We start from the raw sequence: 230,686 nt of genomic DNA on the forward strand, positions 1-230,686 counted from the left end.
ACCCGTAGCCGAGAAGCTCAGGCTGTCGCCGTCGGCATCCGTGAAGTTACTGCTGATATCCAGACTGATAACATCAGAGTCGTAATCTTCCTGGTTGCCAATTGAGCCTTCTGGATCGTCGTTAATACCATTCAGATCAATAACTACGTCTGCGTAGGTACCAGGATTTGTGCCGTCTGTAACCTGATAAGCATCAGTAAAGGTGATAGAGGTAGTATCTTCATCACCCAACTCAACCAAAGCCGTAATACCAGCTTCATTCAGAACAAACTCATAGCTACCATCAGACTCAATAGTCAATGTACCAAGAGCATGGTTCAGAACGACTGGTGCACCAACCACTGACAGGATGCCATTACCGGGCTCAGCATCACCGTCTTCATCAGTGTCGTTATCCAGGACATTGCCGGCCACAGAGTAACTGGCTTCTTCACTATCAGTGATGCTGTTGGCGTCATCAATGGCAACTGGCGCGGTATCGTCATCGTAGATGGTGACCATTCCGGTGCTGGCATCAGGATTGATAGTAGCGTTATCAGCACTCAGCAGAACAATACTGAGCGTTTCATCAGCCTCTACCAATTTATCCTCAAAGATATCAATTGTAACTGGGATGCTTGTATCACCAGCAAAGATTTTAGCTGTATAAATATGGTCAGGATCAGGACCATTAGACCAGTCTTCACCATAGGTGGCAGTACCGCTTACCAACTGGTATGTAACAGTAACGTCTTCAGTAAAGGGTTCAGACAGCACCAGATTAAAGGTAACTGTTTTAACTTCTGGGGCATCAGAACCTTCCAGAATCAGGATATTGTTGCCACTGACCAGCACTGGATACTCAGTGGTTGGCTCATCAGGCACCTGTGGATCTTCAGGGTCAACAGGACCTTCAACCTCAACCTGCACAGCCACACTGACCGTTGGCAGGCTGATGCCAATTTCTTCTTCCTGAGGTTTTGAAAAATCATAGGCTTCAGGCGTAGTGTCGTAACCCGCATCTGGAGTTACTTCACTGCCGGTACGACTGATAGTGACAGTTGATGTACCGTTATCTTCCTGACCACCTGTAGCAGTCTCACCAGCAGCGGTGGCTTCTGCGACAGCTGTTGGGTCTTCACCCGCCAAGATTGCAGCCTGGATAGAATCAACGTCTGCACCTACATCACCGGTCAGGGCCAGAGCTGGGTCTTCTGCATTTGCTGCGTTATTAGCGCCTTCTGGCAATTCGCCTGCAGCCTGAAGTGCTGTCTGTAAAACCTGAGGATTCTGAATAATGGCATCAGCCGGATCGAAGTTTTCCAGATCAGCGTAAACTTCCGACGTTACCAGCCACTGCTGGCCGCTTTCGAGAGCAACCATGCCGTTTGGCGTCGAAATTTCGATATGACTGTCCGGACCGACTTTTACCAGTTCGTCAGCTTGAATTTCATCACCCAGTGCCAGCACACGTTCTGTACCATCAGGGCTGATGGCAACGGCTTTACCTGTCAGGGCGGTTACGGTTCCTATAACACTCATGGCTGCAATCCTGTCTCTATGGTTTTACTTGTTGTAAATAGTTATAAACACAGTGTTCAAGTACGCCTACTGTACCGAGGTACAATCAGTACAATAAATGTGCATTTCTGTTTGTTTTTCAAACAACTTTTTGATTTTTCGTGACCCGCGCCTGTCACCCTGAAAATTCAGCAAAAAGCCCTTGACGACTTTAGGAATGCTCATTAACATACGCCGCACTTTCGAGGTGTTCCCCGATAGCTCAGTTGGTAGAGCAGTAGACTGTTAATCTATTGGTCGCTGGTTCGAGTCCAGCTCGGGGAGCCAATTCATCTGAAAGTTCGATCTTTCCCGTTTACGGGAACCCGGTGTCGGAGTGTAGCGCAGCTTGGTAGCGCATCTGGTTTGGGACCAGAGGGTCGTAGGTTCGAATCCTATCACTCCGACCACTTTTTCCTCAGATCGACAGTCGGAGTGTAGCGCAGCTTGGTAGCGCATCTGGTTTGGGACCAGAGGGTCGTAGGTTCGAATCCTATCACTCCGACCACTTATATTCCTGCACCGTCATTAACCATCTTAATTTGGTAACACTCAGAACCTTACGGGAATGAACGCACCCGAAAAGGGTTCTAGCCGAGCACAGCGAGACAACATCGTGTCAGCGATGAACAGAAGGACGAGGCAGAGCCGAGTTATCCCTCCACTCCGGCCATTTAATACCCCAGCATTATTACCAAACCTTTTGTATTTATATTGCTCAACTCCTTATTGGCTGGAAACACTCGAAGGAGACATGCTTGGCTGGAAACACCCGAAGGAGACATGCGCCGATCACAGAAAGAAACATTGCCCAAGCGATGACAAGAAGGTGAGGAGAAGTATAGAAGGCGTTAAGCCAGACTCTCCTAATTCGGTTACCTGCCACCCAAAAACGGCCCAATGGTATAAAATGCAGTTGTCCACCCTTTACCGGGTTACTTTTCTGCAACCCGGTTGATAAAATCCGCGCGCGTTCGGAGTGTAGCTCAGCCTGGTAGAGCACTGTCTTCGGGAGGCAGGGGTCGCAGGTTCAAATCCTGTCACTCCGACCAGCCGGTTAAAATAGTTTTTTACACGCCGAACCTGATCTTTAAGAATTTTTCTTACAGACAGTTTTTCAATAAATCCATACTATAGCTATGGATTATGCAGTAGGTTATGTAGTTACCCCATGCTCAAACTTGTCAAAGATTTCGAAGATTACAAAATCATCTATTACTGGATTGATGCTGAGAAGACGTCCGTAAGTCCGTTTTTTCCAACCTTAGCGCATGCCAAGGAGTGGTATACCCATTATCACTTCAATCAGTATCAGGGACCTGACCGGCGTAGGCGTAAAGTCGACAGACGTCGATACGCCTCCAATGACTCTGAACATCTCGGAAGCTCAAAACGCGCTGCCAGCCGTCATGGCCGTCGTTTAACCGACCAACCTATTCAGGTTGATATTGATCTGGCCAAAGAAAAGCTGTCTGCAATGGTACAAAACTCACCTGTACGTCTGGCTAAAACGTCTTAATCAATCCCTCTCAGCACGCTCAATTAACCTTCAGAGCGTGCTGTTTTAACTATCTTGCAATAACTCGCTACACAAATGTTTTAGCTGCGAAATTTCAACTGGCATTGCTAGCCAGTTAGTTACATTCTGCTGAGAAAACAGCAATTCAGTAGACTCATTTGCGTCTTCAACCAAAAAGGCGGTCGGCAGTCCAGCCCAGGAGAGCGAATGACGCAGCTCAGAAAGCTGTTGCAGCCTGTCTGCATCACTCGATAGATAAACAATCTGCGCAAACACATTACTATTCGTACGAAGTAATTTACTCGCAGCTGGAGCATCTGCGACATTCACGACTGGATAAGTTGACGCATCACGAATCTGTTCCAGGAGCGCATCAGGCATTCCGATGACCAGAAGACTGGCAGACGCAGAAGCCGATAAACCAGAACCACAATGTGACAGGGCTTCCGTTACCGCAAGTTCGTTAAATTGCCGCCAGAAGTCGGCCCCTAGCACCTTTGTAATCTCTTCTACCGAAGTCACACCCGAGACAACAGCATCAGCTGCGATCACCGCCATACTTCGCCTCAGCGCCGGAGGCGCATCAAGCAGGAAGCTTTCTGTTCTCAGTTTGTTTCGATCTTCCTGATCAGGCTCATACACTTCGACCAAGGGAAAACGTCCCAAATAACCCGTAAAATTACAGATTTCACAACCCACAGCCCGCTTGGCAGGTTTTTCTTTTGCGGTGTCTGCGAAGAGCTGTTCCAAGTGGGACAGCTCACCGATGGCTTCGGCACAACTACACAATTTTCGAGCCATACGCTGAGCAATGACACCTTTCAAGCCCTCAGCCAACTGACCTTGAGTAACATCAAGGTCCATCAACCGCCGGACAGTGCCGGGGATATCAGACGTATGTAAAGTCGCAAAAACCAGATGCCCAGTCATCACCGCCTGCATCGCGATTTTCAATGTCTCAGCATCACGAATTTCGCCAATCAAGATAATGTCAGGATCTTGCCGCAACATAGACTTCAAAATGGCCTGGAAAGTGCGCCCACGCTTGTCATCAACTTCAATCTGACTGATACCCGCCAATCGATACTCTACAGGGTCTTCAGCAGTCATAATATTTCGATCCGGTGTATTCAGACCACTTAACAAACTATATAAACTTGTTGTTTTACCGGAACCTGTAGGCCCGGTGAACAGAATGAGTCCTCTGCTCTCCATACACAGGCGTTCAAGTTTATGCTGCTCAGCCAGGGGAAATCCGAGGCCCGCCAAGGTAAATTCCCGGCTTTGATCCAAAAACCGAATAACCAGTCGAGTATCTTCATGACTTGGCAGGACAGAGATCCTTAGGTCAAAGATACGCTCACGGATGGTGATGCGAATACGTCCATCCTGGGGCGTTGAGTGATTTGAAGTATCCAGATGTGCTCGTGTCATCAAAAACCGAATGACCTCCGTTTGCACTTTACGCGGCAAACTCGATCCTCGAATAAGCTGACCATCTACCCTGAATCGAACCAGCCCCCCGCCTAAGAAGCTCTGGATATGTAAATCAGACGCTTTTTTTGCAACGGCTTCATCAAGCAACAGCATACAGATGCGCTCAATTGCCGCTTCTGGACCAACAGCTTCGGCCAGAACCTGATCATCAATCCACATGGATCGACTATCAGATTCCTGTAATGAATAAATCAGATTTAACAGATTAGAGAGCGTTTCCGGCGCAGCCAGAAAGAGTTCAACCCGCTGCCCCAGACAAAACGCCAATTCCCTTTTGAGCATTTCATCGAGGGGACGGGTGCAGGCAAGATGCAAAGTATTACCCTGCTGGGCAAACGCCACTACTTTGAAACGGCGAGCAACAGATTCCTTAATCGGAATAAAATTACGACTTTCAGGATTTATATCAGCAACTGGAACTGCGGTTTCTGTTCGCAGGTATTCCAGTAATGCATCATCAGAAAGATCGAGACACTGTGCCAGCACCCCCCACGCCTGAACATCATTTTCCGGCAGGTTAAGTTGAGACAATGGAACTTCAGCATCTGGAAACTGACGCATCAGGAGCGTTTGAAGCCAATCCAGGGCACTCATATTTTATCCTTTACTGAACACCAACTCTCGACCGTGGCCGTCTTCATGGTCACCTAAATAAAACAGCACAACCTTATTTTCTCCGGTCGGCAAAATGCCAACAGATGCATTCAATAGCGGGTCATTAAACGCCTCCAATAACGATTCCCCTCTATGGAAGCGGTCTGTCAACTCGGCTTCAGCCTCATCATACAACTGATCGATATTTGCAAGGTGGTGCTCATCCGGTATCAGTTCATGATGATGTAACAAAAATTTACCCTGACTGAGTACCAACAGGATAAACAAGGGCCAGATAAACAAATTAAGCTTGATGCCCTGTTTCTTTTTGTAGCGCGCCAGGGCTGTCTGCTCATCCCGAGAAACTGCCATGGCAATGTAATTATCTAATTCGCTCATTTAGTCTCGCTCCTCAGATTGGGCAGTTGGGCCGATGAGCATTACGGTGATAATAACCACCATTTGGCTTTAGGCATTCAGCCGGAATATTCACTTGAGGGATGGTATTGGATTGAATTGTCGGCCGCGGTGAAGCCGTTGCAGCTACGTTAGGTGCCGCAGTTGCTGACTGAGGTGGCAATGTTGCTTGAGCCGGTCCTGAAGTCGCACCACCAGCGGCAACGGATGCACTGCCAGTAAGACCCGTGGCGGATGAAGCGGTGGCAGAACCTGGGGCAGGTACCAAAGGGTCAGGTCCAACCGAACTGGAAACAGGACTGCTGGTAACACCACCTGCAGCTGATCTGGTATCAGCCCAATCAATCAAGTGCACTGCCAGCATGGTGCGATTGTAGTATGCATAAACAATCTTTTCAGGTAAGAGATGGCGCAGTTCATTCACTATTGCTCTACCTTGAGCATCAGTCGCCATAAAGGCCACCGCCGCACCACTGTTAATAATAAACACCTGACTGCTGAAGTGCTTCACAGCCAATAGTTCAGGGGAGAGTTGCACACCTTTAGGCCACTCACCCGAGGAGATAGGGCCAGAGTTTTTTGGCCACCGACCTTCACTGTATTCAACTGCAGTTTTTTCCCTTAGCAATTCAATACGGGACAGTAGATCAGCTGATTTTGCAGCATGGATATAATGCTGATAAGCAGGATAAGCAATCGCCGCAAGAATACCTATCACAGCTATCACTAACATCAGCTCAATTAAGGTAAACCCTCTGGACTGATTCACGGTTACTCCTTATATGAAAATCAGAATATTGTTTTTATACACTATTAACCGCAGTTTTTTTCATCTTTCAGATAAGCATTAATCTAAAAGCCAGTTCGTCTATCATTCAAACGCTGACTATTGATTAACTGCAAGGCTGCACCGTTACTCAACAAAGGATCTGCTCCTGTACAGCGCAGTAAATGGCTTTTAAAATAGTATGGTCAAAAAACAGCTATTCATGCCTAACAAATCTCGCCTAGAAACGAATATTCCCCGGAGCCTGCATGCACTACCCCACCAGCAAACTGCCCGATGTTGGGTTAACTATTTTTTCCCACATGTCAGCACTTGCGGCGGAATATCAGGCCATCAATCTCTCTCAGGGATTTCCCGATTTCGATGGCCCAAACGAGCTGCTGAGCAGTGTAGGCAAGCAGATTGCGGCGGGTGCCAACCAGTATGCACCCATGGCGGGGCTTTTGAGCCTGCGTGAAGCCATTGCTGCCAAGATCAACCGTTGTTACGGGCGCATTCTTGATCCTGCCGCCGAAATTACGGTGACCTCAGGTGCCACTGAAGCAATTTATGCCGCAATCAGTGCCGTGGTGCGTAATGGTGATGAAGTCATCGTATTTGACCCGGCCTATGACAGTTATGAACCCGCAATTCGACTGAACGGTGCGACAGCCGTGCATATCCCGCTGCTGCCCCCCAGCTTTGCAGTCAACTGGTCGGAGGTTGCGGCAGCGATCAGCCCCCGCACGCGGATGATCATCATCAATACGCCGCATAACCCAACCGGTACTACTCTGTCGGACGCTGACCTGTCTCAGTTGGAACAGTTATTGGCAAACACCGATATCGTGCTGCTGTCTGATGAGGTGTATGAACACATTGTGTTCGATGGTGAAATTCATCAGAGCATCAACCGCTTCCCTCGGCTGGCAGAGCGCAGTTTTATCGTTTCGTCGTTTGGCAAAACCTACCATATTACTGGTTGGAAAATTGGCTACTGCGTTGCACCGAAGGCGTTGATGCAGGAGATGCAGAAAGTACATCAGTTCCTGACCTTTAGTACCTCGACTCCGCTGCAGGCTGCAATCGCGGAATTTATGGTCGATCATCCGGAGCATGACGAACAGCTACCGGCGTTTTATCAGCAAAAACGTGATTATCTGAATCTGTCCTTGAGTGACAGTCGTTTTCACATCTCGCCCGCTGCAGGCACCTACTTCCAGCTGCTGAAATATTCCGAAATCAGCGACTTACCCGATCTGGAATTTGTTACCTCACTGCTCAAAACGGCCGGTGTTGCGGCAATTCCACTGTCACCTTTTTATCAGCACGGCCAGCAAACCGGTTACATCCGACTCTGTTTTGCCAAAGGTGAAGCCACACTGGCAGCCGCTGCGGAGCGCCTATGCAAAATTTAACCATCACGCTGGTACAAACCCCGCTTGAGTGGCAAAACCCGGCGGCCAACCGTGCTCGCTTCCAAACCGAGCTTACCGCGTTAAAAGGGAAAACAGATCTGATCATCCTGCCGGAGATGTTCACTAGTGGCTTCAGTATGCAGCCTGAATTGGTGGCCGAGCAGATGACCGGAGAAACTCTGGTCTGGCTAAAAACACTGGCCCAAGAACTGAATGCTGCAATCTGCGGCAGCGTGGTGATTCAGCACAACACAGAATATAGAAACCGTTTCCTGTTCGTGACACCGGATGGGGCAGTGTCCCATTACGACAAACACCATCTGTTCAGAATGGGTAACGAACATCAGCACTATGCCGCTGGCACCGAACGCCAACTGATTGAATACAAAGGCTGGCGGATTCTGCCAGAGGTCTGTTATGACCTGCGTTTTCCGGTCTGGAGCCGCAACCGCAACGACTATGATCTGGCCATCTATGTCGCCAACTGGCCAGCCCCCAGACGCAATGCCTGGCGTACCCTGCTGATGGCGCGTGCCATCGAAAATCAGTGTTTTGTCGCTGGGGTCAATCGCACCGGCACCGATGGCAATGAGCTCAACTATGCCGGAGACAGTATGTTGGTGAATCATCTGGGTGAACCTCAGCTGGATTTAGCCGATGCGCAATTCCGGATTGCCAGCACCACCCTGATCGGCGATGATCTGCAACGTTTTCGTGAGTCCTTTCCTGCCTGGCAGGATGCAGATTCCTTTACCCTGAATTAGAGCGCAACTATGCAAGAAAACCCCAGTCAGGCCATCATTGAAGCGGGCCGTTGGATCCAGAGCCGACACTGGTGCCCAGCCACCGGCGGTAATTTTTCTGCCCGCCTGAATGACAACGAAGCCCTGATCACGGAATCCGGCTGCCAGAAAGGTGAACTGAGCACCCGCAACCTGCTGCAGGTTGATCTGCAGGGTAACGTGCTCGGCGGCACCGGCAAACCGTCAGCAGAAACCCTGTTGCACACCCGCTTGTACCAGCTTGATAGCGCTATAGGTGCGGTCCTGCATACGCACTCTGTCGCATCCACCGTGTTATCACGTATTGAAACAGGCGCATGCCTCACCCTTTCCGGTTATGAGATGCAAAAGTCTCTGGCGGGCAATACCACCCATGAGGCACAGATTGAGATTGCGATTCTGGATAACCATCAGGATATGGCCTTTCTATCTGATCAGCTTGCTCAGCTTTGGCAGAAGACACCCCTGCAGTGGGGATTCCTGGTTCGAGGGCACGGGCTTTATAGCTGGGGCCGCGATATGCAGGAAGCTCGCCGTCACCTTGAAGGTATGGAGTTTCTCTTTGCCTGTGAACTGGAGATGCGTCGGTTAGGTACATTATGAAGATCAGCACAGTTCTAACCGATATCGAAGGCACCACCACTGACATCAACTTTGTCCATAAGGTGCTGTTTCCCTATGCACGGGCGCATCTGCCTGCATTTGTCCGTGCCAACGCTGAAACACCTGCCGTTGCAGACTGTCTGCAGCAGGTCAAAGCCTCACTGGAAGAGCCGAACGCCAGACTTGATCGTGTTATTGACCAGTTACTGGCCTGGATCGACAGCGACACCAAAGCAACACCGCTGAAAACCCTGCAGGGCCTGATCTGGGTACAGGGGTATGAACAGGGAGACTTTACCGGCCACCTTTACCCAGATGCTCACGCCGGGCTGCAGCGTTGGTCAGAACAGGGCCTTAAACTCTATGTTTTTTCTTCCGGCTCGGTAAAAGCCCAGCAACTGCTGTTTGGATATTCCGATTTTGGCGATCTGACCCCCTTATTCAGTGGCTATTTTGATACCAATACCGGTCAGAAGCGCGAGGCCGAGGCTTACCACAACATCGCTCAGGCGATCGGCGTACCCGCCGAGGAAATTCTGTTTTTATCCGACATCGTGCCTGAACTGGACGCGGCAAAAGCAGCAGGTATGCAAACCTGCCTGCTGGTCCGTGGTGAACAACCTGATAATGCAGCCGGTCATACTCAGACCGACACGTTTGACTCGATTAACCCCGGGAGCCAACCATGAGTGTATTAACCATCTACGACGAACAGGGTACCCAACTTTCAACCACGGAAAACGGTACTGAAATTGCGGCTACGCTGGCCGGGCTGGGTATCAACTTTGAACGCTGGCAGGCGGCGACGCCGATCACAGCCGAGATGGATAACGATGCCATTATGGCGGCCTACTCAGCCGATATTGAACGGCTTAAAGCGAGTGGCGGTTACCAGACCGTGGATGTGGTTAGCCTGACCGCGGATCATCCGGATAAAGATAAATTCCGTCAGATGTTTCTGAGTGAACACACCCATGCAGAAGACGAAGTACGCTTTTTTGTGGCCGGTCAGGGTATGTTCTATCTGCATATCGAAGACAAGGTCTACGCCCTGCTGTGCATGAAGGACGACCTTCTGTCAGTGCCCGCCGGGACCACACACTGGTTTGATATGGGTCCGCAGCCGACGTTCACCGCTATCCGGTTGTTTAACAATCCGGAAGGCTGGGTGGCTAACTTCACCGGCTCCGAGATTGCCACTCAGATCCCTTATTTTGAGTGACACGCGCCAGTTTAGCAGTAGGGCCTGACCTGGATCAGGCCCTTTTCATTTGTGCGATAAACGCCTCAATTCCGGACGCATCATAGACACCACTGTCCAGAATCCAGCCGGTCACCAGAGCAGCAGGTGTTACATCAAACGCCGGATTAAATGCCTGAGCCTCTGCGGGTGCCCAGCAAACATCACCAAAGCTGCCACTCACACCCTTCACTTCCGCAGCACTGCGCTGTTCAATCGGAATTGCCTGCCCACCCGGACACTCGGAGTCAACCGTAGTCACCGGCGCCACCACATAAAAGGGCACCTGATGGAAATGCGCATTCACCGCCAGATTGTAGGTGCCCACTTTATTGGCAAAATCACCATTTGCCGCAATGCGATCTGCACCGACTAACACCGCATCCACCTGACCATCACGCATCAGCAGCGCAGCCATACTGTCAGTAATAATCTGGTAGGGTACGCCCAGTTGCTGCATCTCCCAGGCCGTTAAGCGACCACCCTGCAATAAGGGCCGGGTCTCATCAACCCACACCTGAGCCACCTTGCCCTGTCGATGTGCTTCTGCGATCACGCCGATCGCCGTACCAACCCCGGCAGTAGCCAATCCCCCGGTGTTACAGTGGGTCAGAATACGGCTGCCAGGTGCGAGCAACGCCGCACCCTGCTCCGCCATGCTCTGACAGAGCGACTGATCCTCCGCAAACAGCGCTTCGGCTCTGGCAACAATGGCCGCAACACCCTGATCGATCACGGCCAACATGGCATCGATATTGTTCATCAGGTTTACGGCGGTAGGACGTGCCTTGCGCAGACGCTGCGCTGTCGCCTTCAGCTCAGTCTGAGTCATACCCTGCTCAGCCAGATAGGCAAGCAGCAACGCAGCACTGATACCAATCAGCGGCGCACCCCGCACCTGCAGTTTCTGAATCATCGCCACCAATGCATCTTCCGTCTGACAGGGTAACCACACTTCCTGATGGGGCAGCAGATGTTGATCAAGGATTTCCAACACCGCACCGGTGTAACGCAGACTGGTGGCAAAAAGGGCTTTCATCAGTTCAGTTCCAAGGTTAATACGTCCACGCAACGGTTAAGAAATGGCTCGCCCGAAGAGTGGTTTTAGGTAGAATAGGCCGGTCAAATTTTACAGGGATCTGGCCGGATGAGTGCACATAAATTTTCCAGCGATGCTGAAATCATCACCTTTGTTCTGGAACACACCCAGTTGCAGGGAGACCCGAACAGTTTTGTGGTCAGTGAAATTGGCGACGGTAACATCAATTTTGTCTACCGTGTCAGCGCAGCCGATGGCAAGAGTATGATTGTGAAACAGGCCCTGCCCTATGTGCGCATTATTGGTGAAGGCTGGCCACTGTCGCTGGACCGTATTCGCATTGAAGCCGAAGCCCTGAGTCTGGAAGGCCAATACGCCCCGGACTATGTCCCTGAGCTGTATCACTTTGACAGTGCCCGTGCAGCGTTGGTGATGCAGGATATCGGCGACCATGAAAACCTGCGCCACGCCCTGATTGCCCGTAAGCCTCTGCCTGAATTGGGACGTCACCTCGGCCTGTTCCTGGCCAATACCCTGTTTTACACCAGCGACCTGGCACTGGATGCCCATGCACGTAAAGCGATGCTGGGTCGTTTTATTAACCCCGATCTGTGCAAGATCACTGAAGATCTGTTCTTTTTAGACCCTTACTGTGACCACGAGCGCAATAACTACAACCCATTGTTGGCCGACGATGTTCAGGCGCTCTGGCAAGATGAACCGCTGAAAGCAGAAGTTGCCGAGTTAAAATACCGTTTCCTGAACCATGCCGAGGCGCTGGTTCATGGTGACCTGCATGCCGGATCGGTTTTTGTACGCAGTGACAGTACTCAGATCATCGATCCGGAATTTGCCTACTTTGGCCCCATCGGCTTTGACGTGGGCAGCATCATCGGCAACCTGCTTCTCAATCACTGTGCTCAGAATGGCCTGACCTCTGATTCCACCATCCGTAACGAATACCAGATGGCACTGCGCACCAACCTGACCGAACTGTGGCAGACCTTTGCTGAAACGTTTTCAGCACTGATGGCAGAAAAAACCGTCGACCAGACCCTGCAATCCTCCCTGTGGCAACAACAGCGCCTGGCACAGATTCTGTCTGACAGTCTGGGATATGCCGGCACTGAACTGATCCGGCGCACGATTGGTCTGGCGGGTGTTGCTGACCTGAATGAGATTGCCGATGAAAACGTTCGCGCTGCTTCCGAACGTCAGGCTCTGAAACTGGGCGTAGAGTTGATTAAATCACGTGAACAACTGCGCTCTTTTGATGATGTTCTGACGCTGCTCACAACCGTTTAACCACAAAAAAGCCTCCATAAGGAGGCTTTTTTGATTGGAATGTCCCACCCTAAATAACGTTGACACTTTTCCATCACTTAATTGGAAAGTGTTATGCAATCAAAATCTAAACGTACACAACGCGATTATTCCCCTAGCCTTTAAAATATCTGTGGTTATCAGATAGAGCACGGCGAACTGACTTATTGACAAGCTCAAGTACGCTATGGCATCCAGGGGATGCTCTACGGAATTGGTTTGGCTTCGCAAGTATGGCCAACTAAATTGGAATCAAGATACACCAACACTGCCAATGGCCTCAGTCATGAGATCAACCCAATCAAAACCTAGTTTTTCCGCCTGGTTTACAGTGTTTCTGTGGTGTAAAAACGACGCAGAATAGCGGTCAGGCTCTGTACGTCCTCCACACCTGCCATCTCCCGGATGGAGTGCATACCAAACTGAGGCACACCCACATCCAGGGTTCTGACACCCAGTTCCGCCGAGGTAATCGGACCAATCGTACTGCCGCATCCCATATCGCTGCGAACAACGAAGGACTGCACCGGCTGATCTTCCTGCTGCGCCAAATGGCGGAACAACGCACTGGTTTCACTGTTGGTCGCATATCGCTGATTGGCGTTGATTTTGATCACTGGCCCGGCATTGAGCAGAGGGCCATGATTCTCATCATGTTTGTCGGCAAAGTTGGGGTGCACACCGTGGGCATTATCAGCTGAGATCAGCATAGAGGTCGCCAGCATGCGCGCGCGCTGCTGCGGATCAGGCAGAATACGTTCAATCACCTGTTTCAGCATTGGCCCCTGAGCGCCAGAGGCACTCAGACTACCCACCTCTTCATGGTCATTGCAGACCAGCAAAGTGCCCAGATCACTGTCTGCCTTTAACAAGGCAGTCAGGCCAACAAAACAACTCAGCAGGTTATCGAGACGGGCCGACGTCAGAAAGGCCTGATCCAGTCCAACCAGTGCCGGTGGCTGAGTGTCATAGAGGACAATTTCGTAATCCAGCACCGAGTCTACATCCTGCAATCCATCGGCCAGCAGCTGATCAATCAGCAGTTGTTTAAAGTCATGCGCTGAATCACTTTGACCCAGTATCACCGGCAGATAGGTCTGCTCATTTATTTCGCGTTTTTTGTTAGCTTCTCGATCCAGATGGATTGCCAGACTCGGAATCACCGCCACCGGGCGTTTGAAGTCGATCAGACTTTGGCAGCGCTGCCCCGCTCCGTTCAGGTAGCTGACCCGACCTGCCATCGACAAATCCCGGTCAAACCACGGATTCAGCAGCACTCCACCGTACACCTCAACACCCAGTTGCTGATATCCCAAACGCCACAGTTCTGGTTTCGGTTTGACTTTAAGGCAGGGAGAATCAGTGTGCGCGCCCACCATACGCAGGCCTGAAGTTTCCAATGCTGCGGTTTTGGGCAGTGTCCAGGCCACAATAGAGGAACCATTGCGGGTGGTGTAATAACGACCACCCGGTTGCATCGACCACTCCGCCGCCTCCGGCAAAAAGGTAAAACCCTCAGCCTCCAGCTTTGCTGCCATATTGGCCGTTGCGTGGTAGGGCGTGGGGGATGCCGCCAGGAAATCTTGTAGTTGTGTCAGAAAATCAGTCATTCAGTCTTACTCGATCAACGGTTTACCGGTTCGAAATCAATCAGTTCCACTTTAAAAATCAAGGTGGAGTTGGCAGGAATGTCGTCTGATGGACTGGTCGCACCATAGGCCAGTTCCGGTGGAATAAACAGCGTCCAGACAGCGCCTTTATTCATCATGCCCACACCCTCGGTCCAGCCACGGATGACCCGGTTCAGCGGAAATACCGACGGTTCACCCCGCTGATAGGAACTGTCAAAAACAAACCCGTCAACGCGCTGTCCCTCGTAATGCACCGTTACCAGATCAGTGATATGCGGGTGCGGCCCCTCGCCCGGAACCTCAATTCGATACTGCAAGCCGCTGGCGGTGGTCTGAATTCCGGCTTGTTTTGCATTGTCTGCCAGAAAGGCTGTGCCTTGCTGACGCGTTTCATCATTCAATGCCTTATCTTTCAACTGTTGCCGAAATGCCTGATCCTCCTGACTTTCTCCACAACCTGCCAGTAACACCAGTACCATCCCAGCCAGGCAACCTAAGCGTTTTACACCGGTTTTTAGCATTGTCTAACAACCTTTTTCTTAACAAGAGGTTGCAGTTTACATCAGTAAACCCCATGTCTACACTCAGAATCAGCGGTGTTGCTGCCTTGTGGCATCGGGAACCTCAGACTGGTTTCCTCTGTCTTAAACACGAATTATTCGGAACTCAGTCGTTTATTATGCCTATGATGTCATCCTTGCTGTCTCGGTCTTTGGTTGTTTCTCTGCTCTGTCTGCTGCCCTTCTCTGCTGCTCAGGCCAGGCTGGAAGCAAAACCCATTCATAGCTCAACACTGGTAGAAATTGCCGACACGCTTAAACTGGGCCACTACAACCGCATCAACCTTGACGACGCGCTGTCCGGTAGAATTTTCGAGCAATACCTGAAGGATGTAGATCCCGCTAAAAGTTATCTCCTGCAGAGCGATATTGACGAGTTTGAGGTCTATCGCACTACCTTTGATGATCAGATCAAAGCGGGCGATCTGAGCGGTGCTTACCTGATCTACAACCGTTTTCAGTCACGCCTGGAAGAGCGCCTGACCGCAATCATCGCCTTGCTGGAATCCGACCAAAGCTTTGATTTTACCGTCGCCGAATCCCTGAATAACGACCGCGAAAAAGCCCCCTGGGCCAAAACCCAGAGCGAACTGGACCAGCTCTGGCACCGCCGGGTGAAAAGCGCATTACTAAATCTTAAGCTGGCGGGCAAGACCGACGAAGAAGCTCGTGAGCTGGTACTCAAACGCTACAAAAATCAGCAGCAACGTGCCGAGCAGATCAAATCTGAAGATGTGTTCCAGACCTTTGCCAACGCATTTACCGAGCAATTTGATCCGCATACTCAATATTTTTCTCCGCGCAGCTCCGAGAATTTCCAGATCAACATGAGCCTTTCTCTGGAAGGTATCGGTGCAGTACTAAAAAGCGAAAATGAGTTTACCCAGATTGTTCGTCTGGTACCGGCTGGTCCGGCCGACAAAACCGGTCAGCTCAAAGCCTCTGACATGATCGTAGGTGTTGGTCAGGGTGATGAAGGCGAATTCGAGGATGTAGTGGGATGGCGTCTGGACGATGTAGTCGACCTGATTCGTGGCCCCAAGGACACCGTGGTTCGTCTGCAGGTCAAATCACCGGAACGTGAAAATGCCCCGGTCCGTGTGGTACGCATCGTACGCAATAAAGTGAAGCTGGAAGAGCAGTCTGCCCAGAAGCGAGTGCTCGAGCTGAATCATTTCGGCCGTGACTTCCGTCTGGGTGTGATCGAAATCCCGGCTTTCTATATTGACTTTGCCGCCCTGCAAAAGGGTGATGCCAACTATAAAAGCACCTCGCGGGACGTTGAAAAACTGATCAACGAACTTAAAACCGAAAACATTGACGGTTTGATCATCGACCTGCGCAACAATGGCGGCGGTTCACTTCGCGAAGCTAACGAAACCGTAGGTCTGTTTATCAACCGTGGCCCTACCGTTCAGGTTAAAGACTCTACCGGACGCATTGAGGTTCTGGGTGACCACGATCCGAAGCTCGCCTACGACGGCCCGATGGCGGTATTGGTCAACCGGCTTTCAGCATCAGCCTCCGAAATTTTTGCCGGTGCCATTCAGGACTACAACCGCGGCATCATTATTGGTGGCCAGACCTTTGGTAAAGGCACGGTTCAGACCCTGCTGCCACTGGATCACGGCCAGCTTAAACTGACCAATGCCAAGTTTTATCGCATCTCAGGTGACAGTACCCAGAACCGGGGTGTACACCCGGATATCAGCTTCCCGACCCTGTACGACCCCGAAATTATTGGCGAAAGTGCGCTGGATCAGGCACTGGACTGGGACACTGTACGTTCTGCCCCGCATGGCAATTATATTGAGATCAGCCCGTTCATCACTGAACTGGAAGCACGCTATGAAGAGCGTACTTCTAAAGATCCTGATTTCCAGTTTATGCGTGAACAGATTGCGCATCTGGACGAACTAAAAGCTGAAGATGCACTGGTTCCTCTGCAGGAATCGGCTCTAAAACAGCAACGAGACGAAATGGAAGGCTGGCAGCTCGAAGCCGAAAACCGTCGTCGCGCGGCTAAACAGTTACCACTGTTTAAGAGCTTGACCGAGTTAACCGAATCTTTAGAAACCGATGCGCAGGGCAAACCCATCAATCCGGAGGCAGAAGCCATGCTGGCTGAAAGCGGACGCATTTTGATCGACCTGATGTATCTGACCTTAAAGTATTCTGCCGCGAGTGCCGATTAACTCTTCAATGTTATTGCCCATTGAAGGTGTCCTGTTTTGAGCAAACGAACAGTCATACTTATCGTTCTGGCTCCATTTGTGCTGATTTTGCTGCTGGTTATTGGCTATTTCGCCTTTAACACGCTTACAAATCAGCACAGTGAAAACACCGAACAGTTTGCCGAATTTGGTTTCAAGGTCTTACCCAGCAGTCGGTTTGAAGAGAGCGTAGGCGTTCTGGGCACTAAACAGCTTCCTCCAACCTTTGGTGAAGAAAAACTCACTCCGGCACAACGTGTTATCCGTGGACTGATCCGCGATAACGAACGGCTGATCGAAGATAAAAAACTCCTCCAATCTGAAATTGATGAACTTAAAGCTCAGGTTGCAGATTTGAGGGAATATCGACGCCTGAATGAACACTTTGCTCCGCTGAGTATCATGCAGCAGCGAGCCGCTGTAGAGCAGCAAATGATCAAACTGCTGCAAAACAGCAAGGATGCCCGCCGTTTCAATACTCTGGAACAACAGGCGATGGCGGCAGCCGCCAGCAAAAAATATCACGACGTGATTCGTAACAACCGGATCATGTTCACCGATGCCGAGCGGGAAAAATTTGTTGAGCAGGAGCTGGCGGTTTATGCCTTTTGTGTTGGTGATGGTATCCAGATCGCCGCCAACTCGGCCGATGAAACCCGACAGATCACCGCCTACATGAGCGATGAATCCGGTGAAACCCGCCTGAGCCCTCAGTTAAAGGAAGACCTCAACACCGTCACTCAACCCTGTCAGCGCCAGTTGGAGCTGAGTTTGGCCGATCTGCGTCAGCCCGGCTAAATCCCTCTAAAATTTCCACTTCATATTGCCCTAACACTGTTTTCTGTGCCGGAATTCTGTATAATGCGCGCTCATTTTATATCCAGTCTGGGGTGACTCCGGCCTTTGGCCCCCAGGCAGGAAAAACAACCAACCCTGCAAGCCGGTCATTGCAGGCAGAAGTGCTGCGATCTTCGTAGCCTTTTTATAGGACTTATTCATGAGCGAAAGCTTTGCAGATCTGTTTGAAGAATCCCTTCAGTCTCTGGACATGACTCCAGGCAAACTGGTTGTGGGCGAAGTCGTTGATATCGACAGCGACTGGGTTACCGTTCACGCCGGCCTGAAATCAGAAGCCATCATTCCACGTTCTCAGTTCCTGAACGACGCGAATGAGCTTGAAATCAAAATCGGTGACGACGTTAAAGTTGCTCTGGAAGCGGTTGAAGATGGTTTCGGTGAAACCCGTCTGTCCCGTGAAAAAGCCAAGCGTGCTGAAGCGTGGGAAGTTCTGCAGTCCAAATTTGATGCTGAAGAAACCGTTAAAGGTTACATCAGCGGTAAAGTTAAAGGCGGTTTCACTGTCAGCATCAACAACATCCAGGGCTTCCTGCCAGGTTCTCTGGTTGACGTGCGTCCAGTACGCGACGTTGATCACCTGGAAGGCAAAGAGCTGGAATTCAAACTGATCAAACTGGATCCTAAGCGCAACAACATCGTTGTATCCCGTCGTGCCGTTCTGCAGGAAGCTAACTCTGCACAGCGTGACGAGCTGCTGGCTGCGCTGGAAGAAGGTCAGGAAGTTAAAGGTTTCGTTAAGAACCTGACTAACTACGGTGCCTTCATCGATCTGGGTGGTGTTGACGGTCTGCTGCACATCACCGACATGGCTTGGAAACGTATCTCTCACCCATCTGAGATGCTGAACCCAGGTGACGAGATCACTGTTAAGATCATCAAGTTCGACAAAGACTCCGGCCGTATCTCCCTGGGTCTGAAACAGCTGCACCAGGATCCTTGGGCGCTGATCAAAGAACGTTACCCAGCAGGTGCCAAGTGCAACGCTCGTGTAACCAACCTGACTGACTACGGCTGCTTCGCATCTATCGAAGACGGCGTTGAAGGTCTGGTACACGTTTCTGAAATGTCCTGGACTAACAAAAACATCCACCCATCTAAAGTTGTTCAGATCGGTGATGAAGTTGAAGTAATGATCCTGGACGTTGATGAAGAGCGTCGTCGTATCTCCCTGGGTATCAAGCAGTGCACTGCTAACCCATGGACTTCTTTCGCTGAATCTTTCGCTGCTGGCGACAAAGTAACTGGCACCATCAAGACCATCACCGATTTCGGTATCTTCGTTGGTCTGCAGGATGATCTCGACGGCCTGGTTCACATGTCCGACATCACCTGGGAAGCCGATGCTGAAGCTGCGCTGCGTCAGTTCAAGAAAGGCGAAGAAGTTGAAGCCGTTATCCTGTCTATCGATGCTGAGAAAGAGCGTATCTCTCTGGGCATCAAACAGCTGGAAAGCGACCCATTTGCTGAGTTTGTAGCCAGCAACGACAAAGGCACCATCGTAAACGGTAAAGTCATTGCCGTTGACGCTAAAGGCGCAACTGTTGAACTGGGTGAAGGTATCGAAGGCTACCTGAAAGTATCTGAGATCTCTGTAGATCGCGTTGAAGATGCTTCTACCGTTCTGAGCATTGGCGACAGCGTTGAAGCGAAGATCACTAACGTTGATCGTCGTAACCGCGGTATCGCTCTGTCTATCCGTGCTAAAGAGCAGGCAGAAGAGCAGGCAGCTATCGCTTCTGTACGTAACACTGAAGTTGAAGTATCTGGCCCGACCACTATCGGTGACCTGATCAAGCAGCAGCTGGACAACCAGAAGTAAGATCTTTTCACGGGCCGCTTTGCAGCCCGCTGAATTAAAAAAACCGCAGTCGGCGACGGCTGCGGTTTTTTATTGTCTGATCAGGAATCAGGTCTGATCTTTGTTTTCAAAGACATACAACGTCAGCGGCCGATAAAAGGCATAAAGCCACAATCCAAGCACGATGACAGATCCAAAAATGGCTGTGAACAACGCAGACATCATCACGCCAATCATGGGCGCAACCAGCAACGCTTTAAAGCCTGTCACCGGTTGGCCATTCCAACTCACGGTTTCCATTCCCAGGACACCCAGCACCCCGAAAAAAAGTGTAACCAGCAACATACCCAACAGTGAGCCAATAAATATCAGCTTATAAACACTGCCAGCACTTAGTTTTTTAATTTCCAGTGATTCCATTCTCGCTTTCCTCAGGGCTTAAATTGTCACATCAGTCTAGACACTTTGGCGCGCCATTTCGACCCGGTCGTCATATCAATCAAACATGAGAACAGCACAGTTTTTTCAGTTAACGTGCTCACAATCCCATTGCCAAAAAAACAGCAAAATTCTATATTTGCGCATCCTTGGCCACCTGAAAGTTGTGTATGAAACTAGTTTCGTTTGACCCGCTTCGAACGTTGCACTTCCCGCCCCATACTGTTTTAAAACCTGAATCCATGCTGCTGCACCAGCAGACCATTGCCACTGCTGACTGGGTACTCTACCCACCTTACTGGCTGATTAATTCACTGGTGTTTGGTCTGAAAGCACGGATTTTCCCTAGCCTGCCCAGTTACCTGCTTGGGCATAATAAAATTGAGATGACCCGTGCCTTTGAGCTGGTCGCACCAACTCACACCCCTTTTACGCTGATCAAGTCCAATACCCCGGAAAACGCTGAGATAGTCTGGGATCAGATGACACTGCCTTTTGTGGCCAAGCTGGTAAAAAGTAGCATGGGCGAAGGTGTTTTCCTGATTGAAGACCGCTCACAGTGGCGGGAGTACTGCGCAAAAGCCGATGTACTCTATGCGCAGGAATACCTGCCTATTGACCGGGATTTGAGGATTGTTGTGCTGGGCGAGGAGATCGTCCGGGGTTACTGGCGCATGCAATCTCCCTATAGTTTCCATAACAATATTGCCCGGGGTGGCGAAGTACTGGAAGGGATCATCCCACCTGCGGCAGAGACACTGGTGAAACATCTGTGCAGTACGCTGGGCATCAACCACGCGGGTTTTGATATCGCCATGGTAGGCGATCACCCATATGTCATCGAATTTAACCGACTGTTTGGGAATCAGGGCCTGTCACGGGGCGGCATCAATACCGCCGACTGGATATTACCTTACCTGCAGAAGGAGCTTGCCAGCCACAATCCATTATCACCGAAACCCCGCAGTCCATCCGGACGTCGAAAAAAGAAGTCAAACGCAGCATAAAATTTAATGCTGGATCAGCTCCAGCTCAAATACTTTTACTTGGACGAGAGACATATGAAATTCTCACCATCCTGCCCTCTTGTAGTTGAAAGGTTCAGCATCAACCTGCATTTCACCCTGTCCTAGAGGAAGACGGGGTTGAAGTATCTGGCCCGGCCACTATCGGTGATCTGATCAAGCTGCAGTTGGACAAGCAGAAGTAATTACTACCTGTCCTGACTAAAAAGGCTTAATTATTGCATGGATTTAATAACCGGCTTAAGCCCATCCGGGCTGGCTTCAAATCTAAGGCAGAAGTAAGAATGCTGGATTACCTGTGGCTTATCATCTCTGCACTGCTGGTTTTCTTAATGCAGGCTGGCTTCCTTTGTCTGGAAAGCGGGCGTATTCGCAGCAAAAACAGTATTAACGTCGCAGCTAAGAACATCTCTGACTTCATTCTATCTATCTGCATATTCTGGCTGGTAGGCTTTGGACTGATGTTCGGAAACAGCATCGGCGGTCTTACCGGAAGCAATAATTTCCTGTTCGGCGACGATGCCAACGCGTTTCAGACCTGCTTCTTTCTATTCCAGATGATGTTCTGCGGCACAGCCGCAACGCTCACTTCTGGTGCAACAGCGGAAAGAATGACCTTTAATGGCTACATTCTGGTGACTGCTATTCTATGTCTTTTTATCTATCCGATCACAGGACACTGGAGCTGGGCCAGCCTTTATAACCCCTCAAACCAGGGTTGGCTTGAAAGCCTGGGATTCGTGGACTTTGCCGGTGCCACTGTCGTCCACTCCGTTGGTAGCTGGATCGCACTGGCTGCAGTACTGGTCATCGGCCCTAGAATAGGGCGCTATCAGAACAATGTCCGCTTTCCCTCCGGTAATAACCTACCGATGGCCACCATGGGCACCCTGCTTATCTGGCTTGGCTGGTTCGGCTTCAACGGTGGCAGCGCGCTTCACCTGACTGAGCAGGTTCCCACCATACTGCTCAACACCTGTCTAGCGGCCGTATGGAGTGGCTTTATTGCCTCAACCCTGCATTATTTTGAACAAAAATTTATTGATGTCAGCTATATACTTAACGGCATTATCGCGGGTCTTGTGAGTATAACTGCAGCTTGTCATGCGGTATCACCTTCGGCAGCTAGCGTGATTGGCATGATTGCCGGAGTAATTCTTTTCTACGGCACCAAATTGATAGAACGATTACGCGTCGATGATGCTCTCTACGTAATACCTGCACATCTACTCTCCGGTATCTGGGGCACCCTTGCATTCGCGTTATTCAGTCATCCGGAATTCTTAAGCTCTGGCCTCAGCCGTTTGGAGCAGTTCGGCGTCCAGTTATTTTCAATAACCATAATCGGCCTTTATAGCTTCGGCCTTAGCTACCTGTTACTGCGCATCGTTAACCGTTTTATACCGCTTCGCGTTACGCCTAACGATGAGATGAAGGGACTGAATGTCACCGAACACCGCGCCTCTACCGAGCTGATTGACCTGTTAAGTGATATGGAACTGCAACAGAACCATGGACAATTTACCACCCCGGTTAAAGTGGAACCCTTTACCGAAGTCGGTCAAATCGCTAAAAAGTACAACGAGGTTATCGAGCGGATCAATCTGGAAATCCATGAACGGGATAACGCAATTGACCAATATCAGTCCAGCGAACGACGCAAGGGAGCAATTCTCGACTCATCTATGGACTGCATCATATCTATTGACTGGGAAGGTCGGGTGATCGAGTTTAACTCCGCCTCAGAGAGGACACTGGGCTGTCTGAAAAAACATATCCAAGGGAAGCACTTTGTAGAGTTTTTTGTAATTGAACAAGATCGACAGCAGTTCAATCACAGTCTGCAGCAGTTTTTCAGTGCAGCCAACGGACCGGTACTTAATCGACGGAACAGGCTCACACTGAGAAGAGTATCAGGGCACCAGTTTCCTGCCGAGGTTACCATCACCAGTACCCGCATGTCTGAGGAATCACGCACTGAGTTCACCCTGCATATACGTGACGTAACCCGGGATCAAAAACTGCAATCTCGCCTCACTTTTTTAGCCTATAAAGATCCCCTCACCCGTCTTTCCAACCGCGCTCACCTCATGAAGAGACTGCAAGAGGAGATTCTGATAGCACAAAATACCCAGCAAGTGATCGCGCTGCTGTTTATGGATCTGGATAAGTTTAAAAAGATTAACGATACCCTGGGTCACAAAGCCGGCGATGAGTTACTCTGCGAGGTTGCTCGCCGCCTCAGCTCCGTCTCTCGTCCGGGCGACATTATTGCCCGCTGGGGCGGTGATGAATTTATCGTTGTCATCTGCGGCAATCTTCATCCTGAACTGATCCGCAACAAAGCGCAGAGCATTCTGGATATTATGCGCGTGCCGGTGGAGCTTGCGGAAAAGCAGTTCAATATACCGACCAGTATCGGAGTCGCTGTATCTGAACACGGTCAAACCGAGGCTGACCAGCTTATTCAGGAAGCGGATATTGCCATGTACACCGCCAAACTCGGTGGGCGGGATAATTATCAGATATTTGAACCCTACATGGCCGAGCGCACCACTAAGTCGGTCGAATACGAAAACATGATTAAACGAGCTTTAGAGGAGCATCAGTTCCACCTGGTTTACCAGCCGAAGGTCAAACTTGACGAGATAGTTGCCTTCGAGGCACTGATCCGTTGGAACCACCCTCAAAAAGGCCCTATCTCACCGGCTGAATTCATCCCTATCGCTGAAGAGAGCAACCTGATCATTCAAATAGGAGAGCTGGTTATCAGTGAATCCCTGAAGCAGCTATCCAACTGGAGAGAGCAACACCTCCCCCTACTCCCAATATCAGTGAATATTTCCGGGCGCCACCTGATATCTGATGCTCTGTTACCATTTATCAAACAGCAACTCAGCCTCTTCTCCATACCCGGAAGGCTGCTGGAGATTGAGATAACCGAAGGCGTACTGATTCAGGATATTGAACGCTGCATTGAGGTCATGGAACAGCTGAAAAAGCTGCATATCAGCATCTCTATCGATGACTTTGGCACCGGTTACTCCTCGCTAAATTATCTGAAGCGGCTACCGCTGGATATTCTGAAGATCGACCAGTCATTTGTTGAGGAATGCGCCAGCAAGGAGGAGGACGGTGAGATCTGCGCCACCATCATAAATCTGGCGCGCAGCCTCAATCTGCAAACCGTAGCGGAAGGGGTGGAAACTAAAGCGCAATTGGAAACACTACTGACACTGGGTTGTGAAATTTTTCAGGGTTATTACTTCTACAAGCCGCTGCTACCGGACCAGATCTCTATTCTTCTCGATCCAGATAGTGAACACAGTGAAACAATAGTGGAAATCGACACCGACTAGATTATTCGATCACGTAGTCGATTAAATCTTCTTTAATGAGCAGATTGTCTCTGATCCATACCGATTGAGTAGGGATACACCAGCAAAATGCATCCACATCTTCAGGGTGAACTTGATGCAATTCAGTACCTACATTCAGGGATCCTCATATCGGGAGTTGCGCAGGCATTCCCCCTTTAACCCAAACCCGCAGTCCATCCGGGCGGAGAAGAAAGTCAAACGCAGCGTAAAACACACAAATAAAAACCGTAGTCAGAAAAACTACGGTTTTTAAATTGGCCAACGTTAGATCCAGGCTGCCCGTCTAATCAACACACAGCCGTTTAACATCTTCCAGCTTGATCGACTTGCCACCCACACCCCAATGACAATCTTTCACCTCATTCACGATTACCCAGGTTACATCACGCAGCTTTTCATGTGTCGCATCCGCAATAACATCCGTAAACCCCTGAATAATCTGGTCTGTTTGATCCTGAGTCAGCTCCAACTCAAATACTTTTAATTGAACAAGAGGCATATGCAGTTCTCCGCTTAATTATCAGACCAGATAACCGGGCCCTCTCCAACAACACCATCAGTGAGGGAATACTGCTCGAGTGAATTTTCTTTAACCTGAATGATCAGGTAGATCAGTGATTCGGAGCCCGTATTTCGCCAGCTCCGCATGCCAGCCGGTGAAATTCTCACCATACTACCCTCTTGTACTTGAAAGGTTTCAGCATCAACCTGCATTTCACCCTGTCCTTTAAGAAAGATGTAGACCTCTTCGTTCTGCTGATGTTTGTGATAAAAAGGCATACCCGCGCCAGGCAACAATGAGTTAATCGAGATCTCACACCCGGTAGCCGCCAAGCTGTCTTTAACAAACTGCTTACCTTCTATAGCACCAAGTCCGGGCACTTCCAGACAATACTCAGCCCATGCCGTGAGCTTGCCAGCCTCATGGAGAGCGTAGCGCTTACTGGATATATCAGAATAACTATTCATATTTACCTTCCTACTAGTTGGTAGTTTGATGATGTAAAAAAAGAGACACCCTGTCTCTCTCTTTTTAAGACCTCGCCTTAATCAGCCAACGGTCTTAAATTTGCAATCAATGCTTCAGCCGTATTGGTGAATATCAACTCATCCTCATGGCTTCTGGCCAGCATTAATGCTCCCTGCAAACCCGCAAGAACCAGATCAGCTTGCATAGTAGGTGGTTGATCAGACCTGATTTCTCCATTGATCTGGCCTTGTTCAAGTACTTCAACCAGCCAGGTTCTGCTTGCCGAGAAAAATGCGATCAGCTCAGGTTTCAGACTTATATCCAGCGTGTGAATATCTGATGCGAGCATACCGCCAAGACAAACCCGGTTCGCCGCGAGTGTTTCAGAATACAGATTGATATACCCGGCGAGCCTGTCCTGCGCACTGCTCCGGTTCTGCATAAAGTCCTGCAAAAGCCACGTTACTTGATCGGTATAGCTTTGCAACAAGGCCTTCGCCAGATCAATTTTATTCGGGAAATGATGGTGAATGCTCGCCTTCCTGATGCCCACTTCAGCGGCAATGTCGGCATAGCTAAACCCATTAAAACCCCGCTGCTGCAGTAGCCTCTGAGCAACATCCAGAATGTCATTTCGTTTATTCATAGCCAGATACTAACCTACCAGTAGGTAGGTATACAATCCTTTTAGTCAAAAATTAATCGCTGAATACTGAACAGCAAGAGCTAACGCATACCTATGCTGGTTATGAAAGCCGAGCCTTAAAGAGAAACCTGTTCGCATTCTCCACTGAATGCGTAACGCAGGTTGAGCGATTTTTTAGCTTCATACATCGCCTGATCTGCCTGTTGGATAACCTCTTCCAGATCAGCCGCTGTGTTTTTGAAGATCTTTATACCAATACTGACCTGGCAGGTGTGAACGTAATCATTGAGTTCATAGGGCATATTGGTCTTGGCAGCGATGCGCTCACAGATCACAACCGCATTCTCCTGCGCCTGCTCCATCGTGTCGCCCAGGTTTTCAAGCAGGATCACAAACTCATCCCCGCCCCAACGCATCACCAGATCGTTTTCACTGACAGAGGAGCGCAGCCTTCTGGCCAGCAGTTTGAGCAGCATATCGCCATAGGCATGCCCCTTCAGGTCATTCAGGGCCTTAAAGTTATCCAGATCAAGAAACAACAATGCATCCAGTTGATCTTGCTTGCCCTGGACACGCAGTTCACTCTGCAGACGATCCTTTAACGCATTTCGATTAGGCAGCTCAGTCAGCCGATCAAAAAATGCGAGTTGTTCAGCCTCCAATAAGCGCAACTTACGTTCAGTAATATCCCGTGAAAGCGCGATAAACCGTAGCTCCTCACCGGGCATAAATTCTTTTTTGGCGATGGAGACTTCAAACCAACGGTCCCCGACCGGCGTGGGAAGGTGGATATGGGTACCCTGTGAATAGCCCTGAATGGCCGCTTCTTCAAGCGCTGCCATAACGGCTTGCGCAGCGTCATGTGGCATGATTTCACGCACCGTACGTCCCATCAGGTCCTCGGATGGAGCAACCAATAACTCGGGCCGCAGCACACGAAAATCCCAATGACGCCCTTCTGCATCAAGTTCAAACATCAGATCCGGTATTGCATTAAGAATGGAGGAGAGCTGCTGATAACTGGAATTTCGACCCGAAGCAGTGCCCGGTAGCATCAATGCCCGCAATAGTCGGTTCCATCGGCGGGCGAACTGTCTGAAAAATCCCTGACACATATTAAATCTGCATAAGCACTGCGGAAAGTAAGTGTCCAATAGTAATTCAAACAGGACACTCAATGCAGCTGTTCATGAATAAGACAATAGTAGATCAGCATATCCCGGGATTTCCGGATAAATGCATCGCTTTGCGGGATAGATAGCGACAGGCAAAAGTCATGTTCAAACAAGAACAAGTCAACAGGCAGACCGGTTCTCAATCGATGACGTAATCAACCAGTTCATCTTCAGTGATCTGGTCATCACGGACTTCATAGACATTGAGTACGGATACTCCCGCCTCAACTGCGCTAAGGGGATCACCACTGACCAGCGGGTGCCATTCTGGCAGGTCCTGACCTTCGTGAACCAGACGGTAAGCACAAGTGGGGGGTAACCAGTGGAATTCATCCACATCTTTAGGGGTGAGTTTGACGCAATCCGGCACCAGCGTGCAGCGATCCTCATAGCGGGTACAGCGGCAGGTATCAAAATCCAGCAGGTGACAAACCACGGTGGTATAAAAGACTTCCTGGGTGTCCTCGTCTTCCACTTTGTGCAAACAGCACAGGGCACAACCGTCACAGAGCGACTCCCACTCCTGGGGAGTCATCTGCTGCAACGTTTTGCTACGCCAGAAGACTTCCTGTGCCATGCTCAGCGAACACCGGTTTCGGGACGATCCTTGTACAGATCCAGCATGTAATCGTCTTTTGGTGGTGGCATCTGCAGGTAGTATCCCTTACTCCCCAGCTCTTCCAGTACCTTGGCAGTATCAACCCGGGCAAGTTTGCGTTTATCTGTCAACGGAATATCCATCACATGTTTTGGATGCCCAAACATCTCCAGCAAGGGTTCCGGAACACGTTTGAGTTGGTCACGCTTATCAACGTACAGGTACATCTCATCCTTGCGGGAGCTGAGATAGACTGAACAGATCGTCAGCATTTATTGGGCCTCTTGAATTCTTTGTTTCTCAATCTCTGCCAGTTCAGCCAGCAGAGGCGCTTCTATCAGCGCTTTACGCCAGGGACTCACACTCTCCGGCAGGCGGTAATCACCCTGCTCCAGACCTGAACGCACTAAAGCCTCAAGTTCTTTACGTTTGAGCAAAAGCTCGGCGGGTACCTGGTGCTGACTACCGACCTGACGCACCACCGATTTAAGTTTTTTCAGCGGCTTATTCCAGAAATAGTGCAGCGGACGGTCAATCGACGCCGGCGGCTCTTCCTGCGCACTGCGAAGGCCGTTTTTCAGCAGGTTGAGTATTATATCGCCATCTTCACGCAACACCCGTTTTTTTATGTCTTCGAGCCGTGACAGCTCCGACAGAGAACGGGGCCAGGTTTCAATAATTCGAATCAGCGCCTGATTACAAAGGACACGGTTGCGTGGCACATCGCGCGAGCGGGCAGTTTGTTCACGCCAGGCGGTCAAATCACGCAGCGCAGCCACTTTGTGTTCAGGATAGTTCCATACCTGACTGAAACGACGGTAGTACTCCAGTCCCTCAGGGTCAGTATCCAGTGCGCCATGCAGCAGCGCCAGACACTCCTGCGCCAGCCAGTCCTGCATCCCTTTTTCATTAAGCGCCTGGGTTTGGATGGTATAGAGCGCAGGCAGATAGGCAACATCCAGTGCCGCATAGTGTTCCTGAGACGCAGTTAATGGGCGTTGCAGCCAGTTGGACGTGGTTTCACCCTTATCAACGGAGACCTGTAACACCTGCTCCAGCATACGTTGCAGCCCCATTGAAGTGCCCCAGTCCAGCATAGATGCGGCCAGTTGCGTGTCATGCAGCGGCGCTGGCAGGCACTGATAACTGTTTACAAACAGTTCCAGATCTTCGGTGGAAGCATGCATCACCTTGGTGACGCTGGTATCTTCAAACAGGACTTTAAGTGGTGTGAAGTCTGTAATACTCAACGGGTCGATCAGATAGCAGGCGCGATCATCGGCCACCTGAATCAGGCCCGGCACCGGATAAAACGTTTCGACCCGCTGAAATTCAGTATCCAGCGCAATCAGCGGCAAGATTCGCCAGCGTTCGCAATGCGCCCGGAGTTGATCTTCTGAGGTAATCCAGATGGGGGATGTTGCTGCGGCTTCCAACTGCTGCCACTGATACGCCGTGGAAGTATTCATTCGCCTCTCAAAGCAAAGAGCGGCGCCCGGCCAGCGCATGCGCCAGCGTACCACCGTCAACAAATTCCAATTCACCACCCACCGGCACGCCGTGGGCAATACGCGATACCTGGATACCCAGATCTTTCACCTGCATGGCAATAAAGTGTGCCGTAGCCTCACCCTCCACCGTCGGGTTGGTGGCGAGTATCAGCTCTTTCACCTCACCCTGCTGCAACATTTCCAGCAACTGATCGATACCCAGATCTTCAGGCCCAATCCCATCAATCGGTGACAGGTGGCCCGACAGCACAAAATAATAACCATTAAAACCACCGGTCTGCTCGATCGCGAGCATATCTACCGGCGATTCCAGCACACAGAGTAACGATCGGTCACGGCTACCGGAGGCGCAGATATCACAGAGGGCCTCTTCCGTCAGCGTGCGACACTGCTGACAATGCCCGATCGCACCGACAGCATTTTCCAGTACCTTTGACAGGTCAAGCGCCCCTTCGCGGTCACGCTCAAGCAGGTGAAACGCCATTCGCTGCGCCGTTTTAGGCCCAACGCCCGGCAAGCAGCGCAGGGCTGAAATCAGTTGTTCAAGTAAGGGGCTGAAGGACATGATCAGAATGGCATGTTAAAACCCGGTGGCAATCCCATGCCGCCGGTGATTTCCGCCATTTTTTCCTGACTGTAGGTCTCTACCTTGCGTACGGCGTCATTAACCGCTGCTGCAATCAGGTCTTCCAGCATCTCTTTGTCTTCTTCCATCAGGCTTTCATCAATGCTGATGGAGCGCACATCATGGCGACCGTTCATTACCACCTTAACCAGACCGGCACCCGATTCGCCAGTCACTTCGGCATTGGCAATCTCCTGTTGCGCTTTCTGCAGGTTTTCCTGCATCTTCTGCGCCTGTTTCATCAGATTGCCCATTCCGCCTTTCATCATTACCTGTTCCTCTTGATTAGGGATCAATCGGTGTTACCGATGCCAGATCAATCTGAGCATCAAACACCTGTTGAATGCGTTGTACCACAGGATCTTCACGCAGGGAGGTTAACGCCTGCAACTGACGGGCCTCACGCAACCGCTGTTGATGTTGCGCCGGGGTTTCCTGTGTCTGTACGGCCTGCAGGAATTCTACCTTAACTGGCTCACCGAAATAATCTTGGATATGCGAAATGATCCGCATCTGCTGGGTTTCATTCAGCATCGCCGACTGATTGGCAGTGTAGTGAAACTGCAGCAGATCCGCCGCCACTGATTCCAGACTCAAATGACTGGCCAGACTTTCCGTCATACCGGACAAGCCGAGCTGCGGATGCAGTACAACCCAGCTGGTCGGCTGCATTTCTGCCAGCATTAGCCGCTCAAGTGACTCAGGCTGAGTGCGTGACGCCGCGGAGACTGCAGTATCTGGTACTGAAGGCGCCAGAATTTGCACCGGTATTGCAATGGGCTCAGGCTTCACCACAGAAGGGGCAGCCTCTGCCGCTACTGTCAGCTCAGTTGGCGGTGAATAGGGCGGTTCTTCAATGACAGCGTCTGCATAATCTTCAGCCGGTTCCATATCCCAGGGTGGAGGATCCTCCCCCAGTGACGGCTCAGTCTGTGGCTTTTTTGCAGGAGGGTACTCCTGTTCAGGCACAGAAGCAGATGCTTCGATCGGTACTGCAGATGGAGCCAGATCCGCAGGAGGCCTTTCAGTTTCAGTCTCTGAACCTGAGCGTGGCGTCGATATTGGCGCAGAATCGGTTTTTAACTGAGTGGGACGAGCCGCCGCATCTGCCGGACGAAATGCCAGCATACGCAGCAACACCATCTCCAGCCCTTCTCTGCCATCCGGCACATAAGGCAGATCACGCCGACCGTTCAGGCCAATCTGGTAGTAAAGCTGTACATCTTCAGGCGTCAGTTGTGCCGCCAGGTTACGGATGCGCTGCTCGTCACCGAGGCTGTTATCGATCCCATCTGGCAGGGTCTGACAGATCGCCAGGCGATGCAGCACACTGAGCAGGTCGCCCAGCAGCGCATTGAAATCTGGCGAGAACTCAGACACATCGGCGACGGCCTGCAACAGGGCACGGGCATCGCCGATCGCCAGCGCTTCAATAATACGATACACCAGCTGCTGGTCGATGGTACCGAGCATGGCGCGGACATCCGCTTCACCAATCTCACCTGCACCAAATGCAATCGCCTGATCAGTCAGGCTCATGGCATCGCGCATGGAGCCGTCGGCTGCACGTGCCAGCATCCACAATGCGGGTTCCTCGTAACGGACCTGCTCAGCATTCAACACATGGGTCAGGTGGCCCACAATGCGTTCAGGTACCAGATTTTTGAGGTTAAATTGCAGACAGCGGGACAGGATCGTCACCGGCAGTTTTTGCGGATCCGTGGTGGCCAGCAGGAATTTCACATGCGGTGGAGGCTCTTCCAGCGTTTTCAACAGCGCATTGAAGGAGTGCGTGGACAGCATGTGCACCTCGTCGATAAGGTACACCTTGTAGCGGCCATGGGTGGGCGCATACTGCACGTTTTCAAGCAGCTCGCGGGTATCTTCAACCTTGGTGCGGGAGGCCGCATCGACTTCGATAAGATCAACAAAACGCCCTTCGGCGATTTCACGACAAGCTGAGCAGGTACCACAGGGAGATGAGGATACGCCTGTTTCGCAGTTCAGCGACTTGGCAAACAGCCGGGCAATGGACGTCTTACCCACTCCGCGTGTACCTGTGAACAGATACGCATGATGCAGACGGTTATCATCAAGAGCATTGACCAGTGCTTTCAGCACATGCTCCTGACCCACCATCTCCTGAAAACGGGAGGGACGCCACTTACGCGCGAGAACCTGATAACTCATTGCTTGGGTTGTGATCCGTACCAGAATTAGATGCAGTTATGCTACCGGTTGCCGCGAAGTGATGCCAGCTAAACCTGCCTTAATTCTGAGCAACATCAAAGCCTTGTCCCAGCAGTAGTTTTTCCATTTCTGGTGCCGCCAGCGCCGGCGCAAACAGGTACCCCTGTGCGATATCACAGCCCAGTCTGGCCAGGCTGGCAAATTGATTTTTGGATTCAACACCTTCCGCCACGACCGTCATACCCAGGGTATGTGCCATGTTGATGATCGCTTGCATAATGGCGATATCGGTATCTTTCTGATCCAGCTCAAAGGTAAAAGATTTATCAACCTTGAGCACATCCACGGGCAGGCGGCGCAGATAGTTCAGTGATGAGTAGCCGCTGCCGAAATCATCCAGCTCAAGCTCAATGCCAATACCCCTGATCTGCTGCAATACAGGCAAAGCCACCGCAAGGTTTTCGATAACCGCAGTTTCAGTGATCTCAATACTCAGCGTATTATCCAGCCCGGTATAGGACTCGAGTGTGTCGCGCAGGCGCACCACCAGATTCGGGTCAACCAACTGTTTGGGTGAGAGGTTGACCGAAACCCGGCGAGACTGCATCAACCCCGCCTCTTTCCAGCGATGCACCTGCTCCGCCACCGTAGAGAATACCCACTCACCTATTGGCAGAATCAGACCGCTGCTCTCAGCCACCGGAATAAATTCAGCCGGTGAAATAAACTGTCCATCCTCACCCCGCCAGCGCAGCAACGCCTCCATCCCGATGATATCACCGGTGGAGATGGCAACTTTAGGCTGGTAATAAATCTCGAGCTGATCCTGCTCCAGCGCCTGACGCAGTTCTCCCTTAAGCTTGATCTGCTCAAGGTTTTTCTCGTTCATGGCTTTATCAAAGAAACAGATCTGGTCACGGCCTTTTTTCTTGGCACTGTACATCGCCGCATCGGCATGCTGAATCAGCGTGGTGGCATCAACGCCATCATGGGGATAGATCGCAATGCCAATACTGGCTCCGATAAAGGTTTCTGTATTTTTGAGGTAGTACGGCAGCTTTAACTGAGCCCGCACCTTATCGGCAATGATCTGTGCCATGTTGATCTCATGGATCCCCGGCAGAATCAGGATGAATTCATCACCGCCCCAGCGAACAACTGTATCGGACTGTCTGACCTGACTTTCGATGCGCCGGGCGGTTTCTGTCAGCAACTGATCGCCGTATTCGTGGCCCAGTGAGTCGTTAATATGTTTGAAGAAATCCAGATCGATAAACACCAGCGCCAATGATTCTGCATGCCGGTCAGCCAGACGCATATCATGCACCAGACGCTCCTGACAGAGGGTGCGGTTCGCCAGCTCAGTCAGAGGATCGTAATACGCAAGACTTTTCAGGGACTCCTGGGTTTTCTTGTGTTCTGAAATATCAGTAAACACACCAAAATAACCGGATATCTGGCCATCACCGCCAACAATACTCTTGATCGTCAGCCATTCCGGGTATGTATCTCCGTTCTTTTTACGGTTCCAGATCTCACCGGCCCAACTGCCCAGCGTATCGATCTGGTGCCACATATCCTCATAAAACGCCGGTTTATGTTTGCCCGAATTGAGGATACTCGGCTTGCTACCCCTGACCTCTTCCAGCGAATAACCGGTTACCCGCTCAAAGGCGGCGTTAACATCGGTAATCACGTGGTTGTTATCCGTGACCATGATCCCTTCGTTGGTGGTATCAAAGATATACCGTGACAGGCGAAGTTCATCTTCTTTGGCCTGACGTTCAGATATGTCGGTATCAATGCTGCAGACGGCATACCGCTGTCCCTGCTCGTTCTCTAACGCAAAACGGCTGCACAGAAACTGGAAGCGCTTACCCTGTTTTTCAACCACAAAATGACCATGCATCGGCTCGCCTGACTCAAGAACTTTCTGGTCCTGCTGCTGCAGGTCCCGTAATTCCTCTCCCTGAAACAGATCCTGCAGACTCAGTTCACGCAGTGCGTCGATGTTTTTAATCCCGTAAAACCGCAGATAAGAAGGATTGGCCCGGATAAAACGCCCCTCCCCATCGCGCAACATGATCATCGAAGGCGAGTTATTGAGCAGTTGCTCCAGCAAAATTGCGTTGGTTTTTAGTTCGGTATGGTACTGCTGAATTTGACCTGCCATCTGGTTAAGACTGCGCCCCAGAATGCCAAGTTCGTCCCAACCCCGCCAGGTTTCGCGGTGCTGAAACTGCCCTTCAGAATAAACTGTAGACTGTCTCACCAAACGCTTGGCACGGCGGGTGACCATCGCGTTCAGCGCCCAGGCAAGGACAACCGCCAGTAAAATAAAAGCGGTTAGCAGGGTATAGAACAGGTATTTGAGTTCATTCCAACTGCTTAGATAGGTACTGCGTTCATCCAGCTCCAGCAGAATCACGCCCAGCGTATCGGGCCTTAGTTCAGTTGCTTCTCGGATATACTGCTGAACCGGAATCGCGGCATACAGACTTTTCTCAACATCATTGGCTTCAAATACATATCCACCGGCGTTACGCGCCCTGACCAGCAGATCCAGACTCAGATGAAGGTAGGGCTGCACTTCAAAAAAACTGGCATTGTCATGTTCCGGATTTGCCGACACCATTACAAAATCGGAATGATCGAACAAAATTAGGTTTTTCACCTTGCTCGAACTGGCACTGAGCAGTATTTCACGTCGAACCCCTTCCAGATCACCCTTTTGAAGGAGATACTCCAGCGTGCCCTGCAAACGATTGACGGTGTGACGTGCCTCAGTGCGAAGTTCCTCAAGGTTATTGTTCTCCAGAATTGGCTTGATCATCACAAGCGCAACCAGAAGAATCGCCATCGCACTGATTAAGATAATGGCTGGAATAGTAAACCGCAGAGAAACCCGCACTGAGTGGCCTTACCTAATAAATTAATATAATCCCTGAAGCAGCAGATCATGCAGATCAATCTGCTCCCCTTTCAGCAATTTTTTTTGCTGCATCCAACGCTGAATTGGCACTGCCCTGTTGACGAGTTCCGCTTCATTGATCAGGTAACTCACCTTGCCACGGGCCGGCAGTTCTATCCCTGTCAGCGCTTCACTGAGTTCAGCGGCTGAAATACCCTGATGTTTAGCTGCCAACACCATAGCAGAAGGATTATTTTCGACCAATAGATCACGGGCTTTAAACCACCCATCTATCAGTGCTTTAAGGTTTTCACGTTGCGTTTCGATGACTGATGTTCGAATCACCAGCACATCCACAATCTCTTCCGGCAACTGACGGCTGTCAAAAATTGGCCTGGCACCGGCCTTAAGCAAGTGGGTACGAACTGGCTCAAAGGTCACTACAGCGTCTACTTTATTAGTCAGGTAGGCCTCTTCATGCTGATCAACATGCAGGTCAACCAGCTCCACATCAGAAGCCTGCAGACCATTGAGCTGAAGAGCCCGGCTCAGCATAAAGGCCCCCAGCGCAGTGGATTCGACTCCGACTCGGTGTCCTTTCAGCTCTTGCACCGAGTTCAGTTCAGGGCGGGCCAGAATCACGTCAGCACCCGCCGAAATATCCGCGACCAAAAAAATTTTCAGATCGACCCCTGAAGAGGCCAGTATCAACGCTTCATCAAGGGTCAAACCTGCAACGTCAATCACCTCATTACGCAGCGCCCGCATCACCTCACTGGCAGAGGGTAACAGGACTACCCGCAGATTTTCAGGATAAAAGCCTTTGCTTTTAGCAAGATAGAGCGGTTCATAACCAGGCCACTGATTGGTACCTACCTGTAACGCAACTGCTTTTTCCGATTCATTCAGTCCACAACCCGTCAGCGTGAAAAACAACAACATCAAAAGGCTTCTGATCAACACCTTTACTTTCTCCGGTTTCCCGCCACAATAGAGGGTCTAGCCATTCAAAAAAACGAAGTTAAGGTTATTTTCAGCATTAACCGCAATAACTTCAAGGATATAAAAGAGTCATGTTTGAACGTCGCCCAAGCAAAGCGGAACTCAGATCCCGGATGAAAGCCGAGGTCGAGGCGTTTTTGAATAAGGGAGGTCAGATCCAACAGGTTAAAATGGGCGAAAGTGGCCTGATCGACGGTCGCTATCCTCTTGGCCGTGCTTATGTAGAGCGCCCTGCCTCTTCCGACCGTACGCCTGTGCCTGAACTGCTGGCCGCGATTGATTCCCGTCGCAAATCGGCAAAACCAACCGGTACGCAACGTGCCAAGGGTCGCCGGTCGCTCAGCCAGAAAACCGTTTATGATGATTTTGGCGAACCACTGCGCAAAATTTGGATTGAAGAATAATCCCGCAAAAAACGCTATACTTCGGCGCTCCAGCCTGACCCAGTCAGGACGACCTTTTTTCAGCGTTCATCGTATAGCTTATGACCACACTTACCCTGACACGACCTGACGACTGGCACATACACCTGCGTGACGGTGCCTCTCTGCAACATACTGTACCTGATGCCAGCCGTTATATGGGCCGGGCCATCGTAATGCCTAATCTGGTGCCACCCGTCACAACAACTGCCATGGCAGAAGCCTACCGCGCGCGCATTCTGCAGCAGCCGCATCGCGAGGGCTTCAAGCCTTTAATGGTGATCTACCTGACGGACAATACCGCTCCGGAAGAAATTCATGCCGCCAAAGCCAGTGGTCTGGTTTATGCGGCTAAATTGTATCCTGCCGGCGCAACCACCAACTCCGATTCCGGTGTAACCTCAGTCAAGAATATCTATCCGGTGTTGGAAGCGATGCAGTCTGTTGGTCTGCCCTTGCTGATTCACGGCGAGGTCACGGATGCAGAGATTGATATCTTTGACCGCGAAAAGATCTTTATCGAACGTACGCTGGCCCCCCTGGTAAAGGACTTCCCGGACCTGAAAGTGGTACTTGAACATATCACGACTCAGGATGCAGCCGAATTTGTGGCAGCAGGCAATGAGAATCTGGCGGCGACCGTCACCGCCCACCACCTGCTTTATAACCGCAACCATATGCTGGCCGGTGGCATTCGCCCCCATTACTACTGTCTGCCGATTCTGAAGCGCAATATTCATCAGCAGGCTCTGCTAAAAGCCGCCACCTCTGGCAGCCGTCGCTTTTTCCTGGGTACCGATTCAGCACCCCATCTGCAACATGCCAAAGAGGCCGCCTGTGGCTGTGCCGGCTCATACACTGCGCACGCCGCCATTGAGCTGTATGCAGAAGCCTTTGAGCAGATGAACGCGCTGGATAAACTGGAAGCCTTTGCAAGCTTCAATGGCCCGGATTTTTATGGCCTGCCACGCAACACTGACCAGATTACGCTGGTCCGGGAATCATGGACGGTGCCAGCCACCTATCCGCTGGGAGAAAGTCAGTTGGTGCCTATTCGTGCCAATGAACAGATTCAATGGCGTGTTGTTCAGGCCTGATACCCCGGTTAGGGACAGTTAGAGGCGCAGTGTGCCACTTAAACCGCAACGCTATACCTCGTTGATTCCAGCCCTGCTGATTGCAGGGCTGGCTCATGCAGCTGTCTTGGGCTGGTTTTTTTCGGCGTACAGTCCGATCCATACGGAGACTGGCGGCGTACAGGTCGAACTCAGGGGAATACAAACTCAGCCCCTGCCTGCAACGTCACAGGACGACTCCCCTGCAAAAAATACCCCCACAGCAATAGCGCACACTGATACTCAAGATCAGGCTGAAACAGAACGTCTGCCGAGCAAACACACTCCAGCCAGTCCTGTTGTCGAAAAAACCGACGCGAAACCCCGGCCCACAAACACCCAGCCAGAACGTTTGCCTGAACAACCAGTAGAAATAACCCCGGCAACCATGGCTCAGCCGGATGCAACACCACCCACGCACCCTGCCACCACGACTCAATCACCCAAGTCTGTTGCACCACAATCGACTGAATCCACACCCCCGGCTGCTCAGACAGTTTCGGGACACACTCCCGATTACCCAGCATTGGCTATCCGCAGACATCAAGAAGGCCAGGTCAGGGCGCACCTCTGGCTGAATCCCGACGGCAGCGTCAGTCACTTTGAGCTGACATTAAGCAGTGGCCATCGATTACTGGATCAGGCTGTGATCGATTTTCTTGAACGGGAACATTTCAAAGTGCCGGAGCAACAGGCAGAGCTGATTGAACAGGTCTTTGAATTTACCTTCAGGCTGGATTAATTGCGGGACAACGAGGCCCGGGGATGGATCAGTAAATCACCGCTGTCCGGGTGAGTGATGAGATCCGCCTGCACCTGAAAATAACGGGCCAGATTCTCTGCTGTCAGCACTGACGCAGGCGTTCCACTCGCCACAATCCTGCCTTGATCCAGCAACACCAGCTGTTGGCAGAAGCGCGCAGCCAGTGTCAGATCATGCAACGCCAACAGTACGCTGCCACCCTGTTGCACAAAAGCTGACAGGAGCTGCATCACATCCAACTGATGATTAAGGTCGAGGCTCGCGGTAGGCTCATCCAACACAATCATTGAAGCCTGTTGCGCCAGCGCCCGGGCGATGAAAGCCCGCTGACGTTCCCCCCCAGAGAGCGACTGCAACGAGCGTTCAGCCAAATGCGTCAGATCCGTCTGGACCAGCGCCTGCTGAATCACCTCAGTATCGGTTGCATTGACGCCAAACCAGCCGGGCTGGTGCACATAACGTCCCATCGCCACAACATCCGTGACACTTAAACCCACATCATCCGGGCTTTGTTGCGGCACATAAGAAAGCATTTTGCCAATCTCCCGACGGGAGCAGTGCTGAATGTTTTTGTCCTGCAAATACACCACACCCTGCTGCGGTTGTTTCAGCCCCATCAACAGCTCAAGCAGGGTGGACTTACCAGCACCGTTTGCGCCAATCAGTCCCACGCACTGCCCTGCCTTGAACTGCAGATCGACAGCTTGCAGGACCGGCTGGTCACGGTAACTGAAACTGAGGTTTTCAGCAGATAATATCGCCATTCCCTACCCCAGCCGCCAACGTCGCTGCACCAGCAGAAACAGGAAAAACGGTGCGCCAAAGGCGGCGGTCACTACCCCGACCGGCACACTGCCATCATTAAACAACTGACGGCTGATCAGATCAGCCAGCAACAGAAAAGCCGCACCGCCCAGTGCTGAAGCAGGCAATAACCAGCGATGCTGAGCACCGATCAATAACCGCATCACATGCGGCACCAGAAGACCGATAAAACCAATAGCACCACTGACCGACACGGCCAGTGCAATCATCACAGCAGTGAGCGCAAGCAATACCAGCCGGGTCCGACCAACATCCAGCCCTACAGACGCGGCATGGGTCTCACCGAGCATCAGCATATCCAGTCGACGCGCCTGAAGAAAAACCAATGGAGAGATCAAAACTGCGGGCAGAATCAGTAACACATGATCCCAGGTACGGGCGTCCAGCCCCCCCATGGTCCAGTAGACAATCATGCGGCCGACCTCCCACTCCTCCAGCGATAACGCCAGAACAAACGCAGAAGCCGCACCGTTCATTGCCCCCACTGCAATGCCCGCCAGCAACAGAGTACTTAACACCGCATGACCCGCCAGCAAGGCAATCCGGTACACCAGAAACAGCGTCAACCCAGCGCCAAGACCTGCCAGCAGAGGAATCGCCCAGACAGAGACTGCCGCCAACCCCAGATACAGTGCCAGCACTGCACCCAGTGACGCACCGGAGGACACCCCCAGCACTGAGGGTGAAGCCAGCGGGTTGCGAAACAGCCCCTGCATCACCGCACCACTGAGGGCAAAGCAGGCACCACTGAACATGGCGACCAGCACTCGCGGCTCACGCACGTACTGCATAATATCCAGCTGCCAGCCTGGGAACTGCTCAGCGGGCAACCAGCCAAGCTGAGCGGCGATCAACTGCAAGCTGGTCAGTGCACTGATCTGCGCCGGCCCCTGCAGCAGATTAGCCAGCAGCAGTCCTAACAGCAGCCCGCACAGAGTGCAGAAAGTCAGCCAGGCACGACCTCTCAAGGTAATGACTCCTGCGCTTTAAGGCAGGCTGAAATTTTGGCCAGCCCCTGCCAGCGAAAGTGAGACGCGGATGAGCGCCAGGCGCCGGTCAGCGCGCAGACACGCCGCTGTTCAACCGCAGGTACATGCTGCCAGGCAGGTTCAGCCAGCAGGCGGTTTACCGCTTCGGTCTGCGTCGCCCAGCCACTCAGCAGGATAATCTCCGGTTGCAGGCTGATCGCCTGTTCGGTATTCAATGGCTGAAATCCTTTTAGACCTGTATCGAGCATCACATTATAACCACCCGCCAGTGAAATCAGCTCATGCGTGAGATCACCCGGACCCACTGAGCTGCCCGACAGATCGTAATAGAGTACCCGGGGCGGGTCTACTTCAGTGCTTTTCGGTATATGCAGGGAATTGGTAATGATGCGCGCTCTGTCCTGGTGACCCGTCAGTTCCGCCAATAGCCACAGGTTTGCCTTCAGGTCTGCCAGTGTCTCAGGTGCTTTCAGGCGCAGCACCGGCAGGCCCGCACCCAGCAATAAACGCACGGTTTCGATGCGGGTGTAACTGGCCACAATAACCAGATCAGGCTGCAGGGCCAGAATGGATTCTATATCGCCCCCGACCCGGGTCACAGCTGCCGGATAACGCCCCGCCACATTAGACAGATCCGGGTTATCCACCAGATGGGTGACTCCAACCACCGCTGGCATAGCCCCCAGATCAGCCAGCATCTCATCGCTGGCCAGGGTGACAGAAACGATGCGTTGCGGTGGCTGCTGAAACAGCACAGTACCGCCCAAAGGGTCAACCAGCTGCTTGGGGAATCCCTCCCCATGCAGCTCACTGGCTTTGAGTAAACCATCTGACAGCAGTCCGGCGCGGGATTCCGCCTGCACCGGACTGATGAAGAGAAGACCCAGTAACAGCCAGACAGGGTGCATGGCGGATTTACAGGTTGCCGGTCCAGATAACGCCCAGCGTGAGCAGACGCCCTTCGCTGGCATATTGGAAGACTTCTTCATACTGTTCATCAAACGCATTATCCAGTCGGGCATAGAGGCTTAACTGAGGCGAATACTGGTGCGACAAGGCCAGTTCCAGCAGCGTATAACTTTTCAGCTTAATTCGCTCTGCCGGCCAGCTGGCAAAATCCAGATCATAACGGCGGCCCTGATAGTTAAGTGTAGTAGTCAGATCCGTACGCCCGTTGGCAAACTGATAGGTACCGCCCAGACTGGCTGCCTGACGCGGACGTCGCAGCAGATCGTCGCCCAAACCATCGTCTGTCGCCGTGTAGGTATAACTGGCATTAATGCGCAGCTGATCCGCTGGCTGCAATTCTGCAGACAACTCAACGCCTTTGAGGGTCGCCTGATCTTCATTATTAAACGACGTGATACCCGCACCTACAATCAGATCATCCACCTGATTGTAGAACAGGGTCATATCCACCCAGCCATCCAACTGCGTAAAGTGGTATTCAAGGCCCAGATCCACGGTGCGGGCACGCTCCGGTTGCAGGTCCGGATTACCCACATACTCGGACGAATAACCGTACAGCTCAGTCATTGAGGGATATTTAATCCCCTTGCCAAGACTGCTGTGCAGACGCACCTGCTCTGCCAGCCAGGAGCCCAGCGCCACACGCCATGTTGTCTCGCCATCAAACAGATTGCTGTCATCCCGGCGCAGATCCAGTGTCAGGAAAAGGTTCTGGTCCAGATTGAGGTTATATTCCAGCGCACCACCCCGGGTGCGATGGGTTTTATCCACTTCATAACCCCAAAATGGGTCAATGTAGGCGTTGATAAACGCTTCGTTTTCCTGCTCCAGCGCCAGCGTCAGATTTTGCGCCGCATCCGCATCCCCCCAGTTGTAACCGGCCTGGTAAGCCAACTTTTTCTTGTTACCGCGGTTTACCGTGCTCTGCACACCGTTGGTGAAGTCATCCCGATCATTATCCGCCAGCGAGAGATCAAGCTTCTGGGTCCATTTCTGGTCTGCGCTGTGCCAGCGACCACCCAGACGTGCAAAAGTCTGCGCCACATCGGCGGTGGCATCCGCATCGAAGGGGTTAAAATCATATTCAACATCGGCCTGGGTATGGCGCAACACAACATCCAGTTCGGTACGCTCAGACAGGTTCAGGCCCGCCTTGAGGTTCAGGGTTTTGTTGCGATAACCGTCACGCTCGGTATTACCCAGAGATTCAGGCGCAGAAGAGATACCACGGGTTTTCTGATGGGTGATCGCGAGCGCGTAATGACCCTGCTCGCTGCCGCCCTGCAGTCGGACAGTTTCCTGATGAGAGTCATAACGACCGGCCTCGGCCTGAATCTGATAAGTCGGCGCGCCCTCACCTTTGCGGGTAATGATGTTGATCACACCACCCAGAGCATCGGGACCCCACAGGGCGGTCTGGGCTCCACGCAATACCTCAATCCGCTCAACGTTGAGCGTCAGGATATGGGCCAGATCAAAATCGGTTCCGGAGGTAGCACTGACCTCAATACCATCGACCAGCACCAGCGTATGGTTGGCCTCAGAACCACGGATACGCACCTGCGTCTGAGCACCTGCACCACCGGCCTGACTAACACTCACACCGGGAACCGTGCGCAGCGCATCCGCCACCGTACGAACCTGACGGGCATCCAGTGTTTCACGGTCCAGCACGGTAACGCTGCTACCGGTTTCAAAACGGGCGGTTTCAACCCGTGATGCAACAATCACGAACGACTGGTCAGCCGTCTCAGCCCAGGAAAATGGCACAGCAGAAACAGCAGCCGCCAACAGGCTGCCCTTGAAGAATCGAGACATTATGTGCTCCTAATAGGATCTATCAAGAGCCGGTGAATCTTGCTAAATAAACTGTGAATTCAGGCAAACTGCACCGGCAACAATACTAAAATATTGTCACCCTTACGCAGTCCGCCCAGCACAGCCCTCCGCTGTCTGGCAGGTGACACACAGCCTCTAGAGGCTGTTGCAATGGCAGGTTTCCTGGCTGTCAGGTCATCGCGACCGCTCACCTTCCCGGCATAAGCCAGTGGTATTTTGAGCGGTAACTCGCTGATTACAGTTGCGGGGGCAGCCACGGCGCTTCACCGTGTTCCCTGTTAGGCCGTCAAGGCACCATTACATGGCTGAAACGACACAGCGTCTCAGCGCGGCAACCTTACCACGCCTGATGATCAGGTCAAATGAGCCGCAGTAATGTAAAGATGAACAAAACTGCAGATGGCACTCAAAAATCAGCGCCGTATAATGGCAGCACTTCAGGACAGGAGAACATTATGCTGTATGTACTGCCAGAAACGACCGGTGACATTATGGTGTTGCAGGCCACCGATCAACTGACGGCGGCAGATTATCAGGACACTTTCCTGCCGTTGTTTGAGCATGTTAAACAGCGCCACCCGGAACCACGCCTGCTGCTGTTTCTTGATCCGCATTTCACAGGCTGGCAGGCCGGTGCCATCTGGGAGGATGCCAAGTTCGGACTGAGCCATGGCCAGGAGCTGTTTCGTTGCGCGGTTGTAGGCGGGCCTGACTGGATTGAGTGGGCCACGTCACTGGCCAATCATGTTACCCGGGGAGAGGTACGTCACTTCAGCGCCAGCCAGCTCCTGCAGGCGATGCACTGGCTCAATGAGGAAGAAGAAGACACCCAATACCCCTTCGGTCAGGCTTAGATTTACACACTAGAGCATCGGCAACCTACTACTTCCGGCGCTGATATTCCGACACCATCAAATAGACCATTGTTTATATTTTAAACAATTGTTTTTTCCGATAGAGTGGCCTTTTCGATGTCTAAAGGCCATTCCATCAGTGCATAACCTGTTCCGCCAGTCTCTGTATATTCTCTCCTCTCTTGCGCTGCTGCTGGGTTTCCAGGCCAGTGTGCATGCCGACACATTGAAACGCCTGATGCCTGCCGATCAGTTGGAAAATCTGGCGCATCACACCAATCAAGAGATCGCACATCGTTTCAGAGAGTGGCACCAGTTACTGGCAAAGCGAGAGCAGATGTCTGACCTGGATAAGTTGCAGGCGATCAATGCATTCTACAATCGCATGACCTGGGAAGATGATCTGGCACTCTGGAAGCAGCGCGATTATTGGGCCACTCCCGCCGAAACCCTGATCAGAAATGCCGGAGATTGCGAGGATTTTTCGATCGCGAAATACTTTTCCCTGCTGGAGATGGGCATTCCGGAACACCAGCTCAAAGTCGCCTATGTCCGCCTCCGTGACGGTACCGGCCATATGGTTCTGGAATACTACCCCCAACCGGATGCAGACCCATTGGTGCTGGATAACATTGAAACTGCGCTGCTACCCCTCTCTCAGAGAAAAGACCTGCTGCCACGCTTTCGGTTTGATCAGCACGCCGTCTGGTGGGCTAACCGCCCAGACCAGCCAGCGAGTACCGCCAGTGCGTTCAACCGCTGGGCTGATCTGATTCAGCGTATGAATCTGGAAGCGTTCTGATCAGGCAGGCGTCAAATCACGGATCAGCCGATCAATACAATCCACCACATGCAGGCTGGCCTGTTCCATTTTATCCAGATGATCCAGAACCCGTGTTTGATCACCCTGATCTGCCGCAGCCAAGGCTGCGCGACCACTGTCGTGTACCTGTTTATGCGGAATTTCAAGATCACGAAAACTACCCAGATGATGGTATTTACGCGCACCATAACCTTCGTAATACCAACCACCCAGCCGGCATTCAGTATGCGCATTCACCCCACTGGAGAAGTCTCCCGCTTCCAGCATGCTGTAGACGCGATTTTTCCAGATGGCATGGTCGAGCTTAACCGTATTCAGGAAGGCGGCATCCGTCGACTGTCGAATCACCGACTGCATGCGCACTGAGCGTTGCAGCACCTGATCCACCACCTGATCAATCTGTTCAGAAGACGCCGATACATCCAGCGCACTGTTTTTGCTGTCGGTGACCATATCCCGGATCTGACCGGTCTGGCTGATCACTTTCTGAATCAGACTTTCAATTTTATCACTGGCCTGATGCGCCTTACTCGCCAGTTGACGGACTTCATCCGCCACCACCGCAAAACCCCGACCAGCATCTCCGGCGCGCGCCGCTTCAATCGCCGCATTCAACGCCAGCAAGTTAGTCTGATCGGAAATCTCCTGAATCGCAGCTACCAGCTGATTGATGGCATTGGCCGTGCTATCCAGCACCTGGGCTACCTGAATACTCTGCTCAGCATGTTCGTTCATCCGCTCAGCCCGGCTCTGTAACCGCGACAGCGCATCGCGAGTCTGACCGAAAATGCCATCCAGTGCTTTCATCGCTTTACGTTCGTCAATCAGTTCCTCAGCGCCACCCGCCATGCCATCGCGGATCACATTCAGCATCTCCCCACCGCTAAGCTGATGTTCCAGAATTTTGCCATTGGCATTCAGCTCAACTTCCAGTGTTTTTCTGAGCTGCTGCTCCTGTGCCAGTTGCTGGCGCAACAACTGGATCTCTTGCTGATGACGTTGTGCCTGTTCATCCAATTGCTGCTGAACATTCGTGATTAATTGCTGGGTTTTGCGATTAAAAAACATTAAGAACACACCCTCGGAACATCTGAAAAAGACAATGCATTAAGCCTGAAACAGATCATACATTGCCCGTGACAAAGCGGGTTTGACCTGAAGCAAGCAAAAAGCACCGCTGGTCAGCTCCGAGGTAACGATTTTTCTCTAAAAACGGTTGCAAGGGGCGAGGGAGACTATTAATATTCCGCCCACTCTAGGACTATAGCTCAGTTGGTTAGAGCGCTACCTTGACATGGTAGAGGTCACCAGTTCGAATCTGGTTAGTCCTACCAATCCTTTCTGCTAGTCATTTCCTTTGCTTCTCTACTCGGTTGCCGCTTTTGGTTTTATCCCAATGGGTTGTTGGGCAGCGTTTCAGCAAAGCTGATTATCAATCATTGACCAAGCAACAGTCTGCGGCCTCAAGGCCTTTGATACGTACAGACTTGATCCGTCACTTGCAGACATAAAAAAAGGCCTCTGTAGAGACCTTTTCTGAGCAGTGTATTGGTGAATCGAATCAGTACCGATATTCCCAGGCGACACCCAGAATATCCTGACTCATTTTCAGGTTGGCTTCGCCACCGCCAAACGGTCCCGGAATTGAATTCTGCCCTTTGACTTCTTCCTCAAGCGCATGCGTGTAGGAGAAGGTCAGTGTTTGCTCCGGTGTTAACTGCCAGCTGGCACCCACGCTAAGGTGGTCTTCAATTACACCAGGGGCCAGAATATTCAGCAGAGTCTGACTGGATGGAATTGGCTGATTGGTATGACTGTAACCTGCACGCAGGGTCAGACGGGCGTCATACTGATAGATGACACCCAGTTTATAGACTTCAATATCTTCCCAGCCAAAACCGGGGCCGTTGTCAGCACCGAGTGGCGCCATCAGGCTGAGTGGATTACCCACAGAGGCGACTTCGCTGTACTCGATGCGCTCCCAGTCACCCGCCAGGGTCCAGCGGGGGGCAAACTGCCAGGCAAAACCCAGGCCGTAACTTTCTGGTACGTCAAAACCACCGTGTTTCGCAAAAAGCCCGCGATAACGGTTGAATTCATCTGTACTTACTTTAGAAGACCAGCTGGCACCCAGCGTCAGCGTATCTGTGACCTTGCCCTGCCAGCCCAGTTTCAGGCCCCAGCCGTTGCTGCTGTCGTGACCGTTATTGCTGACCGCACCGGGATCACTACTGATACCGGCAAAGTTCTGAATGCCTTCAGCCGCAAAGCGCTGATACACATAGGTCACACCCACACCCACACTGTGTTGTTCATTCACCTTATAGGCCAGAGAACCGGTAACAAACAGCTGAGTCAGATCCACACCCGCCGGGCCAGTGGCACCAAAGGACGCAAAGGGGTTTTGTTTATAGGAGGTGTTCATACCACCGTTGGCATACATCGCCAGGCCATAGGCAACGCGGTCATTTAGACGACGGGCAAAACCGGCTTCCGGAATCCAGAAGTGATGATCAGAGTTGGCATCATAGCGACCATTCAGTCCAAACCCGTTGCCCTCGATCTCTGAGCTGCGGTCAGGTGTGAACAGCGTCAGGCCCAGGTCATACTGATTACCCAACGCAATCAGCGAGGCCGGGTTACTGGCCGATTTAATGCTGTCATGGGCCAGCGCAAAACTGACACCTGCCATGCCCTGCGCTTTCACACTGCTGCCATGCATGAAATAACCATTGGTCGCCTGTGCAGTCAGGGGGATCAACGTCAGAACAAGTGTCAAACTGGAACGTGCAGATAAGGTCATGATGCTGTCTTGGAATCGATGAATTGTAAGATGCGGATATTAGATTAAAAAAATATAAAACTTAACTAATATAATGTAATTAAGTTATAACTAATATAATGCTTCACGTTTTTGTAACAGACAGGGATAATAGCGAATCTTCCGAGCTATTTCTGCGTTAAAGGTGTACCGCATATATGACGATTATCAATTTCACACCGGTTCCCGCCCTGATAGGAGGCGCCATGATCGGTCTGGCTGCCGCTTTTTTATTGCTTGCCAAAGGACGTATTGCCGGAATATCTGGCATTGCCGGTGGCGTGATCTATCCGGAACAGAAAGATGACATCAGCTGGCGCGTTGTATTTATAGTCGGCCTGATTCTGGGTGGTCTGATCTATCAATGGACTGGATTCGGCGTGGGTGTGACGCATATCACCGCGCAGGTAAGCACCCCGGTGCTGGTCATTGCCGGATTACTGGTGGGTATTGGCACCCAGATTGGTACCGGCTGTACCAGCGGTCATGGCATCTGTGGTCTGGCACGACGCAGTCCCCGTTCGTTGGTGGCGACGCTCTGTTTTATGGGCAGTGCGGTGGTCACCGTCTTTGTCGTCCGACATCTGCTGGGAGGTGTCTGATGAATAACCTGTATCGCCTGGGCGCTGCGCTGATTGCTGGTACCCTGTTTGGTTTTGGTCTGGCATTTTCTCAGATGATCGACCCGGCCAAAGTACTCAATTTTCTGGATATTACCGGTGCATGGGACCCATCACTGGCGTTTGTTATGGCCGGTGGCCTTGCCGTAAATGCATTGGTAACACCCCTCATACTGAAACGCAGCAAACCGATGTTTGCTGAGTTTTTCCGCCTGCCAACCAAGGTAGAGATTGATGCCCGTATTGTGGTGGGTGGCGTTATCTTTGGCATTGGCTGGGGGCTGGCAGGTTACTGTCCGGGGCCGATGATCACCTCGCTCAGCTTTGCCAACGCAGATATTCTCACCGTGTTTGTGGCATTTGTGGTGGGCACATTTATCAGCCGCTGGGTACTTGCGCACCGGGGCTGACCAGCTCACCCCGATGGCATCTGACTAACTGCTCTTATTCGTTTTGGGCTAGGGTTTAACTATTAAACATATTTATTAAAGTTATATGCAAAGTTAGCGATAGCTAACCATAGGCCTGGATGGCAGCCAGCCATATCAACCATCAACGTTGAAACTAAAATAACAAAAGGATCAGGCAGGTAATGGATACTGATCAACAGTTCAGCATGCCGCACCTTTTGGTGATTGAGGATGATCGTGTCTGCCTGACGGCACTCTCCCATATGCTGCACAACAATGGTTATGAAATGACCCTGGCTACCTCTGGCGAAATTGCGCTGGGGTTACTTGATCATCCCTACGACCTGATTCTGCTTGATCTGGGTTTGCCTGACATGAGTGGTCACGAACTGCTGCAGGCGATCAAAAAACAGCCCACTCTCACCGATGTTCCGGTGATCTGTGTCACCGCCTCAGAACGCTATAAAGATATCCAGCAGATGTTTACCGGGGGCGTACTCGATTATGTCATCAAGCCCTATCATGAGCTGGTGCTGATCTCCAAAATCCGGACCCTGATTGACCTCAGACGCAAAACAGCCCTGCTGAATAAACTGGCGGTGCGTGATGCGTTGACCGGCGTTTACAACCGGCGCGCTCTGGATGAACGACTCGCCAACGAGTGGCGGCGTGCCATGCGATACCGTCACTCTTTCAGTGTTCTAATGGTAGATATGGACAAGTTCAAAGAGGTAAACGACCTTTTAGGGCACAAGTCCGGGGATGAATACCTGATCTACACTGCCAATATTTTGCAGAGCCATGCCCGCCGCCCTTCGGACGTTGTGGTGCGTTATGGGGGTGATGAGTTTGTAGTGTTACTGCCGGATACGGGGCTGGAAGATGCCCGTGTACTGGCTGAACGCATTCGACAGGATATAGAGGGCTTAAACGACACCGCCAACCTGTTCAAACACACAACGCTGCAGCCCAGCGCCACCATTGGTTGTGCTACCACAATCCCGGCATTCGATTCTAATGGCTGGAGCTTGATTGAACTTGCGGATCAGTCGATGATGAGTCACAAACAACAGGGTCAACGTAATACTGTTATCTGTGTTGATGCCAACACGTTAACAAATCAATAAGGATGTTGCTTACCATCTGAGCCGCTCAGACGCATTATTAAAAGGCAGTTAATGAAAAGCATCACCCTTAAACGCTATATCACGCTGTCCGTTCTCCTGCCCTTCATTGTGCTTGTTGTCATGACAGTGCTGATGCTTACAACCCGTCTCTACCAGATGAACGCGCGAGCGGATGCAGAACTCGCCCATCAGGTGATTGAAGTCACAGAAGGTCTCCAGTCTGACCTGCTTGATGCCGAAACCGGGCAGCGCGGTTATCTTCTGACCCGAAAATATACCTACCTCGATCCTTACCTTAAATCGCTTCAGCCCACCGAAGATAAACTTGCAGAACTTGAACAACTGACCCGTCATGATCCTCTGCTCAGCCAGCGGGTGGTCACACTACGTCAGCTTATCGATATAAAACAAACGGAATTGGCTCAGACAATCCGCCTTTCTCAGGAACAAAATCATGCAGCCGCCATGGACATTGTGCTCAGTAATAAAGGCAAAGAGCACATGGATGCCATCCGGCTCGAACTGTCACAAATCAAGACCGCCGTCACCATGGCTGCCGCTGAACAACACCAGCGTATAGATCAACTGGCGACCCAGATTAACTGGATCATTATTATTTTTGCATCCACACTGGCTGCCCTGATCCTGTGGGCCGGTTTTTTAGCCCGCCAGCGTTTGCTGCTGCCCCTGCGTGATCTGATGAGCGCCGGCGATGCGCTGGCGCAAGGCAAACCGCACCAACTGCCCCCCACCAGTGACCGTTCAGAGATCGACCAGCTTTGGAATGGTTTTATCAAGATGCAGAACGCCTTGTTCTACCGTGAAAAAAAACTGACAGCCCTCAAACAGGAAGCTGAAGCGGCCAACCGGGAAAAATCTGCTTTCATCGCCAATATGAGTCATGAAATACGCACCCCGATGAATGGCATTATCGGCATGCTCAAACTGCTGCGTCAGGCGTCCCTACCTTCCATTCAGCAGGAACATGCCAACAAAGCCCATCAGGCGGCCGAGAGACTGTTACTTATTCTGGATGATGTACTCGACCTGTCACGGATTGAAAGCGGCAATCTGCCACTGAGTATGTCTGAGACAACTTTGGACTCACTGCTTGAAAACGCGGTAGACATCTTTGCCATCAATGCAGAAAAAAAACATATCGATCTGGGTATCTATGTAGAGCCCGGCATGCCGTTGAGCATCATCTGTGATCCACTGCGACTGAGTCAGGTGATTGCCAACCTGGTGGGTAATGCCATCAAATTTACACCAGAGTACGGGCATGTCAGCGTGCAGTTCTATTATCGCCCCAACCCTTCAGGTGATCGCCTGCTGGTTGATGTCAGGGATAATGGCGTTGGCATCACCAATGAACAAAAAGCCCGCATCTTCAATGCCTTTAAACAGGCGGATGACAACACAGCCCGTCGCTTTGGCGGATCGGGTCTGGGGCTTTCCATCTGCAAACGCCTGATGGAATTGATGCGGGGTGAAATCAGTGTGGAAAGTGAAATTGGGCACGGCACCTGTTTCCACATCAGCCTGTCGGTCCAGCGCCCGGACACAAGCCAGACCCTTGAAGAACTGGACCTCGCTGAACAGCACATGATAGTGATCGGAGCGGATGAACATCTACATGACATGGTCGAACTGCATGCAAAACACTGGTCGTTACAGGTAACGTTTTTAACTGATATACAAGCGCTGCACAGCCTGTCCGAAGATGCCCTTAAAGCCGTGGGAGTCATTCTGTTTGATGCCACCGCTGAGCAACAACTGGATTGCACCCCAGAGAAAGCACTGGCTCAGTTACAACGCTTGTTACCGCAACAACCCAAAATTATTTTCCACGTTCCGGCGCTGTTGTCTGCCGACTTACGTGGTGCGCTGAATAAACCCAAGGTTGATCTGATCAGCAAACCCATGAGTCCGTCACGACTCTACAATAGCCTGATCAGTACACAACACGGACGTAAGGCGAGTCAGTCGGATCTGGCTGATATCGCCGAAGACCTGTCGCACCTGCGCGTCCTGTCAGTGGATGATGTGGCACTGAACCATGATGTTGTCACCGGCTTGCTTGAGCCCTTTGGTATCACAGTGATCCGTGCCTTCAGCGGGGTTGAGGCCATCAAACATCTGCAGCAGAACAGCTTTGATCTGGTCCTGATGGACATCCATATGGATGATGTGGACGGCCTTGAGGCAACCCGGCATATCCGTGCACTCAACATGATTCAACAACCGGTGATTCTGGGACTCTCTGCCTCAGTTATGCAGGAAGACCGCGATGCAGGTCAGCAGGCTGGCATGAATGGGTATCTGACAAAACCTTTTCATTTGAATGCATTTATTTCCGCTCTGAAAGAACACAAACTGTATGAAAAAACGCTGCATACGCAAGAGCCCAACGATCTGTCACACGCCTTCCCGGCCTGCATCGACTTTGAAGACGCCATGGGCCGGTTTAATCACAATGCCGATCTGCTCTACAGCTGCCTGAACAGTTTTTTGACAACGTTCCAGGCATCAGTAAAGCAGTACCGGATTGCCCTGGCCGAAAACGATTTGCCCGCCATGCAACGTTTTTTGCTTAGCCTAAAAACCAATGCCAGAAACATCTCGGACCTGCAGTTAGAAAAAGAAGCGGAGCGGTTAGAGAACTTAATCAAAAGCGGTGAGAATCCGGACAGCCATCGCCTGCTACTGATACTGGATGAGCATCTGCACCAGTTCAGTAAACTCGTGCGTCCCAACCATCAGGCCGATGCAGAATCACTCTCGGACCCCGATCTGATAGCGCTGATTGAAGACGTCAGATCACGGTTGCAAATGAACCGTTTCATCGCACCCGGCATGCGCAATACACTGACACAAAACCTTACACAACAGGGCTATGGTACACAGGCAGCAGCCCTCTCGGCTGCGCTTGATGCGTTTGATTTCAAACACGCTGAAGTGGTACTCAATGGTATCCTTTTGAACCGAACTACAGCCGCCCCGTTGAACTGAGCCATCCATGTAAAGTGACCGTCCAGGCCAGCCTAGAGCTTGCACACAAGGACAGCACGCACCGAATCAGACTCTGCGGCAACCATTATGCTGCCACAAAAAAAGCGAACCCTTCCGAGGGGGCCATTGGAACGGTTCGCTTGAAAAAAGATGGCCAGCTTCTCAGAAGACCCCAACACAATGGCGCAGTGCGGTTGTTTTCAGAGAAGCCGACCAGGTTAGAACAGAGTGAGCAAACGCAGGTTCAGGCGTGCATCCTCTTTAAAACCGTTATCCACTGACAGGTCGCTGCCGTAGGTTGCGAGCAATTGTGTGGTTGGAGTGAAGAACCAGCCAAATCCCACCTGATACTTGGAAATTTCAGCATCATCTCCGTTGTCCACACCCTCCACTGAGGTTTCCCCAATCCAGGATTTAGACACACCTGCACGCAGATCGAAGGTAGGGGTCACGTTGTAACGCAGATACGCCTGCAGCTGGTAGCTGGCATCCTGTTCCAGCGTCAGGTTGGCCGCCGTGAAATCGTCGTTATCGCCATAAAAGGTGACATCACCGATCAGATCCAGTGTGGTTTTTTCGGTCAAGCCTTTGATATAACCGGCCTGCAGGGTCAATTTGTAGCGGTTTTCCCCCAGATTTAATGCATCGCCCTTGTCATAACTGCCGGTCGGTAAAAACAGGAACGGCGTCACACCAAAATACTCTTTCTCCTGCGGGTTGTTGACCAGCCAGACGGTCGCGGCCACGATCAGGTCACCCACCCCACTTGCCTCACCAAGACCGGACAGATCACCCTCTGCCTCAAGCTTGCCGAACGGCAACAAGAACTGAGGATCGACGATGTAGTCGCCCAATTTTGTGTAGTAAACCCCCCTAAGAATGCCAACCTGAGAGTCAAGTCCGTAATCACCTGCCAGCTTGTCATTATTGATATACAGGCTATCCCGTTCTGCGTATTGGCCGTACAGGGCCAGGAGCCGGGTGCCTTCGGGCAGAGCGGTGTAGTCCCCCGCATCCACATCCAGCGCATGGGCAGGCAAAGCTGTTGAGACAGCGGCAGACAACAACAATCCTTTCAGACCTGACTGGATCGGATTCAGCTTAAACATGGTTTTCTCCTTATCTTTTTTATATAGAGTGCATACTGAATCAGCAAGCCCTATGCCAAACCAGATAAAGAAAATTAAGACATTGATTTTTAATGATTTAATTATAAATACAGCGCAGAAAAGCGCCGCTAAATCTCATCTTGAGATGACGATTATCTCAAGATGAGATTTGTGATTTTTCATCTGAAGTCGCGAATATCCAAGCCATAACGCTGTATCTTGCGATACAGGGTAGCCCGGCCTAAACCTAACTGTTTTGCTGCAATCTCGACCTGCCCCTTACACTGACGCAACACCTCGCAGATCATCTGACACTCCTGATCCAGCAGGCGCCCATGTCTGGGCACAGCCCGTTGCTGACGAATCTCATCCGGCAAAGCGGTCACACCAATTTCGGACACACCTTGATTAAACACCCGCAGCACTTTGAGCACGTTGATCAGCTCGCGGACATTGCCCGGCCAGGCGTAGGCACATAGCTGTGTCAGCGCAGCTTCACTCAATTGAGCTGTGGGCAGATAGGTCTTAGCAAGCGAGAGGATTAACTGCCGCAGATTCGGACGCTGGCGTAGTGGAGGCAGATGCAGGTTTAAACCTTTAATCCGGTAATACAGATCTTCCCTGAACTGGCCCTCATGAACGGCCTGCTGAAGGTTTCGATGACTGGCAGTAATCAATCTGAAATCACAGAAACGGTTACGCTCTCCCCCCAGGCGGGTCACTTCACCGGTCTCAAGTACACGGAGTAAGCGCGCCTGAAGTGCCAGTGGCATATCACCAATCTCATCGAGGAATAGCACTCCCTTATCGGCCTGCTCAATTTTGCCCCGGGCGCCCCCCTTACGGGCACCGGTAAATGCGCCCTCCTCATAACCAAAGAGTTCACTTTCTATCAGGCTTTCAGGAATGGCGGCACAATTCAGCGCAATAAACCGGCCGGGCAAAGCACTTTCCTGATAGAGCTGACGGGCCATCACTTCTTTTCCTGTCCCGGTTTCACCACTCACCATAACCGGCAGGTCCGCCTGCAAAGCGGTCCCCCCCTGCACCAGCAGGCGCATCAATGCGGGATCACCCATTTCAGGCTGGGGCCGGTTACGTGCGCCGATATCACATCCGCTGACGACAACACCACTGCTGCCCGGATAGAGGCGTGCGCTGATATCAAGCCCGGAGTGCAGACGTAACCGGTGCAGATCAGCTTTACGATTCAGCATTAACTGGGCAAAACTTTGCTCAAAAATCGCTTCAAAGCTGACATCTCCTTTTATCCGATGCAGCTCAAGCCAGCTTTGTGCCTGATGGCAGGCTGTGGTTAAAACACCATGCGCATTGAATGCCAGTAACAGGCCATCTGAATGCTGCGTATTCACGCCGACAGGCAGTTGCACCAGATTCAGTTCAAGCGCCATATAGCTGCGTTGTTGAAAAAACAGTCGCCGCTCCACCTGCCGCGCAATCTGCCGTGCAATCTGTTTGGCACCATAGTCGGGGCGCTCGGCACAACGGGACAGATCCACCACGCCCAATACCCTACCCTGACGATCCAGTACCGGTGCCGCAGCGCACTGGAAACCGGTGATCGATTCCACATAATGCTCACCCCCCAGAATGCTGACCTCTCGGCGCGCATTGATGGCACAACCCATGGCGTTGGTACCAATGCATTCTTCGGCAAAGCTGATGCCGGGGCGAAATGTATGTTGTGTTGCCACATCATGCCGCCGCAGATCCCCCTGAATTTGCAGCGCTATGCCACTGGCATTGGTGAGCACCACCAGATAACCCGCCGTTTCAATCTGTTGCTGGAAACCGGGTAATACGTCGGAAAATGCCGCCACCAACGCCTGATCCTGCTCAAGCAGATGGTTGAGCTGTTGTGAGCTGACGGGTAAAAAATCCAGATATTCCAGATGGCCCAAACCCATGGTCTGGCAGCGCTGCCAGGATTCGCGTACCAGTGCATCCAGCATCACATCGGGATTTTGCTCCTCAAAGAATTGTTGACGCGTTGCATTGATCTGCCGGTTGAAGTCGAGCCATACCTTCGCCATACCTGTCTCCCTGTTATTCCCAGCGCACGTCACACATCAACATATACCCGGCACCGTAAACCGTCTTGATCAGCTCCGGTTTGCCATCGGTCCCCGCCAGTTTTTTCCTCAGACGGGACATGCGTACATCAATACTGCGGTCATACGGCACAATGTTGTCTCCCAGCAGCTGGTCCCGGGAGAGAATCTGAAACGGATGCTGCAGCAGGGCCAGTAACATGTCGCCTTCAGCCCGACTGAGGGTTTCCTCAACCCCATCTTCTGGCAGCAGTGACAGGGCACTGGGATAAAAACACCAGCTGGCAAACCGGGCGCAGTGCGTTTTCGGGGTAACTTCTTTTTCAACTGAATGGAGGCGGCGCAGCACACTTTGCACCCGAGCCACCAGCTCGCGGGGTTCAAAGGGTTTAGTGATGTAATCATCTGCGCCCAGCTCCAGCCCCAGCACACGGTCTGTGACACCGTCGCGACCGGACACAATGATGATGCCGATATTTTGGCTCTGCAGTTGTTTAACCAGCTCAATACCATCCATATCCGGCAGGTTAAGATCCACAATACAGAGAGCCGGACGTTGCTGTGCAAGGCTGGGCAACACCGCGCCGCCGGTCTCAAAATGACAGGTATCAAAGTGGAAATTTTGCAGACTGCGACACACCAGATCAGCCAGATCCGTTTCATCCTCGATCACATAGATCAATGCTTTTTTATCCATTCTCTGACCCTGAACCTTCCCCGGCGGTGCGCTGAATGGCTTCATTCAACGACTCGGATGTAAACGGTTTCTGTAATAGCGCAAAGTTGAAACTCAGTGCAGGTGGCGGTTCGCTGTAACCGGTCATCAGCACAATAAAGGCCTTGGCAAACAGCTTATGTACCTGCACTGCCACCTCGTAACCATCATGTTTACCGGGCATCACCACATCCGTCACCAGGCCGCTCAACTCTGGCAGGCCACTGCCAAGCATTGTCAGGGCTTCATCCGCACTGGTGGCTTCAAGCACCTGAAACCCTAATTCCAGCAGTTGACGGCGTACAACCCGGCGCACATCTTCGTTGTCTTCGACCAACAGCACGAGCGCATGGCCATCTCCCCGGATCACTGATGTTTTGGCAATTTCGGATGAGCGTCTGCCGGGCAGTTTAGGTGACGCCGCGGGCAGCAGCAGCTCTATGCTGGCACCGCCTTGCGGGCGGTTGCTGAGCCGGATATAGCCCTGCGACTGTTTCACAAAACCGTACACCATACTCAGGCCCAGTCCGGAGCCTGCACCCGTGGCTTTGGTGGTAAAAAAGGGTTCAAACGCTTTTTGCAGCGCGTCGTCACTGAACCCTTCTCCGGTATCAGTGATCTGCAGATGCATATATAAGCCAAAGGGCACCGGTTCATCATACCCCTCCGGCATCGGCTGCTCCGGTTTAGCTTCAAAACCGGAAACGTGCAGCGCCAGTGTGCCGCCTTTTGGCATCGCATCGACAGAGTTGAGCGCCATGTTCACCAGCGCATCTTCCATCTGCGCAGCATCCAGATACACCCCGGGGGAACCGGCCACAACGCAGGTTTTCAGTTCGACATTCTCGGGCAGAGGTGCTTTGAGCAGGGAGACCAGATCACGAATCAGCACTTCGGGACGGATATAATCGGGCTGCAAAGGCTGGCGTCGTGAGAAAGCCAGCAGTCGGCGCGTCATATCAGCCCCGCGCCGGGTCGCGCGGATGGCAGGAGCCAGATTGTTGCTGAGGGATTTGGGCAGGTCTGGATATTGCTGCAGTTCCAGCAGATTGCCCAGTATGATGGTCAGCAGGTTATTGAAATCATGGGCCAGTCCACCGGACATCTGCCCCACGGCTTTCATCTTGCTGGCTTCTGCCAGACGCCGCTCGGTTTCACGTTCGTTGGTGATATCAATCGAGAGGTTCAGCAGACCCACCACCTCGCCCTGCTCATTGAAAAATGGCAGCACTGTACGGCGGGTGAGGATATCCTGTCCTTTAAACTGAAGCGGGTATTCATAGATCACCCGCTCGCCCTGCAGGGCGCTTTGGATATAGCCTTCAATATCCTGATACATCTTATCGCCGATCACCTGCGCCAGTTTCTGCCCGACAATGCTGCGTTTATCTTCACCGAACATCTCCAGATATTCACGGTTGGCAAAGATAAAACGCTGATCGGCGTCCAGATAAGCCACCTGCGCTGGCAGGGCATTCAGAATCAGGCGCTGGCGTTCCTCTACCGCCTTCAGCTCGCCCTGTGTTTTCTGCAGCGACTGAACGGCCCGAAGCAATTGCGCATTGCTTTCAGACAGGTCACGGGTGCGGTCATTCACCCGGGTATTCAGGGTGGTGATGTTGTCCCTTAAGCGGTCGACCATATAGTCAAACGACTCCGCCAGCGTACCCAGCTCGTCATCGCGACGAATGCCGGTTTTTGCGGTCAGGTTACCGCGACTGATGCGATAGGCCGTCAGGGAAAGTTTACGCAGGGGGGCCGTGATCCACTCGGCAAAGAAGAACGCGGCCATCACCCCGGCCAGCAGACCAAAAAAACCCAGCGCCATGATCCGCTGACTCAACTGTACTGAGCTGGCTTTCAGATCATCCAGATAGACCGACGAGCTGATGTACCAGTCAAATCCGGACAGGTGACGCACCAGCGAGAGCTTTTCATAGACATAGTTGCCCTGATCATCGGGCCGGTCCCATTTGTAATACAGTTCCTGGCCGGTATCCGCGACGGCAATCAGGTCCTGATAGATGGGATGTCCGGTGACGGGGTTGAGCTGAGTAACAAAGTTGCGCCCATGAATATTCGGATTGGGGTGAAACAGCATGTTCCCCTGTGAATCAAACACGTAGAGATAGCCATTATTGGCAATCTTGATATCTTTCAGGGCGTGGCTAATGTCGACTATGGCCTGTGCTTTCTGGTCTCGGATCTCGCGCTCAACATCATCAATATAAACACCCGCCCCGATCACAAACCCCCAGTCAGGAAAGTTTTTCACATAGGAGTACTTATCAATCACCTCGGTATCGTCAAGCCGGTACCATTTATAGTTGTAAAACCCTTCACCATCATCCAGTGCCAGTTTCACCAGCCTTGGGATCACCAGATTGCCGTCCGGATCTTTGAAGTCCAGCATCGATTTATCATGAAACCGGGGCGAGGGATGCGACAAGATATGGCTGTCATACCCAGCCACCCAGATATAGTCATCATGACCAAACTTGAACTGCCTTAAATGCTGGAAAACCTCAGCCCACACTTCAGCCTCCGACCGGCCAGCCGCCTTGCCTTCGGCCAGAGCAGCACGAATATGGTTTTCGGATAATTCGACAATCGAACGCAGCCGTTGCTCATGATAGGCCAGCGTACGCTGGATATAGGTTTCACTGTTGAAGTGAATGCGGTTGGCCAGATCGTACACCACATTCAGCACCTGGCGGTTGGCATGCAGCTCAAGACCAAACACATTGCTCTTGATCATGGGTACGGTAAACCAGTAAATCGCCCCCAGCAGCCCACCCACAAAGATCAGCAGCGACAGGAAAAGACGTAATGTGATCGGCGAATACTTCGACATGGCTTATCTAATTATTGTTATCTGTATCGAATCTAACACAAAGTTCAATACGCGCCTGCCTGTTGTTACATTTCGTTAGAATTGTCGAATAATTGCGCAAACTTTCACCTTTAATCTTCCCTCGCATAACAACAAGAACCGGCGTCGGTCACGGCTGCGCCGCTGTGCGAAGAGAACGATTAACATGTCCGAACCGCAACAGGATTTCATTCTTGAAACCCGCCACCTTACAAAAGCCTTCAAAGGCTTCACCGCTGTAGATGATGTCAATCTGCAGATTACCCGAGGGCATATCCATGCTCTGATCGGACCCAATGGTGCCGGTAAAACCACCGTATTTAACCTGCTGACCAAATTCCTGCAGCCAACCTCCGGCAGCATTGTGTTTAATGGTCGCGACATTACCACCGAGACCCCTGCAGCGATTGCCCGGCTTGGGGTGATCCGCTCGTTTCAGATCTCTGCGGTCTTTCCACACCTGTCGGTGCTGGAGAATGTCCGCATCGCGTTGCAACGCAAAGAGGGCAACAGCTTTCACTTCTGGCGTTCTGACAAAGTACTGAACCGTCTTAACGACCGCGCCATGGAGCTGCTGGCATCCGTCGGTCTGGCTGATTTCGCCCAGAGCAAAACCCTAGACCTGCCCTACGGACGCAAACGGGCGCTGGAGATTGCTACCACCCTGGCACTGGAACCGGAGCTGATGCTGCTGGATGAACCGACTCAGGGCATGGGCCATGAAGATGTGGGCATGGTGACTGACCTGATCAAACAGGTATCAAAAGACCGCACCATCCTGATGGTGGAACACAACCTGCACGTGGTTTCCCGCCTGGCAGATCGCATCACCGTGCTGCAGCGCGGCTCTATTCTCACGGAAGGCGATTACGCCACGGTCTCCGCCGATCCTCAGGTGCGCGAAGCCTATATGGGCACTGAAGCCGATGCTGTACAGGAGGCCTCATGAGTCCGAATCATCGTGAAAAACTGCGCATCAACAACCTGCATGCATACTACGGTGAATCCCATATCCTGCATGGCATTGACCTGACCGTGATGCAGGGTGAGCTGGTCACCTTACTGGGGAGAAACGGCTCAGGTCGTTCCACCACCCTCAAAGCAATCATGAATATGGTGGGTAAACGCAGTGGCCAGATCGTTGTGAATGGCAACGATACTATGAGCCTGCCCGCCCACCGTATCGCCCATCTGGGACTGGGTTTCTGCCCGGAAGAACGCGGCATCTTCTCCAGCCTGAACGTGGAAGAAAACCTGATGCTGCCCCCGGCGGTTCGGTCTGACGGCATGTCGGTGGATGAGATCTACGCCATGTTCCCCAACCTGTATGAACGCCGCACCAGCCAGGGCACTCGCCTGTCCGGTGGTGAACAGCAGATGCTGGCCTTGGCCCGCATCCTGCGCAGCGGCGCCAATATTCTGCTGCTGGATGAGATCACCGAAGGTCTGGCACCGGTGATTGTGCAGAAGCTGGCCGAAGTGCTGGTACAGCTGAAAAATCGCGGCCTGACCATTTTGCTGGTGGAGCAGAATTTCCGCTTTGCGGCCCCCATCGCTGACCGTCACTACGTGATGGAGCATGGCCACATTGTGGAAGAGATTGCTGCACACGAACTGGCAGAGAAAACCGAACTACTCAACACCTATCTGGGTGTGTAACCCACACCTTCTGAGATCAATAACAAAAATACTCGGAGAGACCCAAATGAAAACACTGCAACAACGACTCCTGACCACACTGATCGCAGGCGCACTGGCAACTTCAGCAGTGGCTGCACCGGATGGCAAAGTCAAAATCGGCGTGCTGGCGGATATGGGGGGCACCTATGCTGACCTGTGTGGTCCCGGCTGTGTGACTGCAACCCAGATGGCAATTGAGGATTTTGGGGGTCAGGTACTGGGCAGCCCGATTGAACTGGTGACAGCGGATTCACAGCTGAAACCCGATGTTGCCTCTGCGATTGCCCGCCAGTGGGTTGAAAGCGATAACGTTGATACCATCGGCGGTCTGGTCTCTTCTGCCGTCACCGGTGCTGTCACACAGGTCACCAACACCAGCAAAAACATCACCCTGATTACCGGCTCGGCTTCCAACTCTTTCACCACCAAAGCCTGTTCACCTTACATCGCGCACTGGACCTATAACGTTGTGGCACTGGCCAACGGTACCGTGAAATCACTGGTGAAATCCGGCAAGAAAAAATGGTTCTTTATCACAGCTGATTACGCCTTCGGCCATGCGTTGGAAAACGTTTCTACCGGCGTGATCAAAGAGAATGGCGGTGAAGTGGTTGGCAGTGTACGTGCCCCGCTGGGTACCACTGACTTCTCATCTTACGTACTGCAGGCGCAGTCATCCGGCGCAGATGTAGTTGCCCTGGCTAACGCCGGTAACGACACCGTCAACGCTCTGAATGCTGCCGCTGAATTTGGTCTGACCCAGTCCATGGATGTTGCAGGCCTGTTGGTCTTCACCCCTAACGCACAGGCTATGGACCCTGCCACTGCAGCCGGCATGCGGCTGACCACCGGTTTCTACTGGGACATGGATGAGAAAACCCGTGCCTGGAGCAAACGTTTTGAAGAGCGTCACGGCGCCATCCCATCCATGGCACACGCCGGTGCCTACTCCGCCACTCTGCATTATCTGAACGCGGTTAAAGCGGCGGGTACTGATGAGCCGGATGCCGTGATGAAACAGATGAAAGCGACCAAGCCAGAAGATTTCTTTGCCCGCAATGCTCAACTGCGTGCCGATGGACGCATGGTGCACGACATGCTGCTGGTAGAGATCAAACCGGCAGCTGAGCGCAAAAACAAAAATGACATCTACAAAATCATTGAGGTTATCCCAGCCGACGAGGCTTACAACCCAATGATTGCGGAATGTAATTTCAGCTCATAACCGGCGTGGGGAGGCTCACCCCTCCCCCGATTTACTGAGTAAGGTCTGAGTCCACTATGGCAAGTCTGTTTGATATTAACCTGTTTGCCCTGTTCGGCCAGTTGCTGATCGGGCTGATCAATGGCTCTTTTTACGCCCTGCTGAGCCTGGGTCTGGCGATCATCTTCGGTTTGCTGAAGATCATTAACTTTGCTCAGGGTGCCATGTATATGCTGGGTGCCTTTGCTGCCCTGCTGGGGATGCAATATCTGGGCATCAACTACTGGTTTGCCCTGATTCTGGTCCCGCTGGCAGTGGGTCTGGTCGGCATTCTGATGGAGCGTTTTCTGATCCGTCGCATCGCTAACGAAGATCACCTCTACAGTCTGCTGCTGACCTTTGGTCTGGCCCTGATGCTGCAGGGTATTTTCACTCACCTGTTTGGTTCTTCAGGCCTGTCGTATCCGATTCCTGACGCCCTGAAGGGTGGCACCAAACTGCCCTTTATGTACCTGCCCAATTACCGTGCCTGGATCATTCTGGTTTCTGTGGTGGTTTGTATTGGCACCTGGTGGATGATTGAAAAAACCAAACTGGGTGCGTACCTGCGCGCCGGCACCGAGAACCCGCAACTGCTGCAGGCGTTTGGCATCAATGTGCCGCTGATTGTGACCCTGACCTTCGGTTTTGGCGTTGCGCTGGCAGGTCTGGCAGGCGTTATGGCGGCCCCGGTGTATTCCGTATCACCTGATATGGGTTCCAACATTCTGATCGTCGTGTTTGCCATTGTGGTTATCGGCGGCATGGGGTCGATCGGTGGTGCCATCCTGACCGGTTTAGGCATGGGCGTCATCGAAGGTCTGACCAAATATTTCTATCCGGAAGCCTCCACCACGGTGATCTTCCTGGTCATGGTGATTGTACTGCTGTTTAAACCCGCCGGACTGTTCGGCAAAGAGGCCTGAGGTATCCATCATGAATAAAAAACTGCTACTGATTCTGCTGCCTCTGGCCCTGCTGGCACCGCTGGTGCTCTACCCGGTGTTTCTCGCCAAGGTACTCTGTTTTGCCCTGTTTGCCTGTGCCTTTAACTTGCTGCTGGGTTTTGCCGGACTGCTCTCGTTTGGCCATGCGGCCTTTTTGGGAACCGGTGGTTATGTCACCGGCTGGTTGATGATCAACAGTGGTCTGACCCCTGAACTGGCGATCATTGCCGGCACGATTGCCGGTGGTCTGCTGGGTGCAGTCTACGGCGCCCTGGCGGTCAAACGTGAAGGCATTTACTTCGCCATGGTGACACTGGCACTCGCCCAGCTGACGTTTTTCCTCTACGTGCAGGCACCATTCACCCATGGTGAAGACGGTATGCAGGGGATTCCCCGTGGCGCACTGTTTGGTCTGATCGATCTGTCCGACAACATGGTGATGTATTACTTCGTGCTGGCCATCTTCTGCTTTGGCTTCTGGCTGATCAACCGCACCGTGCACTCACCTTTCGGGCAGGTACTGAAAGCGATTCGCGAAAATGAGAGCCGCGCCATTTCGCTGGGATATGACGTAAACCGCTATAAATGGCTGGCGTTTGTTATCTCGGCAGCACTGGCCAGTCTGGCTGGCGCCACCAAGTCTCTGGTCTTTGAGCTGGCCTCACTGACTGATGTGCACTGGCATATGTCGGGCGAAGTCATTCTGATGACGCTGGTGGGCGGTGTTGGCACCCTGTTCGGTCCTCTGGTGGGTGCCGGATTTGTAGTCACCATGCAGAACTACCTGTCAGGAGGCGAGCTGGGCAACTACATTCATATCATCATGGGTGCTGTGTTTGTCATCTGTGTACTGAGTTTTCGCAGCGGCATTGTTGGCCAGCTGGCTAAATTTAAACGCGATAATTTTTAACAACGGACGGTGTCCGACCAAGACACCGCCCGTCAGGTACTAATTGACCTAAACCTGCTGACGCGGAGCCCGCAGGTTCAAAAGCTCACGAGGGAAAACCATGAATAATAATTCCGCCTTCGAAACCAATCTGGACCAGAATCAGGCTAACTACACTGCACTCTCGCCTCTGACGTATCTGGAGCGTGCCGCCACTGTTTATCCCAGTCGCGTCGCAACCGTGCATGGCGAAATTCGCCGCACCTGGAAAGAGGTCTATCAACGCTGCTGCAGACTGGCCAGTGCCCTGCAAAAACTGGGCGTTAAAAAAGGCGAAGCCGTGTCGATTATGGCCCCCAACCTACCAGAGCATTTTGAGGCGCACTTTGGCGTGCCGATGTGCGGTGCTGTGCTTAACTCCATCAATACCCGTCTCGACTCGGCAGCTGTTGCCTTTATTCTCAAACACGCTGAGAGCAAGGTACTGATTGTGGACCGCGAGTTCAGTGCGGTTGTCAAAGCCGCGCTGACGATGCTGGAGTCCCCCCCGTATGTGGTTGATATTGACGATCCGTACTACACCGAAGGTGAATTGATCGGTGCGACCCAGTATGAAGCTCTGCTGGACAGCGGCGATGCCGATTTTGTCTGGCCTCGGGTTAAGGATGAGTGGAATGCGATCACGCTGAACTACACCTCCGGCACTACCGGCGACCCTAAGGGTGTGGTCTATCATCACCGTGGCGCCTACCTGAACGCGGTCAGTAATGCGATCTCCTGGGGCATGCAGCAGCACCCGGTCTACCTCTGGACCCTGCCGATGTTCCACTGCAATGGCTGGTGTTTCCCCTGGACCATCGCTGCCATGGCAGGTGTCAGTGTCAGCCTGCGCCACGTCCGTGCGGACCATATCTTCAATCTGATCAAATCTGAAAAAGTCGGTTATTTCTGTGGTGCTCCGATTGTCCTGAACATGCTGAACTCCGCGGATGACGCCCTGAAGGCGGGCATTGAGCATCCGGTAAAAGTAATGACCGCTGGCGCTGCGCCACCGGCTGCTGTCATTGCCGGCATGGAAAAACTCGGTTTCTCCGTCACCCACGTATACGGGCTGACCGAAACCTACGGTCCTTCTGTGGTTTGTGTCTGGCATGAAGAGTGGGACGATAAAACACTGGAAGAAAAAGCCCGACTCAAAGCCCGTCAGGGTGTGCGCGCCCCTATGCTGGATGGCCTGATGGTGGCTGACCCAGTCACGCTGCAACCGGTGCCGCAGGATGGTAAAACCATGGGTGAGATCTTCATGCAGGGCAACCTGGTGATGAAAGGCTACCTGAAAAATCCGGAAACCACCGCCAAGGCGTTTGATGGCGGCTGGTTCCACTCCGGCGATCTGGCGGTCTGGCATGCCGATGGATATATCGAAATTAAAGACCGCTCCAAAGACATCATTATTTCCGGCGGTGAGAACATCTCAAGCATTGAGGTGGAGGATGTACTGTACAGCCACCCAATGATTCAGGAAGCCGCTGTAGTCGCCAAGTCTGATGAGAAATGGGGTGAAACGCCCTGCGCTTTTGTCGCCCTGAAAGACTGCGATAAAGAGGTCACTGCAGAAGAGATCATTAAATTCTGCCGGGAGCATATGGCGCACTTTAAAGCGCCTCGTCATGTGGTGTTTGGCCCGCTGCCAAAAACCTCTACCGGTAAGATCCAGAAGTTTCTGCTGCGTGAACAGGCCAATGCAACTGAATCCGAATGAAACCTGCCGCCCGAGTCGCGGCAGGCAACATGAGGTTTCAAACCGGATTTGTACGTAGACTCTGCAAAAACTGAGCTTTGGTTCGGTGCCTTTTTGCCCTCTCCGGAGGGCTTTTTTACGGCCTAATCCAGCAGCCCTTTTTCAATGGCGTAACGCGCCAGGGCAGCGGTCGTCTGCAGATCCAGCTTCTGCTTGATATTAAGCCTGTGGGTCTCCACGGTACGCACAGAAATATCCAGTTGCCGGGCGATTTCTTTGTTACTCAAACCTTCTGCTATCGCCCTGAGCACGGCGGTTTCTCTGGGGGTCAATGGATCCGGCAGCGACGGTTCAGGTTCTGCAGGGATCATTGCTGGCGCACTGAACAGGGTCTGTGAAACACCGGAGCTGAAGTAACTGGCACCGGTCGAGACAGTCTGAATCGCATGAATCAGTTCACGTGAAGAGACATCTTTCAACACATAACCGGACGCCCCGCAGCGTACCAGTTTCATGATGTATTCCCGGTCATCATGCATGCTCAGAATCAGCACCCTGATATCCGGCATCTGTTCACGAAAGCGCTCAGTCGCTTCAAATCCATTCATCACCGGCATGGAGATATCCATCAACACCACATCCGGCTTCAGTTCTGCTGCCAGTGCCAGCGCCTGTTCACCGTTATTGGCAGTGCCGATAACCTCGACTGAAGGCTCCTGCGCCAGTCGCGCCTCAATACCGTCCAGTACCAGCGGATGATCATCCACCAATAAAACACGAATGATCTCTTCACTCATCAGCTTCTATACCTTTATAAAACCCCAAATCCCGCCCGTAACACAGTGCCTAATCCGGGACGGCTATGCAGATGGAAGGTGCCGCTCAGCAACTCGGTTCGTTCACGCATATTCAGCAAACCGATACCGGTGTGCTCTTCATCTCCGGCCTGAAAACCTTTGCCGTTATCTTTGATCTCCAGCCAGACATGACCATGATCCTGCCAGATTTTCAGACTGACTTGCGTCGCCCCGGAGTGCCGCTCGATATTGGTCAGTGCCTCCTGCGCCATGCGATAAAGGGTGATTTCAATATCATCCGGCAACCGCGCGTCCGGCAGGTTCAGGCTGACCTCCATGCTGATATCGGTTCTGAGGACAAAATCATCCAGCAGACTTTGCAGCGCCGATTCCAGCCCCAGGTCATCCAGTAGAATGGGGCGCAGATCGTGTGACAACCGTCTGACTTCCTGAATCGTCTGATCCAGCACCTGATGGGCCTTTTCGAGATCTTCACCAAGGTTACCTTTACCGGCATGCAGTTTATCCAGCGCCAGCTCAATGCGAAATTTCACCGAGACCATCATCTGGTTGATACCGTCATGCAGCTCGCGGGCGAAATTACGTCGCTGGGCCACCTGAAACTGCACATATCTGTGCGCCATATGCCGCAGGCTTTTATCCGCAAACTGAGTCGCATGTACGTTGATCGCTACCCCCACCAACGCGATCACCACCAGGGTCGCTGCCAGAATAGCAACCACCGTAAAAAAGGTATTCCGGATGTTATGAGTGACTTTCAGCCGGATCGCCGCTACCTCTTTGGCGATATCATCGATATACAGCCCGGTACCGATCATCCAGTTGAATTTTGGCACCATCACCACGTAGCTGAGCTTGTCTTCCAGATCACCGCGTGAGGGTTTTTCCCACAGATAACGGAAAAAACCACCGCCCTCCTGGGCCAGTCGCAGCAGATTACGAATGACATAACGGCCCTCGCGGTCCTGCAGGTCATACAGATTCTGTCCCACCAGTTCGGGCTGAATAGGATGTACAAGATTCACCCCTTCAAGGGTGTACATGAAAAAATAACCGTCATCACCATAGGTAAAGTTATTCACGATACGCGTCAGTTCAGCCTCAACCGCCGGATCACCTGGCTCACCCTGCTCTACGATATCCGCAATGGAGTTCATTGCCATATCGACATAGTTCATCAGCTCTATGCGTTTGGAGCGGAGCAGGTTTTCCTCGAAGGTGGCGATCTCCTGCTCAGACAGGTGTCGGGCCTGATTCATACTGATCAGGGTGACAAGCACGGTCACCACCGTCAGCGGCAGAATCGCCAGCAACAGGATTTTCGTTCTTAAAGAGGTGGCAATGTTTAACATCTTCTGCTGTTTTTATTATCAAGCGTTATGTTCGTAGTATACAAAGCCGAAAAAGGAACGGGTGATGCTTTTACCGTTATGGCAACAAGCCGCCGAAGTAAAACAGGCAGCCCTAAACTCCGGCACGCTCCTGAGTCTGCCTACCACCTCGGTTGACCTGCGTGAGGGCGATCTCAACTGGCGGGTTCGGGTACTGGAAGCGCTACGCTTAAAAGCGCAGCCTGCAACTAGCACCGAAGCCTCCATCAATCCGTTTTTACCGCCCGAACCCAGTCTGGTTGTGTGCGAGGCAGGCCCTGAGCACCTCTGGGTTCTGAACAAATACAACGTGTTTGACCTGCATCTGCTGCTGATCACCAAGACCTTTGTGCCTCAGACCCGGATCATCGAGCAAACCGACTTCAGCGCACTGTTCAAAGCGATGCAGGCAGCGCCGGCACTGGCGTTTTATAACAGTGGTGCTGTTGCCGGTGCCAGTCAATCACATAAACATCTGCAATTGATCCCCCTGACACCAGAAACGCACCTACCCTTTACACCACAATTTGAAGCCCTGCATGATCAGGTGCCGCGTCAGCTCGAGACGCTCCCTTTCCAACACGCGGCTCTTGCCCTGCCCAACGACCTGTTTCAACTACCGGAATCGGAAGGCAGCCAATACCTGCAACAATTTTATGACCGGCTACGCATGACACTGGCTATTGAAGTTCAGGATCAACAGATTGAGAAACCCTATAACCTGCTTCTGACTCAGTCATGGATGATGCTGGTACCGCGGGTAGCCGAATCCGCCTGCGGTATTTCATTTAATGCGTTAGCGTTTACCGGTTCCCTGCTGGTCAAAGATCAAATACAGATCAAGCTGCTGCAGGAGACCGGACTTGCCAATATCCTGCAGCAGATTTCAGGCTGATCAGACCAGTCCGTAGAAACCCGGGAAGATCAGAATCGACAGCACCACCGCAATCTGCATCAGAATGAACGGCACCACCCCACGATAGATATCAATGGTGCGAACCTGCGGCGGCGCCACACCCTTGAGGTAGAACAGACTGAAACCAAACGGCGGTGTCAGGAAGCTGGTCTGCAGGTTCATTGCAATCAGAATCGCAAACCACACAGGCGCAATACCCAGAGCATCGGCCACCGGTGCCAGAATCGGCACAATAATGAAGCTGATCTCAACAAAGTCGATAAAGAAACCCAGCACCAGAATCGCCAGCATGGACAACAACAGGAAACCTGTGGCACCGCCGGGCAGATCGGTCAGAATTTCTTCGACAATGTAATCACCGCCGGTGTAGGTAAAGGCCATGGAGAAGGCGGTCGCACCCAGCAGAATCGCAAACACCATGGCGGTTACTTTCACCGTCTCGGTAGCTGAGTCCATAACCATCTTCCAACTGAACTGACGGTACATCACCGCCAGAATCAGCGCACCCACACCCCCGAGAGCAGAAGATTCCGTGGGTGTTGCGATACCGGCAAAGATCGAACCCAGTACCACCAGAATCAGCGCCAGAGGCGGCACAATCGCAATCAGTGCTTTACGATATTGCTGACGCTTATTCTCTACATCATCATCCAGCGGCAGGGCGGGTGCAGACTCTGGTTTCAGCCAAGTATAGATCAGAATATAGATTACATAGATACCGATTAGCACAAGGCCCGGCGCAACTGCGGCTTTGAACAGATCCCCCACTGGAATGCCCAGCACATCACCCAGGATAATCAGAATGATTGAAGGCGGAATAATCTGCCCTAGGGTACCGGAGGCACAGATGGTGCCGCAGGCCAGAGACTTGTCGTACTTGTACTTCAGCATCACCGGCAGCGAGATCAGACCCATCGCTACCACAGATGCGCCCACCACACCGGTGGAGGCCGCCAGCAAAGCGCCAACCAGTACCGTTGAAATCGCCAGACCACCACGCACACCGCCAAAGAGTTTCCCCATCGACTCCAGCAGCTGTTCCGCGAGCTTGGTTTTCTGTAACACAAGGCCCATGAATATAAACAGCGGTACTGCCATCAATACCGTGTTTTCCATGATGCTTTGAATTCGGAACGGCATAAATGCAAAGATATCAGGACCTTCTGCAAACACACCAAAAATCAGGGCAATACCACCAAAGGTAAAGGCCACCGGGAAGCCAACTAACAGCATCACCAGGGCCACAAAAAACATCACAATACCGATCATGTGTGTGACTCCTTACTGCTGTGGCGCTTCGTAATGGTCTTGCGGACGCAGACCCAATAACACGTTCACGGATTTAACCAGCAGACCAAAACCACTGATCACCATAGCGACAAAAGAAAACGGGATGACCGCCTTAATTACCCAGCGGTACGGCAGTCCACCCGGGTCACCGGACGTTTCGCCAAGGTTGTATGACTCCATTGCAAAACCATAGCCATACCAGGCCACCAGTGCACAGAACGGCAAAAGTAAAAACAGAGTGCCAAAAATATCGACCCAGGCCTGTGATTTATCGGAGAGACGCTCATAGATCAGGTCAACCCTTACATGCCCACCGGCACGCAGCGTATAGGGTACACCTAACAGAAATACTGCTGCATACAGGTGCCATTCCAGCTCCTGCATGCCAATCGACACATCATTCAACGCATAACGCATCACTACGTCGATAAACACATTGAATAACATCAGAACAAAAAGCACTGCGGAGATTTTCCCCAGCAGATCGGAAAATCGGTTTATGATCGCTTCCAATCGCAACATCGACATCACCCTTTCTTACGCGTTCAAGAAAAACGAACGGGAGGCTCTTGTGGAGCCTCCCGGATGTCTGTTTTTATCAGTCAGACAGACTGTTGAGGTAGGCGCGGTCAGAGATATCTGTCCAGGCGCGAGCTTTCTTCATGTACTCAGCCTGAGAGTCCAGAATCTTTTTAGCCATTGGATCTTCAGCTGCTTTCTCGGCCAACAGTTCATCGTTGGCTTTACGCATGGCGGCGATTACATCTTTCGGGAAGGTTTTCACCTGAATGTTCGGGAACTCCTGCTTCATGGTGACCCAGTTTTCTGCAGAAGCATGGTAAGACTGGGTATACATGTCATACGCAGCAGTACGCATAGAGACGCGCAGAATTTCCTGCAGGTCTGCTGGCAGCTTATCCCACACTTTTTTATTCACCATGAACTGCAGCTCAGTCGCAGGTTCATGCCAGCCGGTGTAATAGAATGGGGAAATTTTGTGGAAGCCCATGCGCAGGTCAAGTGAAGGACCTACCCACTCCAGCGCGTCAATCGTGCCACGCTCCAGCGCAGTATAAAGTTCGCCCGGTGCTATATTGGTCGGTTTTGCACCCAGTTTTGCCAGCACTTCACCTGCAAAACCCGGAATACGCATTTTCAGACCCTGTAGGTCATCCAGTGACTTGATCTCTTTCTGGAACCAACCGCCCATCTGGTTACCGGTGTTACCGCCCGGAAATGACAGCAAACCAAACTCGCTATACACCTCACTCATAAGCTCCATACCGCCACCGAAATAGAACCAGCCGTACTGCTCAGGCGCAGTCATCCCAAACGGCATGGTGGTGAAGTACAGGGTGTTAGGTACTTTGCCTTTCCAGTAATAGGACGCAGAGTGGCCCATGTCATACTGGCCAGAGCGCACCATATCAAACACACCAAAGGCAGATTTGTGTTTGTTAGCAGAGTCGATGGTGATCTGCAGACGGCCGTTAGACATTTTCTCTGCCATCGCCGCCATGTTTTTCGGTGCATCACCAAAAACCGGGAAGTTAGTTGGCCAGGTTTCAGCCAGTTTCAGACGATAGACTTTTTCAGCCATCGCCAGCGGGCTTGCCAGTACTGCAGCACAGGCGGCTACAGCAGCAAGTTTTTGTGCCATCTTCAGTTTCAACATTTTTATTGTTTTCCTCTTCTCTCACTCTGGATTGATCACAACTGAAGGATCTCCATGCTCACAGCAGCTGTCATCGCTTCATTAAAACTTATTAGAATAAGTGTGGCACAGTCTTAGCGCATTCACATGCGCACTAACCCGTTAAATGCCCTGCGAGGAAACCCTTAAAACTAAAGTTTAAGCCTACGTAGTAATACGGATATTTGAGCGCGCTGCTGAGCTAAGCGTGTATGAGGATTATTCTTTGCCCAAGAAAATTTGGATCATGATAGAGAGAAAACTGTGATAACCGCACAGGGTTGTGACCGGGCGAATAAATCGAATAGCGGAGTTGACGAAACTGAGATATGTAAGAACTGCCAGAAATGACAAAATTGGTCGGGACGAGAGGATTTGAACCTCCGACCCCTTGCACCCCATGCAAGTGCGCTACCAGACTGCGCTACGCCCCGACTCAGGCATGATCCGCTGCCGCGGATTAAGAGGGCGCTATAGTACCCTAACGCCCTGAATGTGTGAAGAATTTTTCTGTGGCTTATTGGGTGATGACTTCGTCACCAATCACCAAAATTGAGGCTGTCTGATTATAGTGTCCGAGTGATCCACCCAGGGTCGCACCCTGCTCCCCGAAAGTGTTAAACCCGATAAAAGGCACGTCCTGACCACAGACATCACGGATGATTGCAGCATCATCAATCTCCAACCGGCACTTCAGCAAGTGACGCAGAATGCAGTTGAAAACAATTATCCCTGCGATCTTCTTTGGTCGTCCGGCATCAATGATGGCGCGTTCCAGCGCCTTGCGAAACAGACTCTCAGCGGTGTTGCGGTCTGTCTTCATCTGGCGCAGAAAGCTACCGTTAGTAATCGCAGAATAGAAGCTGACACTCTGGTCCGGGTTCACACAACGGGCGCTTTTTATGGTGTATTCAGCAAACACATCGGCAGACTGAACCCCGAACGGGTTTTGAGCAAACACCTCAGGCGTGAGTTCGTCACAGCCCAGCAGTTTTTTCAGCACTTCTGCAGCCGGTTTCCCATTAAAAGCTTTCACCACTCGTCCTTCGCCGCTGGTGATCACCACCCCTCTGCTAGCGGGCAAATAGGGCTGACCAATGGCGGTACCCATTTTCAGCGCTGTGCTGATACTGGTTAATACCGCACTGTCCTGAAATACCCCATCACAGATCTGATAGCTATTTTTGACCTCCGGCAGTGACGCGGTGGAGCCTCCAATAATCTGGGGAGAACGCCCGGTTTCATTCATCAGCGCCCGCAGAAAAGGCTCTTCCCGTTCAGAGGTCCCATCAGGCAACACAATTTTGACAAAAGGTTTGATACGGCTGGCTTCAGTGGGTTTTTTGGATTCCAGTGCAATGGTCATCAGAGACATGACGGTAGGATTGGTGTGCAACCTTGCCTGAGCCTGCTCAAGAGCAGTAATCGCTGCTTTGCGTGGGGAAGCGGTCAGATCTTCACCCACACCAATGCCCACACTGAGGTAACTGCTCTGCAAACTCATGATAACCACAGTGTTGTCCTGCGGTGCAGTCAACCTTGAGGAGAGCTCACCGACGGAGCTGCCACCTACAATGGGCACCTTGTCACCAAAAACATCCCGGACATCGGCATAACATGCAGCTACATCCAGTGCTGCATTGATAAAGCACAGTACCAGGTTAGCTTTCGGCGTTGCCGCATGGGCCTGCTCAGCCGCCAGTCTGGCTGAAGTTGCGTGGCCTATGCCGACTTTTATGCAATCACTCATCGGTTTCCTTCCGCAGGGTTAAAGCGCGTTGTAACAGTCGCGTATTAGCCCAAATCATATCGGCGTTTGGCAGAGAAAGTAGAGGGGACATGAGGCTTGCTACTTAAGTAGCAGTTAGCTGCGCCGAGTGGAGGCTAACAGAGCCTCAAGTTCAGCAATGGTCTGGCGCAACAGCTGTTTATAACGGGTCTGATCATCTTCATTATGATCACCAGTCAAAAACTGCTTGGCACCTGTCAGGGTATAACCCTGTTCATACAAAAGGGATTTGATACGCCGGATCAGAATCACATCCTGGCGTTGATAATAGCGGCGGTTGTTGCGTTTTACCGGTGCGATCTGTTCGAACTCTTTTTCCCAATAACGCAGAACATGAGTTTTAAGATCACACAGCGCAGCCACTTCACCGATCGTAAAATAACGCTTGCCGGGGATGGTGGCCTCGGTAGCGTTACTCTGATCCGTCTCCGACATAAGCTTCAACACGATCCTTGAGTTTCTGCCCAGGTCTGAAAGTAACTACTCGACGGGCGGAGATGGGAACTTCTTCACCGGTTTTAGGATTTCGACCCGGGCGTTGACGTTTGTCACGCAGATCGAAATTCCCAAAGCCGGACAGTTTTACCTGCTCGTTGTTTGAAAGACAGGCTTTGATCTCTTCAAAAAACGATTCCACCATCTCTTTGGCTTCACGTTTATTTAAACCCAGATCTTCATTCAGGCGTTCAGCCATATCTGCTTTGGTCAACGAGCCCATAGATTCACCTTTGACGCTATTCTCGCAATGAAGCACCCACCGTACTGGCCAGCGCAGAGACGATTGCATCCACTGCGCTGTTTATTTCTTCGTCATTAAGAGTGCGCGAAGGATGCTGCCACGTCAAGCCCAAAGCAAGACTTTTTCGTCCCGGATCAATACCTTGGCCCTGATATACGTCAAAAAGGGTGATCTGTTTGAGGTAACTGCCTGCATTTTCAGAGGCCAGTGCCCTCACCTGCTCGAAGGCTACTTGCTCGTCTACTACGACAGCCAGGTCACGGCGGGACTCAGGAAACTTGGAAATTTCCTGATAGCGCGGCAACACACCCCGCAGCAGCGGCTGCAAGCGGATTTCAAACAGATAGACCGGGCCATCCAGATCCAGAGACTTGATCAGATTCGGATGCAGCGCACCCATAAACCCGACAGTTTCACCCTGTTTTTCAATTCTGGCGGTCTGTCCCGGATGCAGAGCAACATGACGATCTGCAACGAAGGTGAACTCACCTTTAGCACCGGCCAGGGCCAGCAGGTTTTCGACATCACCTTTCAGGTCAAAAAAGTCCACCACGTCCTTTGTTGCCTGCCAGCCTTCAGGCTGACGCTTGCCGCTGATGAGGCCAGCCAGCACATTTTCCTGTACGACAGTGTCAGCTTCTGCCAGAAAACGCTGACCTGTCTCAAACAGGCGTACACGTGACTGCTGGCGGTTCTGGTTATACTGCAGTGCTTTAGTCAGTCCAGGCCACAGCGTTGTTCGCATCACCGCCATCTCGGCAGAGATCGGGTTCGCCAGGGCCAGTGCCTCGTACTGGTCATCAAACTGTTTCTGCAGACCCGCTTCAATAAAGCTGTAGGTGATCGCTTCCTGATACCCCATCGCGACCAGAGAACGACGCAAGGTACCAATTTTAGCCTGCGTTTCGTCATCTGATTTCAGCGGTAGACTGGCGGTTGGCGTACGTACCGGCAGGTTGTTGTAGCCGTAAACCCGCGCCAACTCTTCGATCAGATCCACTTCCAGTGCAATATCAAAACGGTAAGAAGGCACACTCACCAACCACTCACCGGCAACGGCGGAGGGTTCTACAATCATGCCTAAGCGGGTCAGAATCTCCTCTACCTCAGTTGCAGGCATTGCAAATGAAAGCATGGCGTCGATTTTGCTCTGGCGCAGACGCACCTGACGGTTGGCAGGTAACGCCTCCGTTTCAACAGTTTCGATCACAGGACCTGCTTCACCGCCAACAATATCAAGCAGCAATTGAGTGGCGCGGTTAACGGCGCGTACCTGTAACTGCCAGTCAACACCACGCTCAAAGCGATGCGATGAATCAGTGTGCAAACCATAACTGCGGGCACGACCAGCAATGGAAATCGGATTAAAGAACGCACTCTCCAGGAAAATGTGCTGAGTTGCGTCGGTCACACTGGTGGGCTCGCCACCCATAATGCCGGCCATAGCCACCGGGCCGTTAGCATCGGCAATCACCAGCGTGTCGGCATTTAACTCAATCTCCTGACCATCCAGCAGTACAAGCTTCTCGCCCTGCTCTGCGCGGCGCACGTTTATGCCACCACTGAGTTTATCCAGATCGAAGGCATGCATCGGCTGGCCAAATTCCAGCAGCACGTAGTTGGTGACATCCACCACCGGATCAATACAACGAATACCGGAACGTTCCAGACGCTGCTGCATCCAGACCGGTGTTTCTGCCAGAGGGTTGATATTACGAATCACCCGGCCCACATAGCGCGGGCAGTCCTCCGGCGCAGCCAGGGTCACAGGGAAAGTATCATCAATCACGGGAGCGGTTTCAGTGTCCGGCACATCCGCCACCGGGGCTTTATTCAGCACCCCGACTTCACGGGCCAGACCAATGATGCTCAGGCAGTCGCCACGGTTAGGCGTCAGATCAACATCAATCACCTGATCATTCAGATTCAGATAGTCACGCAGACAGGTGCCTACTGGTGCATCCGCAGGCAGTTCCATAATCCCGGCATGATTGTCCGCAATCCCCAGTTCATCTTCGGCGCACAGCATGCCAAAGGATTCAACCTGACGCAGTTTGGCTTTTTTGATTTTGAAAACAGTGCCATCTGGGGTTGGCAGCTCCGCACCCAACGTGGCAAATGCGGTTTTCAGACCAGCACGTGCATTGGGCGCACCACAGACTACCTGAAAGGTTTCCGTGCCGTCAGTGACCTGACACACCTGCAATTTGTCCGCATCCGGATGCTGTTCGGCGGTCAGGATCTCTCCAACAACCACACCGCTGAAAGCTTTGGCCACCGGCTCTACTTCGTCGACTTCGAGACCCGCCATGGTGACCTGATCCACCAGTCCCTGAGTATCGATGGCCGGATTGACCAGTTCACGTAACCACTGTTCGCTGAATTTCATAATAGGTATCCGAAAAAATTCTGTTTACTGTCCTGAACCTGCTGTGCCTCAGTTGAACTGATGCAAAAATCGCAGATCATTCTCAAAGAACAGTCGCAGGTCATTCACGCCGTAACGCAGCATCGCCAGACGCTCAACCCCCATACCGAAGGCAAAGCCGGTAAACTCTTCAGGATCGATCCCGGATGCTTCAAATACCTTCGGATGCACCATGCCGCAGCCCAATACTTCAAGCCATTTACCATCACCGCGGTCAATATCCACTTCAATCGATGGCTCGGTGAACGGGAAGTAAGATGGACGGAAACGCACATTCACATCTTCTTCAAAAAATTCACGCAGGAACTGTTCCAGTGTGCCTTTCAGGTCCGCAAAACTGATGTCCTTATCGACAATCAGACCTTCCACCTGATGGAACATCGGAGAGTGGGTCTGATCATAATCACAGCGATACACCCGACCCGGACAGATAATCCGCAAAGGCGGTTTCTGCGTTTCCATGGTACGTACCTGAACCCCGGAGGTATGGGTACGCAGCAGTGTATTGGCATTGAAATAGAAGGTGTCATGCATCGCACGAGCCGGATGGTGCGATGGAATATTCAGGGCTTCAAAGTTATGGTAGTCGTCCTCGATCTCCGGACCCTCTTCCACGCTGTAACCGATGCCGGTAAAAAACGCTTCGATCCGCTGCAGGGTACGGGTAATCGGGTGCAGACCACCCAGATTCTGGCCCCGGCCTGGCAGAGTCACATCAATGGTTTCCGCCGCCAGTTTGGCTTCTAGCGCAGCACTTTCCAGCGTAGTTTTGCGCAGGTTGATGGCGTCCTGCAGCGCGTCTTTCGCTTCATTGATCAGCGCACCCGCCTTTGGGCGTTCTTCAGCAGACAAACCACCCAGACTTTTCAACAATGCGGTCAGTTCACCTTTTTTACCCAGGTACTGTACCCGGACCTGATCCAGGTCCTGAGTTGACGTCGCCTGCGCGACCGCTTCTTTACCTGCTGCCAACAGGATTTCAAGGTTTTCCATTATCCGGCTCCGATAAAAGGAGGTTTACTGCAGGGGCTCCGTGGAGTGCCCCCTGACTAATACGTTTGCCCAGTACTCAGACGAACACTCGGCAAACGCATCAAAAAAACAGGGGAAGAGTTTACACCCTTCCCCTGCTAATACTCGACCTACAAGAGGCGGGTTACCTTATGCCAGAGCAGCTTTCGCTTTCTCTACAACAGCGGTAAAGGCACCAGCTTCGTGTACAGCCAGATCAGCCAGTACTTTACGGTCGATTTCAACGTTAGCCTTTTTCAGACCAGCGATGAAACGGCTGTAAGACAGACCGTTGATGCGCGCAGCAGCGTTGATACGTGCAATCCACAGAGCGCGGAACTGACGCTTACGCTGACGACGGTCGCGGTATGCATACTGACCTGCTTTAATAACTGCCTGTTTAGCAACGCGGAATACTCGGCTACGAGCACCGTAGTAACCTTTTGCTTTTTTCAGGATCTTTTTGTGACGACGACGTGCAATAACACCACGTTTTACGCGAGCCATGATTTACCTTCCTATCTATATTCTGTTAACTGAAAAAAGCAGTACTTAAATGTACGGCAGCATGCGACGAACCAGCGCCTTGTCTGCAGCATGAACCTGCAGCATTGGACGCAGCTGACGCTTACGCTTAGTGCTCTTCTTGGTCAGAATGTGACTAGTGAAGGACTGCTTGTGCTTGAAGCCGTTCGCAGTTTTCTTGAATCGCTTAGCCGCACCGCGGCAAGATTTGATTTTAGGCATTACAAAAATCTCCACGCATTCGTTTAGTTTTTTCACGCGAAACAACGAAAAACCCGCAGCCGCCAAAAAGGCAGTCACGGGTTTAAACGCAGCGCGTTACTTTTTCTTTTTCGGAGCCAACACCATGGTCATTTGACGGCCTTCCATTTTTGCGCGCTGTTCAACTACTGCTAACTCTTCCAGGTCTTTTTCAACCCGGTTCATCAGCTGCATGCCCAGCTCCTGGTGAGCCATCTCACGACCACGAAACCGTAGGGTTATCTTGGCCTTGTCTCCTGCTTCAAGGAAACGTATCAGGTTGCGTAGTTTTACCTGATAATCCCCTTCTTCCGTATTAGGACGGAATTTCACTTCCTTGATCTGAATCTGATGCTGCTTCTTCTTCGCCTCGTTGGCCTTTTTCTTCAGCTCATAGAGGTGTTTGCCGTAGTCCATCACCTTACAGACGATGGGGTCAGCATCAGAAATTTTTACCAGATCAAGTCCCGCTTCCTGAGATGCCTCAAGAGCGTCATTAATCGTTACCACACCAATCTGGGTGCCGTCGGGACCAATTAGCCTGCATTCGGTTGCGATAGTCAGCAGATGCTCATTGATCATGGGCTGCTCACGGCGAGCGCCCCGTTTAGATTCACGCCTGATAGTTATTCTCCTAACTCGTTGGAGTCATGACGACCTTTCCTGGCGACGTCTCTGCCAAGTAAGGCTTTAAATTCACTCAGAGGCATGGAACCAAGGTCTTCACCGGTACGGGTACGCACCGCGACAGCACCTGCCTCGACTTCTTTGTCCCCAATTACCAGCAGGTAAGGGACCTTCTGTAAAGTACGCTCGCGGATTTTAAAGCCGATTTTTTCATTTCTCAAGTCCGCTTCGGCACGAAAACCTTGATCTGCAAGCTCATTTACGATGTTTTTACAATATTCAGACTGTTTATCAGTGATATTCAGCACGGCAACCTGCAACGGCGCCAACCAGGTAGGTAACGCACCGGCGAAGTTTTCGATCAGAATTCCGATGAATCGCTCAAAGGAACCCAGAATTGCACGGTGCAGCATGACCGGTGTTTCGCGTTCGCCCTGCTCATTGACAAACTGTGCACCGAGTCGGCCCGGCATCGAGAAATCGACCTGAATAGTACCACACTGCCAGACACGACCGAGGCAATCTTTCAAAGAAAACTCAATCTTTGGTCCATAGAAAGCACCCTCACCCGGTAGCTCCTGCCACTCCAGGCCAGCAGCATCCAGTGCATCCGCCAGCGCTTTTTCGGCTTTATCCCAAACTTCGTCAGAGCCTACACGCTGTTCGGGACGGGTCGACAGCTTGTAAATAACCTCGGTAAAACCGAAATCCGCATACACTTCATCCAGAAACTCGATAAAACGCGCCACTTCAGACTGAATCGAGTTTTCTGCACAGAAGATATGCGCATCGTCCTGCACAAAACCACGTACACGCATAATGCCATGCAACGCACCGGAAGGTTCGTTACGGTGACAGCAGCCGAACTCAGCCAGACGCAGCGGCAGGTCACGGTAAGAACGAATGCCCTGATTAAATACCTGCACGTGACACGGGCAGTTCATTGGCTTGATGGCAAAGTCATGATTCTCTGAATGAGTGGTAAACATCTCATCAGAGAACTTGTCCCAGTGACCGGATTTTTCCCACAGGGTACGTGCCACAACCTGCGGGGTTTTGATCTCGTCATAACCATGCTGCTGCTGTTTGCGACGCATGTACTGTTCAATCTGCTGATACAGCGTCCAGCCATGCGGATGCCAGAACACCATGCCCGGCGCTTCTTCCTGCAAATGGAACAGATTCAGCTGTTTACCCAGTTTACGGTGATCACGTTTTTCCGCTTCTTCCAGGCGGTGCAGGTATTCCTTGAGGTCTTTTTTATCACCCCAGGCAGTGCCGTAAATACGCTGCAGCATCTCGTTGTTGGAATCACCACGCCAGTATGCACCAGCAACTTTCATCAGTTTGAAAGCTTTGATGTGCCCGGTAGACGGTACGTGCGGGCCACGGCAGAGGTCAATAAAATCGCCCTGCGAGTAGAACGACAGGTCCTCAGAATCAGGTACTGCCTGCAGCAGTTCAACCTTGTAGGTCTCACCCATTTTCTGGAACATCTCGGTCGCTTCGTCGCGACTCATCAGCGAACGGCTGACCGGCAGGTTCTGTTTTGACAGTTCCTGCATTTTCTTTTCGATCTTTTCCAGATCTTCAGGGGTAAAAGGTCGCTCGTAGGCAAAATCGTAGTAGAAACCGTTTTCGATTACCGGCCCGATGGTCACCTGCGCACCAGGAAACAGGTCCTGCACCGCCATAGCCATCAGGTGCGCACAGGAGTGGCGAATCACTTCAAGGCCGTCCTCATCCCGTGCTGTCACAATACCCAGATCGCTGTCGGCATCAATTGTGTAGGATGTATCTACCAGCTTGCCATTGACCTTTCCGGCCAGCGCAGCCTTTGCCAGACCAGCGCCAATATCAGCGGCAACATCAAATACAGTGACAGGATTAGCAAACTCGCGTTTGCTACCATCAGGCAGGGTAATTACAGGCATTTCGGTTCCTTGTTCTCAGGCATGACCCCTACGTCAGGCCACGCTGTTATTCAACATATGGCATCGTACAAACCAGGTACGTAGCCGGGGGATGGCATTCTAGCGGATACGCGCTGTGAATACCATGTAACTGACCCGATCCGCCTCAATAGACTGTTGCAAATCTAAACCCTCTCAATCGGGTAAACTGCAGCTACAATACGCCTTCATCGCAGACCCGGATTCTCATATTTTCATGCAAGCCCCTGCTGCACCCACCACACTGCTGATCTATCTGCTAGCCGGGTTGACGGCTATGGCGCCGCTGGCTGTGGATGCCTACCTGCCCGCTTTGCCTGAGATGGCCCAGTTTTATGCTGTCAGCATCCATCAGGCTGAATTTTCACTGAGTGTTTTTCTGGCCGGATTTGCCCTTGGTCAACTGATTGGTGGGCCGTTTTCAGATCATTTTGGCCGGCGTATGGCGTCAGGCTGGGGTATCAGCCTGTTTTGTCTGGGCTCTTTGGGTATTGTCTTCAGCCCCAATATGGAAACACTCTGGCTCTGTCGTGCCATTCAGGCCATCGGCGGTGGCCTGGCGGTAGTAAACTCCTCTGCGGTTATTCGTGATCTGAGCCAGGGCCGTGATAGCGCACGGCATCTCTCTAATATTGCAGTCATTATGATGCTGGCCCCACTGCTGGCACCCATGATCGGGGCCGCTTTACTGCATCTTTCTTCCTGGAAGCTGATCTTTGAATTTCTGCTGGTCTATGGCCTGCTGATTGGATTAATGCTCTATTTTAAGCTGCCTGAAACCCGGAAAATTCAACCTGCCTCGACCAGTGTTCTGACACGTTATAAGAGTGTCTTAAGTCATCGGTATGCGATGGGTTTTGTACTCTCTCAGTGTTTTGCCATGGCTGGCATGTTCGCCTTTATCACCGGCTCGCCACTGGTGTACATGCAATTTTTTGGGGTTAGCGAGTCCGTCTATCCCTTTCTGTTTGGTGCCAATATCATTGGCATGATCACGGCAAACCGAATCAATATTCGCCTGCTACACCGGTTTAATCCGCATCAGATTCTGACCCTGGGTCAGGCAATACAAATCAGCGCAGGGCTCCTGTTATGGGCCTATATCAGTTTTGCGAACAACCTGTTATTGATACCGGTCGTCGGCTTAATCATTCTGTACGTAGGTGCCATGGGCATTATGGTGGCGAATGCTACCTCCAGCACAATTGAGTATTTTCCTCACTCAAGTGCAACAGCAACCGCAATTCTGGGCGCATCCGGCTTTGCAATGGGTGGATTAAGCGGCGCACTGATTGGTGTATTTGGCGACGGCACACCGCTGCCTATGGCCACGGTCATGCTGCTCTGCGCCTTCTGCGGCATCTTTTTCCGTGGCCTGCTTCAGTTTAAACGCAGCCCTGATACATAATAAAAAAGAGCGCCGAAGCGCTCTTTAGTATTCTGGGTCTCAATGTTTACAGCCTGAGGTCTACTGAAAAGAAGACCTTCTCACCATTGTGATAACCGGACAGGTAATAACTATCGCGGTAACGGTGGTACAGGTCCCCACCAATGACAACAGCATAACTGTTCCTAGGCAACACTCTTACCCAATTGCCGGTATAACGATGGTCATGCCGATAATGTCGGTCATAGTGTTTGGCTTTATACTTCCATGACTTATCGTGCCCACGGTGATAGCCATTATTGCCAGGATGATAATCGTGATGTTTATGATGTTTGTTGCGCTCGTGACGTTCATAACGACCACGGTGATCATCTCGATATTTGCGATCGTAACGATCCGAGTGCTGATACGTTGGCTCTACCCGAATTGAAGAAGGGCCATGCGCCAGAGCCGGTACCGCAATACCCAGACTTAACGCCATCGCCATCGCCATCGCCAATGCATATTGTGTTAATTTTCGCATGGTTCACCCCCATGTCTTTGCAGGTTGGCACAAATGCGCCGCTGTTGGTGTTTGGGAAAAAGGACCCGGTCATACCGGGTCAATCACGCTTTCCCACTGGAACCACCTTACATGGCTTACAGTGTGACAAACTTTCCTGAAAATAAGGGTTGCGATCAGGTAAAGTTTTGTAAATCTCTACACTGCCTTATTATTCAGCAAGTTAGCCAAACAAAAGTCCTGTGAAGGTACTGCAGAAAAGTATGCCATTCAGGTAATGAACGGCGACTTAAGCGACTATTCGCATGCCTTAAGCAGATCACGGGTATAGAGGATATGCTCTGTCGCAGCGGTACGGGCCTGCTGTTGATTGCGCTGCATGATGGCTTGATGAATAGAGCCATGCTGAGATGCGATCCGGTCCGGATAACGGCCGAACTTTTTCAGCGTCAGATCAAGCACACTGTAGATCGCATTAAAATAGCGGGTGTAAAACAGTTGGCTGAAGGAGATCACCAAAAGATGGTGGCTTGATTCCGCAATCAAGGTATGAAAACGAAGATCTGCTTTTGCTTTATTAAGCGTGGTACTGCCACTGCTGCGCAGACGCATTGCCTGAAACTCAGCATCGATCCGCTGTAGCTGTTCAGCCGTTGCCCTCTGCGCCGCGTAGAAAGCCGCCTCCCCCTCAAGCACAGCGCGCATTTCCATCACCTGAAGCAGAAAACTGATGCCTTGAGTGGACTCCTGAGGCATCTCCAGAAAGGGTTCTAACAAATTAAGGCAACGGGACCGCGCACCCTGCTCTGTTGCAATCAGCCCACTCAACTCGAGCGATTTTACGGCTTCGCGCACCGTGGATCTGGAGACTTTAAAGCGATCAGATAACACTCGCTGGCTGGGCAGCGATTGTCCCGGCAGAAACTCACCGGACAAAAGCTGTGACTCAAACAGGTCCACCAGCTGCTGACTCAGGGGCTGATCACTTTTAGCCAAGTTAACTCCCTGTTTACACAGTTTGAGCGACGCCTGGTAAGTTTAAGACTGCTCGACCTGCAGCGTACGAAAACGACTGTAGGCACCATTCAGCTCAAGCAATTCAGCATGTGTGCCCTGCTCGATAATCTGCCCCTCTTCCATCACCACAATCATATCTGCCTGTTCGATGGTTGAAAGGCGGTGAGCAATCACCAGAGTAGTACGGCCTTTCATAACCTCACTGAGCGCATCCTGTATGTGCCGCTCGGATTCAGTGTCCAGTGCAGACGTGGCTTCATCCAGAATCAGAATCGGAGCATCTTTCAGGATGGCACGGGCGATGGCGATACGCTGACGCTGTCCACCGGAGAGCAATACGCCATTCTCACCTATCAGAGTCTGCAGGCCGTCTGGGAACTTGTCCACGAATTCCATCACATGCGCTGCTTCCGCCGCCTGCAATACCGCCTCTTCAGACGCATTTGCCATAGAACCGTAAGCAATATTCTCGGCAATCGTGCCGTTAAACAGCACCACATTCTGATTCACCAGAGAGATCTGTTCGCGCAGGCTTTCCAGGGTAAAATTCTGCAACGGGGTGTTATTGATCAGCAACTCTCCCTGCCACTCATCATTAAACCGCGGCAGAAGGGCTGCCAACGTGGATTTACCACTGCCAGAGCGGCCAACCAGCGCAACCGTCTTTCCTTTGGGCAGCTGTAACGAAACCGAATGCAGTACCGAACGAGGCGAATTGGGGTATGAAAAGCTCAGATTATTCAGTTGAATATCGTCAACATGGGTCAATATCTCTGTGCCGGTATCATGTTCTTCCTGTTCATCCAAAATCTGAAACAGACTTTCGGACGCCGCAATACCACGCTGCACAATAGAAATAACATCTGTTAACAATCGCAGTGGTTTAGTGACCATACCCGCAGCGGTTAAAAAGGCGACAAAACCACCGGTAGTCATCGACCCCATCACACTAGGGTGCATGGCAAGGAACAACAGCGCCGCCAGTGCCAATGCAACCAGCATCTGAATCAGCGGGGTGTTCAATGATTTAGTCACCACCAGTTTCATAAACTGACGTTTGTTGTGGTTACTGGCATCTTCAAAACGTTTCTGACTGGATTCAGCACCGCCAAAGATTCGTACAATCTGATAGCCCTTGATCGACTCTGATGCCGCCTCGGTAATACTGCCTACGGATTGCTGTATCCGTTTACTGAGCTTGCGCATCCGTTTCGCCGCAACCGATACAACCAGACCAATAAAGGGCGCTGTGACGAAAAAGATCAGTGTCAGTTTCCAGTTCAGATAAAACATATAACCCAGCAGGGCAATGACTGTGAGACCTTCCCGGAAAAGAATCTTGATAGCATTGGTGACGGACTCAGTAACCTGTTCGACGTTATAGGTCAGCTTTGCCAGCAACTCGCCACTGGAGTGCTGGTTGTAGTAAAGAGAGGGCAACAACAGCAGCTTATTGAAAACCTCAGTCCGCAACAGGTGAATAACCTCGCGGCCAACATAAGAGATACAGTAGGTACCGATAAATAACCCTGTACCCCTCATGAAAAAAATACCCAATACGGCCAGCGCAAGAAAATAGCGTTTATCGTAAGCACCGTCCTGGACCGCGTTGATCACAGTTTCGAGCCATTTCGCGGACAGGGCCTGGCCCGCACCATAGAGGGCAAACCCGACAAAACTGATCGCAAAGCCCCACCACATGGACTTCACATACCTGAGCAGGCGGCTGTAAATCTGCCAGGCACTCTGCTCAGTCACCGGTACAACAGGCGTACCGGTTGTTTTCTCTTCTCGCATTGGGTTACCTGAAATTGACAGAATTAAGAGTCATTACCAAACAGATCGCGGGTATAAACCTTCTCTGCGCAATCTTCGATCTCTTCAGCCAGACGGTTGGCAATAATCACATCGCTGACCTGTTTGAATTCATTCAGATCAGTAATGACGCGGGAGTTAAAGAAGTGTGTGTCATGTAACACCGGTTCATACACCACAACCTCGATACCCTTGGCTTTTATGCGTTTCATAACACCCTGAATCGCCGACGCCCGGAAATTATCTGAGCCAGACTTCATCACCAGTCGATAAATACCCACCACCTTCGGGTTACGTTTCAGGACTGCAGAGGCAATGAAATCCTTACGCGTGGTGTTGGAATCAACAATGGCGCGGATCAGGTTATTGGGCACCTGATCGTAGTTAGCCAGCAACTGTTTGGTATCTTTAGGCAGGCAGTAGCCACCGTAACCAAAAGAGGGATTGTTGTAGTGTGAGCCTATACGGGGATCCAGCCCAACACCCTGAATGATCTGGCGGGTATCCAAACCATGCGATTCAGCGTAGGAATCCAGTTCATTAAAGTACGCAACCCGCATGGCAAGATAAGTATTGGCGAACAGTTTGATTGCTTCCGCTTCCGTTGAATCCGTGAACAGGCAAGATACATTCTCTGCCAGAGCACCTTGCTTTAACAACGAAGCAAACGTCTCTGCACGCTGGGATTTTTCGCCAACAATGATGCGTGAAGGATACAGGTTGTCATACAGCGCCTTGCCCTCACGCAGGAACTCAGGTGAAAACATAAGATTTTCGAGTTTGAGGTCATCGCGTAACTGTTGTGTGTAACCAACCGGCACCGTGGACTTGATCACCATCACTGCTGCCGGGTTGATCGCCTGCACATCCTTCACCACCGCTTCAACACTGCGGGTATTGAAATAGTTGGTTTCTGGATCGTAATCCGTCGGGGTCGCAATAATGACAAAATCGGCGCCCAGATAGGCTTCTTCTTTATTCAGCGTGGCACGCAGGTTCAGCTCATGGTTTTTCAGATATTCGCTGATCTCATGATCTTCAATCGGAGAGAGACGGTTGTTAATCAGTTCAACCTTTTCGGGGATGATATCCAGCGCAACCACTTCATTATGCTGGGCCAGTAACACTGCATTTGAAAGCCCAACATAGCCTGTTCCTGCTACCGCAATTTTCATTCAACTATTTCCTGCTACCAGAACCTAAACTGTGGCGTATGATACCACGCTTGAGAATGACAGCATGGCCCGAAAAGACAAACTTGTGAAGAAATCGGGTTTGCTGATGACCGGCGTCATCTTTACAATTCCCACATTACTGGCCGATGAACAACACCGTGACCGCTGCAACCCGAAATTCTGATTTCCTCTCACCCAAATACTGGCCGATCTGGTCAGGCATCGGGATTCTCTGGCTGTTAAATCGATTGCCCTGGCGCTGGCAGATTCAGCTTGGCCGCGTCTTGGGTTTATTCCTGTTCGTGACCAGTCCCCACCGCCGCCGAGTGACGCGCACCAATATTCGCCTCTGCTTTCCTGAACTCAGCAACGATGATCAGGCAAAAATGATCAAACAGGTTTTCATCAACAATGGAATCGGCCTGTTCGAGACAGCAATGGCATGGTGGACCCCCAGAGAAAAACTCAAACCTTTTATCGAGTTAAAAGGTCAGGAACACCTTGAGCAGGCGCTGGAAAAAGGCAAAGGCATCATTCTGCTGGGTGCGCACTTCTCAACTCTCGATCTGGGTGGATTGATCTTTTCAGAATTTTACCCGGTCGATGCAATGTATCGGCAGCACAACAATCCATTGCTGGAACACATCATCACCCGGGGACGGCAACGCTATTTTGAAGTGGTGATTGAACGTTCGGATATCCGCACGGTGGTACGTTCGCTGCGTAAAAACCATATTGTCTGGTATGCACCCGATCAGGATTTTGGCCGCAAAAATTCTGTATTCGTCCCCTTTTTTGGCGTGCCTGCCGCTACTATCACGGCAACTACCCGTCTGGTGAAGTTTAATGACTCGCCCATCATGATGCTGGCCCAACACCGCAAACCGGATAACTCAGGTTATGTGCTGGAAGTGTTTCCTCCGATTGAGCCGTTCCCAACCGGAGATGAAGAAACAGATGCATCGTTGGTGAATGCCGAGATTGAAAAAGCGATCAGGATCGATCCCTCACAATACATGTGGGTACACCGGCGTTTCAAAACGCACCCGAAAGGCAAGGGTTATCTGTACACAAAAAAACAGCGGGACACATCTCAGACATGATCACCGTGATGCAGGTATGCGGTGGAAAAAACCCTGGGGGTGCCGAAGCCCATTTTTTGCGTTTTTGTATCGAACTGGAAAAATTCGAAAACATCCATGTTGTACCAGTCGTGCGCAAAGGCTCCTGGCTGGAAAGCCAATTTCGGGAACTTCAGATAACCTGCTATAGCCTGCCCTTTCTTGGACGTTATGACCTCTGGACCCGTTACCAGCTGAAAACAATCGCCGCTAGAACGCAGGCCAAGATTGCGCAGTGCTGGATGAGCCGAGCCGCAAGCAGCATGCCCAAGGTGCGTGGCACGGTGAACATCGGACGACTGGGCGGCTATTACGCTCTGAAAAACTTCCAGTCGATGGATTGGTTAGTCGGGGCCACAAATGATCTGCGTAGGCACATTATTGAGGGTGGGCATAGCGCTGATCAAACAGCGGTCATACCTAACTTTGTCAATCCGCCAAAACCGGAAGTGCCTCCCGATACAGCGCGCCTGATAATTGAACTGGGACTGCAGAACAAACAGGTTCTGTTCACCCCTGCCCGCCTGCATCCGGTGAAAGGATTAGACCTGGCTCTGACAGCACTCTCCAAACTTCCGGATCAATACTGTTACGTCATTGCGGGTCAGGGCCCCGAAGAAGCTGAGCTGAAACAACAAGCTAAAGAGCTAGGCATTGCTGATCGGGTAAAATTCGTTGGCTGGACAGACAATATTTCGCAGTACTGTTATCTGAGCGATGCGTTTGTGGTGCCCTCAAATCATGAACCCTTTGGCAGCGTGCTACTGGAAGCCTGGTCGCATCGCCTGCCGTTGATCAGTTCTGACTCTGAGGGTGCTCAGGCCATCACCACAGCGGATAAAAATGCCCTGATTTTCAAACGCGGTGACAGCGACGGGCTGAAAAAACAGATCCTCGCCCTGTTCAGTGATCCGACGCTGCAGGCAAAACTGATTGAACAAGGCTTTGAGGAATACCAGAGCCAGTACACTGCCCGCAGTGTGCTGAGCCGGTATGTAGAGCTTTATCAAAGACTATCCAGCTAAGTGAGCTGCCCTTTAACCTGAGGCTAAAGGACAGAATTAGTCTGCGGCGAGTTTTTTATAGAGCCCCAGCGTTGCTTCAATCATTCGATTCAGCACAAACGGGTTTTCGTTAATCTTTACGGGCTCAGCATCAAACAGAGCAGAAACCTTATTTACGACCGCTGCCAGATCACCAACGGCCACTTTACCTTCCGGATAAATTGCACTGAGCGTCTCATCTACCGCACCGTAGGCATACCCCACCACCGGGGTACCAATCGAGAGACATTCAACCACCGTGCGGCCAAATGCCTCAGCCGTTGTCGAGGTCAACGTCAGCATCACGTGTGACTGTGCATACAGATCCTTCATATCGGAACGGGTTCCGAGAAAGCTGAAAAAGCCTTCAACGCCTGCTGCTTGAATAGCCTGCCTGACCTCTTCAAGAAAATGCCCTTTGGGGTCACTGCCTACCACCAGTACATGGAAGTCCTGACGCTGTTGCGCCAGCGCAGCAACAACCTTCACAAGATCCAGATGACCTTTCCAGCGGGTAATGCGCCCCGGAAAACAGATCAGTTTTTTGCCTTTGGCAGCGGGATAGGCCTCAAACAGTGCCTCAGACCAGGCAGTTTCAGGCACAAAACCCCGGGGAAACTCCTGTGGATCAATGCCCCGGTGCACAACGGTTACCTTGGCAGGATCAACCTCAGGAAAATTATCCAGCAGATAAGTCTTTGCAGTTTCAGACACCGCAATCACCTGCTCTCCCCGACCCATAATCGCACTGTATCGATTCACCGAATGCATGCCGTGCAGAGTGGTCATAAAACGTGGCCGGGTTGTTGGATTCATTTTGCGCCAGGCCAGCCAGACAACCCAGGCAGGCATCCGAGATCTGACATGCACAATATCCGGCTGCTCCTGTTGCAACCACTGCCGAAAACGCCGTACCTGCAATAGCATCGCCAGGGATTTTCTGCCGAGCTCCCACTGCACATGACGACTGCCCTCAGCCTCAAGCTGTGCGACCAGTCGGCCACCCGCAGAAACCACCACAGATTCATGACCAGCCTCAACCAGACCTTTGGCCACTTCCAGCGTGCCCCGTTCAACCCCGCCCAGCTCTAACGCTGGTAATACCTGAACAACTTTCACGTGAGTTTTTAATCCGTATACAGTGAATCCAGGCAGCGGTTCACTGCACCGGTGGTTTTCTGAAACGCGATCACTCTCTTATGCGGTGATCCTTATTGGCGAGAGAGTATAAACCACTCACCCCCTGATGATGAGTCCCTGTGATTTGAATCAGCAACAGATTCTTGGTCAGACCAGTTTTACGTCTATCATTTTCATAGATGCAACGCTTCTCTATCTTCAGCGGCTAATAACAATACAGAGAATACCGACATGTCCCACACAACTGATCAACCCTCGGTTGGCCTTTTTGTTACCTGTCTGGCCGATATGTTCCGACCCAGCGTCGCCTTTGCCACAGTCAAACTGCTTGAAGCAGCCGGTTGCCGTGTAGAGGTTCCGGAACGTCAGACCTGTTGCGGCCAGCCCGCTTTCAACTCCGGTGACCGCAAAACAACACAGGATATTGCGAAAACCACCATTGAAGCGTTTGAGGGTTTTCAATACGTGGTCGGACCCTCCGGTTCCTGCATTGGCATGTTGCATCATTATCCGGAGCTGTTCAGTGAGGATGACCCCTGGTTTGCCCGCGCTGAAGCACTGAAAAAACGGGCATTCGAGATCACCAGCTTTCTGACAGATGTGGTTCAGTTTGAGCAGATAGAAGCCCAGTTTAACGGCAGCATCACCTACCATGATTCCTGTTCTGGACTGCGTGAACTGGGGATTAAAAAGCAGCCTCGACAGTTGCTGAGCAAGGTAAAAGACCTGTCACTCACAGAAATGGAAGAGTCTGAAACCTGTTGTGGTTTTGGCGGCACCTTCTGTGTGAAATACCCGGACATCTCGAATCGCATGGTCAGCAACAAAACCCAGAACATCAGTGCCAGCGGCGCCGACACGCTGGTTGGCGGCGATCTGGGCTGCCTGCTGAATATGGCGGGCAAGCTTAAACGCGAAGGCAAACCGGTTCAGGCACGTCATGTGGTTGAGATTCTGGCCGGCATGACGGACACCCCCGCCATCGGTGAAGCCGAGTACGATCTCGGCAAAGCCCTGTAAGGAGCAGACGATGCAAATTCACAGTCCCGAATTCAAAGAAAACGCCCGCATCGCCTTGCATAACGAACCGCTGCAGGCGGCACTGGGTCAGTTCAAATTTGGTTTTCCGGTCAACCGTGCCCGTGCCATTGCCAATTTGCCGGAGTTTGAAACACTGCGCGACCATGCCAGAGACCTGAAGAATCATATTATTCAGAATCTCGACATCTATCTGGAACAGTTCGAGCAACAGGTGACCGCCAACGGCGGCCATGTGCACTGGTGCAGCACGGCTGAGGATGCCCGACAGGCCATTCTGGATATCTGCCAACACGTTGGCGCGAAAACGGTAACCAAAGGCAAGTCGATGGTGTCAGAGGAGATCAATCTCAATGACTACCTCGAAGCCAATGGCATTGAACCGGTCGAAACCGATCTGGGTGAATATATTTTGCAGTTACGTGGTGATCACCCCAGTCACATTATCGCCCCCGCCATTCACCTGAATGTGGATGATGTCGCGGATACCTTCCATGAACACCATCACCGCCCACGCAGCGACGACCCGCAAACGCTGATGAAAGAGGCCCGAGAAGTACTGCGCAAGAAATTTGTCAGTGCTGATGTTGGCATTACCGGCGCCAACTTTCTGGTAGCTGAAACCGGCTCCACCATCATTGTGACCAATGAAGGTAACGGCGATCTGACCCAGACCCTGCCGAAAACCCATATCGTGATCAGCTCTATCGAAAAAGTGGTGCCTAATCTGGAAGATATGAGCCTGTTCCTGCGTTTGCTGGCGCGTAGCTCAACCGGGCAGGAGTTTACCGTCTACAACACCCTGTCCACCGGGCCGCGTCGGCCGGATGATCAGGACGGGCCTGAGAACTTCCATGTCGTACTGGTGGATAACGGCCGCAGCGATATGGTGGGCACCGATTTTCAGGACATGCTGCGCTGTATCCGCTGTGCTGCCTGTATGAATCACTGCCCGGTGTATGGCGCAGTGGGTGGCCACAGTTACGGCTGGGTCTACCCCGGGCCGATGGGTTCGGTGCTAACCCCACAGATGATTGGTATCGACAAATCTGCACACCTGCCCAATGCATCCACGGCCTGTGGCAAATGTCAGGAGGTCTGTCCGGTTCGTATTCCATTACCGAAGCTGATGCGTCACTGGCGTGAGAAAGAGTTTGAACAACACCTGACTCCCTCAACCGTCCGCTGGGGATTGGCAGGCTGGGCCTTCTTTGCCAAACGTCCAGCCCTCTACCGCTGGCTGGCGAGGAGTTCTGCCTGGTTTATGCGCCGTATGGCAGGCAAAAAAGGCCGTATCAGTAAACTACCCATGGCCGGTGGCTGGACCGATTGGCGGGAGATGCCCGCACCGCAGGGCGCTACCTTCATGGACCAGTGGAAAAAACGTCAGTCGGGAGATCAGTCGTGAGTAAAACTGCTATTTTCAACAAAATACGTCGCGGCCTGAAGCGCGGCGCCCCGTCTGCCGAACAGACCGCAGCCGCTTTGGCACGTATTCAGTCCCGCAAACCGGAACTGGTGCCTGCCCGTTCACAACTGGATCACCCCGGACAGATCGAGCTGTTTCGCAGCATGTCCTCTCAGGCGGCGGCAAAACTGATCGATCTGGATAGCCTGACACAACTACCGGAAAAAGTTGCCGAGTGGATGCAGCATCAGGGATTTACCGAACTGGTGAGTGCCAATGAAAGCTGGCTAAACGAACTCGACTGGGCACCACTGAACAACATATCGCGCACCTGTCGGGTGGCTCAATCAGGTGATAACGTCAGTCTGACCGGCTGCATGGCCGGTATTGCAGAAACCGGTACGCTGATGCTGCACTCCGGCGGCAACAGCCCTACGACACTGAACTTCCTGCCGGATTGCCATCTGGTGGTATTAAGGGAGTCGCAGATTGTTGGTTGTTATGAAGATGCCTGGGCGATGCTGCGTCAGAATCACCCTGATTCGTTACCGCGTACGGTGAATATGATTACCGGTCCTTCACGCAGTGCGGATATTGGCCAGAAACTGCAGATGGGTGCTCACGGACCCTGTGAGCTGGTTATTTTTCTGGTGAAAGAGGCACACTAAAAAACTGACCGTACAGTCCCGCTAACGATTGTACGGTTTTTTCCATTTGCGCTTTTTAATGCCGGACAGCATCAATCCGCTGCCAGAACAACTCCGTCTCCAGCGCATCACTGAACATAGGTGTTGGCTGACCCACCATCTCATCATAGGCAGAGGTGGGTCTTCCCAGTCGATATTTTGTTACGGGCAGGGTTTCGAACAGTTCTTTAATCTGTAAGAGATTTCGGCTGCGGAATGGCGCTTCACCTGCGTAGAGCAGTAACTCTTTGCCGTCTATTTCAAGACTGACCTGATAGATCATCCAGTCGATTGAATGGATGGTAACCTGCGTTATGCTGGCAACACCTGCCAGATCGGCCAGTTGAAGTTTCATAAGACGTCCTATAGCTGGCCCTTACCATTGGCGGTCGGCACTTTTCAAATCGCTATATCAGACCTATACCTTGATTTGTGTGTTATGGATCATTCAACAGCCTGGAACCCGTTCATAAGGAACGAAGCATGAATCCAATATCAAACACGGCATTTTATTGCTGCGGCATTCGTATGGAAGATGCCAAACGCACCCACTCTGTCTGTAATGATCATTATGCAGAACGTTTTATGGATGCTCGTGGCAGGGCCATTTTTGAACCCTTTAAAGCCGAGAAAAGAGCCAACTGTTCTAATATAGCCCGCTGCCGGATCATTGATGACCATATTAAAACAGAGCTTAAGGAAGACCCTGAACTGACGGTTATCACCGTCGGTGCTGGCTTTGACACCCGCCCCTATCGACTTAAAGGCGGAAAATGGATCGAAATCGATGAGGCACAGATCATCGACTATAAAAACACCTGTCTACCCGTTGCAGAGTGCCCCAATCCGCTGACCCGAATCAGCATTGATTTCTCGAGAGATTCGCTGGCAGACACACTCGAACCCTTCAGTCATGACCGGCATACAATCTTCGTTATTGAGGGAGTATTGATGTATCTGGAACCGATCGCCATCACCTCCACCCTGCAGGCAATTCAGCAAACATTTCAACAGCATGTGATCTACTGCGACCTGATGACGCGCCAGTTTTTTGAACAATTTGCGCAGAGCGTACATGACAAACTGGTAGCCGCCGGCGGATCCTTTACCAATCGCCCCGACGCCCCGGAGGAGATTTTTCTACAGCTGGGCTATCACCCCCTGATGCACACAACGATGTTTCAGCGTGCCGCTGAACTGGGACTGTTTTGGGATGAATTAAGACTGCCGCGGCCTGTTGCCTGGCTGATGCTGAACTGGCTAAAACGGGATCTTGGCGGGTATGCGGTTCATAAGTTCGCATTCAAAAATGAGTGCCCCTGATTTGAACCTATGCCAGCAGTCCTAACTTACCTGAGAGGCTAGCAGGGGCTTCAGACATTGCAACGCCTTGTCAAAATCAAAGGACTCAATCATCTCCACCACCTCCAGTAAGGCAGTATTATCAGGCGACTGCTGCGCCAGCTGAATCAGTTCAGGCAGATAGGAGATGGCGTCACTATCGCCCAACTCCAGTAACCGGGCAAGCTGTTCCAACGATAGTGGTGGCTGGTTTTCCATAACGATGGCAGCAGAAGAATGATCGCCGTTAACAGAGTGTACGTAAACCATCCCAATGCTTTGTTGCAGAATCTCCAACTCCCCGGCCAGCCTCTCTGAACTGGCAGCTAACAGGTGTAAATCCTGCAGTCTTTCAATTTCTTCAGCCGCGGCAGCTACTTCATAGGCACCCAGCGTTGCCGCTACACCTTTGAGGTTATGTGCCCGTTGTTTTACTGCATTAAGATCAGACTCAGCTGCCAGCTGATTGATCTGTACCACCACATCCTTGAATTCAGCCTGAAATCTCTGGCACAAGGCCATATATCGAGAGAGATCATTGTTTACCCGGGAGAGCGCCTTAGCCAGATCCAGTCCCGGTAAATGTTTGGGTAACACCGGCAGATGCAGATGGGGGGGCATGACCTGATGGGGGTGTACCCGATCAACCAACCAGCGCTCTAGTACCTTTTCCAACGCTTCAGGATCAATCGGTTTGGTAAGATGATCGTTCATTCCCATCTCAAGGCTTTTTTCGTAATGATCTGCCATGGCATGCGCCGTAAGGGCAATCACTGGCAACGCCTGGTATTCAGGCTGACTGCGAATGTGCTGGGTGGCCGTATAGCCGTCCATCACCGGCATCTGCAGGTCCATAAACACCAGGTCAAATGACTCCTGAGCCAACAGCGACAATGCTTCTTCACCATTTGCTGCGGTATGCACGTCTAAGCCATATTTTTCGAGCAGGCCAACGGCAACATCCACATTAATGGGGTTATCCTCAGCCAGCAGGATTCGGGCACCGTAAAATTTCGGATTCTGTCCACTAAAGGGCTGTCCGCCCTGACTGTCTCCGGCAAGGTGTTGATTGAGTGCTTTGCGCAGTTGCGCTTTTAACAGGGTTGGAGTGTAGAGATTAGAGATCGGATAAAGTTTGAGTTCCTGCGCGCTGGACCACTGCAGATAATGTCCGGGCCGAATAATGATGATCCAGGGCAGATCGCGGACGCCAGGGCAAGCATCAGCTAAAGAGAGCAGCCATGCATCCTGATCACGCTCGAGGTTGCGCATATCATAAATAATGCACTCTATGGGCACCTGATTCAGCAGGCTATTAATACGCTCAGCTGATACCTCAGCCGGTGCCAGATGGGAATAAGGCCAACCTACCTGCTGCAGTAGTCTTTCGTGGACAGGGTCTTCACTGATCAACAGGGTATGCAAAACGCGATCGAACTGAGGAAAAACATCCTTACACTCCCCCAGAGGCAGCTCTACAATCATCCGGGTACCTATACCTTCCGTACTTTCCAGATGAATCTGACCCTGCATCAGCTCAGTCAACTGACGGGTAATGGATAACCCCAGGCCCGTGCCACCATATTTGCGGGTTGTGGTGCTATCAGCCTGGGTAAACGCCTCAAACAGTTTTTTCTGATTAGCATCGGAGATGCCAATACCGGTATCTGCAACAATGATCCGTAGCCAGAGTTCATGTTCAGGGCATGGCATGCGATTCACGGTCACCTGCACCTTGCCCTGTTCAGTAAATTTGATGGCGTTGCTGATCAGATTGATCAGGATCTGGGTGATCCTGACTGAATCACCCACCAGCCGATTTGGGAGTGTGAACTCGCGCTCTACCTGTAATAACAGGCCTTTATCTCTGGCCGGTATTTTATGCAGGTCAAATACGCCCTGCAGTAACAGATCCAGCTCGAATTCCTGCTGTTCAATTTCAAGCTTACCCGCCTCAATTTTCGAGAAATCGAGGATGTCATTGATGATATGCAGCAGCGCATTGGCTGAATGGTTAATTTTGGTCAGATAGTTACGCTGACGAGGATCAAGACGGGTATCCAGCACCAGATGACTCAACCCGATGATGGCGTTCATGGGCGTGCGGATCTCATGACTCATATTGGCCAGAAACGCACTTTTGTGTTCGTTTGCCTGTTTTGCCTGCTCTAGCGCCTCACGCAGCTCTTCGGTGCGTTCGGCTACCACCTGCTCCTGCTCATCCAGCATCTGCCGCAGGATTTTATTAGCTTCGTAGAGCTGGGACGATTTGGCTTCAAGTAGCGATTCGGCTTCTGAACGTGCGCGCCGCTCTCTCTCAAGGCGACGCCGCCACCGGGCTTCAATATCGGGTTCGCTCATGAGGCAATGCGAATATCAAATTCAGTTGTGTGCAGTTCACCATCCGTGAGTGACTTATGCTTGATATCCAGTTTTTGCTCGAAATGTTTCGCACAGCCATTGATCAGACCTTTCGCCAAAATCGAAAAAGGTCGTTTGGATGAGTACTGCATGATCAGGTGTGTATCACTGAGACGACGGCATTTGAAACTCGGTAATTCCGCCTGAGGATAAAGCTTCAGCACTTCCTTATGCACGGTGCCATCAATCGACTCCAATGCATCCAGAGTGTTGGCATGATAGGCAATCAACGCAGGGTATTTACTTGAGAGTACGCCGAACAGGTGCTCTCCGAACGCCTCCACCAGATCATCAACTGGCACATCGACCCGTTTGCTCAGGGCCACCACCATCTGAATCATCTCGCGGTAGTCATAGTAGCCCACAGCGGTGTAGGCACCATCAGTTTCAGAATTCACATCATCCAGCACATCATCAAGCACATCGGCTGAAAAACGCGTCTCAACCATCTCCATAAATTCTGTGAATACGATCACTAACATGACACCTCCACTACGATATAGGCTGTTGAATGCTGAGGGTAGAAACTAAATTATCGGCCATAAACAGGATCTCGAAACCGATATAAAGTCTAATAGGGTTTAATCCCGCGGCAAGAATCAGTGTATGACTTCACGCAGCTCCAGGCGATCAAACTCCTTGTTCACCTTCTGACGAATGCGTTCAACATTGTCGACTTTCATAACGCGTTTCAGCAGTGCTTCCGCCTCCGCCATTGACAGAGAGCGGATCAACCATTTTATCTGCGGCAGTTTGGCCGCACTCATACTGAGTTTGCGCACTCCCATCCCCAGCAGCAGCACCACCGCCACCGGATCTGAGGCCATCTCACCGCATACACTGAGCGGCAGGTTGTAACGTTTAGCCGTATTCACTACTCGCTTAATTTCATGCAGTACCGCGGGGTGAACATGATCATAACGTGGCGCTACCCGGCTGTTATTACGGTCCAGCGAGAGCAGATACTGACTCAGGTCGTTGGAGCCGATGGAGACAAAATCGATCTTTTTATGCCAGAAATGCAACTGGGTGATAGCCGCGGGCACTTCGATCATCACACCTATTTTTGGGCGAATGACCTCTAAACCCTCTTCCTGCAACTGTAAACAGGCGTCATCGAGTAACTGAATAAAGGTATCGACCTCAAAGGTCGAACTGACCATCGGCAACAAAATGTGCAGTTGATCATGATCGATGAAGGCCCGGATCATCGCCCGCACCTGGGTCATCAACAGCTGGATGTTATCCAGCGTAAAACGCACACCACGCCAGCCCAGCGCCGGATTTTCCTCGTTGGTAATCGGAAAGTATGGCAGCTGTTTATCCCCGCCAATATCCAGTGTGCGCATATACACCGGCTTGCCCAGATACGCCTCGGCCACCTTGCGATACACCTGCACCTGTTCCTCTTCGGTGGGAAAGCTGTCGCGCACCATAAAGGGTATTTCGGTCCGGTAGAGGCCAACCCCCTCAGCGCCACTGTTCAGGCCTGGCGTAATATCGGCCAGCAAACCGGTATTGGTCAGCAGCTGCACCCGGTGTTCATCACGGGTGATGGCAGGCAGATCACGAAGCTGATCCAGCTTGGCTACCAGCTTTTTCTCCCGTCGCAAGATACGGCGGTATTCCGCGGCAACCACCTTGGTCGGATTAAAAATGATATGGGCTTCATTACCATCCACAATCACCAGACCACCGGAGTGAATGCCCTTGATCTCTCCCACACCCATCACGGCGGGAACACCCATGGCATTCGCCAGTACTGCGGTGTGCGAAAGACTCGAGCCTTCAAAGGAGATCACGCCCGCCAATAATTCAGGCGGTACTGATGCAATGGCAGAGACACTGACCTGCGGCGCAATCAGTACCACCGGTTCTGTAAAACTGGAGTGCTCAGCACTGCCGCCTCGCCAGGCGCGGTAGAGCTTATTGCCCAGATGCTGAATATCTTCATGCCGCGCACGAAGATAGGGGTCTTCCATGGCGCGAAACAGCCCGGCAAAGTAGTGTACAGTCAGACGCAGAGCACCTGGCAACCAGTGGCCGGCCCGGATCTCTTTTTCCACCATGTTGGTGAAAGAACGGTCCGCCAGCAACATCTGATAAGCATCAAAAATAGCCGCCACACTGTCGGAGAGTTCATCCCCCAACGCCTTGCGTTCACTGTCGATTTCACTGCCGACTTCCAGCAGCAGGTTCCGCCAGATCGCTATTGTGCCCTCAATATCCTCACAACTGGTATCCGCAACCTGAGCCAGCTCATCTGAGTCACAAAGGATAACCCGACCAATACCTACGCCGGGGGCACCACGAATGCCGCTGGCCCGCAGGTTCTTTTCGGAATGGCTGGTGCTGCTGGGCAGATTGGAAACAATAAAGGCCAGTTGCGACGCCAGTGTCAGCAACATTGCCTCACTTTCAGGATTAAAGGGTTCAGCCAGAGCACTTTGCACGACCAGTGCACCAATGACCTTGCCATTGCGCACCAACGGCACACCACAAAAACTTTTATAGAGCTCTTCCTGAGAACCCTGCACATAGTAGAAATCGGGATGAGACGCAGCATCACCCAGGTTGATGGTATGTTTGGTTTGAGCGACACGACCCACCAGGCCTTTGCCCGCCGGAATCACAACTTTACCGGGCATATCCAGACCATGGCTGGCCAGCAGGTGCATCTCAAGCTGATCATTCATGCGATAAAGGCTGCACACATCTGCACTGGTGTACTCGCTGATGGAATCCACAATCAGCTTTACCTGTTCCTCAGGTGATTCCACCATTGCCACAGCTTGAACAATGCGGGTCAGTTCCAATACCAGATTTTTCATGCCTGATTTTAGCCTGCTGTCTCTACTCGGAAGGGGATGGCACCTCCAGTGTGAGCTGCATTTTTAATGCAGCCGCACCATCTGCGTAATACTGGGCCATATGCCGGATTGGCGTAAAACCAAACTGTCGATACAGGGTCTGCGCCCCTTCATCGTCAGCTCTCACTTCCAGCCTGACCACAGCATACTGTAGTGACCGCAAATAACCCAGTGCTATGTGCATCAACCGCTGGGCGACTTTTTGCCCACGATGCGCTGGATCAACTGCAATGGAGTAAATCCGGGCCGGGCGCGGATGTTTTGGCACCAGCACCATCACATAACCGATCACCCGCCCTTCATATTCAGCCACGTAAGTGACCGCTTTAGCCTTGCTGATCAGGTAACGCATCTGGCGCAACGGGATCAGGTCCGTGATAAAGCTGATCCGCTCAATATCCAGCAGACGTTGGGCATCTGCCAGCTCCGCCTCTCTAATGGTAATAGGTAACATTAGCGGCCGCGTTGCTCCAGACGACGGGCGAACTCATGCATGATCTGCATATATAGCTCATTACCCAGGTAACGGTCTTCCACCCGATGATCAATGCTGGGATTGTCGTTCACCTCAATCACATACACCTGACTGTCTTTTTGTTTCAGATCTACACCATACAGACCATTGCCGATCATTGCTGCTGCTTTCAGAGCCGCATCCAGCACCCGGCGCGGCACCTCAAAGGTAGGCAGGGTTTCAAAGCCGCCTGACGTGGTGCGGTTGTCACCGTGGTTATAGATCTGCCAATGGTTGCGGGCCATATGATAACGGCAGGCATAGATCGGCCGGCCATTCAGTACCCCGATGCGCCAGTCAAAATCGGTATAGAGATATTCCTGCACCAGCAGCAACGCCGTATCCTGCAGCAATGAATGCGCCCGCTGGCGCAACCCGTCCCGGTTATCCACCTTAAACACACCTTTGGAGAACGAGCTTTCCGGCATTTTCAGAACCAGCGGATAACTGAATTCAGCTTCAATCCGGTCCAGCGATTCTTCACTGCTGTCACCGATCACCCGTGTTTTCAGTGACGGTACCCCGTTGTAGGTGAAGGCATCATGCAGGAACACTTTGTTACAGCAACGCAAAATAGAGGTCGGGTCATCCATCACCACCAGCCCTTCCCGCTCAGCCCGCCGGGCCAGACGGTAGGTATGATGATCAATCGCGGTGGTTTCGCGGATAAACAGGGCATCAAACTGGCCAACGTGTGGCATATCCTGCGCCGTGATCGTCTGCGCGTTAATGCCGACCTTCGCGGCCGCTTTGATAAACAACTTGACCGCATCCTTGTCGCTGGGGGGGAACTTCTCCTCCGGATCGACCAGAATCGCCATATCCCAGCGTTGGCGTTTTTTCGCCGCAGGGCCTTTCCAGGTCTGGGCAGTATAGAGCTGCAACCTCTCCAGGACAGCCGCCTGAGCATCTGTATCCAGCTCAGCCAGTGCCATCCGCCGTAGTTGCAGTTGCAGGCCACTGCTTTCACGCTGTACCCGCAGGTGCAGCAGTGGCGCAGGGTAACTGTCAAACAGCTGTCGGGACAGCTTCTGCCACTGTTCATCAACCGTCCAGCCAAAGTAGATCTGCAGCTCCAGTGACTCACCCACTTTCAGGGTTTTACGCAGGGCTTCGGCATGGCCCAGGCTCAGGCCACTCAATTCAGCCTGAGTCAGGTCTCGCAGGTCATTGATGCAACTGACACTGGGCAATACACGATGTTGCCGTGCTTCAGCCAGCAGCGAGCAATAGTAACCCCGACTCAGATAGTGCGCCGTATCACACAGATTAATAATCCGGGTAAGCGGCTCATTTTTCTGGGGGTAGTCCGCCAGATAACGGTCAAATCCAATCACATTCAGCTCGCCAGGATTGGCCAGCAGTTCTTCATGATCCACAACAATCAAAGTTCTACGCATGTCTGTTCCTTAAACGGAAAAGTGCAGATCAGTCAGAGATGCCAACACCTGAATAAAGGCAACGACTGACGCTAAAGGTGCTGTTTCGGACATAGTGTGATAACCCGATGTCGGAATCTGCAACGTTGTACCATCCACCAGACCACCGGATGCAGCAATAATACGTCCCATCTCGGTCGAACCCAGAGAACCGGGCTCCTCACCCTTTGCTACCAGCTGGGCATTGCGTGCTTCGACCCATTTATCCTTGAACTGATAGCTATAGCCCTGCGATTCACAGGTCGCCACCAGTTTAGCGGTTAATTCGGGGTTAAACGCCGCATTGGCATCCCGGTTTCGCAACACCAGATGCTGCTGTCGGGCACTCTCCTGATCCGGATAGGGGCTGGTATCCACCACAATCAGCTGGTTGGTGGTGCCACCAAAACGTCGGAACCACTCCAGCAGATAACGCCAGCTTTTACCCGCTTCCTCCTGCGCCGTGAAAAACACAGTGCCTTGAAAACCCAGCTCAAACAGATACACCAGCACCGCCACCGTCAGCACGTTATCCAACTGCGCTACCAGCGTATCCTGATCCACCTTGAGTCGATCAGTGAAAGCCACCGGCGTGCCCGCCACCAGATGCTCCAGTCCCTTCAGTATAAAGATCAGGTTGTTACGAAATTCACAGATGTACGCTTTATCAACTTCACCCCGGCCACGATAAGCACCTGACCAGGGTTCATAGGCAAACACAGTCTCTGATGAGAAGCGATCCACGATCTTTTTCATCAGCTGCTCATCCACCGAGTTACCCAGTAGGTCAGAGCGGGCACCCGCCACAAACGCCGCATACTGGAACTCGTTAGGACCGGTACAGATCAGGCCATGCCGGTCGGCATGGGCCGAAAACATCATACTGTAAGGGTCACTGCCCTGCGCTACCAGCAAGCCTTCATACCAGGTGACTTTGGCGCCCCGCAGCTCCAGCTCACGTTGCAGAACCCGAAAAAAAGAGTGCTCTGCCCCTACCACACTGGGGGTGTGAATCAGCAGCGAAAGTAAGCTGAGAAAAGAGGGGGGCAGCAGTGGAGAGACGCCTTCATCGACGCAAAGCGGTGTGTCAGGTTTCATGGGTTGCAATCCATTCAGAGGTGGGTGCTTGCCCGCACAGAGACTGATTGTCTGGGCACCTGAACCGAATTTTAAAAGTTGCTAAATAGCACCGAACAGGGCGGCCCGCAATAAAAAAATAGGACCTGATCAAAAAGATTTCAACGGTATAAAACAGGTGTTGGGTTTTAATGATCAAGTCCTGAAAAAACAGGCCGACAACCCCATTACTTGATTAAGAGGAATTCACGATGGAAGTATCCGGCATCGCCAGCCTGGCTACTGCCATGAGTCAACAAACTGTTCAGACGGAACTGGCAGTCAAGTCCGTTGCCATGGCGAATGACATGATCGAAGCACAGGGTGAAATGATGTTGCAGCTGTTACAGGTTGCAGGTCAGACCCAGCTCAGCCTTGACCCGCTGACCACCCTCGGCACGCAGTTTGATGCGTGGGCCTGACTCGGCAGACTCAAAACAGAGTCTGCTGAGGGGTTATCACCTGCTCAAAATCCACCTGTAAAAACTGCAAGATACTCTCCGCCACCGGGCGAATCTGTTTGTCGATATAGTGCTGATAATCCAGTGGTGATTGCCTGAATTCAAGCGGTTCAGGGCCATTCACAGTCATCACATATTCGATCCGGCTACCGGAGTGAAACGGGCTGTTCTGACCACGGGCACGGTAGACCTGATCGGCCTTGAGGGCTGCCTGGACCTGAGGCGGACGGTTTTTCTGATACTGTGCCAGAGGTTTACGCAGGCGTTTCCGGTACACCAGTGCGTCATCCACCTGCCCTGCCCGCACTGCATTGACGGTCTGCTGCACCAGCCCCTGCCAGGGTTCATCATGAAAAATTTTCTGGCACAACTGCTCCTGAAACTGACGGGCGAGCAAGGTCCAGTCACTTCTGACATTCTCAAGCCCACGAAAAACCAGTTTTTCCTCACCCTGCGCACTGATTTTCAGCCCGGCATAACGTTTTTTGCTGCCTTTTTCAGAGTGTCGGATGGTCGGCATCATAAAGCGGCGATAGTGGGTCTCGTATTCAATCTCCAGAAAGCTTTCTAGCGCAAACCGCTGCTGCAGATTCTCGCGCCACCACTGATTGAGATATTCCGACAACACCTGTCCCTGTCTGGCCGCATCGGCATCCGGGAAATCATCCCCCAACCAGACAAACACCGAATCGGTATCGCCATAAATCACCTTAAAACCAAAGGTCTGCTCAATGCACTCCTTGGTTTTCAGCAGTATTTCATGACCACGCAGCGTAATTGAACTGGACAGACGCTGGTCGTAAAAACGGCAGACATTGGAACCCAGCACACCGTAAAAGGCGTTCATAATGATTTTAATCGCCTGGGACAGGGGTTGATTCTTTCTTTGTTTAGCCCGGTCACGGGCCTGCCAAAGTCCGGCAATCAGATCCGGTAACAGATGCTGTGTACGGGAAAAAATCGCATGGTTAAAGCCCGGCAGCAGATCGTCTGCCGGCGCATCCGGCTTCAGTCCTTCTGCTAACCCCATCGGATCGATACAGAAGGTGCGGATAATGCTTGGATACAGGCTTTTGAAATCGAGCACCAGCACCTGCTGGTACAAACCCGGCGCCGAATCCATCACATAACCACCGGGCGCCCCCAGCCCTGACATACCGGAGGCATAGGGCGGCGCCACATAACCGGCACGGTGCAAACGTGGCAGGTACTGGTTATCAAATGCCGCCGCTGAACCACCCACCCGGTCCAGTGCCAAGCCGGTGAGACGGGCACGCTCAGTCAGATAATCCAGCAGTTCGGCTTTGGCAAAAATATCCCAGACCAGCTTGCAGTCTTCCAGGTTATAACGTGCCAGCGCGGTTTTATCTTCACGAAACAGACGTTGAATCTCTTCACCCCGATCTGACGGGTGATCTATCAGTTTGCCCCGCTGCAACATCTGCTGTGCCACATATTCGAGGGAAAAACTTTCAAACTGCCAGGTGGCACCGCGCAGGGTATCTATACCATCCAGCACCACCCGGCCGGCAATACGTACCCAACTGTTACCTTCACCCCGATCATTCATCTGCATGATTGAACCGTCGCGTCCCAGTTTGAGTGGCACCGCTAATTGTTTGGCTCGACGCAGCAGCACTCGGCAATCAAACTCGATCACATTCCAGCCAATCAGAATATCAGGATCATACTCAGAAATAAGGACAATCAACGCCCGCAATAGCGCGCGTTCATCGGCAAAATAACGCACCGTGTCAGTGTTTGTTCCTTCACCCAACATCAGCACTCGCTGCAGATCATCGGCATACACAGCAGCGGAGATAATACGATCAGCTCTTAGGGTGGTTTCAAGGTCAATCGAAAGGACCCTGAATTGCGGTGAAATGTCTGCAGGTGCCAGGCGTAACATGCCATCAGCCCCCTGCCCCCAGCGCACGCCACCCTGAATAAAACGCTCCATCAGATAGCGGTCTACCGCACGGATATCCTCTTCCATGAGCAGGACTTCAGCCTCTGATAGACGGGCGATAATCTGGCGTGCCAGCGCGAGTGAATTGCAATACAGCGCCAGAACTGACTGCTGTTGCAGGTCTTTCAGGGCAACATCCGCCAGATGCCAGCCTTTCAGATCCTGCAGCAGAGACCGGACCTGTGCCTCGTCAGCGCAGGCAATAAAAAAAACCTGATTTTGCTGCTCTACCAGCAGGGACTGCGGCCCCTGAGCCGTATGCACCCAGTAGGTGAAGCGGATACCCTGAGCGGTATCCTGCTGTTGCCGTGTGAGCAAAAATCCGCTGTTCGCTTGCGCTACCAGCATGCTCAGGACTCAATCAAAAGGGGCGACAATATCAACGGCCTGCAGCTCGGGAAATACGGACATGACAGCGCCTCGGTCGGCTTCCTGAAATAACAGCTTGAGGTTAGGCCCGGCATCCATGGTCAGGTATATTTCAGTGCCCTGTGCCCTGAGCGCCCAGACCCGTTGCATCGCCGCCACAGATTCCGGCTGCCAATAGAGCAGCGGTGGCCAGGAAGCGATCATGGTGGCATGCATGGAAAGGGCGTTCTGCTCGGCTGTTTCACCCAACCGGGTAAAATCACGTCGGCAGATCGCTTGTTTGAGAGTTTGCAGATCCTGTGCCGCCTGCGTCGGCCAGGCCTGATAAAGCGGTGCTGATTCCAGTGTTCGCTGCATCCCGGCACGAGAGTCCACTTTTTTCTCAGTCGTACAGAGTTTTAACAGGCCAATACAGAATCCGGGCCAGGTCTGTGACAACGGCTCAGCAAAACTGTCCATGCCATCATCACGATGCCCTTTATGCCACTCGACAAACCCATTAAAGAGAGAACGACTGGCACTGCCACTGCCCATACGGGCAAAAGCTGATAATTGTTGTGTCGAAAGATTGAGCTGATAAAAGTTATTCAGCACCAGCATCAAGGCCGCAAACCCACTGGCCGAAGACGCCAGCCCGGCTGAGGTCGGAATAGTGTTCTGGGTGTCTACCCGAACCGGCTGCTGAAGACCCCGCCGGAACAGATCAATAAAGCTGATAACCTTGCGACTGAAACTACTCTCTGGCGCCAGACGTTCCCCGTTTAACCAGACCTGATCCTCGTCCGCAGGCTGAATCTGGGTCCGGCTGCCCAGATCACCTAAAGAGATCGATAACGACGCGTTAACCGGTAGATTCAGTTCTGCATTTCGTTTGCCCCAGTATTTACAGAGCGCGATATTACTCGGCGCAAACGCCTCCGCGCTTAGACCTGGTTTTGGTGGTTGTGGCAAAGCGGTCTGGATAACTTGTCCTTTAGTGATACTCAACACTCACCCCCCGCTCGGAAATAGCCACAGGAATTTGTTCATTCCATTGCAGTTTGGGCGCGCCACCCAGTGACACAACACAGTCGCCCAAACCCGAGCCGGAAATTTTCGCACCCAGTACAGACTGCTCCTGACGCAGCTGGTAAACCATCTCACTTAATACCGCATCGTTAACACCCAAAGCATCTAGCAAACCCTGATAGGTATTCATCAGAAGCCCCACAGCCGTCCAATCAGAAGACTCTATCGCCGCAATCGCCTGTTCAGTGACCAGACCCATCAGGCGGTAGAGTTCAGAATAGAGTTCCGGGAACGCCGCTGTTTTGGTCTCAACCTGTTTCAACACCTCAGGTGTCGGGGTTTTATAGCCAGCATAATACAGTCCCAGCACAGGCTGGCCCGATAACGCTGTAATGGTTTTGGGGTGCATCCGATACGCCACCAGTCCGCCCTGAATACTGGCCACCAGATCGGAGCCTGAACCCCGCCCCTGCTGCACTTCATGCACCACCGACAAGGCACGGTCAAACAGCGCTTCCGTGTCCATAGGCAGTTGCGCATAGGCATGCAACGCAGCCACGACGCCAGCAGTTACGGCCGCAGAAGAGCCCAGTCCAACCGTATGCGCAAACTCCGATTCAATCGTCAGCTCAAATCCAGCAGGTAAGGTGCGTTCCAATTGACTGATGGCTGCCATCACAAAGGTCAGTGCAGGGTGTGATTTTATCTGCCGCAGGCGGGTCTGGTGAGATGCCAGAGCGGACTCAATGTTCACACCATCATCGTTACGGGGGGTCAGCTGTATGTGGATATATTTGTCAATTGCACAGGCGATCGCCGGTTCTCCAAACAGCACCGCATGTTCACCCATCAGCATGATACTGCCGGGCACAGAAACACTAATTGCCTTCATGGCAGGCTCCAAGTCGTGAAAGCACTAACCTAACCGGCTGCAAACCTGATAGCGCAGCCAGACTATTCTCAGTTTCTTCTTCTGGCCAATACACCAGCAGCTGACCCGCATGTTCACCCCGGTGCGCCCCGGCACCACTGATTTTGGCAGCACCGCCTCTGGCCTCAATTTTTGCTACCAGTGCACTGACTTCAGCAGGCACTACACCAATTTTTTGTAATAGGCGGTGGTTAATACGCAATAATTCAGAGCGCTGTGAAACATCAGACCAATGCTGTTCCAACTGGCCGGTCAGATCAGAAAATTCTGTCCAGATACTGCTTTTACCATGGCACTGTCGGACATATTCGACAACTTCTCCGGTCGAACAATCTGGGCGGCCTGTATTAATCCGGTACCAGCCACCGTCCATTGCCAGTTCTACTTTGCTGACCTGGTCATTCTGGACCCGCACAACACCCCCTAGAGTGCAGGCCGCCGCATCCAGCAAACTGCCTCTTCCGTGCTGTAAACGTTCACAGAACCTGACCAGTTGCATGAACTCTGTGGCAGACTGCTCGGCAGCGGCAGTGGTCTGCAGCAAAGCGGCAATCACCGCCGCTGAAGAACCTAAACCTGAACCAGCCGGGATGGTACTGTGGATGTGATAACGACCAGGTTGTGCAGGGAATAATGAGAGTACGTAAAACAGCAGGTCTGTTGGACAGGCGAGCAGCCCATTTATACTACGCTCACCCGCCAGAAAAGCCTCATAGGCTTTATCCAGCTGCGTTTGCAACACCGGCAGATCTGACAAAGCACATTCAGTTTCATCGAAACTGTCACTGCTGAGCGTGATAGAGGCACCCTCAGACAAAGGTTCCAGAGTGACCTCAACCTTTTCCCTGACGGCAATTGCTAACGCAGGCGCTCCGTAAACCACTGAGTGTTCTCCACTCAGAATCAGCTTGCCCGGCGCCTGCGCTTTCATCAGCAGATAACGTATTCCCGTTTATGCCCGCTGATGGCGGCCAGGCGGAAACGTCCGGTGGTTCCCTGAGGAATATCATAGTGTTCGCCATCCCGTGGATCCGGATAACGATAGAGGCTGAGGTACTCGTCGTAGCTGACCTGCTGACGGGTTTCCAGCATGGTGCGATGAGCCAGTGTATGCAGGCAGCGTTCGTAACCGGCCACCACTGTGCCGGCAAAAAACTCAGCGACACAGCCGGAGCCGTAACTGAAGAAACCAATTTTTTTACCGGCCAGATTCTGTTTACAGTTTTCCAGCAGTGAACTTAAACCGATATACATGGATGCGGTGTAGCTGTTACCGATGATACGGTTGTAATGCAGTGTATCTTCGATCTGCTGCTCCAACTGTTCAGGGTTCAACCCACTATGATTCAGTTTCGCCAGATGTTTGTGGGCCTTTTCAGCCATTCGACTGAACGGCAGGTGGTAACAGAAATATGAAAAATCGGTAAACGCCAGAGAGCTGGCTTCTACAAAGTTTTCCCAGGCTTTCTTGAGGGATTTCAAATACACTTTGGTGGAATATTTGCCATCCACCAGCGCTGTATTGCGATAGTTGGGACGCCAGAAATCCATCACATCTTCCGTGTGATTACCCACCTCAGGTGCAATTTCAATCAGGCGGGGATTGGCGCTAATCAGCATTGCTACAGCACCCGCACCCTGAGTCGCTTCACCCGCAGTATCCAGATCATACCGGGCAACATCGGACGCAATCACCAGCACCTGCTTGTTCGGCTGACGGGTCACCAGGGCACAGGCCATCTGGATTGCCGCAGTCGCACTGTAACAGGCCTGCTTGAGCTCAACGACACGGCAATTGGAACTCAAACCCAGCAAACGGTGCACATAGACACCCGCCGCTTTGGACTGGTCGATACCGGTTTCGGTTGCAAATAACACAGTAGAGATGGCACTTGCACCGACGCGCTCAACCAATGGCTGAGCTGCATTTGCCGCCATGGTGACAATATCTTCATCCGGTGCAGGCATGGACATTTTTTCCTGTCCGATACCCTGATAATACTTCTCGGATTCAGTGTGCTGTACTTCAGCCAGCGTTCTTAAATCCAAGTAATAATTGGGTGTATAGAAACTGATTTCGTCAATACCGACAGACATTCTTGGATCTCAATCCTCAGCACTCATCTAACACAAGCGTCCGGTTATTGAACAGCGTTTTGATATCCGGAACACCCAACAGAAACATGGCGGTTATGAACTGTTTACGCAGTTTTTCTATTTCCAGCACCACCGCATCGGCCGATTTCATTGCCGGTTGCAGGAAAGGTGCGGCCATGCCACTTAAAGAGGCGCCGAGTATAACAGATTTAACCATGTCGATCCCATCTCTGAGACCACCACTTGCAACTATGGTGGCACGGTCCAGAAATGGGTTTGCCTGCATCAGTGCAACCGGGGTTGGCAGACCCCAATCCTGGAATTTAAGACCCAGGTCATCTGCCTCTGCGCCTCGGTGATGCTCAATCCGGCTCCATGAAGTACCGCCGGCACCCGCCACATCAAAATATTTAACCCCGGCCTGCAGGCCTAATTCAATGTCTGACGCCGAGAGGCCACAACCTACCTCTTTCAGTAATACCGGTACGCTCAACGCACCTGAAATAGTCGCAATTTTGGCAGCCAGACCGGAAAAATCTGTATCACCCTCCGGCTGAATCGCTTCCTGCAACGGGTTAAGGTGCAGATACAGGCCATCAGCCTGTAAACAATCTACTGCCGCCTGAGCCTCTTCAATCCCCAGACCGTAATTCAGCTGTACAGCGCCCAGATTCCCCAGTAGCGGGATATCCGGTGCTAATCCACGCAAGTCAAAACTGCTGCGTGCTGCGGGGTGAGTAAACATCACCCGCTGCGAACCAACCGCCAACGCGACTTTGCAACGCTGCGCCGCCTCAGCAAGGTTACGGTTAATACGATTCACCAGCTCATGATCACCGCCGGTCATGGAGGATATCAGCAGTGGGAATGATAATTCTCGTCCCATAAACTGGCAGGAGGGGTCCACGCTATCCAAAGCAAGTTCCGGTAACCCACGATGCTGCAGGCGAATCCGGTCAAAATAGGCAGCCTGACGATCAGTGGCCTGATCGTCACCAATAATACGGATATGTTCGATTTTTCGATTATTGGTTGGATCGGACATCAGCGCTCCAGTTTCAGGTGAGCTTCCATCAGCTCACCGGGATTGGTCTGGGCAGACAGCAGAGACAGCTCCCCACAGAGAACGGTCGCAGCGCAGATGGCTGCCAGCCGACGGGCATTCTCGCCGGGTTCACGGCTTGCTTTACAACCCAATGCGGTGAGGTTTTCTTCCACAAAGTCGAGTCCCTTGCCGTTACCTACGGTACCTACAATCAGATTAGGCAAGGTACAGGAGAAATACAGGTCACCGTTCCGCACTTCAGCATGTACGACACCCTGAGAACCTTCGATTATGTTGGCCGCATCCTGCCCGGTGGCAAGATAAAACGCTAGCAGCATATTGGCATAATGGGCATTGGCACTGCGCAAACCGCCGGCAATCATGGTGCCGATCAGGTTCTTTTTGATATTCAGGTCCACCACTTTTTCCGGGGTGGTTTTCAGCCGGCGCTCGCACAGTGCTCTGGGAATAGTGATTTCACTGATGACATATTTGCCACGCCCCAGAATGCCATTAACAGCAGTGGCCTTTTTATCCGAACAGTAATTACCCGATATGGAGCAATATTTAAGCTGAGGGTATTCCGTCAAAATCCATGGAATCAGCTTGTCGGCGGCATTTGTCACCATATTATGACCGGACGCATCACCGGTGGTGAATTCAAGCCGCAGATAGATCAGATTAGCTACTACCTGGCTATGCAGATCAATCAGCCGGGCAAAGCGGCTGCTCTGGGAGACCACCTGATTCATATCATCCTGGCGGGACATTATCTGGTGCAGCGCGGACACTGCAGCAGGGGCATCATCTGCTTCCAGCAAGATAGAACGGGTCATCCGTTCATCGACCACAGTGGTTTTTATGCCATCGGTCAGGCAAGACACGCGGGCACCCCGGCCGACTGAATGCCACAGAGGAGTCTCATAGGTGGCCAGCGGCACATTGAGCTTTTCCTGCAGCACAGGGCCACAGATATTAATCGGCCCCACACTGCGCATGGGTACTGGGGCCTGAGTAATTTTGTGTGTTTTCATCGGCGGTGCGCCAGCAGGAATAAAGAAAAAAGGGCTGCCAGAGGCAACCCTTTTTCATAACAACAGGTTGGCGTGAATTTTATAGAACCCACGCCTATAAAAGCAACCCGTTAGCCAGGTTCCTGCTCAGACTTCACGTTGCCCAGATTTGGCTCAGGCAGTACAAGCTGCAAAGTATCCAGTAACTGACCCATACCATTCAGCAGACGGTATTCCGAGATCATATGATCATAGAGGGCGTTAGTCAGATCATTTTTTGCTGAGAACACCTCATTTTCAGTGTCCAGCAAATCCAGCAGAGAACGCTGACCGATATTGAACTGCTTCTGGTATGAGTTGCGTGTCTGCTCACTGGCAACCACATGTTGTTGCAGATAAGGGATCTGACGCTCCAGAATATCTTTCGCATTCCAGGACAGTTCAACACTCTGCACAACCTGACGGTGTGTATCCATGGCAATGGACTTGGCTTCTTCAATCTGATGCTGCGTCTGACGTACACGGGCACGGTCAGCACCACCGTTATAGATGTTGTAGCGCAGTCGAAGCATGGCCACAAAATCTTCATTGATACCATCTACACCATCGATATCGTTGTTCCAGGTACGATCAACTTCCAAGTGAACACGTGGTGACCAGCGGGCACGCGCCGCTTCATACTGGGCCATAGCCGCCATGGTGTCAGCCGCAGCAACACCCAGAGTCGGATGATTATCCAGCGCCTGTTTTACAGCATCTTCACGGGATTCAGGATAGGAAACTTCCAGCTTAGGCATGGAAAACTCGCCTTCCGGCATCATACCAGTAATACGCTGATAACTGGCCTGCGCATCAATCAGGTTGTTTTCAGCCGCCAGTACGTTCACTTCAGCCAGCGCCAGACGACCTTCAGCCTGCTGTATAGAAGCCAGTGCACCCAGACCGGACTCGGAACGACGCTTGATCTGATCATAAATACGGACATGGCTATACAGGGTTTCTTTAGCCTGCTGTAACAGCTCCTGACGGCGCATCACTTCGAGGTATGCGCGGGCCGCATCAAGTGCATATTTTTCAGCGGTTTCGATCACACGCTGATCGGCAGAATCCGCACGGGCGGTTTGACGCTCTACTTCCTGTTTGGTAGCAAAGCCATCAAAAATCATCTGCCGCAGACTAAGACTGAGCTCTTTACGGTGCAGCTCCACATTGTCATGGCCATCTGCACGCGTGGTGGTGTTATTGGTTTTTTCCCAACCAAAACCACCTGCAAAATCAAAGGTCGGCAGATAACCTGCACGTGCCTGAACAACTTCCTGATAGACCGCATTACGCGCATTCAGCGCACGTTGGACTTCAGGATTTGTATTCAATCCCTGAACGACCACATCCTCAAGTGTCGCCGCAGTTGTCGCTGCTGACATCGTTGCCAGGATGGCAGCCAACACTATTTTTTTTCTCATATCCCTTCCCTTGTATAAGTTGATCAAGGTCACTGACCCAGTTTAGCTCAATTTTATTACAATTTTCCACTTAGTAGTAACACCAGTGAAACACGGTCCGGCATACCCGTTTTCTGAAAAATAGAACTCAAATGAGCTTTGACCGTTCTTTCTGTAATAGCAAGTTTTCTCGCAATTTCTTTATTACTCAAACCTTTGCCCAGCTCTGCCACCACTTCATGCTCACGCTGACTCAAACTACTTAATCTGTCGTCGTCACTCGTTGCATGGTTATTTAAAACAGGCTGGCGGTGTAACAGTTTCTGAATCAGTTTTTGCAACACCTCAGGACTGGCCCAGATTTCGTCATTTGAAACTGACTTGATGATCTCTTGCTGAATCATCGGTGCCATAAAGGTATTGGTGTAGCCTTTAAAACCACTCTGTAACAGGGCGATGCCCTGCTCTGTGCTGGGCACATCATCACAGGCAACCAGACTCAGCGTTGAATTCTGCTGCGCCAGCTTTACCAGCAATTCACACTCGTTTGCAGAAATTGAACTGATGTGTGCAAACAGAACCGCGGGCTCGCTGCGGTTCTGAGTCTGCAGCATCGACACACTGGTTGCTACAGGGTTAAGCGCGGATAAGGCTTCATGCCATCGGGCCGTTACGCTGGCGCGGTGACTCAGTAAAAGAACCTGCATGCGGGCAATTCATCCTTAATTTGAAGCGCAAAAAACGGCTTAATTTAAGCCGTTTTTTATCGCAATTTTAAGCAGATAGAACTGTTATCGTTCAGTAAGCGCCTTATCTTTAGCTTTCAGAATCGGTTTCAGCAAATAATCCATCACCGATTTCTTGCCGGTCAGTATATCCACACTCACGGTCATACCAGCGATTAACGGTAATCGAGCCTTATCATTCCCAATGTATGGATTCTGAGTTTCCAGTCGAACCAGGTAATAACTTTCGTCTTTTTCATCGAGAATGGTACTTGGACTCACAAATACCACCTTAGCGTCGACACCGCCATATATAGAAAAGTCGTAGGCGCTTACTTTGATCCGCGCAGGCTGGCCCGGTTGGATGTTGGCAATATCCTTAGGTTTGATACGGGCTTCTACCAGCAATTTATCTTCCCAAGGAATAATATTCAGCAACTCATCACCGGGCTGGACAACACCGTCAATCGTATTAACAAAAAGCTGCTTGACCGTACCCGTCACCGGTGCTCGCACCTCAGCACGATTGATCCGGTCAGTCATGCCAGTGAGCACTTCATTGATACGGGAGATTTCTGCATTTACCTCATTCAGTTCGCGCCGTGCCTCATTGCGGAACTGCAGTTCAATCTCATCCCGTTTCTGCTGCGTTTCCTGCAACGTGGATTGTATACGTGGGATATCCAGACGAACACGGCTTAGCTCACCCTGCAGATCATTCAACTGTCGACGCAAACGCAGATATTCCACTTCTGAGACAACACCCTCATCCACCAGCGGGCGGGTAATATTCATCTCTTGTTGCAATAACTGCGTGCTCCGCGCCAGTTGCGCTTCCTGGGCACGTGTACCCTTGAGCTCCTGGTCGCGCTGGGTAATTTTCTGCTCCAGCCCTGCCACTGCAGCGCGCTGCTCCTGAGCACGACTCAGAAACAACTGTTGTTCCTGTTCCAGCATATCCTTGTATTCATCCGGGTAGCCATTTGGAATTCCAAATTCCCCACCGTAGGACTCAGCACGCAGACGGATTGATTTCGCAATCAGCTCATATTTGCGTACCTGGTTCTCTTTAAAACTGCTGGCAAAACGCACGTCATCAATACGCAGAAGCACTTGGCCTTTCTGAACAACATCACCCTCGCGAACCAGAATTTCGGAGACAGCCCCACCTTCCAGGGTTTCGACTTTTTGCAACTGACTGGATGGAATAATGTCGCCATCACCCCGGGTGATCTCATCCAGCTGAGCCAGACTGGCCCAGACAATAGCGAGAAGAATAAAAGCGGCACATATCCAGATCAGCCATTGCGCACCCCGCGGAGACTGCTCCAGCATTGCCTCGCTGACGCTGGACATATACTTCAGATCATCGCTGTTATAGTTCATCTCTGTGCTCCTAGCGTTTGATCTGCAGGCGACCGGATTTAAGAGCTTCCAGCACCGACTCTTTAGGTCCATCTGCCACTACCCGGCCCTGATCCATCACAATGATTCGATCTACCAGCGGCAGCAGGGACATCTTATGCGTGACAACCAGCATAGTGGTTTCAGCCGGCAAACTGAGCAGGGATTTTTTTACCTGTTCCTCAGAGGTGTTATCCATCGAGGCTGTTGGCTCATCAAGCACCAGAATATTGGGTTCGTGTATCAGCGCTCGGGCAATAGCTACCGCCTGCCGCTGACCACCTGAAAGACGGGCACCGCGCTCACCCACCTGCATGTCATAACCCTGAGGATGACTATCTGCAAAGTCACTCACACCGGATAATTGAGCGGCCTTAAGCAGCACGGCATCAGCCACATGGGGCGAACCTTTGACAATATTTTCCCGCAAGGTACCGGCAAACAGCATCACATCCTGAGGCACATAGCCGACATTGCGTCGCAGGTCGACCGGATCGATCTGTTTCACATCCACACCATCCAGCCTGATTGAGCCATCACTTGCCTGATAAAGACCCAATAATAATTTTTCAATGGTGGTTTTGCCGGAACCAATGCGGCCAATCAGCGCCACCCGTTCACCCGGCTGGACCCTGAACGAGACATGTTCGAGCGCCCTCTGCTCGGCTTCAGGGTAGGCAAAACTGACATCTTTGAATTCTATTTTGCCCTGCAGGCGTTCACGATTAACAAATTCCTGCCCCTCTTCACGCTCCACCGGCAACGCCATGATGCTGTTCAGCGATTTAAGTGCAGTGGAAGCCTGATGCAGACTGATCACCAGGTTGGCCACCTGGGACATCGGCGCCAGCGCCCGACCGGACAGAATCACACAGGCAATCAGCGCACCCATAGTCAGTTCACGCTCACTGATAAGGTACACACCGGCAACCACAATGCCGACAGAACAAAGCTGCTGCATAAAACCGGCAAAATTCACTACCGATGCTGACAACACCCGCGAACGCAGCCCCCAGCGTGCAATATATCCTGACGCCTGCTCCCATTTCAGTTGCATGGATGATGCAGCCCGCTGGGTTTTAACAGTTTCCATGGCGGTCAGACTCTCCACCAGCGTGGAGTTTTTCTGCGCAGTCGACGCAAAGGTTTTTTCAACCGCTTCTTTCAGCCGCCCCTTGGCCATAAAGGCATAAATAATGATCAGCGGAATCGCCACAGCCGGCACGATCACCAGCGGCCCACCGATAAAACCAATAACCAGAAGAAACAGAAAGGCGAATGGCAGATCAATAATGATGGTATTCGAAGTGGAGTAGAGAAAGTTTCTCAGACTGTCGAACTCTCTGAGATTACTGGCAAACGAGCCAACCGAAGCGGGCATCGCGTCATAGCGCAGTGACATCACCTTCTCGAACACCAGAGAAGACATCATGACATCGCCCTTTTTGGCGGCGATCTCAATAAAATAAGCCCGCAGCATCTTGAGCGCAAAATCAAACAGATAAACGATAAACACCCCTGCCGCCAAGACCCAGAGGGTTTCAATAGCATCGTTGGGCACAACCCTGTCATATACATTCATTACGAAGAGCGGGTTAGCCAACACAAACAGGTTGATCAGAAATGAAGCGAGAAGAACATCGCGGTAGATTGCAGACGAATATTTAATACTGCCCCAGAACCAGTGGCCTTTATGCCCTTCCAGCAGGCGCGTCATCTGCTTCTGGAACTGATATTCAAGCCGGACAAAAATGGCAAAGCCGGTATAACTGGCCGCTAACTCATCCAGGGTACAGGTGTGACTACCACCACTTTCCGGCTGGAATAACACCGCCTGATTCAACTCATCATCAACGCTGATTAACACACAGGCGTTGTCATTTTCGAGCAGCAATACCGCGGGCAATACCAGTTTAGATATCTGAGGTAAAGAGCGTTTACGTAACGCTGCAGAGAATCCTGCTCTTTTCGCCGCCCGGATAAACAGCTTTGGCGTCAGTCTGCCCTGTTCCAGTGGCAGACCATCACAGAGTACTTCTGCAGATAAAGGACGATGATTCTGCTCCGTAAGGTGAACCAGACAACCGAGCAAAGGATCGTGGTTAACTTCCATTTGAATACCTTAAGATTAATCTCTGTCGCGCTTGACCTGATGCGACCCTGACAGGATACTGATTGCTACGTTCCTTTCATCTAACCGAATTACTCTATCAAACCAATATGTTATACGCCATACGTAACTCTGAAGGACATATCATCAGTTTGTCTGAAGCCAAACTGCCTGACTCAGAACCGGTTGCCCTTCAGGATGAAGAGGTACTTCGGTTTCTGGCAATCGGTAACGATGCCATTACTAATGGCGATTTTCTTGAAAATTCGGATCTGGGCATTGCCCGTATTCTTGAAGATCTGATCGAGGTTTTGGTTGGCAAAAACCTGATTATGTTCACCGATCTTCCTGAACCCGCACAGAAAAAACTGCTGAGCCGCAAACTGGTCCGTAATCTGAAAAATCCGGACGGTTCTCTCAGTGAAGAGCTACCGGGCGCATCTTTCCTGATTGAAGAGGATGATAGTTTTTAATCCTTACTGAGCTGAGACAATAACTTCGCACAACGCTCAGAAAACCGCGAATAACGCGCCTGCTGGGTTCGGGTCAGTGCAGCAAAGCTGATCCCCCGCAGAATTTCTGCACTTTTAAGCAACAAAGGCAACGCTTTAGCTGGCTCAAGCTTGACTCGCTCATGCAATGCCTGCACACAATTCAGCGCAATACTCAGATGAGAAGGCATGGTTTTATAGGCCGTTGCGAAATACTTATACGCCTGCTCAACCTCACCCTTCTTGAAGGCAGCCATGCCCTGAAGGTTCTGTTTCCCCCAGGATAATTCCAGCATCCATTTATTAATTTCCCGGCGGCGCTCCTGAAACTCATCGGCATAAATGGTGTCCTGTACCGCATCTGCTATCAGTTCCATGCGTTCGCACTGAGTCGCTTTAGGCAAAAGCTTGAACTGCTTCCAGGCATCATCCAGGGTCTGCGCCTGACGTTGCGCGTTGCCTTTTTCCCGATAAAAACCCGACGCCATTACTTTGCCGATAAATTTAACTTCAGGCGTTTCATACTCCATCACCACCCGCTCAAGAATTTCGACCATCTCCCGCTCCAGCTTTTCATTGCCCTCACAGAGTGACAATGCACGGGCGCAGCCAAAATAATGATCCGGAGTTTGATAGGTGGAATGGCGGGCATGCACAATTGCATTCTGATAGGCACTGACCGACAAATCATACTGACCTGCCTGAAAGGCCAGATCAGCCAGTTCAGCCTGCAGTGGGGGCATACATGGCTGTATCAACACCGCTTTACGTAGCAAAACTACCGCACGGTCAAGTTCACAGCTATCCCGATAACATCGTGCCAGCCACAGATAAGACTCAACCGATACCTGACCCTGATCGATCAATCGATGGAAAAATGTCGCCGCCTGCTTGAAACGACCCAGGTTATAACAGGCCATGCCTTTACCCACCTCGGCCCAGGGCATCTCACGGTTGTGCGTGATTTTATTGAACAGCTCCAGTGCAGCTGTATGTTTACCCAGACCCAGTAGAGCAATGCCCTTTATCCGCTGCAGATGCAGATGCAATCCCGGATACTTACTCATCACCTCGTCGCATTCATTGGGTACTTCGTCAAACTTTTCACTGTCGAGCAAGCGCTCCACGGGCGCGATAACCTGCTTCATACGTAACAGTTTTTCAATCGCTGTCTGGATGCGGGGATAATCGTAAGGCTTAGCTATAAAGTGATCAGGCGCGTTTTCCAGAGAGCCATGCAGCACTTCTGAAGTTTCCTGATCGACAGAAAGAATAAAACAGCTGGTGGAGTTGTGGATTTTTTCGTGATTGGCTTCCTGCAGGAGTTGCAGGCCATTTTTCTGCCCGTCGCCCATCTCATAAACCGCAAAGACGAGATCAAACGGAATTTCGCGCATCAGGCTCAGCGCCATATTGACCGAGGACGCAGGCATAATTGAGGTAAACCCCAAGCGACTCAGATGACTCCGCAGAGTTCCAAGGTCTTCATGACTACGATCTACGATCAGGACAGACTTGCCTGAATTCCGGTTTTCCATGATTTGAACACTAGCAGAGACAGCCCAAAAGTAGCATAAGAATCAACTCATTAGCAAAGCCAAGGCTGTTTGAAACATAAAAAAACCCCGCACCTGAGGTCACGGGGTTTCTTATTCATCTGAAGATGAAAGATCAGTCTTTCAGCAGATCACGGCCTTTGTTTGCAGCAATACGCATGCGCAGAGCATTCAGCTTGATAAAGCCAGCGGCGTCTTTCTGATCATAAGAGCCAGCATCGTCTTCAAATGTGGCTATATTTTCATCAAACAGACTGTCTGCAGAACGACGACCCACAACTGACACGCCACCTTTGTAAAGTTTTACGCGTACTTCACCGTTAACATGACGCTGAGAGAAATCGATCATCTGCTGCATCATCTTACGCTCTTCTGACCACCAGAAACCGTTATAGATGGTTTTGGCATAACGTGGCATCAGCTCATCTTTCAGGTGAGCAGTTTCACGATCCAGGGTGATCGATTCGATGGCACGGTGTGCCTTGAGCATGATAGTGCCCCCCGGTGTTTCGTAACAGCCGCGAGACTTCATACCTACAAAGCGGTTTTCGACGATATCCAGACGACCAACGCCGTTGGCACCACCCGCTTTATTCAGGTATTCCAGCACAGTTGCAGGAGACATTTTCTCGCCATTGATGGCCACAATGTCACCCTTTTCGTATGTCAGCTCAACATAGGTTGGCTGATCTGGCGCCTGTTCCGGCGCAACAGACCAGCGCCACATATCTTCCTCAGCTTCCGCCCAGGGATCTTCCAGAATGCCACCTTCGTAAGAGATGTGCAGCAGATTAGCGTCCATGGAATATGGGGATTTTTTCTTTTTGGAGGAAAAATCAACAGGGATATTACGATCTTCGCAATACTGCATCAGCGTTTCACGCGACGTCAGATTCCACTCACGCCATGGCGCAATCACATGCACGCCCGGTTTCAGAGCATAGGCTCCCAGTTCAAAACGAACCTGATCGTTGCCTTTGCCGGTAGCACCATGAGAGATCGCATCAGCACCGGTTTCGTTAGCAATTTCTACCAGTCGCTTGGCAATCAGAGGGCGCGCAATGGAGGTACCCAGCAAGTATTCGCCTTCATAGATAGTGTTAGCACGAAACATCGGGAAGACATAATCACGGACGAACTCTTCGCGCAGATCTTCGATATAGATCTCTTTAACGCCCAACGCTTCCGCTTTAGCACGCGCAGGTTCAACCTCTTCACCCTGACCCAGGTCAGCAGTAAAGGTCACAACTTCAGCGTTGTATTCATCTTGCAGCCAGCGAACGATTACCGAAGTATCCAGTCCACCGGAATAGGCCAACACAACCTTTTTGATATCGGACATTTCAAGCTCCAACTTGCAAATGGCACCCATGGTGCAGTCGCTGATTGATCAGCATGCAATCCACAGTAAAAATCGAGGGGCGAGAGTATAGCAGAGACCGCACAAAAATCGCAGAGGGAATGATTAAAGATTAATCGGAATAGCGGAGATTATTCACGTTCCAGTCGGATTGTAACTCGACGGTTTCTGGCCCGGTTTTCAGCGCTATTGTTTTCCACGACCGGATAACGTTCGCCATGATAGCGTGTGGTAATCATCTCCGGGCTGACACCCAGCTTGACCAGAAAAGCGGTCACTTCATCTGCCCGCTGTTTAGACAGATCCCGGTTTAGCAACCGGCGCCCCAGATTATCTGAGTGCCCGTCAATATAGAGAGATTTCACGGAGTTATCGTTCTGCACATAAAGCGCAATCAGACGCAGGCGCTCCTGCGAGGCATCAGACAATGAAGTCTGGGCTGGCGGAAACAGGAGTGCGGTTCGGGCAACCTGACGGAAATTAACCGGTAACAGACCAGAGGTGCAGTTTACATAATCGGAATAAGCAGCGTGAAAATTCACCGCTGACACCGCGACGCGCAACGTTTCATCCGTGCCATACCAGCCCGGAGAGGTAAAGGTTGGCATCATGCCTTTAGACAGGGCGGCCAGCATATTCTGTGCATAATCTGTACGCACATCCAGGTCACCGGCATCACCCTGTTTGATGCTGCCAATCCGCCAGGGTGAGATACCCGGCTGCCAGGGCGCCGCTTCTGCATAGAGCTCAGCCCCTTTGGCGAAATGAATTTTTTCAATCGGCTTGAGCAAAAAGCGGACGGTTTCTCCGGCTTCATGTTCAAATATTGCGCGCCCAAAGGTCGGAATGTCCTGTGTCAGCCGACAACTGAACTTGGAGGCCTCAAGCTGCCAGTTGGTATTATCCAGCTGAGAAGAAAAAGTCACAGCCTGAGCGGCGTAACTGAATACGCTGCCCATCAATGCACATAGCCATTGCTGTTTTCTTCTCGACATGAACTCTTCCGCCTTTCAGGCTTATAGCGAGTGTTTCGGCTTACAGGAGAGGTTCTTTAATGATACATCAGTTCAACCGCTGTCTTTTAGTCCATATTCATGACACGGTTGGAGCAACAGGCCTACTGAGTTAAAATCCCCTCTCCTTCGCCTCAACAGTAAGGGCTCCTTTTGCCAGATCATTCAAATATCCTGCACCCAATGGCCAACCGTTTCAGAGGGTTTCTGCCGGTTGTCGTGGACGTGGAAACCGCGGGATTTAATCCACGCACAGATGCCCTGCTCGAAGTTGCAGCCGTTTTACTGACCATGGATGAAAAGGGTGATCTGGTCATTGACCAGAGTTTTTCTGCCCAGGTCGATCCGTTTGAAGGCGCTAACCTTGAAAAAGCCGCGCTGGATTTCACGGGCATTGACCCCTATGACCCGGAACGGGAAGCCGTGCCTGAACGGGAAGCGCTTGAAGAGATTTTCAAACCGGTGCGCCGGGCAATCAAACACCATGATTGCAAACGGGCGGTATTGGTGGGTCATAACGCTGCGTTTGATCAAAGCTTCATTAATGCAGCAACGGCAAGGGCCGACATCAAACGCAACCCGTTCCACCCGTTTTCAACCTTTGATACGGCCACCCTGGCGGGACTGGCTTTTGGACAAACCGTACTGGCCAAAGCCTGCGACGCCGCCAACATCGACTTTGATGGCAAACAGGCGCATTCAGCACTGTATGACACACTGAAAACAGCCGAACTGTTCTGTCAGATTGTTAACCGCTGGAAGGCTCTTGGCGGTTGGCAGGAATAAAAAAACCCGCCTGATGGCGGGTTTTTTTGTGTGCAGATAATACCTTACAGATTGCCTGCTTCGTCAGCCAGGTAAGCCGCAACACCTTCAGTCGAAGCAGTCATACCCTTGTCACCTTTGTTCCAGCCAGCCGGGCAAACTTCACCGTGCTCTTCGTGGAACTGCAGCGCATCAACCAGACGAATCAGTTCGTCCATATTACGTCCCAGCGGCAGGTCATTCACGATCTGAGAACGCACAACACCGTTCTGGTCGATCAGGAACGCACCACGGAAAGCCACACCCGCATCCGCTTCAACATCATATGCCTGACAGATTTCATGCTTAACGTCAGCTACCAGCGTGTATTTAACCGGGCCGATACCACCTGAATTTACAGGAGTGTTACGCCATGCGTTGTGGGTGAACTGAGAATCGATAGATACACCAACAACCTCAACACCACGCTCAGTGAAAGCGGACATACGGTTATCCAGAGCGATCAGCTCAGATGGACATACAAAGGTGAAGTCCAGTGGGTAGAAAAATACCAGGCCATATTTGCCTTTGATCGCTGTTTTCAGGTTGAAGTCGCCAACGATCTGGCCATCACCCAATACTGCTGCTGCTGTAAAATCAGGAGCCTGCTTGCCTACAAGTACACCCATGGTAAAGAATCTCCATTCCTATGCTTGAGTTGCGTTAAAAACAATAAGATAAGTCCGGCAACAGACAATTCAATGCCTGTCACGACTTTTTATTTATTCTGTTTCAGAATCTGCAGCGGCTTCTTTAACCAGCGTCTGCAGCTCACCTGAAGCGGCCATTTCACAGATAATGTCACATCCGCCAATCAGTTCACCCTTGACCCAGAGCTGGGGAAAGGTTGGCCAGTTAGCATAGTTAGGCAGCTCAGCACGAATTTCCGGATTCTCCAGAATGTTCACAAAGGCAAAACGTTCACCGCATGACATCAGCGCTTCAGACGCGCGGGAGGAGAAGCCACACTGCGGAAAACGTGGGGTGCCTTTCATGTAAAGCAGAATATCGTTGTTTTCAATCTGCTCTTTAATAGTATCGATTACACTCATTGCTACACCTGTTTTCTTAAACCGTTTCCAGCCTGGGATTGCCGGAAAATATGCAAAAACCAAACAACGCGCCTGAGATGCGGGGCGTTATTCCGCAAAGCGTCAATATACCATAAATCCCGACTATTTTACTCTGATAAATCATGTGATCTTTATAACGTTTAATTACCCATATTGACCACTGATTCAGCTCATAAGATTACCTAAAATAGCGCTTTTCATGCTTGCCAACCGATAACAAGCTGAATATTATTGCTTCTTTGTTTGGCAGCCTTGGCTGCCTTTTTGCGTTGTAGGGAAAGAAAATGCCTCAAGATTCCATTATGAATACTTATAACCGGCTTTCTGTTGCCTTTGAGCACGGCGAAGGCAGCTGGTTGTTCGATACCGACGGCAATAAATACCTGGACGCACTGAGCGGCATCGCCGTCTGTGGTCTGGGCCACGCTCATCCTGCTGTCACTCACGCTATCTGTGAGCAGGCTGGCAAGCTGATGCATACGTCAAATCTGTACACCATTCCACGCCAGCAGGAACTTGCTCAGCGCCTGACTCAGATTTCAGGTATGGAGAATGTGTTTTTCGGCAACTCCGGCGCTGAAGCAAACGAAGCGGCGATCAAACTGGCTCGCCGCTATGGCCATCAGGTGCTGAATATTGAGAACCCGTCCATTATCGTTATGGAAAACGCCTTTCACGGCCGTACACTCGCCACACTCAGCGCAACCGGCAACCGTGCAGCACAGGCAGGTTTTGAGCCACTGGTCAGCGGCTTTGTGCGTGCTCCCTACGACGATGTTGACGCCATTAAAGCAATTGCCGCTAATAACCCGAACATTGTGGCGATTCTGGTTGAGCCGATTCAGGGTGAATCCGGTATCCGTATTCCGGCTGATGATTATCTCAATCAGCTGCGCGCAATCTGTGATGAACACAACTGGCTGCTGATGCTGGATGAAGTACAAAGCGGTAACGGCCGTAGCGGTCAGTATTTTGCCTATCAGCATAACGGCATCCTGCCGGATGTGGTCACCACGGCCAAAGGCCTTGGCAACGGCGTGCCCATTGGCGCCTGTCTTGCACAGGGTAAAGCGGCCGGCATTCTGGTGCCTGGTTCCCACGGCTCTACCTACGGCGGCAACCCGCTGGCCTGTGCTGCAGCGCTGGCTGTGGTGAACACCATCGTTGATGACAAGCTGTGTGAACGGGCAACCACACTGGGTTCTAAAATCCTCGAAGGTTTCCGTGAGGAGCTGAAAGGCGCTACCTATATCAAGGATATCCGCGGCAAAGGCCTGCTGCTTGCCATCGAGCTGAGCGAAGCCGGTGCCGAGCTGGCCGTGCTGGCCAAGGTGAAAGGCGTATTGCTGAATGTGACCGGGGGCGGTAAGGTTATCCGGATGCTGCCTCCACTCACCATGACGGACAGCGAAGCTGAGCTCCTGGTAAAAACCGTCTCGCGCTTGATCAAGGTATATGCCGCGGACGAATCTGAGACTCAGTAGCCTCATCATAAAAAAGAGAATAATGCTGTAATGAGTACCCGACACTTCCTCACCCTTCTGGACATGACCCCAGAGGAGTTAAGATCCATTATTCGTCGCGCGACAGAACTGAAAGCGATGCGTAACCGGGGTGAGATCTATGAGCCTTTGAAAAACCAGGTCATGGCGATGATTTTTGAAAAATCATCCACCCGTACCCGTGTATCCTTTGAGGCAGGCATGGCCCAGTTTGGTGGTCATGCCATGTTTTTATCGCCCCGAGATACCCAGCTGGGACGAGGCGAACCGATCAGTGACAGCGCCCGTGTCATCTCCAGCATGGTTGATGTGGTGATGATCCGTACCTTCAGCCATCAAATCGTTGAAGAGTTTGCCGCCAACTCCTCGGTACCGGTTATCAATGCACTGACGGATGAATATCACCCCTGTCAGCTGCTGGCTGACATCCAGACCTATTTTGAACAGCGCGGCGATATTGCCGGTAAAACGGTAAGCTGGATTGGTGATGGCAATAACATGTGTCACTCCTATATCAACGCCGCCCGCCAGTTTGATTTCAAACTGCGTATTGCCTGCCCATCCGGCTTTGACCCGGCTAACAAACTTGTCGCAGCGAATAAAGACCGCGTGACCATCTGTGATACCCCTGAAGAAGCGGTTGCAGGCAGCCACCTGGTCGTGACTGACGTATGGGCTTCAATGGGCCAGGAAGATGAACAGGAAGAACGTCTGGAACAGTTTGATGGCTTTCAGGTATCACCCGAACTCATGGATCTGGCTGATCCTGATGCACTGTTTATGCACTGCTTACCGGCCCACCGCGGTGAAGAAGTCAGTGAAGACATGCTGGATGACCCTCGCTCTGTGGTTTACGATGAAGCTGAAAACCGCCTGCACGCGCAAAAAGCACTGCTTGAGTTTCTGCTGGTAAAAAACCGCTAAAATTCAGACCAACCAGTTTGCAGCTGACCTGGCCTAAAAAACTGATCGGCGTCATTGATGGCGCCGTATCAACACATTGATTTTCCTCTGCCATACTATACTGCGTAAGGTCATCCGATCGGAGAATACTGAATGATAGAGTTGCGTCACTTGAAAACGCTCTCCGCCCTGCGCGATGCTGGCAGCCTGGTGGAAGCGGCTGAACGAATCCACCTTACGCAATCAGCCCTGTCGCATCAGATCAAAGATCTTGAAGATCGTCTTGATTGCTCGCTCTTCATTCGCAAAACCAAACCAATCTGTTTCACCAGCGCCGGTCAACGGCTGCTGACGCTGGCCGACGAAATCCTGCCGATGATCCGCAATGCGGAGCGGGACATCGCCCGACTCGCCGGAGGCGCTGCTGGCCGACTGAATATCTGCATTGAATGCCATAGCTGCTTTGACTGGCTGATGCCAACCATCGACCATTTCCGTCAGCACTGGCCTGAAGTGGAGTTGGACCTGTCCAGCGGCTTCAGTTTTCAACCTCTGCCCGCGCTGGCCCGCGGCGATCTGGATCTGGTCATTACCTCTGATCCGGAACCGAAAAATGGCATCACTTACGTGCCGCTGTTCACCTATGAATCTCGTCTGGCAATCAGCAAACAGCACCGTTTAATGGCGCGCCGGTTTGTGCATGCCGAAGACCTTGCCAAAGAGACGCTGATTACTTACCCCGTTGATCAGCAACGACTGGATATTTTCCGGAACTTTCTGGACCCGGCAGGGGTGGAACCTGCTGCCACGCGTACCGCTGAGCTCACCCTGATGATGCTGCAACTGGTTGCCAGTGGCCGCGGGGTTGCTGCGCTGCCCAACTGGGCTCTGCATGAGTACCTGCAACGCGATTACATCGCCTCAAAACCACTGGGCGAAAAAGGTATCTGGTGCACGCTCTATGCCGCCATCCGAGAAGACCAACAAAATGCGGATTTCATGGTGGACTTCCTCAATACGGCCAAGGATATTTCGTTCCGCACCCTGACCGGGGTGAAATCCGCCTGAGGCTGAACTGTTTGCGACCCTGCGGAGTCTGTTGATAGAGAAACAGCCGACGATCACTAAGGAGTTTTCATGTCTGCATCCCAGTGGCTGCCCGACAGCTGGCGGGCATTTCCCATCAAACAGCAACCCCGATATGCTGAACAGAGCCAACTGGCGGGTGCTGAGCAGCAACTGGCAAAACTGCCACCACTGGTGTTTGCCGGCGAGATCGATAACCTCACCCGGCAACTGGCTGAAGTGTCTCACGGGCAGGGCTTCCTGTTACAGGGGGGTGACTGCGCCGAAAGTTTTGCTGAATTCAGCGCCAATAAAATTCGCGATACATTTAAAGTCTTGATGCAGATGGCCATCGTCATGACCTTTGCCGGCAGCTGCCCGGTGGTCAAGGTGGGCCGAATCGCCGGGCAATATGCCAAGCCCCGCTCCGACGACTTCGAAACGCAGAATGATCTGAGCCTGCCCAGCTATCGGGGCGACATCATTAACGATATTGGCTTTACGGCGGAATCCAGAGAACCCAACCCTACCCGCCTGCTGAACGCCTATCATCAGGCTGCCGCCACCCTGAATCTGCTGCGTGCGTTTGCCCAGGGCGGTTTTGCTGACCTGCATCAGGTGCATGCCTGGAATCAGGATTTTGTCGCTGCCAGTCCCCAGGGTGAAAAGTATCAGCATCTGGCGGACCAGATCGATCAGGCCATCGGTTTTATGGAAGCCTGCGGTATTACTTCGCAAAATACTCCGCAACTGCATGAAACCACCCTGTATACCTCACATGAAGCGCTGCTGCTGAGCTACGAACAGGCCCTCACCCGCCAGGACAGTTTCAGTGGACGCTGGTATGACTGCTCAGCGCATATGCTGTGGATTGGCGATCGAACACGCCACCCTGATGAAGCACATGTTGAATTTCTGCGTGGCGTGCACAACCCACTGGGTATTAAAACCGGTCCTAATGCGGATCCGTCCGAACTGTGCCGCCTGCTGGAGAAACTCAATCCTGCCAACACAGCTGGCAGAATCACCCTGATCAGTCGCATGGGCAGCACCCAGGTCACTGAAAAATTGCCCGCACTGGTCAGAGCGGTCAAAGCCAGCGGCTACGATGTTATCTGGAGCTGTGATCCCATGCATGGCAACACCATCAAGACAGGAACCGGCTATAAAACCCGCAGCGTTGATGCCATTCTCAAAGAGATGAAGGGCTTTTTTGCCGTCCATCAGGCGGAGGGCACCCATGCCGGTGGCGTACATTTTGAGATGACCGGTCAAAACGTTACCGAATGCATTGGCGGTGCCTATCAGATCACTGAACACAATCTGGCAGACCGCTACCATACCCACTGTGATCCACGACTGAATGGGGAGCAGGCTCTGGAACTGGCATTTCTGATTGCTGACACACTGAAAGCTGCACGGAGGTAAGATGCAGGCTGTAACCACCCTTTTACTGGATATCGAAGTCGAATTACGACGACTGGAACTTTGGGAAGCATTGCCCCCCAGTGATGAGGCGCTCTCGAGCACACAACCTTTTGCGATTGATACGCTGCAGTTCAACCAGTGGCTGCAGTGGATCATGATTCCACGGCTGCACTGGATGGTACAGCAGGAGCATTGCTTGCCAAGCAACTGCGAGATCTCGCCCTATGCCGAGGAAGCGTTCAAGCAACTGACAGAAGATACCGACAACCTGTTGCAGCTGATCATGCAGCTGGATACTACGCTCAACCGGTCTCATTAAGCGATCAGCCGGCCGCTACAGTTAAGCGGCCAGACCTGCTAAAATCGCAGCCCTTCCAAGGGGGGCCGACATGTCTGAAATCACTTCTCTCACCGAACTTTTGCGCAACAGCGGTGCTCAGCTGCGTTTTTTTGATATGGGTCGACGTATCAGCAAACTCAGCACTGAACAGTTTGCCAAAATCGAAAATCAGCAGATCCCTTATCCGCTCCCCTATCTGCATCATGCCTGGCTGGCGCTGATGTTATGGAATCCCAAAGATAAAGCACAGGGTGTGGTCTGGTTTCTTAAACTGCCGCTGGATGAACAGGGCTTTCTGGTACAGGCCGTACGCGATGACCTGCTCAATCGATTACTGCAAAATGCCAGCAACCTGCTCAACAGTGGCGGTGATACTGACACACCGGATGCGCTGAAGGACAACCCCTTCTCCTTTAAACCGGATCAGGAAAAAATGGCGGTATTCCACGCCTACTCCACACTGGTCACAGCAGAGCCACCGTCGTCCTTTTACCGCCCTGCTCAGAACTACTTCAGTGGCGCAGACGGGTTTTCAGACTGGCAGTCGCTTGGCTTTCAGGGCATTGCCGATCTGGTTGTTCGACACCAACAGGAGAGCAACAGCGCGATGCTGACCAAGGCGATCCCGTTTCTGCCAGATGTTCCCTTTGAAGCCCTCTGTACTTGTCTGGAAAATATCGAGCCGGAGCATGGGTTATATGAGGCACTCTGCACACGGGCAGAGCAGACATTGCAGCGCGGCCAAGCCAACAGTAATCACATTGCTGCACTGATCAGAGGTCTGTCCAATGGCCGGGACCAGGGCCGTAAACTAAGTCTGCTACAGCAGATTGTCGGTTCAGATTATGCGCTGGAACCGGAAGTGATAGCGGCTATTGCAACCCGTTGCACCGAGAGCCTGCAGCACCCGGAGCTGTTACAGCCATTTCTGGAAAAACTGGCAGCCGGTAAGGCAGGCCAGACCGGCTTTTCACGTATCCTGTCCGATCTGATGTTCCTGCCAGCCCTGCGGGCACTGATTTTGATGCAGTTCAGAGGTCAGCAGCGTAGCGAAACACTAAGCCAGGCCATCGGTGAGATGTTTGGCCAGTCGTTCACCACGCACTGAGTAACAACCGTCAGTTTCAGGTAATATCATCCGGCAGGGTAATGCCCTGCTCGGTGGCCTGTTCCTGCGCCTGTTTACGAAACCGTTCGCGCACCTGACTACCCTTGGGCTTAGTGAGGTAAAAAAGCCACTTGCTGGCAACTTCAGGCGCCAGCTGGTGCTGCTCTCCCCACTGCTGGATAAAGGCAAACAGACTTTGATCCTGATGATCAGGCAATGCCTGATGGCTCGGGACCTCAAGGGTTTCGCCTGCCCGGACCCGCTGACAGACCCGTTCATACTGCTGTCTGAAATCAGGCATGACACGCAGGTCTGTTTCCGTCCGCAAACGAAACCAGCCGGTGAGTTTTCCGGCATGGTAGACCGCCGGGTGTGACCAATGATGCTGAGAAGGCGCATCTGCATAACGCCCGGCTTCCTGATACGCCTGTTGCACTGAAGGTAAACCACTGTCACCTGTCAGCTCTCTCAGGACCTGCAGAAACTCGGCAATCGTCGGCATCCAGGCATATTGCTGTTTACACAGATCAACCGCCGCCACCAGCTCAGGTTCACGATAGCCCTGCAGACTTAATGCCCACTCTCGCTTGGCAATGCGGATCTCATCCTGGGTCTCAAAACAGCTTTTGAATTTATGGCCGTAGATCGCCATAAAGCGGGCAAAAATCATGTTCACCAGCGCTTTTATTTCGATACTCAGCGCCGGACCGGAACCCGCCTCAGGATTACCAGTCGGTGTCTCTGATGTCCATGATGGCTTGGGTAACCCGTTTTCTGTTTTCCCGAGTATCTCGGCGGGTGTTTTCATGGAACTCCCCTGACTGTCGCTCTTGTTGTATACGCTGCTGACGACCGGCTTCGGTCTGTTTGTGCACCCACTCACGCTTTACCCAACCCAGAAATTTCTGATCCCAGTTGGTTTCCTTACGGTCCTTATCCAGCCAGTACAGGACAAATTCATCCAGACAACTGCGGGCGAACACTTCCGTAATGTTGTGGCGGGGTAACAGGGCGAAAAAATTATTCGAAGGCTGCCAGCCAATCGACATAGGGTGCAGCTGCTGATTGCGGGTTTCATGCTGCTGAAACAGAGCATGCAGCTCATCACCCTGTCGCGTCTTGCGCGCCCAGCCAATACTGCCACCAAAGGTTGGGGCCGGACCCTGCCCAGCCTGATTCAGCCGCGCTGGCTGGGGTTCGGGTGCAGGTTCAGGTGCAGGCGGGCAACGTTCAAACACCGGCAAGCGACTCACGACTTCAGGCGCTTCTTCAGCCACCTCATCAGTCACGTCATCATCCACTGCTGCTTCCTGCGCAGATAACATCGAAACACGAATACCACCAGAGGGACAGAATTCTGCCTCTATATATCCCTGCTCCACCAACATCGAGGTTAACTGCGCCACCCGGTCTTCTTCCCAGAAACGGGCGAGTTCGATCCACTCACTCTGATCCATCTGCCAGGTATGACGGCCTCTGGCCTGCTGATGGTAAAGTGTCAGCAGCAGTGCTCCATCCACCCCCAACGCTTCAATCAGCGATGGATATAACAACAGTGGGGCTTCAGGAAATTGAAAACTCATTATGGTGTGTATCCCTGTCGCAGGGCTGTATTCAGCGCTGCGAACTCTAATTACGTTTTGCTATTCTGGGCGAATTTCTCCACCGCGCGCAGCACATCGCGACGACTGATCTGACCAATCAGGCGGCCTTCTTTAACAACGGGCAAACGGCGACGGTTGTGTTGAATAAATTCATTTGCCACACGGATTATGTCGGCATCATGCGGAATGGTATGGACCTGTGGCGTCATATAGGTGCCTACCACACCACCCATCTCTTCTTCGTGATAGGTCAGAGTCAGGATCGCTTTTAGACAATCGCCCTCAGAGATCAAACCAACCAGACAACCCTCGTCATCCACCACCGGGGCACCACTGATACGGTATTCCAGTAGCATATTAATTGCCTGAAACAGATCAGTATCCGGTTTAAACGTCACCAGATCTCGAGTCATATAATCCTGAGCCTTGACTGATCGCAACATCCCCTTTCCTCCATCGCGTGGCACAATCGCCTGAGATAACCGACGGGTTACCCCTGTTATTCTTAATTATGCTATTACAGAGTGAGGCTGCCGGTTATTGATCTTTAGCAGTTTTCACACTGTCTTTCCGCCAATGTAGAAGGTTCAGCCACAGGGATCAATTAAATACGACGGTTTTGTTGCCCTGTACCAGAATCCGATCTTCCAGATGCCAACGCAAACCACGCGCCAACACCGCTTTTTCAACATCGCGTCCCAGACGCACCATGTCTTCCGGCCGGTCACGGTGGCTGATACGGATCACATCCTGATCAATAATCGGGCCCGCATCCAGATCTTCCGTCACATAATGACAGGTGGCACCAATCAGTTTTACGCCCCGTTCATGAGCCTGATGATAGGGTTTTGCTCCAGCAAAAGAAGGCAGGAAGCTGTGATGAATATTGATAATGCGGTGGGCATAACTGGCACAGATATCCTCGGGCAGGATCTGCATGTAACGCGCCAGTACCACAACATCGGCTTCATATTCGCGAATCAGCTGACTGACCCGATCAAAATGCGGCTGCTTGTTATCACGATCAACCGGCACATGGATAAACGGGATATTGTGCCACTCCACCATACTGCGCAACACATCGTGGTTGGAGATTACGCAGGGAATCTCGCAATCCAGCTCTTTTTCGTGGTAACGGTAGAGCAGATCAGCCAGACAGTGTGATTCCCGGCTGGCCATCAGGACCACTTTTTTCGGTTTGCCGGAGTCGGAGATCTCCCAAACCATGTTGAACGACTGGGCAATCGGCGCAAACGCCTGACGCAGTTCATCCAGTGTAAATGGCAAAGTGCTGGCGCTGATCTCAACCCGCATAAAAAACCAGCCGGTTGAGGTGTCGCTGTGCTGGTTAGCGTCGGCGATGGAACCACCATGGCTGGAGATAAAGTTACTCACCATCGCCACAATGCCTACCCGATCGGGACACGCCAGTACCAGTCTGAATCTACGTTCCATTGCCACAATCCCACTGCATTCCGCTTATAAGGCTGGCTATTCTAGCAGCATGCCTGACGCTGGAAAACGACCGATGCAGCGATTTCAGCGGCGGGTACTCAGGCTGACTCTGAATAAAGCTGATCGGAGCGTGCCGCACAGATAAAGTCATTGCGGTGCAAGCCGCCAATCTTATGGGTGTACCACACCAGCTCCACCCGCCCCCAGGCGGTCAGAATATCAGGATGATGCTGTTCTGCTTCTGCCAACGCACCCACCTGGTTGGTAAACGCCAGCGCCGTGGCAAAGTTTTTGAAGGTATAGGTCCGCTTCAGCTGGGGAGTACCCTTTACGTCAACGATCTGCCATTCCGGAATTTCCGCCAGCAGCTCAAGCGCCTCGGCATCGTCAACTTTGGGCGCACCAACACGACAGGCTTCGCACTGTTCTTGATTTAACACAACGTTTCCTCTCTTAACCTGACTATTGTTACTGTAGCAGACCGCAGCAGGCTTGACTTTGCTCAGGTCTGGCCTTTCACTGAAGGTAATAAAAATAAGGGGTTAGCATGAACTTTGTACCTGAACGTGCGATTGCTTTGCATGCCTGCCGACTGGGCATAGACACCCATCAGGAACCCACCATTTACCTGCGTGATGACAGCCCCGTGTGCCGCTCTGAGGGTTTTGCGGCTCGCTCCCGGGTTCTGGTCAGAACACAACATCACCATCTGATTGCCACGCTTAACACCGTCACCGGTGATCTGCTGCAACCGGGCTGCGTTGGTTTCTCAGAATCCGCCTGGCATCTGCTTGAGCTGAGGGAACGAACCGAGGTTTGGCTTTCCCACCCCCGGCATGTCCAATCCATTGGCTACATCCGCGGCAAGGTCTACGGCAAAACCTTCACTCCCGAACAACTTGCCGAGATCATTAACGATATTGTGGCCGGCCGTTATGCCGATGTTCATCTGGCTGCGTTTATTACGGCCTGCAGCGGAGATCACCTGAACATTGAGGAAGTGACCGACCTGACTAAAGCCATGGTTGAATCCGGCAACCGGATTCATTGGGAGCAGCCAATGGTGGTCGATAAACACTGCGTAGGAGGTCTGCCCGGCAACCGCACAACGCCCATTGTGGTACCAATTCTCTGCGCAGCAGGGCTTACCATGCCCAAAACCTCCTCGCGCGCGATTACCTCTCCCGCCGGCACAGCCGACACCATGGAAACTCTGACTGAAGTCAGCCTGTCGCTGAAAGCCATGCGGCGCGTCGTCAAACAGGAAGGTGGCTGTCTTGCCTGGGGCGGCTCAGTGCGACTCTCCCCCTCCGACGATCTGCTGATTCAGGTTGAGCGGGCACTGGATATCGACAGCGAAGGACAACTGATCGCCTCGGTCTTGTCGAAAAAGATTGCTGCTGGTGCAACCCATGTGCTGATTGATATTCCGGTTGGTCCGACAGCAAAAGTGCGCAGCCAGGCCGCCGCAGAACAACTGGCACAGAGTTTTAGTGACGTTGCCAGAACCTTGGGGCTGAACCTTTCAATTTTACTCAGTGACGGCAGTCAGCCTGTCGGACGGGGCATTGGGCCTGCGCTGGAGGCGCGGGATATTCTGCAGGTATTACAAAACGATCCGGGGATGCCGGAAGACCTGTTTCATAGAGCAGCGAACGTAGCCGGCGCCATGCTGGAGATGGCCGGAACTGCAGCGAAGGGTTTGGGGCGGCAGCAGGCGATCGAGATTCTTCAGTCGGGTGCGGCATGGCAGAAATTCCAGGCCATCTGTAAAGCACAGGGCGGCCTTAAAACTCCGCCGGTTGCTCCTTATCGTTATGAATATCTGGTCAATGGTGGCGGCAAAGTGCTCGCCTTTGATAACCGTTTACTGGCCAAGGTTGCCAAACTGGCCGGCGCACCGGCTTCTCCGGCCGCGGGTGTAGACCTGCATTGCAAAGTGGGTGACCAGCTCAGTAAACATCAGCCACTGCTGACGTTACATGCCGACAGTTCCGGTGAACTAAACTATGCCGTTGAGTTCTTAGAAGATCACCCGGAAGTCATCCTATTGGAGCGCGATGAACACTGACACCACGCTGATTTTTTCACTGGACGCTGATGCCCTTGCCAGCAAACTCAGCCATACCCTGAGAATCGAGCAAGGCGCTTTAGAACGTCGCGGTTTCCCCGATGGGGAACACTACCTCCGGCTACTGACAGATTGCAGCCAGCGGCATGTTATTCTCTGTGCGTATCTGGATCATCCAAACGCAAAACTGCTGGAACTGATTTTTCTGGCACAGGCGGCGCGTGATCAGGGCGCGCTCAAGGTCGGATTGGTAGTCCCCTATCTGCCCTACATGCGTCAGGATAAAGCGTTCCAAGCGGGAGAAGTGGTGACCTCAAGGTTTTTTGCACAACTGCTCTCCAGCCACTTTGACTGGCTGGTCACCGTCGACCCTCACTTGCACCGTTATAAAAGTCTGGATGAGATTTACACCCTTCAATCCACTGTTGTGGAAGCCGCTCCAGTCATTGCCAACTGGATTATTGATAATGTCACAAAGCCGTTGCTGATCGGACCCGATAGCGAAAGCGAACAGTGGGTTGCCCATGTCGCCTCTCTGGCGGGCGCACCCTACCAGATTCTCAACAAAACCCGTTATGGTGATTACGATGTAGCCGTATCACCCATCGATTTTTCCGGGTTCAAACAGCACACCCCGGTATTAGTGGATGACATTATCTCCAGCGGTAAAACACTGCAGATGACACTTGCCCAACTGCAGCAAACAGCATTACCCAAAGCCATCTGCATTGCGGTGCATGGTTTATTCGCCGGAGATGCCTATCACCTGTTACAACAACAGGCAGAGGTGCTTACCTGTGACAGCGTGCCTCACCCGTCAAACCGGATTACACTGGCTCCCGCTCTCGCCGATGCTGTGCGCGCTATGCTATGAACGCTGACAATACGCTCTGCCTGAATCCGGGGACTCTCTGGCTGGATGATACATTTCTGTCGCAACCCGAGGCCAACGACTATTTTGAGGTTCTCTTAAATGAGATCGACTGGCAGCAAGGTAGCATCATACTGTTCGGCAAAACTCGGGTAATTCCCAGGTTACAGGCTTTTATGGCTGACCCTGGCCTTCGATACAGCTACTCAGGCAAAACACTCTCAACCAACACCTGGCACCCCAAGGTGCAGGAACTGGCAAACCGTATCGAACAGTACACCGGTACTCGGTTTAACGCTGTATTACTGAACCTGTATCGAGATGGTAATGACAGCATGGGCTGGCACAGTGATGATGAACCCGAGCTGGGCGATGACCCTCACATCGCCAGCCTGTCATTGGGTACAGCACGCACCTTTATGCTGCGCCGCAAAAAAAGAAGCAAAGGCGAGCGATCCCTGCAATTGGACTTAAACCATGGCGCACTGCTTTATATGGGATCAGGAGTGCAGCAGCACTGGCAGCACAGTCTGCCTAAAGCCTCCCACTGCCCGCGAGCCCGTATCAATTTAACCTTCCGTCAAATCATCACCGGCTCTGACAAAAGCGATTACAACTGAGCCTGCCACTGCTCAAGCCACTTCAGAGCCTCTGTTACCGGGTCCATGGTTTCACAGGCATCAATGTACAGCGGTATGCCCACGCATTTGAGCTGAAGATCAAATAACAACTCATTCAGCATCTTCGGACCACCGGCAAATTCCTCATAACCGCTGTCACCCAGACCTATCAGGCCATAGCGAATATGCGGCAAGGGCGGACATCCGTCACGCATCTGAACATACAGATGCAGCATCTCATCAGGCAATTCACCCTGGCCCGTGGTGGAGGAACAGAACAGGATGACCTCGGTATCTTCAGCCAACACCGTCTCCAACTCAGGACGGGTAAACACCGATACATGATGGCCAGCCTGTTTTAGCTGATCCGCACAGCTGCGGGCTACCTCCTCCGCATTACCATAGACTGTCCCCACCAACACCTTGATATTCGCCATAAAACTCTCCCACAGACTGGGTTACAGATTGTGCCGTTTAGGACAGCAGATTAAAAGTTATCAGGCCGTAATAAAAACACCTTAAGTGTTTCATTCAGCGACCGCTAACCTTATATAAGCGATCATTTTTTTTGCAATGCAGAAAACAGCTTCTAAACTGAAATTGTGATAGCAGTGAAGGGGAAAGAAAATGTCGAACCAGAATCTCTCTAAATTACTTGAAGGTTGGGAAAACCGCGCCCGTGCCAACAGCGGATTGATTGAAGAAGTTTTGTCTATCTATCAGGCCGACTCTGTCAAACTGGAAGCACTGTCTCGCATGTACCGCTTGCCCAAAGCAGACGTTGTTGCATCACTGATTCACGAAGCACTACAGGAACTCGAAGCCAAAATGCCTTATGTGCCAGGTAACAAGGTCATCCGCATCGAAGACGGCGAAGAGATTTATGAAGATGCTGGCCCTATGCCACGTTATTTAGAAGAACAGCGTAAACTGCTGAACGCATCCTGAGCTATCGGCTCTTTATCCTCCTTCTCCCTGCTAGCGGGGTAGATTTTTTTACCCCTGATAAAACACAAAACGCGGCCTAAGCCGCGTTTTCTGAATCTTCATGGGATTACTTAAGGCTTTTCAGGTAAGCCAGCAGGTAATCCTGTTCTGCTACGTCAGTGATTTCGATGTGACGCATGCGAGTGCCTGGTACGAACTGGTCATTGCCAGCCATCCATTTGCGCAGATTGTCTTCATTCCAAATAATTTTAGAATTTTTCAGCGCATCAGAATAAGCAAAACGTGGCAGGCTGCCAGCTTCACGACCTACGACGCCAACCAGACTTGGGCCAAACGCATTTTTGCTGGTATCAACAGAGTGGCAGGCTGCACACTTCTTAAAGACTTCAGCACCCGCTGCCTGCATTGCAGCCTCATCCGCCAGCGCAACATTTGCAGCTGCCAAAGGCAGCAGTAGAGCAAAGAGTTTTGCAGTTTTAGCTTTCATGGTATTGCCCCTTAATCAAAAATTTAACCTTTGCCTTCAAGGTTGACGGATGGGTTTTCACCGCGGCTGTCAGTTCTTGCTGAAGGCTTGTGAGCCATATTAGCAAGTTTTCATTTCACACAATGGTCTAACGGAGCATTGCTTGACGCGCGTCAAAAAAAACGCAGCCCGAAGGCTGCGTTTGTATTAATTCACTGAAAATTGACCATTTTATGCCTGCTTGGCAATGATCTCTTTCCATTTGGCAGGGCCCGTGTTGTGCACAGATTCTCCATTCACATCAACGGCGACCGTGACCGGCATATCTTTTACTTCAAACTCGTAGATCGCTTCCATACCCAGCTCAGGGAAGGCCAATACTTCTGCGTTGGTGATCGCTTTAGATACCAGATACGCAGCACCACCAACGGCCATCAGGTAAACCGCACCGTTATCACGGATCGCTTCAATGGCAATCGGACCACGCTCTGATTTACCAATCATGCCGAGCAGACCGGTAGATTCCAGTACCTGGCGGGTAAACTTGTCCATTCGGGTTGAAGTTGTTGGACCTGCAGGACCCACAACCTCTTCACGCACAGGATCAACCGGGCCAACGTAGTAGATAAAGCGACCTTTCAGATCAACCGGCAGTTCTTCACCGTTGTTCAGCATCTCAACGATTTTCTTGTGAGCAGCATCGCGGCCAGTCAGCATTTTGCCGTTCAGCAACACGGTTTCACCCACTTTCCACTCTTTAACATCTTCCGGCGTAATTTCATCCAGGTTAACGCGACGGGTGTTAGAGCCCACTTCAAAAGTCACTTCAGGCCAGTCAGACAGACTTGGCGGCGTCAGGACCGCAGGGCCATCACCTTTCAGCTTGAAGTGTGTATGACGAGTCGCCGCACAGTTTGGAATCATACAGACCGGCAGAGACGCAGCATGGGTTGGATAATCCTTGATTTTGACATCCAGTACGGTAGTCAGACCGCCCAGGCCCTGAGCACCAATACCCAGCTTGTTAACCGCATCCATGATTTCCAGACGCAGCTCTTCAACACGGTTTTGAGGACCACGCTCACGCAGCTCATGAATATCAATCGGATCCATCAGGGATTCTTTCGCCAGTACAGCGGCTTTTTCTGCAGTACCACCAATACCCAGACCCAGCATACCCGGTGGGCACCAGCCCGCCCCCATGGTCGGCACGGTTTTCACGACCCAGTCGACAATGCTGTCAGAAGGATTCAGCATCACCATTTTGGATTTGTTCTCTGAACCGCCGCCTTTGGCTGCGACGTGTACTTCGACTTCATCACCTTCAACGATTTCGTAATGAATAACCGCCGGGGTATTGTCTTTGGTGTTCTGACGTTTGCCAGCAGGGTCAGCCAGGATGGAGGCACGCAAAACATTATCGGGGTGCAGGTAAGCACGGCGCACGCCTTCATTGACCATGTCGGTCACGCTCTGTTTGGCATCCCAGGTGACATTCATGCCCACCTTCAGGAATACAGTCACGATACCAGTATCCTGACAGATCGGGCGATGCCCCTCAGCACACATACGTGAGTTGATCAAAATCTGTGCCATGGCATCTTTGGCAGCAGGATTTTCCTCTCTCAGGTAAGCCTCATGTACACCCTGAATAAAATCGATCGGGTGGTAATAGGAGATAAACTGCAAGGCATCAGCAATGCTGCTGACGAAATCGTCTTCACGGATTACGCTCATGGTTGAGGCTCCCACTTAAGCTCTTGTCTATCAAACGTCGGCCCACCCCAATCATGGGGTGAAATGAAAATACTTCCTCTGCGGGAAGCTAAACAGGGCGGCAGTATACACCAAAACTGGTTTCAGGCGTGTTCCGCCTTGGTATTAGTCGGGCCTGTTTCAGTGGGGAATGCCCACCAGAAATGCGGCACAGTAGAAGAACCCAAATCCCGCCAGTAAACGGCCGGTCATGACAGTAATCATCTTCCGCGAGACCGGTTCCTGCTTGCCACTCAGTGCCCATGGCGCCGTTGCCAGCGGGAAAGTAAAAATGACCAGCCAGGCAGCCGGCAATGTGCCCGTCGCAACCCATAAAAAGGCGATCAGATAGCTGGCCAGCAGTCCACCGCGGTAGAGCCACATGGCACGAGGATACCCCAGCCTGACACTCAGCGTTGCGACACCCTGAGCTTTATCCTCCTCAAAATCGCGCAGCTCATTGCTCAGCAAAAGCATGGCCACCAGCACACTCACCGGAACAGCCTGTAACCATATATGGACACTAAAATGACCCACTTGAGCATAATAGGCCCCCGCCACCATCATCATGCCCATCAGCCAGAACACCAGCGGCACGCCCAGTCCACGGCGTTTATAGTTGATCGGCTCCATGGTGTAACCAATCGCGCCGATAACACCTAAAAACACCAGCCAGACCAATCCAAGACCGGAATGCATCACCAGATAGAGGGTGATGGGAATGGTCGCCACAAACGCCAGCAAACCTAGAAAAAAATTCCGCCGAATCCGTCGCTGATACTCTGGATCTAGACCCTTGCCATCGGAATAGTCATTAATCAGATTGACTCCGGACTGCAGCAATACACCGGCCAGCAGCACCAATGCAGCCGTTAGCGTGTCGTAAAAGCCATCACGGTACGCACTGAACAGTCCTGTGGAGCAGGCCACCAGGCTAACGCTCAGGGAAAACGGACGCAGCGCTTTGCGGAAATTATATTTTGATACAAAAATCACGGTCTGAGCCTGACATCATTCCTAATTAAGCCGGTGCATTCGGCAGATCACGCATCAAAAGCGCGAAATCCGGCACCTGCTCAAACGCCATTGGAATCTTCACACGGTGGCCCGAACCAGGCGCCACATCGGTGAGCTGACCTTTTTTATCCAACAAAGTATCCAGTCTGAATTTCTGATTTCCCATCGGGGTCATCAGCTCCAGCGTATCACCACACATAAAGCGGTTTTTAACATCGATCTCGAGCATCCCTGCCGCCGTGTCGTAACCCAGCACTTCACCGACAAACTGCTGATGTACGCCCACTGAGTTACCAGTTTCATAGTTCTGGTACTCGTCGTGCACATGGCGACGGTAAAAACCCTCCGTGTACCCGCGACTGGCCAGGTTTTCCAGCTCGTCCATCAGTTTCATATCAAAGGGTTTTCCCGCCACGGCATCATCAATCGCTTTACGATAGGTCTGTGCGGTGCGGGCAACGTAATAGTGGGACTTTGTGCGGCCTTCAATCTTTAATGAACTTACTCCCATGGCCGCCAGCCGGTGGACATGCTGAATCGCCCGCAAATCTTTGGAATTCATGATGTAGGTGCCGTGTTCATCTTCAAACGCAGGCATGTATTCGCCGGGACGGGTCTCTTCCTGTAACAGGAAAATACGATCCGTTGGCTTACCTTCGCCCAGATCAGGCTGCACTTCAGCCTGTGGGTCAAACTGTTCAACCGCCACCACATCACCGGATTCATTCTGGGTTGCTTCGTGCGCATCGTACTTCCAGCGGCAGGTATTGGTGCAGGTGCCCTGGTTAGGATCCCGCTTATTGATATAACCCGACAACAGACAACGACCGGAATAGGCAATGCACAACGCGCCATGCACAAACACTTCCAGCTCCATTTCAGGACAACGCTGACGAATCTCCTCAACCTCTTCCAGTGAAAGCTCACGTGACAGGATGACCCGTTCAATCCCCATCTGGTGCCAGAATTTAACCGCTGCCCAGTTCATGGTATTGGCCTGAACTGAGAGATGGATCGGCACATCCGGAAAATGCTCTTTTACCATCCAGATCAAACCTGGATCCGACATGATCAGCGCATCCGGTCCCATCTCAATGACTGGCTTCAGGTCATCAATATAGGTGGTCAGCTTACTGTTATGAGGCAGAATATTGCTGGCCAGATAGAATTTTTTGCCCAGCTGATGTGCAATTGCGATCCCTTCGCCGAGATTCTCCATATTGAAATCATTATTACGCACACGCAGGCTGTAGCGTGGCTGACCTGCGTAAACGGCATCAGCGCCGTACGCAAAGGCATATTTCATGTTTTTCAACGTCCCGGCAGGGGACAGCAATTCAGGGGTTTGCATCGGTAGTTGGCACCCAGGGGCTTAAATCATGGTTTGCAATGGCACTTCGAACAGCGGTGTATAAATCGAACCACCCTCTACGGGCCTGCTTTGCATCAAAACCACCGCATCCGCCAGGCTGTACATATCAATCGCCGGGAAAGCATCAGGTGGTTCAAAACTATTATCTCCGGACAGACGGCCCAGTGTGATATGTGGCTTAAAGCCAATTTCTTTATAAGCGATACCCGCATCTTCGACCACCTGCACCATACCCAGATGCAGATTCAACAGTTCATCACTGAATTCAGGTATACCGGCCACCAGTGCCAGTCGCTGATTGACTCGATAATACTGGGTATCGTTTATGTGAACCTGAAAAGAACTGACATCTGCCAGCCTTTCTCGGGTTTTCTGCTCAAGCAGTGCGACCTGTTCAAGGGAGATATTCCCCAAAAAGCAGAGGGTCAGATGGTACCGGTCGGCATCAACCCAGCTCACTTCACCGTGCTGATCAAACTGACAAAGGGCATCTGCATGATCCGACAGCCAGCGAACAACCGCATCCGGCAAACGTAGTGCAAAAAATACCCTTAATTTCATTACGCAGGTAATGCCCCTGAACTGATCTGAACGGATATTTTGCCTTCAGCGGTGGACTGAGGCAAATAGGAAAAGGTCGCACTGCGGCATAAATTCAAAGCCACAGCTACAACCTTAATAAAAACAGCTAATTAGCGAGACTCAATTGCAAGTTGCAATGTATTGAGTTTCTGTTTGACCTGAAGCAACTCCTGATTCAGCTGCTGACGGGTAGAGTCAAATGCCCGGACCGACTGTTCATTAAGCCTTAAGCGGCGCTCCAGTTCAGCGATAGTCGCTTTATCAGCCCCGTCAGGTTTATTTGCCAACTGTTTCTGCCCGGATTTGAGCTGATCAATCTGCTCTTGCAGTAGTTCTGTGGTTGCTGCCAGTTGCGTTTCAAGCCGGGCCACCAGCTGGGCTACTTCAGCTTGTTTATCCGTCATCTGTTTTTGCAAGGCTGTTTGCTGTTTTTTCAGCTCAGGCAATGTTTTTAGCTGATCAGAATACCCTGCCACCTGAGTCTGAACGCCCTGCAGACCTTTATCCTGTTTCGCCAGCTGATCAGTAATTTTTTTCAGCTGGGTGTCCTGGGCCGCGAGGGTTTTGTCATGTTCATCCAGCTTAGGCGCATTCTTTTGATGCGCCAGGGTCCAGAGCTTGGCAATTTCAGAATCATAGAGTTTGGTCTTTTCTGCATGCGCTGCTTCCAGTTTCTGCAGGCGCTGGGTCAGCGTCTGGCCCGATGCCTCAGCCCCCTGCTCTGCTGATTTAAGCAGTTCACGCAACTCAATGATCTGCTGCTGAGCCTGAGCAAAGGTCACTTCACGTTGCTGTTGCTGCTGATAAAGCCCAAAACCGACATACCCCAGCCCGGTCACCGAGCCAACCAGAATCACCAGCACCAGGGTTGTGAACCAGCCAGGACCGCTTCGACCAGCCGCGTGAGTGTGCGAATTCCGAAGCTGGCCGTAGTCAGCACGTGCACTAAAGTCATTCCGGTCCGTTTCTGCCGGCCCCAGGTCGGGCACATTCAGATCATCATCCTGTCGGTTCATCACAGCTTCCAAATTCGCAAAAAAATCAGCCAAACACTACCAGTTTTAGGGGTTCGACAAAAGAGGCCGACGGAATCGACCAGGTATAAAAAAACCCCGCCGAAGCGAGGTTTTTCCAAAGACGGAGCAGGCTTACATCATGCCGCCCATACCGCCCATGCCACCCATGCCACCCATATCCGGCATGCCAGCACCTTTTTCCTGTGGTTTTTCAGCAACCATGGCTTCAGTGGTGATCATCAGACCGGCAACAGAAGCCGCTGCCTGCAGTGCAGAGCGGGTTACTTTAGCCGGGTCGAGGATACCCATTTCGATCATGTCACCGTATTCGCCAGTACCCGCGTTGAAACCGAAGTTACCGGAACCTTCACGTACTTTAGAAACGATCACAGAACCTTCTTCACCTGCGTTACCGACGATCTGACGCAGTGGTGCTTCCATCGCGCGGAACGCCAGTTCAATACCAACGTTCTGGTCGTGGTTGTCACCTTTCAGATCAGATACGCTGGACAGCGCACGAATCAGTGCAACACCACCACCAGGCACAACGCCTTCTTCAACCGCAGCACGGGTTGCGTGCAGCGCGTCTTCAACGCGTGCTTTTTTCTCTTTCATTTCGACTTCAGTCGCTGCGCCCACTTTGATCACAGCCACACCGCCCGCCAGTTTAGCCACACGTTCCTGCAGCTTTTCACGGTCGTAGTCAGAGCTGGTTTCTTCAATCTGAGCACGGATCTGACCGACACGCGCTTCAATCGCTTCAGCAGAACCGACACCATCAACAATGGTGGTGTTGTCTTTAGTGATAGTGACACGCTTAGCCTGACCCAGCTGGTTCAGGGTGGCTTCTTCCAGACTCAGACCCACTTCTTCAGAGATCACAGTACCGCCTGTCAGAACAGCGATGTCTTCCAGCATCGCCTTACGACGATCACCGAAGCCCGGCGCTTTTACTGCAGCTACTTTAACGATGCCGCGCATGTTGTTCACAACCAGTGTTGCCAGTGCTTCACCTTCAACATCTTCAGCAATGATCAGCAGAGGACGGGAAGATTTAGCTACCTGCTCCAGTACTGGCAGCAGTTCACGGATGCTGGAGATCTTTTTGTCAAACAACAGGATGTATGGCTGCTCAACTTCAGCGGTCATGTTTTCCTGTTTGTTGATGAAGTAAGGAGACAGGTAACCGCGGTCAAACTGCATACCTTCAACCACAGCCAGTTCGTTCTCCAGACCAGAACCTTCTTCTACTGTGATGACACCCTCTTTACCCACACGCTCCATCGCTTCAGCGATGATTTCACCGATCTGGGTGTCGGAGTTGGCAGAGATTGTACCTACCTGAGCGATCGCTTTGGTGTCAGTACAGGGTACGGACAGTTCCTGAATCTTGGTTACAACAGCAGCAGTCGCTTTGTCGATACCGCGTTTCAGATCCATTGGGTTCATACCCGCCGCAACAGACTTCAGGCCTTCATTAACAATTGCCTGAGCCAGAACAGTAGCAGTGGTGGTACCGTCACCGGCAGCATCGTTGGCTTTGGAAGCAACTTCCTTAACCATCTGAGCGCCCATGTTCTCAAACTTATCTTCCAGTTCAATCTCTTTGGCAACCGATACACCATCTTTAGTGACAGTTGGCGCGCCAAAGGATTTTTCCAGAACAACATTACGGCCTTTAGGGCCCAGCGTAGTTTTAACAGCGTCAGCCAGGATATTTACACCTGCCAGCATTCTCTGACGAGCGTCATTACCAAAACGTACATCTTTAGCCATTGTTATAATCCTGTATCAAATTCGTTTCACGGTTCAGGGAAATGCTTCGAATCAGCTTTCCAGTACAGCGTAGATTTCACCTTCGCTCAGAATCAGCAGCTCTTCACCATCGATTTTGACGGTGTTTGCATAGCCACCAAACAGCACGGTATCACCCACGCTGACAGACATTGGCTTCAGTTCACCGTTATTCAGCAGACGGCCTTCGCCAACCGCGATAATTTTGCCCTGGTTCGGTTTTTCCTGTGCGGAACCCGGCAGCACAATACCGCTGGCAGTGGTAGCTTCTTCCTCGTTACGACGGATAACAACACGGTCGTGAAGCGGACGAATTTTCATCTGTTTTTTCTCCTGATCTTCTGATCAAAAACAACATGTTTTTTGTTTGAGGCAGGCACATTAAGACATCAGCTGATGACTAAATTGCCCGTTGGCTAGCTAGATTGGGGCGCAAAAAAGCATTTCAATGGCACGCCTGAAAAAATTTTATTTGTCTTTATTCAGTGTGTCCGGCGTCAGTCCTTACGTTCGTATTCGCCTTCAATGACATCCCCCTGATGGCCATTACGGCGTGAATGAGGTGATTTAGAATGTCCATGTGGTGCGCCATGCGAATACTGCGTCGAAGAGGACATGGCGACCACTGTAAACCGTTTCATCAGTTGTGCAGCCAGCCACTTTCGACTCTGGGGCAACAAACAACTAAAACCAATCAAATCAGTAACAAACCCGGGTGTTACCAGTAAAGCGCCCCCTACAGCCAGGGCAATGCCTTCAACCATCTCCTGGCCCGGAATCTCTCCAGCCTGAGCTCGTTGCTGGGCACGACTGAGCGTTGCCAGACTCTGATAACGCAGCATATTTACGCCAATAAACGCAGACAGTAACACCAGTCCCACCGTGTTCCAGGTGCCAATCACCTGACCCACCTGAATCAGCAAAGTAATTTCAACAATGGGCATCACAATAAACAGAAGAAATAGAAACCGCATCAAATCCTCGGCAGTTGGGTCAACTTAATCAGTGTGTAGGGTATAGATTGGCGCAAAGGCCTTAAATTCAACTTAACAACTGGGTTTTTCGATAAAACAAGCGACTCAGTGTACGCCAAAGCATCAGTCTTCGCCCTCTTTTCGTGTTATGCAACCTTAGCTTTGAGCACACCCCCAATGGGCTTATAAAAATACTGCATTGCAGTCATGAAACAAAAAATAATTGGTATTTCAGTGATTTAGCAACTGCAAAATAAAATCACCCCTACAACTTTTTACCGTCCTGCAAATCCATATTTTCTGAAGCATTGTTCAAGTTATGGACATTTTTGCGAAAGCAAGCTACCTTGATCGCCTGCACAATGGCGCAATGCACAAAAAGACAATCGAAGTTAGGGTAATCCGCAATGGAACTTAAAGATAAAGTAATTGTTGTTACTGGCGGTGGTCGTGGCCTTGGTCGTGCCATGGCTCTGGATCTGGCTGCTAAAGGCGCAAAACTGGCGCTGGCTGACCTGAGCCAGGAAGATTTGGATGCAACCGCAGCGATGTGCGCTGAAAAAGGCGTAGAAGCACGTGGTTACATCTGTAACGTCGCTAAAGAAGAAGACGTAGTTAAACTGTTTGACGACGTTGTTGCCGATTTCGGCGCAGTTCACGGTCTGGTAAACAATGCTGGTATTACCCGCGACGGTCTGTTTATGAAAGTCGATCGTGAAACCGGTAAAGTGGCTGCCAAAATGACCATGGATCAGTGGAATCTGGTCATGGACGTTAACCTGACTGGCACCTTCCTGTGTGCCCGTGAAGCTGTGGCTAAAATGATTGATCTGGGCATCCCAGGCTGTATCATCAACATCTCTTCTATCTCTCGCTCCGGTAACATGGGCCAGACTAACTACACTGCTACTAAAGCTGCTGTAGAAGCCATGGCAGTTACCTGGTCTAAAGAGCTGTCCCGCTACGGTATCCGTGCTGCGTCCATCGCACCGGGTTACATCGGTACTGAGATGGTTATGAGCATGAAACCTGAAGCACTGGAAAAAATCGCTGCAGGTATCCCGGCTAAGCGTCTGGGTAAACCAGAAGAGATCGCTTCTACTGTTGCGTTCATTCTGGAAAACGACTACATCTCTGGTCGTTGTTTCGAAGTAGACGGTGGCCTGCGTATCTAATCGCTGACTCACTGAAAAAAAGCCACGGCTCCGGTCGTGGCTTTTTTGTTTTCAGCCCTATTGGCAACCGTTATGAGATGCAGTCATAGAGGAAAAGATCTCTCACCAACGCCTGTTGATTAGTGCTTTTGTCCTCAAGTTCCTGTCGCGTTATATCGCCCTGCTCCAGTAACCCTTTCAGACGCTGGTTGCGCCACTCCATCACCACCACACCCGACTGACAATCAATAATGCGCAGGTAGGGGTCACTACGTTCAAGCCAGGCATCAATCTGATAAGTCATTCTGAATCCCTCACAGGTTTATACCCACTCAGAATAACTGATTTATATGTAAATTTAAATACGAATCATTATCATTTAATGATCTTGTTTAATCAGTCGCTTCCCTGCCAGCACGACCAACACCAGAACGGGCAAGCCCAGGAGGGTTGTAATAACAAAAAACTGATTGTAGCCAAGACTATCCACCATACTGCCGGAATACCCTGCCAGTAATTTTGGCAGCAAGGTCATGACCGAACTAAAGATCGCATACTGCATGGCTGAAAAGGAAACATTAGTCAGGCCGGACAAAAATGCTACAAATGCCGCTCCTGCCAAACCGGCGCAGAGGTTATCTGCTGCTACCACCAGGTACATCAGCCAAAGTTCAGGTACAGCCGCAAGCCATAGAAACATCAGATTTGTGAGCGCAGCCAGTAACGCACCTGTAAACAGGATACGCAAGACGCCAAAGCGCATGGAGAGCACCCCACCCAAAAAACCACCTACAATCGCCATCACCACGCCGAAGGTTTTAACCGCAAGGGCAATCTGCTCTTTACTGAAACCTATGTCGGCATAAAACACATTGGAAATCACACCCAGAATGATGTCAGAAATGCGGTACGTACCCACAAGCAGCAGCAATAAAACAGCCGTTTTCAGACCGTAGCGGGCAAAGAAATCTGCCACGGGGGCTTTGTAGGTTTCATCCAGCATCTGCTGCTCTACCACGCCCAGCAAAATACAACTTTTCGCAACCAGCAAAGCCACTGCGATTGCCAGAACCAGCCGTACAACCTCCAACAAAAAACCCAATAGAGGATCTGCAGCGAGCGTTTTAAGGGATTGAATAACATCACCGCTCAGGTAAAAGCAGGTGGCAAACGCAATGACTGCAATTACAAATACCCCTAAAAAGCGCAAATACGTGACTGCACGGTGATTGTAAGGACGCTGCTGACTGGTTTCAGGTTCAGCAATAACCAGCGTTGTCAGTACACCTAACAACATGGTCATGGCTATCAGCCAGTAGGTTTTCTGCCAGGCTGAATACACATAATTCTCCATCGTGCTGCCAAAACCCGCGGCCAGATAGAGTGCACCAGCGCCGGCAATTACCATGGCAACCCGATAACCCGCAATATACGCCGAGGACAGCAAACTCTGCAGGCGTAGCGATGCCGCTTCAATACGATAGGCATCGATAACGATATCCTGTGTTGCCGAAGAGAACCCCAGTGCAACAGCAGCAATCGCCATGATCGCCAATGAACCGGTTTGCGGATCGGTATTGGCCATGCTGACAATAGACAGAATGATTGCCAGCTGAGATAGCAACAGCCAACCACGACGGCGACCCAGCCAGCGTGTCAGTAGAGGCAGAGGCAGCTGATCAACCAACGGTGCCCAGACAAACTTGAATGAATAACCCAGTGCTGCCCAGCTGAAAAACGTAATGGAAGCCCGTTCTACACCGGCTTCCAGCAACCATAGCGATAAAGAAGAGAAGATAAGCAGGATGGGAATACCTGCTGAAAAACCAAGAAAGAGCATGCCGACCACACGAGGGTGGAGCATAGCCTCAAGGGCTTCCCGCCAGCTCACCTGAGGCTGAGTCATCTATTTAGTCCCTAGTGGATTCAAATCCCCGGATCAGTCACGGAAATTATTAAACTGCAGTGGCAGTTCCAGATCAGCTTCACGCAGCATCGCCATCACCTGCTGCAGATCATCACGCTTTTTGCCTGTGACCCTCACCTGTTCTCCCTGAACCTGCGTCTGCACTTTGAGTTTGGCATCCTTGATCAGCTTGGTGATTTTTTTGCAGAGTGGCTGATCCAGCCCCTGTTTCATCACCACTTCCTGACGTGCACGCATATTGGCCTTTTCCGGATCTTTTACTTCCAGACAGCGGATATCAATTTTACGGCTGGTCAATTTGGTACGTAATACCTCCAGCATCTGCTGCAGCTGGAAATCAACTTCAGCGTAGAGCACGACAACGCCCTCATTCTGCTCAAAGCGGGCATCAATGCCCTTGAAGTCATACCGGTTCTGAATTTCTCGGTTTGCCTGGTCCACCGCATTGGAAACTTCATGCATGTCCAGTTCAGAAACGATATCAAATGAAGGCATTAGCTAATCTCCGTAGTTTTTTGCCGATTCTAGCTGACCCGCAGCGCTATTTCACGTCACAATAGCGCTACTGAGGAGTGTACATGAAATCACATTGGTACATATTGGGTGCCGGCGCGATGGGTTGTCAGTGGGCAACAGCCCTGCTGGAAGGTGGCCACAGCGTAACTCTGATCCTGCACAGCGAGGCGCGACTGGCACGGCTTTCACAGCTGGGAGGCATTGTGCTGGAAGCAGATGGCCAAACCACACTCTGGCCGGTCGAGGGCCTGCTGGCTGAGAACTGCCCGGTGATTGAGCACCTGCTGGTCACAACTAAAGCTTATGATGCGGTTTCTGCGGTCAGCAATATTCAGCACTGTCTGACCGCAGATGCACAGGTGATTCTGTTGCAAAATGGCATGGGCAGTCAGCAAGCGGTTCGGACAAGGCTGGTTACTCAACCCGTCATGGCGGGCACCACCACCAATGGTGCCTGGCTGCGACAGCCTTTTCATGTTGTGCAGGCGGGACGGGGCAACACCGAAATCGGTCTGTTAAATCCCGGGCAACACCCAACACAGGCACTGCCAAATACGCCCATGTTGTCAGTGCAGTGGCATGATGCAATTGAGGTCTCGCTCTGGCGAAAACTAGCGATCAACTGTGCAATCAATCCTCTGACCGCCGTCAATCATTGTCAAAATGGCCAACTGGTAGAGCAGCCCGAACTCTCCAAACAGTTGCAGCAGGTCTGTACTGAGATCACTCAGGTACTGGACAGTAAGGATTTGGACCTGTTTCCAGAGGGGTTATTCCGGGCAGCGGCATCGGTTGCACAACAAACAGGCCAAAACTACTCTTCCATGCTGCAGGATATCCAGAAGGGTCGACGCAGTGAAATTGATTTCATCACCGGCTATCTGCTGAACGAAGCCGAGAAACTGAAGTTAAGCCTGCCGCTTAACCAGTCTCTCTTTTCTGCCGTTAAAAACCTCGAACGTTAACCACCGGAATTTCAGGAAGATCAACCATGGCAAACCGTTTAACTCGAATCTATACACGCAGCGGCGATGACGGTACGACCGGGCTTGGCAACGGTCAGCGCACGCCAAAAACAGGCGCACGCGTAGAGGTATTGGGAACGGTGGATGAACTTAACGCAGCACTGGGGGTTGTCATCGCCAGTCTACCAAGAGAAGAGTCCAGTTCCGCGCTGTTATCGGTTATTCAACACCAGCTGTTTGATCTGGGAGGCGAGTTAGCCATGGCGGATCCAGAGTACATCAGCATTACCCCTCAGCACACACAGCAACTTGAAGCCCGAATAGATCAACTGAACCAGACCCTTCCGGTGCTGAAAGAATTCATTCTGCCCGGAGGCAGTACGGCTGCCGCACACTGCCACCTGGCCCGCTGTATCTGCCGACGCGCTGAACGGCGGCTTTTGGTACTACTTGCGGAACCTGAAGAAAACTGTAACCCTGAGGCGGCTGTCTACCTGAACCGATTGTCGGATCTGCTATTCGTACTCTGCCGTCATATAGCCCGACTGGATGGGGGCGAAGAGATTTTCTGGCAACCCGGGAACCGACAGCTGAGTTAGGAGATCATAAAAACAAAACGAAAGGGACTTGCACCGTGAAAAGCATTTACAGTCTGCTCCTGCTGGTTCTGCTCTCACCGATGGTGATGGCAGATTGTCCGCTGGAGCAAAATATGTGCATCAATAAATGCAACATTAAACATGAAAACAACGAAGCCGCTCAACTGGGCTGCAAATCACGTTGCGCTGGCAAACGCGCTGTCTGCTCCACTCAGAGTGGCGCCGAAACAGCCGTCGATTTTGGTGGCGATCTGGTGGATTCAGGGGTCAATGTGACGAAAAAGGCTTGGGAAGGCACCAAATCATTTTTTCGTGGCATGACCGAAGAGTGATCAGCCGGTTCGGCCGGCATGATTCAGAGCCAGCCGAACCTGCCCTGCCATCTGCATAAAACACTCAAAGTCTTCTGCACTGATTGCCTCACGGTCATGCAGATAATCCGCGTAGAGCATACCCACAGCCCGCTTCCCTCGACTGAGAGGCTCCAGCACAAAACCACGACAATTAACCTGAGCTTTGAAGTTCTCAGGCAAGCGTTGCTGCCAGCCACCTTCCATCGCATCTTCAACCAGAAAGGTATGCTGGCGCATAATCACCCTGAAAAAGAGATCATCAGCACCGCCGTTTTTTTCTCGCTGGAAATAGGTCTGCAATGGCTCGATCTGTTTACCCGCCAACAATTTAACGGATAGCCTCGTCCCTTGTGGATCCATCAATCCGATAATGACCCGATCAAATCCGCTACAGGCATTGACTGAGTCCACAAACAACTTCAATACCTCATGCAACTGATCACCTGCAGCCATGCATTGAGCAAAGCGGCGCAGGTACTCAAGTACCTGTTTATTCCGGTCATTCTCCTGCATGACATTATGTAGCTGAAAATTCACCTGTTGCTGAGACGATTCAGATTCGACTTCACTGTGCACCAGAAACGAAACCTGTCGAATCAGATCATCACGGTCAGGCTCACCAGTTTCAGCATACGCCGGCATCAGATGCTTCTGACTCAGGCCAATATCGCGACACACCTTGGTCACTTTTTTGAAGCTATGTACCACCACACCGGTCACTTCATCCAACGGCAGGTCCGTTATTTCAGCCACCTGACTGATCAACTCATTGAAGCTTTTATCCGCGTCATCCGGAGCAAACAGATGTTGCAGTACATGACCACTGATTCTGGATAAAGCAGCCGTGGCATCAACACTGCTCAGCCGGGCATCAAATTTTTCGCTTCTAAGGCGCGTCATCACCTCGCTGTTGTAACCCCAGCTAATGGCTAATTCCTGCCCCAGATGACTAAAACTGCTGCCTAACACCTCTTCCTGCACCTTGGGCCAGGACTCGCCCATCGCCCGTTTACCGAGCATATTCCGGTAGGTATCCGGCAACGTACAGGCCACAATAATTTCACCAATATTCTGCAGCAGCGCGCTGATATACGCCTCTTCAGCATCCACCCGACGACGGCTCTGAACGGCCAGTTCACGCGCCAGATTGGCAGAGAGCACCGCTCGCGCCATCAGTTCCGGCACATCAAGATCGGGATGCGCTGACTGGAATTGTTCAACCAGCTTGAGGGTCATGGAGAGGTTTTTGATCTGATTAAACCCTAACAGCACCACCGCTCTGGAGATCACCCGAATCGGACCCGATCCCCGGTGATAGGTGGAAGAGTTAGCTAATGTCAGCAGGCGGGCAGTCAGGTTGGGATCCTTCATGATCACCATTGCCAGACCCATGGCATCACTCTCGTCTGAGCTGCTGATCTGTTTGATGCGCAACAGCGTGTTACTGAAGACCGGTAGATCACCCAGACTGCCCAGATTCTGCTGAATTCTGTTAAGGGTTGTATTGAGCGGCATAAGCCCCGCATAACTCCTGAAATAAAAACGACCTTAGCCTAAACGGCCAAACTCCATCTATCTTAAGTGTTTACAACAATGAAGTCTGTATTTTGGTTCGCGGAGACTCTCTCGCTCAGATACAAAAACATGACCAGCGTCATGGTTGATCATCAATAAAGATGTATTATAAAAGCATCTTATTATCAGGAAGGTAGTCATGATCCAACTGCAAGAGCGTCAGACGCCGGGCCGCTTTGCTCTCTTTTATCTGGGCTTCAGACCTTTTTTTCTCGCTGGCGCCGCCGTCGCGATGGTACTCATCCCTCTCTGGCTGGCGGTTTATCAGGGTAAGCTTCAGCCGTATTATTATCCCGAGGGCATTACCTGGCACGGCCATGAGATGATTTTCGGGTTTGCCCTGGCCATTATCGCGGGTTTCCTGCTGACCGCTGTACGGAACTGGACATCAATCAACACACTTCAGGGCATACCGCTGGCACTGCTGACGCTATTGTGGCTGATGGCTCGTGTTTTCCCCTGGATAGGCGGCCTGCCCGCGATATGGATTGCGGCGGCAGATCTGAGTTTCCTGCCACTGCTGATTGTCTGTCTGGCAAGACCGATTCTGCTGGCTCGTAACTACCGCAATCTGGTATTTCTGGTAATCCTTTGCCTGTTCTGGATAGCCAACCTGCTGGTACATCTTGATCTGCTGGGCATCACTGCGGAAACCCGGCACACCGGCATATTGATGGCCCTGTTTCTGGTCGTGATCATCATGACCCTGCTGGGTGGGCGCGTCATTCCATTCTTTACCGAACGTGGCATTGCGGGCGTTCAGTGCACACGCCGCCCCTGGCTAGAAAAAATCCTGCTGCCTCTGTCACTGCTCTGGCTACCTGTCAGCCTGAGTGAATTCCGCAATGTAACGATTGCGCTCGCGTTGACCCTTGCGCTTCTGAATACCCTGCGCTGGATCGGCTGGTTTGATCGCAGAGTGCTTGCCCACCCCCTGATCTGGATTTTACAGGTCGGCTATGCATTTATCGGTTTGGGGTATGGACTTTACGGCTTCGCCCTGCTGGATATGGCAAATATCAGCAGCGCCATTCATGCTTTTGCGGTGGGCGGGATTGGCTGTCTGACGCTCGGCATGATGGCACGGGTTTCACTTGGGCACACCGGTCGCGCCCTGACAGTCAGTCCGATGATGATCACAGCGTTCAGCCTGATGGCCATAGCAGCCTTGTTGCGAATCTGTTTACCGCTGGCCCCGGTTTTTTATGCTGAAGGCCTGGCGCTGGTAGTCCTGTTGTGGACACTGGGCTGGATGCTGTTCCTGATACGATACATTCCGATTTTGATCCAGCCCAGAGTGGACGGTGTGTTTGGTTGATCAGCGCTGCAGATCAACCACCACACGTCCTCTGACCTGGCCCTGCACAATACGCTGAGCATAATCAGGCACCTGCTCCAGTCCGATCAGATTCGTGACATCCGCTGCCATATCCTCAGGCAGCAACGCCTGCAGGCGTTGCCAGGCCTGACAGCGGCGCTCGTAAGGGCAACTCACGGAATCCACACCCTGCAGTCTCACATTACGCAAAATAAAGGGCATCACTGTCGCTGGCAGTTTAAAGCTGGCTGCCAGACCACAGGCGGTCACGGTACCGCCGTAATTGGTTTCAGCGATAATACGCGCCAGAATGGTATCACCTACGGTATCCACGGCACCGGCCCAACGCTGTTTTTCAAGTGGCCGCGATGGCTCTGCCATGCTTTCACGGGTAACAATTTCCGTGGCACCCAGCTTTTTCAGATAATCAGCCGTTTCGGGACGCCCGGTAATGGCCGCCACCTGGTATCCCAACCTAGCCAGCAGGAGCACAGCAATACTGCCAACACCACCGGCTGCACCACTGACAACCACCGGACCTGACTCGGGTTTAACCCCGCCCTCTTCAAGTGCCAGAACACATAACATCGCAGTTAAACCGGCTGTTCCGACCTCCATTGAGCGCACTGCCGTCATGCCCTCTGGCAACGGCACCAGCCAGTCAGCCTTGAGGCGGGCATACTGGGAAAAACCACCCCAATACTGTTCACCCACACCCCAACCGGTCAGCACTACAGCCATTCCGGGCTGATAGCGGCTATCCGAACTCTCCTCAACCGTACCGACCAGATCAATGCCAGGCACCATTGGAAAACTGCGTATTATTTTGCCCAGTCCCGTAACAGCCAGGCCATCTTTGTAGTTCAGGGATGAGTATTGAACCTTAACCAACACCTCCCCTTCCGGGAGGTCTGCTGTCGTCAGGTTCTTCACGCTGGCACTCTGTTTGCCATCTGCCTCTTCGAGCAATAACGCTTTAAACATGATATCCACCTAAGCTTATTTTCTATTTGTCATACAAATATAAATTAATACCATTTGTCATACAAATATAAATTACTATAAAATGAGCCTCAATCTCTCTTTAAGTATCAGGATCACAATGTCTATTGAGCTTGAACCCGTAATTCGCACCAGCCTGTCGAAACAGATCGCCGATCAGATTGAGTCGGCCATAGTGGACGGCAGCCTGAAAGCAAATGACCGTCTCCCTACTGAAGAAGAGATGACTCAGCGGTTTAATGTGTCACGGGCCACTATTCGGGAAGCAATGAAACGGCTTGCCGCCAAAAAGTTGATCCGATCCAGACGCGGTCCTGCCGGAGGCACCTTTATCAACGCTTTAAATGCAGCGGAATTAAGTGACAACCTGATCACTGCAACCACACTCTTTGTCAGTATGAACGATATTTCCATTGAGGAGATCAGCAGTACCCGTAAAGAGATGGAAACGCTCTGCTGTCGTCTGGCTTGCCAGAATCGAACGCTGGAGGATCTGGAAAAACTTGAAATCGCATTGGTGCATCAGTCAGACGTGCATATCAGCGCTGAAGCTTTCTGTGCAGCAGATGTAAACTTCCATCGCACATTGGCAGATGCCTCGCACAATCGCATGCTGAGCTTTGTGATGTACTGTTTGATTGAATCGCTGCAACCCGTCGCAAATATGCTGTCCTATCATTTCCGTGAGCGGAGTGTCATCCTGAATCAGCATCGGCGCCTGATTGATGCGGTTCAGGCCCGTAACACCAACCTCGCCACAGCCATCATGACTGAGCAGATCAACTATCTGGAACGCCTGCAACAGGACGCCCAGTCAGCCCATGCCAACCGACACGACTAAACGGTTATAGCTGCCAGGTGCGACTTTTCGCACAATGAACCTGTCCTCAGGACGAGAGTCATTTATAATGATGGACAATCCCACACCGGTAATGAAAGGAGCAGTTGTGGAAAATCTTTGGTTGATGAGCCTTGTTGCCCTGATTATTGGGGGCGTTATTGGATTTATGCTGGGACGAAACAGTCAGCCGGACAACCGTCAGGCCGCACTGGAAGAGGAACTTGAAGAAGCCAAGCAGGCGCTTGAAAACTACCGCGAAGACGTTAGCCAGCACTTCAGCAAAACGGCAAACCTGTTCAACAATCTGACCAGCAGCTACAAAGATGTATATCAGCATCTGGCGGGCGGTGCCCAACAGCTATGCCAGTCGGACGAGATCGTGCGTTCACTTGAGGCCTCACTGCAGCCTCAACTTAAGCATGCTGAGGAACAGTCGGATACTACACCTGAACCTCCCCGGGACTATGCGCCGAAATCTCCCGGTGATGAAGGCACCTTGTCAGAGAACTACGGTGTCAGCGATAAACCTAAGGTCCGGCAGGATCAGCACGAAGAGAAAATCGCCAGCTAATAAAAAACCCGGCTCAGACCGGGTTTTCTATTTCTATGAACTGATAGTCAAGCCCAAAACGGCTTTGCAGCGCGGCTCCTAACGCCTGTACACCATAACGCTCAGTAGCATGGTGGCCCGCAGCGATATAGTGAATGCCATTTTCGCGCGCACTGTGCACGGTCGGTTCTGATATTTCACCTGAAATAAAAGCATCCAGACCCAGTGCAATCGCTTTATCGATATAACCCTGCGCAGCGCCGGTACACCAGCCCACGGTTTTAATGCTGTGCTCTCCACCAACAATGAGTTGCGGTTGACGTCCAAGTGCCTGAGCTATGTTGTCACACAACATTTCAGCTGATGTTGATGCAGGCAACTCACCCACCAAACCAATACTGCGGGGGTTAGTCGGCTCCAGATTACCGGTGACAGAGAGTCCCAGACGCTCAGCCAACTGCACGTTATTCCCCCACAGCGGATGGGCATCCAGCGGCAGATGATAAGCGAGCAAACTGATATCATGCGCCAGCAAAGCCTGAATACGGCGTTTTTTGATACCGGTGATACAACTGTTCTCACCTTTCCAGAAAAAGCCATGGTGAACCAGAATAAGATCGGCACCAGCCTTAATTGCTGCATCAATCAGTGCCTGAGAGGCGGTGACACCGGTAACAACCTTGCAAACCTCGTGTTTACCTTCAACCTGTAATCCATTCGGGCAATAATCAGAGAACAAACCCGGTTGCAGTTGCTCATCAAGGTACTGAATTATTTCGTTAAGTTTTGTTGCCATCCGCTCTCAGCCATTCACAAAGTCTATTCTGAACGTATAATCCTATGAATCTTTTGGCCGTTGCAACCAAACACCATGCGTAAATTTAATTTCCTATTCTGGCCCGTACTCTCAGGCATCCTGGTTGCGCTGTTGTTGCTGCAATACTTCCCTGCACTCACTCAGGGGCCTGACTCAGGGCTACCTTTTCAAAGGAACAACTCCGCCACACAGGTGAGTTCCGGTCCCCAAAGTTATGCCGATGCGGTGGAAGCCGCCTCCCCTGCTGTTGTTAACATCTACACCCGCACAATCATCAAGCAGGAAGTCCATCCGCTGTTCAATGATCCTTTTTTCAGACGTTTTTTCGATGATGACAGCATCCCACAGCGTGAGCGTATCCAATCCAGCCTCGGATCTGGCGTTATCCTCAGTGATCAGGGTTATATCGTCACCAACAACCATGTGATTGCGGGTGCAGATAGCATCATTGTTGCACTGAAGGATGGACGTGAAGCGATTGCGACAGTAGTAGGGACAGATCCTGAAACAGACTTGGCGTTACTCAAAGTTAACCTGCCTGCCTTGCCTGTAATTAATCTGAATGACTCAGACAACCTGCGTGTCGGCGATGTCGTGTTGGCGATTGGTAATCCCTTTGGGGTTGGCCAGACCGTTACCATGGGCATTATCAGTGCAACAGAACGCAATAGCCTGGGCATCAACACCTATGAAAACTTTATTCAGACAGATGCCGCAATCAACCCCGGCAACTCCGGTGGGGCATTGATCGATACCCATGGCAATCTGATCGGTATAAACACCGCGATCTTTTCTAAATCAGGCGGCTCTCAGGGTATTGGTTTTGCCATCCCTTCCAGCTTAACCAAACAGGTGATGCAGGATCTGATCAGCCATGGTCGGGTGATACGTGGCTGGGTAGGCATTGAAGGCCAGGCAATGACCCCACAACTGGCGGAATCTTTTGGCTTAAAAGAGAGTCAGGGCGTCATCATTGCGGGTGTATATCGCGACAGCCCTGCCCACAAAGGCGGATTGCAGCCAGGAGATATTATCCTGAGCATTGATGACAAACCGATTGTAGATGGCCGACGTTCGATGATTGAAGTGGCGCGTTATCGCCCGGGAGAACAGATCAAAGTTGTCATTTTGCGGGAAGGCAAGCAGCAGACTGTAGATATCACGATTGGCGAACGTCCTCGCCAGGAGCCGTCACAATAAACTATCCCTATTTGTAAAAGCAGAGGTCAATCAGGCAGATCTGTTAGCGATATTAAGTGCCTTATCAACCATCTATTTTTCGATAGCTATCAACCTTGAAGCCTAATACACCCGCTGCTACACCCAGCGCTCTGCAGGCTTTTAACCAGCTTTGATTTCGACCGACCCGGTTCCAAACCAGAACAGAAAGTAACGACTTGATCAATAACACCATCACCTGAAAAATCGCTGACAGAAAAACGGTTATCGGGGAGCGCCCATTTTGTTGTTTTCGCCAGGCCTCTGTAATACCGGCTCTGTACTTACGTTTTGACAGCCACCCCAACCGAGTCCGGGATTCAGGAATAATTTCATGCACCAAGGCTTCTGGGCACTTGAGGATTTTAACCCCCTTGGAAGAGGCTTCTTTGAAGAAAATAATATCGGTGCCACCCGCCAGCGGCTTGGACTCATCAAACCACAAATCATGCTGACGGATTAATTGCATTGGCACCAGAACATTGTTTGTCGCGCAGGCTTCAACCTGCTTCCCTCTGACATGATTCTGTAAACGGGTATTAAACAATGCCGCTATATGTGGTGGTGTTGTCTCAGGCAACTCTGACACAACGCCACCTGAAACCACCACTGATCCACCCATCTCAGTACAGAGCTGAAAGAGTTTCTCCAACCAATCAGGTTCCACCCATTCATCATCATCAATAAAGATCAGATAATCACTGCCCAATTGCTGAACTTCACGGATAGCCCTGTTGCGCGCGCAAGGAATACCCCGTTTTTCTTCACAAACGTAATAAAGAGGAAACCGAAATTGAGACATTAAAGACGTAACCAACGCCTCAGCTGAGCGCTGTTGGTCATTATCAATGACAACAACACTGACATCTGTGTCCGCAGTCTGAATAGCAGCAAGGCTTTCAAGACACATTTTCAGCAAATCGCCCCGCTTACAGGTACAGATGCAAATACTAATTTTTGTCATAACAAAGCTAGCCAGCGACCGTTCTCATTTCCCGCGGAAAACCGATGTTATTTCGTTGTCCAGAGAAAGCCATTGTTTAAAAAAAGGAAAGCACAAGCTCGGACTAAGGTTCAGACCTGACTGTATCAAATATCCAACGCCACATCTGAGTAAGTTGCTGTTTGACACTAGGAAGATGCTCAGCAATCTCCTGTTTGATCGTCTCCAATTGCTCATGCTGGCAAAATTTGATCATAACCTCTTCAGCATGCAGGGGATTTTCAATCAACCACTGCTCAATACCGAAATCCTGCAGCAGTTCTCTATATTTGTGACTCCAGCCAAATACGAGCACAGGTGTCCCCGTTGACAAACTGGATACCACGCCGTGGTACCTAGAAGAAAAAACAAATTCAGCATTAGCAATTGTGGCCTTAATAACCAAGGCATCTTCAGGATCAAGAATATTCACCTGCTCACTTCGAGCAAGCTCCTGACACAATTCAAGATCTTTAGCACCTTCGTGGTTAAGCAGTATGGGCTCACAGTCTAATTGTCTGGACAGAGTAATAAAACGTCGCGCCATCTCGAGATACTCATCCCTAGACACAACACCAGATTCCATCACTTTACTGTTCGGTATAAACAGCGAGTACGGTTTTTGTGGCTTAGGTATCGTGATCCCATTCAATAAAAACGTGATATCGGGATAAAGCCTGGCTTTCTCCGTAAATTTTGACAGATAGTCCGCAGATTTTTTGTCACGTACACAGACGCAGGAGGCCATTTCAAGAGATGGTTTAAGGCTGACTTCAAATCCGGGTTGTTCAAACGGCCCAAAAGACTGAGGCAAAAATACAAGTGGCTTTTGCATTGACTGCCACATCTTACGACGGTCTTCCAGGCGGCGCTGAGCCTTTGCACTTCCCCAAAAGTCTCCATAAGCAAAGCCAGACGCATCAACAATAAGGTCAATATCCTGTTCTAGGACAATACCAAGCTTGTCGCGCTGCTCGCGCGACAACCATGAAAATGGCCGATAAGATATTTTACGTCGCTTTGAAATACCTGTTTTTTTAATCAGCCGCTCGATTAATGTCTGCAAAGAACCCGCACCGTTTCTTAAACAGCGCTTCAGTCCCAGTTTTCGTAATTCTTTCTCCGGCAACTTTTGGGCAGTTGCGAAAACACAATCCCCATACTCATCAATACAGGCCTGAATTACCGCTCTCACTAGCAGTTCAGCACCTCTGTTTGGAAGTCCGATTCCAATCAGTTCTATATATTTAGCTTTCGGTTTAGTCATACACTTTCATCAAGCTGTGAGGGGACTTTTTCTGAGAAAAAGGAATCATTGCTTCAGGGTCTGGGCAACCAAATCCGACTAACATAATTGGCACGTGATAGTTTTCCAAACCCAGTAATTTCCGCGCAGTCGAGTGATTCTCTTCAACATCAGGCCAGTTAATCGGTACGCTGGCAAACCCCTGTGCAGTGAAACTTAACATCAACTGCGCAGTGGCCAAGGCTGAATCGATATAGATCAGGTGGCGATCTCTTTCTAAAGCAAAGTTAGATAGATCACCCAGGACCATCATCAGATGCGGCAGATCTTCACCAAATCCTGCTGTGCCAAAAGGCAGGTTCACAACCTGCTTTTTCAACTCTGCATTTTCTATCAATAAAAACTGGAAAGGCTGGCGGTTGCAGGCTGATGCTGCCTGTGACGCAGAATTAACCGCCTGTTCAATTTGCAGTCTGGACAACTTCTGGTCTGTGAACCAACGACATGAAACCCTGTTTTGACATAATCGCAAGAAACTCTCGCCATTTATGCCCTCTACCGGTGTGATTTGCTTAAAAGGGAAAGGTGAACTGGAGCCAGCATATGCATCATGACCGCTCAGAAAAAGCGCATAGGCATCCGCAATAATTGGGGCAGTTTTTTCGACGCGATCAAAATAACGAGTCAATACATCCTTTGCCCACTGCAGTTCAAGAGGATCATGTGTATCAGCTTTTAATGCAACAGAAAATGCAGTTACAGTCTCAGTAATATATTTCTCAGCAAATGTTCGCTTACCATCTGGAAAGCAAAGCCCTTTTTCAAGGCGATGTATATTTCGACGCAGCAGGGGCGAATGGGACACTCCAGATTGTAGATGAGCTTTGTAAGCACTCTTTCCGGCTCTGACTGCTTCCATCTCAGCTGCAAAAGCAATTTTTCCTTTAGCCGCTTTGTTACTTCTACCGCTACCGAAGAGTTTTAACAGTTCTTTTTTTATGCCCATTGTACTGCCCAGAACACTCGACCAATTCAGCGCGAAGTATTCTTCATTTCAATAAAACTATCTAGTTAAAATTTGAAAGATATCTAACCAGAAGAGGCCAAACCAGAGGGAGTTTCAGGTAATTAAAGAGCATAGTTAGCTGATAGTCCTCTTGCTCCATGCAGCTTGATAGTCCAGACATCTAAAAATGGATATACCAATCACCATCAAGTAGAAGAGGCGGCTACTGCGCAAAACAGCTTCTGTTAGCCCTCCAATCATCATAGTGGCCACAATTAGTAAAACTCCATACTTATATCGAGTACCCATTCCCGAAGAGGCTGCAATCAAAAGCAAACACCAAACCAGTAAGCCTGGAACACCCTGCTTTACTAGACTGTCTAGAAATTGATTATGAAAATGGCCTACCTGATATACTATCGCAGGACTGTAACCATGAGTTTCAATAAATTCAGCCGATTTTTGTCTTATTACATCGTAGTCAATACCAACACCGAGGAGAGGTTCCTCTTTCCCAAGATAAAGAGCCAGATGCCACATTTGTAATCGGTATCCAATCTCTGTATTAATCTGCCCTGTTGCGATTGACTCTATTTCGTGAAACGTTTGCTTCACATGCCTATCGGCTATATCAGTAGTTAAAACAATAACAGCAAAACCCAGAATGCCTAGAGTTAGCGCAACCAAGAGATTACGAAACGAGACTAAATTTTGTTTGATCGCTTGATATGAAACAAACAAAATTATGCCACACAAAATTAGGACGACGCCTCTGGTCCCCGTCACAAACGCACCCAGCAATCCGACACATCCAGCTACCAAATAAAAGCTTTTCAACAAAGGTTTTTTACTGTACCAACAATAAAACAAACAAATCGAAGCCATAGTCACAACAAGATAGCCATAACGGATCGGATTCGTCAGCATCCCTGCTCGAGGAAGTCCAAGGTAAAATTTCTCATATAAAGCATACCCACCCGCTGCAACAGCTGATACAGCAATAGCAACGCCCACCACCTTGTCGCTAAAACCATATCGCAACAGGTATAAAAAGATCAGAACAGCCGCTATCGCTTTTGTCGGTTTGTCATAGTCATCGCCGACCTCTGTTCCATGCAAATACAGGTGCAGAACATGAAATCCGCCAAACGCCAGCAAAGCCAGAATCCACCATTTCTGCGTCGCCCAGACGTTGGATAAATTTTTCAGAGCAGGAATAAGAAACAGGAGACTTAGCAGCAGCAACAAAGAGGTAGCCGGTGTTTTATTACCGACAATACTGTTCGAGAAATACCAGAACACGAGCAGGCTATTGAAAAGAAATAAGCCCCGCAAAAAATACTCGTTTTCCCAGAAAAAATATGGTTTTAAACTCTGCTTCACGGGTAATCCTGCCGACAAAAAAAGAGAGGCTGGCGCCTCTCTAGAGTCAGAATTATTTAATACGATATTCCGCAGAGCGGGCGTGAGCCGTTAAGCTCTCCCCACGCGCCAGCACTGAAGCCACCTTGCCCATCTCTGATGCACCTTCAGCAGAAAACATGATCAGTGAGGAACGCTTCTGGAAATCATACACCCCCAACGGTGAGGAGAAGCGCGCTGTACCCGACGTCGGCAGCACGTGATTGGGTCCGGCACAGTAATCACCCAGCGCTTCGGCTGTATAACGGCCCATAAAGATGGCGCCTGCATGGCGAATTTTAGGCAGTAGGCTTTCCGGATCAGCAACGGACAACTCCAGGTGTTCTGGCGCGATACGGTTGGATACCTCACAGGCCTCGTCCATGTCCCGTACTTTAATAAGTGCCGCTCGATTCACCATGGAAGGTTCAATGATGGCTTTACGCTCCATTGTTGGCAGCAGCTTATTGATGCTGGCTTCAACGGCAGCTATAAAGTCGGAATCTGGGCTGACCAAGATAGGCTGCGCATCTTCATCATGCTCCGCCTGAGAAAACAGGTCCATCGCCACCCAGTCAGGATCGGTCTGGCCATCACACACAACCAGAATTTCGGAAGGACCGGCGATCATATCGATGCCAACGGCACCAAATACCGCACGTTTGGCCGTGGCTACAAAGATGTTACCGGGACCAACAATCTTATCGACCTTAGGCACTGTCTCTGTGCCATATGCCAGAGCCGCAACCGCCTGAGCTCCACCAATACAGAACACCCGATCTACGCCGGACAGTGCCGCTGCAGCGAGTACAAGCTCATTGACCTCACCACCCGGGGTTGGCACCACCATGATGATCTCTTTTACTCCGGCCACTTTTGCCGGCAGCGCATTCATCAACACTGATGAAGGGTATGCCGCCTTACCACCCGGCACGTACAGGCCCACCTTATCCATAGGCGTCACCTGCTGACCGAGCATGGTGCCATCCGCTTCAGTGTAGCGCCAGGAATCACTTTTCTGCCGTTCGTGGTAGTCAGTCACGCGCTGCGCTGCGACTTCCAATGCTTTACGCTGATCTGCCGGCAAATTTGCCAGCGATTGCTGCAAACGCTCCTGGGACATCTCAAGGGCAGACATAGTCTCGGCTGGACAGCGATCGAAACGCTCTGTGTATTCAAGAACAGCGGCATCGCCCTCGGTTTTGACCCGATGTAAAATCTCATTGACGATCTGATTAACCTTATCATCTGAGACCGCTTCCCAGGCCAACAGACGGTCCAGTTGCTGATTAAAGTCAGTCTGGGTTGAATCCAGTTTTGTCAGTGTCAAATCACTCATGCCCCTGCCTCCATCCGGCGACGTTCTACAGCCGCGGTCAGCTTTTCCAGAATGGGTTGAATCTGGCGGTATTTCATTTTCATTGATGGCTGCCCCACCACCAGTCGCGAACTGATTTCTGCAATCTCTTCCATCGGTTCAAGGCCATTGGCGCGCAGCGTATTACCGGTATCAACAATATCTACAATGCGATCAGCCAGACCCAGCAACGGTGCTAACTCCATGGCACCATACAGTTTGATGATATCAACCTGCATGCCCTGTTTGGCAAAGTAGTCGCGGGTAACATTGACAAATTTACTGGCAACCTTCATCCGGCCATTCACCGGCGCTGCATTTTTGGGACCGGCGACCATCAGACGGCACCGCGATATATTCAGATCCAACGGCTCATACAGACCAGCAGCACCATGCTCCATCAACACATCTTTACCGGCAATGCCCATATCAGCCCCACCGTATTCCACATAGGTAGGTACGTCTGTGGCACGAATCACAACCAGTTTGATGTTGTCGTGATTCGTATCAAAGATCAGCTTGCGGCTTTTGTGAATATCTTCCGCCGGGACAATATCCGCTTCTTCAAGCAACGGCAGAGTTTCATCAAGAATGCGCCCTTTGGACAGTGCAATGGTCAGTTGCTGTTTCATGCTTTTTCAGTCCTCAACCCGGTACACGTTTGATGCGCGCGCCGAGGAGTTGGAGTTTTTCTTCAATACATTCATAACCACGATCGATGTGATAAATACGATCGATAATGGTATCTCCAGTGGCCACCAGCCCTGCAATAACCAGACTGGCGGATGCACGCAGGTCAGTCGCCATAACAGGCGCAGCCTGCAGTCGCTCAACCCCTTCTACCACCGCAGTGTTACCATCAATCGTGATCTTGGCACCCATTCGAATCATCTCCTGCATATGCATAAAACGATTCTCGAAAATGGTTTCCTTAAGAATACTGACCCCTTCAGATACCGCATTCATCGCAGAAAACTGTGCCTGCATATCGGTCGGGAAAGCAGGATAAGGTGCGGTTGTAATGTTGACCGCCTTAGGACGATTGCCCTTCATATCCAGCTCAATCCAGTCTTCACCAGTGACGATATGCGCGCCCGCTTCTTCAAGCTTCTGCAGCACCGCATCCATGATCAGAGGTGATGTATTTTTCACTCGCACATTGCCGCGTGTCGCCGCAACAGCGGTTAGATAGGTACCGGTTTCTATACGGTCTGCCACGACGGAATAGGTACAACCGTGCAGAGATTCAACACCATTTACAACGATGGTATCGGTACCGTGACCACTGATATCTGCGCCCATGGCGATCAGACATTTTGCCAGGTCGGTCACTTCCGGTTCCCTTGCCGCATTCTCAATGATGGTCTGGCCCTCAGCCAGTGTTGCCGCCATCAGAATGTTTTCGGTGCCGGTTACAGTCACAGTATCAAAGAATACCCGTGCGCCTTTCAGGCGACCGTTGCGACGTGCCCGGATATAACCGCCCTCGACAGAAATATCAGCACCCATCGCGCGCAGACCCTGAATATGCAGATCCACCGGACGGGAACCGATCGCGCAGCCACCAGGTAGAGACACTTCAGCCTCACCAAAGTGTGCCAGCATCGGCCCCAACACCAGAATGGAGGCACGCATGGTTTTCACCAGCTCATAAGGTGCACAGAGCTGCTTGATGGTGGTGGCGTCAACTTCGACGCTGAGTTTTTCATCAATCACCAGCTCTACACCCATACGGCGTAAGAGTTCCAACATGGTGGTGATATCGTGCAGGTGAGGCAGGTTACAGACCGTGACAGGCTTATCTGCCAGAAGCGTGGCCGCAAGGATCGGCAGAGCCGAGTTTTTGGCGCCGGAGATTCGCACCTCGCCGGAAAGCTGTTCGCCACCGGTAATAATCAATTTATCCATCGGTATTTCCGGACTGGAGATTAATTCTGAAGCGCCTGCCACTGAGCAGGCGTATAGGTTTTGATCGTCAGCGCATGAATAGTGCCATTGGCAATATGCTCTTTGAGACAGGCATATACCAGCTGCTGGGATTTCACGGGACGCAGACCTTCAAATACTTCGCCAACAACGACTACCTGAAAATCACAGCCTTCGCCCGCTGTGGTCACAACGCAGTTCTCTAACTGAGTTTCCAGAATCTGCTTGACCTCTTCCGCCTGCATGCAACGCTCTCCGCACTCTCATTAAAATCAAGCGGACAATCATACCGGAAGACAATAAAAAAGGCGATGCCATGCACCGCCTTAGAACCGCTCAAACTGGCGCAGAATTACTGACCAATCTCCTGCTCCAGCCCGACCAAACGCGCAATCGACACCAGCTCTTCAGGCACCGATTCAGCCGTAATCTCTATTCCCAGTTCACGGCTTTTACGCTGACAGCACAACCAGAACGACAGCGCTGAACTGTCTACCGAGGTCACACCAGAGAAATCAAACACAACAGGTCCCGTTTCCTGGGCCAGCAGCTGTGCCATTTCACTTTGCAAAGGCACAATATTGGCAAATTTAAGCGCACCTTCAAGCGAGATGCGCGCATCACCATTACGCTGGACCTGAGCCATCAGGCATCACCCTTTTTGTCGGGATCCACCAGATTTTCCCAGTTAATAATCGCCTGGCCAACATCGTTATTGCTGCGCTGAATGATGTCTGCAAATTGATTTTTGAAGGTCAGCCTCAGGTTAACGCCGTCCATCAGCACATTCACCAGACGCCAGCCACTCTCTTCCTTGGACATGTAATAAACCAGTGCATAACGAGCGCCATTACCACCGATCACATCAACCGTAACGACCTGCTTGCCTGGCTCAGGACTCTCAACCTTAGGCGGCTGAATTTCATAGCCACTGATACTGAAACCAACTATCGCCCGAGCATAGGTTTTAAGCAGGGTTGTCTTGAATACGGAAGAAAACTGCTGCTGCTGTTCCGGTGTAGCACGACGGTAGAACTTACCCATCACAACCCGTGAGATGTAATCAAAGTCGACTACCGGCGACAGTATCTGATCAATGGCAGCAACAAGCTCAGGCTCACGCTCAGGCGTCTTGAACGACTCGTCATGTAACAGATCGAGCATCTCTTTGGTTTTCTGATCAACAACCTGACTGGCTTCCTGCCAGCTGGCACTGGCCTGACCCAAACACAACAACATCAGGACAACAGCTGCGAAACTCGCTTTAACTGTGGTTGTAAAATATTTCATTTTCATCACTCACTTGCTTTATTTAACAAGAACTTACCCACCAGATCTTCCAGCACCAGCGCGGACTGAGTATCCCGGATATAATCACCATCCTTCAACACATCATCCTCAGCGCCGACAGAAACACCGATGTATTTCTCACCCAGTAAGCCCGCGGTCAAAATCATCGCAGAACTGTCAGTGGTGAGATAATCGACACTGTTGAAAATCTGCATTTCTACCCGGGCCATGAGCATTTTTTCATCCAGCTCAATATTGCTGACCCGCCCGATCTGGACACCGGACATCGTCACCTTTGAACGCGCAGTTAATCCACCAATGTTTTCAAAGCGCGCATACACTGTATAGGTTCCTTCGGCGTTGGACAGATTCAGCCCACTCACGTTCAGTGCCAGAACCAACAAAGCGATAATCCCTGCCAGCAAAAAGGCACCCACGCTGATCTCTGTGATCCGCATATTAAAAATCTCCGAACATCAAAGCTGTAAGTACAAAATCCAACGCCAGGACCGCCAGTGATGAAAGCACCACTGTACGGGTAGTTGCCTGGCTGATCCCTTCCGAAGTTGGAATACAATCATATCCCTGAAACACTGCGATCCAGGTTACAACAAACCCAAAGACCACAGCTTTGAACAAACCGTTCAGGACGTCATCAAAGAAGTCCACAGAATGCTGCATATTGGCCCAGAATGAGCCTTCATAAATACCCAGCCAGTCAACGCCCACCAGCGCGCCGCCATACACACCCACCACCGAGAATATGGCTGCCAGCACAGGCAGGCAGTAAAAACCCGCCCAGAACCGTGGTGCGATAATCCGACGCAGAGGGTCGACCCCGATCATCTCCAGACTGGAGAGCTGCTCGGTGGCTTTCATCAAACCAATTTCCGCCGTCAGAGCCGAACCCGCTCGACCGGCAAACAGCAAAGCCGTCACCACCGGTGCCAGTTCACGCACCAGACTTAACGCTACCATCTGACCCACCGCCTGTTCCGACCCGTAGTCCACCAGAATGGTGTAGCCCTGCAGGCCCAGCACCATACCGATAAACAGGCCGGAGACCACGATAATGATCAGCGAAAGCACTCCGACGAAGTAGATCTGCTGCAACAACAGCGGCAGCATGGTGCGCGGCTGAGGTTTCGCAACCAGGACATGACCCAAAATAATGCCAGAGCGACCAAACGCCGCCAGTTTACCGAGAGCACCGCGTCCCAGTTGAGCCAACTGATTCATGAACGTGCCTCCTGCATTAACTCATCCACATATTCCGCAGCCGGAAAATGGAATGGTACAGGTCCATCCGGTAAGCCTTGCATAAACTGTTTAACCTTGGCTGAATCAACCTCTTTCAGCTCCTGAGGTGTACCCTGTGCAACCACTTCACCGTCAGCGATCAGATAAATGTAATCTGCGATACCGAGTGTTTCCTGAATATCATGGGAGACGATAATACTGGTATGGCCTAACGCCTCATTCAGACGACGGATCAGGTTTACCAGCACACCCATGGCGATGGGATCCTGACCGGTAAAGGGTTCGTCATACATGACCAGATCCGGGTCGAGCGCAATGGCCCGCGCCAGCGCCACACGGCGAGCCATACCACCTGACAGCTCACTCGGCATGAGATCTTTAGCACCACGCAGACCAACGGCGTTCAGCTTCATCAGCACGATATCGCGGATCATCTGTTCAGGCAGATCGGTATGCACCCGCAGTGGAAAGGCAACATTTTCGTAAACAGACATATCCGTAAACAGCGCACCGCTCTGGAAGAGCATGCCCATTCTTTCACGGATCTCAAACAACTCACGACGCCCAAGACGCGGAATATTCTGTCCATCCATCACGATACTGCCTTTGGCAGGCTTTAACTGACCACCGATCAGCTTCAGCAACGTGGTTTTACCGGTACCTGAGGGCCCCATAATGGCCGTAATCTTACCGCGGGGAATCTGTATATTCACATCACGGAAGATCGGACGTCCTGAACGGGCAAATGACAGACCCTGGATATCGATAATGACATCTTCAAACGGTTTCATAGAGTTCCATACACTTGAAATCACTGGTCAGAACCGATGCAGTAGTACGCATACGGCGATCCAACAAGGGCTGAGACTATATCATTACACAGTAAAAACAGAAATATAGCCGCAGCCTTGAACAAAATGGCCGTGAAGAATCATTTAAAGGCCCTGCACATTTTGTTTTAATAGCCGCCTTGTTAATAGCTTGAGATGGACCCTATGCTTTATCCCGTTCTGGCCGTGCTTGGTGGCTTGGTTTTATTAGTCTGGAGCGCAGATCGCTTTGTCGCTGGCGCCGCAGCCACCGCCCGCAACTTTGGCATGTCTCCATTGTTGATCGGCCTGACTATTGTCTCCTTCGGCACCTCCGCACCTGAAATCCTGGTCTCAGTCATGGCCTCACTCAACGGATCGGGAGAACTGGCCGTCGGTAACGCGTTGGGTTCCAACATTGCAAACATTGCACTGGTGCTGGGTATTACTGCACTGGTCGCTCCGCTCCCGGTAAAATCGGGCATCCTGAAAAAAGAGATCCCCCTGTTGCTGGCGATCACCCTGCTCGCCTGCATGTTGCTTTTTAATTTATACCTCGGTCTCTACGATTCCCTGATTCTCTTGGCTGCGCTTGTCGTCAGTTTGTTTCTGTTTGCCCGTTTTCAAAAATCGGTTGCTGGCGATGCAATCGCCTCAGACGAAGAGGACCTGCCAGATCTGGCCACAGGTCCGGCACTGTTCTGGCTGATTGTGGGGCTACTGATACTGGCCGCAAGCTCGCGCCTGCTGGTGTGGGGTGCCAGTGAAATTGCCTATGCCATGGGTGTCAGCGAACTGGTGGTGGGACTGACCATTGTTGCCGTGGGCACCAGCCTGCCCGAACTGGCCGCCTCCGTCGCCAGTGCTCTGAAAAAACACCATGATATAGCCATCGGCAACGTCGTTGGCTCCAACATTTTTAACCTGGTTGCAGTCATGGCAGTCCCGGGGCTGTTATCTCCAACCGCGCTTGAGTCTGAAGTGTTTTATCGTGATGCCATGACCATGCTGGGACTGACTGTATTGTTACTGGCCTTTGCCCTGTGGCAGAAACCGCCTTCGATCAGTCGCCTTGAAGGTGGCTTGCTGAGCGCTGCCTATGCAGCTTATCTGGCGCTGCTATACACTATGACCGTAGCCTGACAATAGATACTGATCCTATGACACAACCTGACTTTCTCGCTTCAGCCCGCCGCACCATCCAACTGGAAACTGAAGCGGTGCGCGATATTGAACGCCATCTGGATGAAAACTTCCTGCGGGCCTGTGATCTGATGTTGAACTGCAAGGGCCGCGTGATCGTAACGGGCATGGGCAAATCAGGTCATATCGGTAACAAAATTGCGGCCACGCTGGCCAGCACCGGCACACCCTCGTTTTTTGTCCATCCGGGTGAAGCCAGCCATGGTGATCTGGGCATGATCACCGCACAGGATGTGGTGCTTGCACTCTCCAATTCAGGTGAAACGGCTGAAGTTGTCACCATATTACCCCTGATCAAACGGATGAATGCCCCTTTGATCAGCATCACCGCCAACAGTAATTCAACGCTGGCTCTGGCCTCTGCCGCCCACCTCTATATCGGGGTTGAGCAGGAAGCATGCCCCCTGAATCTGGCGCCAACCTCGAGCACGACAGCCCAATTAGTCATGGGCGATGCGCTGGCAATTGCCCTGCTGGAAGCTCGCGGATTCAGCGCTGAAGACTTTGCTTTTTCGCATCCGGGCGGTAGTCTCGGTCGCCGCCTGCTGCTTAAAGCTGAAACCATTATGCACAGTGGTGACGATGTACCGGTAGTGGCCTCAGGCACCCCGCTGCGCGAAGCGCTGCTGGAAGTTACCCGCAAACGCCTTGGCATGACTGCAGTCGTTGCAGAACAGGGCCAATTGCTCGGCATCTTTACTGATGGTGACCTGCGCCGCGCACTGGATCAGAACGTGGATCTGCAGAACACGCCGATTGATGAAGTCATGACCACCCACTGCACGACGATCAAGCCGGATATTCTGGCGGCAGAGTGCCTGCAAATCATGGATAGCCGAAAAATTAATGCCCTGATTGTGACAGACCAGAATAACTGCCCCATCGGTGCGTTAAATATGCATGACCTGCTTAAGGCGGGGGTGATCTGATGAATAATACAGTCGCAGCAGAACTTACCGCCAAACTGCAGAACATTCGCCTGGTGGTGTTTGATGTGGACGGCATTCTGACCAACGGCCAACTGCTGATGTTGCCCGACGGCCAGGAGGTAAAGCAGTTCAATATTCTGGATGGCTTAGGCATCAAACTGCTGATGCAGGCCGGTATTGAAACCGCCATTATCACCGGCCGCCGTTCGCCGCAGGTTGAGCAACGCGCCAAGTCACTGGGTATCAACCACCTGCGCCAAAGCCGTGAAGATAAACTGACCGCACTCACTGAACTGTGGCAGGAAACCGGGCATACCGCGGAATCAACCGCCTATATGGGTGATGACTGGCCTGATCTCAGCGCCATTCGAGCCTGCACCGTAGGTGCGACAGTCCCCAACGGCCACCCTTTGGTGCAGCAACATGCCGACTGGTGCAGCTCCCGTTCCGGCGGTACCGGCGCAGCCCGTGAATTTTGCGAACTGATTCTGTCAGCACAGGGCAAGCTCGACGCCCTGGCAGAGGCCTATCTGTAAATCATGCTTAAACCACGCACCGCCATTGCTGTCACGACCACCCTGGTGATCGGCTTAGTGCTTTACTGGAGCCTTGGCGGCAATAACCCTCTGCTTCGTTCGGCCGACAAACTCGGTCTGAACCGTCAGATGGACTATTTTGTCAACTCGGTACATCTGACCCAGTGGCAGCAGGACGGTGAACTGATCCGCACCTCTCAGAGCCAGCGCATCGAACACTACCCGCAACAGGAAACAAGCCAACTGGCAGCCCCAATCAGCCATTTTTACCGGCAGGATGGCTCTGTTATCCGGGTCACATCCGATCAGGGTTCGGTACCCGATGACAATAGCCGGATTGAACTTGCAGGCAATGTGGTTGTTCTAGATAATCCGGACACATCACAAGGTACCCGACTGGATACCGAACAATTGACGATTTACCCGGAAAAAAAACAAGCAGATTCAAAGGTTCGGGTTGTCATAACTCACCCGGACAGTCGTTCAGAAGGGATCGGTATGCATGCGAACCTGGAAGAAGGCACGCTTGAGCTGCAATCAAAAGTAAAAGGGATCATTCACAATGCGCAATAGTCTGGGTGTTATCTTTGCGGTTTGCTGTTCACTGATGTCAGGCATGGCATTGGCATTGCCCGATGACCAGAACCAGCCGATTCATATTGCTGCCGACAAAGCGCAGATCAACGACAAAACCGGCATCACGATCTACACCGGCAATGTGATTATCACTCAGGGGTCGATCCTGATTGAGGGTGATCAGGTTGAGTTGTATCGCAAAGATGGCAACGTGGATAAAGTGATTGCCAAAGGCAAACCGGCCCATTTCCGTCAGAAAAACACCGCCACAGACCCCTTCACCGATGCCTGGGGCCTGCACATGGTATACCTGATCAATACACGCATACTGACCATTACCGAGCAGGCTAAAGTGATTCAGGGTTCAGATACCTTTACCGGACAGAAAATTGATTACGACATCAGCCGCTCTCTGGTCAATGCGTTTGGCGGGACCGAGACAGAATCCGGCAGCGGCCGTGTGCAGATGATCATCCAGCCTAAACAGAGCAGCGAAACGCCATGACTCAGCTGGTCGCCAAACACCTGGCCAAACGTTACAAAGGCCGCGAAGTGGTCCATGACGTTTCCCTGCAGATTAACAGTGGTGAAATTGTCGGTCTGCTGGGGCCGAATGGTGCCGGCAAAACCACCTGTTTTTATATGATTGTCGGTCTGGTTCAGGCAGATCGGGGTCAGGTTATCATCGATCACGAAGAGATCACCCAACTGCCAATGCATGGCCGGGCCCGCAAAGGCATCGGTTACCTGCCGCAGGAAGCTTCTATTTTCCGCAAGCTCAGTGTACGCGATAACCTGCTGGCCATTCTGGAGGGAAGACAGGATCTTTCCAAAGAGCAGGCCCTGCAAAAAATGGAAGAGCTGCTGGAAGAGTTCCATATTACCCACATTCGCGATACTCTGGGTATGAGCCTTTCAGGAGGGGAGAGGCGTCGCGTCGAAATCGCCCGCGCACTGGCCACAGAGCCTCAATTTGTGTTGCTGGACGAGCCTTTTGCCGGCGTTGACCCAATATCGGTCAACGACATCAAACAGACCATTCGCCACCTACAAGCCAGAGGGATTGGCATTCTGATCACTGACCATAATGTCAGGGAAACCTTGGATATTTGTGAAAGTGCCTATATTGTGAGTGAAGGCACTATTTTAGCGCAGGGCGCTCCCGAAACGATCATGGCCAACGCCGCCGTTCGGAATGCCTATCTCGGTGATCAGTTCAGGCTTTAAAATCCATCACGGCAACCGCATTTCTGTTGCAGTTCCAGAATCAGGTTCAGGAGTTCCGTTAAGCGGTCTATGAAACAAGCGCTTCATCTAAAACTAGGGCAACAGCTCACCATGACGCCCCAGTTGCAACAGGCCATCCGTCTGCTGCAACTTTCGACGCTGGATCTGCAGCAGGAGATCCAGGAGGCTCTGGAGAGCAATCCGATGCTTGACGTATCTGAAGAGGATCACGATCAGGCAGACGGCGCTCAGGAACTCGATAATCTGCACAACAGCAAAACAGCAGAGAATGAAGAATCTCGTTTTGAACATGATGAGAACGAAGCTGTTGCTGAAGACAAATGGAATGACGAGATACCGGCCGAACTCAGCACTGACAGCAGTTGGGAAGACACGTTCCAGTCTGCCCTGCCCTCTGTCGGCCGCGACGACAGCGAGGGTTTTGAAGCCAACGACTCCGCCGAAGAAACCCTGCAGGACCATCTGCATTGGCAGCTGAATCTGACGCCGATGTCAGATCTGGACCGGCTGATTGCCACCAATATTATCGATGGCATCGATCCTGACGGTTACCTCACCATTAGCCTCGAAGAGATCCATGAACATCTACGCCACCAGCAGACCGAGGATGATGACCCGGTCGAAATGGATGAACTTGAAGCCGTGCTGCATCGGGTACAGCAGTTTGACCCTCCAGGGGTAGCTGCAAGGGATCTGAGTGAGTGTCTGGCCATCCAGTTGCGACAGATGCCCGCCGATACCCCCTGGCGCAACGAGGCAGTCAAAGTCGTTCAGCTCTACATTAAACTGCTCGGCAGTCATGACTACCGTCAGCTGATGCGCAAAACCCGCCTCAAAGAACCTCAGTTGCAGCAGGTGGTGCAGTTAATACAGCAGCTGAACCCCAAACCGGGTGCCATGATCAGCAGCACCACGGCAGAATATGTAATTCCCGATGTTCTGGTTACAAAACACCGTGGTGTCTGGACCGTCAACCTTAACCCTGATGTCTCTCCGCGTCTTCGCATCAATGCCGATTATGCCAGTCTGGTTAAGCGGGCAGACAACAGCTCAGATAACGCCTATCTTAAAAATCATCTACAGGAAGCACGCTGGTTTATTAAAAGCCTGCAAAGCCGAAACGAAACGCTTCTGAAGGTGTCCAACGAAATTGTTAAACGACAGGCGGGGTTTCTGGATCATGGGGAAGAAGGCATGAAACCAATGGTACTGCATGACATTGCTGAAGCCGTTGAAATGCATGAATCCACCATCTCTCGTGTGACCACCCAGAAATATATGCATACACCGCGGGGTATTTTTGAACTGAAATACTTCTTCTCCAGTCATGTCAGCACGGCAACCGGTGGCGCAGCTTCGTCCACAGCTATTCGTGCCCTGATCAAAAAACTGGTTGCTGCGGAGAACACGTCCAAGCCGTTGAGTGACAACAAAATTGCTCAATTTCTGGATGAACAAGGCTTTAAAGTGGCCAGACGCACCATCGCGAAATACCGTGAAGCGTTGGGGATTCCACCTTCTAATGAGCGAAAGCGTTTGGTTTAATGGAAAGACGTAATTGGGATATGATCCCGCTACTGCCAAGGAGATAACCTATGCAGATCAATATTACAGGCCATCACGTTGAAGTTACTGAAGCGTTGAACACCTACGTTCTCTCCAAGTTTGAAAAAATTGAACGTCACTTCGACAATATCACCAATGTTCAGGTCACCCTCAGCGTTGAAAAACAGCGCCAGAAAGCTGAGGCAGACATGCACGTCGCTGGTGGACAACTGTTTGCGACCCATGAATCTGAAGACATGTACGCGGCGATTGATGGCCTTTCTGACAAGCTTGACCGTCAGATCATCAAACACAAAGAAAAAATGAAAAAACACAAATAACACACCTATATGCCACTTACTGACCTTCTGACCCCCTCGAGCATCCGCTGTGATCTCGAGGGCGGCAGTAAAAAACGCATCATCGAAACAGCCAGCGAGCTGCTCTCTGCAGCACACCCTGAATTAGATGCCACCGCCTTGTTCAACGGGCTGCACGGCCGTGAACGACTGGGCAGTACTGGCATTGGCTCGGGCGTGGCCATACCCCATTGCCGCTTGGCCGAATGTACCGAAGCCGTGGGCATGATCCTGCGTACGGTAGAGCCGATCGATTTTGATGCCATCGACCATAAACCCGTCGATCTGCTGTTTTTCCTGGTGGTACCCGAAGACGGTGCCGAAATACATCTCAAAACACTGGCCAGCATTGCTGAGCTGATGGGACAGCCTGACGTACTTCAGTCCCTGAGAACCGCCAGCGGTCCTGAAGAGATGTACAAGATTATTCAACAAAAGAGCAGCTGATTTATGAAGCTGGTGATCCTCAGTGGACGCTCTGGCTCAGGCAAAAGTACTGCGTTACAGGCGTTGGAGGATATCGGCTTTTACTGCATTGATAACCTGCCAGCACTGCTATTGCCTGACCTGATCAGTCAGATGAGCAGCGAAACCAGTCACCCGGAACGCATTGCCGTGAGTATTGATGCACGCAATCTGGTGAGCAACCTGTCACGGTTTCCGGCTATTCTCAATCAACTCAAGCAACAGGGCTGGGCAGAGTGTGAGGTGATCTATCTGGACTCCTCTGAAGCGACTCTGATCAAGCGTTACAGCTCTACCCGGCGCAAACATCCGCTGACCAATGAGACCACCAGCCTGCAACAGGCAATCACCTACGAAAGCCAGTTGCTGGAACCGATCGCCAATATGGCGGACATCCGCGTCGATACCACCCGCCTGAGCCTGTATGAACTGCGGGATACGGTTAAACTGCGTGTGGCCCAGCGAAAAGAACAAACCCTGTCCCTGCTGTTTGAATCCTTTGGTTTCAAACATGGCGTGCCGCTGGATGCCGACTTTGTTTATGATGTCCGTGCGCTACCCAATCCACACTGGATACCAGAACTGCGTCAGTTTACCGGCCGGGAAAAGCCAGTGATTGACTTCCTCTCTGCGGAACCCGATGTTCAGGCGATGGTACAGGATATAAAACAGTTCCTTGAGCGGTGGCTACCCCTGTTCAGTGCTAATAACCGCAGCTATGTCACTGTCGGCATTGGCTGTACCGGTGGGCAACACCGTTCAGTCTATATCAGTGAATGTCTGGCTTCTCATTTCGCCGGGCATATGGATAATGTCCATGTACGCCATCGAGAACTGAGTTAACGCCGGATGCTGGAAAAACAACTCGAAATCATCAACAAACTGGGCCTGCACGCCCGGGCCGCTGCCAAACTGATCAGCGTGACCAGCCGTTTTTCCTCCACCATCCAGCTGATCAAAGATGGCCGCGAAGTGGATGCCAAGAGCATTATCTCCGTGATGATGCTGGCTGCTGCAAAAGGATCATGGCTGACCGTTCGCACCGACGGTGATGACGAACACCAGGCGCTGACTGCAGTTGAAGAGCTGATCAACAACCGGTTTGACGAAGAGGAATAAAATCCTTTCCGTTTCACCCGACAAGGGTGCTTCCCCCCCCTGCCTTTCGCTATAATGCACGTAATTCTCAGATTTTCCTGCGAAAATCGCACTCTCAAGGTACACAGGCAGGCGCATGGCTCAGATTGAAATTCAAGATCCACTGCATAGACTCAGCGAAGCACTCTCTACCGGTGCTTTGCAGCAGGTGCGCTATACGCTGAACCACACACTGCGTCCAACGGAAGTGGCCCGCCTGCTGGAAAAGTCCCCGCCGAAAGAACGTCATGTACTCTGGAATCTGATCTCGGCTGAGCTGGAACCCAAAGTCCTGCAGTATCTGGGGGATGATATTCAGGCCGACATTCTAAGCCGCCTGAACAACGAAGAAGTGCTGGCCCTGACCGAGTCGCTGGATTCGGATGACATGGTGGACATCCTGCAGCAGTTGCCCAACCGGGTGATGCGGGAAACCCTGCGTATCATGGACAAGCAGAACCGGCGTCGGGTAGAAAAACTGTTGTCCTATCCGGAAGATACTGCCGGTGGTCTGATGAACACCGATACCACCACCATCCGGCCGGATATCACGGTGGAGACGGCACTGCGTTACATCCGTCGGCACAAAGAAATTCCGGACATGACGGACAGCCTGATAGTAGTCAGCCGGAAAGACTCCTACATCGGCCTGTTGCCACTGACTAAACTGCTGGTTGCTGATCCTTCCATCACCATCCGTGAAATCATGGATACGGACACTGATCCGATTGATGCCTTCATGCCGGATCATGACGTGGCCAAACTGTTCGAACAGCAGGACCTGATCTCGGCACCCGTAGTGAACGAGCGCGGCAAACTGGTCGGTCGTATCACCATCGATGACGTGGTCGACGTAATCCGTGAAGATGCGGACCACTCACTGATGAGCATGGCGGGTCTGGATGAAGACCATGACACCTTCTCTCCGGTGATGATTACCACCCGCCGACGTGCCGTATGGCTGGGTATTAACCTGCTTACTGCCTTTATCGCTTCCGCCGTCATTGGCCTGTTTGAGGAGACCATCGACAAGGTAGTGGCCCTCGCCGTGCTGATGCCGATCGTTGCCTCAATGGGCGGTATTGCCGGTTCCCAGACCCTGACACTGGTGATTCGTGGTCAGGCCCTGGGACAGGTCGACAAAAGCAATGCCGGCTGGCTGCTAAACCGTGAAGTGATTGTAAGTATCCTGAACGGTATTTTATGGGCCGCTGTAATCGCTGTTGTGGCCACCGTCTGGTTCAACGATATCAATATCGGTATCGTGATCGCCCTGGCCATCGTCATCAATCTGATTGCTGGCGCTGTGGCAGGTACCCTGTTACCCATCACCCTGAAATCCATGGGTATCGACCCCGCTCTGGCGGGCAGCGTGCTACTGACAACCATTACTGATGTGGTCGGCTTCTTTGCCTTTCTGGGCCTGGCCACCCTGTTCTTTGCCTGAGAGAGATTATGAGCGAACACGATCTGTTCGATAACGAACTGCCTGACGACGATCAGGAGTGGGTCAGTAAAACCCAAGTAAAAAAACATATGCACGAGTTACAGGCATTGGGTGCCCGACTGCTTGAGCTGAATGCTGAACAACTGGCTAAAATCACATTGGATGAGCGCCTGGTTCAGGCCATTGAAGAAGCCAAAAGAATCAAATCCAACAACGCCATGAAACGTCATTTGCAGTATATCGGCAAATTGATGCGCACCGAAGATTCTGAACTGATTGAGCAGCAGCTGGGCATCTATGAAGCTGGCAAACAGGCGCATACTCAGCTGTTTCATAAACTGGAACGCTGGCGTGACCGGCTTATCCATGAAGGTAACGAAGCTGTTCAGGCGTATATCGAAGAGCACCCGGAAGCGGATGTACAACATCTGCGGCAGTTGGTCCGTAACGCACAGAAAGAATTGGCGCAGGACAAACCACCCGCTTCTGCCCGCAAACTGTTTAAATACCTGCGCGAAGTAGCAGGTGCCTAAACCCCTTCAGATCACCGGCGACTTCGCGTTGCAGTTGCCGGTATTCCAACATCCGGATCAGCCCCCGCTCTCTGCTTTTGAATTTCTGCAATCACGTCTGGCCAGTGGGCATAGGGAACAGTTGCCTGCCTGGTTTGCTGAGCAGCGCATCTGGCTGAACCAGCAGGCAGTTAAACCTGAGCAAACAATCGAACAGGGTCAGCAAATCTGTCTGATGATACCGGATCACTGGGAGGAACCTGTCGATACCCACTGGCAACCAATCTGGGAAAATGATGAGTTGATGGTGGTGTATAAACCCGCCACCCTGCCTGTCAGTCGCACCACGCGTAATCTTTACAACACGCTGATCTCACGGGTCCGCAGAGAAACAGTCTGGTCAGATGCACGGCTGATGCACAGACTTGATACCGAAACAGACGGCCTGATCCTGCTGGCAAAAAATCAGACTGCCGACCGAAAATGGAAACCCATACTCTCTGACCTGATTATCAGTAAACGTTATCATGCCCGGGTGTATGGCAGACCGGAGTGGCAGACTCGAGCCTGTACTCTGGCGCTGGCGACCCGCCCTGAGAGTAAAATCCGCTCACAGATGCATATCGCTGACAGCGATGAACCCGGCGCAAAACACTGCATCAGTCGGTTTCAACTGCTTGAATCTGATCAGGCGTTTTCGTTAATAGAGTGCACACTCGCAACCGGTCGGCGTCATCAGCTCAGAGCACACCTGGCAAATCTGGGTCATCCCATTGTCGGGGACAAAATATATGCCCATCAGGGCCGGTTTTATCTGAAACGACTGACAGAAGAGCTGAATGCAGAAGATTTTAAGATACTGGGTGGTGAGCACCACCAGCTAACAGCCAGCCATCTCAGCCTCAGGCTGAACGGGCAGGATCCGGCCACTGAAATTAACCTGCCGGATCGACTCAACAACACGCTGAACAGTTTTTACTCAGCCGTTTAGCGTTCATTCCTCGGTGGTTTCAATCCGGTCACGGCCCGCCTGCTTGGCCCGATAAAGCAGAAAATCCACCTTATCAACAAAACGGATCGCCTCATCCGATACGGTGGGCACAATGGTACTCACGCCCAGACTGACTGTGATCACATGACTGACATCCGAGGCCCGGTGCGGTATCTGTTGCTGATGAATTTCTGCGCGACAACGTTCAGCCACAGCCAGCGCCGCCTGCTGATCAGTTTCCCGCAAAATAAGTGCAAACTCCTCTCCCCCGAAGCGGGCGATAAAATCCGAACTCCTGCGCGCGGCTTTCTGCAATGTCTGCGCAACCCGTTGCAGGCACTCATCACCCTGCACATGACCATAGTGATCGTTGTATTGTTTGAAGCAGTCGATATCCAGCATGATCAGCGAGAGCGGCTGGCGTTTTTCGAGGGCATGGGCCCATTCCAGCTCCAGCACTGAATCAAACATGCGCCGGTTGGCTATGCCGGTCAGCGGATCTTTATACGACAGCTCCTCCAGCTCCTGTTGCAGCTGAAGCAAGCGCTGCTCGGTCTGTTTGCGCTCAGTGATATCAAACATAAAACCGATCAGGGCAACGGTCTCCCCTGTCTCATCGCGCACCACATGCACGACATCACGAATCCAGACATACTCACCACTCTTGGTCAGAGCGCGATAATCCGCTTCATGGTCGCTGCCCGCTTTTGACTGGGACACGCAGAAATCAACGATATGCTCCCGGTCTTCCGGATGCATGCGTGCTGCCCAGTCATTAATACCCTTCCAGCTATCACGCTCCCAGCCCAGCAGCGTTTCTATCTGAGGCCCGATATAACTGAACTCCAGGGTCTCCCAATCAATTTTCCAGGGAATTGCTTTGGTGGATTCCAGCAGGGTTTTGTAAACCTCGCTGTCGGTTTCCATTTCAATTGAGGGCTTTGTCATATACAACGATCCTAGTTGCAAACACTGATGACAGAAACTGCTGAGTATACGGCATTTTCTACTCGCGTATGCAGCAGAGAAAGCCGTACTTGCCAAAACCGACGGCCAGCGTCAGGCAGGTATTTGAGCCAGGATAAATAAGCCTTGAAAGCCCACTCACTACCGAAGCAGACCTGACGGTTGTTGCCCTGTTGTATAACATGCTGAGATATTCCTGCCGGTGTATATCGAGCCTTTCTGGCCATAACTACCTCACATCCTTGTGAAATTTAGATTATGGAATAGATAAATTTGCTCTGACCCCATTTATCCCCTTGTTTCAAACACGAAAACATTGATCTCTGTTCGATCTTTGATTACTGGATATTAAATTCCACATAATAATTAGGTATTTATTAAAATACTGTGCTATTTTTCCTGCTCCTGATGTGTACAAGGTTTTAAATTCAAACAGGATGCAAGCTCAAGCCGGTACTATAAAAGCCTTTCTTCTGCGCTGGATTCTGCTGTTTTCGGCGCTGGGTTTTGTTGTTATTTTTCTGATAGCCAGCCAGGCCTACACCAGCAGTATCCGCAAGAATGCCAGCGAGGCCGCTGAACGGATGGCGCGTCAGACTTTCAATTCCATGTACCTGGTAATGAGTCAGGGATGGAACCGGCAGCAGTTGCAAAGTTTCCTTGACCAGATGGAGCAGAACAACGCCGATTCTGATATCCGCATCAACTTGTATCGCGGCGAACGGGTTAACCAGCGTTTCGGCTTCATTGGGCCGCAATCCGCCGACAGTGAAATAAGACGGGCTTTTTCCAGTGGTCAGTCTAGTTCCCGGATCACCGAAGGCAGCAGCCGCTTCCTTTATCCTCTGCAGGCACAAGCAACCTGCCTTCAATGCCATACCAATGCAGATGAAGGTGAGGTATTAGGCGTCATTGAGGTACAACAGAACCTGGACGCCAGTGTCGGCCATGCGCAAATCAATCTGGGCTATTACCTGTCACTAATCGCTCCCCTGCCCCTGTTGTTCGGTTTTCTGGCCGTAACCATCCTTACCCGCCGGATCGACCGTTCCATTCATCAGTTGACTGAAAGCATCGCCCATGTGGAGTCAATCTCGGACCTGGAACTGTTACAGCAAGAGCGGCAGAAACTCGGCTTTGCCGAACTCACCCTGATCCACCGGCAGGTCGGATCGCTGGCCAGTAAACTGCGTGATATTGCGGTAGACAAAGAGCTGCTGGAGTTTGAAATCCGCCTGCTGGAGAAGTTTGTAATCACCTCCGAGGTGGTACGCGATTGGCGGGAGTATGTCAGCGAGCTGCTAATGGATATCAACCAGGTCATTGTGGCGCATACCATGTTTTCCATCTTCAAGGTGGATGACGAGCTGTTTGATCTGGAGATTTTCTGGCTCAGCCCGCCCACTGACCGCACCCAGAACTCCATGGAAAAAGCGGTGCTGAATCGCTTACAGGAGCAAGACAATGTGCTGTATGGCAACGGCATCCAGATCCGGCACAATGTAGCGAACCGAAGTGGCGGCCTGATTGATCTGGACCAGAATCGAATCGAACTGCAGTGCAAATCTCTGCTGGTGGAAACACCCAAGATCGGCGGTATTGTCGGTATCGGCGTACAGTCCGATATCATCCAGGATCAGACCAAGGTGCTGGTATTGGAGAGCATTCTCTCCACCCTGCTCAACGTGGTCGGTTCGGTACGGGCAATCTACAAATACACCCGCGATCTGGAATATTATGCCACCCGCGACCCCCTTACCCACCTGTATAACCAGCGGATGTTCTGGGAACTGCTGGAGTATGAGCTTGACCGGGGTATGCGGCACGATTACCCAGTCGCCATCCTGCTGATCGATCTGGATAACTTCAAGGCTATCAACGATGGTTACGGCCACAGCTGGGGTGACCGGCTGCTGGAAAACTTCGCGCGCACGCTGGAAACCAGTTTCACTCAAGGCGATGTCGTAGCCCGTTACGGTGGCGATGAATTTGTCGTTATGTTGCCGGATTGCGACCAGGAAAAGGCCGAAGCCACTGCCCTGCGCCTACTCAGTGCTATCCGTGCTTTCTCACTTCCTTATACTCATGGCAGCCCGCTGAAAATTACCGCGTCCATCGGCATCGGCATCTTCCCCGACCATGCCCAGAATAAAAAAGACCTGTTCATGTTCGTCGACAACATGATGTACCGGGCCAAGCGTCAGGGGCGCGATCGCCTGTGTGCACCGGACGAACACGACCTGCTGGATATCTTCAAAGACATGCATGAGAAAACCCGGCTGGTACAGCATGCCATTGAGCAGCACAAACTGGTGCCGGTATTCCAGCCGATCCAAAGCACGTCCACCGGTGAGATCAAGGCGGTTGAGGTGCTGAGCCGAATTGAACTGCCGGATAATGAACTGATGCACGCCTCGGAGTTCATCGAGATTGCCGAATCCATGGACCTGATTCATACCCTGGATGAGATCGTCATGGAGAAAACCTTCCAGATCGTGCAGAAGGTAGGTTACCAGGGGCTGCTGTTTATCAATATGTCGCCCAAGGCTGTAGTGGTTAAGGACTTTATTCCGTGCATTAAATCCCTGACGGAGCGTTATGGCATTGAGGCTCAGCAGATTGTGTTCGAGATTACCGAGCGGGATACTGTGAAAAGTATTACCGTGCTGGAGCAGTTTGTCGCCAAACTGCGCGGCGAAGGCTTCAAACTGGCCATTGATGATTTCGGCTCCGGTTTTTCATCATTCCATTACCTCAAACACCTGCCGATCGACTATGTGAAGATTGAGGGTGAGTTTATCGCCAACATGGTGCACGACAGCAAGGATATGGCGCTGGTCAACAGTATTGCCAAACTCTCTCAGGAGCTTGGACTGGAAACCATTGCCGAATTTGTTGAAAGTGCCGAGGTGCTGGCCATGGTACGTGCCGCCAATATCTCTTATGCCCAGGGTTACCATATCGGACGACCGACACCGGATCTGGCAGGCATTCTGGGCAAGGCTCCGTTAGCCCTATCAGAACAGCGGCCGGATCTCAGCCACTAAGTCATCCGCCCTGCATCAGGGCCATGTCGGTATTGATCCGCTTCAACCCTGCCTCACGCAGTGGGCCTGCCAGTTTACTGAGCTGTGAACCGTTGGTGGTCAGGGGCGGCTCTTCCAGTGACAACACCCCGGCACGGGGCAGAAACTGCATATCCTCTGCCATGCAATACACACAGCGGAAATCGCAGCGGTCGGTGACCGACATACGGATATAGTCGATTTTTCTCCCCAGACCATCGATCAGGCCCTGTTGCGGTTGTGTCATCGCTACCATCCTCGATTATAGATTCATCGGTTATCGCAATCCGGTTGCTGGGGTACCTATACCTATCAGGTGGTAGTCGAAGAGGGTTTGGGGAGTAAAATTGAACTGGCTCAACGCCTGATAGTGGCTTTAGTTAGCGTATAGAACCGGCGGTACTGGCGACAATGGCAGCAACGACCACCGGGAGCATCAAAGCCGTCAGCCAATAATGATGGCAGGATAATGGGCGATGCTTTATTGTTGAAGAAATGATTAAAAACTTATTAAAAACCTCTCTAAAGCACGCTGCATGACACTGACTCAGGACAAAAAAATCACCGTGATCTTTCGTATTGAACCCGGCTGTCTGGGGCCTGATGGAAGATCTCATGTGGCCGCCTTCTGCCAACTTGCCAGCAACCAACTGGCAGAAAGCGCCCCCGAATTCATGAACTGGCGGATAGAGCCCCGCCTCGACAAGACGCTACCAGAGCTGGCCTATGCGTTACAAAGCCGCCCCCTGTCCCGCGAACATGCCACCCGTTATTTTGCCTACTTTGGCGAGCAGATTGATCACTTCGAAGTCGATTTACTTAACCGCCTGCCGGACCTGATTGACCAGTACTTCGGCCGCTGATCCGGGCAGTGAGCCTTAACGCTCAGCGGCGGGTTTCATCAACAGGCCGTTCTCTATCGGCACATAACGGGATGCAGCCTTAATCAGTGAGGCGGCGGTAAGCCCCGGCACACCATAAACTTCCGTGCGGATGGCAAACTCGTTTGCTAATTTTTCCAGCAGCAGATCAAAGTCCCCATCACCACTGACCAGCACAACCACACTCGAGTCTTTGGCCGCATCAAGCGCGTCAATCGTGATGCCAACATCCCAGTCACACTTCGAAGAACCATCCGCCCGTTGAATATAGGGCTTTAACTTCACCTCAAAACCAATCGCCCTGAGGATGTTCTGGAACTGACGCTGTTGCTGATCACCCCGCTCACTGGAATAGGCGATGGCCCTGACTACCTCCCGGTTGGCGGTAACCTGGCGCCAGAACGCGTTATAGTCAAAACCACAACGGTACATCTGCTTGGTTGTGTAATAGATGTTCTGGGCATCGACCAGAATGGTGACTTTTTCCATAAGGGTTAATCTATCCACCTTTCAAATACAAAAACGCCGCCATCTGCAGCTCGGAACACACGGGCGACCGGCATGAGTATTCTGACCTACCCTCAGCAAATCACAACCGGCCAATCGTGGTTATACTCATTACATGAAGCCAGTTGCCGAGGAGAGCGCCATGCAGTGGGTTGCACACCGGGGCTACCCGCAACGATACCCTGAAAATTCACTAATCGGGTTTGAGGTAGCGCTTGGTTCCGGCGCTCAATTTCTTGAGTTTGATATCCAGCTGTCACAGGACGGCGTGCCCATGGTGTTCCATGATGAAGACCTTGAGCGGCTGACCGGGCACCCCCTGCGGGTATTTGATCTGCCCGCCGCCAAGCTGCAAACTCTGCCACTGCTTTGGCAGGACCGGCCTGCACAACAAGCTGCAGAACCATGTATCCCGACCCTCAGCGACCTGTTTACGCTGCTGCAGGCATACCCCCAAACCCGGGTGTTTATTGAACTCAAGACCGCATCCATTGAGCATTTCGGCATCAACCGGTATCTGGACTATCTGCTGCCGGTACTGATGGACTGCCCCACACCCCTGGTGCTGATCTCGTTCTCTACCCCAGTCCTTTCGGCAATAGTTGCGCGCAGCTCCCATAGGATCGGCTGGATTATTCCCGAGTGGAACAAGCACCATCAGACTATCGCCCATAACCTGCAACCGGACTGGTTGTTTTGCAACCTCAAACGATACCCGGCGGGTGCTACCCCCTGGCCGGGGCCATGGCACTGGTGTTTCTATGTCATCAACGACGGTGCAACCGCACGGCAGCTGAGGGATAAGGGCATCGGCTATTTTGAAACCGACTGCATTGCCGAGATGCTGCATGGACAAGACTGAACTGGTAATACTCGGCGGTGGCATCCATGGCGTCGGCGTGGCACAGGCGGCAGCCGCCGCCGGCTACCGGGTATTGCTGCTGGAAAAATCGGCCCTGGCCGCCGGCACCTCGTCCCGCTCCAGCAAACTTATTCACGGCGGCCTGCGTTATCTGGAAAGCGGGCAGTTTCATCTGGTGCGGGAAAACCTCAGGGAACGGGAACTGCTGCTGCAACTGGCACCGGAGCTGGTACATCGTACGACCTTCTATATCCCCCTGTATCAAGGCTCCTCCAGATCTCCCTGGATGATTCGCCTCGGGTTATGGCTGTATGATCTGTTTGCCGGTCTGACGAAAGTTCCTCGCTCATCTCGCCTCGCACCAGCAGAGTGGGCCAGCCTGTCCGGGCTTCAGACCCGGGGCCTGAAAGCGGTTTTCTCCTACTCAGACGCGCAGACAGATGATGCCGCCCTGACCCGTGCGGTGATGCGTTCCGCCCGACAACTGGGTGCCGTGATCTGTTGCCCGGCCAGCTTTACCTCGGCAGCCATATATGACGACCACTGTGTGGTCAATTATCGCGTGGGGGATAGCGAGAAAAGCGTGCAGTGTCTGGCTATCGTCAACGCCATGGGCCCCTGGGGCTTCCGGATGGCCAGCCGGACCACACCGCCACTGCCGGATTATGCCTACGAGTGCATCGAGGGTACCCACATTGAATGCCCCGGTTGCGGACTCACTGCCGCCTTTTATGTGGAATCACCCTCCGACCGACGCGGTGTATTTATCCTGCCCTGGGGCGACCGTACCCTGATCGGCACCACCGAAACCCCCTATTACGGCCATCCGGATCAACTGGCTCCCACCCAGGCCTCCATCGACTATCTGCAAAAAATCTATCAGCATTACTTTCCCGCTCACGATACCACCGTGCTGGATGCTTGGGCCGGTTTACGGGTACTGCCCAAAGCCTCGTCTTTACCCTTTAACCGGCCACGGGAAACCCGGATTGCGGTCAACGATCCCAACAACCCGCGTTTTCTCTCCATACTGGGCGGTAAGCTGACCGGCTACCGGCTGACGGCAGAACGGGTGGTGCAGCAGCTGCAGAAGGTTCTACCCAAGCGAACCCCCATCGCCGATACCGCTCAATTACGGCTGGAGCCCAGCGATGACTAGTCCTGCCTATCTGCTGGCACTGGACCAGGGCAGCCAGTCCACGCGGGCGGTACTGTTTGATCAGCGGGGCAGGAAACTACATCAGGCCTCGGTCGCCATCCCCCTGATTCGCCACGATAGCCAACGGGTGGAGCAGGATGGCAAGACCATTATCGCCTCGCTGCACGACTGCCTGGATCAGGTGCTGCAACAAGCCGGAATCAGGGCCGAGCGCATTGCCGCTCTGGGCCTGACCAGTCAACGCTCCAGCGTCATCGCCTGGCAGGCGGATACCCAACAGGCCTGTTCCCCTGTCCTGTCATGGCAGGACATCCGTTGCACCCACTGGATTAAGCAGCATCAGGCCTGTGCGGCAACCGTACGCGATAAAACCGGGCTGCCGTTCTCCCCCCATTATGGCGCCAGCAAAATCCACTGGTTATTGCAGAACGCCGGCGCGGATGAAAAGTTACCCGTCAACCTGAGGATCGGCCCGGTAGTGAGTTTTTACCTCAGCCAGCTGCTCCAGACGCCCCATGCTCTGGTTGATACGGCCAGTGCGCTGAGGACCCAGCTGGTCAATCTGGACACCCTCGACTGGGACCCTGAATTGTTAGAATTTTTTGCCATCCCCCGTGCCCTGTTGCCCGATATCGTTCCGGTTTGTCATGACTTCGGCCGGCTGGCGCAATCAGGTATTGCGGTTACCGCCGTCAACGGTGATCAGCCCGCCTCCCTGTTCGCCCAGGGCGAACTGCCGCCCCGCACCGCCTGGGTCAACCTGGGCACCGGCGGTTTTATCCAGTACCCCTGTCGCCAGCAACTGTCGGTCGCTGGCCTGCTAACCAGTCTGGTTCATAACGATGCTGAGTCGCGCCTGTATGCCGTTGAGGGGACGGTCAACGGCGCGGGAGCCGCCCTGCTCTGGGCCAAAGATCACCTGCAACTGACAGAGCAAATTCCTGAGCTGTTAGAACGAGCCGAACAGTCTTATCCACAGACCAGCCTGATATTTATAAACACTGTGGCGGGACTCGGCTCTCCCTGGTGGCAACCGGAGAGCAATCCCTGCTGGCTGGATCTGCGCGGCTCACGGCCAGAAACAGTTCCGGCGATGGTAGCTCTGGTTGCCGTCTGTGAAAGTATTCTGTTTATGATTTTTACCAACCTGAAACGCATGCTGGATGCGGGCTGCGACATCGCAACACTGCATATCAGCGGCGGCCTCAGCAACGCTCCCCTGTTCGGACAGGGGCTGGCCGACCTGAGCGGATTGCCAGTACGCCAGTTTCCGGATACGGAAATGACCGCCAGGGGCATTGCGTTTCTGGCGGCAGGCTGCCCTGACGACTGGGTCCGGGACGACCCGCAACAGTTCAATCCGCAGCCGAATCCGGGGCTCAGGCAACGCTACGACTTGTTCCGGGATTTTCTCAACCAGCATCTCAGCCAGGTGAGATAACGGCTGCGGTGTTAGCAAACTGCCAATAGAAAAATGACCGCCTCTGACAAAACCATTTTAAAATCAGTTGTTTTGTAACTCTGCAGCAAGCGCATTGTCTGACATACTGACAACCAAGCCGGTAAACCCCTACAACAACCGATTTAAGTGGTCCTATGATCTTAACCAACAGCTACCTGTCTTTAGGTGATGAGTTCTATCAACAGATAGAACCCACCCCCGTCGCTGCACCCAACCTGCTGCTCTGGAACCATGAACTGGCGGATCAACTGGCCATCGACCCGGCGCTGCAGCAGGACCGTGTTGCGTTAAGCCAGTACTTTTCGGGCAACCGTCTGTTCCCGGACTCAACCCCCGTGGCACTGGCCTATGCCGGCCACCAATTCGGCCAGTTTAACCCGCGTCTGGGCGATGGCCGTGCCCACCTGTTGGGAGAGCTAACAGACAGGACAAACCACAGGTTTGATATCCAGCTGAAAGGTTCGGGCCCGACTCGATTTTCCCGCAGCGGCGATGGTCGCTGTGCCATGGGACCGGCAGTGCGTGAATTTATCATGAGCGAAGCCATGCATGCTCTGGGCATCCCCACCGCCCGCTCGCTGGCGGTGGTCACCACTGGGGAGATGGTATTTCGGGAAGAGATGCGGCCCGGCGCGGTGGTCACCCGGATCGCCGCCAGCCATCTTCGGGTGGGCACCTTTGAATACTTCGCCTCACAGGGCAATCTGGATGCGGTCGAGCGGTTATGCGGTTACGCCGTGGAGCGCCACTACCCGGAACTGAAACAGGAAACAGGTGAGGGTTTTTACACCGCTTTTCTGCAGGCGGTATGTAGAAAACAGATCGAACTGATCTGCCACTGGCTGCGGGTCGGCTTTATTCACGGCGTGATGAATACCGACAACACCAGTATCAGCGGGGAAACCATCGACTACGGCCCCTGCGCCATGATGAGCAGCTACAACCCCGATGCCATGTTCAGCTCCATTGACCACTCGGGACGCTACCGCTTTATCCAGCAACCGCAGATCTGCCAATGGAATATGGCCCGCCTGGCGGAAAGCCTGCTGCCCCTGATCCATGAAGACAGCAAGACCGCCGTCAGCATTGCCGAAGAACTACTGAAAGAGATGGCCAATGAATTCCACCAGCAATACTTTGCCATGCTGGGCAAGAAAATCGGCCTGACGGAGACAAAACCCGCCGATGAAACCCTGATCAACGACCTCCTGAAACACCTGCGCCTGAACAAGCTGGACTACACCCAGACCTTCCACCGACTGACCGAAAGCCTGCACTCCAGTGAGATTGATACACAAATCAGCACCGACCTGGGCGACTGGTACCCGCGCTGGAAAATCCGGCTGGATGAACAGGGAGAGAATAAAGAAACCGTCTATCAGCAGATGCGCTCACAAAACCCGGTTGTGATCCCGCGCAACCACCATATGGAAGCGGTCATCCGAAGCTGCATCGAAACCGGTAGCGCCGACGACGCCGAAGCCTTTCTTGCCGTACTGAAATCCCCCTACCGGGAGACAGCCACCACAGCGCAATATCAGGACGCCCCGGCCGATAACGACCGGGATTATCAGACGTTTTGTGGGACTTAACGGATATCTCAGGTGTCGAGTCAGGTACTGACTCCGACACCATTATCTGGGGAAAGGGATCACCCCTGTTCTATTCGTAATGGCTCCAGAGCCGAAGAATTTTCACCACCCGCTCTTCCTCGAGCACTTGGTATACCAGGCGATGCTGAATATTTATACGACGTGAACAGGCGCCGGAAAGATCACCGATCAACTTCTCAAACGGAGGGGGTTTACGGTAAGGGTCTTCCGCAATCAGCGCCAACAGTTCCTGGGCTTTAGGCTTTAGGCTTGAGACCACTGGAGGCCAGCTTCTTAGCATCCTTCTGGGCTTGTTTGGTATACACCAACTTCCATGTCACCAATCCAGCTCCTCATCGCATTCATCCACCGGGGTATCCATCCCCTCACGAACAGACTCACGCATACCCGGCACAGATAGCAGGTAAAGGGTTTCCTGAATGGCAGACCAGTCTTCCTCGGATACCAGAACCGCCCTGTTGCGTTTACCCATAATAACGATGGGTTGATGAGACTCGGCGGTTTCATCAATCAAGCGATAAAGATTACTGCGCGCCTCAGTTACTGTAATTCCGGTCATGACGCACCTCAAATATGATCAGTATTTAACCAGTGCGCGCTTTCAGGTACGTACGTAAAGACGAACGTCTCTGGCCCCATTTTTATGCTGGTTAAATGCTTTCCTTTGCTTCAATTTTGACAAAACTTTCTGGGAATTTTGTGAAACATAAAACAACCACCAGCAATACCGGAAGGCTATAGAAACTACCCATAGACTCACCAATAAAAAATGCTGTTGCCATGAGCGTACACATGATCATCGCACCCGTAGGAGTGATATCTAACTGATACCTGCCATTACAAATAGGACAATACGAGTAAGAACCAGAAAATTCATACCATTTATATTTTGCTTTCCTTGGACGAATTTTCGCCTCATTACCCTTGAAGGATTTTTTACAGTGTGGGCATGTAATTTTCATAGAAACTTCACGTACAATTAAAGGGCCGAAAATGTGTAACTTTTGAGGATCGATCTATTACTCTGAGCAAAGGGCAGGACCTAAATTTTCTTCGTAAGATAAGTACGAATAATTAAATTTACTCTGCCTCCATTTATTTGACCCAATTTTTCATTATTTATTGACGCCATTTATTCCTATTTATAATAACGTCGTTCAAACCCTTCAACACTAAAACCCTGCATTTTTTCATTTCTGCCAATCAGAATTAAAGGGTATCCAGTGCCACCAAATTTTTTAAATTCGCGCCTGCGATCAGGTAATTTTTCCACATCATACTCTGTATATGGAATTCTATTAGCAGTAAAGTATTTGCGTGCCTTCGCACAGTACGGACACCATGACGTACCATACATAACAACATGAGTTTTATTTATTTTATCTTTTGACTTACCAATGACAGCAGTAGAGTCCTCTACATGGGTCGATGGAACAACACTAACCGGCTTGATATTTACTTTTTTGGAATGAGTTCCAGCCGGAGGTCTATCACTAAAGTGAATCACTCCATTGCTATCTCTCCACTTATAAACTTCGGCATTAGCCGAAGATAGAAAAACAAGGTTATAAACTGATACTACACACGCTCCAATCAACAGCCTTTTCGCACTAGATATGATTCTATAAGAAACAATTTTCTGCATTTTTAACACCAGTACTTATCCATAAGAAGGTGACTCACGCTTAAACTGACGGACCTCTAAACTCTCCGTCAGCCGGGCAAACAGGCGCTTCCAGTTGAAGATTTGTTCGGGACAACAACCCCAGCAGCTCCGCTACCGATGTGCCCTGATCAAATTTATTTCTACTCTGACCTTATTTATCCTCGAGCGGTAGCGAGGTCCAGCCCAATGCAGGTTTTTGCATTGGGTGATTATGCTTGGCCTTGTTAGATTTCTCTAGAATCATATGCATCGGCCTCACCATAGAATGACTGATACTCAACTCTCATATCAATTACACCTAGTAGCTCTGTCAGGTTTTCTATGCAGGTTGGCTCTGTTGGTGAAAGTTTAATTTTCGCTACGCAGTTTTCAGCAGATGATCGCAAAATATAACCAGGATTCATTACAGATACTGTTGTAGTCTCTACCATTATTTTTTCAAGTATGTTTGAAATGGCCAATTTCAACTCATACTCCAAATCACCAGAAAGCTCTTTTCCATGCTTGAAAAACTGAACTTTGGTAATTTCAGCTGGCCCCAAGCCTGCATTTACAATAGAAACATTTATTGTCGGCGGGCTACTTTCTGACGATGTTTCCAAGACGATAGCTGGCTTCATCGAAAGCCTATTGTGCTTTCTGTTGCTTCGCCCCTCATAAATTGCAACCGCTAGAGCTGTCATGGCAATAATGGTAGAGCCTATTGCAGTAGCAATTTGAGCATATTCAAAAATGGTCATATCTATCCTTGAAAGCTAACGCTTTGCACACCGGACGAAATAAGCGTAGCTTATTGAGATCCGAGCCGCGAAGCGGCTGAAGTGCTGCAACTTGTTAGTTTTTCTTTGGCTTATATTTCTTCGTTTTAAGAACACGATCGTCCACATCTATCTTAGCAAGCGCGACATTGTAGTTCAGCGCTTTTAACGTTCTGAGTGCATTCTTTAAGGTAACCTTTGAAAAAAAAGGTAGCTCTTCCGGAATCTTTTTATTAGTTGCGATCGCATATACAACTGAATATTTTTGAGGGTCTGGTCTCGACTTTGCGTCAGACAATTTTATCGAATTTGGTAATTTTGGATTTAGCCGCTCCCGGTACCAACTGTCCTTGATAAATGCTTCTGCTGCGACAAACCCCTGTGAAAAAAGATGACTCAGCGTACTAGAGCTCTTATATACTTTGACATGCACAAAGTCACTTCCATTTCGAATCAAATCACAGTGCTCCAATTTGTCATATGGCCCACCTATTTTTATGTTTTTCTTATCCATCAGACAAAAACCAGACTGGGATTTATAAACATAATCATTGTATTCTTCTTCTCGATCATGAGAATAGACGGGAAATTTAAAATCATATACTTGAAGCTCTTTCAAATATTCGTCAACTGTAGAAACGAAATCACTATTTACCTTATACCAAACTCCATTCCTTAATATATATTGACTGCCATCGAATAGAATTTCAGCATATAAACAACGATATACTGACCAATTTTTAACAGACTGATACTCTGAATTGTTCACATGGATTACATCCGACTTCATTCTCTCGACAGATGGTGACACTCCTTCTAAGTAATCAATATAATCTTGAAACAAAAGCACAACGTGTCGAGGCGAATTTGGATACATGCTAAAGGAGTAGCCGATTTGGTTTTCCCAATCTACAATTTCTGGCTCTCCTAACCAAAAACTTTCAGCCGCCATTTTTTTGAAGCAATCATCCAGCTCTAAATCAAGAATCTCGATTTCGTCCAGATCCCGTACTCGGTTGATATTCTCAACCCAGCTAAACTTACTAGGCAGAGTAGTTTTGTATTTAGAGTACGCAGTTCTTAGGATTTGGGGTATATTGTCTAGGGATGTCTCAACTGCAATAGTGAGCGCATCTCTACCTGTAACATGGCTACCAAACTCTTTTACTTGAGACGCCCCTGTGATTGCGTAAAGCATTTCCATTTCTGAATCAAGATGAAGATTGAATATATCGACGTCTCTAGTGCTTTGAGTTCTGGAATTCAGTGGATTGTGATCATAACTCGCTTTATCTAAACTTCTAAGTTTATCGGGATCAACAGAGTTGAGAGTTACCTTCAGTCCGAAATCTCTTTCGATTGCTTCTGGCTTGAGCAAATGAAAGCCAGTGCCAAAAGATAGAACAAACGTAGCCGTTCCAGTTCGCACAATAAATACTGAGCCTACATTAGAGGAGACCCCAAATAAAGACGAATCAACCGCTTCATTTTCAGTGAATAACCTAGTCCATGGAGGCGGATTCTTTGGTGGCTGCTTTTTAACATAAAGAATTGCTGCTTCCACATCTAGTAGGTCCAGCTCTACTGCCTCCTTAGCATTCTCAAGTTTAATCAGGTCCGAGTCTGGCTTAGCACTTTCCCTTGCAAGATAAATTGATAGCTTCTCTTTCCGTGCCTTCTTTTTATTGGCCATAAATCCCTCGCACCAAAAAAACAACAGTCAGTTTATGAGGTCTTCGACCTCATAATAATTATTAGTGGGAATGCCTCATAATTACCCATACAAACAGCATGTAAATTTTATCTTTATGAATATAAAGGAAAAATAATCTGCACAAAAATTATCAGGAATAAGAACAGGCATGGTGCCTGTTAATTCTGATATTCGGAGGGGCTGTAACGTATGCTGGTGAACGGCGGATGATAAGAACATAGAAACTCCCTTTCTGCTTGTTCAATCCTTGTTGTTATCTACGATACTGCCCGAAGTTGTACCAGACTTAAAGTCCCTATAACGGCTAAGGAGAAAACACAGAATCGTCGATAGCACGGACCCCTTCCCCCTTCTGCGCAGCCGAGCACCTGTACCCTTTGGGTATTGGAAGATGCCAGTTAAATAAGGGCAAAACTGTTTGAGGCCAAAGGCCGAGTTTTTTGCCCGCACTGGCAACTGAAACGCCCAGGGTAGTTGGCGTAGCCAACCCAGCAGCGGGGCTGCGGAGAGATTGTTAAGAGAGGGCGCAGCCGCTCTCTCTTAACTCCGCGAAAGCGGATGCTTTAAAACACCCGCAGGGCGAGAGAAAAAAGGCAACAGTCCCCCTATCAGCCCAGCAGACTAACTCATCTCTTTAAAATACTGCCCCGGTGACCGACCAAGCGCCTTGCGAAACATGGCCACAAATGCACTGGGACTCCGATAACCCAGATCCAGTGCAATCTGCGTGACGGAATCACCTCTACCCAGGCGGTTAATCGCTTCATGCAGCAGCAACTGCCGCCGCCACTGCAAAAAAGTCATACCCGTTTCACGCAGAAACAAGCGGCTTAGTGTCCGTTCACTGGCCCCCACCTTCTCCGCCCAATAATGCAAACCCCGTTCTGCAACCGGCTCTGCAAGCATGCCCTGCATAATGCGTTGCAAACGTCGGTCAGTTGCCCCGGGAAGATGCAGCAAAGAGGGCTTTAACGCCTGCAGTTCATCCAGAATAACCGCACACACCCGACTGGCCGGACTGTCGGCTGAATACTGCTCACCAAAATCGGCTACCCGACTGATCAACTCGCGTAACAGCGGTGAAACTTCAACGACACTGCACTCTGAGGGAAAGCGGTCGAGGCAGCTGGGGTCAATAAACAGATGCCTGATCTCTGATGTCACTTCAGGATTCACCGAGTGCCGCATGCCACCGGGAATCCAGACCGCCTGCGAAGGCGGCACCACCCAGCTACCAAAATCCGTAAAGACTTTAATAACCCCGGATGCGGCATACGCGAGCTGCCCCCGGGGGTGACTGTGAAAATCAAATTCAAAATCAGTCAGGATTACGTCTCGCAAACCCAGAATAGGCAGGGCTGGATCAACGCGCATGCCCAGTTTGGATCTGAAGCGTTTACGTGGTGTGAGCTGCGGTGCTGACATGATGTCTTTAACTCGATATTAAATGTCATATTATCGACTTTAAACATAACGCTTTGCTGTCACAATAGCCATCTCGACACGCGGAGAGCTGGCTATGACCTTACCACTTTCACCCTCCAGACTGACTGCACTGATACTGATTCCTCTATTGTCAGCGGCCCTGTTATTAAGCCCTGCTACAGAGGTTCTGACCGATCTGCAGTTGAGGTCTGCCCTGCTGATCATGGCGGGTATGGTGTTGTTTGCAACCGGCGCACTGCCTGAGTTTGTCAGTGCACTGGTGGTACTGGTACTGGCGATGTTGCTGGCTGTTGCACCGGCCGACGTGGTTTTTTCTGGCCTGACATCCACTGCCTGCTGGCTGATTTTTTCCGGCATGGTGTTAGGTATCGCCATCACTGAAACCGGGCTGGCACAGCGTATTTCAGACAAGTTCACGCCCCATCTCGACGGCAGTTATCTGCGGCTGATCAGCGGCATCGTGTTTATGGGTGTGATGCTGGGTTTTGTCATGCCATCTTCGGTGGGCCGGGTGATGCTGTTTATCCCCATCGCCCTGGCGATTGCCACCAGCTGTGGTTTCGAGAAAGGCAGCAATGGGCAGACCGGCGCCCTGCTGGCGGCGGCCTTCGGCTGCCATCTGCCTACCTTCGCCATTCTGCCCGCTAATATCCCGAATATGATCATGATCGGCTCGGCCGAAAACATTTATGGCTGGACGCCAAGATTTGGTGAATACCTGTTATTACATTTTCCGGTTTTGGGGTTTCTGAAATCACTGTTACTGATTGCCATTATTGTGAAGCTGTATCCGGACACCCCCACACGCACAGAGCAGCAGAACCGCAACGGCCAGTTTAAACCCCTTGAGATAAGGCTGTTGGCGATCATGCTGATCACACTGGCATTCTGGATGACTGATACACTGCACCATATTTCGGCCGCCTGGATTGGGCTGGCGGCAGCAACCCTGCTGCTATTGCCGGGCATCGGCATGGTCTCAGCCAAAAGCTTCAATGAAAAGGTGAATATCAGCTCGATTCTGGTGGTGGCGGGCCTGCTTGGTATTGCCAGTCTGATCAATCACAGCGGTATCAGTCTGCTGGCCGGTGAAAAGGTGCTCAACTGGTTGCCGCTGGAACCGGGTAACGACCTGCTGAATTTTTACTCACTCTCCATCAGCGCTACAGCCATTGGTGTACTGACCACATTGGCCGGCGTACCGGCCACGCTGACCCCCTTAGCGGAGCAGATCAGTCAGATGACCGGGTTTAGTCTGAACGCCGTTTTGATGACCCAGGTATTCGGCTTTTCGACGGTAGTCTTCACCTATCAGTCAGTGCCTATCATGCTGGCCATGCCGCTGGCTGGGGTGCCGCTGAAACATGCCGTGCGGCTTTGCCTGATCCTGGCCCTGCTGACACTGCTGATCTTATTGCCGCTGGATTATCTCTGGTGGCAACTGCTCGGCTGGATTTAATCAGTCATGTGAAAATCGGATCATCAATTGCGCAGCGTTGGGAATTTTTTTCACCTTCGAAAGGACAATCATGTTCTAGGCTTTAAATACACACCGGCAGATGTACAGCTGTGTAAAGCAACAATAACAATAGCCGGGGGTCTAAGGATATGGACAGATATGCCGTATTACCTCACTACCATCCAGCAGGTGACCATCAAATAGAGTGGCTGTTCTATCTGTCGCTTTGCCTGCTACTGTTTTTCCCCACACCCCTGTTCGCTCAGGACAATCCCTACAACCTGCCCTCACTCTCAACAAGCACGGATCTTGACACCGACACAACTCAGAACAGCGGACTCGATCCGATGCAAAAAAGCCTGCAGGGACGGAAGCGGCTGGAACAGTCACTGAAGCAGTATACCCGGACGCATATCACCAACGACTCTGTGGTGTATCTGCAAAAAGACGGGATAAAACTTGAGACGGAGTATCGCCAGGGTGATATCCAGACCCTGTTAGAAACCCATGGCGACGAGGAAATAACCTTTACGTTTAAGGTCTCATTTTGAACCTCTGAGCAAAACTGATCGTCAGTGATCGTTTTGTTTGCACGGTCTGTTAAACCGTATCGATCACACCTCCATTAACTTCAGCGAGTGCAATGGCCCGGTGAATCACGCGTGCATCATCCAGTGCACGATGAGCACGGTGAGATGCAGACTGCGTGAGTGTTTGCAGCGCATCAAAAAACTTATCCTGCTGGAAACCCTCCAGCCGCGTTGTGATATCCATAAGCACAAATGTCTGTTCGATCCCGGCATGCTCAAACAGTTTCTGCAACCAAAATCCGTCCCAGTCACTGTGATCTGAATAGACCGTTTTCCCCTCCAATATTCGATTCAGTTCTCTGGCAACCCGGCGTGCGGGTTTGCCACTGTTTTCAAGATCATGACGTGAAATGCCATGCAACGCTGCCGCCTTTAGACTCCAGTAAGTCCAGCTATGCGCAGGTATAATCAGTGCCTGATATTCCTGGTCACCATTAACAATAGCGACCTCAATCGGATAACTTGCCGGGCTTAAGCCGCTCGCTTCAATATCAATCACCCATATGTCCCGCTGCATGGCTGTTTATCCCTGGTTGCTGTTTGACCGGCTGGTTATGCTCACCAAACAGCGGCTACAGACAGAGTTCACTCAGACCCGGATGGTTATCCGGACGTCGGCCCAACGGCCAATAAAATTTACGTTCACTGGCTGCGATAGGGTGTTCATTAATACTGGCAATACGTCGACGCATAAGTCCGTTGCGGTCAAATTCCCAGTTTTCGTTGCCGTAGGCGCGAAACCACTGTCCGGAATCATCATGGAACTCATATGCAAAACGCACCGCAATCCGCTCGCCACTGCAGGCCCATAGCTCTTTAATGAGCCGGTAATCCTGTTCGCGGGTCCATTTTCGCGTAAGCAGTTGTTTTATCTCATCTCGACCACGCACAAATTCTGCTCGATTTCTCCATTCACAATCGGGGGTATAAGCCAGAGAGACGGTCTCTGGATTTCGGCTATTCCAGGCATCTTCTGCAAGACGAATTTTTTCCATGGCCGTGCTATCAGTAAATGGCGGTAACAGGGGGCGTGACATACTACTCACCTCAATAGATAAATTGGCGGATGGCAAATCGCCACCCGCACAAGATCAGGCTGCGACTTTTGCAGCGGCTGGAAAATCAATTTCAGTGCCGAGCACTTCATTGACATAGTTGGTGAACGTATTCAGCGCAACGTGTCCCAGGATTTCTACAATTTCTGCATCGCTGTAACCTGCGTCACGCACATCCTGAAGGTCGGTGTCTGCAACCTTGCCCCGGTTATTGACAATATTGACGGCAAATCTCACTGCAACGGCGGCCTTACTGTCTCCGGAAGTGCCAAGCCGGTTTGCTCTGATTTCACTGACACTCAGCTTAGCCAGATTGGTAGCGAGATAATTGTGGGCCGCCAGGCAGTAGTCGCAGCCATTGATCTCTGCCACGGCCAGCGCAATTCGCTCCCGGGTCTGAGCGCTCAACGAGCCCTGGCTTAATGCTCCATTCAGACCCAGATAGCCCTCAAGGGTTTGAGGGCTGTTGGCAATGATGCGGAATAGGTTGGGAACACTGCCCAGAAGGCTCTTTACCGCTTCGAGTGAATTTTTAGCGGCGTCTGGTGCAGCATCAATAGTGGCTGGAGTTGGAATACGAGACATGATTAGCTCCTGTGATATCTAAGTTGGGAGCCTTCATACTACAATTACCAATTAGAGGAATAATTGGTTATAAAATTAACTATCTATTACATATTTTGAAATTATCTAACGAGCAGGCGCCCCTTGTATGGATAAATTTGATGCGATGCGAATTTTTGTTGAAGTCGCTGAGGCTAATAGCTTTGTTGCCGCCAGCCGCAAGCTTGACCTATCGGCACCAGCTGTAACCCGTGCGATTGCGAGGCTTGAAAAAGTACTCGGGGTACAGCTGTTCAACAGAACAACCCGTCATATCCGACTGACAGACACGGGAGCGCGTTTCTTTGATGACGCCAAACGGATTCTGGAAGATCTGGAGCAGGCAGAAGCCATGGCAAACGGGAGTTACATTCAACCGAAAGGGGAATTAACCATTACAGCGCCTGTTTTGTTCGGACAGATGCATATCACGCCCATTCTCACGGAATACCTGCAGGCCAACCCTGCGGTCACAGCCAATGCCCTTTTTTTCGATCGCATTAGCAATCTTATTGATGAGGGTATGGATATCGCCATCCGCATCGGCCCTTTAAAGGATTCAAGCCTGTATGCCACCCGTGTAGGTCACGTGCAAAGGATTGTGTGCGCTTCTCCGGAGTATCTAAAAGAATATGGGACACCCGAGCACCCATCCGAACTGACTGACCACAGAATCATTCAGGCCACGACCGTTGAACCCTCGACCAGCTGGAGATTTTCGTCACCCAAGGGCAAAGTCAGTGTGAAAGTGACACCACGCATGAATTGTTGCCAGAATGGTGCAGCCATCTGTGCCGCATCTCATGGATTTGGCATCACCCGTCTGATGTCCTATCAGGTGGGCGAGGAACTTAAAGCCGGAGTCCTGCAACGGATTTTAAAGGATTTTGAAATGGACCCTCTGCCCGTCAACATTGTTTATCTGGGCGGACAGAAAGCTAACGCAAAAATTCGCTCATTCATTGATCTGGCGGTAGAACGACTGAGAGCCAATCCATTTATAGATCATTAACTATGAATCCGGCTTTTATCCGAACAGCATCAGGCCACACTACTCAAACCTGGTAACCGGACTAACGGGTACTGCACATCATGCTGCGCTGATCGGAACAATGAGGCGATTATCTGTACCTTTACGGTTTTGTTTTACGTTGAGAAGCGACCTGACACCCGGCCCGGCGCTGTGCTCGAAATAGAATTATGAAACCCGGGAGGAATCGCCAAACACTTTAGAAGCCGGCTTTTTCACGGTGAGCCAGCACCGGCATTTCAGCCCGGCAACGGCTGATCAGATCGGGCTGTAGTTCTGCCACAACCACACCGGGGCCGTCTTCGGATTTCTCTGCCAGCAACCGGCCCCAGGGATCGACAATCATGGAGTGGCCCCAGGTTCTGCGGGACGGATTATGCTGCCCACCCTGATTAGCCGCCAGCAGATAACACTGGTTTTCAACAGCCCTGGCTCTGTTGAGGCATTCCCAGTGGGCCTGCCCGGTGGTGTAGGTGAAAGCGGCAGGCATGAGCAAGAGATCTGCTCCCATCGCTCGCAGACGCTGATACATTTCCGGGAAACGCAGGTCGTAGCAGATGCTCAGACCCAGCGTACACTCTGGAAGGTTAACAACCACCAGCTGATCACCGGCTTCGATCAGATCGGATTCACGATAACGCCCATGAGCATCAGCCACATCCACATCGAAGAGATGGATCTTGTCGTAACTGGATAGCAGCGTACCCTGCGGATCAAACACCAGACAACGTGCCCTGACCCTGTGCTCTACCATACTGCCATCAGGCCGTTGCGCCACCGGAAAACTACCGGCAATCAGGTAGATACCATAACGACGGGCCCAGGCTGACAATTCAGCATAAACCTCCTGCTGCTGTTGTTCGGAGTGCGCCAACGCCAGCATGGCTGAAGATTCAAGCAGGGCAAAGTTTTCCGGTAACAGAACCAGCTCAGCCCCCTGAGCGGTGGCCTGTTCCAGCATCGTTTCTGCCTGTCTGAGGTTAGCTTTAAGGTCCGCCGTCGAAACCATCTGCACTGCAGCAATACGCATCCGTTAACCTCCGGACTCAGGCAGTACCGGACCCGGTTTATCCTGAGCCTTATTTGCATCTGGCAAAGAACTGAAATCCGCTTCAGGGTTTGTCCAACTGCCATTGAGGTGATAACGCACCGTTGTAAATTTCTCCAGCGGATCACCAATCAGCTTATCCAGCAGGAAAACTGCACCGGCCACCTGCGGCGCCCCCAGCAACACGCTCACCAACGGAATATTGCCTGTGACTGGCAGGGCAACCTCTATATCTTTATCAACGGTTTCCTGTACCAGATCCAGCTGACCGGTGAGCGCCATATTGGCGGACGGTCCTTTCATGACAAAGGGCGTACGGGTACGGGCAATACCACGTTCAATCTGATAACTTGCATCCATCGCATCAAACGCGACGCCGCTTTTGAAAAGGTCAGTAAAATCCAGCCTCAGGCGTCGCGTGAGGGATTGCAGGTTGAGAATGCCAAATACCCGCAGCAGATTACCGCTGTTACCCACATCCAGCAGGCGCCCATTACGGGCATTAAAATCAACCTGCCCATTCAGCTCTGCCAGTTCAAAATCCCACGGCGCTCCGGGCCAACTAAGCTGGGCATAACCTTTGAGTTTTTCCGTTTCAAGCGCTTTTGCGTAGCCCCAGGCTTTCAGGGCTTTGCCAAAGTCTTCACTTTTCAGATTCAGTGACAGTTCGGTGAGCTTTTTACCGTTCTGCTGCCAGTCCAACTCCCCTGTTACCTGGGTGCCAAACATATCACCTCTGATCTGTTCGACATTCAGGTGGTTAGGCTGTGGCCTGAGCTGTAACGACCAGTTCCCCAGTGGTTTCTCGTCCAGAAACAGGGCAGCAATGTCGATATCCATTTTTGGCAGATCGCCCGGATTCATCCCCGGCAGAGGGTCCTTTTCAACCTCAGCCTGCGCTTCGGTTTTATCGGCCTTTTTCCAGACCAGACGGTCCAGCTTTAACTGCATGGGTTGTTCAGTATCTGTCGGCAATAACAAACGGCCGGACAACTGGTCAGCTTCCCCATTAATCATCCAGCCAAGATTGTCAGGTATGACCCGAGCGGACAGGTTATCCAGAGTCAGGCCGCCCAAATCAAACTCGGCGGTGCTGACCTTCACCTCCTGCAACACGGCACCTTTGGGCTGTTTGTCGGTTGAGGCAAGCAAAGCACTGTCGGTCAGAAATGCATTCAATTGCGCAAATTCAACACGTGGCAGGTAACCATCCACCCAGATACCATCAAAATCGGGCAGTTTGGGGGATGCATCGCCGAGGGTGAAGCGCGCCTTTCTGATCACCCCGAATTGAGTCTGAACCACCGCACTCAGCTGCTGACCAAGATTGAAGCGCAACAAACGGGGTTTGTCCGAAGCACCACCCACCTCGGTCACCAGATCAAATGCGGAGACGTTTTCTTTGCTTTTGCCTAAGCCCTCTGGCGCTTTGATGGCAACGCCTTTCAAATCAGAGGTCAAGCTTAGCTGTCGGCATGCCTGCTTAGGACACAGTTCAAGTCCAGCCTTGTATTGCGCCGTGCCTGATGCAATCTGCAAAATATCCAGATTGAGCCATTTCCGAATCACATCAATTGCCACAGAGCCATCGAGATTAATCCGGGTGGAACCTCCCGCTTCAGTGGTGATGGTGCTTTTGACCGGTTTACCAAACAACTGGCCCGTAATTCCACGGCTACTCAAACCTAAGCGGCTGTCGTACTGCACAGATCCAGCCAGGTTACTGAAATTAAGCCCAAGTTCGGGCGACAGAAAGAGCCCCTGATTCAGTTCACCATTCACCCGCACGCCTAACTTCCCGGCAGAGGTGACCGGAATCGCCAGTTGCAGCAGGGTGTTTGTTGCACCACCCATCTGCCAGCTGGAAAAGCCATCCCCCACGGTTTCTTTCAGGGGCGTTTCAGCCAGCAGGCGACTCAGGTCCGACAGATCACCTGTCAGATTACCCTTGATATAAAGCTCAGGACTATGACTCGGCATAAACGCATTTACATACCCGATCCGGGTGTCATAAATGGAGCCACCCAAGGCCTCGACCAACAGGTCGCCATTGCGATAAAACACAAAGGCATCCGTATCTTTGACCGGTGGCCAGTCCGGCTGATAGGCAAATTCAACGGCCTTGGTATCGTAGAACATCAGCAGGCTGGGGGGCTGAAAGTCCTCCAGACGGCTTCGCGTATCACCGTTCAGCACCAGACCCGCTCGCTCAACCTGCCCTCCCTGTAGGGCTTTGACCAGCCAGACATACAGATTATCACCCACAGCATGCGGTGGAATGTAATGCTGAGCCTGCGCCCCATCACTGTTTTCCATGCCGATCATCAGGGTCAGACTCGGCTGTTCATCCCGGCTGTAAGGCAAACTGATACTGAATCGACCTGCCGCCGAAACATATTGATCAGACAGATGCAGCAGCTGCGATGCCACCACCACATCATCATCTCGCAGGTGCCAGCTGATAACGCCGTTCGCTTTGTCATAGTGCCAGGGAGCACGGTAAAGGGTTGGGAAAAACAGCTCAAAGTCATCACTGTTAAGGTGAATTTCACCGCCAGAACGGTTGACCCGCAAAAGACCGTTGATCCCTTTCAGCGCGGGCACATCGTGCCAGGCCTGAATGCTCACAGACTGTAGATCAGCTTCAGCTTCAAATGCCAGCCAGTCATCCGGCTGGGGCCATTTCACCCTTAAATTACTGACCTCTCCAGTCGGCGCCAAGGTGGTCAGAATCTCGCCCAGTTGCTCCGGCAAAAGCCGGTGTTCATTTAGCCACGCCTGAAGTTCAGCCAGCAGCATACGATCCAGCAACAGTTGTTCCGGCAAGATCTGTTGCCCCCGAATAACGACATTCAGACCGATAAAGGGCAACTCAAGATGATGGCTCTCTCCGACTGAGGCATCGAGTATCTGCAGTTGATAACCGGTATTACGACGTAACAGTGCGGTCTTTAACTGCAGTTGATTTAACTGAAACGCTGCATGATGCAGCTCACTCAGCTGCGTACTGCCTATCAGATATTCGATACGCCCGGCCTGTACCTGTCCCCAAAGCTGTAATGAGGCCTGCAGGCTGTCGAGCTGTATATCTGCCAATCCCAGCCATGGATTCAGCACGGTCTGGTTCAGATCATCCACAACCAGATGCAAGCGGATCGGTGACTTGGCCGGATTCCCCTCCACTTCAGCACTTAAATGCAGACGGGTAGGATTTTGATCAGAAGCAAGCTGAGCATCCAGTTGCAGCTGATGCAACCGGCCATCATGTTGCAAACTCAGCTGCAGCGGTGACAGTTCGAGCAGCTCACCTTTCAGGGTTTCATATTGCAAACGTGTGTTGCGCAGACTGATCGCCTGCTGAGACAGTAGCAGTGTCAGTATCTGGGCGGGTAAATCTTTTGGTGGATGCGTCAGGGTCTGGGATGTCTGCTCAGGCTGGGTCAATTTAAGATGCAGGCCGTCCAGTTCCAGACGATTAAACACCGGCCTTAGCTGACGCAGACTCGCGGTCAAATCCAGCGCCAGATACGCCTGATTGAGCGACAACGCCAGTTCAGGCTGACCAGCAATGCCCTGCAATTTGAGGCCCTGCAGGTGTAAAGAGGGATAACCCTCCTGCCACTGGGCATCCATAGACACCAGAGCAACCTGAGAGTTTAACCGCTGGCTCAACAGGTCGACCAGTGCCGCCTGATGGCCATTCAATTGCGGCCACAGCAGGCGAAATGTCAGCAGCAACAGCGCCGAAACCGACAGTGTCAGCACCAGCAGCCAATACAGGCCCCAAAATATTCGGTTTAAAGCGCCCGACATGGGGTGCTCACCTCAATACAACATCAAAGCTTTCAATGCTGTAAAGCGGCTCAGCCTGGAAGCGAATGGTTTTACCAATAAAACTTTCCAGCTCGGCGACATGACTGGAAGCATCATCCAGCAGATAATCCACGACATTTTGCGCCGCCAACACCAGATAGGTTTCTGTGTCATAGGCCCGGTGCTGACGCAAAATTTCGCGGAAGATTTCGTAACAGACAGTCTCCGGGGTTTTAATCGATCCCCGTCCCTGACACTCATTACAGACATCACACAGCACCTGCTCAAGGCTCTCGCGGGTGCGCTTGCGGGTCATCTCCACCAGGCCCAGTTCAGACACACCCGTGACCTTGCACTTGGCGTGATCCTTCTCCAGCATGCGCTCCAGTGTGCGCAGGACCTGACGCTGATGATCCTCATCTTCCATATCAATAAAATCGATAATGATAATGCCACCCAGATTACGCAGTCTGAGCTGACGACCAATCGCTGTAGCAGCCTCAAGATTGGTCTTGAAGATGGTCTCTTCCAGATTCCGATGACCCACAAAGGCCCCCGTGTTCACATCCACCGTGGTCATCGCTTCGGTCTGATCGAAGATCAGATACCCGCCGGATTTCAGATCAATTTTGCGGCCCAGGGCTTTCTGAATCTCTTCTTCAACATTAAACAGGTCAAAGATCGGCCGTTCACCCGGGTAGTATTCCAGTACCTCAGTAATCTCAGGTACCAGCGCATTGGCAAACTCTTCTGCCTTGACGAAGGTCTCGCGTGAGTCAATGCGGATACGCTCAAGCCCGCCGTGGGCCATATCCCGCAACGCGCGCATATGCAGTGGCAGATCTTCATAGATCATGCTGGGGGCAGAGGCATTGCTGATTTTTTTCTGAATGGAGCGCCACAGACGATGTAAAAACTGAATATCGGACTGCAGCTCGTTTTCACTGGCGCCTTCTGTCACGGTACGCAGGATATAACCCATTTCAGGCATATCACCATTACCGGCCTCAATAATCTGCTGCATCAACGCCCGCAGACGCTCCCGTTCAGCAGAATCTTCAATCCGTTGGGAAATACCAATGTGATGGGTACCCGGCATGCATACCAGATAGCGGGAAGGTAGTGACAGATGGGTCGTCAGGCGAGCGCCTTTGGTACCGATCGGGTCTTTGGTCACCTGCACCAGCAGTGACTGCCCCTCTCTGAGGACCTGAGCAATAGATGCATTACTTTTGTCTTCGTGGGTCGCGCCTGGTGGCAACACTTCCTCGACATGAATAAATGCAGCCCGCTCCAGACCAATGTCGACAAATGCCGCCTGCATGCCTGGCAACACCCGAACAACTTTGCCCTGATAGATATTTCCAACAATGCCGCGTCGATTCACCCTTTCGACATAGACTTCCTGCGGCATACCGTTCTCAATCAACGCCACCCGAGTTTCCATCGGGGTAAAGTTGATCAGAATCTCCTCTCCCATCGTCTTTCCTATACTGACTACTGCCAGATCTGAATGCCTGCGTTATCAAGCAAAGCTGCCGTTTCTGCCAGCGGCAACCCCACTACTGCAGAATAACTGCCCCTGATCTGTCTGACAAACACTGCACCCAGACCCTGAATCCCATAACTGCCGGCTTTATCTCTTGGCTCACCCGTCTGCCAGTAAGCGCGGCATTGTTCCGGGGTGAGTGTTACAAACTCAACGTCTGTTGTGACCACACAGGTTTGGCTTTGTTCGCCATCCACCAACGCAATCGCCGTCAAAACCTGATGCCATTGCCCGGAAAGCTGCATCAACATCTCAACAGACTCTGCTTCTGTTTCCGGTTTGCCCAGAATTTTACCGTCCATGTGTACAGTGGTATCCGATCCGAGGACCTTTTTTTTCTCTTGCAGCTGAGCGAAACACGCCCTGGCTTTTGCCAGCGCAAGCCGTTCGACATAGGCTGCGGCGGACTCTTCAGGCAACGGAGTTTCATCCAGATCAACGGGTGCAACCGTAAAGGGCACACCGATCTGCTGTAGCAGCTCCTTTCGACGCGGGGAAGCCGACGCCAGCACCAACTGAGCACTCTCTGACCGACCCATTAGCGTATCCTGAAGAAACGTCTGATACCCCGTAATACCACGAACAACCAGGGCCAGATAATGCCGCTGGCCAAGCAGGGCAACAGGAACATAAGGCTGTCACCGGTATATCCGGTAAACGCCTGCATCCAGTGAAAGAGCAACTGATTGATGCCTATCAGCACCATGATCATCATCGACTGTTGAATCCGCGGATACATCCGCAAACGCCGATGCAACACCAGAGTCACAAATGCGATGATGGTGAGAGACAGCGCATTCAGACCGAGCACACTGCCTTTGATGACATCCAGTAATAGGCCCAGAAAAAAAGCCGAGCCCATGCCAATGCGGTGTGGCAACGCCATAACCCAGTAGATCAGGATCAGCGCCACCCATTCCGGCCGTCCCCACTCAATCACATAGGGCAGCGGGATCTGGCTGAGCATCAGACCAACCAGGAAAGTCGCCATAATGATGAAACCACCACTGCCAGGCGAGGTGGCAGCCGGGTTCATCACGGGCGCGCCTCGGCAACTTCAGCGTTCAGTTGCAGCACCTGCTGCGGCATTTTTACCAGCAACAGATGACGGCTTTTATCCAGCAGCGCTGTAGGTTTGATCCGAACCCGGGCAAAAGGCCGGCCCGGATCACGCATCACTTCACTGACTTTTGCGACCGGATAACCCCGCGGGAAACGACCACCCAAGCCAGAGGTGACGATCAAATCGCCCACCTGGATATCTGCAGTATCCGGCACATGCTCCAGCTCGAGCTCATCCACCTGCCCCTTGCCCAGCGCAATCGAGCGGAAACCATTGCGGTTTACCTCCACCGGCAGTGCGTGGCGGGCATCGGTAATCAGCAGAACACGACTGGTATAATGCGACATCTCTGTCACCTGCCCCATGACACCACCGGCATCCAAAACCGACTGGCCGATAAAGACGCCATTTTCACTGCCGCGGTTGATGATCACCTGATGCTGGAACGGATCCGGATTCACACCAATCAGCTCCACCAGTTCCACATCGTGCAGAACCCGCTTACGCCCCTGCAGTAACTGCCGCAGTTGGCTGTTTTCCTGCACCAGACTATCGATCTGCTGTACCTGATGGGCCAGTTCCAGATTTTCAGTCTTCAGCATGGCGTTTTCTTTGATCAGCAAACGCCGGTCGACCACCAGATCAGAGACCTCACCGGCCACACGGCTGGGTACATCAACAAACCATTGCAGGGGAGTCAGTAGAAGGGAGATAAAAGCACGACCTTCCTGCACCCGTGACGAGAGCAGGTTGGCGGATATTAAAATCAGGGCGAGCAAAAACAGAATAACGAAGCGTCGACTCTGAGAACTGCCACGAAACAGCGATTTAATAGATCACCTCCCCCGCCGGACGCGGAGCAGGTGGTTGATCAGGGGGCAAAAAGATTGAGCACAGAACATGCGCTCAATCATAGCTGACCAGTTCAAAACCATGTTTGTCGAGCATTTCAAGCGCACGACCACCACCCCGAGCCACACAGGTCAGAGGGTCTTCTGCCACAATCACCGGCAGACCTGTCTCTTCACTGATAAGACGATCAATATTACGCAACAACGCACCACCACCGGTCAGTACGATTCCGCGCTCAGCAATGTCCGAAGCCAGCTCAGGCGGACACTGTTCCAGTGCGCTTTTCACCGCCTGCACAATGGCAGAAAGCGGTTCCTGCAGTGCTTCCAGAATTTCGTTGCTGTTGAGTGTAAAGCTGCGCGGAATACCTTCAGCAAGGTTGCGACCACGGACGTCAATTTCACGTACTTCAGTGGACGGATAGGCAGTACCAATTTCCTGCTTGATACGCTCAGCCGTGGAGTCACCAATTAGGCTGCCGTAGTTACGACGCACATAGGTGACAATGTATTCATCAAAACGGTCGCCGCCCAGACGCACTGAGTCGGCATAAACAATACCGTTCAGTGAGATGACAGCAATTTCAGTGGTACCACCACCAATATCCACCACCATGGAGCCACTGGCTTCGTCTACTGGCAGGCCTGCACCAATCGCTGCAGCCATTGGCTCATCGATCAGGTAAACCTCACGGGCACCTGCCCCCATGGCAGACTCTTTGATAGCCCTGCGTTCCACCTGAGTGGATTTGCAGGGCACACAAACCAGCACACGTGGGCTTGGTGTCAGGAAATTATTGTCATGCACCTTGCTGATAAAGTACTGCAGCATCTTCTCGGTAACATGGAAGTCAGCGATCACACCGTCTTTCATCGGACGGATAGCCGTAATGGAACCGGGTGTACGCCCCAGCATCCGTTTAGCGTCTGCACCAACCGCTGCAACCGATTTCTGGTTGCCTGTCTGGCGAATCGCGACCACGGAGGGTTCGTTCAGCACGATATCCTTATCACGGACATAGATCAGTGTATTAGCGGTGCCCAGGTCAATGGACAGATCGCTTGAAAAAAGACCACGGATTTTCTTGAGCATGGAATGGGAGTCCTAGAATTCTGCAGCCCGGTTGCCGCCGGATCCTGAAATCCCGTAACTCTATCAATGGTGGACAAATTCAGCAAGCGTATATCCGTTGTCAGACAATGTATTGTCGCTTTTTCAGCCTTCTTCCGATCCCGCCATTGTGGTATTGTACGGCCCTTGTCCAATGCGCGTTTTTCAACGCCTGACATCACCCCGGCCGTGAGAGAAAACTATGTCCCTTGACCGCTCTGATGTGGAAAAGATTGCCCATCTGGCACGCCTGCAAATTGCCGAGCAGGATATTCCTCAGTACACCGAGAATCTGACTAATATTTTGCAGCTGGTTGATCAGCTGCAGGCTGTTAATACCACTGGCGTGGAGCCCATGGCACACCCCCTTGATGCGGTACAACGCCTGCGCGCAGATGATGTAACCGAACTCGACCAGCGCACCCAGCTACAGGCCCATGCGCCTGCCGTGGAAGAGGGCCTGTTTCTGGTTCCTCGTGTTATTGAATAAGCCCCGGTTCAGGATTTAAGGAAACATCATGTTTGAAAAAACACTGGCCGAACTGGCCAAAGGCCTGCAACAGGGTGAATACAGCAGCGTGGAGCTGACCCAGGCCTACCTGCAGCGCATTAAACAGCAGGACAGTCGTTACAACAGCTTTATTACAGTTTGCGAAGAGCGGGCGATCGCTCAGGCAAAAGCAGCCGATCAGGCCATTGCCACTGGCAATGCGGGCATTTTCACCGGTCTGCCCATCGCCCATAAAGACATCTTCTGTACTGAAGGCGTTCGCACCAGCTGCGCTTCAAAAATGCTGGATAACTTTATTTCACCCTACAACGCCACTGTGGTTGAGCGCTTCAATCAGGCTGGCGCAGTGACACTGGGTAAAACCAATATGGATGAGTTCGCCATGGGCTCCTCCAACGAAACCAGCTTTTACGGCCCAGTACGCAACCCCTGGAATACTGACTATGTGCCCGGTGGTTCCTCCGGCGGTTCCGCTGCTGCCGTCGCCGGTCGACTGACACCGGCCGCTACCGGCACCGATACCGGCGGCTCTATCCGCCAGCCTGCCGCGCTTTGTGGCATTACCGGCCTGAAGCCAACCTATGGCCGCATCTCCCGTTACGGCATGATCGCCTTTGCTTCATCCCTTGATCAGGCAGGCCCAATGACCCGCAGCGCTGAAGATGCCGCAATGATGATGAACGTGATGGCGGGGCTTGATCCGCGAGACTCCACCTCTGTAGACCGCGAGGTACCGGATTACTGCGCCGAACTCAACACGCCGCTACAGGGGCTGCGCATCGGCCTGCCCAAAGAGTTCTTCATCGATCAGGCCAATCCGGAACTGGCGAAACAGACTGAAGCTGCCCTGAAAGAGTTTGAAAAACTGGGTGCAACCCTGCATGAGATCAGCCTGCCCAATACCGGCCTGTCTGTACCTGCGTATTACATCATTGCTCCGGCAGAAGCCTCATCCAACCTGTCCCGTTTTGATGGCGTACGCTACGGTTATCGCTGCGAAAATCCGGTTGATCTGGAAGACATGTACAAGCGCAGCCGGGGTGAAGGTTTTGGCGCTGAGGTCAAACGCCGCATCATGATCGGCACCTACGCCCTCTCTGCGGGTTACTATGACGCTTACTATAACAAGGCACTGCAGGTACGCCGTCTGATCCAGAACGACTTCACGGCAGCCCTGCAGGAAGTCGACGTTATCATGGGTCCGACCACACCCCATCCAGCCTTCAAACTGGGCGAAAAAACCTCCGATCCGGTGGCCATGTACATGGAAGATATTTTCACCATCTCCCTGAACCTGGCTGGCCTGCCCGGCATGTCGATTCCTTGCGGCAAGGTCAATGGCATGCCCGTTGGCCTGCAGATTATCGGCAACTATTTTGCCGAACAGAAACTACTGAATGTGGCACATCAGTTCCAGCTGGCAACAGACTGGCACCAACAGTCACCAGACGGTCTGAGCGAGGTATAAGCAGATGGCATGGGAAACAGTCATTGGTCTGGAGATCCACGTTCAGCTCTCCACTGCCACCAAAATCTTCTCCGGTGCCAGCACTGCGTTTGGCGCCGAACCCAATACACAGGCCTGCGCCGTTGACCTGGCCCTGCCCGGCACATTGCCGGTGCTGAATGCCGAAGCAGTGCGCAAAGCGGTAGCGTTTGGCCTGGCGGTAGATGCAGAGATTGGCAAACGCTCTGTGTTTGAACGCAAAAACTACTTTTACCCCGACCTGCCAAAAGGCTATCAGACCACTCAGTTGGCTGAGCCGATTGTCGGGGCGGGACATGTCGAAATCACACTGGAAGACGGCACAACACGCCAGATCCGCATTCACCATGCCCACCTTGAGGAAGATGCAGGCAAATCCCTGCATGAAGACTTTCATGGCATGAGCGGCATCGACCTGAACCGGGCCGGCACACCGTTGATTGAGATCGTAACAGAGCCCGATATGCGCTCTGCCGAAGAAGCAGTGGCATTCGCCCGCAAACTGCATTCCATTGTCACCTCAATCGGCATCTGTGACGGCAACATGGCCGAAGGCTCCATGCGCTTTGACGTCAACGTATCTGTGCGTCCAGCTGGAAGTGATACGCTGGGCACCCGTACCGAAACCAAGAACCTCAACTCTTTCCGGTTTATGGAAGAAGCCATTGCCCTTGAGGTCGAGCGCCAGATCGACCTGATCGAGAGCGGCGGCAAAGTCATTCAGGAAACCCGTTTATACAACGGTGACACAAAAGTGGCGCGTTCCATGCGCAGCAAAGAGGAAGCCAACGACTACCGCTACTTCCCCTGCCCTGACCTGTTGCCGGTTGAGATTGACGACAGTTTTATTGATGCCGTCCGTGACGCCCTGCCAATGCTGCCTGATCAGTGGAAAGCCCTGTTCATTGAACAATACGGACTGTCTGATTACGACGCTGGCGTGCTCTCATCCACACCTTCACAAGCGGCCTACTTTGATACCGCCGCCAAACAGTGCAAGGATGGCAAGCTGGCCGCAAACTGGGTCATGGGTGAACTCGCAAAATACCTGAATCAGAATGACCTCGAGATTACTGCATCTCCGGTCAGCGCAGAGCAATTGGGCGGACTGCTGGAACGGATCAAAGACAACACCCTGTCCGGCAATATCGCCAAGCAGGTGTTTGAGGTGATGTGGAGCGAAGGCGGTAGCGCAGACGAGATTATCGAAGCCAAAGGGCTGAAGCAGGTAACCGACAGCGGTGCAATTGAGCAGATCGTTGATCAGGTTATCGCCCAGTGCACCACCCAGGTAGAGCAATATGTCAGCGCTGAGCCAGATAAACGCGGCAAAATGATCGGTTTCTTTATGGGACAGGTCATGAAACTCTCCCAGGGCAAAGCGAACCCGGGACAGGTTCAGGGTATTCTGAAACAAAAGCTGGACGCGCTCGTTTAATCCCGATCGTTATCTACAAAAATGCCGCCCAGCTGGGCGGCATTTTTTTTGGCATAAAAAAACCCGCCAGCAACGCTGACGGGTTAACACCTAGTATGTCAACCGGGGCAAGTCGGTCTTAGAACTCAAACGTTTTGCTGATGCTGAAAGTAACAGTAGAACCGTCACCCAGATCTTCGTCAGCGTTGATGTAAGCTACGCCCATGTCCAGACCTTCATAAGAGAAGCCGTAACCCAGCTCAACGTAGTCACCTTCGTAATCCTGACCGAAGTCACCGTAAGTCAGGTAAGCACCTTCGTATTCACCAGTCAGTGCTACGAAAGAGTAATCAGCTTCGTCGTAACCAGATGGACCATCTTCAGTACCGAAAGTGACTTCCAGGCTCAGGAAGCTGTAACCGAAGTTCAGGTTCAATTCGTGGAAATCAACATCGCCTTCAGTGTAGAAGTAACCGGTGTAACCAACGCTGTAAGAGAAACCACCGATTTCGTTACCGTAACCACCGTAGATGTCGTACTCAACCTGCTCACCGTCGTCAGTAGTATCCGGAGCATCCAGGCTGGCAGCCCACAGACCAACGTAGATACCGTTGTCAGCAGCATAGTCAACACCACCCATGACGCTCGCACCTTCAGTCTGGTCAATACCACGGAACCAGTAATCGCTCATTGCACCAATGTTGGCAGACAGGCCCGCATTCGCAGCTACAGAAGCAGACATAAGACCAGCAGCAATCAGAGCTTTAGTCATTGGCTTCATCATCATTTATTCCCCCCTAGGATATGTTAATTGTGATGATTGATTGTCTTAAAGCACAGGCTATGCCACTTGGAAGAATTCATTTAAATTCAATAACTTAAAAAACATAAAATTTTATTTACCAAGAACAGAGTAAAAACTCAGACGCCCTATTTGCATCAAATAAGAGCATAAAAATAACCTGACGCACCAAATTGTAACAAAAAACCATCCTTCCTTTAACGCACCTGCAATATTTATTCGCAGCCCCATATCGCTTTAAGCGTATTTTGCAGTAAAAATAACTGCTCTCCTCCGCAGAATTCAGGATTTCTCAATATGCAATCCAGCTGGAAAACCCGTTTTTGCAGTGCACCTTCACCAGTTCATGGCAGCCGGATATATTTGTTCACCTATGGCACCTTGATGCGCCCCGAACTGATGCAGTTCATTTGTAGTCGCACTTTTTCCAAACCGATGGCAGCAAGCCTCTGTGGTTACCAAAGGCATAGCCTTAAGCACAGACACTACCCGGGCATCATCCCCAGAAGAGGCAAACTCACGCGCGGTTACCTTTACCGGGTAAACGCCATTGATCTGAAAAAACTGGATCTTTACGAAGGTGATGAATATGACCGTCAGATAGTCAGGGTATTGACTCGTCAGGGAGCCAGGCAAGCCTGGTGTTATATCTGGAAGCAGGAAAACGTCGGGCAGGTCCTGCCAGAGGATTGGCAGCTACCGGACGAATAAACAGAAACCATAAAAAAACACACCGTAAATAATCTCTGCAGATCATCTAGCGGTGTGTTTTCAGTCAGACAGATTAACCTTTCAGAACAGAAACGTCTTCAGCCTGGAGACCTTTATCACTCTCACGAACATTGAAGCGAACACGCTGCCCTTCAGTCAAAGACCGGTGACCGCGACCTCGGATGTTGCGAAAATGCACAAACACGTCATCGCCATTTCCGCGCGTGATAAACCCAAAGCCTTTGGAAACGTTGAACCATTTCACAGTGCCCTGCTCACGGCCATCATCCTCATCTTCGCTGCACTCTTCTGCGCCGGAAGCATCACTGCCCACACCTGAGCCACCCAGACTGGCAAATAACGTAGCAGCGAGGGTAATAACCAGGATCAGCAGCAATGCAGGAATGTTGGACCATTGAACTTCAACACCCGCGAACTGTGTCAGCAACAACGGCAACAATGCTGTTGCAATCACACTTGCAATTAAACCTCGTATCAACAGACCACCCCTCATCATTATTTTAAATTATCAAAACACACAAATCCCGAGCCCAAAAGCATCCACCCAGGCCGGACAAAAATTTATATCGAATTTCATATTCCTTTTCAATAGCTTATCCATTATCCGCGAATTTAATTTCAAACCCATTTGTTCTATGCTGTTAGGATTGAAACTTGTGCGACCGCACATACTCTTTCCCTCTGCCGAACAGGTTAACAAATGAACACCGAGGATCGCGTTACCGAACTTGAGACACGGGTGGCGTTTCAGGAAGATACGCTGGACAAACTTAATCAGGTCGTATCCCAACAGGAACTGGACATTGAGCGCCTGACCCGAATGCTGAAACTGATGCACCAGCAACTACAGTCATTGTCACAAAACGGCATCAGTTCAGCGGATGACAGCACACCACCACCTCATTACTGATGCGCAGCTCCTTCAGGCTCAGACAATGGTTGCCACACAGAGGTCACCTGCCCGCTCTTCGTCCGGCCGCGCTGCTGCAGGCCGATGACTCACAACTCACCTGTCTGGTCCTGAATACTGAAGATTCATCCCAACACGCCTTGCTGCTTCGCACCATAAAGCGGCAGTTTCCGGACAGATCATTAACTGTTTTGAGCCTGCCACCGTTGCAAAGTGACAATGCGCACAACACCTTACATCATCAACTCTCCCAATGGCATAAATCAGCAGCCAACAGAATTAAACTGATCCCTGTCTGCCTGCTGAGCAAGAAAAACACTCCCTCGAAAAGATGCTGGTTTGACCAACCTAAACAAACCCGCTTCCAGATGGGACAGCCGGTATGGGTTGACCTTGCAGCAGACGAAAAGACAGCAAGCTTAACCGAAACCACATTCAATCTGATCACGGCACTTAGCAAACACTTTGAGCGCTTACGTAATATCAGCTTCGCTGTACCCGATACTGACCGCGAACAACTCATTGCCTCTACCCTGAAATGGGAAAAGGTGAAACTTGAAATGATTCAGGCATCCCGAGCACAGAGAGTAGATATTGCAGAGGTAAAAAGAACGGCACGCCAGATTCTGGACAGCATTGCTGCCAATCCAAAGCCAATCACCATCAACATATTTACACCCCTGATGAGCTGGATCTGGAAATCGATCTGCAGCCATCTGGAAATTCGCGGCATCGAACGGGTATTGTCTATCCCCAAAGACCATCAGATGATTTTTATTCCCTGCCATCGCAGCCATCTTGATTATCTGTTGCTGAACTGGGTCTTGCATAAAAACGGATTTCCACTGCCCTATGTAGCAGCAGGAGATAACCTGAACATGCCCTTGATTGGTCGCTTATTGCAGCAGGCGGGCGCCGTTTTCATGCGCCGTAGCTTCAGGGATGATGCGCTCTATACAGCTTTATTTCAGGGGTACATGAAGGTACTCACCGATGCCCGCCTGCCTTTTGAGTTTTTTATTGAGGGCGGTCGCAGCCGAACCGGTCATCTACTGCCCGCCCGACTCGGATTGCTGAACATGCTGCTGGATAACCAGACGCGCCAACCCCAGCAAAAGCTGGCGATGATTCCTGTATGGATTGATTACGACCAGACACCTGATGCAACCTCTTTTGTCTCTCAGCTCAATGGTCAGCCGAAGCAAAAAGAGTCACTGCTTGGCACCCTGAAATCCTTTCGACTGATCAAACGTGATCTTGGCTCCGCACGCCTCGCTTTTGCCGATCCGTTATTCGTCACCAAAGCCGGTACAGACACACATCTCACTGCCGCACAGATAGGCACAGAGGTTTTAAAACGCATCAATCAACAGGCACAAATCACACCCAACACACTTCTGGCGCTGGCTGTGCTGGATCAACCAAAACAGAGCAGGACCAGCTTACAGAACAACCTCTCCGCCCTTCTGGCCGTGTCAGGTCACTTAACCGACTATACGCCCTGTCCTACCAGACAGACTGCTGACGAAATCATCAGCGCAGCCCTGCAGCGTGACCAGCTCACCGCTCAACTGGACCAGATCAGCGTGACGCCTGAGCAGATGGCAGTACTCTGGTATCAACGTAACAGCACCGAGCACTGCCTGCTTCTGCCGGCACTGTATCTTTTTTTGTGCCAGCGTTTACACAATCCCCATGCACTGAATATCAACCGACTTGTTCGACTTATTTACCCGTTGTTACAGGCTGAGTACTACCTGCACAACGATCCCGCAGAGCTGACAGCAAAACTGAAAAAACAACGTCAAAAACTGCTTGATGCAGACTTACTCAAAGCAGCGAGCAAACGGCATTGGCACTGCTCTGACCATCCGGCGGTGGTAATCCTGCAACGACTGGCCGAGGGCGTCTTAATTCGCTACGCGATTTTGCTGAGCCTGTTGCTCAAATATCCGGGCTGTTCAAGGACAGAACTGATAGAAACCTGCCAGAAAACAGGTCTGCGGCTGCAGCAACAAACCGGCCATCCGGTGGCACTCTATGCAGACACCCGGGCGCTGGAACATCTGGTCAGCCTGCTGATTCAGTTTGAAATTATCAGAGAAAACAACAATCAACTGACCCTGCAGAACCTGCCGCGTGACAGTGCTGATAAACTAAGGGACTTACTGCCTGAACACGTATCCGCCTTGTTCTAGGCGAATTTGTCAGAGTTTTTTCAAGGCGTAGATATCATAGCGGCTGGATTTACCTTCCAGCTGATAGGAGGGCGTTTTTTGCGCCAGAAACGGCGCTTTGCGAGGGCGTTTAACCACCACACGGTGCGAGGCAATCTGCAGCGCGCTGTCGAGCAGAGCATCTGCATCAAGATCATCACCCACCACAGGCCTGAACACTCGCATCTCTTTTTTTACCAGTGCGGATTTGTCCGAATGCGGAAACATTGGGTCCAGATACACAACCGGGTAACGCTGGCCAGCGGCTGCCTGATCTGTCATCCATTGCTGACTGTCTGCGTTGATCAACTGCATGCGCGCAATAATAGCCTGAAGCTCAGCATCATCTGCCTTACCCGCTCTGAATAAACCATCTTCCAGCAACGCATGGATGACCGGAGCACGTTCAAGCAGGGTGACTTCACAACCCAGGGTTGCCAGCACAAAAGCGTCACGACCCATGCCTGCGGTCGCATCCAGCACCGCAGGACAGACGCCCCCTTTGATGCCCACCGCTTTGGCAATCATCTGCCCTTTTCCGCCACCAAACTGACGCCGGTGGGCAACCGCACCAGACACAAAATCAACCCGGGTAGGTCCGGGTGCTTTTTTCCCCAACGGCTGCAGTTGTAAACCCTCCGGCAATACCTCCAAGACCAGATCATAACCTGTCGAATCATCCACCAGAGGCAGTTGCAAACGCTCAGCTAAAATCTGGCCTGCACTTTGACAATCAGGATCCGCCAAAATCACCAGAGGGGCCGAATTCATGCGCCACTGCCCAACCAGACCAGCAGCAAAACAGCGCCCAACAACAAACGATAAATCACAAACGGCTGCATACCGATACGATCCAGCCAACTCAGGAACAGATGGATGCAGGCATATGCACTCAATCCCGCCACCACTGTGCCCATCATCACGCCAGCCCAATGCGGTTCCGGTGTCTGAATCAGATCAACCGTTTTCAACAAACCTGCGCCCATAATGACCGGGACCGACAGCAAAAAAGAAAAACGTGCAGCCGCCTGACGCTTCAGACCCATCAGCAGCCCGGCGGTAATCGTGATGCCACTGCGTGAGGTCCCGGGAATCAACGCGATCGCCTGAGCAAAACCAATAATGCAGGCGTCTTTGAACGTTATCTGCTCCATCTGCCGCTGCTCTTTTCGAAACCAGTCAGCCCAGCCCAGCAGCGCCCCGAAAATCAGCGTTGTTGCAGCGATGACCAGAATAGATCGCAGTTCTGTCTCAATCAGGTGATTAAAGGTAAATCCGGCCACCACCGCAGGCAGCGTTGCCAGTATGATCCACCAGGCCAGGCGGGACTCAGCAGAGGCCCTGCCCGTCAGGCTGACTAACCAGGCCTGCAGCAGCTGAATCAGGTCATAACGGAAATAAAACATCACCGCCAGCAGAGTACCCACATGCACACCGACATCAAACGCCAGCCCCTGATCGGGCCAGCCCAGCAGTTGCGAGGGTAAAATCAGGTGAGCCGAGCTACTGATCGGCAGAAATTCTGTCAGCCCCTGCAGCAGGGCCAGAATAAAAAGGTGCAGAAATTCCATTTACTGTTGATCCAACTTTTTCCAGGCCACTTCATCCCGCAAATAGACCGGTAACGCCTGCTCAGCAGTTACCGCTTTACTCTGCGCCCAATCTGACAGTGCCAGCGTCAGCATCACCGCTGCATTAGGATAATAAGTACGGGTTGAAACCCTTACCTGTTGCTGCACCTCTGACGACATGCTGTTCAGATAACACCAGCCGCTGCCCACAGCCAAGGGCGATCTCATCTCCGGCAGAGTGAGCAGTGAAGGGGGACAAACTTTCTCAGGCATAACTTCAACGGGCAGCCCCTGATCAATCCGATACGCCGCCACATAGATCTCATCCATACGTGCATCCAGCGCCGCCACCACATTGTCAGCCCCCTCTTCCAGCCATGCACTCAGTGCCAGCGAGGCCAGTGTAGAAACGGGCAATACAGGCAGGTCTGCTGCAAAGGCCAGGCCCTGAGTCACGCCGGTCGCAATCCGGATACCCGCAAAAGAGCCAGGCCCCCTGCCAAACGCGATAGCATCCAGCTGTTGCACGCTCAATCCCGCCTCAGCCAACATGGCTTCGACCATTGGTAACAACTGCTGCGTATGCTGCCGGGGGATCACTCTGAAATCCTGCATCACCTCACCATCAAGGTGCAGCGCGACAGAACAGGCATCCGTTGAGGTATCCAGTGCCAGTATTTTTGCCATTAAAACAACTCTTCTAAAACGATTGCGGCGATTCTAACGCCCGATACGGGGAATTTCATCCATCAGAGAATGCGTCACGCTAACTCAGGTCCCCACCCCAGGCGGGCATCAACGCATGCGAAAAACCCAGTTGATTGAGGATACGCGCAACCACAAAGTCAATCATATCTGCGACTGACTGGGGTTTATTATAAAAACCGGGACTGGCAGGAATCACCACTGCACCCATGCGGGTCAGTTTAAGCATATGCTCCAAGTGAATTTCAGAGTATGGCGCCTCGCGCGGCACCAGAATAAGCTGCCGCCGCTCTTTCAAAGCCACATCAGCGGCCCGTTCAATCAGGTTATTGCTGGCACCACAGGCAATGGCTGACAAGGTGCCCGTGCTACAGGGACACACCACCATGCGACTTGGCGCACCTGAACCAGAAGCGACCGGCGCCATCCATTGTTCGCGGCCAAATACCCGTAACTGACCTTCATTGGCGTTATAAAGATCCGTCAAAAATTGCTGCTGCTCGGAGGGCGTACCTGGCAGAACCAGATCCGTTTCGGTGTTGATCACCACTTGGGCAGCCCGGGAAATCATCACATACACTTTACACTGTTGCGCCAGCAGGCACTCCAGCAAACGCAGGCCATATTGGGCACCGGAGGCACCGGTAATTGCCAGTGTAATTGTCTTTTCGGACATAACTAAACCTGTTCCAGAGCAGTTATCAACCGCTGGTGAATGCCCTCAAAACCGCCATTGCTCATAATCACAATATGGCACGGCTGAGCAGTTTCAGCCTGCAGGTGTTCAATAATCTCAGCTGTAGAATTAAATACACGCGCTGGCACCGGGCTCGTTTCAATCACCTGCTCCAAAGACCAGTTCAGCCCCGCCGGTTCAAACCAGCAAACCGCATCGGCCTCAGCTACGGATGCAGATAGTGCAGCCTGATGCCCGCCCAGACGCATGGTGTTGGAGCGCGGCTCAATCACCGCAATGACTTTCTCCTGCCCCACCTTGTTACGAATACCTTCAAGTGTAGTGGCGATAGCCGTGGGGTGGTGAGCAAAGTCATCGTAGACACGGACACCCCTCACGGTACCCAGCAGCTCCATACGCCGCTTAACCCCGGCAAACTCTGAAAGCGCGGCAATACTATGTTCCGGCGTAACCCCCACATGATGGGCAGCAGCCATAGCAACCAGTGCATTATTTACATTGTGTAAACCGGTGCAGCTCCACTGCACTTCACCCTGCACAACGCCTTTCAGCCTGACTCTGAATGCACTGCCATCAGCCGCCAGCAATTCAGACTGCCAGTCTGCAACCTGCCCTGTCGTGTCGACATTGACCCGTTCGCTCCAGCAACCCATTTCGAGTACTGATTCAAGTGCAGGCTGACCAGTCGGCACAATCACCTGGCCGGAAGCAGGCAGAATACGCATCAGATGATGAAACTGCCGCTGTATGGCCGCCAGATCCGGGAAAATATCCGCGTGATCATATTCCAGATTATTCAGAATCAAGGTGCGTGGGTGGTAATGAACAAACTTGGAGCGTTTATCAAAAAACGCCGTATCGTACTCATCTGCCTCAATTACGAAAAAAGGCGTATCACCCAACCGGGCAGAGACAGGAAAATTCTGCGGCACACCACCAATCAGAAAACCGGGCGACATACCCGCATATTCTAGAATCCAGGCCAGCATGGTGGCAGTACTGGTTTTACCGTGGGTACCCGCCACCGCCAACACCCAGCGATCCTGCAGTAGATGCTCAGACAACCATTGCGGACCCGAGGTATACGTCAGCCCCTTATCCAGCACATATTCAACACAGGGGTTACCACGAGACATTGCATTGCCCACCACGACCAGATCCGGCGCGGGCTCTAACTGAATCGGATCATAACCCTGAATTAACTCAATGCCCTGACTTTCAAGCTGGGTGCTCATCGGTGGATAGACATTCTGATCGGAGCCTGTCACCCGATGTCCGAGGGCTTTCGCCAGAATGGCCAGCGAGCCCATAAAGGTTCCGCAGATGCCTAAAATATGGATATGCAAAATCCCAACTCCTTACCTCGTTTTTTCTTCCTGAAGCCTATAATTACGCATGACCAAATGGTTTGTGAGGCATCATAACAGTTTTCCCTGCAGATACAGCGCATTCGCCACTTTTGACCCTAAAAACGATGCAATCAAAAGTTGAATCCCGTAGAATTCGCAGCCAAACGAAACCCCTGCCACCGGAGCCAAAAACAGCGCATGTTACTCCTCAGTCAGTACCTGAAACATCACAAAACGGAAGACACGCTCGCCGAGCTAATCGATACCCTTATGCTGGCGTGTAAAGAAGTAGCCATTCAATTACGTGAGGGTGAACTGGCCGGTGTTCTGGGCTCTACCGACAACACCAATGTGCAGGGCGAAACCCAGAAAAAAATGGATGTTATCGCCAACGACCTGCTGAAAAAATTTCTGCTGGATAACCCTCTGGTGGCCGGCCTGGCCTCTGAAGAGGAAGACCTGCCGGTAGCTGGCAATCCAGACGGCAAGTTCCTGGTCATTTTCGACCCGCTGGATGGTTCATCCAACATCGATATCAACGTCTCTGTAGGCACCATTTTTTCCATTCTGGAGCTGCCAGAAGGCGCCAGCGGCGCTGACGAATCAGCTTACCTGCAGAACGGCCGCAAACAGCTTGCAGCCGGTTACGTTCTGTATGGTCAGTCCGCAGTCCTGGCTCTGACTACCGGCCAGGGCGTTAACTTCTTTACCCTGGCGCATACCGGTGACTTTATTCTGACCCGTGAAAACGTGCAGGTACCCACACAGACCAAAGAGTTTGCCATCAACATGTCAAACCACCGTTTCTGGGAAGACAGCATGCGCACCTATATCGGTGACCTGCTTGAAGGTAGCGAAGGTCCTCGCGGTAAAAATTACAACATGCGCTGGATCGCCTCGATGGTTGCCGAAGTGCACCGCGTTCTGACCCGGGGCGGCATCTTCACTTACCCGTGGGATCAGCGCGATCCGGGAAAACCAGGCAAGCTGCGTCTCATGTATGAAGGTAATCCGATGAGCATGCTGATTGAGCAGGCAGGCGGTATCGCCAGTACCTGTTACATCAATATTCTGGATCTGGAACCAAAAGAGATTCACCAGCGGGTTTCAGTCGCTTTGGGTTCTGCAGACGAGGTAAACACGCTGCTTGAGTACCATAACGATCATTCGGGGGTAGCTGCTCAGCTTAACAGCTGATCAAAGCTTCACCTCTAAGTAGTATTCAATTGCCGGTGATAGCCTGACTATAATCGGCGCTTTACTGATTTAACTTAAAACTCGAACAGGAAGGCAATCATGGGCTTCGCATCAGTACCAGCAGGTAAAGACCTGCCGAACGACATCTACGTAGTCATCGAAATTCCAGCCGACAGCGATCCGGTTAAATACGAGATCGAAAAAGAGGAAGACGCGATCTTCGTAGACCGCTTCATGGCTGCACCCATGTTCTACCCAGCGAACTATGGCTACATCAACAACACCCTGGCTGATGATGGCGATGCTGTTGACGTGCTGGTAGTTACCCCTTACCCGGTAGTTCCAGGTTCTGTTATCCGCTGCCGTCCTGTGGGCGTTCTGAAAATGACCGACGAAGCGGGCGAAGACTTTAAACTGGTTGCCGTACCACACGACAAACTGACTAAAGCCTACAAAGATGTGCAGGACGTTGAAGACCTGCCACAGCTGCTGCGTGATCGTATCAAGCACTTCTTTGAAAACTACAAAGGTCTGGAAGAAGGCAAGTGGGTTAAAGTCGAAGGCTGGGATAACGCGGATGCAGCACGTGCAACCATCATGGCTGGCGCTCAGGCATACGCTGAAGCCAACAAATAAGTCCCCAATTTATTGATTAAAAAACCCCGCAACTGCGGGGTTTTTTATTTCCTGTTTTTCCCTGAACTTTCATCACATTGACACCGTCTTAGCCTAAAATTTTCACAAAATTCAGATTTTATTTTAAACAAAATCAACCACTTATCATTAGAAAAATTCAGGCTTTGGCCAGTTTAAGTAAACAAGATGCAAGTTAACGGGCAGTCTTTCAAAATAAAATTCGATATACTGATTGAAGCTGTCTCTGAGTCATAACAAAAGGTCTTATAACAATGAAGTTACCTGCACTCTCGACGCTGATCCTAGGCGCAGTTTTAAATGTCCAGGCACATGCGGCCAGCACCAACTTTGAATTCATTTCCTACTATCTGAATTCATTTGCCAGCCGCGATGCCGCAGGGCTTTACAATCTGTTTAACTGGGACGGAGTTGAATCAGGATTACGCAAGGAAGTCGAGAAAGAGCTACGCGCTGCATTCAAAGGTCAACAGATCCGCCGGATTTATATTGATCCGGTTCGCAAGGATCTGCCTCACCCGACCTTTGAAGAAAATGGCAAACAGTACGAACTCAATCTCAAACCCACTGGCCAGCTTTACATCGTCTACATGGACAAAAATGGTGCCACCAACACCAGCAAGATGTATGTTGGCAAACAGAATGGACAGATCAAAATCGGCAGTTTACGGCCGGTTACAGCGACCGCGTCGAACTAATTACCTGTTCACGTAGCCACTGTTCCCATTGATCCAACTGAGACTAGTCCCACTTTTCGTTGGCACTGGTCTCAGCCCTCTCCTCCCAATGCGCCTCCAGTCGAACTTTCGCCGCCTCTCTTTGCTCTGCAATCACGGCAAACAGTTGCCGCATCACGGCAGCCTGATCCAGCAAAGCATCCATTTTGAGTTCCGCTACAGATGAACCCTTTACGCGGAAAGGCTCACTCAAATAACCTGACGCCTCTTCATTTTTATCACTCATTTGCGACAAACCATGCCGCATCAGATGGTTCAGAAAATCCTGCACCAATGTCTGCTTCTGCTCTTTAGCAGCCAGAGCAATTTCCGTTGAGAGACTGATTTTATTGCTCTTTTCAGAAAGAGGTTGATTGCTGGCCGCCTGCTGCAGCAACTCAAAAAACGCCGCATTGTGCTGTCCGTTGGCACCTGCCCCTGTCTCAGAAACAGACACCACGCCAGGCAAAAAAAGAGGGCTGATCATGACAAACCTCACCTGCTGATAAAAAATTCAGCTAAGCATCCAGCAAGATTTAAACCAGACTGAGCAAATGGCACCGAGGCAGCATGAAAAAAAATCAGGAAAAATTTAACTAAGTCGTAAAAAAAGAGTTTTCTCAGGCAGATGTTTGGACCTAGAATCAAAATTCCCGTAACTACCTGGATGCCACATGGCTGAAGTGATAATTCTTGCGATCAGCGTTCCGCTGGTTGTGCTTTGGGTGATGAGCTTACGCAAACCCGAAGCACTACCGGAAATGCAGAACGAAGCAACCGACCGCTGATCAAAGCGCTCAGGACAATTCCTGAAACAACTCTACAAACTGTTCAGTGAGTTTGTGTTTGGGCGCCAAATGAATCAAAGGACAGGTGACATCGTGTGATTCCCGCATCTTCACAGAGGCTGAAATGCGGGTATTCAAGACTGGCAGATCATCGGCCAGCAACTCATCCACAATGCGCTGAGGCAGACTTGCGCGCGGCTGGAACTGGTTTACAACAATCCCCTCCACCGTCAACGCATTATTGTGATCTTCACGCGTTTCATGCACATTCGCCAACAAACTGTACAAAGCCTGTCTGGCAAACTCATCACAATCGAATGGGATCAGGCAGCGGTCCGCCGCAACCAGCGCTGACAGGGTATAGAAATTAAAAGCCGGCGGGGTATCAATATAGATAGCATCGTACTCTTTAGAGAGTACTTCCAGCGTATCACGCAGCTTGTAGATCTTGTGTTTTGCTTCCAGCTTGGACTGCAGATCACCCAGACTGGGGTTGGACGGCATGACAAACAGGTTTTCATAGGGCGTGGGGTGAATATAGCTTTCCGGCCCCAGCGGTTTCAGCTGAAAACTCAACACAGATTCAAAAAAATCACGGATATCCGGTTTGATGTCCAGATACTCTTCACCCAGCATGTAATGGCTTGAGTTGCACTGCGGATCAAGGTCTACCACCAGGGTTTTCTTACCGCGGGAGGCACTGATTGCAGCCAGATTCACCGCAATACTCGACTTACCGACACCGCCTTTCTGGTTGAACACGACCCGCTTGACCATGATGACCCTCACAACGTATTGAATACAGAAACCATGCTGCCTTACTGCATCGCAATATCCCTAATTATGCAGCGAACGTCAATGGTTTTGACGCTAAATCCCCAGATAGCTAGCGAATTTGACGCTTCAAAGGCCGCAACAGCAAAAAATCCGCCAACGCTCATTTTTTAACCCACTAGATTCGGGATATGGAGTCTATTTTCGGTAAAATTGAAGCTAAACTGCAAAAAACTGCTAACTTATAGACAAGTCACACCCAGTTACGGCAAACTATGGCCACTTTTGAACCAAAACGCCGACTTTCTGAGAGAAATCATGGCAAAAATCCTGTTACTTAACGGGCCAAATCTGAATCTGCTGGGTAAACGTGAACCGGGCATCTACGGTAGCGCCACGCTGGCCGACATTTGTGACACCCTCACAAAAGAAGCACAGCGTGCAGGGCATGATTTGCTGCATTTGCAAAGCAATGCAGAGTCCGTTTTGTTGGATCGCATTCACAATGCTCAGGATGACGGCGTTGCGTTCATCATTATCAATCCCGCTGCATTTACTCACACCAGTATTGCCCTGCGCGATGCGCTGCTTGGGGTCAAAATCCCCTTTATTGAGGTTCACCTCTCTAATGTGCACGCCCGGGAAAGCTTCAGACACCATTCCTATCTTTCTGATATCGCTGAAGGTGTTATCTGTGGGTTAGGTGCAGAGGGTTATTCATTCGCACTTCAGGCGGCTGTCAGCCGGTTGAAGCAAGCCTGATTATCTGTTTTGAGAGATTGTTATCCATGGATATCCGTAAAGTTAAAAAGCTGATCGAACTCTTGGAAGAGTCCAACATCAACGAGATCGAAATCAAAGAAGGTGAAGAATCAGTACGCATCAGCCGCGGCTCATCCATCACGGCCGTAGCTGCAGCTCCTGCTCCTGTTATGGCAGCACCGGCACCGGTCGCAGCACCAGCAGCGGCCGCCGAAGCAGCACCGGCTGCCCCTGAATTCACCGGTCACGTGGTTAAATCACCGATGGTCGGCACCTTCTATCGTTCGCCATCACCTAGCTCCCCTTCTTTCATTGAGATTGGTCAGAGCGTTAAGGCTGGTGATGTTATCTGTATCATCGAAGCGATGAAGATGATGAACCAGATTGAAGCCGATAAGGCAGGCGTCATCGAAGCGATTCTGGTAGAAGACGGTCAGCCGGTCGAGTTTGATCAGCCACTGGTTACTATCGTTTAAGTCAGTTCACCCAGTTTAAAGCAAGGATTATCTACCCATGCTTGATAAAGTCGTCATTGCTAACCGAGGTGAAATCGCACTGCGCATCCTGCGTGCCTGCAAGGAGCTTGGCATCAAAACCGTTGCCATCCACTCTCAGGCTGACCGGGAATTGATGCATGTGCGCCTGGCGGATGAGGCCGTATGTATCGGCCCAGCACCTTCACCAAAAAGTTATCTGAACATTCCTTCCATCATCAGCGCAGCTGAAGTGACCGATGCCGTGGGTATCCACCCCGGTTACGGCTTCCTGGCT

Annotated in this window: 224 protein-coding genes, 6 tRNA genes, 1 other RNA gene, 3 pseudogenes and 1 riboswitch (1 of these 235 running past the window's edge); of the genes and pseudogenes, 98 read left to right on the forward strand and 136 right to left on the reverse strand. The window is 51.6% G+C overall.

Annotated features, from left to right (window positions below; all coding sequences use genetic code 11):
* Positions 1-1,521 (reverse strand): retention module-containing protein (locus tag P2G53_RS08190; RefSeq protein WP_275816063.1); only part of this gene is annotated, 1,521 nt, incomplete at its 3' end.
* 230 nt (positions 1,522-1,751) lie between these two features.
* On the opposite strand from P2G53_RS08190, the gene P2G53_RS08195 reads away from it, so the two are divergent.
* The 6 genes from P2G53_RS08195 to P2G53_RS08220 all read left to right on the forward strand — a co-directional run bounded on the left by P2G53_RS08195 (position 1,752) and on the right by P2G53_RS08220 (position 3,058).
* Positions 1,752-1,827: transfer RNA gene (locus tag P2G53_RS08195), tRNA-Asn, on the forward strand.
* A 45-nt stretch (positions 1,828-1,872) separates the two neighbouring features.
* Positions 1,873-1,949: transfer RNA gene (locus P2G53_RS08200), tRNA-Pro, on the forward strand.
* A gap of 21 nt (positions 1,950-1,970) precedes the next feature.
* A tRNA-Pro gene (locus P2G53_RS08205) sits at positions 1,971-2,047 on the forward strand.
* Between the two features lie 39 nt (positions 2,048-2,086).
* Positions 2,087-2,212: non-coding RNA, RtT sRNA (locus P2G53_RS08210), on the forward strand.
* 302 nt (positions 2,213-2,514) lie between these two features.
* A tRNA-Pro gene (locus P2G53_RS08215) sits at positions 2,515-2,591 on the forward strand.
* Positions 2,592-2,710: 119 nt separating this feature from the next.
* Positions 2,711-3,058, forward strand: coding sequence for a hypothetical protein (locus P2G53_RS08220; RefSeq protein ID WP_275816065.1), 348 nt, complete (start codon positions 2,711-2,713; stop codon positions 3,056-3,058).
* Between the two features lie 45 nt (positions 3,059-3,103).
* Here the strand turns inward: P2G53_RS08220 and P2G53_RS08225 are convergent, their stop codons facing one another.
* The 3 genes from P2G53_RS08225 to P2G53_RS08235 are packed head-to-tail and all read right to left on the reverse strand — an operon-like array spanning position 3,104 to position 6,335.
* Positions 3,104-5,149 carry a GspE/PulE family protein gene (locus P2G53_RS08225; RefSeq protein WP_275816067.1) on the reverse strand — a complete coding sequence of 682 codons (2,046 nt, stop codon included), beginning with the start codon at positions 5,147-5,149 and terminating at the stop codon, positions 3,104-3,106.
* Between the two features lie 3 nt (positions 5,150-5,152).
* Positions 5,153-5,548 (reverse strand): hypothetical protein, encoded by a 396-nt coding sequence (locus P2G53_RS08230; protein WP_275816069.1) that lies wholly within the window; start codon positions 5,546-5,548, stop codon positions 5,153-5,155.
* A gap of 13 nt (positions 5,549-5,561) precedes the next feature.
* Complete coding sequence (locus tag P2G53_RS08235) at positions 5,562-6,335, reverse strand: prepilin-type N-terminal cleavage/methylation domain-containing protein (protein WP_275816071.1); 774 nt, start codon at positions 6,333-6,335, stop codon at positions 5,562-5,564.
* Positions 6,336-6,601: 266 nt separating this feature from the next.
* Between P2G53_RS08235 and P2G53_RS08240 the strand changes: the two genes are divergently transcribed.
* Genes P2G53_RS08240 through P2G53_RS08260 form a run of 5 tightly spaced genes read left to right on the forward strand, consistent with a single transcriptional unit; the run spans position 6,602 to position 10,357 of the window.
* Positions 6,602-7,750, forward strand: a complete 1,149-nt coding sequence (locus P2G53_RS08240; protein WP_275816073.1) for a methionine aminotransferase — start codon at positions 6,602-6,604, stop codon at positions 7,748-7,750.
* Positions 7,738-8,514 (forward strand): amidohydrolase, encoded by a 777-nt coding sequence (locus P2G53_RS08245; protein WP_275816075.1) that lies wholly within the window; start codon positions 7,738-7,740, stop codon positions 8,512-8,514. Before P2G53_RS08240 ends, P2G53_RS08245 begins: the two co-directional genes overlap by 13 nt.
* Before the next feature lie 9 nt (positions 8,515-8,523).
* Entirely contained in the window at positions 8,524-9,135 is a 612-nt protein-coding gene (locus P2G53_RS08250) for a methylthioribulose 1-phosphate dehydratase (protein ID WP_275816077.1), read from the forward strand.
* A complete protein-coding gene (mtnC, locus tag P2G53_RS08255; RefSeq protein WP_275816079.1) occupies positions 9,132-9,824 on the forward strand; it encodes an acireductone synthase in 693 nt (230 codons plus the stop codon). Before P2G53_RS08250 ends, mtnC begins: the two co-directional genes overlap by 4 nt.
* Positions 9,821-10,357 carry a cupin gene (locus P2G53_RS08260; RefSeq protein WP_275816081.1) on the forward strand — a complete coding sequence of 179 codons (537 nt, stop codon included), beginning with the start codon at positions 9,821-9,823 and terminating at the stop codon, positions 10,355-10,357. Before mtnC ends, P2G53_RS08260 begins: the two co-directional genes overlap by 4 nt.
* A gap of 34 nt (positions 10,358-10,391) precedes the next feature.
* Here the strand turns inward: P2G53_RS08260 and mtnA are convergent, their stop codons facing one another.
* Complete coding sequence (mtnA, locus tag P2G53_RS08265; protein ID WP_275816083.1) at positions 10,392-11,414, reverse strand: S-methyl-5-thioribose-1-phosphate isomerase; 1,023 nt, start codon at positions 11,412-11,414, stop codon at positions 10,392-10,394.
* A 108-nt stretch (positions 11,415-11,522) separates the two neighbouring features.
* Here mtnA and mtnK point away from each other — a divergent pair, with 108 nt between their 5' ends.
* Entirely contained in the window at positions 11,523-12,719 is a 1,197-nt protein-coding gene (mtnK, locus tag P2G53_RS08270) for an S-methyl-5-thioribose kinase (protein ID WP_275816085.1), read from the forward strand.
* A 147-nt stretch (positions 12,720-12,866) separates the two neighbouring features.
* Positions 12,867-13,002, forward strand: a pseudogene (locus tag P2G53_RS08275) (IS3 family transposase); the annotation flags it as partial.
* 61 nt (positions 13,003-13,063) lie between these two features.
* Here the strand turns inward: P2G53_RS08275 and P2G53_RS08280 are convergent.
* Together P2G53_RS08280 and P2G53_RS08285 are read right to left on the reverse strand one after the other, a co-directional pair.
* Positions 13,064-14,347: a M18 family aminopeptidase gene (locus tag P2G53_RS08280; protein ID WP_275816087.1), complete on the reverse strand. Its 1,284-nt coding sequence runs from the start codon at positions 14,345-14,347 to the stop codon at positions 13,064-13,066.
* Between the two features lie 14 nt (positions 14,348-14,361).
* On the reverse strand, positions 14,362-14,889 hold the full coding sequence (locus P2G53_RS08285) for an FKBP-type peptidyl-prolyl cis-trans isomerase (protein ID WP_275816089.1): 528 nt from the start codon (positions 14,887-14,889) through the stop codon (positions 14,362-14,364).
* Between the two features lie 53 nt (positions 14,890-14,942).
* Between P2G53_RS08285 and P2G53_RS08290 the strand changes: the two genes are divergently transcribed.
* The 3 genes from P2G53_RS08290 (at position 14,943) to rpsA (ending at position 19,818) form a co-directional block, all read left to right on the forward strand.
* A complete protein-coding gene (locus tag P2G53_RS08290) occupies positions 14,943-17,123 on the forward strand; it encodes a carboxy terminal-processing peptidase (RefSeq protein WP_275816091.1) in 2,181 nt (726 codons plus the stop codon).
* Between the two features lie 36 nt (positions 17,124-17,159).
* The gene (locus tag P2G53_RS08295; protein ID WP_275816093.1) at positions 17,160-17,939 is read left to right on the forward strand and encodes a hypothetical protein; all 780 of its coding nucleotides are present in this window, start codon (positions 17,160-17,162) and stop codon (positions 17,937-17,939) included.
* Positions 17,940-18,138: 199 nt separating this feature from the next.
* Positions 18,139-19,818, forward strand: coding sequence for a 30S ribosomal protein S1 (gene rpsA, locus P2G53_RS08300; RefSeq protein WP_275816095.1), 1,680 nt, complete (start codon positions 18,139-18,141; stop codon positions 19,816-19,818).
* 87 nt (positions 19,819-19,905) lie between these two features.
* On the opposite strand, the gene P2G53_RS08305 is transcribed toward rpsA, so the two are convergent.
* The gene (locus P2G53_RS08305) at positions 19,906-20,217 is read right to left on the reverse strand and encodes a hypothetical protein (RefSeq protein ID WP_275816097.1); all 312 of its coding nucleotides are present in this window, start codon (positions 20,215-20,217) and stop codon (positions 19,906-19,908) included.
* Between the two features lie 188 nt (positions 20,218-20,405).
* On the opposite strand from P2G53_RS08305, the gene P2G53_RS08310 reads away from it, so the two are divergent.
* Complete coding sequence (locus P2G53_RS08310) at positions 20,406-21,242, forward strand: hypothetical protein (RefSeq protein ID WP_275816100.1); 837 nt, start codon at positions 20,406-20,408, stop codon at positions 21,240-21,242.
* Positions 21,243-21,544: 302 nt separating this feature from the next.
* Positions 21,545-24,619: an ammonium transporter gene (gene amt / locus P2G53_RS08315; RefSeq protein ID WP_275816102.1), complete on the forward strand. Its 3,075-nt coding sequence runs from the start codon at positions 21,545-21,547 to the stop codon at positions 24,617-24,619.
* Positions 24,620-24,923: 304 nt separating this feature from the next.
* On the opposite strand, the gene P2G53_RS08320 is transcribed toward amt, so the two are convergent.
* From P2G53_RS08320 to P2G53_RS08375, 12 genes are all read right to left on the reverse strand, one after another.
* The gene (locus tag P2G53_RS08320) at positions 24,924-25,139 is read right to left on the reverse strand and encodes a 4-oxalocrotonate tautomerase family protein (protein ID WP_275816104.1); all 216 of its coding nucleotides are present in this window, start codon (positions 25,137-25,139) and stop codon (positions 24,924-24,926) included.
* 14 nt (positions 25,140-25,153) lie between these two features.
* Positions 25,154-25,609 (reverse strand): cupin domain-containing protein, encoded by a 456-nt coding sequence (locus tag P2G53_RS08325; protein WP_275816106.1) that lies wholly within the window; start codon positions 25,607-25,609, stop codon positions 25,154-25,156.
* Positions 25,610-25,686: 77 nt separating this feature from the next.
* Positions 25,687-26,256 (reverse strand): TetR/AcrR family transcriptional regulator, encoded by a 570-nt coding sequence (locus tag P2G53_RS08330; protein ID WP_275816108.1) that lies wholly within the window; start codon positions 26,254-26,256, stop codon positions 25,687-25,689.
* 116 nt (positions 26,257-26,372) lie between these two features.
* The gene (locus P2G53_RS08335; protein WP_275816110.1) at positions 26,373-27,323 is read right to left on the reverse strand and encodes a diguanylate cyclase; all 951 of its coding nucleotides are present in this window, start codon (positions 27,321-27,323) and stop codon (positions 26,373-26,375) included.
* A gap of 247 nt (positions 27,324-27,570) precedes the next feature.
* Positions 27,571-28,008 carry a YcgN family cysteine cluster protein gene (locus tag P2G53_RS08340; RefSeq protein WP_275816112.1) on the reverse strand — a complete coding sequence of 146 codons (438 nt, stop codon included), beginning with the start codon at positions 28,006-28,008 and terminating at the stop codon, positions 27,571-27,573.
* Positions 28,009-28,010: 2 nt separating this feature from the next.
* On the reverse strand, positions 28,011-28,301 hold the full coding sequence (locus tag P2G53_RS08345) for a YcgL domain-containing protein (protein ID WP_275816114.1): 291 nt from the start codon (positions 28,299-28,301) through the stop codon (positions 28,011-28,013).
* On the reverse strand, positions 28,302-29,498 hold the full coding sequence (gene rnd / locus P2G53_RS08350) for a ribonuclease D (RefSeq protein ID WP_275816116.1): 1,197 nt from the start codon (positions 29,496-29,498) through the stop codon (positions 28,302-28,304).
* A gap of 7 nt (positions 29,499-29,505) precedes the next feature.
* The gene (gene recR, locus P2G53_RS08355) at positions 29,506-30,105 is read right to left on the reverse strand and encodes a recombination mediator RecR (protein ID WP_275816118.1); all 600 of its coding nucleotides are present in this window, start codon (positions 30,103-30,105) and stop codon (positions 29,506-29,508) included.
* 2 nt (positions 30,106-30,107) lie between these two features.
* Complete coding sequence (locus P2G53_RS08360; protein ID WP_275816120.1) at positions 30,108-30,434, reverse strand: YbaB/EbfC family nucleoid-associated protein; 327 nt, start codon at positions 30,432-30,434, stop codon at positions 30,108-30,110.
* 16 nt (positions 30,435-30,450) lie between these two features.
* Positions 30,451-32,355, reverse strand: a complete 1,905-nt coding sequence (gene dnaX / locus P2G53_RS08365) for a DNA polymerase III subunit gamma/tau (RefSeq protein WP_275816122.1) — start codon at positions 32,353-32,355, stop codon at positions 30,451-30,453.
* A gap of 79 nt (positions 32,356-32,434) precedes the next feature.
* Positions 32,435-35,266: a bifunctional diguanylate cyclase/phosphodiesterase gene (locus P2G53_RS08370; protein ID WP_275816124.1), complete on the reverse strand. Its 2,832-nt coding sequence runs from the start codon at positions 35,264-35,266 to the stop codon at positions 32,435-32,437.
* A gap of 21 nt (positions 35,267-35,287) precedes the next feature.
* Positions 35,288-36,208 (reverse strand): ABC transporter substrate-binding protein, encoded by a 921-nt coding sequence (locus tag P2G53_RS08375; protein WP_275816126.1) that lies wholly within the window; start codon positions 36,206-36,208, stop codon positions 35,288-35,290.
* Positions 36,209-36,339: 131 nt separating this feature from the next.
* On the opposite strand from P2G53_RS08375, the gene P2G53_RS08380 reads away from it, so the two are divergent.
* From P2G53_RS08380 to P2G53_RS08390, 3 genes are all read left to right on the forward strand, one after another.
* Positions 36,340-36,672, forward strand: a complete 333-nt coding sequence (locus P2G53_RS08380) for a hypothetical protein (protein WP_275816128.1) — start codon at positions 36,340-36,342, stop codon at positions 36,670-36,672.
* 80 nt (positions 36,673-36,752) lie between these two features.
* On the forward strand, positions 36,753-37,787 hold the full coding sequence (gene pyrC / locus P2G53_RS08385) for a dihydroorotase (RefSeq protein ID WP_275816130.1): 1,035 nt from the start codon (positions 36,753-36,755) through the stop codon (positions 37,785-37,787).
* Between the two features lie 31 nt (positions 37,788-37,818).
* Entirely contained in the window at positions 37,819-38,547 is a 729-nt protein-coding gene (locus tag P2G53_RS08390) for a TonB family protein (protein ID WP_275816132.1), read from the forward strand.
* On the opposite strand, the gene P2G53_RS08395 is transcribed toward P2G53_RS08390, so the two are convergent.
* From P2G53_RS08395 to P2G53_RS08410, 4 genes are read right to left on the reverse strand one after another with little or no spacing between them, the layout of a single operon-like run.
* Complete coding sequence (locus P2G53_RS08395) at positions 38,544-39,332, reverse strand: ABC transporter ATP-binding protein (protein ID WP_275816134.1); 789 nt, start codon at positions 39,330-39,332, stop codon at positions 38,544-38,546. The two genes, P2G53_RS08390 and P2G53_RS08395, sit on opposite strands and share 4 nt — an antisense overlap.
* Before the next feature lie 3 nt (positions 39,333-39,335).
* Positions 39,336-40,361 carry an iron ABC transporter permease gene (locus P2G53_RS08400; RefSeq protein ID WP_275816136.1) on the reverse strand — a complete coding sequence of 342 codons (1,026 nt, stop codon included), beginning with the start codon at positions 40,359-40,361 and terminating at the stop codon, positions 39,336-39,338.
* The gene (locus P2G53_RS08405) at positions 40,358-41,380 is read right to left on the reverse strand and encodes an ABC transporter substrate-binding protein (protein ID WP_275816138.1); all 1,023 of its coding nucleotides are present in this window, start codon (positions 41,378-41,380) and stop codon (positions 40,358-40,360) included. The genes P2G53_RS08400 and P2G53_RS08405 overlap by 4 nt, the downstream gene beginning before the upstream one ends.
* Positions 41,298-43,169 carry a TonB-dependent receptor gene (locus P2G53_RS08410; RefSeq protein WP_275816140.1) on the reverse strand — a complete coding sequence of 624 codons (1,872 nt, stop codon included), beginning with the start codon at positions 43,167-43,169 and terminating at the stop codon, positions 41,298-41,300. Before P2G53_RS08410 ends, P2G53_RS08405 begins: the two co-directional genes overlap by 83 nt.
* Before the next feature lie 155 nt (positions 43,170-43,324).
* Positions 43,325-43,504: riboswitch (cobalamin riboswitch) on the reverse strand.
* Between the two features lie 141 nt (positions 43,505-43,645).
* Here P2G53_RS08410 and P2G53_RS08415 point away from each other — a divergent pair.
* Positions 43,646-44,044 (forward strand): STAS/SEC14 domain-containing protein, encoded by a 399-nt coding sequence (locus P2G53_RS08415; RefSeq protein WP_275816142.1) that lies wholly within the window; start codon positions 43,646-43,648, stop codon positions 44,042-44,044.
* A gap of 139 nt (positions 44,045-44,183) precedes the next feature.
* Entirely contained in the window at positions 44,184-44,846 is a 663-nt protein-coding gene (locus tag P2G53_RS08420) for a transglutaminase-like cysteine peptidase (protein WP_275816144.1), read from the forward strand.
* Here P2G53_RS08420 and P2G53_RS08425 read toward each other — a convergent pair whose 3' ends face one another.
* Positions 44,847-45,935 carry a methyl-accepting chemotaxis protein gene (locus P2G53_RS08425; protein WP_275816146.1) on the reverse strand — a complete coding sequence of 363 codons (1,089 nt, stop codon included), beginning with the start codon at positions 45,933-45,935 and terminating at the stop codon, positions 44,847-44,849.
* Between the two features lie 189 nt (positions 45,936-46,124).
* Between P2G53_RS08425 and P2G53_RS08430 the strand changes: the two genes are divergently transcribed.
* Positions 46,125-46,201 (forward strand) — tRNA-Val (locus tag P2G53_RS08430).
* Between the two features lie 227 nt (positions 46,202-46,428).
* Here P2G53_RS08430 and P2G53_RS08435 read toward each other — a convergent pair.
* The gene (locus tag P2G53_RS08435) at positions 46,429-47,670 is read right to left on the reverse strand and encodes an outer membrane protein transport protein (RefSeq protein ID WP_275816148.1); all 1,242 of its coding nucleotides are present in this window, start codon (positions 47,668-47,670) and stop codon (positions 46,429-46,431) included.
* Between the two features lie 176 nt (positions 47,671-47,846).
* Between P2G53_RS08435 and P2G53_RS08440 the strand changes: the two genes are divergently transcribed.
* From P2G53_RS08440 to P2G53_RS08455, 4 genes are all read left to right on the forward strand, one after another.
* The gene (locus tag P2G53_RS08440) at positions 47,847-48,290 is read left to right on the forward strand and encodes a YeeE/YedE family protein (RefSeq protein ID WP_275816149.1); all 444 of its coding nucleotides are present in this window, start codon (positions 47,847-47,849) and stop codon (positions 48,288-48,290) included.
* A complete protein-coding gene (locus P2G53_RS08445) occupies positions 48,290-48,718 on the forward strand; it encodes a YeeE/YedE family protein (protein ID WP_275816150.1) in 429 nt (142 codons plus the stop codon). The genes P2G53_RS08440 and P2G53_RS08445 overlap by 1 nt, the downstream gene beginning before the upstream one ends.
* Positions 48,719-48,900: 182 nt before the next feature.
* A complete protein-coding gene (locus P2G53_RS08450; protein ID WP_275816152.1) occupies positions 48,901-49,845 on the forward strand; it encodes a diguanylate cyclase in 945 nt (314 codons plus the stop codon).
* 51 nt (positions 49,846-49,896) lie between these two features.
* A complete protein-coding gene (locus tag P2G53_RS08455; RefSeq protein WP_275816155.1) occupies positions 49,897-52,857 on the forward strand; it encodes a CHASE3 domain-containing protein in 2,961 nt (986 codons plus the stop codon).
* Positions 52,858-53,075: 218 nt separating this feature from the next.
* Here the strand turns inward: P2G53_RS08455 and P2G53_RS08460 are convergent, their stop codons facing one another.
* The 4 genes from P2G53_RS08460 to P2G53_RS08475 all read right to left on the reverse strand — a co-directional run bounded on the left by P2G53_RS08460 (position 53,076) and on the right by P2G53_RS08475 (position 59,607).
* Entirely contained in the window at positions 53,076-53,966 is an 891-nt protein-coding gene (locus tag P2G53_RS08460) for a transporter (RefSeq protein ID WP_275816157.1), read from the reverse strand.
* A gap of 179 nt (positions 53,967-54,145) precedes the next feature.
* On the reverse strand, positions 54,146-56,020 hold the full coding sequence (locus tag P2G53_RS08465) for a sigma-54-dependent Fis family transcriptional regulator (protein ID WP_275816159.1): 1,875 nt from the start codon (positions 56,018-56,020) through the stop codon (positions 54,146-54,148).
* Between the two features lie 13 nt (positions 56,021-56,033).
* Positions 56,034-56,735, reverse strand: a complete 702-nt coding sequence (locus tag P2G53_RS08470) for a response regulator transcription factor (RefSeq protein ID WP_275816161.1) — start codon at positions 56,733-56,735, stop codon at positions 56,034-56,036.
* Positions 56,728-59,607: a cache domain-containing protein gene (locus tag P2G53_RS08475; RefSeq protein ID WP_275816163.1), complete on the reverse strand. Its 2,880-nt coding sequence runs from the start codon at positions 59,605-59,607 to the stop codon at positions 56,728-56,730. Before P2G53_RS08475 ends, P2G53_RS08470 begins: the two co-directional genes overlap by 8 nt.
* A gap of 184 nt (positions 59,608-59,791) precedes the next feature.
* Here P2G53_RS08475 and P2G53_RS08480 point away from each other — a divergent pair, with 184 nt between their 5' ends.
* From P2G53_RS08480 to P2G53_RS08505, 6 genes are all read left to right on the forward strand, one after another.
* Positions 59,792-60,574, forward strand: a complete 783-nt coding sequence (locus P2G53_RS08480; RefSeq protein WP_275816165.1) for an ABC transporter ATP-binding protein — start codon at positions 59,792-59,794, stop codon at positions 60,572-60,574.
* Complete coding sequence (locus P2G53_RS08485; RefSeq protein WP_275816167.1) at positions 60,571-61,284, forward strand: ABC transporter ATP-binding protein; 714 nt, start codon at positions 60,571-60,573, stop codon at positions 61,282-61,284. Before P2G53_RS08480 ends, P2G53_RS08485 begins: the two co-directional genes overlap by 4 nt.
* Before the next feature lie 46 nt (positions 61,285-61,330).
* On the forward strand, positions 61,331-62,530 hold the full coding sequence (locus P2G53_RS08490) for an ABC transporter substrate-binding protein (protein ID WP_275816169.1): 1,200 nt from the start codon (positions 61,331-61,333) through the stop codon (positions 62,528-62,530).
* Positions 62,531-62,586: 56 nt separating this feature from the next.
* On the forward strand, positions 62,587-63,474 hold the full coding sequence (locus tag P2G53_RS08495; protein WP_275816171.1) for a branched-chain amino acid ABC transporter permease: 888 nt from the start codon (positions 62,587-62,589) through the stop codon (positions 63,472-63,474).
* 10 nt (positions 63,475-63,484) lie between these two features.
* Positions 63,485-64,405: a branched-chain amino acid ABC transporter permease gene (locus P2G53_RS08500; RefSeq protein ID WP_275816173.1), complete on the forward strand. Its 921-nt coding sequence runs from the start codon at positions 63,485-63,487 to the stop codon at positions 64,403-64,405.
* A gap of 100 nt (positions 64,406-64,505) precedes the next feature.
* Positions 64,506-66,146, forward strand: a complete 1,641-nt coding sequence (locus tag P2G53_RS08505; protein WP_275816175.1) for an acyl-CoA synthetase — start codon at positions 64,506-64,508, stop codon at positions 66,144-66,146.
* 122 nt (positions 66,147-66,268) lie between these two features.
* Here P2G53_RS08505 and P2G53_RS08510 read toward each other — a convergent pair whose 3' ends face one another.
* Both P2G53_RS08510 and P2G53_RS08515 read right to left on the reverse strand, forming a co-directional pair.
* On the reverse strand, positions 66,269-66,922 hold the full coding sequence (locus tag P2G53_RS08510; RefSeq protein WP_275816177.1) for a response regulator transcription factor: 654 nt from the start codon (positions 66,920-66,922) through the stop codon (positions 66,269-66,271).
* A 14-nt stretch (positions 66,923-66,936) separates the two neighbouring features.
* Positions 66,937-68,295 (reverse strand): cache domain-containing protein, encoded by a 1,359-nt coding sequence (locus P2G53_RS08515; protein ID WP_275816179.1) that lies wholly within the window; start codon positions 68,293-68,295, stop codon positions 66,937-66,939.
* A 64-nt stretch (positions 68,296-68,359) separates the two neighbouring features.
* On the opposite strand from P2G53_RS08515, the gene P2G53_RS08520 reads away from it, so the two are divergent.
* A complete protein-coding gene (locus P2G53_RS08520) occupies positions 68,360-69,208 on the forward strand; it encodes a hypothetical protein (protein WP_275816182.1) in 849 nt (282 codons plus the stop codon).
* On the opposite strand, the gene P2G53_RS08525 is transcribed toward P2G53_RS08520, so the two are convergent.
* From P2G53_RS08525 to thrS, 13 genes are all read right to left on the reverse strand, one after another.
* On the reverse strand, positions 69,209-70,498 hold the full coding sequence (locus P2G53_RS08525) for a TRAP transporter large permease subunit (RefSeq protein WP_275816183.1): 1,290 nt from the start codon (positions 70,496-70,498) through the stop codon (positions 69,209-69,211).
* Between the two features lie 12 nt (positions 70,499-70,510).
* On the reverse strand, positions 70,511-71,047 hold the full coding sequence (locus P2G53_RS08530) for a TRAP transporter small permease subunit (protein WP_275816185.1): 537 nt from the start codon (positions 71,045-71,047) through the stop codon (positions 70,511-70,513).
* Between the two features lie 70 nt (positions 71,048-71,117).
* The gene (locus P2G53_RS08535) at positions 71,118-72,194 is read right to left on the reverse strand and encodes a TRAP transporter substrate-binding protein (RefSeq protein ID WP_275816187.1); all 1,077 of its coding nucleotides are present in this window, start codon (positions 72,192-72,194) and stop codon (positions 71,118-71,120) included.
* A gap of 375 nt (positions 72,195-72,569) precedes the next feature.
* Positions 72,570-72,646: transfer RNA gene (locus tag P2G53_RS08540), tRNA-Pro, on the reverse strand.
* Positions 72,647-72,729: 83 nt separating this feature from the next.
* A complete protein-coding gene (locus P2G53_RS08545; RefSeq protein WP_275816189.1) occupies positions 72,730-73,962 on the reverse strand; it encodes an FIST N-terminal domain-containing protein in 1,233 nt (410 codons plus the stop codon).
* Positions 73,963-74,076: 114 nt separating this feature from the next.
* On the reverse strand, positions 74,077-74,436 hold the full coding sequence (locus tag P2G53_RS08550; protein ID WP_275816191.1) for a MerR family transcriptional regulator: 360 nt from the start codon (positions 74,434-74,436) through the stop codon (positions 74,077-74,079).
* Positions 74,414-74,719 carry an integration host factor subunit alpha gene (ihfA, locus tag P2G53_RS08555; RefSeq protein WP_275816193.1) on the reverse strand — a complete coding sequence of 102 codons (306 nt, stop codon included), beginning with the start codon at positions 74,717-74,719 and terminating at the stop codon, positions 74,414-74,416. The genes P2G53_RS08550 and ihfA overlap by 23 nt, the downstream gene beginning before the upstream one ends.
* A 16-nt stretch (positions 74,720-74,735) precedes the next feature.
* Positions 74,736-77,129, reverse strand: coding sequence for a phenylalanine--tRNA ligase subunit beta (pheT, locus tag P2G53_RS08560; protein ID WP_275816196.1), 2,394 nt, complete (start codon positions 77,127-77,129; stop codon positions 74,736-74,738).
* 48 nt (positions 77,130-77,177) lie between these two features.
* The gene (pheS, locus tag P2G53_RS08565; protein ID WP_275816198.1) at positions 77,178-78,161 is read right to left on the reverse strand and encodes a phenylalanine--tRNA ligase subunit alpha; all 984 of its coding nucleotides are present in this window, start codon (positions 78,159-78,161) and stop codon (positions 77,178-77,180) included.
* Between the two features lie 168 nt (positions 78,162-78,329).
* The gene (rplT, locus tag P2G53_RS08570; RefSeq protein ID WP_275816199.1) at positions 78,330-78,686 is read right to left on the reverse strand and encodes a 50S ribosomal protein L20; all 357 of its coding nucleotides are present in this window, start codon (positions 78,684-78,686) and stop codon (positions 78,330-78,332) included.
* A 45-nt stretch (positions 78,687-78,731) separates the two neighbouring features.
* On the reverse strand, positions 78,732-78,926 hold the full coding sequence (gene rpmI / locus P2G53_RS08575; protein ID WP_275816201.1) for a 50S ribosomal protein L35: 195 nt from the start codon (positions 78,924-78,926) through the stop codon (positions 78,732-78,734).
* Positions 78,927-79,022: 96 nt separating this feature from the next.
* A complete protein-coding gene (gene infC, locus P2G53_RS08580) occupies positions 79,023-79,526 on the reverse strand; it encodes a translation initiation factor IF-3 (protein ID WP_275816203.1) in 504 nt (167 codons plus the stop codon).
* Between the two features lie 44 nt (positions 79,527-79,570).
* Positions 79,571-81,505, reverse strand: a complete 1,935-nt coding sequence (gene thrS, locus P2G53_RS08585) for a threonine--tRNA ligase (protein WP_275816205.1) — start codon at positions 81,503-81,505, stop codon at positions 79,571-79,573.
* Positions 81,506-81,740: 235 nt separating this feature from the next.
* Here thrS and P2G53_RS08590 point away from each other — a divergent pair, with 235 nt between their 5' ends.
* On the forward strand, positions 81,741-82,931 hold the full coding sequence (locus P2G53_RS08590; protein WP_275816207.1) for a multidrug effflux MFS transporter: 1,191 nt from the start codon (positions 81,741-81,743) through the stop codon (positions 82,929-82,931).
* Positions 82,932-82,977: 46 nt separating this feature from the next.
* Here the strand turns inward: P2G53_RS08590 and P2G53_RS08595 are convergent, their stop codons facing one another.
* From P2G53_RS08595 to P2G53_RS08610, 4 genes are all read right to left on the reverse strand, one after another.
* Positions 82,978-83,433, reverse strand: coding sequence for a hypothetical protein (locus tag P2G53_RS08595; protein ID WP_275816209.1), 456 nt, complete (start codon positions 83,431-83,433; stop codon positions 82,978-82,980).
* A gap of 276 nt (positions 83,434-83,709) precedes the next feature.
* Entirely contained in the window at positions 83,710-84,408 is a 699-nt protein-coding gene (locus P2G53_RS08600; protein WP_275816211.1) for a FadR/GntR family transcriptional regulator, read from the reverse strand.
* Between the two features lie 42 nt (positions 84,409-84,450).
* On the reverse strand, positions 84,451-86,226 hold the full coding sequence (msbA, locus tag P2G53_RS08605; protein WP_275816213.1) for a lipid A export permease/ATP-binding protein MsbA: 1,776 nt from the start codon (positions 86,224-86,226) through the stop codon (positions 84,451-84,453).
* A 23-nt stretch (positions 86,227-86,249) separates the two neighbouring features.
* Positions 86,250-87,419, reverse strand: coding sequence for a nucleotide sugar dehydrogenase (locus P2G53_RS08610; protein WP_275816215.1), 1,170 nt, complete (start codon positions 87,417-87,419; stop codon positions 86,250-86,252).
* Positions 87,420-87,577: 158 nt separating this feature from the next.
* Here P2G53_RS08610 and lpxL point away from each other — a divergent pair, with 158 nt between their 5' ends.
* Both lpxL and P2G53_RS08620 read left to right on the forward strand, forming a co-directional pair.
* Positions 87,578-88,522 (forward strand): LpxL/LpxP family Kdo(2)-lipid IV(A) lauroyl/palmitoleoyl acyltransferase, encoded by a 945-nt coding sequence (lpxL, locus tag P2G53_RS08615; protein WP_275816217.1) that lies wholly within the window; start codon positions 87,578-87,580, stop codon positions 88,520-88,522.
* Positions 88,519-89,565 carry a glycosyltransferase gene (locus P2G53_RS08620; RefSeq protein WP_275816219.1) on the forward strand — a complete coding sequence of 349 codons (1,047 nt, stop codon included), beginning with the start codon at positions 88,519-88,521 and terminating at the stop codon, positions 89,563-89,565. Before lpxL ends, P2G53_RS08620 begins: the two co-directional genes overlap by 4 nt.
* Before the next feature lie 36 nt (positions 89,566-89,601).
* Here P2G53_RS08620 and P2G53_RS08625 read toward each other — a convergent pair whose 3' ends face one another.
* Positions 89,602-90,702 (reverse strand): glycosyltransferase family 4 protein, encoded by a 1,101-nt coding sequence (locus P2G53_RS08625; protein ID WP_275816221.1) that lies wholly within the window; start codon positions 90,700-90,702, stop codon positions 89,602-89,604.
* Positions 90,703-90,954: 252 nt separating this feature from the next.
* Between P2G53_RS08625 and P2G53_RS08630 the strand changes: the two genes are divergently transcribed.
* The 3 genes from P2G53_RS08630 to P2G53_RS08640 are packed head-to-tail and all read left to right on the forward strand — an operon-like array spanning position 90,955 to position 93,837.
* Entirely contained in the window at positions 90,955-91,743 is a 789-nt protein-coding gene (locus tag P2G53_RS08630; RefSeq protein WP_275816223.1) for a (Fe-S)-binding protein, read from the forward strand.
* Positions 91,744-91,753: 10 nt separating this feature from the next.
* Positions 91,754-93,169: a LutB/LldF family L-lactate oxidation iron-sulfur protein gene (locus tag P2G53_RS08635; RefSeq protein ID WP_275816225.1), complete on the forward strand. Its 1,416-nt coding sequence runs from the start codon at positions 91,754-91,756 to the stop codon at positions 93,167-93,169.
* Positions 93,166-93,837 carry an LUD domain-containing protein gene (locus P2G53_RS08640; RefSeq protein ID WP_275816227.1) on the forward strand — a complete coding sequence of 224 codons (672 nt, stop codon included), beginning with the start codon at positions 93,166-93,168 and terminating at the stop codon, positions 93,835-93,837. Before P2G53_RS08635 ends, P2G53_RS08640 begins: the two co-directional genes overlap by 4 nt.
* Positions 93,838-93,892: 55 nt before the next feature.
* Here the strand turns inward: P2G53_RS08640 and P2G53_RS08645 are convergent, their stop codons facing one another.
* Positions 93,893-94,210 carry a DUF6482 family protein gene (locus tag P2G53_RS08645; RefSeq protein WP_275816229.1) on the reverse strand — a complete coding sequence of 106 codons (318 nt, stop codon included), beginning with the start codon at positions 94,208-94,210 and terminating at the stop codon, positions 93,893-93,895.
* Positions 94,211-94,338: 128 nt separating this feature from the next.
* On the opposite strand from P2G53_RS08645, the gene P2G53_RS08650 reads away from it, so the two are divergent.
* The gene (locus P2G53_RS08650; RefSeq protein ID WP_275816231.1) at positions 94,339-95,178 is read left to right on the forward strand and encodes a class I SAM-dependent methyltransferase; all 840 of its coding nucleotides are present in this window, start codon (positions 94,339-94,341) and stop codon (positions 95,176-95,178) included.
* 21 nt (positions 95,179-95,199) lie between these two features.
* On the opposite strand, the gene P2G53_RS08655 is transcribed toward P2G53_RS08650, so the two are convergent.
* The 6 genes from P2G53_RS08655 to P2G53_RS08680 all read right to left on the reverse strand — a co-directional run bounded on the left by P2G53_RS08655 (position 95,200) and on the right by P2G53_RS08680 (position 103,517).
* Positions 95,200-97,557 (reverse strand): response regulator, encoded by a 2,358-nt coding sequence (locus P2G53_RS08655; protein WP_275816233.1) that lies wholly within the window; start codon positions 97,555-97,557, stop codon positions 95,200-95,202.
* Entirely contained in the window at positions 97,554-98,099 is a 546-nt protein-coding gene (locus P2G53_RS08660) for a heme NO-binding domain-containing protein (RefSeq protein ID WP_275816235.1), read from the reverse strand. Before P2G53_RS08660 ends, P2G53_RS08655 begins: the two co-directional genes overlap by 4 nt.
* 117 nt (positions 98,100-98,216) lie before the next feature.
* Complete coding sequence (gene ptsP / locus P2G53_RS08665; RefSeq protein WP_275816237.1) at positions 98,217-100,448, reverse strand: phosphoenolpyruvate--protein phosphotransferase; 2,232 nt, start codon at positions 100,446-100,448, stop codon at positions 98,217-98,219.
* Between the two features lie 22 nt (positions 100,449-100,470).
* Positions 100,471-100,941, reverse strand: coding sequence for an N-acetyltransferase (locus P2G53_RS08670; RefSeq protein ID WP_275816239.1), 471 nt, complete (start codon positions 100,939-100,941; stop codon positions 100,471-100,473).
* Positions 100,941-102,401, reverse strand: coding sequence for a RimK family protein (locus tag P2G53_RS08675; protein ID WP_275816241.1), 1,461 nt, complete (start codon positions 102,399-102,401; stop codon positions 100,941-100,943). Before P2G53_RS08675 ends, P2G53_RS08670 begins: the two co-directional genes overlap by 1 nt.
* 9 nt (positions 102,402-102,410) lie before the next feature.
* Entirely contained in the window at positions 102,411-103,517 is a 1,107-nt protein-coding gene (locus tag P2G53_RS08680) for a peptidase M42 (RefSeq protein WP_275816243.1), read from the reverse strand.
* Between the two features lie 230 nt (positions 103,518-103,747).
* On the opposite strand from P2G53_RS08680, the gene P2G53_RS08685 reads away from it, so the two are divergent.
* Positions 103,748-103,957 carry a putative motility protein gene (locus tag P2G53_RS08685; RefSeq protein WP_275816245.1) on the forward strand — a complete coding sequence of 70 codons (210 nt, stop codon included), beginning with the start codon at positions 103,748-103,750 and terminating at the stop codon, positions 103,955-103,957.
* Between the two features lie 10 nt (positions 103,958-103,967).
* On the opposite strand, the gene P2G53_RS08690 is transcribed toward P2G53_RS08685, so the two are convergent.
* The 11 genes from P2G53_RS08690 to P2G53_RS08740 all read right to left on the reverse strand — a co-directional run bounded on the left by P2G53_RS08690 (position 103,968) and on the right by P2G53_RS08740 (position 118,112).
* A complete protein-coding gene (locus tag P2G53_RS08690) occupies positions 103,968-106,313 on the reverse strand; it encodes a DNA polymerase II (protein WP_275816247.1) in 2,346 nt (781 codons plus the stop codon).
* A 9-nt stretch (positions 106,314-106,322) separates the two neighbouring features.
* Positions 106,323-107,324, reverse strand: coding sequence for a diphosphomevalonate decarboxylase (gene mvaD, locus P2G53_RS08695; protein ID WP_345799204.1), 1,002 nt, complete (start codon positions 107,322-107,324; stop codon positions 106,323-106,325).
* Positions 107,308-108,234: a mevalonate kinase gene (gene mvk / locus P2G53_RS08700; RefSeq protein ID WP_275816249.1), complete on the reverse strand. Its 927-nt coding sequence runs from the start codon at positions 108,232-108,234 to the stop codon at positions 107,308-107,310. The genes mvaD and mvk overlap by 17 nt, the downstream gene beginning before the upstream one ends.
* On the reverse strand, positions 108,221-109,204 hold the full coding sequence (locus P2G53_RS08705; RefSeq protein WP_275816251.1) for a mevalonate kinase: 984 nt from the start codon (positions 109,202-109,204) through the stop codon (positions 108,221-108,223). The genes mvk and P2G53_RS08705 overlap by 14 nt, the downstream gene beginning before the upstream one ends.
* The gene (locus tag P2G53_RS08710; RefSeq protein ID WP_275816253.1) at positions 109,204-110,370 is read right to left on the reverse strand and encodes a hydroxymethylglutaryl-CoA synthase; all 1,167 of its coding nucleotides are present in this window, start codon (positions 110,368-110,370) and stop codon (positions 109,204-109,206) included. The genes P2G53_RS08705 and P2G53_RS08710 overlap by 1 nt, the downstream gene beginning before the upstream one ends.
* A 16-nt stretch (positions 110,371-110,386) precedes the next feature.
* Entirely contained in the window at positions 110,387-111,415 is a 1,029-nt protein-coding gene (gene fni, locus P2G53_RS08715) for a type 2 isopentenyl-diphosphate Delta-isomerase (protein ID WP_275816255.1), read from the reverse strand.
* Entirely contained in the window at positions 111,415-112,449 is a 1,035-nt protein-coding gene (locus P2G53_RS08720) for a hydroxymethylglutaryl-CoA reductase (RefSeq protein ID WP_275816257.1), read from the reverse strand. Before P2G53_RS08720 ends, fni begins: the two co-directional genes overlap by 1 nt.
* A gap of 110 nt (positions 112,450-112,559) precedes the next feature.
* The gene (locus P2G53_RS08725) at positions 112,560-113,891 is read right to left on the reverse strand and encodes a TolC family outer membrane protein (protein ID WP_275816258.1); all 1,332 of its coding nucleotides are present in this window, start codon (positions 113,889-113,891) and stop codon (positions 112,560-112,562) included.
* A gap of 56 nt (positions 113,892-113,947) precedes the next feature.
* Positions 113,948-114,577 carry a response regulator transcription factor gene (locus P2G53_RS08730; RefSeq protein WP_275816260.1) on the reverse strand — a complete coding sequence of 210 codons (630 nt, stop codon included), beginning with the start codon at positions 114,575-114,577 and terminating at the stop codon, positions 113,948-113,950.
* 84 nt (positions 114,578-114,661) lie between these two features.
* Complete coding sequence (locus P2G53_RS08735) at positions 114,662-115,981, reverse strand: HlyD family type I secretion periplasmic adaptor subunit (protein ID WP_275816262.1); 1,320 nt, start codon at positions 115,979-115,981, stop codon at positions 114,662-114,664.
* A gap of 10 nt (positions 115,982-115,991) precedes the next feature.
* Complete coding sequence (locus P2G53_RS08740; RefSeq protein ID WP_275816264.1) at positions 115,992-118,112, reverse strand: type I secretion system permease/ATPase; 2,121 nt, start codon at positions 118,110-118,112, stop codon at positions 115,992-115,994.
* Positions 118,113-118,174: 62 nt separating this feature from the next.
* On the opposite strand from P2G53_RS08740, the gene P2G53_RS08745 reads away from it, so the two are divergent.
* Positions 118,175-118,582, forward strand: coding sequence for a hypothetical protein (locus P2G53_RS08745; protein ID WP_275816267.1), 408 nt, complete (start codon positions 118,175-118,177; stop codon positions 118,580-118,582).
* On the opposite strand, the gene P2G53_RS08750 is transcribed toward P2G53_RS08745, so the two are convergent.
* The 3 genes from P2G53_RS08750 to P2G53_RS08760 form a co-directional block, all read right to left on the reverse strand.
* On the reverse strand, positions 118,579-120,138 hold the full coding sequence (locus P2G53_RS08750) for a tetratricopeptide repeat protein (RefSeq protein ID WP_275816269.1): 1,560 nt from the start codon (positions 120,136-120,138) through the stop codon (positions 118,579-118,581). The two genes, P2G53_RS08745 and P2G53_RS08750, sit on opposite strands and share 4 nt — an antisense overlap.
* Before the next feature lie 133 nt (positions 120,139-120,271).
* Positions 120,272-121,498 (reverse strand): argininosuccinate synthase, encoded by a 1,227-nt coding sequence (locus tag P2G53_RS08755; RefSeq protein WP_275816271.1) that lies wholly within the window; start codon positions 121,496-121,498, stop codon positions 120,272-120,274.
* 149 nt (positions 121,499-121,647) lie between these two features.
* Positions 121,648-122,511, reverse strand: a complete 864-nt coding sequence (locus tag P2G53_RS08760; protein WP_275816273.1) for an OmpA family protein — start codon at positions 122,509-122,511, stop codon at positions 121,648-121,650.
* Between the two features lie 201 nt (positions 122,512-122,712).
* Here P2G53_RS08760 and rnt point away from each other — a divergent pair, with 201 nt between their 5' ends.
* Positions 122,713-123,315, forward strand: coding sequence for a ribonuclease T (rnt, locus tag P2G53_RS08765; RefSeq protein WP_275816594.1), 603 nt, complete (start codon positions 122,713-122,715; stop codon positions 123,313-123,315).
* 44 nt (positions 123,316-123,359) lie between these two features.
* Here rnt and P2G53_RS08770 read toward each other — a convergent pair whose 3' ends face one another.
* Positions 123,360-123,962 (reverse strand): peroxiredoxin C, encoded by a 603-nt coding sequence (locus tag P2G53_RS08770; RefSeq protein ID WP_275816275.1) that lies wholly within the window; start codon positions 123,960-123,962, stop codon positions 123,360-123,362.
* Positions 123,963-124,055: 93 nt separating this feature from the next.
* A complete protein-coding gene (grxD, locus tag P2G53_RS08775) occupies positions 124,056-124,385 on the reverse strand; it encodes a Grx4 family monothiol glutaredoxin (protein ID WP_275816277.1) in 330 nt (109 codons plus the stop codon).
* A 323-nt stretch (positions 124,386-124,708) separates the two neighbouring features.
* On the opposite strand from grxD, the gene P2G53_RS08780 reads away from it, so the two are divergent.
* From P2G53_RS08780 to P2G53_RS08805, 6 genes are all read left to right on the forward strand, one after another.
* Positions 124,709-125,890, forward strand: a complete 1,182-nt coding sequence (locus tag P2G53_RS08780) for an aspartate aminotransferase family protein (RefSeq protein WP_275816289.1) — start codon at positions 124,709-124,711, stop codon at positions 125,888-125,890.
* Between the two features lie 30 nt (positions 125,891-125,920).
* Entirely contained in the window at positions 125,921-126,832 is a 912-nt protein-coding gene (gene argF / locus P2G53_RS08785) for an ornithine carbamoyltransferase (protein WP_275816291.1), read from the forward strand.
* Positions 126,833-126,964: 132 nt separating this feature from the next.
* Positions 126,965-127,879: a LysR family transcriptional regulator gene (locus tag P2G53_RS08790; RefSeq protein ID WP_275816293.1), complete on the forward strand. Its 915-nt coding sequence runs from the start codon at positions 126,965-126,967 to the stop codon at positions 127,877-127,879.
* Positions 127,880-127,948: 69 nt separating this feature from the next.
* Entirely contained in the window at positions 127,949-129,304 is a 1,356-nt protein-coding gene (locus tag P2G53_RS08795; protein WP_275816295.1) for a 3-deoxy-7-phosphoheptulonate synthase class II, read from the forward strand.
* A gap of 1 nt (position 129,305) precedes the next feature.
* On the forward strand, positions 129,306-129,623 hold the full coding sequence (locus tag P2G53_RS08800) for a YqcC family protein (protein WP_275816297.1): 318 nt from the start codon (positions 129,306-129,308) through the stop codon (positions 129,621-129,623).
* Between the two features lie 70 nt (positions 129,624-129,693).
* Positions 129,694-130,752 carry a DUF3549 family protein gene (locus tag P2G53_RS08805; protein WP_275816299.1) on the forward strand — a complete coding sequence of 353 codons (1,059 nt, stop codon included), beginning with the start codon at positions 129,694-129,696 and terminating at the stop codon, positions 130,750-130,752.
* A gap of 16 nt (positions 130,753-130,768) precedes the next feature.
* Here P2G53_RS08805 and P2G53_RS08810 read toward each other — a convergent pair whose 3' ends face one another.
* The 5 genes from P2G53_RS08810 to P2G53_RS08830 all read right to left on the reverse strand — a co-directional run bounded on the left by P2G53_RS08810 (position 130,769) and on the right by P2G53_RS08830 (position 134,251).
* Positions 130,769-131,560, reverse strand: coding sequence for a replication protein P (locus P2G53_RS08810; RefSeq protein WP_275816301.1), 792 nt, complete (start codon positions 131,558-131,560; stop codon positions 130,769-130,771).
* The gene (locus tag P2G53_RS08815) at positions 131,478-132,335 is read right to left on the reverse strand and encodes a DnaT-like ssDNA-binding domain-containing protein (protein ID WP_275816303.1); all 858 of its coding nucleotides are present in this window, start codon (positions 132,333-132,335) and stop codon (positions 131,478-131,480) included. The genes P2G53_RS08810 and P2G53_RS08815 overlap by 83 nt, the downstream gene beginning before the upstream one ends.
* 50 nt (positions 132,336-132,385) lie before the next feature.
* Complete coding sequence (locus tag P2G53_RS08820) at positions 132,386-132,799, reverse strand: CBS domain-containing protein (protein WP_275816305.1); 414 nt, start codon at positions 132,797-132,799, stop codon at positions 132,386-132,388.
* Between the two features lie 157 nt (positions 132,800-132,956).
* Positions 132,957-133,811 carry a formyltetrahydrofolate deformylase gene (gene purU, locus P2G53_RS08825; RefSeq protein ID WP_275816307.1) on the reverse strand — a complete coding sequence of 285 codons (855 nt, stop codon included), beginning with the start codon at positions 133,809-133,811 and terminating at the stop codon, positions 132,957-132,959.
* A 98-nt stretch (positions 133,812-133,909) separates the two neighbouring features.
* On the reverse strand, positions 133,910-134,251 hold the full coding sequence (locus tag P2G53_RS08830) for a 4a-hydroxytetrahydrobiopterin dehydratase (protein WP_275816309.1): 342 nt from the start codon (positions 134,249-134,251) through the stop codon (positions 133,910-133,912).
* Between the two features lie 107 nt (positions 134,252-134,358).
* Between P2G53_RS08830 and P2G53_RS08835 the strand changes: the two genes are divergently transcribed.
* From P2G53_RS08835 to P2G53_RS08845, 3 genes are read left to right on the forward strand one after another with little or no spacing between them, the layout of a single operon-like run.
* Positions 134,359-135,882 carry a thymidine phosphorylase family protein gene (locus P2G53_RS08835; RefSeq protein ID WP_275816311.1) on the forward strand — a complete coding sequence of 508 codons (1,524 nt, stop codon included), beginning with the start codon at positions 134,359-134,361 and terminating at the stop codon, positions 135,880-135,882.
* Positions 135,872-136,756, forward strand: a complete 885-nt coding sequence (locus P2G53_RS08840) for a ribose-phosphate pyrophosphokinase (RefSeq protein WP_275816314.1) — start codon at positions 135,872-135,874, stop codon at positions 136,754-136,756. Before P2G53_RS08835 ends, P2G53_RS08840 begins: the two co-directional genes overlap by 11 nt.
* A complete protein-coding gene (locus P2G53_RS08845) occupies positions 136,753-137,373 on the forward strand; it encodes an alpha-ketoglutarate-dependent dioxygenase AlkB (RefSeq protein ID WP_275816316.1) in 621 nt (206 codons plus the stop codon). The genes P2G53_RS08840 and P2G53_RS08845 overlap by 4 nt, the downstream gene beginning before the upstream one ends.
* Here the strand turns inward: P2G53_RS08845 and P2G53_RS08850 are convergent.
* Entirely contained in the window at positions 137,364-137,810 is a 447-nt protein-coding gene (locus P2G53_RS08850; RefSeq protein WP_275816318.1) for a flavodoxin, read from the reverse strand. The two genes, P2G53_RS08845 and P2G53_RS08850, sit on opposite strands and share 10 nt — an antisense overlap.
* Positions 137,811-138,000: 190 nt before the next feature.
* On the opposite strand from P2G53_RS08850, the gene P2G53_RS08855 reads away from it, so the two are divergent.
* Positions 138,001-138,321 (forward strand): hypothetical protein, encoded by a 321-nt coding sequence (locus P2G53_RS08855; protein WP_275816320.1) that lies wholly within the window; start codon positions 138,001-138,003, stop codon positions 138,319-138,321.
* A 106-nt stretch (positions 138,322-138,427) separates the two neighbouring features.
* Here the strand turns inward: P2G53_RS08855 and P2G53_RS08860 are convergent, their stop codons facing one another.
* The 9 genes from P2G53_RS08860 to P2G53_RS08900 all read right to left on the reverse strand — a co-directional run bounded on the left by P2G53_RS08860 (position 138,428) and on the right by P2G53_RS08900 (position 147,297).
* Positions 138,428-138,808 (reverse strand): c-type cytochrome, encoded by a 381-nt coding sequence (locus tag P2G53_RS08860; protein ID WP_275816322.1) that lies wholly within the window; start codon positions 138,806-138,808, stop codon positions 138,428-138,430.
* A 210-nt stretch (positions 138,809-139,018) separates the two neighbouring features.
* Positions 139,019-140,524, reverse strand: coding sequence for a fumarate hydratase (locus tag P2G53_RS08865; RefSeq protein WP_275816324.1), 1,506 nt, complete (start codon positions 140,522-140,524; stop codon positions 139,019-139,021).
* A gap of 159 nt (positions 140,525-140,683) precedes the next feature.
* Positions 140,684-141,538, reverse strand: coding sequence for a prenyltransferase (locus tag P2G53_RS08870; protein WP_275816326.1), 855 nt, complete (start codon positions 141,536-141,538; stop codon positions 140,684-140,686).
* Positions 141,539-141,563: 25 nt separating this feature from the next.
* Positions 141,564-142,910 carry a tRNA 5-hydroxyuridine modification protein YegQ gene (yegQ, locus tag P2G53_RS08875; protein ID WP_275816328.1) on the reverse strand — a complete coding sequence of 449 codons (1,347 nt, stop codon included), beginning with the start codon at positions 142,908-142,910 and terminating at the stop codon, positions 141,564-141,566.
* A 21-nt stretch (positions 142,911-142,931) separates the two neighbouring features.
* Positions 142,932-143,492, reverse strand: a complete 561-nt coding sequence (gene thpR / locus P2G53_RS08880; protein ID WP_275816330.1) for an RNA 2',3'-cyclic phosphodiesterase — start codon at positions 143,490-143,492, stop codon at positions 142,932-142,934.
* Between the two features lie 131 nt (positions 143,493-143,623).
* Positions 143,624-144,529: a hypothetical protein gene (locus P2G53_RS08885; protein ID WP_275816332.1), complete on the reverse strand. Its 906-nt coding sequence runs from the start codon at positions 144,527-144,529 to the stop codon at positions 143,624-143,626.
* Positions 144,530-144,661: 132 nt separating this feature from the next.
* Positions 144,662-146,305 (reverse strand): chaperonin GroEL, encoded by a 1,644-nt coding sequence (gene groL / locus P2G53_RS08890; protein ID WP_275816334.1) that lies wholly within the window; start codon positions 146,303-146,305, stop codon positions 144,662-144,664.
* A 51-nt stretch (positions 146,306-146,356) separates the two neighbouring features.
* Positions 146,357-146,644, reverse strand: a complete 288-nt coding sequence (locus tag P2G53_RS08895; RefSeq protein ID WP_275816336.1) for a co-chaperone GroES — start codon at positions 146,642-146,644, stop codon at positions 146,357-146,359.
* Positions 146,645-146,820: 176 nt separating this feature from the next.
* A complete protein-coding gene (locus P2G53_RS08900) occupies positions 146,821-147,297 on the reverse strand; it encodes an FxsA family protein (protein WP_275816338.1) in 477 nt (158 codons plus the stop codon).
* 407 nt (positions 147,298-147,704) lie between these two features.
* Here P2G53_RS08900 and P2G53_RS08905 point away from each other — a divergent pair, with 407 nt between their 5' ends.
* Positions 147,705-148,472, forward strand: coding sequence for an SDR family oxidoreductase (locus P2G53_RS08905; protein ID WP_275816340.1), 768 nt, complete (start codon positions 147,705-147,707; stop codon positions 148,470-148,472).
* Between the two features lie 70 nt (positions 148,473-148,542).
* On the opposite strand, the gene P2G53_RS08910 is transcribed toward P2G53_RS08905, so the two are convergent.
* From P2G53_RS08910 to P2G53_RS08920, 3 genes are all read right to left on the reverse strand, one after another.
* Positions 148,543-148,755, reverse strand: coding sequence for a hypothetical protein (locus tag P2G53_RS08910; RefSeq protein ID WP_275816342.1), 213 nt, complete (start codon positions 148,753-148,755; stop codon positions 148,543-148,545).
* A gap of 75 nt (positions 148,756-148,830) precedes the next feature.
* Complete coding sequence (locus tag P2G53_RS08915; RefSeq protein ID WP_275816344.1) at positions 148,831-150,357, reverse strand: MFS transporter; 1,527 nt, start codon at positions 150,355-150,357, stop codon at positions 148,831-148,833.
* A gap of 33 nt (positions 150,358-150,390) precedes the next feature.
* Positions 150,391-150,873: a YajQ family cyclic di-GMP-binding protein gene (locus P2G53_RS08920; RefSeq protein WP_275816345.1), complete on the reverse strand. Its 483-nt coding sequence runs from the start codon at positions 150,871-150,873 to the stop codon at positions 150,391-150,393.
* Positions 150,874-150,956: 83 nt separating this feature from the next.
* On the opposite strand from P2G53_RS08920, the gene P2G53_RS08925 reads away from it, so the two are divergent.
* Genes P2G53_RS08925 through P2G53_RS08935 form a run of 3 tightly spaced genes read left to right on the forward strand, consistent with a single transcriptional unit; the run spans position 150,957 to position 152,790 of the window.
* The gene (locus P2G53_RS08925) at positions 150,957-151,859 is read left to right on the forward strand and encodes a 2-dehydropantoate 2-reductase (RefSeq protein WP_275816347.1); all 903 of its coding nucleotides are present in this window, start codon (positions 150,957-150,959) and stop codon (positions 151,857-151,859) included.
* A 26-nt stretch (positions 151,860-151,885) separates the two neighbouring features.
* Positions 151,886-152,458: a cob(I)yrinic acid a,c-diamide adenosyltransferase gene (locus tag P2G53_RS08930; protein WP_275816349.1), complete on the forward strand. Its 573-nt coding sequence runs from the start codon at positions 151,886-151,888 to the stop codon at positions 152,456-152,458.
* Positions 152,459-152,493: 35 nt separating this feature from the next.
* Positions 152,494-152,790, forward strand: a complete 297-nt coding sequence (locus P2G53_RS08935) for a hypothetical protein (protein ID WP_275816351.1) — start codon at positions 152,494-152,496, stop codon at positions 152,788-152,790.
* Here P2G53_RS08935 and P2G53_RS08940 read toward each other — a convergent pair whose 3' ends face one another.
* On the reverse strand, positions 152,791-154,326 hold the full coding sequence (locus P2G53_RS08940; protein WP_275816353.1) for an HDOD domain-containing protein: 1,536 nt from the start codon (positions 154,324-154,326) through the stop codon (positions 152,791-152,793).
* 199 nt (positions 154,327-154,525) lie between these two features.
* Here P2G53_RS08940 and P2G53_RS08945 point away from each other — a divergent pair, with 199 nt between their 5' ends.
* Entirely contained in the window at positions 154,526-155,704 is a 1,179-nt protein-coding gene (locus P2G53_RS08945; protein WP_275816355.1) for an NnrS family protein, read from the forward strand.
* On the opposite strand, the gene P2G53_RS08950 is transcribed toward P2G53_RS08945, so the two are convergent.
* Positions 155,705-156,688, reverse strand: a complete 984-nt coding sequence (locus P2G53_RS08950; RefSeq protein WP_275816357.1) for an MDR family oxidoreductase — start codon at positions 156,686-156,688, stop codon at positions 155,705-155,707.
* A 118-nt stretch (positions 156,689-156,806) separates the two neighbouring features.
* On the opposite strand from P2G53_RS08950, the gene P2G53_RS08955 reads away from it, so the two are divergent.
* Together P2G53_RS08955 and P2G53_RS08960 are read left to right on the forward strand one after the other, a co-directional pair.
* Positions 156,807-157,547 (forward strand): FadR/GntR family transcriptional regulator, encoded by a 741-nt coding sequence (locus P2G53_RS08955; RefSeq protein ID WP_275816359.1) that lies wholly within the window; start codon positions 156,807-156,809, stop codon positions 157,545-157,547.
* 106 nt (positions 157,548-157,653) lie between these two features.
* A complete protein-coding gene (locus P2G53_RS08960) occupies positions 157,654-158,118 on the forward strand; it encodes a DUF1043 family protein (protein WP_275816361.1) in 465 nt (154 codons plus the stop codon).
* Between the two features lie 13 nt (positions 158,119-158,131).
* Here the strand turns inward: P2G53_RS08960 and P2G53_RS08965 are convergent, their stop codons facing one another.
* Positions 158,132-158,893: a Nif3-like dinuclear metal center hexameric protein gene (locus P2G53_RS08965; protein ID WP_275816363.1), complete on the reverse strand. Its 762-nt coding sequence runs from the start codon at positions 158,891-158,893 to the stop codon at positions 158,132-158,134.
* Positions 158,894-158,968: 75 nt separating this feature from the next.
* Between P2G53_RS08965 and P2G53_RS08970 the strand changes: the two genes are divergently transcribed.
* Entirely contained in the window at positions 158,969-160,114 is a 1,146-nt protein-coding gene (locus P2G53_RS08970) for a Do family serine endopeptidase (protein WP_275816365.1), read from the forward strand.
* A gap of 64 nt (positions 160,115-160,178) precedes the next feature.
* Here the strand turns inward: P2G53_RS08970 and P2G53_RS08975 are convergent, their stop codons facing one another.
* The 13 genes from P2G53_RS08975 to P2G53_RS09035 all read right to left on the reverse strand — a co-directional run bounded on the left by P2G53_RS08975 (position 160,179) and on the right by P2G53_RS09035 (position 171,391).
* Positions 160,179-161,096 carry a glycosyltransferase gene (locus P2G53_RS08975; protein ID WP_275816367.1) on the reverse strand — a complete coding sequence of 306 codons (918 nt, stop codon included), beginning with the start codon at positions 161,094-161,096 and terminating at the stop codon, positions 160,179-160,181.
* A 103-nt stretch (positions 161,097-161,199) separates the two neighbouring features.
* Positions 161,200-162,381: a polysaccharide pyruvyl transferase family protein gene (locus P2G53_RS08980; RefSeq protein WP_275816369.1), complete on the reverse strand. Its 1,182-nt coding sequence runs from the start codon at positions 162,379-162,381 to the stop codon at positions 161,200-161,202.
* Positions 162,374-163,366, reverse strand: coding sequence for a nitroreductase family protein (locus P2G53_RS08985; RefSeq protein ID WP_275816371.1), 993 nt, complete (start codon positions 163,364-163,366; stop codon positions 162,374-162,376). The genes P2G53_RS08980 and P2G53_RS08985 overlap by 8 nt, the downstream gene beginning before the upstream one ends.
* A gap of 135 nt (positions 163,367-163,501) precedes the next feature.
* Complete coding sequence (locus P2G53_RS08990) at positions 163,502-164,749, reverse strand: O-antigen ligase family protein (RefSeq protein WP_275816373.1); 1,248 nt, start codon at positions 164,747-164,749, stop codon at positions 163,502-163,504.
* A gap of 52 nt (positions 164,750-164,801) precedes the next feature.
* Positions 164,802-166,106, reverse strand: coding sequence for a histidinol dehydrogenase (gene hisD / locus P2G53_RS08995; protein ID WP_275816375.1), 1,305 nt, complete (start codon positions 166,104-166,106; stop codon positions 164,802-164,804).
* Positions 166,103-166,756 (reverse strand): ATP phosphoribosyltransferase, encoded by a 654-nt coding sequence (gene hisG, locus P2G53_RS09000; protein ID WP_275816377.1) that lies wholly within the window; start codon positions 166,754-166,756, stop codon positions 166,103-166,105. Before hisG ends, hisD begins: the two co-directional genes overlap by 4 nt.
* Positions 166,757-166,769: 13 nt before the next feature.
* Positions 166,770-168,032, reverse strand: a complete 1,263-nt coding sequence (murA, locus tag P2G53_RS09005; protein WP_275816379.1) for a UDP-N-acetylglucosamine 1-carboxyvinyltransferase — start codon at positions 168,030-168,032, stop codon at positions 166,770-166,772.
* A 20-nt stretch (positions 168,033-168,052) separates the two neighbouring features.
* Complete coding sequence (locus P2G53_RS09010) at positions 168,053-168,295, reverse strand: BolA/IbaG family iron-sulfur metabolism protein (protein WP_275816381.1); 243 nt, start codon at positions 168,293-168,295, stop codon at positions 168,053-168,055.
* A gap of 107 nt (positions 168,296-168,402) precedes the next feature.
* On the reverse strand, positions 168,403-168,696 hold the full coding sequence (locus P2G53_RS09015; protein ID WP_275816383.1) for an STAS domain-containing protein: 294 nt from the start codon (positions 168,694-168,696) through the stop codon (positions 168,403-168,405).
* Positions 168,696-169,340 carry an ABC transporter substrate-binding protein gene (locus P2G53_RS09020; RefSeq protein WP_275816385.1) on the reverse strand — a complete coding sequence of 215 codons (645 nt, stop codon included), beginning with the start codon at positions 169,338-169,340 and terminating at the stop codon, positions 168,696-168,698. Before P2G53_RS09020 ends, P2G53_RS09015 begins: the two co-directional genes overlap by 1 nt.
* 5 nt (positions 169,341-169,345) lie before the next feature.
* Positions 169,346-169,798, reverse strand: coding sequence for an outer membrane lipid asymmetry maintenance protein MlaD (gene mlaD, locus P2G53_RS09025; RefSeq protein ID WP_275816387.1), 453 nt, complete (start codon positions 169,796-169,798; stop codon positions 169,346-169,348).
* Between the two features lies 1 nt (position 169,799).
* Entirely contained in the window at positions 169,800-170,579 is a 780-nt protein-coding gene (gene mlaE, locus P2G53_RS09030; protein WP_275816389.1) for a lipid asymmetry maintenance ABC transporter permease subunit MlaE, read from the reverse strand.
* Positions 170,576-171,391: an ATP-binding cassette domain-containing protein gene (locus P2G53_RS09035; protein WP_275816391.1), complete on the reverse strand. Its 816-nt coding sequence runs from the start codon at positions 171,389-171,391 to the stop codon at positions 170,576-170,578. The genes mlaE and P2G53_RS09035 overlap by 4 nt, the downstream gene beginning before the upstream one ends.
* 204 nt (positions 171,392-171,595) lie before the next feature.
* Between P2G53_RS09035 and P2G53_RS09040 the strand changes: the two genes are divergently transcribed.
* The 14 genes from P2G53_RS09040 to P2G53_RS09105 all read left to right on the forward strand — a co-directional run bounded on the left by P2G53_RS09040 (position 171,596) and on the right by P2G53_RS09105 (position 182,357).
* A complete protein-coding gene (locus P2G53_RS09040) occupies positions 171,596-172,552 on the forward strand; it encodes a calcium/sodium antiporter (protein WP_275816393.1) in 957 nt (318 codons plus the stop codon).
* Positions 172,553-172,569: 17 nt separating this feature from the next.
* A complete protein-coding gene (locus P2G53_RS09045) occupies positions 172,570-173,541 on the forward strand; it encodes a KpsF/GutQ family sugar-phosphate isomerase (protein WP_275816395.1) in 972 nt (323 codons plus the stop codon).
* Entirely contained in the window at positions 173,541-174,077 is a 537-nt protein-coding gene (locus P2G53_RS09050; protein ID WP_275816397.1) for an HAD hydrolase family protein, read from the forward strand. Before P2G53_RS09045 ends, P2G53_RS09050 begins: the two co-directional genes overlap by 1 nt.
* Before the next feature lie 3 nt (positions 174,078-174,080).
* Positions 174,081-174,650: an LPS export ABC transporter periplasmic protein LptC gene (lptC, locus tag P2G53_RS09055; RefSeq protein WP_275816399.1), complete on the forward strand. Its 570-nt coding sequence runs from the start codon at positions 174,081-174,083 to the stop codon at positions 174,648-174,650.
* Positions 174,640-175,158, forward strand: coding sequence for a lipopolysaccharide transport periplasmic protein LptA (lptA, locus tag P2G53_RS09060; RefSeq protein ID WP_275816401.1), 519 nt, complete (start codon positions 174,640-174,642; stop codon positions 175,156-175,158). Before lptC ends, lptA begins: the two co-directional genes overlap by 11 nt.
* Positions 175,155-175,880, forward strand: coding sequence for an LPS export ABC transporter ATP-binding protein (gene lptB / locus P2G53_RS09065; protein ID WP_275816403.1), 726 nt, complete (start codon positions 175,155-175,157; stop codon positions 175,878-175,880). Before lptA ends, lptB begins: the two co-directional genes overlap by 4 nt.
* A 69-nt stretch (positions 175,881-175,949) precedes the next feature.
* Positions 175,950-177,446, forward strand: coding sequence for an RNA polymerase factor sigma-54 (locus tag P2G53_RS09070; protein ID WP_275816405.1), 1,497 nt, complete (start codon positions 175,950-175,952; stop codon positions 177,444-177,446).
* A 50-nt stretch (positions 177,447-177,496) separates the two neighbouring features.
* Positions 177,497-177,787, forward strand: a complete 291-nt coding sequence (raiA, locus tag P2G53_RS09075) for a ribosome-associated translation inhibitor RaiA (RefSeq protein WP_275816407.1) — start codon at positions 177,497-177,499, stop codon at positions 177,785-177,787.
* A gap of 9 nt (positions 177,788-177,796) precedes the next feature.
* The gene (ptsN, locus tag P2G53_RS09080) at positions 177,797-178,252 is read left to right on the forward strand and encodes a PTS IIA-like nitrogen regulatory protein PtsN (protein WP_275816409.1); all 456 of its coding nucleotides are present in this window, start codon (positions 177,797-177,799) and stop codon (positions 178,250-178,252) included.
* Between the two features lie 3 nt (positions 178,253-178,255).
* Complete coding sequence (gene rapZ / locus P2G53_RS09085; protein WP_275816411.1) at positions 178,256-179,113, forward strand: RNase adapter RapZ; 858 nt, start codon at positions 178,256-178,258, stop codon at positions 179,111-179,113.
* Between the two features lie 6 nt (positions 179,114-179,119).
* The gene (locus P2G53_RS09090; RefSeq protein ID WP_275816413.1) at positions 179,120-179,389 is read left to right on the forward strand and encodes an HPr family phosphocarrier protein; all 270 of its coding nucleotides are present in this window, start codon (positions 179,120-179,122) and stop codon (positions 179,387-179,389) included.
* Between the two features lie 115 nt (positions 179,390-179,504).
* Positions 179,505-180,854 (forward strand): magnesium transporter, encoded by a 1,350-nt coding sequence (mgtE, locus tag P2G53_RS09095; protein WP_275816415.1) that lies wholly within the window; start codon positions 179,505-179,507, stop codon positions 180,852-180,854.
* An 8-nt stretch (positions 180,855-180,862) separates the two neighbouring features.
* Positions 180,863-181,387 carry a ribosome biogenesis factor YjgA gene (gene yjgA, locus P2G53_RS09100; RefSeq protein ID WP_275816417.1) on the forward strand — a complete coding sequence of 175 codons (525 nt, stop codon included), beginning with the start codon at positions 180,863-180,865 and terminating at the stop codon, positions 181,385-181,387.
* The gene (locus P2G53_RS09105) at positions 181,380-182,357 is read left to right on the forward strand and encodes an RluA family pseudouridine synthase (protein WP_275816419.1); all 978 of its coding nucleotides are present in this window, start codon (positions 181,380-181,382) and stop codon (positions 182,355-182,357) included. The genes yjgA and P2G53_RS09105 overlap by 8 nt, the downstream gene beginning before the upstream one ends.
* Before the next feature lie 3 nt (positions 182,358-182,360).
* On the opposite strand, the gene P2G53_RS09110 is transcribed toward P2G53_RS09105, so the two are convergent.
* Positions 182,361-183,305 (reverse strand): sensor domain-containing diguanylate cyclase, encoded by a 945-nt coding sequence (locus P2G53_RS09110; protein WP_275816421.1) that lies wholly within the window; start codon positions 183,303-183,305, stop codon positions 182,361-182,363.
* Positions 183,306-183,760: 455 nt separating this feature from the next.
* On the opposite strand from P2G53_RS09110, the gene P2G53_RS09115 reads away from it, so the two are divergent.
* Positions 183,761-186,370 (forward strand): bifunctional diguanylate cyclase/phosphodiesterase, encoded by a 2,610-nt coding sequence (locus tag P2G53_RS09115; RefSeq protein WP_275816423.1) that lies wholly within the window; start codon positions 183,761-183,763, stop codon positions 186,368-186,370.
* A gap of 31 nt (positions 186,371-186,401) precedes the next feature.
* On the opposite strand, the pseudogene P2G53_RS09120 reads toward P2G53_RS09115, so the two are convergent.
* Positions 186,402-186,635, reverse strand: a pseudogene (locus P2G53_RS09120) (GTP 3',8-cyclase MoaA); the annotation flags it as partial.
* A 289-nt stretch (positions 186,636-186,924) separates the two neighbouring features.
* Here P2G53_RS09120 and P2G53_RS09125 point away from each other — a divergent pair.
* Entirely contained in the window at positions 186,925-187,251 is a 327-nt protein-coding gene (locus tag P2G53_RS09125; protein ID WP_275816425.1) for a hypothetical protein, read from the forward strand.
* 15 nt (positions 187,252-187,266) lie between these two features.
* Here the strand turns inward: P2G53_RS09125 and P2G53_RS09130 are convergent, their stop codons facing one another.
* Entirely contained in the window at positions 187,267-187,758 is a 492-nt protein-coding gene (locus P2G53_RS09130) for an NYN domain-containing protein (protein WP_275816427.1), read from the reverse strand.
* A 160-nt stretch (positions 187,759-187,918) separates the two neighbouring features.
* Here P2G53_RS09130 and P2G53_RS09135 point away from each other — a divergent pair, with 160 nt between their 5' ends.
* The 4 genes from P2G53_RS09135 (at position 187,919) to P2G53_RS09150 (ending at position 192,851) form a co-directional block, all read left to right on the forward strand.
* Complete coding sequence (locus P2G53_RS09135) at positions 187,919-188,638, forward strand: glycerophosphodiester phosphodiesterase family protein (protein WP_275816429.1); 720 nt, start codon at positions 187,919-187,921, stop codon at positions 188,636-188,638.
* Complete coding sequence (locus tag P2G53_RS09140; RefSeq protein WP_275816430.1) at positions 188,625-189,797, forward strand: FAD-dependent oxidoreductase; 1,173 nt, start codon at positions 188,625-188,627, stop codon at positions 189,795-189,797. Before P2G53_RS09135 ends, P2G53_RS09140 begins: the two co-directional genes overlap by 14 nt.
* Positions 189,790-191,238 carry an FGGY family carbohydrate kinase gene (locus tag P2G53_RS09145; RefSeq protein ID WP_275816432.1) on the forward strand — a complete coding sequence of 483 codons (1,449 nt, stop codon included), beginning with the start codon at positions 189,790-189,792 and terminating at the stop codon, positions 191,236-191,238. Before P2G53_RS09140 ends, P2G53_RS09145 begins: the two co-directional genes overlap by 8 nt.
* Positions 191,239-191,393: 155 nt before the next feature.
* Positions 191,394-192,851 (forward strand): protein adenylyltransferase SelO, encoded by a 1,458-nt coding sequence (locus tag P2G53_RS09150; protein WP_275816434.1) that lies wholly within the window; start codon positions 191,394-191,396, stop codon positions 192,849-192,851.
* A 70-nt stretch (positions 192,852-192,921) separates the two neighbouring features.
* On the opposite strand, the pseudogene P2G53_RS09155 reads toward P2G53_RS09150, so the two are convergent.
* From P2G53_RS09155 to P2G53_RS09185, 7 genes and pseudogenes are all read right to left on the reverse strand, one after another.
* Positions 192,922-193,192, reverse strand: a pseudogene (locus tag P2G53_RS09155) (Txe/YoeB family addiction module toxin).
* Positions 193,189-193,431, reverse strand: a complete 243-nt coding sequence (locus P2G53_RS09160; RefSeq protein WP_275816436.1) for a type II toxin-antitoxin system Phd/YefM family antitoxin — start codon at positions 193,429-193,431, stop codon at positions 193,189-193,191. The pseudogene P2G53_RS09155 and the gene P2G53_RS09160 overlap by 4 nt, the downstream one beginning before the upstream one ends.
* 91 nt (positions 193,432-193,522) lie before the next feature.
* Positions 193,523-193,834, reverse strand: a complete 312-nt coding sequence (locus P2G53_RS09165; protein WP_275816438.1) for a hypothetical protein — start codon at positions 193,832-193,834, stop codon at positions 193,523-193,525.
* 176 nt (positions 193,835-194,010) lie between these two features.
* Positions 194,011-194,517 carry a glutaredoxin domain-containing protein gene (locus tag P2G53_RS09170; RefSeq protein WP_275816440.1) on the reverse strand — a complete coding sequence of 169 codons (507 nt, stop codon included), beginning with the start codon at positions 194,515-194,517 and terminating at the stop codon, positions 194,011-194,013.
* 245 nt (positions 194,518-194,762) lie between these two features.
* On the reverse strand, positions 194,763-195,278 hold the full coding sequence (locus tag P2G53_RS09175) for a hypothetical protein (RefSeq protein WP_275816442.1): 516 nt from the start codon (positions 195,276-195,278) through the stop codon (positions 194,763-194,765).
* 94 nt (positions 195,279-195,372) lie between these two features.
* Entirely contained in the window at positions 195,373-196,989 is a 1,617-nt protein-coding gene (locus P2G53_RS09180; RefSeq protein WP_275816444.1) for a TIGR04141 family sporadically distributed protein, read from the reverse strand.
* Positions 196,990-197,631: 642 nt separating this feature from the next.
* Positions 197,632-198,435 carry a helix-turn-helix transcriptional regulator gene (locus tag P2G53_RS09185; protein WP_275816446.1) on the reverse strand — a complete coding sequence of 268 codons (804 nt, stop codon included), beginning with the start codon at positions 198,433-198,435 and terminating at the stop codon, positions 197,632-197,634.
* Positions 198,436-198,529: 94 nt separating this feature from the next.
* Between P2G53_RS09185 and P2G53_RS09190 the strand changes: the two genes are divergently transcribed.
* Complete coding sequence (locus tag P2G53_RS09190) at positions 198,530-199,915, forward strand: SLC13 family permease (protein ID WP_275816448.1); 1,386 nt, start codon at positions 198,530-198,532, stop codon at positions 199,913-199,915.
* A gap of 149 nt (positions 199,916-200,064) precedes the next feature.
* Positions 200,065-200,466: a hypothetical protein gene (locus P2G53_RS09195; RefSeq protein ID WP_275816450.1), complete on the forward strand. Its 402-nt coding sequence runs from the start codon at positions 200,065-200,067 to the stop codon at positions 200,464-200,466.
* Between the two features lie 49 nt (positions 200,467-200,515).
* Here P2G53_RS09195 and P2G53_RS09200 read toward each other — a convergent pair whose 3' ends face one another.
* From P2G53_RS09200 to P2G53_RS09210, 3 genes are read right to left on the reverse strand one after another with little or no spacing between them, the layout of a single operon-like run.
* A complete protein-coding gene (locus P2G53_RS09200) occupies positions 200,516-201,022 on the reverse strand; it encodes an exonuclease domain-containing protein (RefSeq protein ID WP_275816452.1) in 507 nt (168 codons plus the stop codon).
* 55 nt (positions 201,023-201,077) lie between these two features.
* Complete coding sequence (locus P2G53_RS09205; RefSeq protein WP_275816454.1) at positions 201,078-201,542, reverse strand: nuclear transport factor 2 family protein; 465 nt, start codon at positions 201,540-201,542, stop codon at positions 201,078-201,080.
* Positions 201,543-201,596: 54 nt separating this feature from the next.
* The gene (locus P2G53_RS09210; protein WP_275816456.1) at positions 201,597-202,145 is read right to left on the reverse strand and encodes a peroxidase-related enzyme; all 549 of its coding nucleotides are present in this window, start codon (positions 202,143-202,145) and stop codon (positions 201,597-201,599) included.
* Positions 202,146-202,272: 127 nt separating this feature from the next.
* On the opposite strand from P2G53_RS09210, the gene P2G53_RS09215 reads away from it, so the two are divergent.
* Positions 202,273-203,175 carry a LysR family transcriptional regulator gene (locus P2G53_RS09215; RefSeq protein WP_275816458.1) on the forward strand — a complete coding sequence of 301 codons (903 nt, stop codon included), beginning with the start codon at positions 202,273-202,275 and terminating at the stop codon, positions 203,173-203,175.
* 217 nt (positions 203,176-203,392) lie between these two features.
* Here P2G53_RS09215 and P2G53_RS09220 read toward each other — a convergent pair whose 3' ends face one another.
* The 7 genes from P2G53_RS09220 to P2G53_RS09250 form a co-directional block, all read right to left on the reverse strand.
* Positions 203,393-204,223 (reverse strand): carbon-nitrogen hydrolase family protein, encoded by an 831-nt coding sequence (locus P2G53_RS09220; RefSeq protein ID WP_275816460.1) that lies wholly within the window; start codon positions 204,221-204,223, stop codon positions 203,393-203,395.
* 3 nt (positions 204,224-204,226) lie between these two features.
* Positions 204,227-208,054, reverse strand: a complete 3,828-nt coding sequence (locus tag P2G53_RS09225; RefSeq protein ID WP_275816462.1) for a YhdP family protein — start codon at positions 208,052-208,054, stop codon at positions 204,227-204,229.
* A 7-nt stretch (positions 208,055-208,061) separates the two neighbouring features.
* Positions 208,062-209,534 carry a ribonuclease G gene (rng, locus tag P2G53_RS09230; RefSeq protein ID WP_275816464.1) on the reverse strand — a complete coding sequence of 491 codons (1,473 nt, stop codon included), beginning with the start codon at positions 209,532-209,534 and terminating at the stop codon, positions 208,062-208,064.
* Between the two features lie 17 nt (positions 209,535-209,551).
* Positions 209,552-210,142 (reverse strand): Maf family protein, encoded by a 591-nt coding sequence (locus tag P2G53_RS09235; RefSeq protein ID WP_275816466.1) that lies wholly within the window; start codon positions 210,140-210,142, stop codon positions 209,552-209,554.
* Positions 210,142-210,639, reverse strand: a complete 498-nt coding sequence (mreD, locus tag P2G53_RS09240; RefSeq protein ID WP_275816468.1) for a rod shape-determining protein MreD — start codon at positions 210,637-210,639, stop codon at positions 210,142-210,144. Before mreD ends, P2G53_RS09235 begins: the two co-directional genes overlap by 1 nt.
* A complete protein-coding gene (gene mreC, locus P2G53_RS09245) occupies positions 210,639-211,499 on the reverse strand; it encodes a rod shape-determining protein MreC (protein WP_275816596.1) in 861 nt (286 codons plus the stop codon). The genes mreD and mreC overlap by 1 nt, the downstream gene beginning before the upstream one ends.
* 73 nt (positions 211,500-211,572) lie before the next feature.
* Entirely contained in the window at positions 211,573-212,610 is a 1,038-nt protein-coding gene (locus P2G53_RS09250; RefSeq protein WP_275816469.1) for a rod shape-determining protein, read from the reverse strand.
* A gap of 220 nt (positions 212,611-212,830) precedes the next feature.
* Between P2G53_RS09250 and gatC the strand changes: the two genes are divergently transcribed.
* Genes gatC through gatB form a run of 3 tightly spaced genes read left to right on the forward strand, consistent with a single transcriptional unit; the run spans position 212,831 to position 216,063 of the window.
* Positions 212,831-213,118: an Asp-tRNA(Asn)/Glu-tRNA(Gln) amidotransferase subunit GatC gene (gene gatC, locus P2G53_RS09255; protein ID WP_275816471.1), complete on the forward strand. Its 288-nt coding sequence runs from the start codon at positions 212,831-212,833 to the stop codon at positions 213,116-213,118.
* 28 nt (positions 213,119-213,146) lie between these two features.
* A complete protein-coding gene (gatA, locus tag P2G53_RS09260) occupies positions 213,147-214,607 on the forward strand; it encodes an Asp-tRNA(Asn)/Glu-tRNA(Gln) amidotransferase subunit GatA (protein ID WP_275816473.1) in 1,461 nt (486 codons plus the stop codon).
* 4 nt (positions 214,608-214,611) lie between these two features.
* Positions 214,612-216,063: an Asp-tRNA(Asn)/Glu-tRNA(Gln) amidotransferase subunit GatB gene (gene gatB / locus P2G53_RS09265; RefSeq protein WP_275816475.1), complete on the forward strand. Its 1,452-nt coding sequence runs from the start codon at positions 214,612-214,614 to the stop codon at positions 216,061-216,063.
* 118 nt (positions 216,064-216,181) lie between these two features.
* On the opposite strand, the gene P2G53_RS09270 is transcribed toward gatB, so the two are convergent.
* Positions 216,182-216,814 carry a TorF family putative porin gene (locus P2G53_RS09270; protein ID WP_275816477.1) on the reverse strand — a complete coding sequence of 211 codons (633 nt, stop codon included), beginning with the start codon at positions 216,812-216,814 and terminating at the stop codon, positions 216,182-216,184.
* A gap of 327 nt (positions 216,815-217,141) precedes the next feature.
* On the opposite strand from P2G53_RS09270, the gene P2G53_RS09275 reads away from it, so the two are divergent.
* Positions 217,142-217,555, forward strand: a complete 414-nt coding sequence (locus tag P2G53_RS09275) for a gamma-glutamylcyclotransferase family protein (protein ID WP_275816479.1) — start codon at positions 217,142-217,144, stop codon at positions 217,553-217,555.
* Between the two features lie 73 nt (positions 217,556-217,628).
* Here P2G53_RS09275 and P2G53_RS09280 read toward each other — a convergent pair whose 3' ends face one another.
* Complete coding sequence (locus P2G53_RS09280; protein ID WP_345799205.1) at positions 217,629-218,030, reverse strand: cold shock domain-containing protein; 402 nt, start codon at positions 218,028-218,030, stop codon at positions 217,629-217,631.
* A gap of 246 nt (positions 218,031-218,276) precedes the next feature.
* On the opposite strand from P2G53_RS09280, the gene P2G53_RS09285 reads away from it, so the two are divergent.
* Positions 218,277-218,486: a SlyX family protein gene (locus tag P2G53_RS09285; RefSeq protein WP_275816480.1), complete on the forward strand. Its 210-nt coding sequence runs from the start codon at positions 218,277-218,279 to the stop codon at positions 218,484-218,486.
* Complete coding sequence (locus P2G53_RS09290) at positions 218,486-220,684, forward strand: 1-acyl-sn-glycerol-3-phosphate acyltransferase (protein ID WP_275816482.1); 2,199 nt, start codon at positions 218,486-218,488, stop codon at positions 220,682-220,684. Before P2G53_RS09285 ends, P2G53_RS09290 begins: the two co-directional genes overlap by 1 nt.
* Before the next feature lie 9 nt (positions 220,685-220,693).
* On the opposite strand, the gene P2G53_RS09295 is transcribed toward P2G53_RS09290, so the two are convergent.
* The 5 genes from P2G53_RS09295 to mpl all read right to left on the reverse strand — a co-directional run bounded on the left by P2G53_RS09295 (position 220,694) and on the right by mpl (position 225,021).
* On the reverse strand, positions 220,694-221,473 hold the full coding sequence (locus P2G53_RS09295; RefSeq protein ID WP_275816484.1) for a class I SAM-dependent methyltransferase: 780 nt from the start codon (positions 221,471-221,473) through the stop codon (positions 220,694-220,696).
* Entirely contained in the window at positions 221,470-222,273 is an 804-nt protein-coding gene (locus tag P2G53_RS09300; protein WP_275816486.1) for an undecaprenyl-diphosphate phosphatase, read from the reverse strand. Before P2G53_RS09300 ends, P2G53_RS09295 begins: the two co-directional genes overlap by 4 nt.
* Positions 222,274-222,960 (reverse strand): tRNA (adenosine(37)-N6)-threonylcarbamoyltransferase complex dimerization subunit type 1 TsaB, encoded by a 687-nt coding sequence (gene tsaB / locus P2G53_RS09305; protein ID WP_275816488.1) that lies wholly within the window; start codon positions 222,958-222,960, stop codon positions 222,274-222,276.
* A 79-nt stretch (positions 222,961-223,039) separates the two neighbouring features.
* Complete coding sequence (locus P2G53_RS09310; RefSeq protein ID WP_275816490.1) at positions 223,040-223,654, reverse strand: flavin prenyltransferase UbiX; 615 nt, start codon at positions 223,652-223,654, stop codon at positions 223,040-223,042.
* A 2-nt stretch (positions 223,655-223,656) separates the two neighbouring features.
* Positions 223,657-225,021 (reverse strand): UDP-N-acetylmuramate:L-alanyl-gamma-D-glutamyl-meso-diaminopimelate ligase, encoded by a 1,365-nt coding sequence (gene mpl / locus P2G53_RS09315; RefSeq protein WP_275816492.1) that lies wholly within the window; start codon positions 225,019-225,021, stop codon positions 223,657-223,659.
* Positions 225,022-225,222: 201 nt separating this feature from the next.
* On the opposite strand from mpl, the gene P2G53_RS09320 reads away from it, so the two are divergent.
* The 3 genes from P2G53_RS09320 (at position 225,223) to P2G53_RS09330 (ending at position 227,573) form a co-directional block, all read left to right on the forward strand.
* Entirely contained in the window at positions 225,223-226,221 is a 999-nt protein-coding gene (locus tag P2G53_RS09320) for a class 1 fructose-bisphosphatase (RefSeq protein ID WP_275816494.1), read from the forward strand.
* Between the two features lie 99 nt (positions 226,222-226,320).
* The gene (gene ppa, locus P2G53_RS09325) at positions 226,321-226,857 is read left to right on the forward strand and encodes an inorganic diphosphatase (protein WP_275816496.1); all 537 of its coding nucleotides are present in this window, start codon (positions 226,321-226,323) and stop codon (positions 226,855-226,857) included.
* 272 nt (positions 226,858-227,129) lie between these two features.
* Positions 227,130-227,573: a hypothetical protein gene (locus P2G53_RS09330; protein WP_275816498.1), complete on the forward strand. Its 444-nt coding sequence runs from the start codon at positions 227,130-227,132 to the stop codon at positions 227,571-227,573.
* Positions 227,574-227,616: 43 nt separating this feature from the next.
* On the opposite strand, the gene P2G53_RS09335 is transcribed toward P2G53_RS09330, so the two are convergent.
* Both P2G53_RS09335 and P2G53_RS09340 read right to left on the reverse strand, forming a co-directional pair.
* Complete coding sequence (locus tag P2G53_RS09335; protein WP_275816501.1) at positions 227,617-228,078, reverse strand: hypothetical protein; 462 nt, start codon at positions 228,076-228,078, stop codon at positions 227,617-227,619.
* Positions 228,079-228,388: 310 nt separating this feature from the next.
* The gene (locus tag P2G53_RS09340; protein WP_275816503.1) at positions 228,389-229,156 is read right to left on the reverse strand and encodes a ParA family protein; all 768 of its coding nucleotides are present in this window, start codon (positions 229,154-229,156) and stop codon (positions 228,389-228,391) included.
* A 315-nt stretch (positions 229,157-229,471) separates the two neighbouring features.
* Here P2G53_RS09340 and aroQ point away from each other — a divergent pair, with 315 nt between their 5' ends.
* The 3 genes in view from aroQ to accC are tightly spaced (at most 37 nt apart) and all read left to right on the forward strand, a layout consistent with a single transcriptional unit that may run on beyond the window.
* The gene (gene aroQ, locus P2G53_RS09345; protein WP_275816505.1) at positions 229,472-229,915 is read left to right on the forward strand and encodes a type II 3-dehydroquinate dehydratase; all 444 of its coding nucleotides are present in this window, start codon (positions 229,472-229,474) and stop codon (positions 229,913-229,915) included.
* A gap of 26 nt (positions 229,916-229,941) precedes the next feature.
* Positions 229,942-230,391: an acetyl-CoA carboxylase biotin carboxyl carrier protein gene (gene accB, locus P2G53_RS09350; protein ID WP_275816507.1), complete on the forward strand. Its 450-nt coding sequence runs from the start codon at positions 229,942-229,944 to the stop codon at positions 230,389-230,391.
* 37 nt (positions 230,392-230,428) lie between these two features.
* A protein-coding gene (gene accC / locus P2G53_RS09355; protein WP_275816509.1) for an acetyl-CoA carboxylase biotin carboxylase subunit crosses the window boundary here: on the forward strand, positions 230,429-230,686 show its start. The gene runs 1,083 nt beyond the window's last position; the window shows 258 of its 1,341 coding nt (coding positions 1-258); it begins with the start codon at positions 230,429-230,431; its stop codon lies off the right edge, out of view.

Source organism: Neptuniibacter sp. CAU 1671 (assembly GCF_029222905.1).
GTDB lineage: Bacteria > Pseudomonadota > Gammaproteobacteria > Pseudomonadales > Balneatricaceae > Neptuniibacter.

Bases quoted from the DNA above. Each gene is read 5' to 3' on its own strand.
- P2G53_RS08320 (WP_275816104.1), bottom strand. From the start codon at position 25,139: ATGCCTCTTGTTCAATTAAAAGTATTTGAGTTGGAGCTGACTCAGGAT.
- P2G53_RS08290 (WP_275816091.1), top strand. From the start codon at position 14,943: ATGTCTACACTCAGAATCAGCGGTGTTGCTGCCTTGTGGCATCGGGAA.
- amt (WP_275816102.1), top strand. From the start codon at position 21,545: ATGCTGGATTACCTGTGGCTTATCATCTCTGCACTGCTGGTTTTCTTA.
- P2G53_RS08930 (WP_275816349.1), top strand. From the start codon at position 151,886: ATGGCAAACCGTTTAACTCGAATCTATACACGCAGCGGCGATGACGGT.
- P2G53_RS09045 (WP_275816395.1), top strand. From the start codon at position 172,570: ATGACACAACCTGACTTTCTCGCTTCAGCCCGCCGCACCATCCAACTG.
- P2G53_RS09200 (WP_275816452.1), bottom strand. From the start codon at position 201,022: ATGCAGCGGGACATATGGGTGATTGATATTGAAGCGAGCGGCTTAAGC.
- P2G53_RS08445 (WP_275816150.1), top strand. From the start codon at position 48,290: ATGAATAACCTGTATCGCCTGGGCGCTGCGCTGATTGCTGGTACCCTG.
- P2G53_RS08495 (WP_275816171.1), top strand. From the start codon at position 62,587: ATGGCAAGTCTGTTTGATATTAACCTGTTTGCCCTGTTCGGCCAGTTG.
- P2G53_RS08485 (WP_275816167.1), top strand. From the start codon at position 60,571: ATGAGTCCGAATCATCGTGAAAAACTGCGCATCAACAACCTGCATGCA.
- P2G53_RS08455 (WP_275816155.1), top strand. From the start codon at position 49,897: ATGAAAAGCATCACCCTTAAACGCTATATCACGCTGTCCGTTCTCCTG.
- P2G53_RS08630 (WP_275816223.1), top strand. From the start codon at position 90,955: ATGTCCCACACAACTGATCAACCCTCGGTTGGCCTTTTTGTTACCTGT.
- P2G53_RS09285 (WP_275816480.1), top strand. From the start codon at position 218,277: ATGAACACCGAGGATCGCGTTACCGAACTTGAGACACGGGTGGCGTTT.
- P2G53_RS08885 (WP_275816332.1), bottom strand. From the start codon at position 144,529: ATGAACCGACAGGATGATGATCTGAATGTGCCCGACCTGGGGCCGGCA.
- P2G53_RS08470 (WP_275816161.1), bottom strand. From the start codon at position 56,735: ATGGATAAAAAAGCATTGATCTATGTGATCGAGGATGAAACGGATCTG.
- P2G53_RS08945 (WP_275816355.1), top strand. From the start codon at position 154,526: ATGATCCAACTGCAAGAGCGTCAGACGCCGGGCCGCTTTGCTCTCTTT.
- P2G53_RS08750 (WP_275816269.1), bottom strand. From the start codon at position 120,138: ATGGAAAACCGGAATTCAGGCAAGTCTGTCCTGATCGTAGATCGTAGT.
- P2G53_RS08690 (WP_275816247.1), bottom strand. From the start codon at position 106,313: ATGCTGGTAGCGCAAGCGAACAGCGGATTTTTGCTCACACGGCAACAG.
- P2G53_RS08250 (WP_275816077.1), top strand. From the start codon at position 8,524: ATGCAAGAAAACCCCAGTCAGGCCATCATTGAAGCGGGCCGTTGGATC.
- rapZ (WP_275816411.1), top strand. From the start codon at position 178,256: ATGAAGCTGGTGATCCTCAGTGGACGCTCTGGCTCAGGCAAAAGTACT.
- P2G53_RS08985 (WP_275816371.1), bottom strand. From the start codon at position 163,366: ATGGGCATAAAAAAAGAACTGTTAAAACTCTTCGGTAGCGGTAGAAGT.
- P2G53_RS09035 (WP_275816391.1), bottom strand. From the start codon at position 171,391: ATGAAACCGTTTGAAGATGTCATTATCGATATCCAGGGTCTGTCATTT.
- P2G53_RS09250 (WP_275816469.1), bottom strand. From the start codon at position 212,610: ATGCTCAAGAAAATCCGTGGTCTTTTTTCAAGCGATCTGTCCATTGAC.
- pyrC (WP_275816130.1), top strand. From the start codon at position 36,753: ATGACCACACTTACCCTGACACGACCTGACGACTGGCACATACACCTG.
- pheS (WP_275816198.1), bottom strand. From the start codon at position 78,161: ATGGAAAACCTTGAAATCCTGTTGGCAGCAGGTAAAGAAGCGGTCGCG.
- P2G53_RS08730 (WP_275816260.1), bottom strand. From the start codon at position 114,577: ATGCAGGTTCTTTTACTGAGTCACCGCGCCAGCGTAACGGCCCGATGG.
- P2G53_RS08330 (WP_275816108.1), bottom strand. From the start codon at position 26,256: ATGAATAAACGAAATGACATTCTGGATGTTGCTCAGAGGCTACTGCAG.
- P2G53_RS08685 (WP_275816245.1), top strand. From the start codon at position 103,748: ATGGAAGTATCCGGCATCGCCAGCCTGGCTACTGCCATGAGTCAACAA.
- groL (WP_275816334.1), bottom strand. From the start codon at position 146,305: ATGGCTAAAGATGTACGTTTTGGTAATGACGCTCGTCAGAGAATGCTG.
- P2G53_RS08980 (WP_275816369.1), bottom strand. From the start codon at position 162,381: ATGACTAAACCGAAAGCTAAATATATAGAACTGATTGGAATCGGACTT.
- rnt (WP_275816594.1), top strand. From the start codon at position 122,713: ATGGCCAACCGTTTCAGAGGGTTTCTGCCGGTTGTCGTGGACGTGGAA.
- raiA (WP_275816407.1), top strand. From the start codon at position 177,497: ATGCAGATCAATATTACAGGCCATCACGTTGAAGTTACTGAAGCGTTG.
- pheT (WP_275816196.1), bottom strand. From the start codon at position 77,129: ATGAAATTCAGCGAACAGTGGTTACGTGAACTGGTCAATCCGGCCATC.
- P2G53_RS08475 (WP_275816163.1), bottom strand. From the start codon at position 59,607: ATGTCGAAGTATTCGCCGATCACATTACGTCTTTTCCTGTCGCTGCTG.
- P2G53_RS08460 (WP_275816157.1), bottom strand. From the start codon at position 53,966: ATGTTTAAGCTGAATCCGATCCAGTCAGGTCTGAAAGGATTGTTGTTG.
- P2G53_RS08735 (WP_275816262.1), bottom strand. From the start codon at position 115,981: ATGAACTATAACAGCGATGATCTGAAGTATATGTCCAGCGTCAGCGAG.
- thrS (WP_275816205.1), bottom strand. From the start codon at position 81,505: ATGCCTGTAATTACCCTGCCTGATGGTAGCAAACGCGAGTTTGCTAAT.
- P2G53_RS09145 (WP_275816432.1), top strand. From the start codon at position 189,790: ATGACTAGTCCTGCCTATCTGCTGGCACTGGACCAGGGCAGCCAGTCC.
- P2G53_RS09020 (WP_275816385.1), bottom strand. From the start codon at position 169,340: ATGAAATATTTTACAACCACAGTTAAAGCGAGTTTCGCAGCTGTTGTC.
- ptsN (WP_275816409.1), top strand. From the start codon at position 177,797: ATGCCACTTACTGACCTTCTGACCCCCTCGAGCATCCGCTGTGATCTC.
- P2G53_RS08710 (WP_275816253.1), bottom strand. From the start codon at position 110,370: ATGTCTGTCGGTATTGACGAAATCAGTTTCTATACACCCAATTATTAC.
- P2G53_RS08360 (WP_275816120.1), bottom strand. From the start codon at position 30,434: ATGATGAAAGGCGGAATGGGCAATCTGATGAAACAGGCGCAGAAGATG.
- P2G53_RS09215 (WP_275816458.1), top strand. From the start codon at position 202,273: ATGGATAAATTTGATGCGATGCGAATTTTTGTTGAAGTCGCTGAGGCT.
- ptsP (WP_275816237.1), bottom strand. From the start codon at position 100,448: ATGAAAAATCTGGTATTGGAACTGACCCGCATTGTTCAAGCTGTGGCA.
- P2G53_RS09170 (WP_275816440.1), bottom strand. From the start codon at position 194,517: ATGCAGAAAATTGTTTCTTATAGAATCATATCTAGTGCGAAAAGGCTG.
- P2G53_RS08260 (WP_275816081.1), top strand. From the start codon at position 9,821: ATGAGTGTATTAACCATCTACGACGAACAGGGTACCCAACTTTCAACC.
- P2G53_RS08780 (WP_275816289.1), top strand. From the start codon at position 124,709: ATGAATACTTATAACCGGCTTTCTGTTGCCTTTGAGCACGGCGAAGGC.
- rng (WP_275816464.1), bottom strand. From the start codon at position 209,534: ATGGGAGAGGAGATTCTGATCAACTTTACCCCGATGGAAACTCGGGTG.
- P2G53_RS08920 (WP_275816345.1), bottom strand. From the start codon at position 150,873: ATGCCTTCATTTGATATCGTTTCTGAACTGGACATGCATGAAGTTTCC.
- gatB (WP_275816475.1), top strand. From the start codon at position 214,612: ATGGCATGGGAAACAGTCATTGGTCTGGAGATCCACGTTCAGCTCTCC.
- P2G53_RS08405 (WP_275816138.1), bottom strand. From the start codon at position 41,380: ATGAACAGTATGAAGAAGTCTTCCAATATGCCAGCGAAGGGCGTCTGC.
- P2G53_RS08280 (WP_275816087.1), bottom strand. From the start codon at position 14,347: ATGACTGATTTTCTGACACAACTACAAGATTTCCTGGCGGCATCCCCC.
- dnaX (WP_275816122.1), bottom strand. From the start codon at position 32,355: ATGAGTTATCAGGTTCTCGCGCGTAAGTGGCGTCCCTCCCGTTTTCAG.
- P2G53_RS08965 (WP_275816363.1), bottom strand. From the start codon at position 158,893: ATGGCAACAAAACTTAACGAAATAATTCAGTACCTTGATGAGCAACTG.
- P2G53_RS09310 (WP_275816490.1), bottom strand. From the start codon at position 223,654: ATGTCCGAAAAGACAATTACACTGGCAATTACCGGTGCCTCCGGTGCC.
- hisG (WP_275816377.1), bottom strand. From the start codon at position 166,756: ATGAAACAGCAACTGACCATTGCACTGTCCAAAGGGCGCATTCTTGAT.
- P2G53_RS08905 (WP_275816340.1), top strand. From the start codon at position 147,705: ATGGAACTTAAAGATAAAGTAATTGTTGTTACTGGCGGTGGTCGTGGC.
- P2G53_RS08535 (WP_275816187.1), bottom strand. From the start codon at position 72,194: ATGTTGAAACTGAAGATGGCACAAAAACTTGCTGCTGTAGCCGCCTGT.
- P2G53_RS08240 (WP_275816073.1), top strand. From the start codon at position 6,602: ATGCACTACCCCACCAGCAAACTGCCCGATGTTGGGTTAACTATTTTT.
- P2G53_RS08655 (WP_275816233.1), bottom strand. From the start codon at position 97,557: ATGAGCGAACCCGATATTGAAGCCCGGTGGCGGCGTCGCCTTGAGAGA.
- P2G53_RS09115 (WP_275816423.1), top strand. From the start codon at position 183,761: ATGCAAGCTCAAGCCGGTACTATAAAAGCCTTTCTTCTGCGCTGGATT.
- P2G53_RS09125 (WP_275816425.1), top strand. From the start codon at position 186,925: ATGACACTGACTCAGGACAAAAAAATCACCGTGATCTTTCGTATTGAA.
- P2G53_RS08425 (WP_275816146.1), bottom strand. From the start codon at position 45,935: ATGTTTTTTAATCGCAAAACCCAGCAATTAATCACGAATGTTCAGCAG.
- mtnC (WP_275816079.1), top strand. From the start codon at position 9,132: ATGAAGATCAGCACAGTTCTAACCGATATCGAAGGCACCACCACTGAC.
- P2G53_RS08230 (WP_275816069.1), bottom strand. From the start codon at position 5,548: ATGAGCGAATTAGATAATTACATTGCCATGGCAGTTTCTCGGGATGAG.
- P2G53_RS08245 (WP_275816075.1), top strand. From the start codon at position 7,738: ATGCAAAATTTAACCATCACGCTGGTACAAACCCCGCTTGAGTGGCAA.
- P2G53_RS08855 (WP_275816320.1), top strand. From the start codon at position 138,001: ATGTCGAACCAGAATCTCTCTAAATTACTTGAAGGTTGGGAAAACCGC.
- P2G53_RS08325 (WP_275816106.1), bottom strand. From the start codon at position 25,609: ATGAATAGTTATTCTGATATATCCAGTAAGCGCTACGCTCTCCATGAG.
- P2G53_RS09050 (WP_275816397.1), top strand. From the start codon at position 173,541: ATGAATAATACAGTCGCAGCAGAACTTACCGCCAAACTGCAGAACATT.
- P2G53_RS09275 (WP_275816479.1), top strand. From the start codon at position 217,142: ATGCAATCCAGCTGGAAAACCCGTTTTTGCAGTGCACCTTCACCAGTT.
- thpR (WP_275816330.1), bottom strand. From the start codon at position 143,492: ATGAAATTAAGGGTATTTTTTGCACTACGTTTGCCGGATGCGGTTGTT.
- mtnK (WP_275816085.1), top strand. From the start codon at position 11,523: ATGAGTGCACATAAATTTTCCAGCGATGCTGAAATCATCACCTTTGTT.
- P2G53_RS08770 (WP_275816275.1), bottom strand. From the start codon at position 123,962: ATGGGTGTACTTGTAGGCAAGCAGGCTCCTGATTTTACAGCAGCAGCA.
- mreD (WP_275816468.1), bottom strand. From the start codon at position 210,639: ATGAACCCGGCTGCCACCTCGCCTGGCAGTGGTGGTTTCATCATTATG.
- grxD (WP_275816277.1), bottom strand. From the start codon at position 124,385: ATGAGTGTAATCGATACTATTAAAGAGCAGATTGAAAACAACGATATT.
- P2G53_RS08725 (WP_275816258.1), bottom strand. From the start codon at position 113,891: ATGAGAAAAAAAATAGTGTTGGCTGCCATCCTGGCAACGATGTCAGCA.
- P2G53_RS08915 (WP_275816344.1), bottom strand. From the start codon at position 150,357: ATGACTCAGCCTCAGGTGAGCTGGCGGGAAGCCCTTGAGGCTATGCTC.
- P2G53_RS08345 (WP_275816114.1), bottom strand. From the start codon at position 28,301: ATGCTGACGATCTGTTCAGTCTATCTCAGCTCCCGCAAGGATGAGATG.
- P2G53_RS09195 (WP_275816450.1), top strand. From the start codon at position 200,065: ATGGACAGATATGCCGTATTACCTCACTACCATCCAGCAGGTGACCAT.
- P2G53_RS09220 (WP_275816460.1), bottom strand. From the start codon at position 204,223: ATGCGTATTGCTGCAGTGCAGATGGTTTCGACGGCGGACCTTAAAGCT.
- P2G53_RS08305 (WP_275816097.1), bottom strand. From the start codon at position 20,217: ATGGAATCACTGGAAATTAAAAAACTAAGTGCTGGCAGTGTTTATAAG.
- P2G53_RS09340 (WP_275816503.1), bottom strand. From the start codon at position 229,156: ATGGTCAAGCGGGTCGTGTTCAACCAGAAAGGCGGTGTCGGTAAGTCG.
- accB (WP_275816507.1), top strand. From the start codon at position 229,942: ATGGATATCCGTAAAGTTAAAAAGCTGATCGAACTCTTGGAAGAGTCC.
- P2G53_RS09295 (WP_275816484.1), bottom strand. From the start codon at position 221,473: ATGAATTCGGCCCCTCTGGTGATTTTGGCGGATCCTGATTGTCAAAGT.
- P2G53_RS08820 (WP_275816305.1), bottom strand. From the start codon at position 132,799: ATGTTGCGATCAGTCAAGGCTCAGGATTATATGACTCGAGATCTGGTG.
- P2G53_RS08375 (WP_275816126.1), bottom strand. From the start codon at position 36,208: ATGTTGTTGTTTTTCACGCTGACGGGTTGTGGACTGAATGAATCGGAA.
- P2G53_RS08410 (WP_275816140.1), bottom strand. From the start codon at position 43,169: ATGTCTCGATTCTTCAAGGGCAGCCTGTTGGCGGCTGCTGTTTCTGCT.
- purU (WP_275816307.1), bottom strand. From the start codon at position 133,811: ATGGAACGTAGATTCAGACTGGTACTGGCGTGTCCCGATCGGGTAGGC.
- P2G53_RS08395 (WP_275816134.1), bottom strand. From the start codon at position 39,332: ATGGCGATATTATCTGCTGAAAACCTCAGTTTCAGTTACCGTGACCAG.
- P2G53_RS09225 (WP_275816462.1), bottom strand. From the start codon at position 208,054: ATGTCGGGCGCTTTAAACCGAATATTTTGGGGCCTGTATTGGCTGCTG.
- P2G53_RS09205 (WP_275816454.1), bottom strand. From the start codon at position 201,542: ATGTCACGCCCCCTGTTACCGCCATTTACTGATAGCACGGCCATGGAA.
- mlaD (WP_275816387.1), bottom strand. From the start codon at position 169,798: ATGCGGATCACAGAGATCAGCGTGGGTGCCTTTTTGCTGGCAGGGATT.
- P2G53_RS08525 (WP_275816183.1), bottom strand. From the start codon at position 70,498: ATGATCGGTATTGTGATGTTTTTTGTGGCCCTGGTGATGCTGTTAGTT.
- P2G53_RS09270 (WP_275816477.1), bottom strand. From the start codon at position 216,814: ATGACTAAAGCTCTGATTGCTGCTGGTCTTATGTCTGCTTCTGTAGCT.
- P2G53_RS08590 (WP_275816207.1), top strand. From the start codon at position 81,741: ATGCAAGCCCCTGCTGCACCCACCACACTGCTGATCTATCTGCTAGCC.
- P2G53_RS09040 (WP_275816393.1), top strand. From the start codon at position 171,596: ATGCTTTATCCCGTTCTGGCCGTGCTTGGTGGCTTGGTTTTATTAGTC.
- P2G53_RS08970 (WP_275816365.1), top strand. From the start codon at position 158,969: ATGCGTAAATTTAATTTCCTATTCTGGCCCGTACTCTCAGGCATCCTG.
- rpmI (WP_275816201.1), bottom strand. From the start codon at position 78,926: ATGCCTAAAATCAAATCTTGCCGCGGTGCGGCTAAGCGATTCAAGAAA.
- fni (WP_275816255.1), bottom strand. From the start codon at position 111,415: ATGTCCGATCCAACCAATAATCGAAAAATCGAACATATCCGTATTATT.
- P2G53_RS09210 (WP_275816456.1), bottom strand. From the start codon at position 202,145: ATGTCTCGTATTCCAACTCCAGCCACTATTGATGCTGCACCAGACGCC.
- P2G53_RS08660 (WP_275816235.1), bottom strand. From the start codon at position 98,099: ATGTTAGTGATCGTATTCACAGAATTTATGGAGATGGTTGAGACGCGT.
- msbA (WP_275816213.1), bottom strand. From the start codon at position 86,226: ATGCGAGAAGAGAAAACAACCGGTACGCCTGTTGTACCGGTGACTGAG.
- P2G53_RS08835 (WP_275816311.1), top strand. From the start codon at position 134,359: ATGAACTTTGTACCTGAACGTGCGATTGCTTTGCATGCCTGCCGACTG.
- P2G53_RS09190 (WP_275816448.1), top strand. From the start codon at position 198,530: ATGACCTTACCACTTTCACCCTCCAGACTGACTGCACTGATACTGATT.
- P2G53_RS08380 (WP_275816128.1), top strand. From the start codon at position 36,340: ATGTTTGAACGTCGCCCAAGCAAAGCGGAACTCAGATCCCGGATGAAA.
- P2G53_RS08440 (WP_275816149.1), top strand. From the start codon at position 47,847: ATGACGATTATCAATTTCACACCGGTTCCCGCCCTGATAGGAGGCGCC.
- P2G53_RS09140 (WP_275816430.1), top strand. From the start codon at position 188,625: ATGGACAAGACTGAACTGGTAATACTCGGCGGTGGCATCCATGGCGTC.
- P2G53_RS08815 (WP_275816303.1), bottom strand. From the start codon at position 132,335: ATGAGTTTTCAATTTCCTGAAGCCCCACTGTTGTTATATCCATCGCTG.
- rplT (WP_275816199.1), bottom strand. From the start codon at position 78,686: ATGGCTCGCGTAAAACGTGGTGTTATTGCACGTCGTCGTCACAAAAAG.
- P2G53_RS08845 (WP_275816316.1), top strand. From the start codon at position 136,753: ATGAACGCTGACAATACGCTCTGCCTGAATCCGGGGACTCTCTGGCTG.
- P2G53_RS08940 (WP_275816353.1), bottom strand. From the start codon at position 154,326: ATGCCGCTCAATACAACCCTTAACAGAATTCAGCAGAATCTGGGCAGT.
- P2G53_RS09070 (WP_275816405.1), top strand. From the start codon at position 175,950: ATGAAACAAGCGCTTCATCTAAAACTAGGGCAACAGCTCACCATGACG.
- P2G53_RS08790 (WP_275816293.1), top strand. From the start codon at position 126,965: ATGATAGAGTTGCGTCACTTGAAAACGCTCTCCGCCCTGCGCGATGCT.
- mlaE (WP_275816389.1), bottom strand. From the start codon at position 170,579: ATGAATCAGTTGGCTCAACTGGGACGCGGTGCTCTCGGTAAACTGGCG.
- P2G53_RS09290 (WP_275816482.1), top strand. From the start codon at position 218,486: ATGCGCAGCTCCTTCAGGCTCAGACAATGGTTGCCACACAGAGGTCAC.
- P2G53_RS08805 (WP_275816299.1), top strand. From the start codon at position 129,694: ATGTCTGAAATCACTTCTCTCACCGAACTTTTGCGCAACAGCGGTGCT.
- P2G53_RS09185 (WP_275816446.1), bottom strand. From the start codon at position 198,435: ATGTCAGCACCGCAGCTCACACCACGTAAACGCTTCAGATCCAAACTG.
- P2G53_RS08520 (WP_275816182.1), top strand. From the start codon at position 68,360: ATGCTTTTACCGTTATGGCAACAAGCCGCCGAAGTAAAACAGGCAGCC.
- P2G53_RS08490 (WP_275816169.1), top strand. From the start codon at position 61,331: ATGAAAACACTGCAACAACGACTCCTGACCACACTGATCGCAGGCGCA.
- P2G53_RS09175 (WP_275816442.1), bottom strand. From the start codon at position 195,278: ATGACCATTTTTGAATATGCTCAAATTGCTACTGCAATAGGCTCTACC.
- lptA (WP_275816401.1), top strand. From the start codon at position 174,640: ATGCGCAATAGTCTGGGTGTTATCTTTGCGGTTTGCTGTTCACTGATG.
- P2G53_RS09160 (WP_275816436.1), bottom strand. From the start codon at position 193,431: ATGACCGGAATTACAGTAACTGAGGCGCGCAGTAATCTTTATCGCTTG.
- ihfA (WP_275816193.1), bottom strand. From the start codon at position 74,719: ATGGGCTCGTTGACCAAAGCAGATATGGCTGAACGCCTGAATGAAGAT.
- rnd (WP_275816116.1), bottom strand. From the start codon at position 29,498: ATGAATACTTCCACGGCGTATCAGTGGCAGCAGTTGGAAGCCGCAGCA.
- P2G53_RS08450 (WP_275816152.1), top strand. From the start codon at position 48,901: ATGGATACTGATCAACAGTTCAGCATGCCGCACCTTTTGGTGATTGAG.
- P2G53_RS08800 (WP_275816297.1), top strand. From the start codon at position 129,306: ATGCAGGCTGTAACCACCCTTTTACTGGATATCGAAGTCGAATTACGA.
- P2G53_RS08975 (WP_275816367.1), bottom strand. From the start codon at position 161,096: ATGACAAAAATTAGTATTTGCATCTGTACCTGTAAGCGGGGCGATTTG.
- P2G53_RS08595 (WP_275816209.1), bottom strand. From the start codon at position 83,433: ATGCGAAAATTAACACAATATGCATTGGCGATGGCGATGGCGATGGCG.
- P2G53_RS08795 (WP_275816295.1), top strand. From the start codon at position 127,949: ATGTCTGCATCCCAGTGGCTGCCCGACAGCTGGCGGGCATTTCCCATC.
- P2G53_RS08530 (WP_275816185.1), bottom strand. From the start codon at position 71,047: ATGTCGATGTTGCGATTGGAAGCGATCATAAACCGATTTTCCGATCTG.
- P2G53_RS09010 (WP_275816381.1), bottom strand. From the start codon at position 168,295: ATGCAGGCGGAAGAGGTCAAGCAGATTCTGGAAACTCAGTTAGAGAAC.
- P2G53_RS09135 (WP_275816429.1), top strand. From the start codon at position 187,919: ATGCAGTGGGTTGCACACCGGGGCTACCCGCAACGATACCCTGAAAAT.
- aroQ (WP_275816505.1), top strand. From the start codon at position 229,472: ATGGCAAAAATCCTGTTACTTAACGGGCCAAATCTGAATCTGCTGGGT.
- P2G53_RS08620 (WP_275816219.1), top strand. From the start codon at position 88,519: ATGATCACCGTGATGCAGGTATGCGGTGGAAAAAACCCTGGGGGTGCC.
- P2G53_RS09335 (WP_275816501.1), bottom strand. From the start codon at position 228,078: ATGATCAGCCCTCTTTTTTTGCCTGGCGTGGTGTCTGTTTCTGAGACA.
- P2G53_RS08650 (WP_275816231.1), top strand. From the start codon at position 94,339: ATGAATCCAATATCAAACACGGCATTTTATTGCTGCGGCATTCGTATG.
- mtnA (WP_275816083.1), bottom strand. From the start codon at position 11,414: ATGAAAGCCCTTTTTGCCACCAGTCTGCGTTACACCGGTGCGGTGTTG.
- P2G53_RS08610 (WP_275816215.1), bottom strand. From the start codon at position 87,419: ATGAAAATTGCGGTAGCAGGAACAGGCTATGTTGGGCTTTCAAATGCA.
- P2G53_RS08925 (WP_275816347.1), top strand. From the start codon at position 150,957: ATGAAATCACATTGGTACATATTGGGTGCCGGCGCGATGGGTTGTCAG.
- P2G53_RS08740 (WP_275816264.1), bottom strand. From the start codon at position 118,112: ATGGAAGTTAACCACGATCCTTTGCTCGGTTGTCTGGTTCACCTTACG.
- P2G53_RS08705 (WP_275816251.1), bottom strand. From the start codon at position 109,204: ATGAAAGCGCAGGCGCCGGGCAAGCTGATTCTGAGTGGAGAACACTCA.
- P2G53_RS08950 (WP_275816357.1), bottom strand. From the start codon at position 156,688: ATGTTTAAAGCGTTATTGCTCGAAGAGGCAGATGGCAAACAGAGTGCC.
- P2G53_RS08810 (WP_275816301.1), bottom strand. From the start codon at position 131,560: ATGAAAACACCCGCCGAGATACTCGGGAAAACAGAAAACGGGTTACCC.
- murA (WP_275816379.1), bottom strand. From the start codon at position 168,032: ATGGATAAATTGATTATTACCGGTGGCGAACAGCTTTCCGGCGAGGTG.
- P2G53_RS09150 (WP_275816434.1), top strand. From the start codon at position 191,394: ATGATCTTAACCAACAGCTACCTGTCTTTAGGTGATGAGTTCTATCAA.
- P2G53_RS09130 (WP_275816427.1), bottom strand. From the start codon at position 187,758: ATGGAAAAAGTCACCATTCTGGTCGATGCCCAGAACATCTATTACACA.
- P2G53_RS08505 (WP_275816175.1), top strand. From the start codon at position 64,506: ATGAATAATAATTCCGCCTTCGAAACCAATCTGGACCAGAATCAGGCT.
- recR (WP_275816118.1), bottom strand. From the start codon at position 30,105: ATGTCCTTCAGCCCCTTACTTGAACAACTGATTTCAGCCCTGCGCTGC.
- P2G53_RS08500 (WP_275816173.1), top strand. From the start codon at position 63,485: ATGAATAAAAAACTGCTACTGATTCTGCTGCCTCTGGCCCTGCTGGCA.
- P2G53_RS09090 (WP_275816413.1), top strand. From the start codon at position 179,120: ATGCTGGAAAAACAACTCGAAATCATCAACAAACTGGGCCTGCACGCC.
- P2G53_RS08860 (WP_275816322.1), bottom strand. From the start codon at position 138,808: ATGAAAGCTAAAACTGCAAAACTCTTTGCTCTACTGCTGCCTTTGGCA.
- P2G53_RS08465 (WP_275816159.1), bottom strand. From the start codon at position 56,020: ATGGCGAAGGTATGGCTCGACTTCAACCGGCAGATCAATGCAACGCGT.
- P2G53_RS08895 (WP_275816336.1), bottom strand. From the start codon at position 146,644: ATGAAAATTCGTCCGCTTCACGACCGTGTTGTTATCCGTCGTAACGAG.
- P2G53_RS09235 (WP_275816466.1), bottom strand. From the start codon at position 210,142: ATGGGTCGGTCAGAGAGTGCTCAGTTGGTGCTGGCGTCGGCTTCCCCG.
- P2G53_RS09320 (WP_275816494.1), top strand. From the start codon at position 225,223: ATGTTACTCCTCAGTCAGTACCTGAAACATCACAAAACGGAAGACACG.
- P2G53_RS08675 (WP_275816241.1), bottom strand. From the start codon at position 102,401: ATGCGTAGAACTTTGATTGTTGTGGATCATGAAGAACTGCTGGCCAAT.
- P2G53_RS08840 (WP_275816314.1), top strand. From the start codon at position 135,872: ATGAACACTGACACCACGCTGATTTTTTCACTGGACGCTGATGCCCTT.
- P2G53_RS08340 (WP_275816112.1), bottom strand. From the start codon at position 28,008: ATGGCACAGGAAGTCTTCTGGCGTAGCAAAACGTTGCAGCAGATGACT.
- P2G53_RS08865 (WP_275816324.1), bottom strand. From the start codon at position 140,524: ATGAGCGTAATCCGTGAAGACGATTTCGTCAGCAGCATTGCTGATGCC.
- gatA (WP_275816473.1), top strand. From the start codon at position 213,147: ATGTTTGAAAAAACACTGGCCGAACTGGCCAAAGGCCTGCAACAGGGT.
- P2G53_RS09110 (WP_275816421.1), bottom strand. From the start codon at position 183,305: ATGACAAAGCCCTCAATTGAAATGGAAACCGACAGCGAGGTTTACAAA.
- P2G53_RS08645 (WP_275816229.1), bottom strand. From the start codon at position 94,210: ATGAAACTTCAACTGGCCGATCTGGCAGGTGTTGCCAGCATAACGCAG.
- tsaB (WP_275816488.1), bottom strand. From the start codon at position 222,960: ATGGCAAAAATACTGGCACTGGATACCTCAACGGATGCCTGTTCTGTC.
- P2G53_RS08550 (WP_275816191.1), bottom strand. From the start codon at position 74,436: ATGTCGGAGACGGATCAGAGTAACGCTACCGAGGCCACCATCCCCGGC.
- P2G53_RS09300 (WP_275816486.1), bottom strand. From the start codon at position 222,273: ATGGAATTTCTGCACCTTTTTATTCTGGCCCTGCTGCAGGGGCTGACA.
- P2G53_RS08635 (WP_275816225.1), top strand. From the start codon at position 91,754: ATGCAAATTCACAGTCCCGAATTCAAAGAAAACGCCCGCATCGCCTTG.
- P2G53_RS08545 (WP_275816189.1), bottom strand. From the start codon at position 73,962: ATGAGTGATTGCATAAAAGTCGGCATAGGCCACGCAACTTCAGCCAGA.
- P2G53_RS08310 (WP_275816100.1), top strand. From the start codon at position 20,406: ATGAAACTAGTTTCGTTTGACCCGCTTCGAACGTTGCACTTCCCGCCC.
- gatC (WP_275816471.1), top strand. From the start codon at position 212,831: ATGTCCCTTGACCGCTCTGATGTGGAAAAGATTGCCCATCTGGCACGC.
- mvk (WP_275816249.1), bottom strand. From the start codon at position 108,234: ATGAAGGCAATTAGTGTTTCTGTGCCCGGCAGTATCATGCTGATGGGT.
- P2G53_RS08910 (WP_275816342.1), bottom strand. From the start codon at position 148,755: ATGACTTATCAGATTGATGCCTGGCTTGAACGTAGTGACCCCTACCTG.
- P2G53_RS08755 (WP_275816271.1), bottom strand. From the start codon at position 121,498: ATGTCCGATATCAAAAAGGTTGTGTTGGCCTATTCCGGTGGACTGGAT.
- rpsA (WP_275816095.1), top strand. From the start codon at position 18,139: ATGAGCGAAAGCTTTGCAGATCTGTTTGAAGAATCCCTTCAGTCTCTG.
- P2G53_RS08955 (WP_275816359.1), top strand. From the start codon at position 156,807: ATGTCTATTGAGCTTGAACCCGTAATTCGCACCAGCCTGTCGAAACAG.
- infC (WP_275816203.1), bottom strand. From the start codon at position 79,526: ATGATCAATGAGCATCTGCTGACTATCGCAACCGAATGCAGGCTAATT.
- P2G53_RS08510 (WP_275816177.1), bottom strand. From the start codon at position 66,922: ATGAGTGAAGAGATCATTCGTGTTTTATTGGTGGATGATCATCCGCTG.
- argF (WP_275816291.1), top strand. From the start codon at position 125,921: ATGAGTACCCGACACTTCCTCACCCTTCTGGACATGACCCCAGAGGAG.
- P2G53_RS08850 (WP_275816318.1), bottom strand. From the start codon at position 137,810: ATGGCGAATATCAAGGTGTTGGTGGGGACAGTCTATGGTAATGCGGAG.
- P2G53_RS09165 (WP_275816438.1), bottom strand. From the start codon at position 193,834: ATGAAAATTACATGCCCACACTGTAAAAAATCCTTCAAGGGTAATGAG.
- P2G53_RS08225 (WP_275816067.1), bottom strand. From the start codon at position 5,149: ATGAGTGCCCTGGATTGGCTTCAAACGCTCCTGATGCGTCAGTTTCCA.
- hisD (WP_275816375.1), bottom strand. From the start codon at position 166,106: ATGAGTGATTTGACACTGACAAAACTGGATTCAACCCAGACTGACTTT.
- P2G53_RS08415 (WP_275816142.1), top strand. From the start codon at position 43,646: ATGCTGTATGTACTGCCAGAAACGACCGGTGACATTATGGTGTTGCAG.
- P2G53_RS08220 (WP_275816065.1), top strand. From the start codon at position 2,711: ATGCTCAAACTTGTCAAAGATTTCGAAGATTACAAAATCATCTATTAC.
- lptC (WP_275816399.1), top strand. From the start codon at position 174,081: ATGCTTAAACCACGCACCGCCATTGCTGTCACGACCACCCTGGTGATC.
- P2G53_RS09015 (WP_275816383.1), bottom strand. From the start codon at position 168,696: ATGGCTCAGGTCCAGCGTAATGGTGATGCGCGCATCTCGCTTGAAGGT.
- P2G53_RS08680 (WP_275816243.1), bottom strand. From the start codon at position 103,517: ATGAAACCTGACACACCGCTTTGCGTCGATGAAGGCGTCTCTCCACTG.
- P2G53_RS09180 (WP_275816444.1), bottom strand. From the start codon at position 196,989: ATGGCCAATAAAAAGAAGGCACGGAAAGAGAAGCTATCAATTTATCTT.
- P2G53_RS08900 (WP_275816338.1), bottom strand. From the start codon at position 147,297: ATGCGGTTTCTATTTCTTCTGTTTATTGTGATGCCCATTGTTGAAATT.
- ppa (WP_275816496.1), top strand. From the start codon at position 226,321: ATGGGCTTCGCATCAGTACCAGCAGGTAAAGACCTGCCGAACGACATC.
- P2G53_RS08670 (WP_275816239.1), bottom strand. From the start codon at position 100,941: ATGTTACCTATTACCATTAGAGAGGCGGAGCTGGCAGATGCCCAACGT.
- P2G53_RS08760 (WP_275816273.1), bottom strand. From the start codon at position 122,511: ATGTCGAGAAGAAAACAGCAATGGCTATGTGCATTGATGGGCAGCGTA.
- yjgA (WP_275816417.1), top strand. From the start codon at position 180,863: ATGAGCGAACACGATCTGTTCGATAACGAACTGCCTGACGACGATCAG.
- P2G53_RS08515 (WP_275816179.1), bottom strand. From the start codon at position 68,295: ATGTTAAACATTGCCACCTCTTTAAGAACGAAAATCCTGTTGCTGGCG.
- P2G53_RS08720 (WP_275816257.1), bottom strand. From the start codon at position 112,449: ATGAAAACACACAAAATTACTCAGGCCCCAGTACCCATGCGCAGTGTG.
- lptB (WP_275816403.1), top strand. From the start codon at position 175,155: ATGACTCAGCTGGTCGCCAAACACCTGGCCAAACGTTACAAAGGCCGC.
- P2G53_RS08285 (WP_275816089.1), bottom strand. From the start codon at position 14,889: ATGCTAAAAACCGGTGTAAAACGCTTAGGTTGCCTGGCTGGGATGGTA.
- mgtE (WP_275816415.1), top strand. From the start codon at position 179,505: ATGGCTCAGATTGAAATTCAAGATCCACTGCATAGACTCAGCGAAGCA.
- P2G53_RS08480 (WP_275816165.1), top strand. From the start codon at position 59,792: ATGTCCGAACCGCAACAGGATTTCATTCTTGAAACCCGCCACCTTACA.
- P2G53_RS09330 (WP_275816498.1), top strand. From the start codon at position 227,130: ATGAAGTTACCTGCACTCTCGACGCTGATCCTAGGCGCAGTTTTAAAT.
- yegQ (WP_275816328.1), bottom strand. From the start codon at position 142,910: ATGCAAACCCCTGAATTGCTGTCCCCTGCCGGGACGTTGAAAAACATG.
- P2G53_RS08435 (WP_275816148.1), bottom strand. From the start codon at position 47,670: ATGACCTTATCTGCACGTTCCAGTTTGACACTTGTTCTGACGTTGATC.